This is a genomic window from Humibacillus xanthopallidus (genome assembly GCF_006717145.1).
GTDB lineage: Bacteria > Actinomycetota > Actinomycetes > Actinomycetales > Dermatophilaceae > Humibacillus > Humibacillus xanthopallidus.
Genome location: NZ_VFQF01000001.1, coordinates 1,952,667 through 2,183,352 on the forward strand (window position 1 = coordinate 1,952,667; position 230,686 = coordinate 2,183,352).

190 protein-coding genes, 3 rRNA genes, 1 other RNA gene, 1 pseudogene and 1 riboswitch (1 of these 196 running past the window's edge) are annotated in these 230,686 nt (G+C 70.6%); of the genes and pseudogenes, 83 read left to right on the forward strand and 112 right to left on the reverse strand.

Features of this window, described 5'->3' with window-relative positions; translation table 11 throughout:
* The first annotated feature begins 1,693 nt into the window (after window positions 1-1,693).
* Window positions 1,694-1,915: a hypothetical protein gene (locus FHX52_RS08615; protein ID WP_141821515.1), complete on the forward strand. Its 222-nt coding sequence runs from the start codon at window positions 1,694-1,696 to the stop codon at window positions 1,913-1,915.
* Between the two features lie 596 nt (window positions 1,916-2,511).
* On the opposite strand, the gene FHX52_RS08620 is transcribed toward FHX52_RS08615, so the two are convergent.
* Together FHX52_RS08620 and FHX52_RS08625 are read right to left on the reverse strand one after the other, a co-directional pair.
* Window positions 2,512-3,042: a hypothetical protein gene (locus FHX52_RS08620; protein ID WP_141821516.1), complete on the reverse strand. Its 531-nt coding sequence runs from the start codon at window positions 3,040-3,042 to the stop codon at window positions 2,512-2,514.
* Between the two features lie 807 nt (window positions 3,043-3,849).
* Window positions 3,850-4,305, reverse strand: a complete 456-nt coding sequence (locus FHX52_RS08625; RefSeq protein ID WP_221630526.1) for a DUF2500 domain-containing protein — start codon at window positions 4,303-4,305, stop codon at window positions 3,850-3,852.
* A gap of 587 nt (window positions 4,306-4,892) precedes the next feature.
* On the opposite strand from FHX52_RS08625, the gene FHX52_RS08630 reads away from it, so the two are divergent.
* Window positions 4,893-5,273 (forward strand): DUF4145 domain-containing protein, encoded by a 381-nt coding sequence (locus FHX52_RS08630; protein ID WP_141821517.1) that lies wholly within the window; start codon window positions 4,893-4,895, stop codon window positions 5,271-5,273.
* A 407-nt stretch (window positions 5,274-5,680) separates the two neighbouring features.
* Entirely contained in the window at window positions 5,681-8,632 is a 2,952-nt protein-coding gene (locus tag FHX52_RS08635; protein ID WP_141821518.1) for a DEAD/DEAH box helicase, read from the forward strand.
* Between the two features lie 212 nt (window positions 8,633-8,844).
* Here the strand turns inward: FHX52_RS08635 and FHX52_RS08640 are convergent, their stop codons facing one another.
* The 3 genes from FHX52_RS08640 to ssrA form a co-directional block, all read right to left on the reverse strand.
* Window positions 8,845-9,630, reverse strand: coding sequence for a DUF2971 domain-containing protein (locus FHX52_RS08640; RefSeq protein WP_185747137.1), 786 nt, complete (start codon window positions 9,628-9,630; stop codon window positions 8,845-8,847).
* Window positions 9,631-10,664: 1,034 nt separating this feature from the next.
* The gene (locus FHX52_RS08645; protein ID WP_185747138.1) at window positions 10,665-11,744 is read right to left on the reverse strand and encodes a tyrosine-type recombinase/integrase; all 1,080 of its coding nucleotides are present in this window, start codon (window positions 11,742-11,744) and stop codon (window positions 10,665-10,667) included.
* Window positions 11,745-12,080: 336 nt separating this feature from the next.
* Window positions 12,081-12,447, reverse strand: a transfer-messenger RNA (tmRNA) gene (gene ssrA / locus FHX52_RS08650).
* A gap of 251 nt (window positions 12,448-12,698) precedes the next feature.
* Here ssrA and FHX52_RS08655 point away from each other — a divergent pair.
* A complete protein-coding gene (locus tag FHX52_RS08655; protein ID WP_141822120.1) occupies window positions 12,699-16,076 on the forward strand; it encodes a pyruvate carboxylase in 3,378 nt (1,125 codons plus the stop codon).
* A gap of 191 nt (window positions 16,077-16,267) precedes the next feature.
* Here FHX52_RS08655 and FHX52_RS08660 read toward each other — a convergent pair whose 3' ends face one another.
* The 5 genes from FHX52_RS08660 to ftsE form a co-directional block, all read right to left on the reverse strand.
* Window positions 16,268-18,379, reverse strand: a complete 2,112-nt coding sequence (locus FHX52_RS08660; protein ID WP_141821521.1) for a DUF2207 domain-containing protein — start codon at window positions 18,377-18,379, stop codon at window positions 16,268-16,270.
* 107 nt (window positions 18,380-18,486) lie between these two features.
* Window positions 18,487-18,960 (reverse strand): SsrA-binding protein SmpB, encoded by a 474-nt coding sequence (gene smpB, locus FHX52_RS08665; protein WP_141821522.1) that lies wholly within the window; start codon window positions 18,958-18,960, stop codon window positions 18,487-18,489.
* Between the two features lie 212 nt (window positions 18,961-19,172).
* Complete coding sequence (locus tag FHX52_RS08670; RefSeq protein ID WP_246069688.1) at window positions 19,173-20,675, reverse strand: M23 family metallopeptidase; 1,503 nt, start codon at window positions 20,673-20,675, stop codon at window positions 19,173-19,175.
* A gap of 103 nt (window positions 20,676-20,778) precedes the next feature.
* Window positions 20,779-21,684 (reverse strand): permease-like cell division protein FtsX, encoded by a 906-nt coding sequence (ftsX, locus tag FHX52_RS08675; RefSeq protein ID WP_141821524.1) that lies wholly within the window; start codon window positions 21,682-21,684, stop codon window positions 20,779-20,781.
* A gap of 12 nt (window positions 21,685-21,696) precedes the next feature.
* Window positions 21,697-22,680, reverse strand: coding sequence for a cell division ATP-binding protein FtsE (gene ftsE, locus FHX52_RS08680; RefSeq protein ID WP_141821525.1), 984 nt, complete (start codon window positions 22,678-22,680; stop codon window positions 21,697-21,699).
* Window positions 22,681-22,978: 298 nt separating this feature from the next.
* Between ftsE and FHX52_RS08685 the strand changes: the two genes are divergently transcribed.
* Window positions 22,979-24,223 carry an alpha/beta hydrolase gene (locus tag FHX52_RS08685; RefSeq protein ID WP_141821526.1) on the forward strand — a complete coding sequence of 415 codons (1,245 nt, stop codon included), beginning with the start codon at window positions 22,979-22,981 and terminating at the stop codon, window positions 24,221-24,223.
* A 4-nt stretch (window positions 24,224-24,227) separates the two neighbouring features.
* Here the strand turns inward: FHX52_RS08685 and prfB are convergent, their stop codons facing one another.
* Window positions 24,228-25,340 (reverse strand): peptide chain release factor 2, encoded by a 1,113-nt coding sequence (gene prfB, locus FHX52_RS08690; RefSeq protein WP_141821527.1) that lies wholly within the window; start codon window positions 25,338-25,340, stop codon window positions 24,228-24,230.
* A 296-nt stretch (window positions 25,341-25,636) separates the two neighbouring features.
* Between prfB and FHX52_RS08695 the strand changes: the two genes are divergently transcribed.
* On the forward strand, window positions 25,637-25,858 hold the full coding sequence (locus tag FHX52_RS08695; protein ID WP_141821528.1) for a hypothetical protein: 222 nt from the start codon (window positions 25,637-25,639) through the stop codon (window positions 25,856-25,858).
* Window positions 25,859-25,952: 94 nt separating this feature from the next.
* Here FHX52_RS08695 and FHX52_RS08700 read toward each other — a convergent pair whose 3' ends face one another.
* Window positions 25,953-26,417, reverse strand: coding sequence for a lamin tail domain-containing protein (locus FHX52_RS08700; protein WP_246069690.1), 465 nt, complete (start codon window positions 26,415-26,417; stop codon window positions 25,953-25,955).
* A 578-nt stretch (window positions 26,418-26,995) separates the two neighbouring features.
* Here FHX52_RS08700 and FHX52_RS08705 point away from each other — a divergent pair.
* The gene (locus tag FHX52_RS08705; protein ID WP_185747139.1) at window positions 26,996-30,874 is read left to right on the forward strand and encodes an eCIS core domain-containing protein; all 3,879 of its coding nucleotides are present in this window, start codon (window positions 26,996-26,998) and stop codon (window positions 30,872-30,874) included.
* A 228-nt stretch (window positions 30,875-31,102) separates the two neighbouring features.
* Here the strand turns inward: FHX52_RS08705 and FHX52_RS08710 are convergent, their stop codons facing one another.
* A complete protein-coding gene (locus FHX52_RS08710; RefSeq protein WP_141821530.1) occupies window positions 31,103-32,053 on the reverse strand; it encodes an acyl-CoA thioesterase in 951 nt (316 codons plus the stop codon).
* A 161-nt stretch (window positions 32,054-32,214) separates the two neighbouring features.
* The gene (locus FHX52_RS08715; protein ID WP_141821531.1) at window positions 32,215-36,819 is read right to left on the reverse strand and encodes a type VII secretion EssC family protein; all 4,605 of its coding nucleotides are present in this window, start codon (window positions 36,817-36,819) and stop codon (window positions 32,215-32,217) included.
* 166 nt (window positions 36,820-36,985) lie between these two features.
* Here FHX52_RS08715 and FHX52_RS08720 point away from each other — a divergent pair, with 166 nt between their 5' ends.
* The 7 genes from FHX52_RS08720 (at window position 36,986) to FHX52_RS08750 (ending at window position 41,739) form a co-directional block, all read left to right on the forward strand.
* Window positions 36,986-38,224: a TadA family conjugal transfer-associated ATPase gene (locus tag FHX52_RS08720; protein WP_141821532.1), complete on the forward strand. Its 1,239-nt coding sequence runs from the start codon at window positions 36,986-36,988 to the stop codon at window positions 38,222-38,224.
* A complete protein-coding gene (locus FHX52_RS08725; RefSeq protein WP_141821533.1) occupies window positions 38,221-39,090 on the forward strand; it encodes a type II secretion system F family protein in 870 nt (289 codons plus the stop codon). Before FHX52_RS08720 ends, FHX52_RS08725 begins: the two co-directional genes overlap by 4 nt.
* A complete protein-coding gene (locus tag FHX52_RS08730; RefSeq protein WP_425460092.1) occupies window positions 39,087-40,064 on the forward strand; it encodes a type II secretion system F family protein in 978 nt (325 codons plus the stop codon). Before FHX52_RS08725 ends, FHX52_RS08730 begins: the two co-directional genes overlap by 4 nt.
* Window positions 40,065-40,113: 49 nt before the next feature.
* Window positions 40,114-40,329, forward strand: a complete 216-nt coding sequence (locus tag FHX52_RS08735; protein WP_141821534.1) for a hypothetical protein — start codon at window positions 40,114-40,116, stop codon at window positions 40,327-40,329.
* A 41-nt stretch (window positions 40,330-40,370) separates the two neighbouring features.
* Window positions 40,371-40,769 (forward strand): TadE/TadG family type IV pilus assembly protein, encoded by a 399-nt coding sequence (locus FHX52_RS08740; protein ID WP_141821535.1) that lies wholly within the window; start codon window positions 40,371-40,373, stop codon window positions 40,767-40,769.
* 77 nt (window positions 40,770-40,846) lie between these two features.
* Complete coding sequence (locus tag FHX52_RS08745) at window positions 40,847-41,242, forward strand: pilus assembly protein (protein WP_246069694.1); 396 nt, start codon at window positions 40,847-40,849, stop codon at window positions 41,240-41,242.
* Window positions 41,239-41,739 (forward strand): pilus assembly protein TadG-related protein, encoded by a 501-nt coding sequence (locus FHX52_RS08750; protein WP_141821536.1) that lies wholly within the window; start codon window positions 41,239-41,241, stop codon window positions 41,737-41,739. Before FHX52_RS08745 ends, FHX52_RS08750 begins: the two co-directional genes overlap by 4 nt.
* A 184-nt stretch (window positions 41,740-41,923) precedes the next feature.
* On the opposite strand, the gene FHX52_RS08755 is transcribed toward FHX52_RS08750, so the two are convergent.
* The 3 genes from FHX52_RS08755 to FHX52_RS08760 are packed head-to-tail and all read right to left on the reverse strand — an operon-like array spanning window position 41,924 to window position 45,844.
* Complete coding sequence (locus FHX52_RS08755) at window positions 41,924-43,696, reverse strand: Dyp-type peroxidase (protein WP_185747140.1); 1,773 nt, start codon at window positions 43,694-43,696, stop codon at window positions 41,924-41,926.
* Window positions 43,693-44,634 (reverse strand): hypothetical protein, encoded by a 942-nt coding sequence (locus tag FHX52_RS23805; RefSeq protein WP_185747141.1) that lies wholly within the window; start codon window positions 44,632-44,634, stop codon window positions 43,693-43,695. Before FHX52_RS23805 ends, FHX52_RS08755 begins: the two co-directional genes overlap by 4 nt.
* Before the next feature lie 10 nt (window positions 44,635-44,644).
* Window positions 44,645-45,844 carry a glycosyltransferase gene (locus tag FHX52_RS08760; RefSeq protein WP_141821538.1) on the reverse strand — a complete coding sequence of 400 codons (1,200 nt, stop codon included), beginning with the start codon at window positions 45,842-45,844 and terminating at the stop codon, window positions 44,645-44,647.
* A 254-nt stretch (window positions 45,845-46,098) separates the two neighbouring features.
* Between FHX52_RS08760 and FHX52_RS08765 the strand changes: the two genes are divergently transcribed.
* Entirely contained in the window at window positions 46,099-48,153 is a 2,055-nt protein-coding gene (locus FHX52_RS08765) for a PhoX family protein (protein ID WP_141821539.1), read from the forward strand.
* Between the two features lie 514 nt (window positions 48,154-48,667).
* On the opposite strand, the gene FHX52_RS08770 is transcribed toward FHX52_RS08765, so the two are convergent.
* Window positions 48,668-49,624 (reverse strand): DNA-3-methyladenine glycosylase family protein, encoded by a 957-nt coding sequence (locus FHX52_RS08770; RefSeq protein WP_246069696.1) that lies wholly within the window; start codon window positions 49,622-49,624, stop codon window positions 48,668-48,670.
* A gap of 169 nt (window positions 49,625-49,793) precedes the next feature.
* Here FHX52_RS08770 and FHX52_RS08775 point away from each other — a divergent pair, with 169 nt between their 5' ends.
* The gene (locus FHX52_RS08775) at window positions 49,794-50,492 is read left to right on the forward strand and encodes a DUF3105 domain-containing protein (RefSeq protein WP_246069704.1); all 699 of its coding nucleotides are present in this window, start codon (window positions 49,794-49,796) and stop codon (window positions 50,490-50,492) included.
* Between the two features lie 15 nt (window positions 50,493-50,507).
* Complete coding sequence (locus FHX52_RS08780; RefSeq protein ID WP_141821541.1) at window positions 50,508-50,942, forward strand: nitroreductase family deazaflavin-dependent oxidoreductase; 435 nt, start codon at window positions 50,508-50,510, stop codon at window positions 50,940-50,942.
* Here FHX52_RS08780 and FHX52_RS08785 read toward each other — a convergent pair.
* Together FHX52_RS08785 and FHX52_RS08790 are read right to left on the reverse strand one after the other, a co-directional pair.
* On the reverse strand, window positions 50,911-51,891 hold the full coding sequence (locus FHX52_RS08785; RefSeq protein ID WP_141821542.1) for a lysylphosphatidylglycerol synthase domain-containing protein: 981 nt from the start codon (window positions 51,889-51,891) through the stop codon (window positions 50,911-50,913). The genes FHX52_RS08780 and FHX52_RS08785 overlap by 32 nt on opposite strands.
* Window positions 51,891-54,023 carry a glycosyltransferase family 4 protein gene (locus FHX52_RS08790; RefSeq protein ID WP_141821543.1) on the reverse strand — a complete coding sequence of 711 codons (2,133 nt, stop codon included), beginning with the start codon at window positions 54,021-54,023 and terminating at the stop codon, window positions 51,891-51,893. The genes FHX52_RS08785 and FHX52_RS08790 overlap by 1 nt, the downstream gene beginning before the upstream one ends.
* Before the next feature lie 164 nt (window positions 54,024-54,187).
* Between FHX52_RS08790 and FHX52_RS08795 the strand changes: the two genes are divergently transcribed.
* The 4 genes from FHX52_RS08795 to FHX52_RS08810 are packed head-to-tail and all read left to right on the forward strand — an operon-like array spanning window position 54,188 to window position 57,243.
* Complete coding sequence (locus FHX52_RS08795) at window positions 54,188-54,874, forward strand: glycosyltransferase family 2 protein (RefSeq protein WP_141821544.1); 687 nt, start codon at window positions 54,188-54,190, stop codon at window positions 54,872-54,874.
* A complete protein-coding gene (locus FHX52_RS08800; protein ID WP_141821545.1) occupies window positions 54,871-55,359 on the forward strand; it encodes a DUF2304 domain-containing protein in 489 nt (162 codons plus the stop codon). Before FHX52_RS08795 ends, FHX52_RS08800 begins: the two co-directional genes overlap by 4 nt.
* Window positions 55,349-56,500 carry an LCP family protein gene (locus FHX52_RS08805; RefSeq protein WP_141821546.1) on the forward strand — a complete coding sequence of 384 codons (1,152 nt, stop codon included), beginning with the start codon at window positions 55,349-55,351 and terminating at the stop codon, window positions 56,498-56,500. Before FHX52_RS08800 ends, FHX52_RS08805 begins: the two co-directional genes overlap by 11 nt.
* A gap of 5 nt (window positions 56,501-56,505) precedes the next feature.
* Window positions 56,506-57,243 carry a TIGR03089 family protein gene (locus tag FHX52_RS08810; RefSeq protein WP_185747142.1) on the forward strand — a complete coding sequence of 246 codons (738 nt, stop codon included), beginning with the start codon at window positions 56,506-56,508 and terminating at the stop codon, window positions 57,241-57,243.
* Window positions 57,244-57,275: 32 nt separating this feature from the next.
* Here FHX52_RS08810 and FHX52_RS08815 read toward each other — a convergent pair whose 3' ends face one another.
* Window positions 57,276-59,171 (reverse strand): peptidoglycan-binding domain-containing protein, encoded by a 1,896-nt coding sequence (locus FHX52_RS08815; protein WP_141821547.1) that lies wholly within the window; start codon window positions 59,169-59,171, stop codon window positions 57,276-57,278.
* A 311-nt stretch (window positions 59,172-59,482) separates the two neighbouring features.
* Between FHX52_RS08815 and FHX52_RS08820 the strand changes: the two genes are divergently transcribed.
* A complete protein-coding gene (locus tag FHX52_RS08820) occupies window positions 59,483-60,274 on the forward strand; it encodes a CoA transferase subunit A (RefSeq protein WP_141821548.1) in 792 nt (263 codons plus the stop codon).
* A 1-nt stretch (window position 60,275) separates the two neighbouring features.
* Window positions 60,276-60,932 (forward strand): CoA transferase subunit B, encoded by a 657-nt coding sequence (locus FHX52_RS08825; protein ID WP_141821549.1) that lies wholly within the window; start codon window positions 60,276-60,278, stop codon window positions 60,930-60,932.
* 110 nt (window positions 60,933-61,042) lie between these two features.
* On the opposite strand, the gene FHX52_RS08830 is transcribed toward FHX52_RS08825, so the two are convergent.
* Window positions 61,043-61,618, reverse strand: coding sequence for a 1-acyl-sn-glycerol-3-phosphate acyltransferase (locus FHX52_RS08830; protein WP_185747143.1), 576 nt, complete (start codon window positions 61,616-61,618; stop codon window positions 61,043-61,045).
* Between the two features lie 266 nt (window positions 61,619-61,884).
* Here FHX52_RS08830 and FHX52_RS08835 point away from each other — a divergent pair, with 266 nt between their 5' ends.
* Window positions 61,885-63,498 (forward strand): ArnT family glycosyltransferase, encoded by a 1,614-nt coding sequence (locus tag FHX52_RS08835; protein WP_141821550.1) that lies wholly within the window; start codon window positions 61,885-61,887, stop codon window positions 63,496-63,498.
* On the opposite strand, the gene FHX52_RS08840 is transcribed toward FHX52_RS08835, so the two are convergent.
* Window positions 63,483-64,703, reverse strand: a complete 1,221-nt coding sequence (locus FHX52_RS08840) for a lipopolysaccharide biosynthesis protein (RefSeq protein ID WP_141821551.1) — start codon at window positions 64,701-64,703, stop codon at window positions 63,483-63,485. The genes FHX52_RS08835 and FHX52_RS08840 overlap by 16 nt on opposite strands.
* A 70-nt stretch (window positions 64,704-64,773) precedes the next feature.
* Entirely contained in the window at window positions 64,774-65,808 is a 1,035-nt protein-coding gene (locus FHX52_RS08845) for a glycosyltransferase (RefSeq protein WP_141821552.1), read from the reverse strand.
* Window positions 65,809-66,013: 205 nt separating this feature from the next.
* Between FHX52_RS08845 and FHX52_RS08850 the strand changes: the two genes are divergently transcribed.
* Together FHX52_RS08850 and FHX52_RS08855 are read left to right on the forward strand one after the other, a co-directional pair.
* Window positions 66,014-66,682 (forward strand): glycosyltransferase family 2 protein, encoded by a 669-nt coding sequence (locus tag FHX52_RS08850; protein ID WP_246069706.1) that lies wholly within the window; start codon window positions 66,014-66,016, stop codon window positions 66,680-66,682.
* Window positions 66,682-67,065, forward strand: a complete 384-nt coding sequence (locus FHX52_RS08855; RefSeq protein ID WP_141821554.1) for a DUF2304 domain-containing protein — start codon at window positions 66,682-66,684, stop codon at window positions 67,063-67,065. Before FHX52_RS08850 ends, FHX52_RS08855 begins: the two co-directional genes overlap by 1 nt.
* A 77-nt stretch (window positions 67,066-67,142) precedes the next feature.
* Here FHX52_RS08855 and FHX52_RS08860 read toward each other — a convergent pair whose 3' ends face one another.
* The 11 genes from FHX52_RS08860 to FHX52_RS08910 form a co-directional block, all read right to left on the reverse strand.
* Window positions 67,143-68,129 carry an NAD-dependent epimerase/dehydratase family protein gene (locus FHX52_RS08860; protein ID WP_141821555.1) on the reverse strand — a complete coding sequence of 329 codons (987 nt, stop codon included), beginning with the start codon at window positions 68,127-68,129 and terminating at the stop codon, window positions 67,143-67,145.
* Entirely contained in the window at window positions 68,126-69,154 is a 1,029-nt protein-coding gene (locus FHX52_RS08865) for a glycosyltransferase (protein WP_221630527.1), read from the reverse strand. Before FHX52_RS08865 ends, FHX52_RS08860 begins: the two co-directional genes overlap by 4 nt.
* A 42-nt stretch (window positions 69,155-69,196) precedes the next feature.
* Entirely contained in the window at window positions 69,197-70,060 is an 864-nt protein-coding gene (locus FHX52_RS08870; protein WP_141821556.1) for a glycosyltransferase family 2 protein, read from the reverse strand.
* Between the two features lie 3 nt (window positions 70,061-70,063).
* Window positions 70,064-70,639: a GtrA family protein gene (locus FHX52_RS08875; protein WP_141821557.1), complete on the reverse strand. Its 576-nt coding sequence runs from the start codon at window positions 70,637-70,639 to the stop codon at window positions 70,064-70,066.
* A gap of 70 nt (window positions 70,640-70,709) precedes the next feature.
* On the reverse strand, window positions 70,710-71,111 hold the full coding sequence (locus tag FHX52_RS08880; RefSeq protein WP_141821558.1) for an FAD synthase family protein: 402 nt from the start codon (window positions 71,109-71,111) through the stop codon (window positions 70,710-70,712).
* 113 nt (window positions 71,112-71,224) lie between these two features.
* Complete coding sequence (locus tag FHX52_RS08885; protein ID WP_141821559.1) at window positions 71,225-72,241, reverse strand: glycosyltransferase family protein; 1,017 nt, start codon at window positions 72,239-72,241, stop codon at window positions 71,225-71,227.
* Window positions 72,241-73,047 carry a CDP-alcohol phosphatidyltransferase family protein gene (locus FHX52_RS08890; RefSeq protein ID WP_141821560.1) on the reverse strand — a complete coding sequence of 269 codons (807 nt, stop codon included), beginning with the start codon at window positions 73,045-73,047 and terminating at the stop codon, window positions 72,241-72,243. Before FHX52_RS08890 ends, FHX52_RS08885 begins: the two co-directional genes overlap by 1 nt.
* Before the next feature lie 70 nt (window positions 73,048-73,117).
* Window positions 73,118-74,866, reverse strand: a complete 1,749-nt coding sequence (locus FHX52_RS08895; protein ID WP_141821561.1) for a glycosyltransferase family 39 protein — start codon at window positions 74,864-74,866, stop codon at window positions 73,118-73,120.
* A gap of 152 nt (window positions 74,867-75,018) precedes the next feature.
* Entirely contained in the window at window positions 75,019-77,046 is a 2,028-nt protein-coding gene (locus FHX52_RS08900) for a CDP-alcohol phosphatidyltransferase family protein (RefSeq protein ID WP_141821562.1), read from the reverse strand.
* Entirely contained in the window at window positions 77,043-77,789 is a 747-nt protein-coding gene (locus tag FHX52_RS08905; protein WP_141821563.1) for an ABC transporter ATP-binding protein, read from the reverse strand. The genes FHX52_RS08900 and FHX52_RS08905 overlap by 4 nt, the downstream gene beginning before the upstream one ends.
* Window positions 77,789-78,589, reverse strand: coding sequence for an ABC transporter permease (locus FHX52_RS08910; protein ID WP_141821564.1), 801 nt, complete (start codon window positions 78,587-78,589; stop codon window positions 77,789-77,791). Before FHX52_RS08910 ends, FHX52_RS08905 begins: the two co-directional genes overlap by 1 nt.
* Before the next feature lie 275 nt (window positions 78,590-78,864).
* On the opposite strand from FHX52_RS08910, the gene FHX52_RS08915 reads away from it, so the two are divergent.
* Window positions 78,865-82,533 carry a bifunctional glycosyltransferase/CDP-glycerol:glycerophosphate glycerophosphotransferase gene (locus tag FHX52_RS08915; RefSeq protein ID WP_141821565.1) on the forward strand — a complete coding sequence of 1,223 codons (3,669 nt, stop codon included), beginning with the start codon at window positions 78,865-78,867 and terminating at the stop codon, window positions 82,531-82,533.
* An 83-nt stretch (window positions 82,534-82,616) separates the two neighbouring features.
* Here the strand turns inward: FHX52_RS08915 and FHX52_RS08920 are convergent, their stop codons facing one another.
* Together FHX52_RS08920 and FHX52_RS08925 are read right to left on the reverse strand one after the other, a co-directional pair.
* On the reverse strand, window positions 82,617-85,103 hold the full coding sequence (locus FHX52_RS08920; RefSeq protein WP_141821566.1) for a glycosyltransferase: 2,487 nt from the start codon (window positions 85,101-85,103) through the stop codon (window positions 82,617-82,619).
* A 128-nt stretch (window positions 85,104-85,231) separates the two neighbouring features.
* Window positions 85,232-86,212, reverse strand: coding sequence for a glycosyltransferase family 2 protein (locus FHX52_RS08925; protein WP_281287984.1), 981 nt, complete (start codon window positions 86,210-86,212; stop codon window positions 85,232-85,234).
* 152 nt (window positions 86,213-86,364) lie between these two features.
* Between FHX52_RS08925 and FHX52_RS08930 the strand changes: the two genes are divergently transcribed.
* Window positions 86,365-88,041, forward strand: a complete 1,677-nt coding sequence (locus tag FHX52_RS08930; RefSeq protein WP_141821567.1) for a CocE/NonD family hydrolase — start codon at window positions 86,365-86,367, stop codon at window positions 88,039-88,041.
* A gap of 21 nt (window positions 88,042-88,062) precedes the next feature.
* Here FHX52_RS08930 and FHX52_RS24535 read toward each other — a convergent pair whose 3' ends face one another.
* The 5 genes and pseudogenes from FHX52_RS24535 to FHX52_RS08950 form a co-directional block, all read right to left on the reverse strand.
* Window positions 88,063-88,614, reverse strand: a complete 552-nt coding sequence (locus FHX52_RS24535) for a Dyp-type peroxidase (RefSeq protein ID WP_141821568.1) — start codon at window positions 88,612-88,614, stop codon at window positions 88,063-88,065.
* A gap of 125 nt (window positions 88,615-88,739) precedes the next feature.
* Window positions 88,740-89,441: pseudogene (locus FHX52_RS24540) on the reverse strand (Dyp-type peroxidase); the annotation flags it as partial.
* Window positions 89,441-90,130, reverse strand: a complete 690-nt coding sequence (locus tag FHX52_RS08945; protein ID WP_185747145.1) for a copper chaperone PCu(A)C — start codon at window positions 90,128-90,130, stop codon at window positions 89,441-89,443. The gene FHX52_RS08945 and the pseudogene FHX52_RS24540, both read right to left, overlap by 1 nt.
* A 103-nt stretch (window positions 90,131-90,233) precedes the next feature.
* The gene (locus tag FHX52_RS24545) at window positions 90,234-90,938 is read right to left on the reverse strand and encodes a hypothetical protein (RefSeq protein ID WP_185747146.1); all 705 of its coding nucleotides are present in this window, start codon (window positions 90,936-90,938) and stop codon (window positions 90,234-90,236) included.
* 34 nt (window positions 90,939-90,972) lie between these two features.
* Window positions 90,973-92,136, reverse strand: coding sequence for an acyl-CoA dehydrogenase family protein (locus FHX52_RS08950; protein WP_141821571.1), 1,164 nt, complete (start codon window positions 92,134-92,136; stop codon window positions 90,973-90,975).
* Between the two features lie 136 nt (window positions 92,137-92,272).
* Window positions 92,273-92,389, forward strand: a riboswitch (SAM riboswitch).
* Window positions 92,390-92,413: 24 nt separating this feature from the next.
* Here FHX52_RS08950 and FHX52_RS08955 point away from each other — a divergent pair.
* Complete coding sequence (locus FHX52_RS08955) at window positions 92,414-93,790, forward strand: bifunctional o-acetylhomoserine/o-acetylserine sulfhydrylase (protein WP_281287985.1); 1,377 nt, start codon at window positions 92,414-92,416, stop codon at window positions 93,788-93,790.
* A gap of 397 nt (window positions 93,791-94,187) precedes the next feature.
* Window positions 94,188-95,144, forward strand: coding sequence for an LD-carboxypeptidase (locus tag FHX52_RS08960; protein ID WP_246069711.1), 957 nt, complete (start codon window positions 94,188-94,190; stop codon window positions 95,142-95,144).
* A gap of 42 nt (window positions 95,145-95,186) precedes the next feature.
* Here the strand turns inward: FHX52_RS08960 and FHX52_RS08965 are convergent, their stop codons facing one another.
* The 9 genes from FHX52_RS08965 to FHX52_RS09005 form a co-directional block, all read right to left on the reverse strand.
* On the reverse strand, window positions 95,187-97,076 hold the full coding sequence (locus FHX52_RS08965; RefSeq protein WP_141821573.1) for a Na+/H+ antiporter: 1,890 nt from the start codon (window positions 97,074-97,076) through the stop codon (window positions 95,187-95,189).
* 227 nt (window positions 97,077-97,303) lie between these two features.
* Window positions 97,304-98,479, reverse strand: coding sequence for a DegT/DnrJ/EryC1/StrS family aminotransferase (locus FHX52_RS08970; protein ID WP_141821574.1), 1,176 nt, complete (start codon window positions 98,477-98,479; stop codon window positions 97,304-97,306).
* Window positions 98,476-99,513 (reverse strand): SDR family NAD(P)-dependent oxidoreductase, encoded by a 1,038-nt coding sequence (locus tag FHX52_RS08975; RefSeq protein ID WP_246069713.1) that lies wholly within the window; start codon window positions 99,511-99,513, stop codon window positions 98,476-98,478. The genes FHX52_RS08970 and FHX52_RS08975 overlap by 4 nt, the downstream gene beginning before the upstream one ends.
* Window positions 99,514-99,580: 67 nt before the next feature.
* Window positions 99,581-100,636, reverse strand: coding sequence for a nucleotidyltransferase family protein (locus FHX52_RS08980; RefSeq protein ID WP_141821576.1), 1,056 nt, complete (start codon window positions 100,634-100,636; stop codon window positions 99,581-99,583).
* Window positions 100,633-101,847: a UDP-N-acetylglucosamine 2-epimerase gene (neuC, locus tag FHX52_RS08985; RefSeq protein ID WP_141821577.1), complete on the reverse strand. Its 1,215-nt coding sequence runs from the start codon at window positions 101,845-101,847 to the stop codon at window positions 100,633-100,635. The genes FHX52_RS08980 and neuC overlap by 4 nt, the downstream gene beginning before the upstream one ends.
* A gap of 7 nt (window positions 101,848-101,854) precedes the next feature.
* Entirely contained in the window at window positions 101,855-102,982 is a 1,128-nt protein-coding gene (locus tag FHX52_RS08990; RefSeq protein WP_246069715.1) for an N-acetylneuraminate synthase family protein, read from the reverse strand.
* A complete protein-coding gene (locus FHX52_RS08995) occupies window positions 102,979-103,614 on the reverse strand; it encodes a NeuD/PglB/VioB family sugar acetyltransferase (protein WP_246069723.1) in 636 nt (211 codons plus the stop codon). Before FHX52_RS08995 ends, FHX52_RS08990 begins: the two co-directional genes overlap by 4 nt.
* A 1-nt stretch (window position 103,615) precedes the next feature.
* The gene (locus FHX52_RS09000) at window positions 103,616-105,076 is read right to left on the reverse strand and encodes a hypothetical protein (protein ID WP_246069725.1); all 1,461 of its coding nucleotides are present in this window, start codon (window positions 105,074-105,076) and stop codon (window positions 103,616-103,618) included.
* A gap of 51 nt (window positions 105,077-105,127) precedes the next feature.
* A complete protein-coding gene (locus FHX52_RS09005) occupies window positions 105,128-106,552 on the reverse strand; it encodes a lipopolysaccharide biosynthesis protein (RefSeq protein ID WP_141821578.1) in 1,425 nt (474 codons plus the stop codon).
* 657 nt (window positions 106,553-107,209) lie between these two features.
* Here FHX52_RS09005 and FHX52_RS09010 point away from each other — a divergent pair.
* The 3 genes from FHX52_RS09010 to FHX52_RS09020 are packed head-to-tail and all read left to right on the forward strand — an operon-like array spanning window position 107,210 to window position 109,796.
* Window positions 107,210-108,247 (forward strand): Gfo/Idh/MocA family protein, encoded by a 1,038-nt coding sequence (locus tag FHX52_RS09010; RefSeq protein ID WP_246069727.1) that lies wholly within the window; start codon window positions 107,210-107,212, stop codon window positions 108,245-108,247.
* The gene (locus FHX52_RS09015) at window positions 108,244-109,005 is read left to right on the forward strand and encodes an acylneuraminate cytidylyltransferase family protein (RefSeq protein ID WP_141821579.1); all 762 of its coding nucleotides are present in this window, start codon (window positions 108,244-108,246) and stop codon (window positions 109,003-109,005) included. The genes FHX52_RS09010 and FHX52_RS09015 overlap by 4 nt, the downstream gene beginning before the upstream one ends.
* Window positions 109,002-109,796: an SDR family oxidoreductase gene (locus FHX52_RS09020; RefSeq protein ID WP_141821580.1), complete on the forward strand. Its 795-nt coding sequence runs from the start codon at window positions 109,002-109,004 to the stop codon at window positions 109,794-109,796. Before FHX52_RS09015 ends, FHX52_RS09020 begins: the two co-directional genes overlap by 4 nt.
* A gap of 79 nt (window positions 109,797-109,875) precedes the next feature.
* Here the strand turns inward: FHX52_RS09020 and FHX52_RS09025 are convergent, their stop codons facing one another.
* Entirely contained in the window at window positions 109,876-110,895 is a 1,020-nt protein-coding gene (locus FHX52_RS09025; RefSeq protein WP_141821581.1) for an LLM class F420-dependent oxidoreductase, read from the reverse strand.
* A 64-nt stretch (window positions 110,896-110,959) separates the two neighbouring features.
* On the opposite strand from FHX52_RS09025, the gene FHX52_RS09030 reads away from it, so the two are divergent.
* Window positions 110,960-111,424 carry a CoA-binding protein gene (locus tag FHX52_RS09030; protein ID WP_141821582.1) on the forward strand — a complete coding sequence of 155 codons (465 nt, stop codon included), beginning with the start codon at window positions 110,960-110,962 and terminating at the stop codon, window positions 111,422-111,424.
* A 16-nt stretch (window positions 111,425-111,440) separates the two neighbouring features.
* Here the strand turns inward: FHX52_RS09030 and purE are convergent, their stop codons facing one another.
* From purE to FHX52_RS09070, 8 genes are all read right to left on the reverse strand, one after another.
* The gene (gene purE, locus FHX52_RS09035; RefSeq protein ID WP_141821583.1) at window positions 111,441-111,989 is read right to left on the reverse strand and encodes a 5-(carboxyamino)imidazole ribonucleotide mutase; all 549 of its coding nucleotides are present in this window, start codon (window positions 111,987-111,989) and stop codon (window positions 111,441-111,443) included.
* The gene (locus FHX52_RS09040; protein ID WP_185747235.1) at window positions 111,986-113,233 is read right to left on the reverse strand and encodes a 5-(carboxyamino)imidazole ribonucleotide synthase; all 1,248 of its coding nucleotides are present in this window, start codon (window positions 113,231-113,233) and stop codon (window positions 111,986-111,988) included. The genes purE and FHX52_RS09040 overlap by 4 nt, the downstream gene beginning before the upstream one ends.
* 38 nt (window positions 113,234-113,271) lie before the next feature.
* Window positions 113,272-113,922 carry a GtrA family protein gene (locus tag FHX52_RS09045; RefSeq protein ID WP_141821585.1) on the reverse strand — a complete coding sequence of 217 codons (651 nt, stop codon included), beginning with the start codon at window positions 113,920-113,922 and terminating at the stop codon, window positions 113,272-113,274.
* Between the two features lie 77 nt (window positions 113,923-113,999).
* Entirely contained in the window at window positions 114,000-115,028 is a 1,029-nt protein-coding gene (locus FHX52_RS09050; protein WP_141821586.1) for a sensor histidine kinase, read from the reverse strand.
* 2 nt (window positions 115,029-115,030) lie between these two features.
* Window positions 115,031-115,708 (reverse strand): response regulator transcription factor, encoded by a 678-nt coding sequence (locus tag FHX52_RS09055; RefSeq protein ID WP_141821587.1) that lies wholly within the window; start codon window positions 115,706-115,708, stop codon window positions 115,031-115,033.
* Window positions 115,709-115,918: 210 nt separating this feature from the next.
* A complete protein-coding gene (locus FHX52_RS09060) occupies window positions 115,919-116,722 on the reverse strand; it encodes an enoyl-CoA hydratase-related protein (RefSeq protein WP_141821588.1) in 804 nt (267 codons plus the stop codon).
* Between the two features lie 41 nt (window positions 116,723-116,763).
* Window positions 116,764-117,918: an adenylate/guanylate cyclase domain-containing protein gene (locus tag FHX52_RS09065; protein ID WP_246069729.1), complete on the reverse strand. Its 1,155-nt coding sequence runs from the start codon at window positions 117,916-117,918 to the stop codon at window positions 116,764-116,766.
* A gap of 45 nt (window positions 117,919-117,963) precedes the next feature.
* Window positions 117,964-118,872 carry a biotin--[acetyl-CoA-carboxylase] ligase gene (locus FHX52_RS09070; RefSeq protein WP_141821590.1) on the reverse strand — a complete coding sequence of 303 codons (909 nt, stop codon included), beginning with the start codon at window positions 118,870-118,872 and terminating at the stop codon, window positions 117,964-117,966.
* Window positions 118,873-118,895: 23 nt separating this feature from the next.
* Here FHX52_RS09070 and FHX52_RS09075 point away from each other — a divergent pair, with 23 nt between their 5' ends.
* The 5 genes from FHX52_RS09075 to FHX52_RS09095 all read left to right on the forward strand — a co-directional run bounded on the left by FHX52_RS09075 (window position 118,896) and on the right by FHX52_RS09095 (window position 125,165).
* A complete protein-coding gene (locus FHX52_RS09075) occupies window positions 118,896-120,527 on the forward strand; it encodes an acyl-CoA carboxylase subunit beta (RefSeq protein WP_141821591.1) in 1,632 nt (543 codons plus the stop codon).
* 50 nt (window positions 120,528-120,577) lie between these two features.
* The gene (locus FHX52_RS09080; protein ID WP_185747148.1) at window positions 120,578-120,790 is read left to right on the forward strand and encodes an acyl-CoA carboxylase subunit epsilon; all 213 of its coding nucleotides are present in this window, start codon (window positions 120,578-120,580) and stop codon (window positions 120,788-120,790) included.
* Between the two features lie 93 nt (window positions 120,791-120,883).
* Entirely contained in the window at window positions 120,884-122,641 is a 1,758-nt protein-coding gene (locus tag FHX52_RS09085; protein ID WP_185747149.1) for a protein kinase domain-containing protein, read from the forward strand.
* 52 nt (window positions 122,642-122,693) lie between these two features.
* Window positions 122,694-124,409: a DUF885 domain-containing protein gene (locus tag FHX52_RS09090; protein WP_141821594.1), complete on the forward strand. Its 1,716-nt coding sequence runs from the start codon at window positions 122,694-122,696 to the stop codon at window positions 124,407-124,409.
* Window positions 124,410-124,487: 78 nt separating this feature from the next.
* Entirely contained in the window at window positions 124,488-125,165 is a 678-nt protein-coding gene (locus tag FHX52_RS09095) for a Maf family protein (RefSeq protein ID WP_141821595.1), read from the forward strand.
* Here FHX52_RS09095 and FHX52_RS09100 read toward each other — a convergent pair.
* The 3 genes from FHX52_RS09100 to FHX52_RS09110 are packed head-to-tail and all read right to left on the reverse strand — an operon-like array spanning window position 125,156 to window position 129,232.
* Window positions 125,156-126,463 (reverse strand): hypothetical protein, encoded by a 1,308-nt coding sequence (locus FHX52_RS09100; protein WP_246069731.1) that lies wholly within the window; start codon window positions 126,461-126,463, stop codon window positions 125,156-125,158. The genes FHX52_RS09095 and FHX52_RS09100 overlap by 10 nt on opposite strands.
* A complete protein-coding gene (locus tag FHX52_RS09105) occupies window positions 126,417-128,057 on the reverse strand; it encodes an acyl-CoA carboxylase subunit beta (RefSeq protein WP_246069733.1) in 1,641 nt (546 codons plus the stop codon). The genes FHX52_RS09100 and FHX52_RS09105 overlap by 47 nt, the downstream gene beginning before the upstream one ends.
* The gene (locus FHX52_RS09110; protein WP_141821597.1) at window positions 128,054-129,232 is read right to left on the reverse strand and encodes an acyl-CoA dehydrogenase family protein; all 1,179 of its coding nucleotides are present in this window, start codon (window positions 129,230-129,232) and stop codon (window positions 128,054-128,056) included. The genes FHX52_RS09105 and FHX52_RS09110 overlap by 4 nt, the downstream gene beginning before the upstream one ends.
* A gap of 88 nt (window positions 129,233-129,320) precedes the next feature.
* Between FHX52_RS09110 and FHX52_RS09115 the strand changes: the two genes are divergently transcribed.
* Genes FHX52_RS09115 through FHX52_RS09125 form a run of 3 tightly spaced genes read left to right on the forward strand, consistent with a single transcriptional unit; the run spans window position 129,321 to window position 131,075 of the window.
* The gene (locus tag FHX52_RS09115) at window positions 129,321-129,725 is read left to right on the forward strand and encodes a MerR family transcriptional regulator (RefSeq protein ID WP_141821598.1); all 405 of its coding nucleotides are present in this window, start codon (window positions 129,321-129,323) and stop codon (window positions 129,723-129,725) included.
* A 13-nt stretch (window positions 129,726-129,738) separates the two neighbouring features.
* Window positions 129,739-130,614, forward strand: a complete 876-nt coding sequence (locus tag FHX52_RS09120) for a sulfurtransferase (RefSeq protein ID WP_141821599.1) — start codon at window positions 129,739-129,741, stop codon at window positions 130,612-130,614.
* A 5-nt stretch (window positions 130,615-130,619) separates the two neighbouring features.
* A complete protein-coding gene (locus FHX52_RS09125; RefSeq protein ID WP_141821600.1) occupies window positions 130,620-131,075 on the forward strand; it encodes a SufE family protein in 456 nt (151 codons plus the stop codon).
* Window positions 131,076-131,348: 273 nt separating this feature from the next.
* Here the strand turns inward: FHX52_RS09125 and FHX52_RS09130 are convergent, their stop codons facing one another.
* The 4 genes from FHX52_RS09130 to FHX52_RS09145 all read right to left on the reverse strand — a co-directional run bounded on the left by FHX52_RS09130 (window position 131,349) and on the right by FHX52_RS09145 (window position 135,196).
* A complete protein-coding gene (locus FHX52_RS09130; RefSeq protein ID WP_246069735.1) occupies window positions 131,349-132,794 on the reverse strand; it encodes an APC family permease in 1,446 nt (481 codons plus the stop codon).
* Between the two features lie 103 nt (window positions 132,795-132,897).
* Window positions 132,898-133,773 carry a tryptophan 2,3-dioxygenase gene (gene kynA, locus FHX52_RS09135; RefSeq protein ID WP_141821601.1) on the reverse strand — a complete coding sequence of 292 codons (876 nt, stop codon included), beginning with the start codon at window positions 133,771-133,773 and terminating at the stop codon, window positions 132,898-132,900.
* Between the two features lie 45 nt (window positions 133,774-133,818).
* A complete protein-coding gene (locus tag FHX52_RS09140) occupies window positions 133,819-134,316 on the reverse strand; it encodes a DUF3806 domain-containing protein (protein WP_141821602.1) in 498 nt (165 codons plus the stop codon).
* Window positions 134,317-134,356: 40 nt separating this feature from the next.
* Window positions 134,357-135,196, reverse strand: coding sequence for an aldo/keto reductase (locus tag FHX52_RS09145; RefSeq protein ID WP_141821603.1), 840 nt, complete (start codon window positions 135,194-135,196; stop codon window positions 134,357-134,359).
* Window positions 135,197-135,233: 37 nt separating this feature from the next.
* Here FHX52_RS09145 and FHX52_RS09150 point away from each other — a divergent pair, with 37 nt between their 5' ends.
* Window positions 135,234-137,018, forward strand: a complete 1,785-nt coding sequence (locus FHX52_RS09150) for an acetyl/propionyl/methylcrotonyl-CoA carboxylase subunit alpha (RefSeq protein WP_141821604.1) — start codon at window positions 135,234-135,236, stop codon at window positions 137,016-137,018.
* Window positions 137,019-137,117: 99 nt separating this feature from the next.
* Here FHX52_RS09150 and FHX52_RS24115 read toward each other — a convergent pair whose 3' ends face one another.
* Window positions 137,118-137,615, reverse strand: a complete 498-nt coding sequence (locus tag FHX52_RS24115; RefSeq protein ID WP_141821605.1) for an antitoxin — start codon at window positions 137,613-137,615, stop codon at window positions 137,118-137,120.
* A gap of 44 nt (window positions 137,616-137,659) precedes the next feature.
* On the opposite strand from FHX52_RS24115, the gene FHX52_RS09160 reads away from it, so the two are divergent.
* Entirely contained in the window at window positions 137,660-137,959 is a 300-nt protein-coding gene (locus FHX52_RS09160; RefSeq protein WP_141821606.1) for a hypothetical protein, read from the forward strand.
* Between the two features lie 4 nt (window positions 137,960-137,963).
* On the opposite strand, the gene FHX52_RS09165 is transcribed toward FHX52_RS09160, so the two are convergent.
* The gene (locus FHX52_RS09165) at window positions 137,964-139,367 is read right to left on the reverse strand and encodes an NAD(P)H-quinone dehydrogenase (protein ID WP_141821607.1); all 1,404 of its coding nucleotides are present in this window, start codon (window positions 139,365-139,367) and stop codon (window positions 137,964-137,966) included.
* Window positions 139,368-139,526: 159 nt separating this feature from the next.
* Here FHX52_RS09165 and FHX52_RS09170 point away from each other — a divergent pair, with 159 nt between their 5' ends.
* The 6 genes from FHX52_RS09170 (at window position 139,527) to FHX52_RS09195 (ending at window position 146,270) form a co-directional block, all read left to right on the forward strand.
* A complete protein-coding gene (locus FHX52_RS09170) occupies window positions 139,527-140,672 on the forward strand; it encodes an ABC transporter substrate-binding protein (RefSeq protein ID WP_141821608.1) in 1,146 nt (381 codons plus the stop codon).
* Window positions 140,665-141,555: an ABC transporter permease gene (locus FHX52_RS09175; protein ID WP_246069737.1), complete on the forward strand. Its 891-nt coding sequence runs from the start codon at window positions 140,665-140,667 to the stop codon at window positions 141,553-141,555. Before FHX52_RS09170 ends, FHX52_RS09175 begins: the two co-directional genes overlap by 8 nt.
* 25 nt (window positions 141,556-141,580) lie before the next feature.
* On the forward strand, window positions 141,581-142,486 hold the full coding sequence (locus FHX52_RS09180; protein ID WP_185747151.1) for an ABC transporter permease: 906 nt from the start codon (window positions 141,581-141,583) through the stop codon (window positions 142,484-142,486).
* On the forward strand, window positions 142,483-143,559 hold the full coding sequence (locus FHX52_RS09185) for an ABC transporter ATP-binding protein (protein ID WP_141821609.1): 1,077 nt from the start codon (window positions 142,483-142,485) through the stop codon (window positions 143,557-143,559). The genes FHX52_RS09180 and FHX52_RS09185 overlap by 4 nt, the downstream gene beginning before the upstream one ends.
* Window positions 143,560-143,715: 156 nt before the next feature.
* The gene (locus FHX52_RS09190) at window positions 143,716-144,549 is read left to right on the forward strand and encodes a purine-nucleoside phosphorylase (RefSeq protein ID WP_141821610.1); all 834 of its coding nucleotides are present in this window, start codon (window positions 143,716-143,718) and stop codon (window positions 144,547-144,549) included.
* The gene (locus FHX52_RS09195) at window positions 144,549-146,270 is read left to right on the forward strand and encodes a phospho-sugar mutase (protein ID WP_141821611.1); all 1,722 of its coding nucleotides are present in this window, start codon (window positions 144,549-144,551) and stop codon (window positions 146,268-146,270) included. Before FHX52_RS09190 ends, FHX52_RS09195 begins: the two co-directional genes overlap by 1 nt.
* Before the next feature lie 32 nt (window positions 146,271-146,302).
* Here the strand turns inward: FHX52_RS09195 and FHX52_RS09200 are convergent, their stop codons facing one another.
* On the reverse strand, window positions 146,303-146,932 hold the full coding sequence (locus FHX52_RS09200; protein WP_141821612.1) for a PH domain-containing protein: 630 nt from the start codon (window positions 146,930-146,932) through the stop codon (window positions 146,303-146,305).
* A gap of 220 nt (window positions 146,933-147,152) precedes the next feature.
* Between FHX52_RS09200 and deoC the strand changes: the two genes are divergently transcribed.
* From deoC to FHX52_RS09220, 4 genes are read left to right on the forward strand one after another with little or no spacing between them, the layout of a single operon-like run.
* Window positions 147,153-148,139: a deoxyribose-phosphate aldolase gene (deoC, locus tag FHX52_RS09205; RefSeq protein WP_141821613.1), complete on the forward strand. Its 987-nt coding sequence runs from the start codon at window positions 147,153-147,155 to the stop codon at window positions 148,137-148,139.
* 18 nt (window positions 148,140-148,157) lie between these two features.
* Window positions 148,158-149,627, forward strand: a complete 1,470-nt coding sequence (locus tag FHX52_RS09210) for an aldehyde dehydrogenase family protein (RefSeq protein WP_141821614.1) — start codon at window positions 148,158-148,160, stop codon at window positions 149,625-149,627.
* Entirely contained in the window at window positions 149,624-150,511 is an 888-nt protein-coding gene (locus tag FHX52_RS09215) for an aldehyde dehydrogenase family protein (RefSeq protein ID WP_141821615.1), read from the forward strand. Before FHX52_RS09210 ends, FHX52_RS09215 begins: the two co-directional genes overlap by 4 nt.
* A gap of 2 nt (window positions 150,512-150,513) precedes the next feature.
* On the forward strand, window positions 150,514-151,176 hold the full coding sequence (locus tag FHX52_RS09220) for a uridine kinase family protein (RefSeq protein WP_246069739.1): 663 nt from the start codon (window positions 150,514-150,516) through the stop codon (window positions 151,174-151,176).
* 76 nt (window positions 151,177-151,252) lie between these two features.
* On the opposite strand, the gene FHX52_RS09225 is transcribed toward FHX52_RS09220, so the two are convergent.
* From FHX52_RS09225 to FHX52_RS09280, 12 genes are all read right to left on the reverse strand, one after another.
* Window positions 151,253-152,425, reverse strand: coding sequence for an adenosine deaminase (locus tag FHX52_RS09225; RefSeq protein WP_141821616.1), 1,173 nt, complete (start codon window positions 152,423-152,425; stop codon window positions 151,253-151,255).
* Entirely contained in the window at window positions 152,422-152,793 is a 372-nt protein-coding gene (locus FHX52_RS09230; RefSeq protein WP_141821617.1) for a cupin domain-containing protein, read from the reverse strand. The genes FHX52_RS09225 and FHX52_RS09230 overlap by 4 nt, the downstream gene beginning before the upstream one ends.
* A gap of 181 nt (window positions 152,794-152,974) precedes the next feature.
* A 5S ribosomal RNA gene (gene rrf / locus FHX52_RS09235) occupies window positions 152,975-153,091 on the reverse strand.
* Window positions 153,092-153,241: 150 nt separating this feature from the next.
* A 23S ribosomal RNA gene (locus FHX52_RS09240) occupies window positions 153,242-156,372 on the reverse strand.
* A gap of 406 nt (window positions 156,373-156,778) precedes the next feature.
* Window positions 156,779-158,305 (reverse strand): 16S ribosomal RNA (locus tag FHX52_RS09245).
* The 16S, 23S and 5S rRNA genes sit together here, the layout of an rRNA operon.
* Window positions 158,306-158,901: 596 nt before the next feature.
* On the reverse strand, window positions 158,902-160,191 hold the full coding sequence (locus tag FHX52_RS09250; RefSeq protein ID WP_141821618.1) for a thymidine phosphorylase: 1,290 nt from the start codon (window positions 160,189-160,191) through the stop codon (window positions 158,902-158,904).
* A 67-nt stretch (window positions 160,192-160,258) separates the two neighbouring features.
* Window positions 160,259-160,657 (reverse strand): cytidine deaminase, encoded by a 399-nt coding sequence (locus FHX52_RS09255; RefSeq protein ID WP_281288002.1) that lies wholly within the window; start codon window positions 160,655-160,657, stop codon window positions 160,259-160,261.
* A gap of 122 nt (window positions 160,658-160,779) precedes the next feature.
* A complete protein-coding gene (locus tag FHX52_RS09260) occupies window positions 160,780-162,060 on the reverse strand; it encodes an ABC transporter permease (RefSeq protein WP_141821619.1) in 1,281 nt (426 codons plus the stop codon).
* Window positions 162,057-163,175, reverse strand: coding sequence for an ABC transporter permease (locus FHX52_RS09265; RefSeq protein ID WP_141821620.1), 1,119 nt, complete (start codon window positions 163,173-163,175; stop codon window positions 162,057-162,059). Before FHX52_RS09265 ends, FHX52_RS09260 begins: the two co-directional genes overlap by 4 nt.
* Window positions 163,172-164,773, reverse strand: a complete 1,602-nt coding sequence (locus FHX52_RS09270) for an ABC transporter ATP-binding protein (protein ID WP_425460104.1) — start codon at window positions 164,771-164,773, stop codon at window positions 163,172-163,174. The genes FHX52_RS09265 and FHX52_RS09270 overlap by 4 nt, the downstream gene beginning before the upstream one ends.
* 286 nt (window positions 164,774-165,059) lie before the next feature.
* Complete coding sequence (locus FHX52_RS09275) at window positions 165,060-166,124, reverse strand: BMP family lipoprotein (RefSeq protein WP_141821621.1); 1,065 nt, start codon at window positions 166,122-166,124, stop codon at window positions 165,060-165,062.
* A gap of 112 nt (window positions 166,125-166,236) precedes the next feature.
* Window positions 166,237-167,490, reverse strand: coding sequence for an amidohydrolase (locus FHX52_RS09280; RefSeq protein WP_425460094.1), 1,254 nt, complete (start codon window positions 167,488-167,490; stop codon window positions 166,237-166,239).
* A gap of 130 nt (window positions 167,491-167,620) precedes the next feature.
* Here FHX52_RS09280 and FHX52_RS09285 point away from each other — a divergent pair, with 130 nt between their 5' ends.
* The 4 genes from FHX52_RS09285 (at window position 167,621) to FHX52_RS09300 (ending at window position 171,339) form a co-directional block, all read left to right on the forward strand.
* A complete protein-coding gene (locus FHX52_RS09285; protein ID WP_141821623.1) occupies window positions 167,621-168,337 on the forward strand; it encodes a (2Fe-2S)-binding protein in 717 nt (238 codons plus the stop codon).
* Between the two features lie 22 nt (window positions 168,338-168,359).
* On the forward strand, window positions 168,360-169,385 hold the full coding sequence (locus FHX52_RS09290; protein WP_141821624.1) for a pseudouridine-5'-phosphate glycosidase: 1,026 nt from the start codon (window positions 168,360-168,362) through the stop codon (window positions 169,383-169,385).
* A complete protein-coding gene (locus tag FHX52_RS09295) occupies window positions 169,382-170,260 on the forward strand; it encodes a carbohydrate kinase family protein (protein WP_141821625.1) in 879 nt (292 codons plus the stop codon). The genes FHX52_RS09290 and FHX52_RS09295 overlap by 4 nt, the downstream gene beginning before the upstream one ends.
* Before the next feature lie 182 nt (window positions 170,261-170,442).
* Window positions 170,443-171,339: a DUF559 domain-containing protein gene (locus tag FHX52_RS09300; protein WP_141821626.1), complete on the forward strand. Its 897-nt coding sequence runs from the start codon at window positions 170,443-170,445 to the stop codon at window positions 171,337-171,339.
* 75 nt (window positions 171,340-171,414) lie between these two features.
* Here FHX52_RS09300 and FHX52_RS09305 read toward each other — a convergent pair whose 3' ends face one another.
* Window positions 171,415-173,007 (reverse strand): acyl-CoA mutase large subunit family protein, encoded by a 1,593-nt coding sequence (locus FHX52_RS09305; RefSeq protein ID WP_141821627.1) that lies wholly within the window; start codon window positions 173,005-173,007, stop codon window positions 171,415-171,417.
* Between the two features lie 262 nt (window positions 173,008-173,269).
* Complete coding sequence (locus tag FHX52_RS09310; protein ID WP_141821628.1) at window positions 173,270-173,767, reverse strand: GbsR/MarR family transcriptional regulator; 498 nt, start codon at window positions 173,765-173,767, stop codon at window positions 173,270-173,272.
* Window positions 173,768-173,854: 87 nt separating this feature from the next.
* Here FHX52_RS09310 and FHX52_RS09315 point away from each other — a divergent pair, with 87 nt between their 5' ends.
* The 5 genes from FHX52_RS09315 (at window position 173,855) to FHX52_RS09335 (ending at window position 180,339) form a co-directional block, all read left to right on the forward strand.
* Window positions 173,855-174,757 (forward strand): ABC transporter ATP-binding protein, encoded by a 903-nt coding sequence (locus FHX52_RS09315; protein ID WP_141821629.1) that lies wholly within the window; start codon window positions 173,855-173,857, stop codon window positions 174,755-174,757.
* Entirely contained in the window at window positions 174,754-176,412 is a 1,659-nt protein-coding gene (locus tag FHX52_RS09320) for an ABC transporter permease (protein WP_246069743.1), read from the forward strand. The genes FHX52_RS09315 and FHX52_RS09320 overlap by 4 nt, the downstream gene beginning before the upstream one ends.
* Before the next feature lie 418 nt (window positions 176,413-176,830).
* Window positions 176,831-177,919, forward strand: coding sequence for a mannose-1-phosphate guanylyltransferase (locus FHX52_RS09325; RefSeq protein WP_141821630.1), 1,089 nt, complete (start codon window positions 176,831-176,833; stop codon window positions 177,917-177,919).
* The gene (locus tag FHX52_RS09330) at window positions 177,916-179,454 is read left to right on the forward strand and encodes a glycosyltransferase family 87 protein (protein ID WP_141821631.1); all 1,539 of its coding nucleotides are present in this window, start codon (window positions 177,916-177,918) and stop codon (window positions 179,452-179,454) included. The genes FHX52_RS09325 and FHX52_RS09330 overlap by 4 nt, the downstream gene beginning before the upstream one ends.
* Window positions 179,455-179,535: 81 nt before the next feature.
* Window positions 179,536-180,339 carry a GNAT family N-acetyltransferase gene (locus tag FHX52_RS09335; protein WP_141821632.1) on the forward strand — a complete coding sequence of 268 codons (804 nt, stop codon included), beginning with the start codon at window positions 179,536-179,538 and terminating at the stop codon, window positions 180,337-180,339.
* Window positions 180,340-180,381: 42 nt separating this feature from the next.
* On the opposite strand, the gene FHX52_RS09340 is transcribed toward FHX52_RS09335, so the two are convergent.
* A complete protein-coding gene (locus tag FHX52_RS09340; RefSeq protein WP_141821633.1) occupies window positions 180,382-181,362 on the reverse strand; it encodes an SDR family NAD(P)-dependent oxidoreductase in 981 nt (326 codons plus the stop codon).
* A 238-nt stretch (window positions 181,363-181,600) separates the two neighbouring features.
* Here FHX52_RS09340 and FHX52_RS09345 point away from each other — a divergent pair, with 238 nt between their 5' ends.
* From FHX52_RS09345 to FHX52_RS09360, 3 genes are all read left to right on the forward strand, one after another.
* Window positions 181,601-182,257, forward strand: a complete 657-nt coding sequence (locus tag FHX52_RS09345; RefSeq protein WP_141822141.1) for a succinate dehydrogenase cytochrome b subunit — start codon at window positions 181,601-181,603, stop codon at window positions 182,255-182,257.
* A 5-nt stretch (window positions 182,258-182,262) separates the two neighbouring features.
* On the forward strand, window positions 182,263-184,338 hold the full coding sequence (locus tag FHX52_RS09355) for a fumarate reductase/succinate dehydrogenase flavoprotein subunit (RefSeq protein WP_246069752.1): 2,076 nt from the start codon (window positions 182,263-182,265) through the stop codon (window positions 184,336-184,338).
* A gap of 73 nt (window positions 184,339-184,411) precedes the next feature.
* Window positions 184,412-185,155 carry a succinate dehydrogenase/fumarate reductase iron-sulfur subunit gene (locus FHX52_RS09360; protein WP_141821634.1) on the forward strand — a complete coding sequence of 248 codons (744 nt, stop codon included), beginning with the start codon at window positions 184,412-184,414 and terminating at the stop codon, window positions 185,153-185,155.
* A gap of 105 nt (window positions 185,156-185,260) precedes the next feature.
* On the opposite strand, the gene FHX52_RS09365 is transcribed toward FHX52_RS09360, so the two are convergent.
* On the reverse strand, window positions 185,261-185,533 hold the full coding sequence (locus FHX52_RS09365; protein WP_141821635.1) for a hypothetical protein: 273 nt from the start codon (window positions 185,531-185,533) through the stop codon (window positions 185,261-185,263).
* Between the two features lie 16 nt (window positions 185,534-185,549).
* On the opposite strand from FHX52_RS09365, the gene FHX52_RS09370 reads away from it, so the two are divergent.
* A complete protein-coding gene (locus FHX52_RS09370) occupies window positions 185,550-186,776 on the forward strand; it encodes a D-alanyl-D-alanine carboxypeptidase family protein (RefSeq protein WP_141821636.1) in 1,227 nt (408 codons plus the stop codon).
* A complete protein-coding gene (locus FHX52_RS09375; RefSeq protein ID WP_141821637.1) occupies window positions 186,773-187,606 on the forward strand; it encodes a hypothetical protein in 834 nt (277 codons plus the stop codon). The genes FHX52_RS09370 and FHX52_RS09375 overlap by 4 nt, the downstream gene beginning before the upstream one ends.
* 26 nt (window positions 187,607-187,632) lie before the next feature.
* Here the strand turns inward: FHX52_RS09375 and FHX52_RS09380 are convergent, their stop codons facing one another.
* Together FHX52_RS09380 and FHX52_RS09385 are read right to left on the reverse strand one after the other, a co-directional pair.
* Window positions 187,633-188,787, reverse strand: a complete 1,155-nt coding sequence (locus tag FHX52_RS09380) for a YihY/virulence factor BrkB family protein (protein ID WP_141821638.1) — start codon at window positions 188,785-188,787, stop codon at window positions 187,633-187,635.
* Between the two features lie 3 nt (window positions 188,788-188,790).
* A complete protein-coding gene (locus FHX52_RS09385) occupies window positions 188,791-189,321 on the reverse strand; it encodes a 2'-5' RNA ligase family protein (protein WP_221630528.1) in 531 nt (176 codons plus the stop codon).
* Window positions 189,322-189,390: 69 nt separating this feature from the next.
* On the opposite strand from FHX52_RS09385, the gene FHX52_RS09390 reads away from it, so the two are divergent.
* The gene (locus FHX52_RS09390) at window positions 189,391-190,566 is read left to right on the forward strand and encodes a glycosyltransferase family 4 protein (protein WP_141821640.1); all 1,176 of its coding nucleotides are present in this window, start codon (window positions 189,391-189,393) and stop codon (window positions 190,564-190,566) included.
* On the opposite strand, the gene trpS is transcribed toward FHX52_RS09390, so the two are convergent.
* Complete coding sequence (trpS, locus tag FHX52_RS09395; protein WP_425460096.1) at window positions 190,540-191,577, reverse strand: tryptophan--tRNA ligase; 1,038 nt, start codon at window positions 191,575-191,577, stop codon at window positions 190,540-190,542. The genes FHX52_RS09390 and trpS overlap by 27 nt on opposite strands.
* 103 nt (window positions 191,578-191,680) lie before the next feature.
* Window positions 191,681-192,481 (reverse strand): exodeoxyribonuclease III, encoded by an 801-nt coding sequence (locus FHX52_RS09400; RefSeq protein ID WP_141821642.1) that lies wholly within the window; start codon window positions 192,479-192,481, stop codon window positions 191,681-191,683.
* A gap of 98 nt (window positions 192,482-192,579) precedes the next feature.
* On the opposite strand from FHX52_RS09400, the gene FHX52_RS09405 reads away from it, so the two are divergent.
* Window positions 192,580-193,581 carry a MauE/DoxX family redox-associated membrane protein gene (locus FHX52_RS09405; RefSeq protein ID WP_185747153.1) on the forward strand — a complete coding sequence of 334 codons (1,002 nt, stop codon included), beginning with the start codon at window positions 192,580-192,582 and terminating at the stop codon, window positions 193,579-193,581.
* Between the two features lie 194 nt (window positions 193,582-193,775).
* Here the strand turns inward: FHX52_RS09405 and FHX52_RS09410 are convergent, their stop codons facing one another.
* The 8 genes from FHX52_RS09410 to FHX52_RS09445 all read right to left on the reverse strand — a co-directional run bounded on the left by FHX52_RS09410 (window position 193,776) and on the right by FHX52_RS09445 (window position 202,331).
* Window positions 193,776-194,390: a hypothetical protein gene (locus FHX52_RS09410; RefSeq protein WP_141821644.1), complete on the reverse strand. Its 615-nt coding sequence runs from the start codon at window positions 194,388-194,390 to the stop codon at window positions 193,776-193,778.
* A gap of 131 nt (window positions 194,391-194,521) precedes the next feature.
* Window positions 194,522-194,821: a hypothetical protein gene (locus FHX52_RS09415; protein WP_141821645.1), complete on the reverse strand. Its 300-nt coding sequence runs from the start codon at window positions 194,819-194,821 to the stop codon at window positions 194,522-194,524.
* Window positions 194,818-195,600, reverse strand: a complete 783-nt coding sequence (locus FHX52_RS09420) for a hypothetical protein (RefSeq protein ID WP_141821646.1) — start codon at window positions 195,598-195,600, stop codon at window positions 194,818-194,820. The genes FHX52_RS09415 and FHX52_RS09420 overlap by 4 nt, the downstream gene beginning before the upstream one ends.
* Window positions 195,597-196,751: a glycosyltransferase gene (locus FHX52_RS09425; RefSeq protein WP_141821647.1), complete on the reverse strand. Its 1,155-nt coding sequence runs from the start codon at window positions 196,749-196,751 to the stop codon at window positions 195,597-195,599. Before FHX52_RS09425 ends, FHX52_RS09420 begins: the two co-directional genes overlap by 4 nt.
* On the reverse strand, window positions 196,752-197,771 hold the full coding sequence (locus FHX52_RS09430; RefSeq protein WP_185747154.1) for a glycosyltransferase family 4 protein: 1,020 nt from the start codon (window positions 197,769-197,771) through the stop codon (window positions 196,752-196,754).
* Window positions 197,768-198,961, reverse strand: a complete 1,194-nt coding sequence (locus tag FHX52_RS09435; RefSeq protein ID WP_141821649.1) for a glycosyltransferase family 4 protein — start codon at window positions 198,959-198,961, stop codon at window positions 197,768-197,770. Before FHX52_RS09435 ends, FHX52_RS09430 begins: the two co-directional genes overlap by 4 nt.
* A complete protein-coding gene (locus FHX52_RS09440; RefSeq protein WP_141821650.1) occupies window positions 198,958-200,325 on the reverse strand; it encodes an O-antigen ligase family protein in 1,368 nt (455 codons plus the stop codon). The genes FHX52_RS09435 and FHX52_RS09440 overlap by 4 nt, the downstream gene beginning before the upstream one ends.
* Window positions 200,322-202,331 (reverse strand): glycosyltransferase, encoded by a 2,010-nt coding sequence (locus FHX52_RS09445; RefSeq protein ID WP_246069754.1) that lies wholly within the window; start codon window positions 202,329-202,331, stop codon window positions 200,322-200,324. Before FHX52_RS09445 ends, FHX52_RS09440 begins: the two co-directional genes overlap by 4 nt.
* A gap of 111 nt (window positions 202,332-202,442) precedes the next feature.
* On the opposite strand from FHX52_RS09445, the gene FHX52_RS09450 reads away from it, so the two are divergent.
* Entirely contained in the window at window positions 202,443-203,909 is a 1,467-nt protein-coding gene (locus FHX52_RS09450; RefSeq protein ID WP_246069756.1) for a tyrosine-protein kinase domain-containing protein, read from the forward strand.
* Between the two features lie 67 nt (window positions 203,910-203,976).
* On the opposite strand, the gene FHX52_RS09455 is transcribed toward FHX52_RS09450, so the two are convergent.
* Window positions 203,977-204,264, reverse strand: a complete 288-nt coding sequence (locus tag FHX52_RS09455) for a PqqD family protein (protein ID WP_141821653.1) — start codon at window positions 204,262-204,264, stop codon at window positions 203,977-203,979.
* Window positions 204,261-205,163: a nucleotidyltransferase family protein gene (locus FHX52_RS09460; RefSeq protein ID WP_185747155.1), complete on the reverse strand. Its 903-nt coding sequence runs from the start codon at window positions 205,161-205,163 to the stop codon at window positions 204,261-204,263. The genes FHX52_RS09455 and FHX52_RS09460 overlap by 4 nt, the downstream gene beginning before the upstream one ends.
* 68 nt (window positions 205,164-205,231) lie before the next feature.
* On the opposite strand from FHX52_RS09460, the gene FHX52_RS09465 reads away from it, so the two are divergent.
* Window positions 205,232-205,858 (forward strand): phosphatase PAP2 family protein, encoded by a 627-nt coding sequence (locus tag FHX52_RS09465; protein WP_185747156.1) that lies wholly within the window; start codon window positions 205,232-205,234, stop codon window positions 205,856-205,858.
* Here the strand turns inward: FHX52_RS09465 and FHX52_RS09470 are convergent.
* Window positions 205,847-206,902 carry a glycosyltransferase family 4 protein gene (locus FHX52_RS09470; RefSeq protein WP_141821656.1) on the reverse strand — a complete coding sequence of 352 codons (1,056 nt, stop codon included), beginning with the start codon at window positions 206,900-206,902 and terminating at the stop codon, window positions 205,847-205,849. The two genes, FHX52_RS09465 and FHX52_RS09470, sit on opposite strands and share 12 nt — an antisense overlap.
* A 90-nt stretch (window positions 206,903-206,992) precedes the next feature.
* On the opposite strand from FHX52_RS09470, the gene FHX52_RS09475 reads away from it, so the two are divergent.
* Window positions 206,993-208,162, forward strand: a complete 1,170-nt coding sequence (locus tag FHX52_RS09475) for a glycosyltransferase family 4 protein (protein ID WP_185747157.1) — start codon at window positions 206,993-206,995, stop codon at window positions 208,160-208,162.
* Here the strand turns inward: FHX52_RS09475 and FHX52_RS09480 are convergent.
* From FHX52_RS09480 to FHX52_RS09490, 3 genes are all read right to left on the reverse strand, one after another.
* Window positions 208,146-209,099: a hypothetical protein gene (locus FHX52_RS09480; RefSeq protein WP_141821658.1), complete on the reverse strand. Its 954-nt coding sequence runs from the start codon at window positions 209,097-209,099 to the stop codon at window positions 208,146-208,148. The two genes, FHX52_RS09475 and FHX52_RS09480, sit on opposite strands and share 17 nt — an antisense overlap.
* A 3-nt stretch (window positions 209,100-209,102) precedes the next feature.
* On the reverse strand, window positions 209,103-210,077 hold the full coding sequence (locus tag FHX52_RS09485) for a glycosyltransferase family 2 protein (RefSeq protein ID WP_141821659.1): 975 nt from the start codon (window positions 210,075-210,077) through the stop codon (window positions 209,103-209,105).
* 81 nt (window positions 210,078-210,158) lie between these two features.
* Window positions 210,159-211,232 carry a glycosyltransferase family 4 protein gene (locus tag FHX52_RS09490; RefSeq protein ID WP_141821660.1) on the reverse strand — a complete coding sequence of 358 codons (1,074 nt, stop codon included), beginning with the start codon at window positions 211,230-211,232 and terminating at the stop codon, window positions 210,159-210,161.
* 123 nt (window positions 211,233-211,355) lie between these two features.
* Here FHX52_RS09490 and FHX52_RS09495 point away from each other — a divergent pair, with 123 nt between their 5' ends.
* From FHX52_RS09495 to FHX52_RS09505, 3 genes are all read left to right on the forward strand, one after another.
* Window positions 211,356-212,462, forward strand: coding sequence for a glycosyltransferase (locus FHX52_RS09495; protein ID WP_141821661.1), 1,107 nt, complete (start codon window positions 211,356-211,358; stop codon window positions 212,460-212,462).
* A gap of 55 nt (window positions 212,463-212,517) precedes the next feature.
* Window positions 212,518-213,678: an acyltransferase family protein gene (locus FHX52_RS09500; protein ID WP_141821662.1), complete on the forward strand. Its 1,161-nt coding sequence runs from the start codon at window positions 212,518-212,520 to the stop codon at window positions 213,676-213,678.
* Window positions 213,679-213,831: 153 nt separating this feature from the next.
* Window positions 213,832-215,655 carry an ABC transporter ATP-binding protein gene (locus FHX52_RS09505; protein ID WP_246069919.1) on the forward strand — a complete coding sequence of 608 codons (1,824 nt, stop codon included), beginning with the start codon at window positions 213,832-213,834 and terminating at the stop codon, window positions 215,653-215,655.
* Here the strand turns inward: FHX52_RS09505 and FHX52_RS09510 are convergent.
* Window positions 215,652-216,578, reverse strand: coding sequence for a rhamnan synthesis F family protein (locus FHX52_RS09510; RefSeq protein WP_185747158.1), 927 nt, complete (start codon window positions 216,576-216,578; stop codon window positions 215,652-215,654). The two genes, FHX52_RS09505 and FHX52_RS09510, sit on opposite strands and share 4 nt — an antisense overlap.
* Window positions 216,579-216,729: 151 nt before the next feature.
* Between FHX52_RS09510 and FHX52_RS09515 the strand changes: the two genes are divergently transcribed.
* Window positions 216,730-217,386, forward strand: a complete 657-nt coding sequence (locus FHX52_RS09515; RefSeq protein WP_141821665.1) for a class I SAM-dependent methyltransferase — start codon at window positions 216,730-216,732, stop codon at window positions 217,384-217,386.
* Between the two features lie 22 nt (window positions 217,387-217,408).
* On the opposite strand, the gene FHX52_RS09520 is transcribed toward FHX52_RS09515, so the two are convergent.
* Window positions 217,409-217,981, reverse strand: a complete 573-nt coding sequence (locus FHX52_RS09520) for a hypothetical protein (protein WP_141821666.1) — start codon at window positions 217,979-217,981, stop codon at window positions 217,409-217,411.
* A 518-nt stretch (window positions 217,982-218,499) separates the two neighbouring features.
* Between FHX52_RS09520 and FHX52_RS09525 the strand changes: the two genes are divergently transcribed.
* Window positions 218,500-219,303 (forward strand): glycosyltransferase family 2 protein, encoded by an 804-nt coding sequence (locus FHX52_RS09525; protein WP_185747159.1) that lies wholly within the window; start codon window positions 218,500-218,502, stop codon window positions 219,301-219,303.
* An 18-nt stretch (window positions 219,304-219,321) separates the two neighbouring features.
* On the opposite strand, the gene FHX52_RS09530 is transcribed toward FHX52_RS09525, so the two are convergent.
* Complete coding sequence (locus FHX52_RS09530) at window positions 219,322-219,906, reverse strand: hypothetical protein (RefSeq protein WP_141821668.1); 585 nt, start codon at window positions 219,904-219,906, stop codon at window positions 219,322-219,324.
* Between the two features lie 66 nt (window positions 219,907-219,972).
* Here FHX52_RS09530 and FHX52_RS09535 point away from each other — a divergent pair, with 66 nt between their 5' ends.
* Window positions 219,973-221,028, forward strand: a complete 1,056-nt coding sequence (locus FHX52_RS09535) for an LCP family protein (RefSeq protein ID WP_246069758.1) — start codon at window positions 219,973-219,975, stop codon at window positions 221,026-221,028.
* 73 nt (window positions 221,029-221,101) lie between these two features.
* Here the strand turns inward: FHX52_RS09535 and FHX52_RS09540 are convergent, their stop codons facing one another.
* The 4 genes from FHX52_RS09540 to rfbA form a co-directional block, all read right to left on the reverse strand.
* Window positions 221,102-222,073: a hypothetical protein gene (locus tag FHX52_RS09540; protein WP_185747160.1), complete on the reverse strand. Its 972-nt coding sequence runs from the start codon at window positions 222,071-222,073 to the stop codon at window positions 221,102-221,104.
* Window positions 222,074-222,148: 75 nt separating this feature from the next.
* Entirely contained in the window at window positions 222,149-222,775 is a 627-nt protein-coding gene (locus FHX52_RS09545; RefSeq protein ID WP_141821671.1) for an arsenate reductase/protein-tyrosine-phosphatase family protein, read from the reverse strand.
* A complete protein-coding gene (locus FHX52_RS09550) occupies window positions 222,772-223,407 on the reverse strand; it encodes a dTDP-4-dehydrorhamnose 3,5-epimerase family protein (protein ID WP_141821672.1) in 636 nt (211 codons plus the stop codon). The genes FHX52_RS09545 and FHX52_RS09550 overlap by 4 nt, the downstream gene beginning before the upstream one ends.
* Window positions 223,407-224,294 carry a glucose-1-phosphate thymidylyltransferase RfbA gene (gene rfbA / locus FHX52_RS09555; RefSeq protein ID WP_141821673.1) on the reverse strand — a complete coding sequence of 296 codons (888 nt, stop codon included), beginning with the start codon at window positions 224,292-224,294 and terminating at the stop codon, window positions 223,407-223,409. The genes FHX52_RS09550 and rfbA overlap by 1 nt, the downstream gene beginning before the upstream one ends.
* A gap of 122 nt (window positions 224,295-224,416) precedes the next feature.
* Here rfbA and FHX52_RS09560 point away from each other — a divergent pair, with 122 nt between their 5' ends.
* Window positions 224,417-225,901, forward strand: coding sequence for a tyrosine-protein kinase domain-containing protein (locus tag FHX52_RS09560; RefSeq protein WP_141821674.1), 1,485 nt, complete (start codon window positions 224,417-224,419; stop codon window positions 225,899-225,901).
* Window positions 225,902-226,013: 112 nt separating this feature from the next.
* Window positions 226,014-227,159: an acyltransferase family protein gene (locus tag FHX52_RS09565; RefSeq protein ID WP_185747161.1), complete on the forward strand. Its 1,146-nt coding sequence runs from the start codon at window positions 226,014-226,016 to the stop codon at window positions 227,157-227,159.
* A gap of 526 nt (window positions 227,160-227,685) precedes the next feature.
* Here the strand turns inward: FHX52_RS09565 and FHX52_RS09570 are convergent.
* The gene (locus FHX52_RS09570; protein ID WP_141822143.1) at window positions 227,686-229,023 is read right to left on the reverse strand and encodes a UDP-glucose dehydrogenase family protein; all 1,338 of its coding nucleotides are present in this window, start codon (window positions 229,021-229,023) and stop codon (window positions 227,686-227,688) included.
* A gap of 63 nt (window positions 229,024-229,086) precedes the next feature.
* On the opposite strand from FHX52_RS09570, the gene rfbB reads away from it, so the two are divergent.
* Both rfbB and rfbD read left to right on the forward strand, forming a co-directional pair.
* Entirely contained in the window at window positions 229,087-230,100 is a 1,014-nt protein-coding gene (gene rfbB, locus FHX52_RS09575; protein WP_141821676.1) for a dTDP-glucose 4,6-dehydratase, read from the forward strand.
* On the forward strand, window positions 230,097-230,686 hold the 5' portion of the coding sequence (gene rfbD, locus FHX52_RS09580; protein WP_141821677.1) for a dTDP-4-dehydrorhamnose reductase. The gene runs 319 nt beyond the window's last position; 590 of the gene's 909 nt are visible here — the first part of the coding sequence; its start codon is at window positions 230,097-230,099; its stop codon lies beyond the right edge, outside the window. The genes rfbB and rfbD overlap by 4 nt, the downstream gene beginning before the upstream one ends.

The following is a 230,686-nucleotide window of genomic DNA, read 5'->3' on the forward strand; positions in this document are numbered from 1 at the left end:
CCGCTCGGAGGACGGGACGTCCGACATTGCCGCTCGGAGGACGGGACGTCCGACATTGCCGCTCGGAGGACGGGACGTCCGACATTGCCGCTCGGAGGACGGGACGTCCGACATTGCCGCTCGGAGGACGGGACGTCCGACATTGCCGCTCGGAGGACGGGACGTCCGACATTGCCGCTCGGAGGACGGGACGTCCGACATTGCCGCTCGGAGGACGGGACGTCCGACATTGCCGCTCGGAGGACGGGACGTCCGACATTGCCGCTATCGGGTCGTTGACTCTCCCTGGCCAGCCGAGCCATCCAGCTCCAAAGCCTCCAGGTCTTTATCGCTGAGTCGCTCCCAGCCGAAATCCGCCGCCCAGTAGTACAAATCGTCTTCTTCCTCCTCCCAAGCCTCAAAGTCATCGGCCGCGTCCACAACTCCTCAGACTCCAGCGTTAGTTGACAAATGGGGCAGCGCAGGTCAATCGCCTTGTAGCCGGCAACCAGACGGACCGTTTCCTCTGGCGTTGCTTCACGCCACAGGTCCGCACGCACACGGGATACCCCCTGCGCACCGCATGCAGGGCAAACACGAGACCACTCGTTTGGTTTCGGGTTCAGTTCCCAGAAGGTCTCAGTCATCAGGCGCTCGAGACTCTCCCTCGGAACACCGTCGTACTTCGTCTCAAACCGCTGCCTTGCAGCCGATATCAGGGTTCGCGCCCTGCTTGCCACCTGGCCCCGTTGCTCATCGAGGGCCCTGCTAACTAGAAATGTGTGCGCACCCCAGAATTCTTCGTCCGACATCCTGAGTCGTGCAACCACCGAGTTGACTACCTTCGCAAACGTCACAAGGACAACGTGCATCTCCTGCGTGACGTCGGGCGCGTTCGACCCGTGTGCTGCAAGGTCACGCGCCGCTTTGAGTAGCCCGAGGTCTTCCGGCGAGACCCCTAAAGAGTCCTGACCGTATAGGAGCTGGTAACGGTCGATGGCCTTAGCCAAACCGATCGTGTACGGAGGGCGCTCGACACCGCGCCGCGGCGTGGTCCCTGACTTGCCCAGAGGCTGCAGCCCCACGCGGCGGATGAGCGCCTCATCGTTGAACTGCCGCTCCAACAGGAGAGCCGGGCTCGCGGCGCAGAGCGCAGCTTTCAGCAAGAGCTCGGTGCTTGCACCCGCGTGCAAGAAGAAGAACGGTGCATCAGTTGGCGCGTAATGAGCAGCGGCCGAACCTGCGAACCTTCGAGCGGCTTCCAACAGGGTCTGGGGCGTGTAGGGAAGCGCCAGAACCGCATCCTCACCTTGAGGTTCAGTCCCAAGCCCAACGATGTCCTCGTCTTCGCTCATGAACTGAAACTCTAGGCTCGCGGTGCCACGCCACTGGGACATCCGACCATGCCGCTCGGAGGACGGGACGTCCGACATTGCCGCTCGGAGGACGGCCCACATTGCCGCTCGTCGGACGACGTCCGACCATGCCGCGGTAAGCGCGGTCGTGCCGACGAGCGGAAGAATGAAGGGCTCCGCATTCGCCGAACCCGTACAGCAGTGCGCGACGCGGCACAATGGCGCTCATGACTCGAGCCCCGCAGCAGCGTTATCGACTCATAACTCCTGGCCGCCCGGTCATCCGAGGCCCAAAACCTGACTACGTGCTTGGTGTGATCGAGTCGCTGCCCCGGGACGGTCACGTTCTCCTCGAGAGCATGGACGTGCCCGAGCTCTACATTCAGGTCTGGCTTCGACCCGATGGGCACTACCAACTCGAGGTACGTGACGGCTCGCTGGAGACGCATGTCCAGACCCGCACGGTGTCGCGGGAAAGGACCGCAAAAGCCTTCACTGAGTGGCTATATGAGCAGAGCGGTGACGGCGACGACGGCTGGCGCAAGAACTTCCAGTGGAACAACATCAGTGACAGTCTCTGAGCAGGCGAGATACCGGGCTCTCGGCCAGGACGCGACCGTCCTCATTTGCCGCGCATGGCTCGGGTGCGCGGCACTAGCTAAGGCGGCGCGAGCGTCCTCGAGTGTCATGCTGCGTCGCTCGTACTGTGCGCGCTTCTGGAGCAGAATTGCCGCCCCGTACCTAATGTCGATTCGTGCCGGGATGCCAAGGTGCTCGAGGTAGTTCAAGAGCAGTTCGCGGTCGAAGCGGTAGCGCTTGCGCCGTGCGATGTAGCGCTCGGTGTCCTCGAACTCGAATGGCGTCCCTGACTCGTACCACTCCCATCGCCTGTCGGTGGCCGTGGCCGAGAGTGAGCGTCGGTGCATCATCGGGGGCTCATCCTCAGGGTCTAAGACCTCGAACTGGTGCCGACGTGCCGCGGATGGCACGGACCAGTGAAGGCTTCTTTTGCTCGCAAGCCATGACCTATCCGCCTTCGACGGCAACCGAAAGAAGCATCGGGTCTGTTGAATAGGTGGCGGGGGCATCAACAGCCTTGGTCTGGCGCTGCGCGCGCCCGCACAGCAGCGCGCCGGATGAAAGCACCCGCGAACTGCCGGGGCGGGTGTCGACAGGATCAACGCAGCACAAAATGCACTCTGTCCAAAGTGTGGCTCTCGACAAGTCCGGGGGGCACCTCTACAAGCAGGTCGTAATACAGAGACCGCGCTATGATGTGCTCGTCGCTCGCTTTATCGATGAGCACCAACAATGCCTCATACTCGGTGCCGGGAGCGTCGCCACCGGTGACGAGCTTCTCGCCGCTGAGCCTCCATTCGTCGTGTCCGCTAAGCCTGGCGGCCTCGAGCGGAGCATACGTATCAGTTGTGTCATCATAGATAAAGATCCACAGGACCGAATTTGGGGGCATGTTCGCGACCGTCCCGCTGAACACAGGCGCGCTCGCTGGGACCTTCGCTCCGGGCGTGGGCTGCACGATGTGTCCAGACGGCGGAGGTGTGCCCTCGGGATCGGATACGCGTAGAAACACGAGATAGCCCAGCATTAGGATTACAAGAGAGGATACCGAAACCCACAGGAAGCGTCTTTCGAGGGGACCATCTCGAAAGACCAGAGCCTGTGCGATGGCGTAGAAGAACGTCGACAAGGCGAGTGTTCCCAAGAATATCCACAGTGCCCCTACATCAAAGAGACTAAAAACGGCCCCAACGGCAGCCCCCACGATAGGCAACGCAGCGGCGCCAAAAGGGATCATCTTGCGTGGCCAACTCGCCAGAGTTGAGCGCTGAGTCCGACGCGCCGGGGTGGTTGACCCGCTTACCCCGGTGATTCCCAACTCATGCCCAGAGACCTCGTTGATTCCGTCCTTCGGCGTCGCATCTATTGAAGTAGAGGCCAGCGATTCCCCTGTGTCGCCAGGCTGACGTAGGCGAGCGCCAGATATGCTCGCGCTGACGTCTGGGCCTTCGGGGACTGCCCGTGCGGCGTCCGATCTGCGTTCGCCTGTCGCTGCCTTCGACGCCGAGGCCGTAGCCCGTTCCCCGCGGGGGTCCGCCTGCTCGCTGGGCAAGCCCGCATCATCAGCGACCATTAGCCGAGGATAGCGTCGTCCCGCTCCCGAGTATGCGGTGGCGAAGTGCAGCGAAGGAATTGATGCGACCACGCCAGTGCTTCTGGCTGACCCGGACAAGATCTCGGTGGCGGTCAATTGATCGAGCAGTCCATAGGCGCCGACCCCCTCGTCTCCCAGCTCCGACAGGTCATGGTTCGGGCGACACTTCCCAGCTGAGCAGCGGTGTTCGACGTCCGAGACGCGCTGACCTGACACAGCCAAGCCCGACCGGTGATGCCGCGGACGGGACGTCCGACATTGCCGCGCGGAGGACGGGACGTCCGACATCGCCGCGGACGGGGCCCTGTCAACCCGTCGGCCGCAAGTACAGGCCGGGCAGGGTCAGAGTGGCGGCCCGTCGGCGGCGTGCTGGCGGGTGAAGCCTTTGTAGCGGGTGCCCTGGTGGATCAGGTGCCCCCGGTCGCCCTCGGCCATCTGGCCGAACTCGGTGCCGCTCATCTGCAGTTCGCGCCGTTCGCCCGAGAGCTCCTCGAAGGTGACGAAGTAGGTGGTGCTCGAGCTCGGGCTGGTGGAACCCATGGCCATCGTGCCCGAACCGTCCGTCGGAGCGCCCACCGTGCCGGGCCGGCGGTGCACGTCGGTGCGGCGCGACACGACCATCGCGTCGACGCTGCGCAGCGGCGAGGCTTCGTTGGCGCGCCACTGCGAGAGTCCCTTGACGACGACCGTGACGAAGCCCGCGATGACGAGCGTGAAGATCAGCCCAAAGAGAAGGAGGAAGACCGTCGGGGGACCGGACATGTCCGGGGTGAGCGGGCCGAACTCATCGGTGACCATCGCAGACCTCTGTGTCTCGAGCGGGTGAGGACGGCAGTATGACTTCCCGACAGTCGGAGCGGTTGCATCGACATGCGCGCGGATCGGACGCGGGCACGGCAGAGGCCCTCTGCACGGCGCCGCGGCCGACTATGCCGGCATCCCCACATCCCGCAGTCAGGATGGTCGACAGGCGGCGATAGGGGACACTGCCGCTTCGCGGCGATAGGGCGCGCCTTCTTGGTCACCCGGGTGGCAGAGTCGGCGGCTCCTGACACGATGTGCTCATGGCATCGCAGTCTTGGAACGTGTTTGCAGGGAGCACCCGCGGTCGCACCAACCCCGATAGTTCCCCAACGGCTCACGACAACGGCGGCCCTTGCCCTTGGTGCGGTCGGGTATCGAACTTCAAGGTCGAAGACAGCGAGAAGTGGTTGCACGCAGTACCGACTCGTGCGAACGCTGGCGATGAGGCCACCTGTACGCGGTACTGCGATGCGATGGTTGCGGCAACGCGGTCCTGAGCGTCACGGACCCGGCCGGAAGGGGTGTCCACTGGTACCCCCCCGCCAGGCGCCGGAACCCTCGACAAGCAGGTCAACGAGGGCGTGGCTTCTGCGTACGACGAGGGCATGAAGTGTTTGGGCATCCAGGCCAATCGCGCCGCTGCCGTGATGTTTGGTTCGTCGCTCAGCCTGTTCGTGAAAGACAAGGGGAGCGAGAAGGCGCGAGCGGAGCGTCACCTGAAGAGCGCGCTCAAGCATATGAAGGCGGAAGGCGACCTCCATAAATCCCTGTGGGAATGGGCTGACCACCTCAACCAATTGGGTAACGAGGGTGCCCACCCCGAGGACTACGACGACGTGACCGGCGAGGAGGCACAGGGACTGGGTAAGTTCGTCCGGCACCTGATCCGGCACGAGTACGAGATGCCCGCGCAGTTGCTTCGAGATCAAGGCTTGCTCAAAGATGATGAACCCGAGGAATGAACCGACGGACCTGAACGCACACCGGTTCCTGCGGTGTCCTCATCGCATGGTGGTGCTGGATTCGCCTGCGACTTCGACCCCTGTTAGTCCCGCTGCGCCGGGCAGTGCCGACTCCCTGTCAGGTGGCATGAGGCGCCAAGGAACGGGTTAGATTTCAAGTGGTGCGCGTCCGGCCCGCTCGACGACCCGCCTATGGAGCTCGTTGCTGTGATCCTGTCCAGTCTGTCACTCGTCGTCGCCGTCGGTGGTGGCGCGCTGGCGAATAAGCAGCGCATAGACGCACGGTATAGCGATCCTGTCTTGGCCAGCAGGAGCGCTTGCAGGTGTGGGTTCTGGCGCTGCCAGCTGCCGGCACACATAATCAGCACCACTGACCGCAACCAACATCAACCCCGGGAGAGCCACCAATGACGGCGGAAACAGAGCGTCCGTTGAACGCTCTCTGGGACCACCAGCGGCGGGCACTCGCGACCCTTCGCGATTACCTAGGGACTGGAGCGGCCTCGAAGGCCTCGCTGGTCTCGATGCCAACTGGGTCGGGCAAGTCTGCAGTCATCGCTTCACTATTGGCCGAGGCGGCCATCGACAGCAATCGAGGGTCAGCCCTCGTCCTGGCCCCTTGGAGGAGCCTGGCCTCGCAACTCGCAGCAGACATCGATGGCAGAGTCTGGGCCTCCCTTGGCGTCGCTCGACCCTCGACTCTGCCGCAGGTTGTGCGCGTCCGTAGTGCCGCGGACTTTGTCGCGAAGAATCGAGTCGCGGGACGTCGTGTCTACGTGACCACGATGGCCATGGCTCTGGAGATCTATAGGAGCGTCGGTCGGGACCCTATTGAAATGGGGTCGCTCTTCGTTGACTTCGACGCTGTCATCGTCGACGAATGCCATTACGAACCTGCACCAACATGGTCCGAAGCAGTCCGAGCAACGGGATTGCCGACGTGTCTGCTGACTGCCACCCCCTTTCGGAACGATAACCGCTACTTCGACCTAGACGAGGAGGCTCAATACCGGTACAGCCACGCTCAGGCCGTCGCGGATCGAATTGTGAGGCGTCCCCAATTTGAGCAACTCGAGCGGGGCCGAACCGAACGCGAATTCGCCCTCGCGCTACTCCAACGCCTCGAGAGGTTGCGGGTGAACGAGGGGGACCGAGTCATCGTTAGGTGCGGTGACCGCGCCGCCGTAGACGCGATGACGCAAGCTCTAAGAGAGTCTGGGCAGACAGCGGTCGGTTTCCACGAGACCTTCGGGCCTGGCGATCGCGCGAGAGGATTGCTGCGGTCGGTCCCCGCGCCCGAGGACCGACCGGATGTTCGGTTCCTCGTGCATCAGCACAAGCTCACGGAGGGATTCGATGACCCGTCAGTGACGATTCTGGCTGTTTACGATGGCTTCGGCAGTGATCGCGCACGGGTGCAGCAAGTCGGCCGAGTGCTCAGAAACCCGTCTCGAGCAACGGGTGCAAAGGCGTGGGTGATTGCGACCGATGATCAGATGGCGAGGGCGTGGACTCGATACGAGCGGTTTGACGAGGGCGAAGCGCCGCGTTCCATGGCTACCGACCCGGCGGGGATCGAAGCTTTGCTCGCGGCTCAGCCAGAGACCTTTTACTGGGACCGATTGTTTCGTGAGCGATTCGACCTTCACGACCAAGACGCTTGGACTCATGTGAAGTTCAAGTTCAGCGCCTCGATACGTACGCTTCCAGAAGTACCCGACCTTGACCATTTGGCCGAAACCGTCCGAGAAGATCACCTCGACCGAGACCGTCGAGTCCTGAGTGTCGGGGCACCGAACGCCGCCAGTCGCGTCGTCTTGCACCTCAGCGTAGAAAATTCGCCAGTCCTACGCACGGGCGCCTTCGTCGAGATGACACTTGGCTACACCGTCCTCCACTGGGACGGGAAGAGACTCTTTGTAGCCGACTCGACGTCGTCAGTCCCGAAGTCATTGCGCGACATGAGCGATCCGATCGGGGCGAAGTCGCTGATCGGCCTTCTGCCAGAGGGCGCGCGGGTTTCGGACGTCTCGTTGTCGAACAACGACCTCAGTCGATGGAGTCTTCGAACTCGATCGCTCGGCGCGTTCGACTTAGCCTCTATCGCTTCCGAGATCGGCGACACGACGTTCGGATACGCAACGGCCGAGGGCCACCTCGTCGTGGGAGATGACCAAGTGACTCGGTACACAGGGGTCCGAAATGCACGGGTCACCGATCGCCGCAAGACGGAAGGCGCATTCGAAGACCTCGCTCAATGTTTTGAGGAGATCGGCTCGAATCTCGACGCGAGCCAGAAACCGGCCCGCGCGATCGACCGGTATGCCAGTCCCGTGTCACCGCCGTCAGCGCCACAGGCCGCGCACGTTCTGCTCGACATCGACCCGGATCACTTTGAGGGCCTGACCGACTCAAAGCCCATGGTCGTTGATCTGTACGGGGGCGAAGTCGATAATATGGGCAACTTCCCGATCGTGGTCAATGGCAAAGACATCAAGGTTCACATCGCGTGGAGCCGCGTCTTGAGGCGCTTCGAGTTGGCTTCGAGCGAGCCGATCCCGTTCCGCGCGCGGTCCGGCATACGCAGCGCCTTCTGGCAGGAGGTGAATCGCGAACAGACCGTCCGTGTTGCGACGCCCGACGGCCTCGTCTACACCAACGGGAACTTCTGGTCGCTCGAGCGCCGGGGAGGCGTCGCTTCGTCCGGTCTGCTGAGTGTCTTGACTGGCCACCCTGAGCTGGCCACTCTCAACGCGGAGAAAGGGCCAGTCGATGCTGATGGGAAGTGGAGCCGAGAGAGTGCCTTCGGCCTTATTGACCTCGATTACTTACCTGCGGCATTCGGCAGAGATCCAACGATTATCTGCACCGACCTTGGGACAGAGATTGCTGACTTCGTCGGGTTCACGGATGCGAAGGTGATCTTCGTTCACGCGAAGAGCAAGAGCGCGGCGAAGAAGTCTACGATCTCGGCATCGGCCCTTCACGAGGTTGTGTCCCAGGCCGTCAAGAACCTTCGGTACCTAACGATCGGAAACACTGACGAGCCACATACAGGACCGCTAGCCGGGACTTGGAGGGGCGGTGCCCACGGGAATGCTCCTCGTCTGAGAGCGGGCACTTCCGCGAGCAACGGCAGGGGCAATTGGCGCCGGATCAACGGCGTGGTGCAGTCACACAATGCCGAGCGCGAGGTCTGGCTAGTGCTGGGCGCGTCCTTGTCGAAGTCAGCGCTGGGACGGGAACTCAACAAGTCCAAGCCGAGCGCCGTCGCCGTTCAGGCGCATGCCCTCCTGAACTCGGCGTGGACTGCCACACAGCAGTGCGGTGTGAGACTGCGGATTCTCTGCTCTCCGTGAGTCCCTCGCTCAGGTTTCGCCCCCGTCGGTTTGGGAAGCGGCGTCGGGCCGACTGCGTCATTCTGGGCGGGATGGGCGCCCTTAGTGGGCGCTGTGACCCCGGAGACACGGTGGGCAACAGCGGCGGTAGGACGCGGTCTCGTTGCTTCGAGATGCAGCCGTCGGCGGCATGTAGCAACTCCGGGCACGAACGCGCCGTATTCTGTCCCGTCTCAGCCGCGGAAGGGGGCATCAGACAGAGTCACCGCCACCCCACAAGGGACGAGTCGCTGTACCGCCCTCTGGCGAAGCTCTTGATGGGGACCCGGCCCAACCTTCACTTCCACTAGCGCAGAGCCGAAATCGAACTCCACGTACGGTGTAGGCCCCAGGGGTCCGGGCCTGAAGTTCACAGGCTCCCCGTATTGATCCGTCGCGATTAACCGCCATTCCTGCTCTTCGGCGAACGCTGGGTGCTTGAACTCGGCGAGCATGGGCAAGATCTCGCCTCGCGCCAGGTGGTCGCCCATGACGTACGGATGAGCGGACGGCTGTTCGATAACCCGCGCGACTAGCGCATCCACTCGCGGTCGTAGCAAGTCATCGCCATACGAGACGCGACGTAAGCCCACAAGGCGCACGGGCAACTCCTGATGTGGCATCGGGCCTAGGACCGCGGTTTCGAGAGCATCCGTATCTAGGCCGACCGCGTAGCCTGCTCCGGCGGCGTACCCGCGCCACTGGCTCAGTAGGTCTCCGTCCTCACAGAAGCACGCAACGAAGACGTGCACCGCTGATGACGGCGCCACCTCATCGCCGCCCTCCAACGCGGTCAGAGCCGCGCTCAGGATTGCAGCGCTCGACGTATCAGGGTCTTCGGTGTGCGGCTCCTTCGCCCTGCCCGCAAGGCGTTCCGAAGCGGAACGGAACTCCTTCGCGAGATGATCCCGCGCATACCGGAGCTCCTGGCTGTCGTTGAGGTACTCGGCATCTGTAGCCCAGATGACGCGGCCTTGCACGCGCCCGACAGTACAAGCTCGAGCACGGCCTTCGTCGCTCCAAAGGGCTCGTAACTGCGGCAATCCTCGAGAAGCTCGCCAAGCGCGGCACAGCTCAAATGCCCTCACGGACAGGTCTCATCGCTGCCCGTGATCCCAAGAGAGCCACCGCTGCACGGCTCGCTGGAGGGATGCCCAACTCCCCCGCGGGGGCAGTAGCTTCGCTGACTGGTCTCCAGACGCCTCAAGCGAGTCGGCGTGTGGTCATCGTCGTCACCTGCGCGGAGTGCGGCGCGGAGTTCTGCCCGTTCCGCCTGGCGCGCCGGCGAAAGTTCTGCACACGGTCCTGCGCCAGCCGGTACAACCGCCGGCATCGGAGTGAGCTCGCACGCAGGTCAGTCACGGGAACTGACACGGTCCCTGAGTCGGCGGCCGAGTCCCCCGACGAGCTCGCCAGGGGACATGCATAGCGGCGGGACCGCCGTGCGGGTTTGCACCGACGTATGTCGAGATCGGCTTGGGAGACCCGAGCGGGAGCCCAACAGTTCCGCCCGATGTCGGGACCCGTGGTCCACGACGTCCGTGACAGGACTCGTCGAGCGAGATGCGCCGTCGGACCACGTACATCCTCAGGCTCGGGGTGGTCCACGTCTGGTCCACGCAGGGGGAATTGGAAGACCCCCAACCGGCGTTTCCGCTGTTCAGGGGCCCTATTCCGGTGGTGGGCGATATTGGGTTTGAACCTCCGACCGCCGCTGCAAGGCCGTCAGCTTCACCCTGATGAGCGCGCTCATAGGCCTCTTGGCGCACCAGGCCGTCCCCCACGCCGCGAGAGCTACTTGTCCCCTGGCCGCGGCCAGGGGACTGCGAGCGCGGGCCACCTGGCCCTAAGGTATCCGTCGGCCGGCAAGTCCACTTCCTCCGCGTGTCGATTCACGTCTTCGCATCGCACCTGCTGCATCGCACGGTGTATCGGCATCGGCTCTACCCGAAGTGCTAGCCGATCTAGGGAACCCCAACTGCCCCAATTCCTCCAACGCGTGGCACTCGGGGGGCTAGGAATCGATCTCTCTGCTCAGCAGCTCGGTCAGGGCGCGATCGCGCTGGGCGGTCGCATGCTGGTAGCGAAGCGCCACGGTGACGTCAGTGTGCCCGCCGCGATGCAGGAGTTCAGCCAGAGTCGCTCCCTGCTCCGCGTACTTGCTCAAGCCCGTGTGCCGCAGATTGTGGAAGTGGAAGCCTGGTCGGCCCGCCTGCTCCCTCGCGGCCCTCCACGCGCGATCTAGGGCACTCTGGGAGACACGCATACCGCGGCCATTGGTGAGGACCGGAGCCGTGCGCTGTGAGGGCGTGTAGATCTGGAGGTGCTGCGTCAGCCTGGGCAGGAGCGCGGCCGGCACAGCGACACTTCTGGTGCTACTCGCCTTCGGTGGTGTGAGGGCGTTCGCCTTCACGTTCCATTGTCTACGCACATGGAGCACTGCCCGCTCGGGGTCGTCTAGGTACTCCAGATCCCGTCGTTGCAAGCCCAGCAACTCCCCGATGCGGAGGGCGCACCAGGCAGCCAGCGGCACGGCGATCCGCAGGTGGGCAGGCATTGCTTCAGCGAAGGCCCTGACCTCTTCGGGCAGCGCGACGTCTCCTTGCTCATCCTCGGGCCGCACCCTGCGATGCTTCGGTGCCTTGGGAAAGTCGAACGTTTCAAGAGCGCCGGCCTTGGCCGTTACCGCCGCGTTGAGCATTGAGCGGAGCACGATCACCACGTTCGGCGCTACACCGTTAACACGAGCGTCTGGGTGCCGCGTCGAACGCTGGCGTCCCAGGGCAGCAAGATGGTCAGCTACGCGCTCGGTGGTCAGGTCGGTCAATCGGATGTCACCGAGGTCATCAAGAATGTGGTTCTTGAGTACGGAGCGGTACGACACGACGGTCGCCGGTGACCGGTCAGGGTTGGCTTCTAGGGCGAGGAGCCACTTCTCGGACCACTCCTTCAGCGTCACCGACTGGGCTTCGACACGCGCGACCTCGGCCTGGCGGGCGGACCGGCGCTCTGCTGGGGGCACGAAACGGCCGCGAGCAATCTGCCCGCGAGTGATGTCGAGCGCCGCGCGTGCATCCGTAAGAGTGTGGAACATGCCAAGGGAATGCGTATGTCCCTCGTAGTCGACCCTGACCCGGTACCGACCTCGATACCGGGTGACTCCCCTCGGCAGCTTCGCCGGTGCAGCCATGCGCCCTCCACGAGTCGTCATGTTCAGTGAGGGGTCGGGCCTGGGCTACACGAGTTCGACCACCGCCTGTGACAGCTTGTGACAGCTGTGTGACAGTTTTCCTGCCGTGCCAAGTCTAGACATGACCCCTTGTGTCCGCACCACCGACAACGGCTGATCTGCACGTTTGCGCAGGTCAGCCGTTGTTTGGAGCGCTGAACAGCGTGGAGAAGCGAACAGCGTGACGTGGCCACCATCGAGTGGTGGAGGTGGCGGGAATTGAACCCGCGTCCGATGACGAGAGACCAGAGCTTCTCCGGGTGCAGTGCGCTATGGCTTTTCTCGGCCCCAGGGCTCGCACGCACACGTCCCCTGACAGGCCCAGTCGAGTAAGAGTCCCGCGCAGCCCCTCGACATGACTGCACAGCAAGTCCCCTAGCTGACGCCAGGCACTGAGTCGGGAACTAGCTCAGGCTGACGGACTTCGAGGCTCGCTCAGGCGGCGAGGGCGAAGTCGGTGCGCTTGGAATCGGCACCTATTGTTTTGCAGGGAGCGTTAACGAGATAACCCCACATCCTCGACCCGCTTCCTCTGGTGTGTCGACCACCGTCGAAACCGATCACCCCCATGTGTGTAACCGGGGGTCCACGTCACGCTGTTCACTTGTCAACCTGCGGTCCTGCGAGACCTCAGTATGCCTTGGTAACGACGGCGCGGTCCAAGCCATTCCCGACGGCACGTCGAGGTGTGACGCGGCGTGGACGGCACCGGATGCCGCGCGAGCACCCCACTAGGCTGCGGTCGTGGTCGCCGAGGACCACAACCCGCGACGCCGCTGTCGTGGGAGCGTGCAGACCGCCCCCACCCCTGGAGGTCCGATGTTCCGCAAGGTGCTCGTCGCCAACCGAGGCGAGATCGCCGTCCGAGCCTTCCGGGCCGCGACCGAGCTGGGGGCGCGCACGGTCGCCGTCTTCCCCTACGAGGACCGCAAGAGCGAGCACCGGCTCAAGGCCGACGAGGCCTACCAGATCGGCGAGCAGGGCCACCCGGTGCGCGCCTACCTCGACCACGAGGCGATCGTCGCGCAGGCCGTCGAGGCCGGCGCCGACGCGATCTACCCGGGCTACGGCTTCCTCTCGGAGAACCCCCTCCTCGCGGAGGCCTGCGACGCCGCGGGCATCACCTTCATCGGCCCGCCAGCCTCGGTGCTGCACCTCACCGGCAACAAGGCGCGCGCCATCGCGGCTGCCCGAGCCGCGGGCCTGCCGACCCTTCGTGGCTCCGAGCCCGGCACCGACCTCGACGCCCTCGAGCGCGCTGCTGCCGAGATCGGCTTCCCCGTCTTCGTCAAGGCCGTCTCCGGCGGCGGCGGCCGCGGTATGCGTCGGGTCGAGTCCCAGCCAAGCCTGCGCGACGCGCTCGAGGCGGCCCAGCGCGAGGCCGAGTCGGCCTTCGGCGACCCGACGCTCTACCTCGAGGAGGCCGTGGTCAACCCGCGCCACATCGAGGTGCAGGTGCTCGCCGACAGCACCGGTGAGGTCGTCCACCTCTACGAGCGCGACTGCTCGCTGCAGCGGCGGCACCAGAAGGTCGTCGAGATCGCGCCCGCCCCCAACCTCGACGCCGACACCCGCACCGGCATGTGCGCCGACGCCGTCGCGTTCGCCCGCTCGATCGGCTACGTCAACGCCGGCACGGTCGAGTTCCTCCTCGGCGAGGACGGTCGCTACGTCTTCATCGAGATGAACCCACGCATCCAGGTCGAGCACACGGTCACCGAGGAGGTGACCGACATCGACCTCGTCGTCATGCAGATGCAGATCGCGTCGGGCGAGACCTTCGAGGCGATGGGCCTGCGCCAGGACGACATCGCGACCAAGGGCTTCGCGATGCAGTGCCGGATCACGACGGAGGACCCGGCCAACGGCTTCCGGCCCGACGCCGGCACGATCACCGTCTACCGCTCCGCCGGCGGCGGCGGGGTGCGGCTCGACGGCGGCACCGTCTTCGTCGGCGCCGAGGTGAGCGCCCACTTCGACTCGATGCTCGTCAAGCTGACCTGCCGCGGCCGCACCTTCCCCATCGCCGTGCGACGCGCCCGGCGGGCGTTGGCCGAGTTCCGCATCCGCGGCGTCTCGACCAACATCTCCTTCCTCGAGGCGGTGCTGGCAGACCCGGTCTTCCAGCAGGGCCTGGCGACGACCTCGTTCATCGACGAGCGGCCGCAGCTGCTCGCCTCGCGGGTGAGCGCCGACCGTGCGACCAAGCTGCTCACCTACCTCGCCGACGTCACCGTCAACCAGCCCAACGGGCCCGTGACGACGCGAATCCGCCCACGCAGCAAGCTCCCCCAGCTGCCCGACGGTCCGCCGCGACGGGGTGCTCGTGACCGGCTCATCGCAGACGGACCGGCCGCCTTCGCGCGTGCGCTGCGCGAGGCGAACGACGTCGCCGTCACCGACACGACCTTCCGCGACGCCCACCAGTCGCTCCTCGCCACCCGCATGCGCACCCGCGACCTGCTACACGTCGCCGAGCACGTCTCGCACCTGACCCCGCAGCTGCTCTCGATGGAGGCCTGGGGAGGCGCGACCTACGACGTGGCCCTGCGCTTCCTCGCCGAGGACCCGTGGGAGCGCCTCGCCGCCCTGCGCGAGGCGATGCCCAACATCCCCCTGCAGATGCTGCTGCGGGGGCGGAACACCGTCGGCTACACCCCCTACCCCACGGCCGTCACCGACGCGTTCGTGCGCGAGGCGGCCCGCACCGGCCTCGACATCTTCCGCATCTTCGACTCGCTCAACGACGTCTCGCAGATGCGTCCCGCGGTCGAGGCGGTCCTCGAGACGAACACGACGGTCGCCGAGGTCGCCCTCTGCTACACGGGCAACCTGCTCTCGCCCGGCGAGAAGCTCTACACCCTCGACTACTACCTCCGCCTCGCCGAGCAGATCGTCGACACCGGCGCCCACGTGCTCGCGATCAAGGACATGGCAGGCCTGCTCCGCGCCCCCGCAGCCGCGAAGCTCGTGCGCGCCCTCCGCGAGCGCTTCGACCTGCCGGTGCACCTGCACACCCACGACACCGCCGGCGGCCAGATAGCCACACTGCTCGCCGCCATCGACGCCGGGGTCGACGCCGTCGACGCCGCGACCGCGACGATGGCCGGCACGACGAGCCAGCCCTCCCTCTCGGCCCTCGTCGCCGCCACCGACGACACCGCCCGACCGACCGGTCTCGACATCGAGAACGTCTTCGCGCTCGAGCCCTACTGGGAGTCGGTGCGCCACGTCTACCGGCCGTTCGAGTCGGGCCTCGACTCCCCCACGGGCCGGGTCTACTTCCACGAGATCCCCGGTGGCCAGCTGAGCAACCTGCGCCAGCAGGCCATCGCGCTCGGGCTCGGCGACCGTTTCGAGGCCATCGAGGACATGTATGCCGCGGCCAACCGGATCCTCGGCAACATCGTCAAGGTGACGCCGAGCTCCAAGGTCGTCGGCGACCTCGCGCTCGCCCTCGTGGGTGCGGGCGCCGACCCGAAGGACTTCGAGGACGACCCCCAGCGCTTCGACATCCCCGACTCGGTCATCGGCTTCCTCAACGGCGAGCTCGGCGACCCGCCCGGTGGCTGGCCGGAGCCGTTCCGCACCAAGGCGCTCGCCGGACGCCAGGCCAAGCCCCGCCTCACCGAGCTCACCCCGGAGCAGGAGGAGTCGCTCGCGAGCTCACCGCGCCGGACCCTCAACCAGCTGCTCTTCCCCGGCCCGACGAAGGAGTTCGAGACCTCACGCGAGTCCTATGGCGACCTGTCGGTCCTCGGCACCGTCGAGTTCCTCCACGGGCTCGAGCCCGGCGAGGAGTACGAGGTCGAGATCGAGCAGGGCAAGCGCCTGCTCATCGGCGTCCAGTCGGTCGGTGACGCTGACCCCAAGGGCATGCGCACCGTCATGTGCACCCTCAACGGCCAGTTCCGCCCCATCCAGGTGCGCGACCGCGGCATCGTGGCCGACGTGAAGTCCGCCGAGAAGGCCGACCTCGGCGCGGCCGGTCAGGTGGCCGCTCCCTTCGCCGGCGTCGTCACGCTCAACGTGGCCGAGGGCGACACCGTCGAGGCGGGCGGCGTCGTCGCGACGATCGAGGCGATGAAGATGGAGGCCAACATCACGTCGCCGACGGGCGGCACGGTGTCGCGCGTCGCCATCGGGGCCCACCAGCAGGTGGAGGGCGGCGACCTCCTCGTCGTCATCTCCCCCTGAGCCTCCGCAGCCGCCCGCTTCCGTACGCCCGTCCGGCCCGCTCCCCCACGGTCCCTAGGGAGCCAATCGAGAGAGCAGTTCGTCGCCCCTCCACCGGGCCGCTCTGACCCGCTCGACGGCGACGAACTGCTCTTTCGATTGTGTGCTGGGGACGCTGGGGCCACGTCAGCAGCTGCTGGTTGAGCCCGGCGTCACCAGGAGCCGGACGAGGAGCCTCCGCCACCGCCGCCGCTGAAGCCGCCGCCACCCGAGAAGCCGGACGAGCCGCTCGAGCCGGGTGTCGAGGTGAACGTGCCGGTGGAGGTCGTCGAGAACGAGTCGACGCCGTTCGCGATGCTCGTGAAGTCGGGCATCGTCGAGCCGCTCCAGAGGTACCACGTCGGCATGACGAGCGGCTGCCCCGCGGCCTCGGCGGCCTGGGCGACCTTCGCGAACGTCGAGGCCCACCGGTCCGCGACACCGAAGACGACGGCATACGGCAGGTAGCGGCTGAAGACGTTGCTCGCCTCCTCGAACTCGATCTGACCGGCCTCGGCGGTGAGGAGGTACTCCTTGAAGCCGAGCGACTGGGCGAGAACCGCCGAGCCCTCTGCGGTCTTGGCGGCCATCCGGCGGCCGAGCAGCGTGACGATGCCGCCCGAGACGATGAGGCCCGCCCCGAGGGCGAACCCACCGGTGAAGCCGCTGCCGACGATCGCCGTCAGCGCGCCCTGCCCGAAGAAGAGCAGGAGGAAGCCGCCGACGACGAGGAGCACGCCCAGGCCCTGCCAGACGCCACGCTGGGCCTCGGGCGAGGTGCGGAACCAGTGCCGCCGCACGACCTCGCGATACATCTCGGCCTGGATGCCCTTGAGGGTGCTGGCGAAGGTGTTCTTCAGCTCCGAGAGGACGACGACGTCGCCGCGGCTACCGAAGACGCCGTCGAGCAGCTGCCGCTCGTAGGGCAGGAGCCGGTCGTCGCTCGGCCCGGGCTGACGGGTCAGCGTCCAGTCGGTGCGGCTGAACATCCCGCTGCCGGCGTCCTCCTCGATGGTGAGGTAGCCGCGCACGGCGAGGTCGATGATCGTCGCCGAGACGTCGATCGGGTTGGCCGTCTCGTCGATGATCGTGCCGACCATGCCGGGCTGGACCCCGGCCGGGGGCTGGAACTGCACGGCGACCGTCGTCCGGCCACCTCTCACCGTGGCAGCAGCGGTGGGGGTGCCGTCGCCACTGGCCCCGGAGCCGAAGGAGGGCGTGAGGCCCGGGGTGAGGTCGGCATACCGCTCGTCACGCCCGCGGGTCCACACGAGGGTGCCCATGACCGCGAGGGCGACGAAGGGGGCTCCGATCCCGGCGACCCAGGCGGCCGCGTTGAGGGCGGGTGCCGCAGCCGAGCCGACGGAGCTCTGGCTGTCGCCCTCGAGCACGACCGGTTGCACCGAGTCGAACGCCGCGGCCGGGTAGGAGGCGAGGATCGTCATCGCGTCGCCGCTCGCGAGGTTGGTCGCCGTGAAGGTCGAGGGCTCACCGGCCTTCGCGGTGCACGCGGTCGTCGACCCCTGCGGGCCCTGGAAGCAGGCGACCTTCGTCGACGCGTCGGGCGCCTTGACCTCGATCTGCGCGGAGTCGCGGGCGGTCGTCTCGTTGGTGCCGAAGACGTTGTAGTAGAGCTCGACGGTGCTCGCCTGGTCGCTGCTCGTCGCGGGCTTGCCGTCGGCCGTGATCGGGTTGACCACGTCGTGCAGGGTGTAGCCCACGACGTAGACCTGGGTGCCGCTGGTGTACTCGCTCGGCGAGCCGATGCGGATCTCCTGAGCCGCCCCGTTGTCGCTGACCTTGAACTGGTCCGGAGCACCCGTCGGGCTGGAGACCTCGACGTCGGTGAGGTCGAAGTAGCGGTAGCGGCCGGGCTCGTCGTTCCAGCCCATCCGCACGACGATGTTGCGGAAGATGCCGTGCCGCTCCTCCCCCGCCGGGAAGCGCCAGGTGATCGTCTCTGTGACGCGCATGCTGCCGTCGGCCTGCACGTCATAGACGGCCTTGAACGACTGCATGCCCTCGCCGGTCGCGTTCGACGCCGCGAGGGCGGTCGACGGGAGCAGCAGGAGCATGGCTGCCGCGAGCAGCAGGGCGAGAACTCCGCCGCGTCCCGACGCCCGGGTGACCCGCGTCCGGCGCGTCGACCCCGTCGAGCCCGTCGCTGCCGTCGGTGCCGTCGGTGCCGTCGGTGCCGTCGGTGCCGTCGGTGCCGTCGGTGCCGTCGGTGCCGCCAACGCGGCCGGCGCCCCGCCTCGGCGGTGGGCCACCCTCGATCCGGTCATCGCTGCCTCCACGTCGTTGGTCCCTGCATCCTGACACTCGACGGTGGCCATGACCCAGCGGTTCCGGGTATGTCGCCGGTCCCGGCCGCGACGGCCGTCGCCCACGCTCAGCGGCGGCGGTTGGCGGCGCTCATCGCGCGCTGCGCCTCGCGGTTGTCCTGCCGCTCGCGCAGGGCATGCCGCTTGTCGTACTCCTTCTTGCCGGTCGCGATCGCGATCTCGACCTTGGCGCGCCCGTCCTTGAAGTAGAGCGCGAGCGGCACGATGGTGCGACCGCTCTCACGCGTCTTGTGGGCGATCTTCTCGAGCTCGGCCCGGTGCAGGAGCAGCTTGCGCTTGCGGCGGGGGGCGTGGTTGTTCCACGTGCCGTTGAGGTACTCGGGGATGTGGACGTTCTCGAGGTAGAGCTCGTCACCGGTGAACATCGCGAAGCCGTCGATGAGCGACGCCCGACCCATCCGCAGCGCCTTGACCTCGGTGCCGGAGAGCACGATGCCTGCCTCGAAGGTGTCCTCGATGAGGTAGTCGTGACGCGCCTTGCGGTTGCTCGCGATGAGCGAGCGCCCCTTCTCCTTCGGCACCGGACCGTTCCCTCCTGCTCGTGCCACGGCTCTCGCAGCGTTCCCACGCTACCCGAGAGGGGCTGCCCTCCCCGACTCGGTTTCTCCGGTATGCCGGGGCGCGGGGTCCGCGGGCCGCGCCGGCACGTGCGGCAGCCGGGTCGCGAGCGCCGTCCGCGAGGGTCGCGGCGCCCGCCTCGGCGCCGCGGGGGTGACGGGCCTGGTCGCCGGCCTCACAGCCAGGTGCGCGGGTTGACCGGCGTGCCGTCCTCGTAGACGCCGAAGTGCAGGTGGCAGCCCGTCGAGTAGCCGGTCGTGCCGGAGTAGCCGATGAGCTGGCCGCGGTTGACGCTGCCGCTGAACTTCACGATCGAGGTGAGGTGGTTGTAGGTCGTCACGAGGTCGACGCCCCGGTGGATGCCGTGGTCGATGACGACCTGGTTGCCCCACCCGCTGGCACGCCAGCCCGCGCGAATGATGTCACCCGGCGCAGCGGCATACACCGGGGTGCCGCAGGGGATGCCCCAGTCGAGGCCGTCGTGGAGCATCCACTTGTGCAGCACGGGGTGCCACCGCATGCCGAAGCCGGAGGTCGTCGGCCCGACGGCGGGGTAGGACAGGTAGTTCGAGGGCGTGGAGTTGGTGGGCACCGTCACGGGGGGCGGGTTGCGCGGCGTGTACTTCCTGCCCGCCTTGGCCGCGGCGGCCGCCTTGGCCCGCTCGGCCCGGATCTGGGCCTGGCGCTCACGCTCGAGCTTGGCCTTGAGGGCGGCGATGCGCTTCTGCTCGGCGATGCGCGCCAGGCGGGCGCGCTCGACGAGGATCGCCTGCAGCCGCGAGGACTCGGCGCGGGCGGCGGCGAGGTCGGCGGCCTCGCTCTGCTTCTGCTGGTTGAGGTCGGCCGCGAAGGCGACCTGCTGGCCCTTGAGGGTGTCGAGCTCGCTCTTCGCGGCTGCCGCGTTGGCGGCTGCCGTGACGGCGTTGTTCTTGGCGACGACGGCCTGGTTCTTCGCCTGGGTCGCGGCGGCGGAAGCGGACTCGGCTGCCGCGAGCGCGGCCTCGGCCTGCCGCTTCAGCTCGGCGATCTCGCCGCGCACCGAGGTGAGGTAGGAGCGGGTCGAGGTGTTGTCGGCCGTCATCGCCGCGAGCTTGTCGATGGTGTCGCTCGCGACCGTGCTCGCCGTGTCGGCCATGACGAGCCGGTTGGCGAAGTCCTCGGGTGAGGTCGAGCCGAAGACGAGGCCGAGCTGCGACTCCTGACCGGCGCCCTGGAAGACCTCTGCCGCGTAGGAGTCGAGGGCGTCCTGGCTCGAGACGAGCTCGGTAGCGCTCTTGGCCAGCTGCTCCTTGGCGCGCTGCTCGTTGGCCTGGGCGACAGCGAGCTTCTGGGCGACCTGCTCGTTGTGGGCGCGGGCCCGTGCCTCGGCCGCGACCGCCGCGCGCTCGGTGGCCTCGGCCGCAGCCTGGGCCGACTCGGCCTGCTGCTGCGCGGCCTGGGCGGAGGCGACCCGCTGCTGCGCGATGGGCAGGGCGGCGTTGGTGCGCTCGAGGTTGACGTAGGCGGTGGCCAGCTTGTTGTTCGTCCCCTCGAGCTGCTGGCCGAGGGCGGCGATGCGCTGGTCGTTCTTCTTCTTCTGGTCCGAGATCGAGTCGGCACGGGCCACGAGGGCGGAGCCGAGCGAGATCGAGCACGCGACGACGAGCCCGGCAGCCGTCAGCTTGGTCGCTGCCGACACCTCTCGCCTCTGTCTCATGTGCCACATAGGCTTCATTGGTACCACAGGACCCGTCCGTTGGGGAGGGCCTGACCTCTTTCGCCCGCTTTCGGCTCGCCCTTCGTCATACCCGGAGGTAGCGCCGCAGCGTGACCCACGACGTGACGGACGACAGCACGACGACGCCGACGATGATGAACGGCGCGACGTAGAGGACGTCGGCCACCCCGATGAAGGCCGTGTCGGTGAGGGTCTCGGACAGGAAGCCGACCACGCCGTAGCGCACCGTCGCCCACAGCATCCCCATGGCGAGCGCCGCCCCGAGCACGCTCGCGATGACGGTCTCCATGACGAAGGGGAAGCGGATGGTGAAGTTGGACGCGCCGACGAGCCGCATGATGCCGGTCTCGCGTCTCCGGCTGAAGGCGGTCTGGCGGATCGTCGTCGAGATGAGCATGACGGCGGCGAGCACCATGAGCGAGGACAGCGCGATGGCGGCCCAGGAGACGGTGTTCATGAAGGTGAAGAACTTCTCGAGGAGCTTCTTCTGGTCCTGCACGTCGGCGACGCCGGGCATGCCCTTGATCGAGCTCGCGACGACGTCGAACTTGCTCGGGTCGCTGAGGTTGACCCGGTAGGAGTCGGCGAAGTACGACTCGCCCGCGCGGGCGAGCGGGGAGTTCTGGTAGGTCTGCTTGAACCGGTCGAACGCCTCGTCGCGCGACTCGTAGAAGACCTGCGAGACCGTGGGCTTGAGGGCGTCGAGCTCGGCGCGGATCGCCGTGCGCTGCGCATCGGTCGTCGGCTCGCCGGCGCAGTTGGTGAAGCGCGTCTTCTCGGCGCAGAGGAGCACAGTGACCTGGACGCGGTCGTACCAGTAGTCCTTCATCGTGTCGACCTGCCGCTGGCCCATGAGGCCGAGGCCGAGCAGGTACATCGAGATCATCGTGACGATGACGACCGAGAGGGCCATCGAGAGGTTGCGGCGCAGGCCGTTGCCGATCTCGCCGAGGAGGAACTGGATGCGCATCTCGTCTCCCGCTCAGCGTCCGCTGCCCTGGGCGGCGGCCTGACGCTCGCCGTCGTGGGTCTCGACCTCGCCGTATGCCGTCCGGTCGGCCTCGTCGGCCTCCTTCGGGTCCGCTTCGACCTCCGCAGCCGTCTCCGCCTCGGCGTGCTGTGCCGGATCTGCCTCGGCGTGCGGTGCCGGCTCGGCCTCGGCGTGCGGCGCCGGATCTGCCTCGGCGGCCGGGGGCGCACCGTCGTCGTAGCCGTCGGCGACGGCCGGCTCCGGGGCGCGGACCGGGATGTGCCGGTCGTCGAGCTCGATCCGCGGGATGCTGCCGGTCGTGTAGTCGCCGGTCTCGACGTCGCCGACGAGGATGCCGTCATCGAGCCGGATGACGCGCTTGCGCATCGCGTCGACCGTGGCGAAGTCGTGGGTCGCCATGACGACGGTCGTGCCCGTGCGGTTGATGCGGTCGAGCAGCTGGACGATCTCGAGGCTGATGCCGGGGTCGAGGTTGCCGGTGGGCTCGTCGGCGAGCAGGATCGGCGGCCGGTTGACGAAGGCGCGGGCGATCGCGACGCGCTGCTGCTCACCTCCGGAGAGCTGGTGCGGGAAGCGCTTCTCCATGCCGGCGAGCCCGACGAGGTCAAGCACCTCCGGCACGGTCGAGCGGATCCGCGAACGGGGGGCGCCGAGCACCTGCAGGGCGTAGGCGACGTTCTGGTGGACCGTCTTGTTGGGCAGGAGGCGGAAGTCCTGGAAGACGCAGCCGATCTGGCGGCGCAGCGACGGCACCTTGCGGTCGGGCAGCCGGTCGAGCTCGCGGCCGGCGACGGAGAGGCGACCACCCGTCGCGTCCTGCTCCTTCATGATGAGCTGCAGCATCGTCGACTTGCCGGAGCCGGACGTGCCGACGACGAAGACGAACTCGCCGCGCCCGATCTCGAGGGAGATCCGGTCGACGGCGGGGCGGTTGGACTTGGGGTAGGTCTTGGTGACGTTCTCGAAGCGGATCATCAGTCGGTCACTTCCACGGCCGCGCTCATGAGGGGCTCGGCCTCGCTCGGCTCGGTGTTGCGCCTACGAGGCTACGGCGACACGGGCACAAACCGGCGTTACCGAAGTGTCGGGCGTGGCGTGAGAGGTGTGCCGCCCGACCCGCGCCCCGGGCCCACAAACCGGCCCGTCAGCCGTGTGAGATCGCAGGCACTTTCGCGACGGGTCCCCCAGCCGGCGAGACGATGGGAGTGGAGCCACTGGCTCTCGGTGGCTCACGTCCGGCGGACGTCACCCATCGGCCGAGAAGGTGAGCGGCATGGCAACCGTGCCGACCCAGTCCCTGCAACCCGCTGCGCAGCCCTCGCATCCAGCGCCGGCCAAGCGCCGTCACCATGTCTGGCGGTGGGTCGCGGGAGTCCTCGTCGTGCTGCTCGCCCTCTTCGGCGGGCTCTCGTGGTACGTCTCCGGTCGCATCGGCTCGGGGGCCCTCGCCTCCAATCCGGCGACCTACCAGCCCGTCTACGACGACGTGCAGATCACCGCGGTGACGCCGACGACGGTGACGCTGGCCAAGGGGCCCGACGTCGCCGACAACTTCGAGGCCCCCGCCATCTATGGTCTGGCCTGGGCGGGCGGCAACGGCCACATCGGCCTGCCGACCGTGAACGCCGACGGCACGGTGACCCGGCCCCTCGCGATCGAGAGCGGCACCGCTCCCACCGCGGGAGCCATGGCAGCGGTGGACCGGGCGTACTGGTTCGGGATCCCGTCCACGTGGGCAGCCGATGCCACGAGCCCGACGGTGCGGACGGCATACGGTGTCGTCATCAGCGGCAACCCGGCATGGTTCTTCGCGTCGCCGACCGGGGACAACTCCACGGTCGCGATCGTCGTGCACGGGCGCAATGGCACCAGGCTCGACGGACTGCGCTTCGTCGACGTGGCCCGCAGGGCAGGCGTGGCCTCGCTGGTCATCAGCTACCGCAACGACACCGGCTCGCCCGCCGACCCGTCGGGGCGGCTGCAGTACGGGCAGACCGAGTGGCGCGACCTCGATGCGGCCGTGACGTGGGCCAAGGACAACGGGGCGACCCGGGTCGTGCTCGTCGGCCAGTCGATGGGCGGGGCGATCGTGGCCGCGTTCCTCGAGAACTCCAGCCAGAAGCAGGACGTCAAGGGGGTCGTCCTCGACGCGCCGATGCTCTCGCTCGACGACGTCGTGACCTATGGCTCGCGCGCAGCACTCCCCGGAGGCATTGCCGTGCCGATGCCGGCGCTCAAGGCCGCGGAGCAGATCGCGACGTGGCGCTACGGCATCGACTGGGCGGCGACCGACTACCTCGACGACACGTCGTGGGTGCGGGTGCCGACCCTCGTGCTGCAGGGAGCCAAGGATCCGACGGTCCCCCTGTCGGTCGCGACGGACCTCAAGAGCGCACAGCCGGATCTCGTGACACTGCAGGTGTTCCCGACGGCGATGCACGTCGAGTCGTGGAACGCCGACCGCGAGACCTACACGCAGGTCGTGCGCGGCTTCCTCGAAGGGGTGAGGTCCAGCTGAGTGCTCAGTCCGCCGCGCGGTTCTGGCCGATCTGCCAGCGGATGCCGGCCTCGATGAAGCCGTCGATGTCGCCGTCGAAGACCGCGCTCGGGTTGCCGGTCTCGTAGTCGGTGCGCAGGTCCTTGACCATCTGGTACGGGTTGAGGACGTAGGAGCGCATCTGGTCGCCCCAGCTCGCCTTGACGTCGCCGGCCATCTCCTTCTTGACGGCCGCCTCCTCCGCCTTACGCTGGATGAGCAGGCGCGACTGGAGGACGCGCAGGGCGGCGGCGCGGTTCTGGATCTGGCTCTTCTCGTTCTGCATCGACACGACGATGCCGGTCGGCAGGTGGGTCATGCGCACGGCCGAGTCGGTCGTGTTGACGCTCTGGCCGCCGGGGCCGCTCGAGCGGAAGACATCGATCTTGAGCTCGTTCTCGGGGATGTCGACCGAGTCGTCGCTCTCGATGAGCGGGATGACCTCGACGGCGGCGAAGCTCGTCTGGCGCCGGCCCTGGTTGTCGAACGGGCTGATGCGCACGAGTCGGTGGGTGCCACCCTCGACCGAGAGGTGGCCGAACGCATACGGCGCGTTGACCTCGAAGGTCGCCGACTTGAGGCCCGCCTCCTCGGCGTAGGAGGTGTCCATGACCTTCGTCGGGTACTCGTGGCGCTCGGCCCAGCGCAGGTACATGCGCATGAGCATCTCGGCGAAGTCGGCGGCGTCGACGCCGCCGGCGCCGGCGCGGATCGTGACGACGGCGGAGCGCTCGTCGTACTCCCCCGACAGCAGGGTGCGGACCTCGAGCTCGCCGACGTCCTTCTTGAGCTTCGCGAGGTCGCGCTCGGCCTCGTCGAGCGTGGCCTGGTCGGACTCCTCGGTGCCCATCTCGACGAGCGTCTCGAGGTCGTCGATGCGGGCGTCCATCGTGACGACCCGGTCGCGCTCGGAGTTTGCCCGGCTGAGGGCGCTCGTGACCTGCTGCGCCTTGTCGGGGTCGTCCCAGAGGTCAGGGGCGGAGGCCTGCTGCTCGAGGTCGTCGATCGTCCTCGCGAGCACGTCGAGGTCGGTCACCCCGCGCACGGAGTCCATCGTCGCGCGCAGTTCCTTGATCTCTTGCGTGAAGTCAACAGCCACGTTGCGACAGCCTACGGCAGCGCCGAGGTATGCCGTGTGCGCCGTGGGGCTCGCGGGTGCGGTTGCCGCGGTGGTCGAGCAGGTCTACGGCCGGGCGGCACGCCGGCGCCCGGTGCCGGGCGCGTGCGGGGAGTGGGGCGGGGCGTGGGCCGGGCGTGGGCCGGGAGTGGGCCGGGAGTGGGCCGGGAGCACGCGGGCAGTGTGCCGAAATCGTTGCGGTGCCAGCGCCGTCCGCGCCGGTGGCGGGCACTAGGTTTGCCCCGCTTTGCCCGCCTCCACCGTCTCGAAAGGACACCATGAGCGTCCGCACACGCAACCGCACACGCACGAGCACGATCGTCATCCTCATCTGGCTCCTCATCGGCATCTTCGCTGCCTTCCAGCGGGGGTACTTCGGCTCGGCCGACCCCAGCTGCAGCCGGGTCGGCAGCGCCGCGCTCACCGTCGTCGCCGGCCCGCTCAACTACATCGGGCTGAACCCGAAGGTCGGCTGCTCCACGCCGCAGCCGTCGAAGTAGCTGACGAGCAGACGACCGCGAGCGAACGACGAGGACCCGTCCGGATGGACGGGCCCTCGTCTGCGTCACGGCGAGCCGGGACGGTGCGCTGCGATCAGCAGTAGCGGTAGCCGAGACCCTTGGAGGTCCAGCCGCAGGTGTCCACGGTCGAGCCCGACGCGTTGCGCAGGTAGGCGGTGTCGCCCGTGTTGTTCCAGACGTACCACGACTTGTTGTAGTAGCGGTGGTACTGCGTCGCCGAGCCCTTGCCCGTGTGGATCGTCACCGAGGCCCCTGCCTTCAGGGTGAAGGTCGGAAACGTGTAGACGTGGTTGGCCTTGTCGCGCAGGGTCCAGCCCTTGAGCGAGCGGTTGACCTTCGTCGTGTTCTTGACGACGACGTACTCGGCATTGAGGCTCGAGTTGCTGCCCGTGTCGGAGCCGGGCGAGTCGTAGTAGACCTTCGTGATCATGATCGCCGGCAGCGCGGCCTGGGCGCTCGTGGCGCCGGCGAGCGGGAGACCGGCGACGAGGGTGATGCCGGCGGCCATGGCGAAAGCGGTCCTGCTGATGGTGCGCAACGTGGTTCTTCCTTCGATTTCTCTGGTGTCGTGTGGGATCGAGCGTCGTGGAGGAGCCGTGAGCCAACCACGGATCAGCTGGTGACGCAGAGGTTTTCGCGAGTTTCGTCGGATTCACCGTTCTCGTCACGCAATGTGCCGATGAGTGCGTGCTCCCGGACACCATGCGCCGGTTCGACGTCAAACCGCACCACCCTCACCACGCCACCCCCGTGAGCTGAGGGGGCAGCGCGACCCGGCGACACGGCATACGCCATCGGGTATGCCGTGTCGTCGGGTGAGGACACGGCCCGCGGGCTCGCGACCCCTGGAAAGGCGGCCCTCGCAGGTCAGGCACGGGTCAAGACTCGGTCTGGAAACAGCAAGTCCGGGTCGATCCGTGAGCCGGGTGCGAGACTCGTCGGAGGGGCTCCCGATCGATCGAGCGGCCCGGCCGGCGAGCCTCGTTCATCTGGCCCGGCCCGTCCGCGCGTGATCCCGACCGGCCGGTGGTTCCGCCACTCCCCGACGTCGCCGCCACGCGCCACCTATGGCAGCGTGGCGACTCGGGAGGCGAAATGCGTTCGGCAGCAGCGGTTTTGGGACATCACTCGGACTCCGGCGAAGCGCTGGACGACACCACGCTCCGGCGCCTGCACGCGGCGCTGGGCGCCGACTTCTCGGCCGTGCGCGTGCACCGTGACGCGGGAGCAGCACATCGCACCGCCGCCGCCGGCGCCGCCGCGCTGACGATCGGCTCGCACATCTACGTCGCGCCGGGCGCCTACCGGCCCGGCGAGGACTTCGCGCTGATCGCCCACGAGGCCGTGCACGTGCTGCAGCAGTGGGGGCGGCGGCGCGAGCCGGGCGCGTGCGCGGCGACGGTCTCGCGGAGACAGCAGCGCGCGTGGGAGATCGAGGCCCGGGTCGTTGCCGCTGCGGTGGGCGGGGGTGGCGTGGGCGTGGGCGTGGGCCCATCGGGCGGGCCTTCGGGAGCGGGTGTGACCGAGGTGCACCCCTTCGAGTCGCCGCTCACTCAGGCGCACGGCTCCTTCGAGCACCGTGTCCTCGGCGACGTGTCGACCGCGGACCTCGTCGCCGTCAGCACCGGAGGTGCGTCGCGGGCCACGGTGCTCCAGGGACAGCTCGCCCTGCTCGGGGCCTTCCGCTACGACCCGGACTCCGTCGACGAGGCGACGGTCGCGCACTTCTGCCCCTGGATCCGCACCGTGCGGCTGGGACCCGACAACGTGCTGGCCACCTACGGCGAGATCAACGCGCTGCCCGACTACCTCGCGAACGCCGTGGCCATCGAGTCGCTCGGCCACGACATCCTCACGCCGGTCCTGCAGGTCATCCGGCAGGAGGGCTGGAACTCCCTCACCGCACTGCTCGACGGCAGCCCTCCCCTGCCCCTCGTCGAGTTCGCCCAGGCCGCCTGCGCGCCGTGGCGCAACTCGATGGTCAACAACATCGTCGAGACGAGCGCCCTCGACGCGCTGACGACGGGGCTGGGCCGCAACGGCGCCGACCACTACCAGGGGCTCCTGTCGCGCAACGCGTGCCACTTCGCGCCCTACTCGTGGTTCCGCTGGCAGTCGTCGCACATCATCGCCCGCGACCTCGCGGCGGCGGCCTACGCGACGTCCGGTGACCAGCAGGCGCGACTGACGGCGTCTGCCTGGGCGTGGGCGGGCTACGCCGACCACTTCCTGCAGGACTCGTTCGCCGCAGGGCACCTCGTCAACAAGACGCTCGTCATGCAGTGGTTCGTCGACTGGGTGACAAACGGGTCGCTGCCCGTGTCGGACCGGTCGTGGATCGCCGGCATGACGCCGTCGCTCCAGCCGGGGCTGTCGGCGCCCGGCCTCTACGTGCCGGGCGCGGCCGGGCCGTCGAGCGACCCGCAGACGGTCGAGGAGCTCGTCACGGTCGGCGCGCGCACGGTCGGGTCGGGTGTCGTCCCGAGCGGCTCGGCGGGTGCCGCGGCGGTCTACCAGAACTACCTCGCCTTCCTCTCGAGCGCCGTCGCCCAGCTCGCCTCCGCCAACCTGCACGACCACTTCAACGACACCTCGGCGTGGGTGACCTCCGTCGCGACACCGACCCCCTACGAGGTATGGGGTGACTACACGCTGCTGTCCGGCGCCAACGGTGGCGACGGGGTCGCCGCGACGAGCAGCACGGCGCAGCTCTCGCAGCAGTCGATGACGCAGATCCTCGCCGAGGGTGGCACGTCGATCAGCCTCGACGACATCCGCAGCCACTTCCCCACCGGGGCCGGGGCGAGCTCGTCGACGGTGACCGACATCGCGACCTTCGCTGCCTCGCTGCAGCCCCAGGCGGTCAGCCAGTTCGAGAGCTTCTGGCCGACGCTCAAGACCGTGGTGCTGCGCATCGGCAGCCCCCGTCTCGGCATCTCGTCTCGCGACCAGAACCTCGGGGACCGTTGGTACGCAAACCTGCCCGACACCGGCTTCACGATGGCGGAGACGCTCATCGTCGGGCAGCGGGTGTTCGCCGGCTCCAACGGCCTCGTCGTCGAGCTGGACCCGGCGAGCGGCAAGGTGCTCCAGCACGCAACGGTCGCCCAAGCCGGCGGTGAGGTGCGGCTCGCCAGTGACGGCATACGGCTGTATGCCGGTGTGAACGGCCAGGTGACAGCCGCCCCGCTGGACACCCTGACGACGAGCTCGTGGGTGGCCGACACCGGGCAGGGCAGCCTCGCGGTCAGCGTGCTCGTGACCGGCGGCGTCATCGCCGCTGGGTGCAACGGCTACGTCTTCACCTTCGACCCGGGCTCGGGCCGTCAGTTGCAGAAGGGGCAGCTCAAGAGCTCGTGGAGCGTCGGCGGCGACTACGACACCCGTCTCGCCTCCGACGGCCGGACGCTCTATGCCGGTTCGCACGCCTACGTCTACGCGCGGTCGCTCCGCAACCTCGCCGCCGACCTCTTCACGCCGGTGGCCGTGCCGTCGAGCGCGGCCACCTACAACCCCGTCGACGTGCTGTGGGCCGGAGGGCTGTATGCCGCGTCCAACGGCTCGGTCGCCTCGATCGACGCGCAGGGGCGGTCGACGCAGTTCGCGCTGCCGGGGTCGGGCGTGCTCACCTACCCCTGCCGGCTCGCGACGGACGGGACGAACCTCTACGTCGGCACGCACGGCTACGTCTACGCGGTGGCGCTGTCGGACGTCACGCAGCTGAGGTGGACACAGGACTCGCTCGGCGGCTACACCGGCGGCGTCTTCATGGTCAACGTCGCGACGACCCACGGGCGGGTGCTCGCCGGTGCGAACGGCTTCGCCTACGACCTCGACCCGGCGACCGGCACGATCCGCTCGAGCATCCTCTGCGGGTCGGCGATCGGCGTCGGCGACTACGAGACCCGCCTCGCCACCGACGGGCGATCGGTCTATGCCGGCACGCACGGCTACGTCTATGCGCTGTCGCTCCTGGCCGCCGCTCCCCCGAACCCGCTCGGATCGGTGGCGGTCGCCGTCGACCCGGCCGGCGACCGGCACGCGACGAGCGTGGACCAGCTCGGCACGCTGTGGCACCGGATGCAGGTCGGTGGCAGCGGCGCCTTCACGGGGTGGGCGGACGTGTGCGCCTTCATCGCCGGCGAGGGCTACCCCGACATCCGGCCGGTCACGCGCAGCGCCATCGCAACGTTCGCGAGCGGAGACCTCAACTGCCTCGCAGTCGACCCCGCGGGCCGGCTGTGGCACTCGGTCCGGTATGCCGCCGGCACCGGCTCGTGGTCACCGTGGGGCGACGTGCGGGGCACGATCGCGGGCGAGGGCAACCCCGACATCGGACCTGTGTCGGCCGTGGCCTGCACGACGACCCCGACCGGTGAGGTCGTCGTGCTGCTCACCGACGCGCAGGACGCGCAGTGGCTGACCGTTCGCGACGTCGACGGCACGTGGCAGGCATGGACCAGCCTCGCGGCGGGTGTCGGCGGCGGGTCGCAGCCTGCGGTCGGGCCGGTGCTCAGTGTGTCGCTCGGGTGCGACGCCTCGGGCACGGTGCACGCGCTCGCCACCTCTGCGGGGGCCCGCCTCTTCCACGGCGTCGCGACGCTGTCGGACGGCGCCTGGACGGGGTGGACCGGCTGGGCTGACGTGCGCGACGACGTCGTCGGCGAGGGCCACCCGGACGTGGGTCCCGTTCTCACCGTGGCCGGTTCGGTCGACCACAGCACCGGGACGCTCGACGTCGTCGTCACCGGTGCGACAGACGTCGCCTGGCACGCGCTGCACACGACGGACGGGGCGTGGACGGCTTTCGGTGGCATCGACGCGGCCATCGCCGTAGAGGGCAACCCGGCGCTCGGCCCGGTGTCGCAGGTGGCGTGCGGCTCGTCGTCGGTCGGTGACCTCAGCCTCGTCGCGCTCGACGAGGGCGGCACCCCGTGGCTGACGGTGCGGTCGGCGAGCACCGGTGCCTGGCTGCCCTGGACCGTGCTCTCCTGAGCTGCTTCGGGGCCAGCCCCACCCGCGGGGGTCAGCCGCACACCTTGGGGTCGGCCGCACACCTTGGGGTCGGCTGCACATCTCAGCCCCCGCTGCCCACCCGAGCGCGAGCCGCACACCTTGGGGTCGGCTGCACACGGCATACGGTGTGCGGCTGACCCTGACGGGTGCGGCTGGATGTGGCTCGCGGCGCGTGGTCCGACGGTCGGCGACCCACCTCGGCCCCGCTCAGGGGACGTGGCGCTCCGAGTCGATCTGGTGGCGCAGGGCGACGAGCTCGAGGGCGTGGTCCCGCAGGGCGATGTCCTCGGCCGAGACGGGCTGCCACGGAGGCGCCGGCACCGCGTTGCCGTCCTCGTCGAGCGGCACGAAGACGATGAGCGAGTGGGTCGTCAGGTCGAGGTCGCCGGTCGTCGGGTCGCCGGAGCGCACGTGCACGCTGATGTGCATGCTCGAGCTGCCGGTGAGGACGAGCCTCGCCTCGACCTCGACGAGGTCACCGATGCGCAGAGGACGGTAGAAGCGCACGCCACCGGCATAGACGGCGACGTTGGCGGCACTGCCGGTCCAGCCGGTGGCCAGCACGTGCGCGGCCTCGTCGATCCACCGCATGACGATGCCGCCGTGCACCTTGCCGCCCCAGTTGACGTCGGTCGGGGCCGCGAGGAAGCGCAGCACGGTCCGTGGCGCCGTGCCGGCCTCGCTGTAGGTCTGGGCCGCCATCGCGGTCGCGATCTCCGAGCGCAGGTCGATCCGCCGCTTCGCGCTCTCCTGCCAGCGGCGGTCCTCGTCGTCCTGGGGCTCGTAGACCGGCACCGGCGTCGGGCGCCCGTCGGACCCGACCGCGACGAAGACCATGAGGCACTCGGTCGTCGGCACGAGGTCGGCGTGGCGTGGGTTGCCGGCCGACACGGTGACGAGGATGTGCATGCTCGAGGTGCCCGTGTGGATGATCCGGGCCGTCGCCTCGACGAGGTCGCCGACCTCGACGGGCCGGGTGAAGCGGACGTTGCCGACGTAGGCCGTCACGCAGTAGGTGCCGCTCCAGCCGGCGGCTGCCGCGTAGCCGGCCTTGTCGATCCACTCGAGCACCCGACCGCCGCCGACGGTTCCGGAGTAGCCGACATCGGTGGGCCCGGCGAGGAAACGGAGGGTGATCTCGCGGGCACCACGCGGCATACGGGCTCCTCGGTCGGGCGGGAAGGGTGCTGCGAGCGTGGCAGCCTACCGACGAGTCGCCAAGGCGCCACGTCGAAGTGGAGCGCAGGTCACACTCGTGCCGAGGCTCCCCCGCCGGACCGAGGTCACCCTGGCGACGCGGCTTCCCCGCCGGACCGAGGTCACCCCGGCCAAAGCGCCGCTGCCGTATGCCGTCCGCCCGAGACCCCGCCCTCAGCCACCTCCGTGGGCGCCGCGCGGGCGACCTGGATCGGCAGGCAGCGCGAGTCGAGGACGAGACTGCCCCGGCCCGGGATGCCGCGGCCCACCGGATCGGGCCGTGCCTGGAGACAGTCGCCGTCGGCGGCCGCGGTGGGGCAGAGGACGATGCCGCTGCCGTCCTGCGCGACCGCCGGGATGAGCCCACGGAAGGATGCGTTGGCCCGCGCCGTGTCAGCGCTCGCCCAGATGAGGCCGCCCGACTCCTCGGCGAGGCCGGCACACTCGACGAGCGCTCGCTCGAGGTCGCTGCTCTCGACCGACTCGGCATCGTCGACGAGGACGGCGAGGTCTGGGTGCGCCCGCCGAAGGTCGATGAAGCGGCGGTCCTCTCCGGCCGGGATCAGGTGCACACCCGGCTCAGATGCCAGCGCCTGCAGCGGCGAGCGCCGTGCTGCGACGACGGCCACCACGCGCCCCCTGGCGACAAGCTGCCGAGCAACGACCTCGAGCACGTTGGACCGGCCCGACCGCGGCGGGCCGACGACGAGCAGCCTCCGGGCCGGGCCTGCCACGTCGACCATGGTCAGGCCCGCATCGTCTCCGCCGACTCCGAGGCAGACCCACTCGTGGCCGTCCTGTGCCGGGGAGGACGAGGTGTCCACCTGTTGCGGATGTGTCCTCAGCTCGCTCCAGCAGACGAGGCGCGGCAGCGGGACGATGCGCCACGGCTCCTGCAGGACAGGCGAACCCGTCGATCGTCGCAGAGACGCTGCGAGCCGGTGCACCCCGGCGACCTGTTGTTCCGGTGAGGGGCCGGAGCCGACCGTGGCTATCTGGACCTCGGACCCGTCCGCCAGGTCAATGGCTCGACCGGGGCCGCGCAGGTGCCGAGCGGCCGACGGTTCGAGCCCGACGAGGGTGAGGTCGAGCGGGTCGGGCATCGGCAGCACCAGCCGTCGGTCGAGCAGGCTGGACAGGCGGCCGGAGCCGACGGCTCGACCACCGGTGACGATGACGCGCAGGCCGAGCGGGGCGCCGTCGCGGATGAGCCGGAGCAAGGCGTCGGCCCCGACCCCGTTCGCCGGGCTACCGAGAGCATCCTCGACCGCTTCCCACCCGTCGACGACGAGGACGAAGAGATCCGGGCGGGCGGTCGCGCTGCCGAGGAGGTCCTCACCCATTCGCTCAACGACTCGGCGCACGAGCACTGCGTCAGCGGCGCCGACGACCGACCCCACGTGCGGGAGCTCGGCCAGGCTGCCGAGTGGTCCGGGTGTGCTCTCGAGGACGTGGACATGGAGCTCGCTCACGGCGCGGCGCTGGGCGAGGGCGCTGACGAGAGTGCGCGCCACGCTCGTTCTGCCGGAACGCGATCCGCCGATGATCCCCAGATGGCCGTCCACCTCGGGATCCCAGCACGCCAGCTCCTGCTTTTGCTCGTGTGGCCGGTCGACGAGGCCGAAGGGCACGCCACCGCCCGGTGGCAGGTGGCCGGCACGGCCGGGCGTCCACGAGGCGACGTCGGCGAGGCCATCGGCGCCCAACCACTCCGGGAGGGGTGCCAGCCACGGGGACGGTCGCGGGGAGATCCCCAGGCTCTCCGCGACGTGACGCGCGGCATCGACGAAGGCAGCGAGCTCGGTCAGGCCATCGGTGACGGGTGCGGGCCCGTCCTCTGTGGTGCCCTCGGTGATGTCGCCCGTGACTCCGGCCCCAGGGTTAGCAGCGACCGGGCCGCTTTGACCCTCGGAGTGGCGCTTGCGCTCTGGCAGCCCGCCTGGCACGGCGAGCCCGAGCTGCTCGGGTGACGGTGTGCCCACGCCAGACCTGACCGGGAGGGTCACGACGGCAACCCGCCGGTCGGCGGCGGGTTCCTCGGCGGGGCCGCCCACGTGTGCGGTCTGCAGTGCGACGAGCTGGCCGTCGCCGGCGCGGAGATAGGCCCGCCCCGGGGTCAGGTCGGTCAAGGTGTAGGCGCCCGGGTCGTTGATGACGTCGTCGCTGTCGGATCGGTCGCGCACGCGCAGGCAGATGCGGAGGGCGACGTTCGAGCGCATGTCGCCGGTGATGATCCCGGCCGGTCGCTGGGTGGCGAGCACGAGGTGGACGCCGAGCGACCGTCCCTTCGCGGCGATCCGCACGAGACCGTCGACGAAGTCGGGCAGCTCGTCGGCGAGGAGCTTGAACTCGTCGACGATGATGACGAGCCGAGCCAGTCGGGCCCGCTGCACCCCTCGGAGGTCGAGGTGGCGGAAGGCCTCGAGATCCTTCGCACCAGCCTCTGCGAGAACGCGCTCGCGGCGGCGGAGCTCGGCATCGAGGGAGGCGAGCGCCCGAGCGGTCAGGTGTTCGTCGAGGTCCGTGACGAGCCCGAGGGTGTGTGGCAGCCGAGCGCACGCGCTGAAGGCGGCACCTCCCTTGTAGTCGACGAGGACGAAACCGAGGTCGTCCGGCCGGTGTGTGGCCGCAAGACCGACCACGAGCGCCTGAAGCAGCTCGGACTTGCCGGAGCCCGTCGTGCCCCCGACGAGCGTGTGCGGTCCGTCACGCACGAGGTCGATCTCGTGGGGTCCATCCGTCGTGACACCGAGCAGGGCGCGCGGTGCGCCTGCCGGACGAGACCAGGCCGCCTCGAGGTCTTGACGGTCGAGGGGGTCGAAGCCTGTGGCGCGGTGCAGCTCACGGAAGCCGATGGTCGACGGCAGGGCGGCCGCCTGACCCTCTGGCGTCGCGTCAGTGAGGGGTGCGAGCCCCCGGCCCACCCGCTCCAGCCAACCGGCGCCGGGCAGGTCGAGGGTGACATCGGTGACGACCTCGTCCGGCAGGGTCGTCGTGGCGCGCAGACCACGGCGGTCGAGCTCCACCACGGCAACGGCCTCCCCCGGCAGCGAGGCACGGTCTCCCGCGAGGCAGACGAAGGTCATCCCTGCTGCGGGGCCGAGCCGCAGCAGATCGGCCACGCCGGGCACGGCTCGCAGCTCGCGAGCCCCGTCGAGGACGACGAGCGTGTCACCCACCGCGGCCGGGGAGTGCTGGGCCGCAGAACCGCTCGCCTTCAAAGGCTGGCCCGATGTGCGCTGCACGACGATGGCCGTCAACGATGCGATGAGCGAGTTGAGGTGGCCGGGCTCGAGGACGTTTGCTTCGCAGGCGATCTCACCGTCCTGGCGTTCGAGGAGGTGGGGTAGCAGCCGTGCCCATGCCCAGTCCTCCGCCTGCACGTCGCCTCCGGTGAGCAGCACGACTCGCATTCGCCTCGGGGAGTGCCAGACCGCAGCCTGGGCCACGAGGCTCGCTCCGAGCGCGAGGCATTGCTCCCGAGGGCCTGACACTCCGACGACGGCCGTCTTGGACAGGTCGACCAGCGCCGGCACAGCCGCCACCGCGGGATGCTCACCCACTGGGGCTCCGGCGCGCACGATCCGCGACGGGCGGCGGGAGGTGCCGAGGCGCAGCACGAGCCAGTCGTCGTCGTCGGGCCGACGCTCCCACAGGCGGGTTCCCCGCGCCTCGACGAGCTCGAGGACGAGGCAGAGGTCGGGATGCTCCATCCGTCGCTGCCGCACCTCCTCTGCGAGGGCGTCACGCATCTGGCTATCAACGGCGTCGAGGCTCTCGCGATGCTGTCTGAGGAGGCGCCGGTGCGACAGGCGTCCATGGCGCCGGTCGCTCCACCACTGCCCGATGAGCAGCACCGGCGACATGAGGGCGAAGAGGAGCATCACGGATGAGCGCATCGCGAGCGCCAGGGCGCCGGACAGCACGAGTGGTGCAACGGACGCGAGCAGCGGCAGACGAGTGCCCTCCGGTCGGCGAGGCGCCTCCGGTGTGGTGATCTCGACACGTGGGGCTCGCCGCGCGAAGCGCGGGCGAGCGTGCACGAGCACCCGACCCTCCCGTATGCCGTGTGCCACCGACGGCGTCGACCGCTGCCGCAGCACCAACGTCGTTGATCCCACGCGGAGGACGGACTCGGGGCGCAAGACGGCACCCTCGACCGGCAGCGGTGCGTCGTCGAGGAGTGAGGGATTGGCCGGCTGCAGGTCGCGAACCGTGATCTCGCCGTCACCGACGGACAGGAGGCAGTGTGCGCGAGAGACCTCCACGTCATCGAGCCTCACGGAGCACGAGGTCGATCGGCCGAGGACGTGCTCCCCTCGCCCGAGCGACACGGTGCGACCCGCACCGGGACCACCCACGACCCGAAGGTCCGCGAGCCCGAGCCCGCCGGACGGCATACCGGAGCGGTGGGGCCGAGCTGCCACGATGACAGCGCCGCGCAGGAGCGGGGGCAGGCCTAGGACCGCGTCGTCGCCGAGCGTCCGATGGCCGACTTCGAACTCGACGTCACCCGCAGCACGGAGGTCCTCGCCGCCGTTCACCAGCGAGGTCAACTGCGCCCGGATCTCACCGAAGGTGGCATCGGGTGGGGCGTCGACGAGGACCTCCGTCGGTCCGGTGACCGCGTCGGTCCGGCTGTCGATGAGGCTGAGGCGCAGTCGCACGTCGTGGTCTCCTTCCTGCACCGATGACAGCAGGTGGAGCCGGAGCACGCCCTTCTTCATCCACAGGCAGCCGCTGGGATGCGGCCACCGTCACCGATCTCGGGCAGTTATCCACAGATTTTGTCCGATAGATCGGAATTAAGACTTTCTGACCTATTTTTGAACGCGCCGGATCACCGGCTCGCAGGCAAGATGACCGCACAACAGCCGACCGTCAGGGGGTCCGATGTCGACGCAAGAAGCCGTGCGCCATGTCGAGGGTGAGGTCCGCGAGCTCATCCGACGCTCCGGCATCGACCCCACGAGCAACACGCTCGAGGTGCGGCGGCTCGTGCAGGACGCCGTGCAGGACTACGACGAGCGCTCGCTGCACGGAGGCCTGCCCTCGCTCGGAGACATGCGCTCCGCGGTGCACTCGATCCTTGCCGTCGTCGCGGGCTACGGGCCGCTCCAGCAGTACTTCGACGACCCTGCGGTCGAGGAGATTTGGGTGAATGAGCCTGGGAAGATATTTGTTGCACGCGGCGGGATCGCCGAGCTCACCCCGACCATCCTCACCTCCGACGACGTGCGCGACCTCGTCGAACGCATGCTGAAGAGCAGCGGACGCCGGGTCGATCTGAGTAGCCCGTTCGTCGACGCAACCCTGCCTGACGGCTCCCGGCTGCACGTCGTGATTCCCGACATCAGCCGCACGCACTGGCAGGTCAACATCCGCAAGTTCGTCGTGAAGGCAGACCACCTCGACGACCTCGTGCGTCTCGGCACGATGACGAGGCAGGCCGCGACCTTCCTCGATGCGGCGGTGGCGAGCGGGCTCAACGTGCTGGTGGCCGGCGGAACGCAGGCAGGCAAGACAACCCTGCTCAACTGCCTCGCGGCCGCCATCCCGCCACGCGAGCGCGTCATCACCTGCGAAGAGGTCTTCGAGCTGAAGATCCCCCTGCGGGACGTCGCATCGATGCAGTGTCGGCAGCCGAGTCTCGAAGGCACCGGGGAGGTGCCTCTTCGGCGGCTCGTCAAGGAGGCACTGCGGATGAGGCCGTCGCGCATCATCGTCGGCGAGGTCCGGCAGGAAGAGAGCCTCGACCTGCTGATCGCCCTCAACAGCGGCGTCCCCGGCATGTGCACGGTCCACGCCAACAGCGCCCGCGAGGCCGTCACAAAAATGTGTACCCTTCCCCTCCTCGCCGGGGAGAACGTGTCCAGCCGCTTCGTGGTGCCGACCGTGGCGGCCGCCGTGGACCTCGTGATCCACGTCGCCCTCGAGAGAGACGGCGTGCGGCGGGTGCGCGAGATCGTGGCGGTGCCCGGTCGAGCCGAGGGCGATGTCATCGAGATCGCCGACCTCTTCGTGACGAGGCAGGGCCAGCTCCGGCGCGCCGATGGGTTCCCTCCGCAGCGCGAGGCGTTCGAGCGGGCCGGCTACGACGTCGCCGCGCTCCTGGCGCAGGAGGCTCCGTGACCTCCCCGTTGGCCATCGGCCTGGTCCTCGGCGCCGGGGTGTTCTGCATCTACTGGTCGTTCTGGCCGCAGGCGATGGGAGACAAGCCGGCGCACCGAGGGGGCTTCACCGCCGAGCTGCGAGACCACCTCAACCAGGCCGGCTACCCCTCGATCAGCCCCAGCAACGTCATCGTCGGCTCGATCGTGCTCTTCGTCGTCACCTTCCTGCTCTTCGCGGTCCTCACCAAGGTGGTGCCGATCGCCCTGTGCTTCAGCGGGATGGCGGCTGCCGCGCCGATCTCCCTGGTGCGTATGCGTGCTCGTGCCCGCCGCTCCAAGCTCCGTGACCTGTGGCCCGACGTCGTCGACAACATCACCTCCGGCGTGCGGGCAGGTCTCGCCCTGCCCGAGGCACTGTCGCAGCTCGCCGAGCGAGGCCCGGAGGAGCTGCGACCCGCGTTCGCATCCTTCGCCCAGGACTACCGGGCGACGGGACGGTTCCACGACTGTCTCGACCGGCTCAAGGATCGCCTCAGCGACCCGGTCGCGGACCGCATCGTCGAGTCGCTGCGCATCGCCAGAGAGGTGGGCGGCAGCGACCTCGGCCGGCTGCTCCGCACCCTTTCGGCGTTCCTGCGCGAGGACGCCCGCACGCGGGCCGAGCTGGAGACCCGCCAGAGCTGGACGGTCAATGCCGCCCGGCTCGCGGTCGCGGCTCCCTGGATCGTCCTCGCCATGCTTGCCCTCAAGGGCAACTCGCTGTCGGCCTACTCCGCGCCCGCAGGCTGGGTGATCCTCGCCATCGGCGCCGGGCTGTGCGTGCTCGCCTACCGCGTCATGGTGTGGATCGGTCGGCTCCCCGACGAGGAGCGAGTGCTGCGGTGAACGAGCTCGTCACGCGAGTCAGCGCACTCGTCGAGTCCGGCTGGTCCTGGCTCGGCGCCGCGCTCGGCGTCATGGTGCTCGCAGGGGCGACACTCGTGCTGGCCGGGCTGCCGATGAGCCGGGTGCCGACCCTCGACGACCGGCTCGAGCCCTACCTGCGTGACACCCCGCGACCGTCCTCGCTGCTGGCGGCGCCACCGCCGGCTCGTGGTCCCTTCGGGCTGCTCGAGCTCCTGCACCCCTACATCGCAGCGGCAGGAGGCGTGGTAGGCGGCGTCCTCGGCGGCAGTGCCTCCGTCGCACGGCGTCAACAGCGCGCCGGGTTGCCCGCCGACGTCGACCGGTTCCGCGCCGAGCAGGTGCTCTGGGGCGCCGTCGGAGGAGTCGCCGGGCTCGTCGTGACGAGCCTCATCGCCGTGGCCCAGTCGAGACTTTCCGCACCCGTGCTCGTGGGCATGGTGCTCGTCGGGGTGCTGGGCGGCGTCACCGGGCGTGACTACGCGCTGTCCCGGAACGCCGCTCGCAGGGAGGCTCGGATGCTGACTGAGTTCCCCACGGTCGCGGAGCTGCTGGCGCTCGCTGTGTCCGCGGGAGAGGGGGCGATCGGCGCGCTCGAGCGGGTGTGCCGACTGTCCCGGGGAGAGCTGTCAGACGAGCTGCGGCACTGCCTCGCCGATGCTCGTGCCGGCGCCAACCTCCCGACGGCCCTGCAGGGGCTCGCGGACCGCACCGGGCTCATCAGTCTGAGCCGCTTCGTCGACGGCATCGTCGTTGCCGTCGAACGGGGCACACCTCTCGCCGAGGTCCTCCGAGCCCAGGCACAGGACGTCCGTGAGGACAGCCGCCGCACCCTGATGGAGCAAGGAGGCAAGAAGGAGATTCTCATGATGGTGCCGGTCGTGTTCCTCATCCTTCCCGTCACCGTGCTCTTCGCCATCTATCCCGGAGTCAGCTTCCTCCGATTCCAGCTCTGACGCTCAAAAGCCAAGCACAGCACTGCAGTTCACCGACAGGGAGAGAAACATGAAGACCATCATCACTGCCCAGCGCCGTCTCGAGCGCAAGCTGCTCACGACCCTGGCGGGTCGTCTCGGCGGCCGCTCGGATCGGGGGGACGTGCCCGGCTGGGTCCTCATCACGATCATGACCGCCGGTCTGGTCACCGCACTCTGGGCCATCGCCGGGCCCCAGCTGAGCTCGCTGTTCAGCGACGCGATCTCGAGCGTCAAGGGGCCGTGACGCCCTGCGCCCGGTGGCGGCCAGGCTGGCGCACGCTCCTGGTGGCAGATCGTGAGCGAGGTTCTGCCATAGCGGAGTTCGTCATGGTGACCGCGCTGCTGCTCGTCGTCGCCCTCGCGGTCTTCCAGCTCGGGCTCGCACTCTACGTGCGCAACACCCTCATCTCGGCCGCCTCGGAGGGCGCTCGCTACGGAGCCCGCGCGGACGCCTCCCCAGGCGACGGCATCGCCCGCACGTCGGCACTCATCACTTCCTCGCTGAGCGCGTCCTTCGCCGAGGACGTCTCAGCGGCTACACGCACGACCTCGAGCGGTGTCCGGGTTGTCGAGGTGACGGTCTCGGCGCCCCTTCCCGTCATCGGACCGATCGGCCCGTCAGGCCTGCTCACCGTGAGCGGCCGGGCGTTCAGCGAGCAACAAGTGACGGGGGCCGCTCCATGACGACGCTCCTGACCCGCTGCCTCGCGTCCACCCGAGCCGCTGTGCGGGGACGACGTCGAGACGAGGGGCGTGCGATCGTGGAGTTCATCTTCCTCGGGGTGCTGCTGCTCCTGCCGCTCGTCTACCTCGTGCTCACGGTCGCGCGTCTCCAGGCGGCGTCGTTCTCCGCGTCGCTGGCGGGTCGCGAGGCCGGCCGCGCCTTCGTCACCGGCGCCTCGGACGGCGAGGCGCTGGGCCGGGCCAGCTCGGCTGCCTCGCTTGCCTTCGAGGACTTCGCCTTCACCGAGGGGGCGACCCTCGGTGTCTCCTGTGACGGTTCACCGTGCCTGCGCCCCGAGGGGGTGGTGACCTCGACGGCCACGATCGTCGTACAGCTGCCCCTGATCCCGGACTTCGTCGCCGACCACGTGCCCGCCTCGGTGACCATCAGCTCGACGCACGTCTCCTCCGTCGACCGCTTCGTGGCCCGATGAGCGCCGTCCGCCTCCGGTATGCCGTCCGGCCCGTCGCGCTCCGCAGGCTCACGAGCGCACGGGGCGAGAGCGGTCAGATCGGCATCCTCATCCTCGGCCTCTTCTGCCTCGTGCTCGTGCTCATCCTCGGGGCGGTCGACGTGACTGCCGCCCAGCTGGCCAGGATGCGCCTGCTCGATGCTGCCGACGCGGCTGCTCTCGATGCGGCCGACGCCCTCGACGAGAGGTCTGCCTACGAGTCGGGCGTGCTCGACAGCCTCGTCCTCACCGACGGTTCGGTGCGGGAGGCGGCCCAGAGCCACCTGGCCCGCGTGCCGAGGCCGCCGGGGATCACGGCCTGGTCGGTGGTGCCGCAGACGGGCACGACCGACGGTGCGACGGCAGTCGTCACGGTGCAGGGGACTGCCACCCTGCCGATGAGCGGCTGGATCCTCCAGTCGCTCGGTGGCAGCGTCACGATCACCGTCACCTCCCGGGCCCGCGCCCCGCTCAGCTGACGCCCGAGCGAGCCGGGATGGGCATGTCCCGTAGGAGCGCCACGGGCCGCGCACGTCGAAGTCAGCCGCACCTCGGAGACGGTGTGCGCGCTGCCCCAGCGTGTGTGGCTGGCAGCGGCGCGTGCCGGCGCCGGCAGGTCCACCCGCACGATCGGCATCCCGCAGCACTTCGCACTCCCCGGACCTACTCCCCCGCCAGGATGCCGTCGACGGCTGAGATCGGTGGTGCGAAGAAGTAGCCTCCACCGGTCGGGGTCACGAAGTCGCTCTCCAGACGGAGGGCCACGTCGCCCGAGGCTCCTGGCCTGACGACCTCGCGCACCCGCTGACCCGCGCGGTCGACCTGGCCGATGATCGGGTCGACGCCACCGGCGTTGGGCTGGTCGACTGAGTTCGCCCAGCGCCGCGAGACAAACTCGAACTGGTCCTCGATCGAGCTCATGCAGGCGACGAAGAGCAGGCCCCGCTCGGCCTCGACGAGCTCCGGTGAGGGGTCAGCCACCCCGACGAGCGCCGGACCGTAGGGGATGCCGCGTCGCAACATGAGCCGGGTCAGCGTGTCCGCGGGGGCCCCGAAGTCCGTCGCACTGTCGCGGGGGTTCACCTTGCGGATGTGCGCGGCGTGCGGGCAGACCCGCGCGAGCACATCGGCCGCGGCCGCCGGGTGGGTGTCACCGGCATACCCCTCGATGGGCACGAGTGACGACGGTCGGGTGTCGTCCTGGAAGAGGAAGTGGTTGCTCGCGAAGTCGTCGCCGGCGAGAGCCGGGTCGTCGTGGTGGGGCGAGCGCATGACCGGTGCTCCGCTGGGCCAGCGCCCGACGAGCGCCGACGCGAAGGCGACCGGGTCGACGCCCACCGCCTCGGCCGCCGAGCCCATCCAGTCCCAGAAGCCGACGACGTCCTGGGCGAGTCGACGCACGACGACGTAGGAGCCGAGCCGGGCCCAGTCCGGGAACGCCGCGGACGGCGCCGCCGCCACCCGCGGGTCCTGCGGGTCCTGCCGTGGCTCACCGAGGAGGAACTGGCCCGGCCACACCAGCGGCTGGCCCGGCTTGCCGAAGAGCGTCGCGTGCGCATCGTCCGCCGCCAGGTAGCGCGGAGTGATCTCGTCGCCGGGCAGCCCAGAACGACCCCCACGGATGCCCGGCTGCGAGATGCCGTCCTTGAAGCCGAAGTGCTCGTGACCTGCGAGATCACCCGGAAGGTTGTCTCCCCGCTGGCTCGACACAACCGTGAGGCCGTGCTGCTCAGCGGTCGAGACGATGGCCGCCACCGCCGTCTCGAGGTCGTCGACCGCGTCGGCCGCGACGGTGATGAGCACGTCCGCCTCGCTCTGCGGACCCCCGACGACCCAGCGATCCCGATGACCAGGATGCGCGGGGTCTGTCGGGTCGCCGAGGTAGGTCGACCGAGCGGCGAGCCCCTGCCGGAAGCTCTCGTCACCGAAGCGCGCCGCCTCAGCAGGACCAGCCAGGATCTCAATCCCCTTGTAGGAGAGTGCAAATGACGTCCACATCGAAGTCAGCTCCGGCACCCGGGCCCCATCCCCGGACAGCCCCGGATCACGCACGCCGAGCCGCAACCGTGCCGCCCGGAACGCCCGCCGGAAGTCGAGCACCTCGTTCATGGTCGCGATCCGCGGGGCCAGCCAGCGCAGCCACGCGCGGGCGCCGTCGACATCACCGATCCGCAGGAAGACCAGCCGCTGGTGGTCCTTGTTGAAGCCCGGGACGACAGCCCCCTGGATGTCGTTGCCCGCGGCGCGACCATAGACCGGCTCGCCGAGTGCGGTCGTCCGCGACGCCTCCGCCGTCCGGCCGCCACCGGAACCCAGCTCACGTTCGCCCGGTCTCGACCCGGCCCCCGCAGGAGCACCCGGCAGCTCGACCCCGCCCAGCAGCTCGGCTCCAGCAGAACCGAGCCCGGCGAGCACTGCCGCCGTCGTGCGCTTCACCGCCGGCTCCGTCCGACGAGACCGTGGGCGCTGACGGTCACGTGCTCGGCGACCTGCCCGCCGAACTCGACCGGCCGCCCTCCGATGCGGATGTCTCCCACGGCAAAGCCCTCCGACGCCGGCACCTCGTAGACGGCGCGCAGTGCAGCGCCCGGCTCCCCCCGCACCACGCGCCAGTAGTTTCCCACCGGCGTGCCGTCGGGCTTCTCCCAGCCGGTGTCGTCCCAGCCTGCGATGTAGAGCCCGGGCGTCTCGTCGGTCGACACGGCATACCCCCTGCGGCTGAGCGCCCAGATGTCGAGGTTGAGGCGGGCGTCGGCCCCAGTCCTGCGCTTGTAGGGCAGCGCGTCGTAGCCGTCGAGCGCGCGACGCGTCGGCTCGGACTCCTGCGACACCCCCAGCAGGTCGCGCATCGAGTTGATCCGCATGACGTAGTGCACGATCCCGTCGGTCGTGTTCCACCGGTTGAGGGGGTCGTATGCCGCCCCGCCCGGAAAGAGGTCGCTCTCCCTCACCTCGGGGCTGACGAGCTCGCGATAGAGCTGGAGCACCCGGCCACGGTCGGCCGCGGCGAGCGCCTTCCAGTACTCCGGCGTCTCGGTCGTGAGGGTGATGCGCGTGATCGTGTCGCCCGCCCGCTCGACGTGCCATTCGAGGTACTCGATCTGCACGTCACGGCGCTCACCCGCAACCCACGCGGCACGCCGGTCGTCGCGATGCTCGACGAGCAGCGGTCTCGGGAAGCCCGTCCACGTGTAGAGCCGGCGCCCGACGACCTCGACGTCGCGCCGGCTCGGGTCGACGTAGCGCCCGCGACCGCTGACGGCGGTGCTCGTCGCGATGAGCCGCTCGACAGTGCGGTGCCATTCGCCGTAGAAGGGCGCGCCCAGCGGCAGGTCGCGCACCCGACCCGGGGTGTCGAACGTCAACAGCGCCATGCCCGTGAGGCTAGCGCCTCCGCGCGAGTCCTTCGATGGATTCCACGATCTCCGAAACGTCTGGCAGAGAAGCGATCTCGTCGGACAATGCCTCCGCAACAGACCGCATACGGCCATCGTCGAGCACCTGCGACACGGCCTCCCCGACCTGCGCTGCAGACTCCTGACGACCACCGAGCCGTATGCCGGCCCCGACCTCTGCGATGCGCGTCGCGTTGATCTCCTGGTCGAAGGCGAAGAGCGGAACGACCACCTGCGGCACGCCGGCGGCGAGTGCCGACATCGTCGTGCCGAAGCCACCGTGACCGACCATGGCCGACGCGAGCGGCATGACGTCCTCCTGCGGCCACCACCGCTCGACGCGCGCATTGGTGGGCCACGGCCGCAACTCGTCCGGGTCACCCGCGTGACCCGTCGTCAGGAGCACGCGCACCGGACGTTCCGCGAGGGCGTCGAGGCACCGCCCGAAGACGACGCTGAGGTCCGCGAAACCACCTGTGACCGAGCCGAACGTCACGTAGACGAGCGGGTGATCACCGTCGCCCCACTCGCCTGGGAGTGAGCCGACCCTGCTCCTGCTGTCACCGTGCCGGTAGCGGACGACAGCCGACGGACCTTGCGCCGCAGTACTGCTCGGCTCATGAGCCGCCCCGCCTTCAGGCTCGAGGCCCGGCGGCACCGACGTGAGCACTGGAGCCGCCGCCATCGCCAGCGAGCACGTGCCTGGGGGCAGTCCGGCGACCTCGTCCAGCTCCTGCAGCGGATCGGTCAGCAGCTCCGAGGCCCACAGCTGCAGCCCCCGGATGCCGATCGCCACCTCGACGTTCGGGACCCCGGCGCGCTCGGCGGCCGCCAGCGACCCGAACTCGCACGGGTCACGCAGCACGACATCAGGGCGCCACCGCTCGACGACCTCGCTCACGCCCGGGAAGGCCGCCTGGGCGTCGAGCCGCCCGAAGACGGCACGCACGACGGTGTGGTTGGCGGCCTCCATCGACACCGACGACAGCCCTCCGAAGATCGGACCCATGATCTCGGGCGGCACGTCGTCGAACGGCTCGTGCGGGAGACCCGTCTGCTCCACATGGCTCGCGAACGACAGGGGCGCCGCGACCCGCACCTCGTGCCCTGCGGCGGCGCAGGCCTGCGCAACCGGCGCCATGGGGCCGAAGTGACCCGTCCCGGCGGTCGTGGCGCAGAGCACCCGCATCGACCCAGAGTCGCACCGGACGCGGCGTGGACACCACGGGTTTACGCAAGGCAGCGGCCACCGGAGCCCGGCCCGGCGGCATACGCGCGTCTGCGGGCCCTCCGACCCAGCGCTCACGCGGTGTTCACCGAGCAGACACCTCGGGCACACCCGAGGACCCGGGGCGGGCTCCTAGCGTCGCAGTCGGCGATCGCCGCGCCGACCTGGAGGAGCGCGGCCGACGCCTACCCGCTGTCTGCCGAAGGAGCACCCGCGTGACCCCCCAGCCTCTCCCCCTCATCTCGTCGCCGCGTCACGGATCCCGCAGCCTGGCGACGTGCCACTACCGCTGCAACAACGCCTGCGATGCGCCGGTGCCCAACGGAACGAACCACCCAGCCATGCGTGACCTCGTGGAGGGCGCCCTGGCCCGCCGGTCCATCCTCAAGGGCAGTGCCGTCGGCGCCGGAGCGCTCGTGCTCGCGGGCCTGGGCACCGCATCCCCCGCTGCCGCTGCGCCGAATGCGTTGTCCGCCAAGGGCGCCCGCACGACGCCGAACGTCGGTCGGGCATCCTTCACGCCCGTCGCGCCCAACCGGGCCGATGCCGTGACGAACGCACCGGAGTTCACCCACAACGTCGTCATCCGCTGGGGAGACCCTGTCGAGGCCGGCGCGCCGCGCTTCGACGTCGACGCGCAGACCCCCGAGGCGCAGGCGAAGCAGTTCGGCTACAACAACGACTACGTCGGCGTGCTGCCCCTCTCGGGCCGGCACGCGCTGCTCGTCACGAACCACGAGTACACCGACGAGAACCTCATGTTCCCGACCGGCGCCTACGACGACGCCACGACGAAGAAGATCGCGATGGCCGCGCACGGCATGGCCGTCGTCACGATCGAGCGTGGCCGCGCCACCGGGTCGTGGGTGCGGGCCGACCACCGCCGCGCCGAGCACAACCGCCGCATCACGGTCCACACCCCCTTCGCCTTCGAGGGCCCCGCCGCCGGTCACGAGCTGCTCCGCACCGCGGCCGACCCCACCGGCCGCACGGTGCTCGGCACGTTCGGCAACTGCGCCGGCGGCACGACCCCCTGGGGCACCGTGCTGTCCGGCGAGGAGAACTTCAACGGCTACTTCGACGCGAGCGGCCCCGTGGACTCGTCGAACACGACCTCGTTCAAGCGCTACGGGCTCGCGACGGGAGCCGCCACCAACCGCGGGTGGTCGAGCGTCGACGAGCGGTTCGACCTCGCGAAGCACCCCCACGAGGCCTACCGCTTCGGCTGGGTCGTCGAGGTCGACCCCTACGAACCCGAGTCGACGCCCGTCAAGCAGACGATGCTCGGGCGCTTCAAGCACGAGGGCGCCAACGTCATCATCGGCCGGAGCGGCCACGCCGTGGCCTACATGGGCGATGACGAGCGCGGCGACTACCTCTACAAGTTCGTCTCGGCCGACACGTTCCGCAAGGGCGGCTCGCGTGGCGCGCGTGCCCACAACAAGTCCCTCCTGACGCGCGGCACGCTCTACGTCGCCCGCTTCACCGGCGACGGCACCGGCGACGGTGAGTACGACGGCGCCGGCACGTGGGTCACGCTCACGTCGGACACGACGTCCTACGTGCCCGGCATGTCGGTGGCCGAGGTGCTCATCAACACGCGCCTCGCCGCAGACACCGTCAGCCCCACGAAGATGGACCGCCCCGAGGACGTCGAGCCCAACCCGGTCAACGGGCGGATCTACGCCGCACTGACCAACAACAGCAACCGCGGCACGAGCTACCCGACCGACGAGGTCAACCCGCTCGCGAGCAGCATGACGAGGCCCGCCCTCGGCGCCCCGCTGCGCACCCAGTCGGGCAACCGCAACGGCTACGTCCTCGAGCTCGAGGAGCGCCGCGGCGACCACACGAGCACCTCCTTCACGTGGGACCTCTTCCTCGTCTGTGGCGACCCCGAGGCTCCCGAGACCTACTTCGCCGGGTACGACAAGAGCCGGGTGAGCCCGATCAGCTGCCCCGACAACGTCGCCTTCGACAAGGTCGGCAACCTCTGGATCTCGACGGACGGCAACGTCCTCGGCTCCAACGACGGGCTCTTCCGCGTGCCCGTCGCCGGCCCTGAGCGCGGCCGGGTCCAGCAGTTCCTCACCGTGCCGTACGGCGCGGAGACCTGCGGCCCGCTCGTCACCGACGACCAGCTCTCGGTCTTCGTCGCCGTGCAGCACCCCGGCGAGACCGACGGCGCCACCTTCGAGGCGCCGACAAGCACCTGGCCGCACACCGATGGCTTCCCCCGCCCGAGCGTCGTCGTCTCCTACCGCAGGTGAGCCCCCGCTCCTGATCCCCGGCGGCCCGGCATCCACAGGGGGTGCCGGGCCGCCGCGCTCCCGTATGCCGTGTCGCGACCTCGCGTTTGGAGCTGACCGTCGCGCGCCCCGACGAAGTGCTCTCTCGATCGCCTGGCGGGCACCCACCCCGATCGAAAGAGCGATCTGTCGGCGCTTGGGGAAGCCGACTAAGTGCTCTCTCGATTGCCTGGTGGGCACGCATCCCGATCGAAAGAGCGATCTGTCGGCGCTCGGGGAAGCCGACGAAGTGCTCTCTCGATTGCCTGGTGGGCACGCATCCCGATCGAAAGAGCGATCCGTAGGCCCTCCGGGGTACCCGACGAAGTGCTCTCTCGATTGCTGGGTGGGCAACCACCCCGATCGAAAGAGCGATCCGTAGGCCCTCCGGGGTACCCGACGAAGTGCTCTCTCGATTGCTGGGTGGGCAACCACCCCGATCGAAAGAGCGATCCGTGGGGCCTCGGGAACCCGACGAAGTGCTCTCTCGATCGGGTCAGTGGGGGTGGGTCGGGAGGTGGGTGCGGGGTGCCATCCGTGGGCCGCGGCGGGGGCGGTGGTGGCCGGCCAGGCCGAGGAGGTGCTGCACGCGGTAGCGGTGACCGGCATACGGCTCGAGCAGCTCGGCGAGCCCCTCGTCGTCGACGGGGGTGCCGGTCAGGGCCCAGCCGATGTCCTTGGCGACGTGGTAGTCGCCGAAGGACACGGAGTCCGGGTCGCCGAGGGCACGCTGGGCCACCTCGGCCGCGGTCCACACCCCGATGCCCGGCAGTGCGCGCAGGCGACGGTGCGCCTCCGCGACCGACACCCGGGCGCCCTCCTCGAGCCGGCCGGCATACCCCGCGGCGCGGACGACCGTGCGCGAGCGCGCACCGTCGACGGACGCCTGCAGCCACGCCCACGACGGGATGGTCGCCCACCCGGCCGCGGTCGGCGGGGCCATCAGCCCGGCGAACGGGCCCGGTGCCGCGGCGCCGAAGCGGCGCACGAGCATCCGGTAGCCGGCGAACGCCTCCTGCCCCGTCACCTTCTGCTCGATCACCGCGGGCGCGAGCGCGTCGAAGACGAGACCCGACCGCGGCACCCGCCAGAAGGAGAACCTGCGCCACGCCTCGGCGACGAGGTCGTGGACGGGCTCGAAGCCGGACGGGTCGTCGTCGGCCCCGAGCAGCGCCGGCACGTGCTCGAGCAGCCAGGCCGCCCCGGGGCCCCACGCCAGCGCCTCGACCTCGGCGCCGTCGGGACGGCCGAGGAGGTGCAGCGTGCCGCTGCCCTCCGGGGTCTGGCTGGCCCGCACGACCGAACGGTCGGCGCCCCAGCGCATCGTCGGGTCGCCCGCGCCGCGGCGAAAGACTCCGAGCTGCGCCCGAAGGTGGATCTCCCGGTCGCTGCGCCAGACCCGGCGCAGCGCACTCGCGGGCACTGCCGCAGAGGTGTCAGGGAGTTCGGCCACCCCGACATCCTCGCCTAGACTCGGCACGATCGCCGAGGGCCGGTCGTTGGATGCACGACGACGCACGACGCCGCCCGCACCGGCAGTGCAGCTCACACGCCCCCTGGACGAGGAACGAGGAACGATGGCCCGCGAGACGAGCCGAGACAGACGCGAGCGAGTGGCAGCCATGCAGGCCGCCCAGAAGAAGGCCGAGCGCCGCCGGCTCCTCGTCGTGATCGGCGCCTGCGTCGCCGTCGTGGCCATCATCGGCGCGGCCGTCGCCTGGGCCGTCCTCGGCGAGCAGAACAAGAAGGACGAGGCCCTCAGCGCGATCAGCGGTGACGTGGCCGCCGCATCCTGCGACCCGATCACCAACGACCCCGCCAGCGGGTCGAGCGAGCACGTCGGGCCGGGCACGAACCAGCCCAACCTCACGACCGTGAAGTACTCGACCGTGCCTCCGTCGAGCGGTCAGCACTTCGCCGTGCCGGCCGTCGACTCGCGCCGCGTCTACACCACCGCTGACGCCCCGAAGATCGAGACGCTCGTGCACAACCTCGAGCACGGCTACACGATCCTCTGGTACGACCGCTCGGTCGAGACCGAGCAGGCCGCGGCCTTCGAGGCGCTCGCGACGAAGGTCAACGCGATGAAGGAGTCGGCCAACAAGTTCCTCATCAGCCCGTGGGACCCGGCCTACGGCGCCTTCCCGGCCGGCAAGAAGTACGCCCTGTCGCACTGGGCGGCCGACGTCGACCAGAGCACCGGCAAGGTCGGCCAGCAGATGGGCCACCGCCAGCTGTGCGGATCGCTCAACACGACCGTTGTCGAGGACTTCGTCAAGAAGTTCCCGTGGAGCTCGGCCCCCGAGCCGGGCGCGGCCTGAGGCAGGCTGGGCACCATGACGACCTCCGGCGAGTACGTCCCGAGCCCGCGCAAGGGCTCCCGTGACCAGGTCAGTGAGATCGAGCGCACCGGCACGACCGACTCGGTCGACATCATGGGGCTGCCCGTCGTCCTGCTGACGATGGTCGGGGCGAAGACGGGCGCCATCCGCAAGGTGCCGCTCATGCGGGTCGAGCACGCGGGGCTGTATGCCGCCGTGGCCAGCATGGGCGGCTCGCCCGAGCACCCGCAGTGGTACTGGAACCTGCGCCAGCACCCGGAGCTCGACCTCCAGGACGGCACCGTCGTCACGCGGCGGCGCGCCCGCGAGCTCGAAGGCGCGGAGCGCGACGCGTGGTGGGAGCGCTGCGTCGCCGCCTTCCCGCCCTACGCCGGATACCAGCGCAAGACCGAGCGGCTCATCCCTCTCTTCGTGCTCGAGCCGGTCTGACGGCCGCCTCCGCCTCGTCGCGGTGCTCCGTGACGAGGTGGTGGCTGCGCGCGTAGAGCCAGCCACCGAGCGCGGCCAGCACGTCGATGATCGTGACGATGAAGCGCGACACGATGGCGACGGCCGCGGCGGCAGGTGCGGGGATGGCGACGGACAGGATGATCGTCAGCAGGCCCTCGCGGGCGCCGAGCCCGGCCGGGAGCACGATCGTCAGCATGCCGAGCGAGACGGACAGCGCGTAGCCGCACATCGCCGCACGCGTCAGGTCGGGGTGCGGGGCGTCGCCGGCGACGGCCTGCGCGAGCAGCAGGGTGTGCACGCCGAAGGCGAGCCAGACGAGCACGAAGATGCCGACAGACGTCAGCACCGCGCGCCCTGACAGGTCGTGCTCGAGCGGCTCGCGCCGCAGGGTGCGCAGCATGAGCGTGATGATCGCGTTGAGCAGCCGCGGCCAGCAGAGCACGACGACGAGCGGGATGGCGAGCAGCACCCACCAGGAGAAGCCGTCCGAGTCGCGCCGCAGCAGGAACGACGCGGCCGGCAGACCGACGAGCAACCCTGTCAGCAAAGAGAGTCCGAGGGCGAGCAGCCCCGTCACCGCCGTGCGACGTCGAGGCACCTTGAGGTGGCTCGCGATGTCGGCCTGCACGAGGACCGACCAGAGCGAACCGGGGAGGTACTTGCCCAGCTGCCCGACGAAGTAGACGCCCGATGACGGGGCGAGGTGCAGCTCGGAGCCGAGGTCGCGCAGGATGACGCGCCACCCGAGCATCGTCAGCCACGTGCCCACGGCGGCGGCGAGCGACGACAGGGCGAAGACCGGCCACGAGATCTGCTTGAGGTGCACCGACACCTCGGTCCAGTTCTTCGCGACGGCCCACACGACGGCGGCCAGCACGGTGACCGCGATCGCCACCCGCAGGACGGTGAGCACACGCTTACGGGTCATCAGCGCCGCCTCAGGGTCAGTCGGACGAGGCCGTATGCCGCGTCGTCGGCTCGCGCCCGACCGGCGGCCTCGCGCATGCGCGCGGTGACGTCGCCGTCGAGGTCGCCCACGAGGACGAAGCCGAGGTCATGGGCCCGCGCGAGGATGCCGCGCACGTCGGCCGGGCCGACGGCGCCCTCGGCGGAAGGGGGCCCGATGGGCACGGTGACGATGAGCAGGCCACCGGAGCGCAGCGCCCACGAGGCCTGCTCGAGGACCTGGGTGATGTCACTGGCGTCGCAGCCCCGCGGGTGGATGCGCACGATGACGTCGAGCGAGCCCGTGTCGACGTCGAGGGCCGCGACACTGGGGTGGGCGCCCGTGAACTCGATCTCGACCGGCGCGAAGCCGACGGCCCTCGCCCAGCGGGACAGCAGCGAGCGCGATCCCGTCTCGTCGACGATGACGGCGCTGCGCCGGCCGTCGTCGCGAACCCGCAGGATCGCCGCCAGTGCGCCCAGCGCGGCCCACGACGAGACACTGTCGAGCGATCGCGGCAGACCGAGGATGCGAGCGAGGTGCTTCGCGTCGTCGGCCTCGGCGGGGTCACCGAGCACGTCGGTCGCGAGCACCCAGTCGGGCACGTCCTCGGGGCGCAGGTCGAGCACGTCGCGGTGCGAGGCGAGCGACCGCCTCACGCGGTGGCGGGCGGCCCCTGACACCGACGCCCATCCACGGCCGACGCCGGCGCCGAGACGCGAGGCGAGGTCTGCCGCACGGGTGCGCGCGCCGCCGATGGCACCAGCATCCGAGGAACCTTGCGCGACAAGCGAACCCGGGCTGGCGGCATACCGCTGCTCGTCGTCGTCGAGGGTGTCGACGGCGTCGTCACGTGGAGCCGGGGTGCCGTCGACGGGCTCGGCGCCGGGGCCGAGCAGGGAGTCGTCGAGCGAGAGGGCCTCGATGGTGCCGAGGTAGTGCGCCCACGGACCCGAGAGGTCAGGCGTCTGGACACCGTCGGCGAGGCGGCGGCGCAGCTCGGGGTCGCCCAGCCGGCGCAGGGCGCCAGCGAGGGCACGCTCGTCGTCGGGGGGCACGAGCAGCCCGTTGACCCCGTCGACGACCTGCTGCGAGAAGGGCACGACGTCGGAGGCGAGCACCGGCAGGCCGTGGGCGTGGCCGAGGACGACGTTCTGCGAGGCCGTCGCCGAGCGGTAGGGCAGCGCGAGGACGTCGTGGTCGGCGAGCAGCGCGGCGAGGGCGTCGGCCGGGACGTAGCCCTCGCGGATCTCGACGCGACCCGCCAGCGAGGGGTCGGCGGAGAGGGTGGCGACCACACGACGGACCGATCCGCTCATCTCACCGGCGATCGTCAGGGTCACCTCGGGCACGGTGCGCATGGCGCGGAGCAGCACGTCGATGCCCTTGTGCTCGCGCACCAGCCCGAGGGCGAGCAGACGGGTCGGGCCGGGACGCGGCCCCCTGGAGATCGGGTGGCCGCCGGGCACGTGCGGCGGCAGGTCGGCGACCGACACCCGCCGGGCGCCGAGGTCGTGGGCGAGCCGCGCTTGGTCGGCACTGTGCACGAGCACCGAGTCGACCCGCGAGAGGAGCAGGCCCATGAGACGGGCGTCGCCCGGGCGCGGCTCGAGCGGCAGGACGGTGTGGCAGACGACGATCGACTGCGGACGCGGCGTCGGGACGGCGGCGTCGCTCTGGGCGCTCTGGGTGGTCGGCAGGGCGCCCGCCGCACGGAGGAGGGCGAGGTGGGCCGGGACGGCCGGCGGGATGGCGTGCACGACGACGACCGCGTCGAGGTCGCGCAGGCGCCGGCCCACTCGCACCCACGTGTCCGGCCGAGCCCAGCTGAGCGCCCGGATGGTGCGGGGGAACGGCGGCACCTCGGGCACCTCGACTCCCCCGCGCGGCACCGTGACGTCGTCGCGGTGCAGGCGGGAGGGGTGGAGGTGTGCCCATGAGACGAGGACGACATCGTGCCCCGCGTCGTGCAGGTGGTGGGCGAGCATCGTCGTGTGTGCGGCGATCCCGCCGGTGTGCGGGTGGGTCGGGCCGACGACGGCGATGCGCAGCGCCGCTGCTCCTGCCCCGTCGGGCGCGGGCTGACCCGTGTGCTCGATCCTCGCCTCCGTCATGGTGCTCCGACTCTAGTTGGCCCGTGAGGGGGCGCGAGCCACCTGCACGCGGAGCAGGGCTGGGTGCAGCGCGCTGGTCGGGTGCGCCGGTCGGCGCGCTGGCCCGGCGCGCTGGTCGAGCGCGCTGGTCGGGTGTGACGGCGGACGGCCCTACGCTTGTCCGCATGCAGAACGACGACGTGTGGCTGGTGGTGCCGCTCTACAACGAGGCCACCGTCATCGCCGAGGTCGTCCGCGAGGCCCGCGCCACCTTCCCCAACATCGTCTGCGTCGACGACGGGTCACGCGACGGCTCGGCCGAGGCAGCCGAGCTCGCGGGCGCCGCGGTCGTGCGCCACCCCGTCAACCTCGGGCAGGGCGCCGCCCTGCAGACCGGGTTCGACTACGCCCTCAGCGACCCCGCCATGCGCTACGTCGTCACGTACGACGCTGACGGCCAGCACCAGGTGCACGACGTCGAGGTCATGGTCGATCGCATCCGGCAGGGCGACGTGCGGGTCGTCTTCGGCTCCCGCTTCCTCGACGAGCGCACCGAGGCGTCGGCCTCGAAGCGGCTCGTCCTGCGCGCCGCCGTCGCCTACACCAACCTCACGACCGGGACGCGCCTCACCGACGCCCACAACGGCCTGCGGGTGCTGCACCGCGACGTCGTCGAGCGGCTCGACATCACCCAGAACCGCATGGCCCACGCCTCCGAGATCGTCGCGCAGATCGGCGCGATGCGCTTCGACGGGGCCAAGGTCGCCTACGCGGAGGAGCCCGTGCACATCCTCTACACCGACTACTCCAAGGCCAAGGGCCAGTCGCTCTGGAACGCCGTCAACATCCTCGCGGAGCTGATCTGGCGATGAGCCGACAGAGCATCATCCAGGTCCTGCTCATCGCCGGGGTCCTCGCGGTCGCGTGGCGGCTGCTCATCGGGTCGGGCCAGCGGACCCAGGCACTGCGCCGCCTCGGCCTGCTGCTGCTGCTCGCCCTCGTCGTCTACTCGATCATCGACCCGAGCAAGACCTGGACCAACCTCGCGCGCGCACTCGGGGTCGGTCGAGGCGCCGACCTCATCCTCTACGGCCTCGTCATCGCCTTCTTCGGCTTCGTCGTGACGACCTACAAGCGCTTCCGCGCGATGGAGACGCGCTACACACGGCTCGCCCGGCGGATCGCCCTCGACGAGAGCGAGCCGGCAGAGATCCACAGGTCGAGGGCTGAGACTGGGTCCCCCGCCGCGCCGGGGGCCCGGACCGACTCGGGAAGCCACAGCGAAGCCGGAGCTCCCGGCGATGCCTGGCCCCCCAGTGCCCGACCCTTCCAGCCGGAGGCCACCGATGCCGACTGACGCCCGCCGACCCCAGGGGGCCCCCGACGACGCCTACGTCGTCGACACCCGTCGACGGCCCAAGCGCTCGTCCGGATCATCCGGATCGTCCGGCCCCTCCGCGCCCCGGTCGAACGGGCCGGGTTCGGCGCTGGCGCCTGAGCCCGCCCCCCGCCGCCGCAAGGGGCGGCTCGTGCTGCTCGTCGTCGGTATCCTCCTCGCCTCGTGGATCGCCTTCCTCATCTGGGTGCCGGTCAGCGCCTGGAACTCGGTCGCCCGCGTCGACAACATCCCTGACGGCGAGCGCCCGGTCGACACCTCGGGGCACAACTACCTGCTCGTCGGCTCCGACAGCCGCGCCGGCCTCACCAAGGAGCAGCGCAAGAAGTACGCGACCGGCAACGCCGCCGGCAACCGCACCGACACGATCATGCTCGTGCATGTCTCGGAGAGCGGCGGCAAGCCGGTCATGGTCTCGCTCCCCCGCGACTCCTACGTGCCGATCCCCGGCCACAACTCCAACAAGATCAACGCCGCCTACTCGATCGGCGGCCCCAAGCTGCTCACCGCGACGGTCGAGAACGTCACCGGCATCCACATCGACGGCTACGTCGAGATCGGCCTCGGCGGCTTCGCGTCGGTCGTCGACAGCGTCGGCGGCGTCTATCTCTGCGTGCCCCGCAACATGAAGGACCCCAAGGCCGGCATCGACCTCAAGAAGGGGTGCCAGACCCTCGGCGGAGCCGACGCGCTCGGCTACGTCCGCTCGCGCTACGAGGACCCGCTGGGCGACATCGGCCGCGCCGCCCGCCAGAGGCAGTTCCTCGGCGCCCTCATGAAGCAGGCAGCGACGCCGGCGACGGTGCTCCTCCCCTGGCGCTACAAGGCCTTCGCCGACGCCTCCGCCGCCGGCCTCGCCGTTGGCACCGAGACCGGCCTCATGGACGCCGTCCGGGTGCTCCAGGCGATGCGGGCCGTGAGCAACGACCAGGGCCTGTCGCTGTCGGTGCCGACGAGCGACCTCGCCTACCGCACGAACGCCGGGCTCGCCGTCAAGTGGGACACCGAGCGGGCCAAGGCCCTCTTCGCGGCGATCAAGAACGACGAGCCGCTCACCGAGCCACCCGCGGGCACCGTGCCGACCGAGCCGTCGGGCAGCTGACCGCCGTGGCCGACCGACCGAGCACCCAACCCCTGCCCGCCCCCCTCCTCGCGCGGCTGCTCGCCGCCGACTCCGCCCGGCCCCGGCTGACGTGGTACGACGACGAGCCCGGGCCCACCACCGGCGAGCGCATCGAGCTCTCGGGGCGCGTGCTCGCCAACTGGGTGTCCAAGGCGGCCAACCTCCTGCAGGACGACGCTGCCGCCGAGCCGGGCACCACCGTCGGCATCGACCTGCCGGCGCACTGGCGCTCGGTCTACTGGGCGCTCGCGACCTGGTCGGTCGGCGCGACCGTCGTTCTCGGCGAATCCGCTACTGGCGCAGACGTGCTCGTCACCGACTCCCCCGAGCGCGCAGCTGCTCACGGGGGTGACACGGTGCTCGTCACCCTCGCCGCCCTCGCGCGGTCCAGCCCCCGCGCCACCGAGGCCCCCGGCGCCGTCGACGAGGCCCGTGAGCTCTCGACCCACGGTGACGTCTTCTCACCGATGGCCGACCCCGAGCGTGCGGACGTCGCGCTGGCCACGGAGGCCGGCGACACGGCATACGGCAGGCTCGTCGTGCCGGTGACGGCCTGGGGCGACGCCCCGAGGGTCGTGCTGCGCGGCTCGGTGGAGAAGGTGCTGCGCGGCTGCCTGTCAGCCTGGGCAGCCGACGGTTCGGTCGTCATCACGCGCGGCGAGAGCGCCCGTGACGCCGAGCGCTTGGCCTCCGAGTCCGTGACGGTCGACGCGCGCGACTAGCCGCCGGTATGCCGTCCGGCCCGTCTCGTCGCCTACGCGGAGAGCCGGTCGAAGAGCGACCACGTGCGTGACGCGACGACGCCGGTGCTCGCGAGCCCCGCACGGGCCTGCGCCGTCTTGACGGCGTCGCGGGTCATGCGGTCGAAGACGCCGGTCACGCGGATCCCCAGGAGCCGTTGCACGGCGACGACCTGCGCCCCCGTGTCGCCCTCGCGCAGCACCGTCGAGCGGCTCGTCGCGAACGGGAAGTCCCGCGCCTCGAGGACCTCCCACACCTCCGGCGTCACGACGCCCGTCGCCGGCATGGCGACGGAGCGCTGGAGCGCGGCCACCTTGTCGCGCGTGACCGAGCCGAACACCCCGTCGACGGCGAGGCCGCCGAGGCCGCGCTGGAGCACCCGGACGGCGGCGCCTCGCGAGCCGACCCCGAGCGTGAGGTCCTTGAAGCGGGTGTAGGCCGTGTCGACCTCGACGTGGGCGACGCCGGGGCTGGAGCTGGAGGGTGCGGTCGCGAAGGTGGTCATCGCGGGCTCCTTGTCGGTCAGGACTGCGGGGGTGACGACGGCAGAGGTGACGGCCGAGGGTGTCGTGAACGAGGCGGCCGCGGCGGTGGACCAGCCGCGGGTGTAGAGCACCTGCTGCGTGCGGGAGTCGGCGACGCCGGTCTGGGGCAGGCCGGCGAACTTCTGGTAAGCCGTGACGCGCGCCTGCGTCATCGTGCCGTAGTAGCCCGTGGTCGGCAGGCTGCCGAGCTTGGTCTGGAGGGTCTTGACGGCCGCCGACGTCATGCCGAGACGCAGCGTCGGGTAGGTGGTCACGCTCGGTGCCGCCGTTCCGGTCCACCCGCGGACCCACAGGCGGGCCTGCGTCACAGGATCCGCGACACCGGTCTGCGGCAGGCCCACGAACTTCTGGTACGCCGTGACGCGGGCCTTCGTCAGGGTCCCGTAGTAGCCGGTCGTCGGGACGCTCCCGAGCTTCGTCTGGAGCACCTTGACCGCCGCGGACGTCATGCCGAGGCTGAGCGTGGGATAGGCGGCGGCGACGGTGCGCCAGCCGCGCTGAGCGAGGATCTCCTGAGTGCGGAGGTCGGCGACCCCGGTCTGAGGCAGCCCGACGAACTTCTGGTACTCGATGACCCGAGCCTTGGTGAGGCTGCCGAAGTAGCCGGTGACCGGCAGACCGCCGAGGCGGGTCTGCAGCGTCTTCACCGCAGCGCTCGTCATGCCGAAGGAGAGCACGCCCGCCGGGGTCGGCACGGGGGTCGAGGGCGTCGGCGCGGGCGGCGTCGTCGGGCTCGACGGAAGCGTCGTCCCGGCCGGCGGGAGCGTCGTGAGGACGGTCTTCTGCGCCACTCCCGTCCACCACGACGTGCGGCCGGCGGCGCCGTTGTAGTTGAAGCTGAAGTGGATGTGGTCGGTGTGGGGCGAGCTGCCGTAGTACGGAGCCCAGCCGCGCTCGGGTGCGTAGGAGCGCCACATCTTGCGGTTGTGGATGATGTACATGATCCCGAACCGGCGGGCCATCGCCCCCTGGACGCCGTTCTTGTCCGGCGCCGTCAGCCAGGCGAGGACGGACTGTGCGACCGCCTCCTGCGACGGGTTGTTGACGTTGAGCATCCAGTCCCAGGCCCGCCCGTCGTAGTGCTCGGACGGACCGCTGCCGCACGTGCGGCCGATGAGCGCGAGCGAGCCCATGGCGTAGTGGGTGGTCATGAGCGTGGCGAAGGCGACCACACCGGGGCGCGGTCGCGGGTCGCAGATCGTCTGGCCCTGGTAGGGGACGTAGACGTCGAGCGCTGCGGGAAGGCTCTTGGTCGGCGGCGCCTTGACTGCTGCGCCTGCCGGGGCGGCCGGCATGACCACGGCCGGTGCGACGAGGGCCGGGAGGGTGAGGACGAGGCCCAGCTGGCGTCGGCGGGAGGTCATGGCGGGTCTCGATTCAGCGCAGGGATGGCACAACCTGACCATTTATGCACTCCCGTCACACCCATCACAAGTGGTCACTCTGAATTACACGAGTGTTCTTTCGCCCCACCCGTCACCCGGTGGCCGCCCGTGAGCATGGGTGGCGCACACAGGGGCGCGAGGCGTCGCTCCCCGTGAGACGGGGATCACAGAGCGCGGACGAGGCCGGGGCGCATGACCTCGGGTCACGTGGGTGGGCGACATGTCCGGCGCGGCTCCTGTGGGGTCACCCCACGTCAGGCTGGACACGCGACGCGGATAGAGTCCGGAGCATGGACAAAGTCGTCTCCTCCTCCCAGGGGGCCATCGCCGGCATCACCGACGGCATGTCGCTGTCGGTCGGCGGGTTCGGCCTCTGCGGCATCCCCTCCGTGCTCATCACCGCGATCCACGACGCGGGCCTCACCGACCTCGAAGCCGTCTCGAACAACTGCGGCGTCGACGACTGGGGCCTCGGGATCCTGCTGCGTGACAAACGGATCCGCCGCATGGTCTCCTCCTACGTCGGCGAGAACAAGGAGTTCGAACGGCAGTACCTCCACGGCGAGCTCGAGGTCGAGCTCACCCCCCAGGGCACCCTCGCCGAGCGCCTGCGCGCCGGCGGCTCCGGCATCGCCGCCTTCTTCACCATGACCGGCGTCGGCACCCAGATCGCCGAGGGCGGGCTCCCTTGGCGGTATGCCGCCGACGGCACCATCGCGATCGCCTCCCCACCCAAGCAGACCCAGGACTTCGACTGGATGGGCGAGACCAGGACCTTCGTCCTCGAGCAGGCCATCACGACCGACTTCGGCCTCGTCCGTGCCGCGAAGGGCGACCGCCACGGCAACCTCGTCTTCCACGAGTCCGCCCGCAACTTCAACCCGCTCTGCGCCATGGCCGCCCGCACCACCATCGCCGAGGTCGAACAGCTCGTCGAACCCGGCGAGCTCGACCCCGACCAGATCCACCTGCCCGGCATCTTCGTCCAACGCGTCCTGCCCCTCACCGCCGAGCAGGCCGTCGAGAAGCGCATCGAACGCCGCACCGTGCGCCCACGCACGACGACCGAGCAGGAGGCCTGAGATGGCACTGACCCGCGAGCAGATGGCCGCCCGCGCCGCCGCTGAGCTCTCCGACGGCGCCTACGTCAACCTCGGCATCGGCCTGCCCACCCTCGTCCCGAACTACGTCCCGGACCACGTCGAGATCGTCCTGCAGTCCGAGAACGGCATCCTCGGCGTCGGCGCCTACCCCCTCGACGGCGACGAGGACCCCGACCTCATCAACGCCGGCAAGGAGACCGTCACCCTGCGCAAAGGCGCCTCCTTCTTCGACTCCGCCACCTCCTTCGGCATGATCCGCGGCGGCAAGGTCGACGCCGCCATCCTCGGAGCCATGCAGGTCAGCCAGGGCGGCGACATCGCCAACTGGATGATCCCCGGCAAGATGGTCAAAGGCATGGGCGGCGCCATGGACCTCGTCCACGGCGCCAAGAAGGTCATCGTCCTCATGGAACACAACGCCAAGGACGGCTCCTACAAGATCGTCAAGGAGTGCTCGCTGCCCTACACCGGTCGCGGTGTCGTCCAGCGGATCATCACCGACCTCGCCGTCCTCGACATCACCCCCACCGGCCTCGTCCTACGCGAGCTCGCCCCCGACGTCACCGAAGAAGAAGTCCGCGACCGCACCGAACCCGACCTCGTCGTCGACCTCCAGCCGGCGCCGAGGCACGGCTGACGCAGGACCACCATCCGGCGCCGTCCAACGCCGCGACCCGCACCACCCGCAGAGCCATCCGCCCGCTGCCCCACCGGACCATCCACCGCGCGGGGTGGCGGGCGGAACCGTCAGCTGCCGCCGCCGGCCGTCAGCTCCTCGCGCAGGAGCGGCTCCGTGCGCCGCTCGGGGTGGATGCCCCGCTTGTCGCGGTAGAACTCGCGGACCTTGTCCATGTCGGCGACGACGTCGGCCGTCGCCATCATCGTCGGGCCGAAGCCCGCCGTGCGGCTCGGGCCGTCGATGAAGGCCAGCACGATCGGCAGCTTGGCCGACCGGCCGATGCGCCAGAAGCCCGACTTCCAGTACTCGCCCTTCTTCCGCGTGCCCTCGGCGGCGAGGATGAGCAGGAAGGGCTCGCCGCTGCGGGCCTCGCGCATCAGCTCCCGCACGACGCTGCCGGGGTTGGCGCGGTCGACGGGGAGCCCGCCGAGCCGGGTCAGCAGCCAGCCGAGCGGACCGCGGAAGAGCTCCTTCTTGATGAGCACGCGGGGCGTCACCCCGCCTCTCCACATGATGAGCAGCATCATGACGAAGTCCCAGTTGGACGTGTGGGGGGCGCCGACGAGCACGCCGGTGCGAGGCACCTCCCCGACCGCGGTCCAGCCGCTGAGCCGAAGCACGAGCTTGGCGAGTCGACTCCTCATGACGTTCCTTCCGGGGACTGGCGCACCACGTGCGCCCCACCCCTCCAACCTAGGGGACGGCGACATTCGAGCGGGCGGGGCCGCGCTGCAGCCGGGAGGTGGCCAACCACTCATTCGTCGCTCGGTTAGAATTCGGACGTGTTGGGCACTGCCCGGTCATCGAGCGTTCCACCCTGCACCACCGACGGATCTCTTGACAGCCCGTGTCCAGCAGTCAATGACCATGCCCGGTGGATGTGTCCGCCCCAGAGCGAAATGCGTATTTGATGGCGAGCCAGACCTCGGTGACGACCTCGGACAGCCCTGACACGGTGGATCCCCCGTCGGCGACCAGGACCGACGGGCTGGCAGGGCGCCCTTGGAGTCGGAGCGACTTCGTCGTCGCCGGAGCAGTCGTCCTCGTCACGATGGTCGTTGCGACGGTGTTCCGGACCGAGATCGTGTCCAGCGACCCGTGGCACTACGGCATGGCGGCGATCGAGTTCCCCCAGGACACGTGGGTGCCGCTCGGGTACACCCGCTACGGCATGATCATTCCGCTGGGGCCCGTGGTGCTGGCGTTCGGCCATGCCGCGGTCACGTTCTATGCTCCGGCGATCCTGGCTTCTGGCGTGCTCGCCGGGAGTGTCTATCTCCTGGGCCGGAGATGGTGGGGACACATCGCCGCCATCACCGCCGTGGTCCTGCTCATCAGCAACTGGATCGTCTTCATCAACCTGTCACGGTTCTATCCGGACGTCCCGTCGATCTCCCTCGTCATGGCTGCGCTGGTGTTTGCCGTCGCTGCCCGTGGTCGCCAGCTCACCGGGGGCCGCGGGAGCGACCTTCTACCCGTGGCGGCAGGCTTCCTGCTGGGGTGGAGCTTCGAGGCCCGTGAGACGGCCCTGTTCGCGTGGCCCGCGGTCATCATCGTCCTGTGGGTTCAGGGCCGGGTGTGGCGCAACGCCGTGCTCACGGCAGTCCCCATCCTCTTCTGGGCTGCGGTCGACGTCACAGTGAGTGCCGTCGCCTACGGCGACCCGCTGCTCAAGCTCCACACGTTCACGCGGCAGGACCTCAGCACGACGACCAACCCCGGTGACCTCGCCGTGGTGGACCAGTTCGTGGGCCTGCCTCGGCTCGACTACCTGACGCTGATCCCACGGCTGACGATCGAGCGCGAAGTCCCGGGGGGCGTGTGGTTCCTCGCACTCGGAGCGCTCGCGGTCCTGGCCCTGTTCGTTCGCAACACCGCCGTGCGGCTGGCCGCAGGCAGTTTCATCGCCTCCTACGTGCTCTTCGTCGGCGTGAGCGGCTTCTTCGTCCCCAGCCACCCGGCCGGACGTCTTGATGTCCAGCGCTACTGGATCCAGTTCGTGCCCTGGATCGCCCTTGCCGTTGCCGGCGCCCTGCACGTGCTCGTCAGGGGCGCCATGAGCCACGCCCAACCTCCCCGACCCCAGCTGGTCCATGCCTTCGCGTCGGTCCTGCTCGTGGCGGCACCGCTCCTCGCCCTCGTACCAGCGGTGTCGTCGTCGTCACTCGTCGCGCCCAACGGCGGAACGCCCATGGCCGGCATCTCGGCCGAGCTGGCGAGGCGCGCGCCGTCGAAGGATGTCTCCGTCTTCACCGACTGGCAGTCCGCTCGGATCCTGCCCGTCTACCAGCGACCGGCATTCGGTGGACCCCAGCAGTGGAACGCGACCGTCAGGTCCATCACCGGACCACGACAACCCCAGCCCGGCGACTTCGCCCTGCTGGTGGCCACCGAGAACAGCCCGTGCGCCTTCTGCACCGACGCCCTCCAGCCGTGGCGGGAGCGCCACCCCACCGTTCCGGACACGTGGGAACGCGTCTATGCCTCACCCGATGACGGCTACGTCCTCTACGAGGTGCGCTGAGCGAACCGGGACGACAGGCCACGCCCGACCACCCATGCCAGCCCGGCGGACACGGTGACGCTGACCGTGGCGATGGCGATGCTCACAGCGGTCGAAGCCTGGGTCGGAAGCACCCACGCGATGGAGAAGGTCAGTGCCCCGACCACCCAGACGACGGCACTCGCCCGATGTTCGCCGAGTGCCACCGCCGAAGGTTGGAGGACCAGCGTCAGCAGGTAGCAGGCGTATGCCGCCGTCAGCAGCACCATGTCGACCCGCGGTAGGTCGTACTGCGGACCCGCGAGCAGACCCAGCAGCCACGGGCCTGCCACGGCGACCGCGATGACGCCGAGCAGGCCCAGCCCGACGGTCGGCGCCAGGACGCGAAGCACCGTCGCGCGGAAGTCAGCAGGGTCGTTGCGGACGACGGCCCGCGCGAGCCGTGGCATGAGAACCGCTTGGACGGCTGCGAAGGCAAAGATGGGGAGCCTGGCAATGAAGGCTGCAGCCAGGTAGCTGCCGTCGTGGGTGGGGTCAGGCACCTCCTGGACGTACCTGATGGCCACCGGCCCGAGGTTGACGAGCGTCAGCGAGATCAGCGAGGCGACGACCAACGGAGCCATCGACAGGGCGACGTCGCGCACCAGCGACCGTGACGTCCGGACCAGTCGCTCATCACGTCGCCACGTGACGGCGACCGCCACCGTCAACGCCACCGGGACGACAGCGGCGTACCCCCAGGGATTGACGAGCCCAATGGCGACACACAGGCCCACCAGCAGCAGCCGGACCGCTCCTTCGGCCACGAGCTGCGCGCTGTACCGACCGAACGCACTCTGGCCGGAGAGCGCGCCGCGAGAGACGTAGGCGATGCCCAGAGCCACGAAGGAGCACGTGGTCACCAGCCAGAGGACACCGGTGGCACCCCCCGAGGCATGGATCACGAACGGCAGGACAAGCACCCCGAGAACCGCGGAGAAGGCCATGGCCACGGTGGCGCCCGCAGTGAGGATCCGGCCCACTCTGCCGTCGGTGTGAACGGCGGTGGCGGTGCGGCGGCTCACCTCCTGCTCGAACGGCAGCATGGCCCCGAGCCCGATGCCGTAGGCCAGCCCCCAGAAGAGGTTGAAGTCGGCAAACCGCTCCGGCCCGAGGGCGCGCAGCACGATTGCTGTGAACACATAGGTCGACAGGCCGAAGAAGCCCAGACCCAGCGCGACCGTCACGGTCCCGCTGCGCAGAGCGTTGACGACTGCTAGGCGACGAGCCGATCCCGTGGGAGGGGGCGCGGGGACCTCACTGACCACGGGCGACCAGCGACCTCCGGGCTCGACGCCAGTAGGCGTCCAGGCCCCCGTTGACCACGCCCATACCCGGAGGAAGCGACATCATCGGTGGCTCGACACGTGACACGAGCAGTCGCGCGATATCCGCATCCGAGGCGGTCACCTGCGCCTGCACGCGTGCCCGCCGGTCGCGGAGCACTCCGGCATGCCGTGCGATCCACCACCACGAACGCAGCTTCTGCGCCGACCAGCCCTGGAGCAGGGCTTGGACCAGGAGCAGCGCCTCCATGCCCACCATCGCTGGCAGCACCACCCGCAGGAGCCGGTCCGGGTAGTCCGTGAGCACGGTGACGAGGCGGTTCCGCTCCACCAGATACATCTTGAGAGGCGAGCGTCCGAACTCGTAGTGGTGCTCCGCGACGGCGTCCGGCACATAGAGCACCCGCCAACCCCGAAGCCAGGCCCGGAGCGACAGATCCGTGTCCTCGTTGTACGCGAAGTACATCTCGTCGAACCCGCCCAAGGCGTCCCACATGTCGCGGCTCATCGCGAGAAGACCACCCGTCGCCACGGTGACGTCCTGCTCGGTCTCGTGCGCAGTCGCCACCTCTCCGCACGAGCCCGCCCACGAGATGCCGCTGAAGTGCAAGGGGTTGCCGACTGAGTTGACGAGGTCGGGCTGGTCGGCCAGCAGGAGGCGGCCGCAGGCGATCGCCACCCCCGGCTCGAGGGTGCCGCGTGTCAGGGCGTCGAGGGTGCCGCGCCGGATGACGGCGTCGGAGTTGACGAAGACGAAGACGTCCCCCTCAGCCGCCTCGGCACCCCGGTGGCAGCCACCTGCGAATCCGGTGTTCCTCCCGTCGCCGACGACGCGGACCCGCGACGGCCAGGCGTCCTGCCGAGCGCTCCGCGACTCGATGCCGTTGTCGACCAGGATGATCTCGTCGTCGTCGATGCAGTCGGCGTCGATGGCGCTCAGAACGCTCTCGAGGTGGGACTCTGCGCCGAAACCGAGGACGATGACACTACGTCTGCGCGTGTTCACGGGCTTCCATTATCGTCGGGTACAGTGATGCGTCGGAACGGCGCCAGCAGCCATCGGCCAGCCGACACAGCGCCCGCCAACGCCACAGATCTTCGGAGATCATCGTGGCAAAGCCTAGCTCTCGCTCTAGCGGGCTCGGACACCCGACGCGAAGGATCACAGCTTCATGGAGTCAGGCCCCACACGCCGCAATGACGACGTTTGGGTGATCGTACCCTGCTACAACGAGGGACCCGTCGTACGCGGGGTGCTCGAGAAGGTGCGAGAGCACTTCCCCCACGTGGTTGCCGTCGATGACGGCTCGCGCGACAACTCCGCCAGCGAGATCGTCGCCGCGGGCGCGCGGCTCGTACAGCACCCGGTCAACATGGGGGCCGGCGCGGCGTATCAGACGGGCATCGAGTTTGCCTTGCGGGATCCGGACGCCCAGATCTTCGTCACGTTCGACGCAGACGGCCAGCACCGCGTCGAGGACGTCGTGTCCATGGTGGAGCACCTGCGCAAGTCCGACGTCGACGTCTTGATCGGCTCACGGTTTCTCGGGACGGTAGACGGCATGTCGAGGTCGAGACGGGCGCTCCTCCGGGCGGCAGTCGTCTTCGAACGTCTCACGACGGGCATCTCACTGACTGACGCTCACCAGGGCCTCCGGGTCTTCCGTCGGTCTTTCGCCGGAGTCCTGGATCTCAAGTCGCATGACATGAGCTGGGCGAGCGAGTTCCTCACTCGCATGTCAGAGCACCAGACGACCTACGAGGAGTATCCCGTTCACGTGCTCTACACCGACTATTCCCGAGCCAAGGGCCAGAGGTCCATCAACTCGGTCAACATTGGCGTCGATGTGCTCATCAACAAGATGCTGCGAGGTCGCTGATGCAATACATCAAGATTCCGCTGGTCGTGGCCGCGGTCCTCATTCTCGTGATCGTCTTCCGCAACAGGCAGCGCGTAGAGCTGCGCGCGGGTTCTCGCGTCCTCGTCCTGGCGTTGGCCGCCATTGCGATCGTGTCGATCATCGACCCGGACATCCCCCAGGCCATTGCCAACCTTCTCGGAGTGACCCGAGGCACGGACCTGCTGCTCTACCTGCTGATCGTCGTCTTCGTTCTGACCACCCTCGGCCTCTACTTCCGGCTACGAGACACGGACCAGCACCTTCGTCGGCTCGTGCGCTCCCTCGCCATCGAGGACGCCATCCACAAGGACGGCCCGCCCAGACCCGAGGCGGGACAGACGCCTGGCTCACGTCAGACCTGAGCCCGCCGGATAGGCGGACCAACGGCACGGACGGCCCCCTACGACGTCACGCCAGGTCCCGGGTCAGGACGGGCGAGTCAGCCTCCCCGCTGCTGCAGATGAACCTGGAGGTCCTGGAGTGTCGCCGACACCCCAGCCGGGAAGGTGGTCAGTGTCCTTCGGTCCAGCTCTGGCCACACCCGGGAGCGCAGACTCAGATCGCGCGACTGCATCGCCGACACGGGCGACGCACCGAGGATGATCGACGGGCGGCGGCGGAAGATCCGTCGGAGCTCGGCGATGACCGCGCCGATGGTGATCGCGCGTTGGGTGGCGAGGATCTTCGTGACGACGTGGGGCGCCTCGTCGGCTGCGGCGCCGAGGACGCCAGGGGCCGCCCGCTCCGAGCGGGCGCGATCGAGGCAGTCGAGCACCATCTGCGCACAGTCGGGGGCGTAGAGGTAGTCGCGCAGCGTGTCGAGAGAGACCCAGATCGATGAGGGACGCCGCTCGAGGTGGGCCGCACAGAGCTGCGAGACGAGCCCCTGCGGCTTGTCGAGGTTCTGACCGGGTCCGTAGAGGTTGGCGATCCGACCGATCACGACGGAGGCGCCCCCCGCGGCCCAGTCGGTCACGGTCTGCTCGGCCCGCAGCTTGGCCCACCCGTAAGGAGCCAACGGCCTGACCGGGGAGAACTCGTCGTAGGGAGAGGCACCCGCGCCGGCATAGATGCCGCCCGCGGAGGACGCGAGGAAGAAGACGCCACGGGATGCCTGTTCCGCAGTCCCACGCAGCCCCTCGAGAGCGGTGACGAGGAATCGGTGCTCGGTCTCGAACGACGCGACCGACGATCCGGTGACACCTGCGCCGGCGCACCAGATGACCTGCCACGGCCCCTCGCCCGCCGCCGCCAGGAGCTGCCGCGCCGTGTCGGCAAGCACCCGGGCGGCCTGCTCCGGGTCGTCCCACGGGACGCGCGGGGCGTCGAGAACCGGAGCCCGCCCCCGAAGGGCCGCCACGACGTGCTGTCCGAGCAGACCCCCGGAACCCACCACCCAGGTGAGCGGGGGCTGCCCCACGGTCATCGAGTGGTGCTTCGGGACCCGGGACGCCGGCCGAGCGGCCCTGTGCCCGGGTCGCTGATGATGAGATACGGCGGCTTGCCCATGGCCATCCCGACGGCCACCCCGATGTACTCGGCGATGATGCCGAGCGAGAAGAGGATGGCACCGGTGCTGAGAAGCACGACGACCATGTTCGACGTCCACCCTTCGGGGGTGTGCTTGCCGAGGCTCACCGAGATGATGAGATAGACCGCGAAGAGGATGCCGGCCAGACCGAAGGCGACACCGAGGCCGCTCACGACACGCAGGCCGCGCGTGCCGCTCGAGAGGACCAGCCGCCAGAAGTGGGAGAGAAGGCGGCGCATGCTGTAGCCCGACGGACGACCACCTTCCTCACGCAGCTCGACGTCGACGTGCGAGATGCGGTCGACGACCCAGCCCAGGGCCACGTCGAGGTAGACGCCGGCACCGGCATACGCCGCGACACTGCGGCCGAGCTCTCCGAGCATGAGTCGGTAGCTCTGGAAGGTCTGCACGGCGCCGCCCGCGAGGAAGCTCGCGAAGACCCACTTCGCGCCCTTGGACGCGAGGTTGCGCAGCGCTCCGTGAGGCGGCTCGTTGGTCGGTTCGGCGTAGACGAGCTGGGCGTTCTCGGCGAGGGCGACGTCGAGGAAGCGGCCGATGTCGGCGGGGTCGTGCTGCCCGTCCTCGTCGAGGGTGACGATCCAGTCGCCGCTGCTCGAGGCCATGCCCGCGAGGGTCGCAGGGTGCTGGCCGTAGTTGCGGCTGAGCCAGATCGGACGCACGAAGTCGTGCTCCTCGGCGAGCGCTGCCATCGTGTCGGCGGAGGAGTCCGGGCCGTTGTCGTGCACGAGCAGCCACTCGGTCAGCTCCCATCGGTGCCCGTCAGGGGTGATCTGTTCGCCCCGGAGGGCGGTCATCTCCTTCGCGAGGTCCGGCAGGGTGCGCTCCCCCTTGTAGACGGGGGTCACCACGGAGATACGGTGCGTGCGTTCGGGCTGCGGGTCGGCCTGCGGGTCGGACACGCTACGAGCGTAGGGGATCACTGACGCCTCGCTCCGTCCGGCTCAGGCCGTGGTCTGCTCGAGGACGGCGTCCGGCGGCGTCATCTTGCGACCGAGCCAGATGTAGGCGAGGCGCCGGACGTAGGCCATGGCCCGCGCGAGGTTGTCGCCGCGCACGAGGTCTGCGCGCGAGAGGAGCCCGGGGTTCTCCGCAGCGAGGCGGTGGTGGAAGCGCACGACCTGGTCGGACTGCTGCCGAGCGAGGTTGACGCTCCACTGCGAGGCGCTGAGGCGGAAGCTCGCGAGCGACTGTGGCAGGGCGAAGAAGTCGCCGAGCATGAGGACGTTGCAGAAGGTCTGCTGGTCGATGACGTAGGGCTCCGAGTCGGCCCAGCCACCCGCCCGCTCGAGGGCATCGCGGCGCATGAGCACGCACGCGGGCTCGCCGAAGATGTTGGAGCCGACGATGACGGCTCGCCGGGCGGCGGTGCGCCCGGGCTGGAGCCCGGTGAGGCCCGCCAGGCCGCGAGCCTCGGTGACCGTGTTGCTGTGTGCGTCGATGAGCGTGCGTCGGCTCGAGCAGAGGACGACCTGCGGGTGCGTCGCCATCGCATCGACCTGCAGCTCAAGGCAGCGCGGGTCGATGAGGTCGTCACCGCAGACGAGCTTGAGGTAGTCGCCGGTCGCCTCGCGGGTGACGCGGGACCAGTTCGCTGGTGCGCCTCCGCCGGCGGGGGTCTGCATGAGCCGCACCCGGGAGTCGTCGGCGTAGCGCTGGATGCGCTCCCACGTGTCATCGGTGCTCGAGTGGTCGGCGACGAGCAGCTCGAAGTCCGTGAACGTCTGGGCCAGGATCGAGTCGAGGGTCGCCTCGATGAAGTCGGCGTTGTTGTAGGCAGGCACGACGACGGAAACGGTCGGGGCCACGGCTCACTTCTCCTGGGGTCGCACGGTGAGGGACTGCGCGCCCGGCGCGGCGGTTGGTGCGTCGTCCTCCACCGTGGGGCGGCGGAAGGAGTACCGGTTGTGACCGACCCAGCTGAGCACCGTCGTCACGAAGGTGATGAGGCATTGCGACAGGAACGGGTGCCAGTGGAAGACGTGGACCATCACCCAGAGCAGCACGAGGTTGATGGCGAAGGCCGAGATGTAGACGGTGCTGAAGCGCGCGAGGTCGCGCAGCACGTTGCCGTGCACCTTGAAGACGATCCTGCGGTAGAGCACGAACGCGCAGAGGATCGAGACGATGTAGGTGAGCACGAGGGCCGGGTAGTGGCCGTAGCCGTTCCACTTGGTGCCGAGCCACCAGTCGAAGAGGAGGAACCACATCGTGCCGATGGCGGTGTTGAGCCCACCGACGAAGAGGAAGGCGACTCGCCGGTCCTTGATGATGCGAAAGAGCAGACCGTCCTCACCGCTGACACCGGGCGGCAGGTTGTCGTCGTGCGGCCTCTGGCCACCCACGACGACGGGGGCGCCGCTGTCGGGGTCGGAGGTCTGAGGCACCCATCGATGGTAGTGGCAGGCGCCTCCTGGGCCCCAATCGCCGCGCGAGGCACCGGCGGGGCGGGGCTCCTCAGGACAGGCCGGCGATGTGCTCGATGAGTCCGGTCGTCGACACGGAGGGCGTGCGCGGCAGGTAGACGACGTCACAGACGTCCTTGACCCAGTCGAACTTGCCGGCCCAGTCGTCACCCATGACGAGGACGTCGGCGTGCTGCTCGACGATGTAGTCGCGCTTCTTCTCGAGCGACTCCTCGAGGAAGACGCCGTCGACGACGCGCAGGCTGCTGATGATCTCGATCCGCTCGTCCTCGTTGAAGACCGGCGACCGGCCCTTCTTGGAGAAGTTGAGGGCGTCGGACGAGACCCCTACGACGAGGCGGTCGCCGAGCTCGGCGGCACGCTGGAGCACCCGGACGTGACCGACGTGGAAGACGTCGAACGTGCCGAAGGTGATGACGGTCCTCGGGGACAACGGGCTCCTCCTTGAGAGGACGTGCTGGAGTGGTGCGCCGTGCTGAGGAGCCCGGGCGCGCGGTCGCAGCCACGCGGCGCCACCGCCTCAGAGGCTACCGTCTCGCCCCGGCATCACCGAGCGAGCAGCGTGAGGGCGCGTGATGCCGCCTGGGCGAGGGTCGTGTCGACGAGGCCTGCCCCGTCGCTGACCCGGCCGCCGTGGAGCACCGCCTCGGCGACCGCCGCAGGCTCGAGACCGGCGAGCTCGACGCCGCGGGGCCTGGGCGCGAGGTCGCTCGCGACGACCCGCGCCCCCAGCGCCAGCGCTTCGCGCACGATGACCGAGTCGCCGTCCCAGCTCGTCGGCCGCAGGAAGACGCCGGCGCCCGCCAGCACGCCACTGACCTGCTCGGGGGTGAGGTCGAAGGAGAGGTCGACCCAGTCGAGCGGGGCGACCACCGACCCCAGCGCCTCGAGCTCCGGGCCCTGGTGGCCGTAGGCGAGGAGCTTGAGACGGGCGTCGGGCCACTCGGCTCGGACGAGCCGCACGGCCTCGACTCCGGCCTGCGCGTTGTAGTGCGCCAGCCCGGCGTTGGTCGCCAGCACGAGGGCGTGCGGGTCGCGCGGGGTCGCGCCCCGGGCGGCCACTCCCCTGGCGTCGAACGGCGTGACGACGGTGGTGCGGCCGGCGAGGTCCGGTGGCAGGAGCTCACGGATGGCGGCGTTGACGACCCAGAGCTCGTCGAAGGTGCGCAGCACCCGGAGCACGGCACGCCGCCGCGAGGGCGTCATCGCCGACAGCTGTCCGGCGGTCGAGCCGGAGTGGAGCACGAGCGCCTTGACCCCGGGCAGGGTGGCGAGCAGGGGTGCGAGCTGGGCGGCACGCCAGAGCCGGGTGATGTGCAGGACGTGCAGCGCGGGTCGGCTCCACAGCGTGGGCACGGCTCGGGCGGCTCGCGAGGCGGAGCCGGTGTCGACGTAGCTGACGTCGTGCCCGGCGGCTCGGAGCACCTCGGTCATCTGCCGGTGGCTCGTCAGGACGCCGCCGACCTCGCCGTGCTCCTGCGCCCACTGGACCACCCGGCGTGGCGCGTCGGCGCCGCTCGACGTGGCCCGGGAGTCTCCGGGCAGGGGGTCGACCTGCGGCATCAGTCCAGCCTCGAGCTGGTGAGCACACCGAGGAGGTGGCCCGCCGCGGTGACGAGCGCCAGCGGAACCATGACGACGACGAGGACCTGGGTGCCGACGAGGTCGCCTCGCACCGCGTCGACCATCGCGGCCGCGAGGGCGAGCAGGCTCGCCTCGACGGCGACGAAGGCCCGGAAGAAGGGTAGGTGACCGGCTGCGCGCCGCACCGCGGCGATGCCCGAGACCTTGGACGCAGCGGTCTGGGCGACGTCGTCGAGCAGCGGCCGGCCGGTCTTGGCGCGCGCGACGATGACGAGGTCGGTGAAGGCCTTGTTGACGAGGACGATGACCGCGACGACCAGCCCGAGGACCGTGTAGGCGCCGACGTCACCCGGGTGCGCAAGCGACCAGTCGTCTGCGCGCAGGCCGATCGCGATGGGGATCGAGGCCTCCGTCAGGTAGTGGCCGATGCGGTCGAGGTAGATGCCCGCGGGCGAGAACCGCTGCCGCCACCGGGCCACCTCCCCGTCGGAGCAGTCGAGCAGGATCTGCAGCTGCATCGCGAGGACCGCCACGAGCGGCCCGACGACGCCACCGAACGGGATCGCGAAGGCCCCGAGCACCCCGACGAGGATCATCAGCCACGTGACACCGTTGGGCGTGATGTGGGTCGGCAGCAGGGCCCGCGTGGCATAGATCGACAGGTGCCGGATGTAGAGCGCTCCCGCCCAGTGCTCGGCGTTGTAGCGCGCGATGTGCTCCGGCGGCTGCGCGACGGCCTTGAGCTCCGCGATGCTCGGGCGGTCGTTCGTGGGGTCGTGCGTCACGAGCGCCCATCCTGCCCTGTATGCCGCAGTGCCGGGTCACGAGGTCGCGGCGCGGGCCGCACGTGGGGGCTCACGAGGACGGGCAGTTCCGGTCTGCGGACCGGCCGATGAGGGTGTAGCGCGGCCCGATGAGGCTGACCCTGCTCACCCTGACGACCTCACGGGCATACGGCTCGCGCTGGGTCGGGCGAGGGGCGAACTCGCCGAGGACGCAGACGCGAGCGTCGGTGAAGAGTGACGTGACGTAGCTGGGGTAGCCCGGCTCGCGGCGGTAGTCGTAGATGACGGGTCCGGGCTGGTGGAAGCCGAACCACTCGTAGCCGGCGTCGACCGTCTCGGCCGCGTAGCCGAGTCGCGTCGCCTCGGTGCCGAGGCTCCACTTCGTGCCGTCGAAGGTCGCTGACGCGTCGACCTGAGCCACGCCGATGAGGGCGAGGACGGCCACCGCGGCACTGGCGACGAGGCGGCCGAGCAGCTGTGGTGCCTTCGACCGCGATGCGTGGATGGCCGCCGCGGCGAGGAAGGGCACGGCGCCGACGACGTAGCGGTCGAAGGGGCGACCACGGGTGATGATGACGACCACGACGACGAGAGCCACGGTGACCACGCCGAAGGTCAGGGCGATGCGCGGCGAGGGGTCGATGGATCGCACGGCAGTGGCGGGAGCCTCCGCCGAGTGGGTGTCGACCTCCGTCACCTCGCGTCGCCGTCGCCGCCAGTCGAGGAGCACGCTGACCGTGCGGGCAACGGCGAACGTGATGAGCAGCGAGGTCGCGACGTTGGCCGCGGCCATGATGCTCCACCACGCCTGCCGCGAGAACACGGCCGGCGCCACCCCCGCGAGGGTGCCCGAGTAGGACCCGCCGAGCCGCACGTAGTTGCCGACGAGGAGGGGATAGCCGAGCACGTGCGAGGTGTAGGTGAACAGCGCGATGAGTGCGACGGTGAGCGGCCACCACCGCAGCAGCATGCGCCACATCCCTCCGCGCCACACGGCCAGTGCGACGGGGAACATGAGGAAGCCCGTCGTCGTCAGGATCCCGGCGAGGACGTAGTAGACCCGCTGGCCCAGCTCGATCTCCGCGGTGAGGGCCCGCGGTCCGGCCACGAGGGTGTCGCGCCAGAGGAAGAGGGCCGCTGCGAGGAGTACCCAGACGATGCCCACCCCAGCGACGACGAGCAGCAGCCTGAGACGACCCGTGGGCCGGCGCCCGTGGGTGAGGAGCGCCGCGATGAGCACTGCAGCAGCGGCCGCGAGCGAGTACTCCCGCACGCTGAAGGCGAGCAGGGCGAGGACGAGCGACAGGGCGAGCCAGCCCCAGCGCAGGCGCGGCCCGCGCAGGGCCGGCACCGCGGCGCAGAGGCACAGGACCTGAAGGGCGATGGCCGGCACGTCGGACATGAACGACACGCTGAGCCCGCCCCAGATGGGTCCAACGGCGATGAGGGCGACGCAGAAGGCCGCCCAGAAGGCGGCGAGGAAGTGCCGGAAGAAGAAGTAGGCGGCCGCGAGCGCGACGGCCGACAGGAGGGCGACGGCCACCTGCAGCGGCGCGATCTGCGCCCCGAAGACGGCGATGACGGGCTGGGCGGCGACCACCTGGCCGACGAGCAGGGTGCTCGAGTAGGGGTCGAACGAGAGGTGACCGGTGCTCGCGAGCGAGAACGCGAGGCGGTAGTAGACCCAGTCGTCGTTGCGTGCGGCGCCGAGCGCGCCGTGCGCGGCAGCATCGGCGAGGTAGAGACCCGCGACGGCGAGCGCGGCGCACCACGCGAGCACCACCTCGAGCCGTGGCAGGCGGGGGCGCGCGACGTCCATGGCACTCTCCGGCCGGGATCCATCGAGGGGCTCCTGCACGTCCGGCGCCTGAGCCGCCTGAGCCGCCTGAGCCGCTGGGGCCGCCTGAGCCGCTGGGGCCGCGCTCGCAGGGGAGTCGTTCGGGGCGGGATCGTCGACCCCTGGCGTGTCGGTCATCCTCTGCCTTCCTGTGGTCGCAGGTGGGCTCGCCACCCGACGGCGGACTCAGCGACGTACAGCGCAGCCAGCACGACCGCCCCCGCCAGCAGGGCGGGCGCGGGTTCGGCAAGCGCGCCCCCGATGAGGGCGAGCACGACGACGCGGACCTCGAGGCCGGTGCCCCGCCGCAGCCAGGTCGCCGAGCCGCGCCCGGTCTCGCGGAGGCGGTAGACGTTGTCGTAGACGTGCCAGCACACGACGGCGAGCCACGCGTAGGCAGCCGCGCGGGCCGTGAGGTCCCCGCCGGCGGCGAGCAGCAGGGCGGCGGTCTCGATCGCGAGGAGCAGCGCCGGAACCTGCCAGGCGAGCCGACCGCGGCCGGAGGGCCGCGGCACCACGGCGAGGTCGCAGAGGTCGGCCAGCTGCCGGTCGGGACGGTCGCCCAGGAACCCGTCGCGGCGGGTGACGGCCCGCAGCAGGCGCCCGGTCTGGGTCCAGCCGAAGGCGATCACCGAGGCGACGCCGAGCGCCCAGAGCACGACGGCCGGACTCATCGTGAGCAGGCCCACCGACATGATGAGGTAGCGCTCGGCGATGGGCAGGTGGAGCACCTGCTTGATGGCGCGCACCCGACGGGCACGCGCCCCGGGCGGCGCGGGAACGTCGGTCGGAGCGTCCTCGGGGCCCCCGTCACCGATCCCCGAACCGTCGCGGAGCTCGTCGCCGAGCCCGTTCCCGAGCCCGTTCCCGAGTCCGTCGCGGAGCCCGTTCCCGAGCCCGCCGACAGCCGGGTGCTCGGGCCAGCCCGGCGCGCCCAGGAGCTGGGCCCGGCGGCGCATCGCGTAGGCGTGGTCCTCGACATGGCGCGCCGCGAGGACCGCGAGCACGAGCACGGCCAGCCACCACAGGTCGCTCCCCCGGCGAGCCGCGACCCAGGCGAGGGCCGCGACCATCGTGAACTCCTTGACGCGGTCGCTGACGGCGTCGAGCCACCCGCCGAGGGGGTTGGAGCGGCGGGTGAAGCGGGCGATCTCGCCGTCGACGCAGTCCACGACGAGCGAGGCCTGGAGCAGGACGGCGCCGAGCAGCCAGGCCCACCACCACCCGGTGGCGACGGCAGCACACGCAGCCAGCCCGAGCGCCAGGCTCACCGCCGTGACGACGTTGGGTGACCAGTCGCGCCCGAGGCCGTATGCCGTGAGCCTGCGCGAGAGGGGGCGGATCGCAACCGTGGAGAAGAGTCCGTCGTTGCCTCGTGAGGCGGCGCGCAGGCGCTGCTGCCACGCTGAGCCCGCTGCTCCTGGGGCCTGCCAGTCGCCACGCCGCACGCTCTGGTGGGAGAGGGTGACGGCCCGCACGAGCACACCGGCCCGCACCGCGGCGAGCAGCGCCACGTCGAACGGCGCGGCGCCACCCCACCCGCCACGAGCGCCGGCCGCTTGGGAGGCCTGGGCGGCCTCAGCCGCTTCTGCGGCCGCTGCAGCCGCTGCGGCCGCCGAGAGGGCCGCAGCCAGCGCGGGGCGGTCGGCGGCGCGGACGCGCAGGACGCCAACGGCATACCCCGTCGGTCGGGTGACGACGTGGCCGGCGGCCGCGACGGAGACCACCTGGCGGCCCGCCTCCGACACCCGCACGGCAGCGGGAGCGCCGCGGCGGTCGGCGACGGACGCGCCGTCGAGGACGGCTGCACAGGTCACGTCGGACGCGTCGAGCACGTCGAGCAGCCCGACTGAGCTCATCTCGAGGTCTGCGGCCACGAGCACGAGCGGCGAGCCGGCGTCGGACGCGGCGATCGCTGCCGCCTGCCCGAGCAGCGCGGGGAGCTCGCCCGACACCGGACGGCGCGTGAGGTCGAAGTCGGCAGCCAGCTCGGCCGGACCGTCCACCCCGTCACCGACGTCCGTGCCGTCCCCCGAACCGGCGCGCGCCGAGCGTGGCGGAGCCTGCTCGGCGCCGAGGACGACGAGCGTGCCCCCGGAGGAGGTGCCACGGAGGGAGCGGGCGCGCGGGCTTCCGACGAGCGGAGGCCGGCTCCAGGTCACCTCGCCGCGTCCGCGTCCGCGTTGTACTGCTCGATGATCTCCTCGACCGGGCCGTCACCGACGAGCGTGCCCTGCTGGAGGTAGAGCCCGCGCTTGGCGAAGCGGCGCAGGTCGGCCTCGCTGTGCGACACCATGAAGAGCGTCTTGCCGCCGGCGAGCATGTTCTCCATGCGGAGGTAGCACTTCTCGCGGAAGGCGCGGTCGCCCACGGCGAGCACCTCGTCGACGAGCACGATCGGCTCGTCGAGGGTCGTGATGAGCGCGAAGGCGAGCCGCACCTGCATGCCCGAGGAGAAGTGCCGGTAGGCCATGTCCATGCCTGCCCGCACCTGGGGCCCCGCGAAGTCGACGATCTCGTCGTAGCGCTCGTCCATCTGCGCCTTGCTGAGCCCGTGGAGGCCGCCGGCGAGGTAGAGGTTGTCGCGGGCGGTGAGCTCGCCGAGGAAGCCGCCGGTCAGCTCGATGAGCGGGGCGACTCCCCCGCGCACCTTGACGCCACCCTCGTCGGGGATCATGACGCCGGCGATCATCTTGAGCAACGTGCTCTTGCCGCTGCCGTTGCCACCGACGAGGCCGACGGCCTCACCCTGCTCGACGGTGAACGAGATGTTGCGCAGCGCCCAGAAGGTGTCCTTGGGAGCGAGGTTCTTGCCCTTGAAGACGATCTCGCGCAGCGACATCTTGCGGCGGCGGCTGCGGTAGAACTCGATCCCGAGGTCCTTGGACTCGATGACTGGACGCATCAGATTTCCTTGAGCACGGGGGCTTCGAGCCTCTTGAACACGATGGTGCCGGCGATCAGGGTCACGAACGTGATGACGAAGGACGAGATGATCGAGGGCACGTTGAGCTCGTGCGGGAAGAACCCGGCACGGTACATCTCGAGGATCCCGGCCATGGGGTTGAGCAGCAGGATCTTCTGCAGCACCGGGGGCGCCGCGTGCACGCCGTAGATGATCGGGGTGGCGTAGAAGCCCATCCGGAGCGCGATGCGCACGATCCTCGGCATGTCGGTGAAGAGCACGGTCACCGGCGCGAGGATGAGGCCGACGCCCACGGAGAGCAGGAACTGCAGCACGATGGCGACCGGCATGAGCAGGATCCGGTAGTGGATCTTCGTCTCGCCGACAGCGATGAAGAAGATCGCGAAGCCGAACATCACCGGCAGCGAGAGCAGGAACTCGATGCCCTTCGCGACGACGATGCGCACGACCCAGAGCTCGCGAGGGAGGTTCGTCGAGCGGACGAGGCGCGACTCGGCGAGCAGGGCGCGTGACGTCTCTGTCGCGCACTGCGAGAACCACTGCCAGGCCAGCACGCCGATGACGATGAAGAGGACGTAGGGCTGGTAGCCGACCCGTCGGGCCTCGAAGATGTAGGTGAAGACGACGAAGTAGATCAGCGCCATCGCGAGCGGGTCGAGGATCGTCCACAGGTAGCCGATCGGGCTCCCGGCGTAGCGGACGTGCAGGTCGCGCCTCACCAGGGTGTCGAGGACCTGCCTCCGGGCGATGATGCCTCGCGCCTGGGGCAACAGGATCATGCGAGCGAGTCCTACCTTCTGAGGTGTGGGGTGAGAGGCTGCGGAGCGGGGTGAGCCGCCCGACCGGGCCGGCGCCGATCGGAAGTCTAGGCCCCCGACGATGTGTGGCGCCCGCGCCGTGCCTGTACGCGGCCGGGGAGAACTCTGTGGTCACCGGGTCCCACCGTTACCCTTTCCCCGACACGACAGACTCTGACGACGACGACACCTAACGGACACAAGGGGCAAATCACGTGCTGGGCCGATCTGAAGCGAAGCAACGGGCGAGTCGGGCGATGCACGCGGTGCGTCGCTCCATCCCGCACCACCGTTGGGAGGCCGTCCGCGACCGGCTTCACCCGGCCCTGCGCCAGACCCTTGCCGCCGCGCTGACCCCGTCGACCCCGAGCCTCGGCCGGGTCTCGGTCGTCGTGCCCTGCTACAACGTGGAGGAGTACCTCCCCGACTGCCTCGACAGCATCATCGGCCAGAAGTACCGCGACCTCGAGGTCATCGTCGTCATCGACGGCAGCCCCGACGCCAGCGCCGACATCGCCCGCGGCTACGCCCGCTGGGACCGCCGCGTCATGGTCATCGAGCAGCCCAACGCCGGTCTCGGCGCCGCCCGCAACACCGGGATCCGCGCCGCCCGAGGCGAGTTCATCGCCTTCGTCGACTCGGACGACACCCTGCCCCCCAAGGCGATCGCGACGATGGTCTCCTGCCTGTCGACGTCGGGCTCCGACTTCGTCGTGGGCAACCTCGAGCGCCGCAACGAGGCCCGCAGCTGGGTGCCGCTCTGGGCCCAGGAGGTGCACCGCCGCGACCGCACGGGACTGACCCTCGACGAGTTCCCCGAGGTCCTCGCCGACGTCTTCGCCTGGAACAAGCTCTTCCGTCGGCGGTTCTTCGACCGCGCGGTCGGCTCCTTCCCCGAGGGCATCCGCTACGAGGACCAGGAGCCGTCGGCCAAGGCCTACTCGAGCGCCGCCGCGTTCGACGTGCTCCACGAGGTCGTCTACTCGTGGTACGTCCGCGGCGACGGCACCTCGATCACCCAGCAGAAGTCCAACATCGTCGACCTCGCCGACCGCCTCACCGTGATGTCCAACGTCGCCGACGTGCTGCGCGAGCGGGCCAGCGCCCCGGTCCTGCGCGAGTGGCAGGCGAAGTCCGTGGGCCTCGACCTGCGCGCCTACTACAACGAGGTCCCGCGCACGGGCGAGGACTACTGGCACGCGCTCGCCTCCGGGGTGCGCGCCGTCACCAAGGACATGGACGAGCACGGATGGGGGCTCGTCAGCATCCACGACCGGCTGCTCGCCCGCATGGTCGAGCAGGGGCACCGCGACGACATCCGCATCGCCCTGCGCCGGCGCAGCGAGGTGGGCGACGCGTGGGAGACCGACCTCGACGCGCAGCCGCCCCAGGCCCGCCCGCTCTACCTCGACGACCTGCAGACCTACCGTCCGAGCGCGAGCGACCTCGCGCTCACCGACGTCGACAACCGGATGCGCATCATCGGCTTCGGCTACGAGGTCGACGGCGACGACCTCGTCGTCAGCGGCATGGCGTGGGTGCCGGGGCTCGACCTCGCGGGCAGCCCGTCGACGCTCGAGGCGCACCTCGTCGACGAGACGGTCGAGGGCCCCCACACGCCCGACTCCGACATCGTGCTGTCGGTCGAGCGCTTCGAGGACCCCACCCTCGACGAGCTTGCCGGCTGGTCCTCGCCGAGCCAGGCCGGCGCGGGCTTCCGGGTGCGCATCGACCTCGCCGACCTCGCCGCCGCCCTCGAGGCACGCCACCCGGCCGTCGACGACGTCGTCGAGTCCCACCCCGGCTGGCACCTCGAGCTCGAGCTCGCCGTCGCGCGAGCGGACGGCGGCGCCCCCCACACGTGGCGCTCGCCGCTGACGTCGTGGGACCGGCGCTGGACCGGCAACGACCTCGAGGTCTCGCCGCTGCACGACGGCAAGCGGGTCGTCGCCCTGCACTCCGCTGCCCGCGGCGTTCACTTCCACCTCTTCGCACCTCAGGTCACCGCGACGACGGCCCGCCTCGAGGGGCGCGACCTGCACCTCGTCGCCGAGGCAACCGGGTCCGACCCGATCACGGAGTTCACCATCTCGTGCGGCAAGGTCGGCCTGCGCCGCTCGTTCCCCGCCGTCGCCGTCGACGGTCGCTACGAGGCCACGCTCGCCGTGCCGCCGCTGCCCCTGGGCGCCTCCCCCGTCGTCGACCACCAGTGGGGGGTCCGCGCCGTCGTCGGCGGCGAGTCGCTGCCGATCGTCTGGGCCGGCTCGACGGGCGAGCTCTCGAGCACCTCACCGCACACCGGCGGCCTGCGGCTCGGCGTCACCGGACCGGGGCGGGTCCGCATGCTCGATCGCAAGCTGCACGCCACCGTCCACCGCGTCGACGTCGCCGACGACCTGCGCTCCTTCACCGTCACGGGGTATGCCGCCTCCGACGTCGGCGCGCAGCTGCACCTCGCGCTCGTGTCCGACCAGGGCACCGGGGTCTGGGAGCCCACGGACGTGCGCCACGACCTCGCGACCGGACGCTTCGACGCCGACTTCGCCCTGCAGACGCAGAGCTGGGGCGAGACCGTGGCGCAGACGACCGGTGCCTACTCGCTCCGACTCCTGCACGGTGACGGCGACCTCGACCGGGCCGTCTGGATCCCCGTCGCGCCGCACGCCGTCGACGACGTCAGCCCGCGCTTCCTGCACTGGCACCGGGGCAGCGACATCGCCTTCCGTTTCACCCTGACCTCGCGAGCCCGGGCGCTGTGGGTCAACACCCGGAGCGCGGTGCCCGAGGAGGACTGGACCCGCGCGGGCCAGTGGTCGGTGCGACGCGGCATACCGGCACTGCTGTCCTCGCCGATCGAGGACGGCGTGCTCTTCTCGACCTTCGGCGGGCGGTCGGCCGCCGACTCACCGCTCGCGCTGCACGACGAGCTCGTGCGGCGCGGCTACCCGCACCGGCTCGTCTGGGAGGTCGCCGACGGCACGGCCGTCGTGCCCGAGGGCGCCGAGACCGTCGTCATCGGCACCCGCGAGCACCTGCGCGCGCTGCACACCTCGCGCCACCTCGTGGCCAACAACAACTTCCCGTTCTACTACAGCAAGCACCCGGACCAGACGTATGTGCAGACCTGGCACGGCACCCCGCTGAAGAAGATCGGCCAGCACGTGCCGGCCCAGGGCCTGTCGCTGTCCTACCGCGACCTCATGAGCCGCGAGGCGAAGGCGTGGGACCTGCTGCTCGCGCAGAACGACTTCGCGACCACGACCCTCGCCGAGGCGCTCGAGTTCGAGGGCGAGGTGCTCAACGTCGGCTACCCCCGCAACGACCTGCTGAGCACGGGCGCCGACGCCGACCGCGACCGCATCCGGGCGCGCCTGGGAGTCCCGCAGGACGCCCGGCTCGTGCTCTACGCGCCGACGTGGCGCGACAACGTGCGCACGGCGACCGGCGGCTACGCGATGGTCAACCACCTCGAGCTCGATGCCGTGTCGCACGCCTTCGGGGCCGGCTCCGTGCTGCTCGTGCGTGGCCACAGCAACACGCCGGGGCTCGGCGACGCGACGGCGTCGAACGTCGTCGACGTGTCGCGCTACCCCGACATCACCGAGCTGATGCTCGTCGCCGACGTCCTCATCACCGACTACTCGTCGATCATGTTCGACTTCGCGAGCACCCGGCGCCCGATGCTCTTCCTCACGCCCGACCTCGCCGAGTACGCCGGCACGACCCGCGGCTTCTACCTCGACTTCGCCGACATCGCGCCCGGGCCGCTGCTCTCCTCGACCGACGAGGTGCTGCGCTCGCTCACGGGGCTCCCCCAGCTCGAGACGACGTATGCGGACCGCTACGACAGCTTCCGCACGACCTTCGCGCCGCGTGACGACGGGCGCGCCGCGGCCCGGGTCGTCGACGCCGTCTGGGGCCGCTGACGAGAAGCTGACCGGTTCACTGGTCGCCCCCTGGAGAGAGGGCGACCAGTGCCCACCTCCCCGATCGAAAGAGCGATTCGTCGCTACGGGGCGGCGCCGATGGCGCGCTCGAACTCCTGCACGACGGCGGCGTTGTAGCCCTCGGGGTCGAAGCCGGCGATCGGCACGCGCCCCTCGACGGCGGCGACCATGCCCTCGGCGAGGGCGTCGACCGTGCGTTCGACGACGAGGCCGTCCCCTTCGCCCAGCGCCGAGCCGACGGAGTCGAACGCCGTCGAGACGACGGGCAGCCCGACGGTGCGCGCCTCGAGGATGACCATCGGCTGGCCCTCGTAGTCGCTCGAGAGGACGAAGCACCGGGCCGAGCCCATGATCGACCACGGGTTGCGCTGCAGCCCGACGAAGAGCACGAGCCCGGTGAGCCCGAGCCGGGTGACGAGCGCCTCGAGGTCGACGCGCAGCGGGCCGTCGCCGACGACGACGAGCCGGATCTCGGGGTGCCTGCGGTGCGCGAGCTGGAAGGCCTCGACGAGCCGGGTGTGGTTCTTCTCCGGCGAGACCCGCCCCACGGTGACGAAGACGTACGGGTCGGCGCCGTCCGCGGTCGGCCGGAGCCGGTCGAGCGTGCCCTCGGGCACCGGCTCTGCCGCACCGCTCTCGACGCGCTGGACGTCGATGGTGTTGCGCGCGGCGGCGAACTTCTCCGGGGGTGCCCACTGCGACAGCGACCGGGCGTTGATGTCGCGCAACGCCTCCGACACCGAGACTACGTGGTCGAAGCGCGCATAGCTCGTGAAGACGGCCCGCAGGTTGGCCTCGTGCGGCCGCTTGCCCTTGACCTCTCGCATCTGGTCGGCGAGCAGGTCGTTGTGCTGCCACACCGAGCGGGTGCGCGCCGGCGCGTGCCCGAGCAGGAAGGTCCACGCGGGCGAGTAGCCGCTGAAGTCGACGACGTGGTCGAAGAACGCGGAACCGACGACGCGCCTCCAGTCCTGGGCGAGGGCGGCATCAAGCCTCGCGAGCGCCTCGGGCGAGACGGCGTCGATGTGGCCGCGCATCATCCGGCGCCGGTTCAGCCACTGCGCCTTGCTGATGGCCGGCGTGCCCTGGCGCACGAACAGACGCACCCGGGGGTCGATCGCCTCGGCGTTGGCCCGGCGGTCGTCGTTGTCGATCGGGCCCGTGACGACCGAGACGTCCCACCGGGCGTGGTCGATGCTGCGCAGCAGGTTGAGGGCCGAGCTCGTGATGCCGTTCGACATCATCCCGCCGAGGTAGAGCATGAGGGTGCGACGACCGTCGCGGCGGGTGCGACGCACGAGGTGGCCATCGCGGCGGTCTCGCACGACGACGTCGATGACCCGCTGGGTCGCCCCGCCGTCGTCGCGGGGAGCGAAACGGGCGCGCGCGGCGGCATACGGACGCCCGTGGGTGACGGCGGGGTCGAGGGCGGCGCCCGTGCCGACGGCGGCGATGACGTCGGCGAGCTCGCGCGCCGAACCGACCTGGGGTCCCGGCAGCTCGTCGGGGGCGAGGTAGCACCCGCGGTAGCCGTCGTACTCCTCGCGGTCGGGGGTGTGGAAGACGACCGGGCGGCCGGTGCCGAGGAAGTCGAAGAAGATGCTCGAGTAGTCGGTGACGAGCACGTCGGTGATGCCGAGGACGGCATTGGTCGGCAGGTGGTTGGGCACGAGCCGGCCCGCGAGCCGCGGCTCGGCGGAGGCGAAGCGGAAGACCTGCTGGTGCACCTTGAGCAGCACCCGGTGCCCCGCGGGCAGCAGCTGCTCGAGCTCGTCGACGAGCGCGGCGAGGTCGGCGGCGTCGTTGCGCGGGGTGTGGAACGACTCGCCCTTCCACGTCGGGGCGAGCAGGACGAGGCGCTGCCCGGCGCCGAGCACGACGCCCTCGGCGCGGAGCCGCGCCCGGGTGCCCTCGAGCTGCTCCGCGCCTGCGTACTGGAGGTCGGTGCGGGGGTAGCCCACCTCGACGAGCTCACCCGGGGCGATGTTGACGAGACGGTAGGCGTGCTCGTACATCTGCTCCGACATGAACGCGCTCGTCGAGAGCAGGTAGTCGGCCATCATGAAGTTGCGCAGCACGTTGCGGGCACCCCAGCCGCCCTGCGCCTCGTCGTAGCCCATCGCCTTGAGCGGCGTGCCGTGCCACGTGTTGAGGTAGGTCTGGCCCGGGCGCTTGCCCCACTCGGGCGGGAACGTCGCGTTGTTGACGAGCAGCCCTGCCGTGGCGAGCGCCCGGTGGTAGGCCACCGACCCGCGCCGCACGAAGCGCACCCGCGCGTCGTCCGCGAACTCCGCCACCGTCGAGGCGTATGCCGTGAGGTCGGCGAGCACCCAGACGTGACGGAGGTGCTGCTGCTCGGGGTCGGCGAGCAGCGCGCGGAAGATCGCCTCGGGGTTGCAGAGCATGCCGTTGCCGGCGAACGACTCGTAGACGACGAGGTCGGGGTCGACCGGCAGGGACCGCGCGGCCGCCTTGAGCTCGTGGGGCGCGGCCTGTCCGACCTTGCGGGCAAGGCGCTTCAGCCTGCGAACCGGACGGGGCAGCTCCATGAGGGTGGACTCCTTGGTCTCCGGGGCTCGTGGTCTCGGGGTCAGCTGTCGGCAGCGGTCTGCGGCGGGTGGTGGCGGGCGGCGGGTCGCCGGTCGGCAGGGTAGCGGGATCGGCTGGGTGGGTGCGCTCAGCGGGTGAGGCGGCGGGGGCTCGTGATGAAGCCGACCCCCCAGGCCCAGTGCATCGTCGCGAGCACGGCCGGAGTCGCGACCCGGGTGCGTGCGGACTCGCCACGCGAGATGGCCGCGCCACCCGCGACGATCCCCGCGGCATACGCGGCGGGAACGGCCCAGGCGGGCGCCCAGAAGAAGCCCGCCACGGTGGCGGCGGTCGTGACGACGACCATCGTCGGCGGCGCGAGGTAGCGCGGGTTGATCGTGCCCTCGTGGTGACGGGCGACGACGCGGCGCCAGCGCCCGTAGTGGAAGTACTGCTTGGCGAGGGCCTTGACCGAAGCCCGGGGGCGGTAGGTGACCCGCAGGTCGGGGGTGAACCACACGGTGCCGCCGGACTCGCGGATGCGGTGGTTCATCTCCCAGTCCTGGGCGCGGGCGAAGTGCGGGTCGTAGCCGCCGACGCGCTCGAGCGCCGAGCGGCGGAACACGCCGAGGTAGACGGTGTCGGCGGGGCCCGGCTCCCCGCCGGTGTGGAAGCGGGCGCTGCCGACGCCGATGGGGCTGCGCATCGCGCAGGCGACGGCGCGCTCGAAGTCGGTGCTGCCCCGGGCGTCCATGATGCCGCCGACGTTGTCGGCGTCGACCCGCTCGAGCTCTGCGACGGCGACGCGGATGTAGTCGTCGGGGATCTCGGCATGGCCGTCGACGCGCACGATGATCTCGCCGGTCGCGGCGCCGATGGCGGCGTTGAGCCCGTCAGGGGTGCGCCCGGACGGGTTGGGCACCAAACGGACCCGCGCGTCGTGCGCGGCGACGTCGGCCGCGACCTCGTCGGTGCGGTCGCGCGAGGGGCCGAGGGCGAGGACGACCTCGATCGGGCCGGGGTAGTCCTGGGCGAGGATCATGGCGACGGCGTCGCGCAGGTGCCGCTCCTCGTTGAGCAGCGGCATGATGACGCTGACCGGAGGGGTGGCCCCTGGGGTGGCGGTCACGCTGTGGTCCTTCGTCGTGGGCGGAAGTCGGCGGGGTCGAGCGCGGGCAAGCCTACTTGAGCGAGCGGACCGTCCTGCGCGGTCTGGCGTCCACGGTCGCCACCCGTGTGGCACCATCGTCGCGTCCAGCACCCAGCGACGGGACGACCTCGATGACGACACCTGCCCGGCACGGCTCCGAGACCCCGCGGCTGCCGGCCCTGCAGCGGGCCCGCCACTGGCAGCTGACCCGCGGCCTCGACTCCGGTCCGGTGAGCGAGGTCGTCGTCGAGCGGGACGTCCGCGTGCCCATGTCGGACGGCACCGTCCTGCTCACCGACCACTGGGTGCCGACGACGCCCACCCCGGGTGCGCCCGTGCTGCTGACGCGAACGCCTTACGGGCGCGACGGGTTCGGCGCCGAGGCGCTGACCTTCGCCGAGCGCGGCCACCACGTCGTCGTGCAGAGCTGCCGCGGGCACTTCGGTTCCGAGGGGACCTTCAACCCGTTCTTCGACGAGACCTCTGACGGGCTGGACTGCGTCGCGTGGATCGAGGAGCAGCCCTGGTTCACCGGGCGGATCCACACCTACGGCGGCAGCTACGTCGGCATGACGCAGTGGGCTCTGACTCCGCGCCTGCCCGACTCGGTCGAGGCCATGGTCATCGGCATCTCGGCCCGGTCGTTCCTGCGCTCGATCATCCACCACCGCGGCGGGTTCGGCCTCGAGACCGCCGTGGCCTGGCACGTCGTGCTGGGCTCGATGGAGGACTCGGCCATCAGCCAGCTCCGCACCCAGCTCGCCGCGCGGGGCGCCGTGTCGCGCGGCGGCGACGCGATCCCTCCGACGCGTGCGGTCGAGCGGGCGACGGGCACCGACACCCCCTACTTCCAGGACTGGCTGGCGCACGGCCCGGACGACCCCTGGTGGGAGCCGACCGACTTCGAGCTGTCGCCCTCGGTCGTGCCGCCGCTCGTGCTCGTCGCGGGCTTCTACGACCTCTTCGGCCACGCCCAGATCGAGGACTTCGTCGCCCTGCGTGCTGCCGGCCGGCCGGTGCGGCTCGTCGCCGGTCCGTGGACGCACGTCTCGCCCGAGATCAGCACGGTCGCGGTCGCGGAGTCGCTGCGCCAGCTCGCCGGGGTCGAGGCCTCGCACGCAGAGCGAGCCGTGCGCATACGGCCGATCGGCGGGTCCTCGTGGCTGGGCTTCGACGCGTGGCCGCCGCCCGGGCACCTCCTGACGCTGCACCCGCACGAGGACGGCAGCCTGCGGCCCGACCCGCCGACGCGCTCGGCCGAGGTGGGCTACCACTACGACCCCGCGCGGCCCACCCCGATGGGCGGCGGACGGTCGCTCAACGTCTGGACCGCCGGACGCCGTGACCAGAAGGTCCGCGAGGAGCGCGACGACGTGCTCGTGTGGACGAGCGGCCCGCTGACTCGCGACACGCTCGTCGCGGGCGAGGTCGAGGTCACCGTCGAGATGGCCTCGACCAACCCGACGGTCGACCTCTTCGTCCGCCTCTGCGAGGTCGACCGACGGGGCCGGTCGTGGAACCTCGCCGACGGCTACCTGCGCGCCGCCGACGACGGCACCGAGCGCGGGAGGCTCGTCCCGGCGCGCCGCCACGTCGTCACGCTCGGGGCGACCGCGGCGCAGGTGCGCCGGGGCCACCGCCTGCGGCTGCAGGTCTCGAGCGGCGCCCACCCCCTGCACCTGCGCAACCCCGGCACCGACGACCCCGTGCGCGATTTCAGCAAGCTCGTCGGCAGCGACCAGCGCGTGGCCCTCGGGCCCGCCGCGACACACGTCGTCATCCCGATCGCCGACGTGTCCGGCTCCTGAGGGCCGGACACGTCGGCGCCCTCACGCGAGGAGGGCGGCACCCAGGTGCTCCCCCTCCCGCGCCCCGGGCAGGACGGCATACACCCCGCTGCCGATCGGCGTCGTCCAGAGGCCCAGCAGGTCGGCCTCGTCGAGACGGCGCTGGATGGGCACGAACTGGCGCACCGGGTTGGCCTGGAACGACACGAACACGAGCCCGGTGTTCGTCCGCGTGCCCGGTGCCGGGGTGTCGTCGTATGCGTACGGCCGGCGCAGGATGCGCTCGTGCGGCTGCGCGGGCATGGCCCTGCGCATGTGCGACGCGGCATCGATGACCGGGAAGCCGAGCCTGTCCACGGCGCTCAGGTCCGGCGGGTCGCCCGCCCGAGTGCCGGTCAGCGGGGCGCCGGTGTCGAGGCGGCGGCCGACGGCGTTCTCGCGGGCCGTGCGGTCGGCCTTGTCCCACCGGTCGAGATCCATGGCGATGCGGCGGATGACGAGCGAGGTGCCGTCGCGCAGACCCTTGGGAGCGGGCGAACCGTCGGCGCCGACCCAGAGGAGCGGGTCGTCGAGGCCGTCGACCCGGGGCTGCACCGTGCCGTCGACCTGCCCGAACGGGTGCGGAAGGTCAGCTCCGGTCGCGACTGCGTGAGGGGCTCACGGAAGCCGCGCTGCACCCAGCGCTGCTCGGCAAGGGTGTCGGCCCCCACGACGAGACGCCGCTGGGCATGGGCGACGGCGACCGGCGACACGGCGCAGACCTGGAGCAGCAGGTCGGTCTGCGGCCATTCGCCGCCGAGGCGGTCGACCGAGAAGGCCGGCAGCGGCGTGAGCCAGTCGGGCCGCTCGGCCGTCAGGCCCGCCGCGTCGTAGAACCCCGGGCCCACCGCGACGGTGACGGTCAGGCCCGACGGCACCTCCGCGAGCTCCGGCTCGAGGTCGGTGAGCGGCGCCCGCGCCGACATGAGCCGCTCGATGTCGTCGGTCCACACCCTCAGGAGCCGGGCGCACGTCTCGCGGGTGGCGCCGCGCGGCAGGTCGAGGCCGACGAACGACGCGTACGGCTGCGGCGGGTCGACGACCCCGGCCTGCCGGTTGCCTCGGAACGCGACGGTGCCCGCGCCGTCCGTGCGGGCTGCGTCGTCTGTGTTGGTAGCGAGGCCCGCGGTGGCCGCCGTGCTCTCGCGGGGCGGTGACGTGGGGCTCGCGGCGGCGACCGTGGCGACGCCGAGCCCCCCGGCGGCGAGCAGGCCGTTGCGCAGCAGCGCTCGGCGACCGACCCCAGGCGGTGCTTCCGACGAGGTGCTGCGGCCGGGCTCGGGACGGCCGGGCTCGCGGCGGCCGGGCTCGGAGCGGCCGGGCTCGGAGCGGCCGGGCTCGGAGCGGCCGGGCTCGGGACGGCCGGGCTCGGAGCGGCCCATCACGGGGTGGCGCTCGTCGGCGACATGTCGTGCATCGTCGGCGTGCCGGTCGGGCTCTGGGGGCTGTAGGTCTCCTCGGCTCCCGCGAAGGAACGCACCGGCACGGTCCACTCGAACGTCTCGCCGCCGGTGGCGACCATGGAGAACGTCACGTCCTGACCGTTGTCGAGGGGCTGCGTCAGCCCCATGAGCATGAGGTGATCGCCTCCGGGGCTGAGGGTCAGGGTGCCGTGGGGCGGCACGACGAACCCGCCCTTCTTCTCCGTCATCGTCATCGAGCCGTCGGCCTGCTTCTCCATCGTGTGCAATTGGACCATCTGCGCCGTCGGCGTCGAGCCGCTGACGATGGTGACGGCGTGATCAGCAGGGTTGGTGATGGTGCCGAAGGCAGCGGTCATGCCCGAGCCGGCCTTGACCCACCCGGAGTCCAGGGTCAGTGCACGGCTGTGTTCTGGCGCGTGCTGCGCCGTGGCCGTCGCGACGGAGGTCGGCGCGCCGGCCGCGCTGGCCGCGACCCGGGTGCCAGGCGTCGCGCCTGCGGCGCAGGCGGTGAGCACGAGCGGCGCCGCGAGCAGGGCCGCCGCAGGGGCCAGGCGCTGCCTTGACGATGCGGAGGCGGGCGATGAGGGGGCGGACGGCGACGAGACGGATGGGGAGAGCGACAAGCGGTGCGTGGTCGTGCGGTTCATGGTGATTCCTTCGGGCAGGCGTGGATGTCGGTGCATGACAGCGGACGCGGGCACGGGGCACGCGTCTAGGCTCCGGGGGCCGGTGAGCCGGCGGCCGGAGGAGTCAGGCAGCGTGTGCTGGGGGTCCACGCCCCGGCACCACGAGCACGAGGTGCCGATGCGTCGCCTCGGCGCGGTGGAAGGCGCCGAGGAGCGGGGTCGGCCGCAGCCGAGGGAGCTGTGGTGTGCCGCGACGCACGACGGCATCGACGATGCGCCAGAGGAGGGACTCCCCGTGGCGCAGGAGCATGGCGAGCAGCAGGGCGGCGACGAGGTGGGTCAGCAGCATGACGAGGCCGGCCGACGGAGAACCCGTCATGCCTGGCATTCCGGTCATGCCTGGCATTCCGGGCATGCCTGTCGTGCCTGTCACTCCGGTCGTGCCGGCGAGCCCAGCGGGTCCGCCAGTGGCCAGGACCGTGGACGTCGCGGCCTGCGCCTGGAGGCAGCCCGAGGTGAGTGCGTGCACGTGGTCTGCCGCTGCGCCCGTGCACGCCAAGGTCGCGGTCGCGGCGCCCGAGAAGAAGGTGAGAATCCCATGGCCCACGAGCTGACCGATGGCAAGAGCGGGGAAGAGGTGCCGGAAGCGGCGCTCGCGGGCCGACCCGATCAGGGCGACCGGCCAGCAGAGGGCTCCGAGTGCCACGATGCCGGCCGTCGAGGCCGACCCACCGGCCCACTCGTGGCCGACGACGGTCACGAGCACGACCGTGGCAACGAAGGCGGCGGCACGGAGCAGTCGCACTCCCCCGACCCCCGCCGCCAGCATGACGACGATCCTAGCCGCGCGCTGTCAGCGGTCCTCAGCCGAGGAGCTGGCGGGCCATGACGATGCGCTGGACCTGGTTGGTGCCCTCGTAGATCTGGGTGATCTTGGCGTCGCGCATCATCCGCTCGAGCGGGAAGTCGCTCGTGTAGCCGGCCCCGCCGAGCAGCTGCACGGCGTCGGTCGTGATCTTCATCGCGACGTCAGAGGCGTAGCACTTCGCTGCGGCGCCGAAGAAGGTGAGGTCCTTGTCGCCCCGCTCGGACTTGGCTGCGGCGACGTAGACCATCTGGCGCGCGGCCTCGAGCTCCATCGCCATGTCGGCGAGCATGAACTGGATGCCCTGGAAGTCGGCGATGCGCTTGCCGAACTGCTTGCGCTCCTTGACGTAGGCGAGCGCCTGGTCGAGCGCGCCCTGCGCGATGCCGACGGCCTGGGCACCGATCGTGACGCGGGTGTGGTCGAGGGTGCGCAGCGCGAGCTTGAGCCCGCCGCCGACCTCGCCGACGACGCGGTCGGCCGGCAGCCGCACGTTGTCGAAGTGCAGCTCGCGCGTGGGGCTGCCCTTGATGCCGAGCTTGCGCTCCTTCTCACCGAAGGTGAAGCCGGCGTCGGACTTCTCGACGACGAAGGCCGTGACGTTGCCGCCGCGGGGGCCGTCGGGGTCGGTGACGGCGAGGACGGTGTAGTACTCGGAGACGCCGGCGTTGGTGATCCACGACTTCTGGCCCGAGAGCACCCACCCGTCTCCGTCCTGGCGAGCGCGGCACTTCATGGCCGCTGTGTCGGAGCCGGCCTCGCGTTCGGAGAGGCCGTAGGAGAAAGTCGTCTTCCCCTGGGCGAGCGGCGTGAGGTAGCGCGACTTGAGCTCCTCGTTGCCGGCGAGGATGAGGGGCAGCGACCCGAGCTTGTTGACCGCGGGGATGAGTGAGCTCGACGCGCAGACCCGAGCGACCTCCTCGATGACGATGCAGGTCGCGAGCGCGTCGGCGCCGACCCCGTCGTACTCCTCAGGCACGTGCGGTGCGAAGAAGTCGGAGGCCACGAGGGCGTCGTGCGCCTCCTGCGGGTAGCGGGCCTCGGCGTCGACGGCCGCGGCATACGGCGCGATCTTGTCCTCGGAGACCGCGCGGACCGCCTCGCGCAGGGCCTCGTGGTCCTCGCTCGTGCGGAACAGGTCGAAGTGGGTGTCGGTGCTCACGGTCGCGATCCTACTCACGAGTTCGGATTAGTAGGACGTCCTCGTGATCGACGCCACGCCGGCCACCGGCAGCCTGTCGTCCACGATGAGGACGGCCGTTTCCGGCGACGGAAGCGCCCCTCGTAGACTGCCTCCAGGTCATGAGCGCCAGCGACAAGCCCCGGCTCGCTGGCCGGCAACCCTCCAACCGCGGTGGGGTGCCCCGGGTGAGGACCTGGCCCGTCGCCGTCCGGCGCGCGGGCAAGCGCGGAGACTCCTCTCCCGCACCGCCTCGTCGGTGCTCGGGCCATCGCAGGCCCGGTCGTCGACACGAACGAGAAAGTCGAGCACCACGATGACCGACGGCCCCAACTGGTCCTTCGAGACCAAGCAGATCCACGCCGGGCAGAGCGCCGACAGCGCCACGGGCGCACGGGCCCTGCCGATCTACCAGACGACGAGCTACGTCTTCAACGACACCGACCACGCGGCAAACCTGTTCGGGCTCAAGGAGTTCGGCAACATCTACACCCGCATCATGAACCCGACGACCGACGTCGTCGAGCAGCGCATCACCGCGCTCGAAGGTGGCGTCGGCGCCCTCCTCGTCGCCTCCGGCCAGTCGGCCACGACGCTCGCCCTGCTCAACATCGCCGAGGCCGGCGACCACATCGTCGCCTCGCCGAGCCTCTACGGCGGCACCGTCAACCTGCTGAAGTTCACCTTCCCCAAGCTCGGGATCGAGGTGAGCTTCGTCGAGGACCCGACCTCGATCGAGTCGTGGCGCGCGGCCGTGCGGCCCAACACCAAGGCCTTCTTCGGCGAGACGATCGCCAACCCCAAGGCCGAGGTGCTCGACATCGAGGCCGTGGCCGCCCTCGCCCACGAGCACGGCGTGCCGCTCGTCGTCGACAACACCATCGCGACGCCCTACGTGATCCGCCCCATCGAGTGGGGCGCCGACGTCGTCGTGCACTCGGCGACGAAGTACCTCGGTGGCCACGGCACGTCGATCGCCGGCGTCATCGTCGACGCGGGCCGCTTCGACTACGCCGCGGACCCCGAGAAGTTCCCCAACTACAACACGCCGGAGGAGAGCTACCACGGTCTCGTCTTCGCGCGCGACCTCGGTGTCGGGAGCGCGCTCGGCGCCAACCTCGCCTACATCCTCAAGGCCCGGGTGCAGCTGCTGCGCGACCTCGGTCCGGCGGCGGCGCCCTTCAACGCCTTCCTCGTCGCGCAGGGCATCGAGACGCTCTCGCTGCGCATCGAGCGCCACCTCGACAACGCAGCCAAGGTCGCCGCCTTCCTTCAGGACCACGACCAGGTCGAGAAGGTCGTGTGGGCGTCCCTGCCCGACAGCCCCTCCTATGAGCTCGCGCAGAAGTACGCGCCGCGTGGCGCCGGCGCCGTCCTCTCCTTCGAGATCGTCGGCGGCCTCGAGGCGGGCAAGAAGTTCGTCGAGGCGCTGTCGCTGCACAGCCACGTCGCCAACATCGGTGACGTGCGCTCGCTCGTCATCCACCCGGCCTCGACGACCCACTCGCAGGGCCCCGAGGCGGACCGGCTCGCCGCCGGCGTCACCCCGGGCCTCGTGCGCCTCTCGGTCGGCATCGAGCACATCGACGACATCATCGCCGACCTCGAGCAGGGCTTCGCCGCCGCCAAGTCCTGACCCCACCCGTCGAGTGGCCACTCTTCGTCGCACCCCACCCGTCGAGTGGCCACTCTTCGTCGCACCCCACCCGTCGAGTGGCCAGCTTTCGTCGTTTCCCGCACGTCGAGTGGCCACTCTTCGTCGCCTCGTGGAGGTCGAATGGCCAACTCTTGTCGTGGCGCGGATTGGCCACTCGACAAGGGTGAAGCGACAAGGAGTGGCCACTCGACGTGGGTGAGGCGACCAGGAGTGGCCACTCGACGGGGTAAATGGGGCGGAGGTGGATCGGCAGGACTGGCACAGTGAACGTCATGCCGATCCGCTACCCCGCTCCCCTGCGCCCCGGCGACCGCATCGGGTCACCTCCCCGAGCTCCGGCGTCGCCGACGACCTCTGGCCCCGCTTCACGTATGCCGTGGACTTCCTGCAACACAAGGGTTTCGACGTCGTCGTGGGCGAGCTCAACCACACCTCGCACCACTCCCCCTCGCACGTCAGCGGGCCGCGCGAGGCGCGCGCGGCCGAGCTCATGGCGATGCTGCTCGACCCCTCGATCCGCGCAGTCGTACCGCCGTGGGGCGGTGAGACGTGCATCGACCTCATCGACCTGCTCGACGCCGACGCCGTGGCGGCCGCGGAGCCGACGTGGTGCGTTGGGTTCTCCGACACCTCGACCTGGCTGACCCCGCTGACGATCACCACAGGGATCGCGACGATCCACGGGCAGAACCTCATGGACACGCCCTACGCGCTGCCGGACGGCATACGGCACTGGGTCGACGTCGCGGCCACCCCGACCGGAGGGGAGATCGTGCAGCGCTCGCCCGGCGTCTTCCGGACGACGGGGCACGACGACTACGCGGCCGATCCGGAGGTGTCGGACTACCTCCTCGACGGGCGCGGTGGCTGGGTGCGTCTCGACCCGGGCCACGAGGGCGAGCCGGTGACCGTCTCGGGACGGCTCGTCGCGGGCTGCGTCGAGGCGGTGGGCTTCCTCGCCGGCGGGCGCTTCGCCGACCTCGGCGCGTTCGCCGAGACCCACGCGCCAGAGGGCATCGTCCACGTGCTCGACGTCGCGGAGTGGCCCTCGACCGACATCTGCCGGGCCCTGCACGCGATGCGGCTGCGCGGCTGGTTCGACCGCTCCACCGGCATCCTCGTCTCGCGCACCCGAGCGCCGGGCCTGCCGGACTTCTCGCAGCACGACGCCGTGCGCGACGCCCTCGGGATGCTCGGCGTGCCGATCCTCGCCGACGTCGAGTGCGGGCACGTGCCGCCCTTCCTCGCGCTCGTGCAGGGAGCCGAGACGACCGTCGCCTTCGAGGACGTCGACGGCCGCGGCCGGGGCACCATCACGCAGCGGCTGGCCTGAGCGTCTCCCGACGGGCCGGTATGCCGGCGCGCCCGGTCCCGCTCAGCCCGTGAGCTCGTCGACGTAGCACCAGCGCCAAGCCTCGCCCGGCTCGATCGAACGCATCACCGGGTGCCCCGTCTCGTGGAAGTGCGCCGTGGCGTGCTTCATCTCCGAGGAGTCGCAACACCCGACGTGGCCGCACGTCAGGCAGAGGCGCAGGTGCACCCACGTCGTGCCGTCGCGCAGGCACTCCTCGCAGCCGTCGGGGGTGCGGGGCTCGACGCACGAGTCGGCGACCTCGCGCAAATGGTCGCAGGCCGATTCGATGGTCTCCATGGGTAGCACCTCGCTGTCCGCCAGGCGCTCTGCCTGGTCGTCGATCCGGTCGAGCATCGTCTCCTCGAGGTCGAGCGCGCTGAGCACGACACGCAGCACCTCGTGGTCGGCGCGCCCCTCGTCGCGCAGCCGGAGCACCTCTGTGCGCTCGGCCTGCAACATGGCGAGCCGCCCGCGCCGGTAGCGGTCGCTCGGGGTCTCGTCGACGCCCGCGCCCCGGGCCCCGAGCCGCTCCCACATCGCGTTGACGCGGTCCTCCGACCGCGACGTCAGCAGGGCGCGGGTCTCCCGGTCGATGGCGGGCGTCGCGGCCAGCTCGGCGAGCCCGGCCCGGCTCGCCGAGGCGAGCACGGTGGCCGCCTGGAGGGCGTCCTCGCGGGGGTCGGGCCCGCGCACGCCGAGGCGTCGGGCGAGTCCCGGGAGAGTCGTCCCCTGGATGAGCAGGGTGCCCACGGTGACGACGACGGCGATGAGCACGAGCACGTCGCGGTACGGGGTGTTCGTCGGCAGCAGCAGGGCGGCTGCGAGCGTCACGACGCCGCGCATGCCGGCCCACGAGAGCACCGCCGAGTGTGTCCACGGCGCGGGCGCCTCGCGGTGGAGCATCCGCGTGGTGAGGAACCGGAAGGGAAACACCCAGACCGGTCGCAGGAGGAGCACGACGACGAGCGTTCCGACCGCGGCCAGTGCGATCCGTCCGGCCGTGAGCTCGGAGGCGCGCACCCGGTCGAGGACGTAGAAGACCTGTAGGCCGATGAGGAGGAAGACGGCGTTCTCGAGGAGGAACTGGATGGAGCTCCAGTTGATCCGCTCGCTGAGGCGTGAGGCGGCCGACTGCGTGCGCGGCGACTTGTGACCGAGGACGAGGCCCGCGGTCACCACGGCGATGACGCCCGAGGCGTGCAGCTCCTCGGCGGGCACGTAGGCGGCGAAGGGCACCATGAACGACAGCACCGTGTCGAAGGCCGGCTCGCCCGAGAAGTGCTTGCGAAGCACGGTGACGATGAGGGCGATGGCGAGGCCGACCCCGATGCCTCCGATGGAGGCCCAGAGGAAGTCGCCGACGACCGTGCCGACGGAGACCTCCGTGCCGAAGGCGCTCGCCGCCAGGCCGGCCGCGGCCAGGGCGGTGCGCAGGGTGACGAGGGCGGTGGCGTCGTTGACGAGCGACTCCCCCTCGAGGATCGCGACGAGCCGGCGCGGCAACCCGATCTGGCGACCGATCGAGGTCGCCGCCACGGCGTCCGGCGGGGCGACGACGGCGCCGAGGGCGAAGGCAACCCAGAAGTCGATGCCGAGGGCCCACTGGAGGAACACGGCGACACCGAGCGCGGTGAAGAGGACCAGCCCGACGGACAGGCCGAGGATGACGCCCCGGTTGTTGCGGAAGTCGACGAGCGACGTGCGGATCGCGGCGGCATACAGCAACGGGGGCAGGATGCCGAGCAGCACGATCTCCGGGCTCAGCGCAACCTCGGGCACGAAGGGCAGGTAGGACCCGACGATGCCGACGACGATGAGCACGAGCGGTGCCGACACACCCAGCCGTTCGGCCACCCACGACCCGGCGAGTACGGTGGCCGCGATGGCGAGCAGGCCGATGGCGATCTCCACCGGGCCATCCTGCCCCAGTCGGTCATCCGGTGGGCGCCCCGCCCACCCGTCGAGTGGCCGCGCAACCCCACCCTCACCCCGTCGAGTGGCCGCGCAACCCCACCAGCCACACGATACGAGTGACGACGCGGCCACTCGACGACGAGGGGTGGGGTCAGGAGTGACGACGCGGCCACTCGACGACGGGTCAGGAGTGACGATGCGGCCACTCGACGATGAGGGGTGGGTCAGGAGCGGAAGAAGGACCGCACGCCGGCGATGACGCGCTCCTGGTCGCTCTCGGTCAGCTCGGTCGCGCACGGCAGCGAGACGCCCCGTTCGAAGAGCCCGTCGGCGACCCCTCCCCCGACGACCGGCGCCGCCGCGAAGGGGGGCTGGGCGTGCAGCGGCCGCCAGAGCGCGCGTGCACCGATCCCCAGGCCACCGAGGTGGTCGAGCAGCTCGTCGCGGCCGCGGCCGTCCGCCTCCGGCACGAGCACCGAGTAGAGCCAGTAGGTCGCGTCGAGCCCGGGCACCCGGGGCGGCAGGACGACGGGCAGGTCGCCGAGCGCCTCGTCGTAGCGCGCCGCGATGCGGTGCTTGGCCGCGACGAAGTCGCCGAGCCGCTCCAGCTGGGCCAGCCCGAGACCGGCGGCGATGTTGGTGAGGCGGTAGTTGTAGCCCACCTCGTCGTGCAGGTAGCCGACGTCGGGCACCTTCGCCTGGGTCGTGAGGTGGCGCGCCCGCGCGGCCAGGTCGTCGTCGTCGGTGACGATCATGCCGCCTCCGCCGGTCGTCGCGATCTTGTTGCCGTTGAAGGAGAAGCACCCGACGGCACCGACGGTGCCCGTGTGCCGGCCGGCATACCGTCCGCTCGACCACGTGGCACCGAGCGACTCGGCGGCGTCCTCCAGCAGGGGTATGCCGTGCCGCTCGCACGCGTCGACGAGCGGCTCCATGTCGGCGGGCTGGCCGAGCACGTGCACGACCTCGACGACCTTCGGGAGGCGCTCCCCTGCCGCGGCGCGGCGGTCGAGCTCGCCCGCGAGCAGGCCGGGATCGATGTTCCACGTGCGGGTCTCGCTGTCGACGAGCACCGGCCGCGCGGCGAGGTAGGCGATCGGGTTGACGGAGCCCACGAACGTGAAGTCGGAGCAGACGACGTCGTCGCCCGCCTCGACGCCGAGCAGGATGAGGCCGATGTGGATGGCCGCCGTGCCCGTCGAGCAGGCGATGGCGTGCTTCGAGCCGACGTGGTCGGCGAAGCGGCGTTCGAACTCCGAGACGAACGGTCCGACGGACGAGACGAAGCCGGACTCGACCGCCTCGAGGACGTAGCGCCGCTCGAGCTCGCCGATGTTCGGCACGGCGAGCGGCACGGTGCCCTGAGCTCCCCGGGCTCCCGGTGCGTGTGCCTCGGTCACCGGTGGTACCGAGCTGCCGTGTCGGGGTCGACGCGGGGGCGCAGCCACTCGGCGGTGGCCGCGAGCCCCTCCTCGAGCGACACCGTGGGCGCCCAGCCGAGCACCTCGTTCGCGAGCGAGGGGTTCGAGAGGAGGATCTGCACCTCGGAGCCCTCGGGCCGGATGCGCGCCTCCTCGGTGACGATGCGGGCCTCGCTCGCCGTCACCTTGGCGCAGAGGTCGACGACGTCGCCGACCGAGACGGTGCGGCCGGTGCCGAGCTGGATCGTCGTGCCGGGCGCGACATCGGACAGCGCGGCGCGCACGAAGCCGTCGGCGGTGTCGGTGACGAAGGTGAAGTCGCGCTTGGGCGTCACGTCGCCGAGCCTGATCTCGGCCGCTCCGGTGAGCATCTGCGACAGCACCGTCGGGATCACCGCCCGCGTCGACTGGCGAGGACCGAACGTGTTGAACGGCCGCAGCGTCATGACGGGCGTCTCGAAGGAGAGCGCGTAGGACTCGCACATCTTGTCGGCCGAGATCTTCGTCGCCGAGTAGGGCGACTGCCCGCGCAGCGGGTGCGCCTCGGTGATCGGGACCGACTCCGGGGTGCCGTAGACCTCGGAGGTCGACGTGTTGACCATCCGCGGCGTGCCGTGCCGGCGCACCGCCTCGAGGACGTTGAGCGTGCCGATGACGTTGGTCTCGACGTAGGACCGGGGAGCCACGTAGGAGAAGGGGATCGCGATGAGTGCCGCGAGGTGGAGCACGACGTCGACGCCCTCGGTCGTCGCCATGACGTGCTCCGGGTCGCGGATGTCGCCGAGCACGACCTCCGCCTGCCCGTCGCGCACGGCCGCCCGGAAGGCGTCCGACTCGTCGAGCCAGCCGGTCGACCCGTTGGAGTTGTAGAGGCAGAAGGCCCGCACGTGCGCCCCGTCGGCGAGCAGTCGCTCGACGACGTGGGAGCCGATGAAGCCGTCGGAGCCCGTGACGAGCACCGTCGTGCCCGCCACCGAGCCGTCGATGGGCCGGGCCGTCAGTTCGTCTGTCACAGCTGCCTTTTCGTCGATCATGAGTGATTCCGTATGCCGTCCGGCGCGGCGCGCGAGCCAGGTGGGCTCATGTGTGGCCCTTGGCCCGCGCGAGGTCCGTGGGGGTGCCGACGTCGATCCACTCGGCCGTGATCGGCCAGGCGGTGACCACCTCGTCGCGCTCGAGGCAGGTCTCGACGAGCTCGGGCATCGTGCTCGCCCGACCGGAAGGGAGCCAGGCGAGCGCACGCGGCTCGACGGCATACACGGCGGCGTTGATGTCGAAGCTCAGCGTGGGCTTCTCCGAGACGTCGGTGACGCGGCCCCCCGTGCTCTCGACGACGCCGAAGGGCACCTCGTGCTGGTAGGTGCGCGTCGCCATCGTCACCGTCGCGCGGGTGCGGCGGTGGGCGTCGAGCAGGTCGTTCGCGTCGAACTCGACCATGAGGTCGCCGTTCATGACGAGCACCGGGTGCTCGAGGTCGGGCCGCTCGGCGCGCAGCAGGGTGAGCGAGCCCGCGGTGCCGAGCGGCACGTCGGGGTCCTCGCGGAGGTAACGCACCGTGCAGCCCAGTCGCGACCCGTCGCCGAGGTGCTCCTCGATCTGGTCGGCGAGGTAGTTGACGCTCACCCAGATCTCGCGCACGCCGTCGCCGACGAGCCCGAGGACGATCCACTCGATGATGGTGCGGCCGGCCACGGTCATGAGCGGCTTCGGGGTGTGCTTGGTCAGCTCGCCGAGGCGGGTGCCGCGGCCCCCGGCCATGATGACCGCGACGTTGGGCAGCGGCGCGGAGCCGACGACGTCGGACAGGGTGTGCAGGCCGACGAGGGTGCGCTCGTCGTCGAGCTCGGGCACGACCGAGATGCGCAGGGCCTGCATGAGGTCGAGCACGAGCGCACGGGGCGAGCCGGCCGCGACGAAGTGCGGCGACCTCGTCGCGTGGTCGATGGCGGCGTCGTCGAGCGAGCTGCCCTTGAGGAAGGCGCGGCGCAGGTCGCCGTCGGTGAGCAGCCCGGCGAGGTGGCCGGCGTCGTCGACGAGGAGACAGACGGCCGTCGCGCTGCGGTCGACGACCTCGAGGGCGTCGCGGATCGACGCGGTCGTCGGTGCGCACGCTGCGCGCAGGTCGCGCTCGGTCACGGCTCCTCCTCCCGGTCTCGCTCGCCGCCGCCACGCCCGGAGTCGCGCGGCAGGTCGACGAAGTGCTTGGCCCGGGTGCCACCGGACGCTGCCCGAACGATATCGAGGATGCGCTGGCTCGCCCCACCCGTGCCGTACGGGTTGCTCGCCGCCGCCGTCCGGTCGCGCCAGCCCGCCGACAGGGCCGTGCGCAGCGCCGCCTCCACCGCCGGGCGCCCCTCGTCGGCGTGCACGACGTTGTCGCCGCGGAGCCGTCCGCGCTGGCGCTCGCCGACGTCGACCGCGGGCACGTGCACGGTGGCGGCCTCGATGACGCCCGAGCTCGAGTTGCCGACGACGACGTCGGCCGCCGCGAGGACCGCGGGGTAGTCGCGTCCGAGGGCGGGGACGAGGTGCAGTCGCGGCTCAGTGGCCGCGAGGCTCGTGAGGGCGGCGAGCACCTCGTCGCGCCCCTCGTCCATGCCGGGATGGGTCGCGAGCACCGTGCCGCACACGGCGAGCGCCGCCTCGGCCGCCTCGCGCGCCCACTGGCCGACGGGGGCACCCTGCTGGGCCGTCGGCGGGTGGTAGGTGAAGAGGGCGAGCGGCCGCCGGACCGATGCCACCTGGAGGAGGCGGGCCAGCGCCTCGTCGTCGGCCGGAGCGGCCGCGGCCAGTCGGTCGAGCCCCGGGGCACCGGTCACGTGGATGCGCTCGGGTGCCTCCCCGAGCTGTCGCAGCCGGGCGGCGGCGTCCTCCGAGGCGACGCAGTGCTGGTCGGCGAGCTTGGTGACGGCGTGCCGCACGCGCTCGTCGAGCGCGCCCTCCGTCACCTCCCCGCCGTGCAGGTGCACGATCGGCACGCCGAGCAGCACGGCGGGGGGCACGACGTAGAGCAGCTCCCACCGGTCGCCGAGCACGACGAGCACGTCGACGGACTCGTCGCGAAGGGCTCGCCCCGCGCCTCGGGCGATGACGGCGCCCTGTTCGAGCTGGGCACCGACGGTGACCTCGGTCATCGGGTCGGCGAGCGCCACGATGCGCTCGTGCCACGACGGCACCGACCCGCTCGGGGGCAGGGCCTGCGCGAGGTCGTCGGCGGCATACATGACGCCCGTGAGGATGCGCAGCCTCACGTCGGCGTCCCCGGCCAGCGCCTCGATGACGGGCAGCAGCGGCCCGAGGTCGGCGCGCGTGCCGACGAAGACGGCGACGGTGAGCGGGGTGGTCACACGCGCCTCAGCGGGCCAGGTCGTCGTCGGTGAGCGGCGCGCCTGCGGACACGTCACGGGCGAGCACCCGGCCGCGGATGTCGACCGCCGGGCTGATGCCGCCCTCCGGACGCAGCAGCTGGAGGTCGGCGCCGGTCAGCGCGGCCCCGGCTGCGAGGTCGTGCGCGGCGTGCCACGAGCGGCGCACGAGGACGGCGTTCTCCTCCTCCGAGGGCATCCGCACCTTGACCCCGTCGCCGAGCGCGGCCGCGAGCAGCTTCGTCTGCGTGACGTAGTCGGCGAGCGCCTCCGGCTCGAGGCTGGCGAGGTGGTCAGGCCCCGGCAGGGTGCGGTCGCTCGTGAAGTGCTTCTCGAGGACCGGCGCGCCGAGGGCCACCGCACCGAGCGCGGTCGTCAGCCCGGGCGTGTGGTCCGACCACCCCACCGGTATGCCGTGCCGCTCGGTCAGGCGCGGGATGACCCGTAGGTTGCACTCCTCCACGGGCGCCGGGTAGGCCGAGACGCAGTGGAAGAGCACGAGCCCGGGGGCACCGTCGCAGGCCTCGACCGCCGCGGCCACCTCGTCCTCGGTGCCCATGCCGGTGGACACGAGCAGCGTCACTCCGAGCCGGGCGAGCTCGCGCAGGTAGGGCAGGTTGGTCAGCTCGCCGGAGCTGACCTTGAGCGCCGGCAGCCCGAGCCCGACGAGCATCTCGGCACTGTCGAGGTCGAACGGAGTCGACAGGAACGTCGAGCCCGCCTCGGTGGCGTGGTCGCGCAGCTCGGCCCAGGCCTCGGCCGGCAGGGTGAGGGCCTCGAGGAGGCTGCGCTGGTCTGCCGAGCCGCCCCGGTCGCGCTGGTAGGGCGTCGTCGCCGCGGCGGACGAGACGAGCTTGTCGGGCGAGAAGGTCTGGAACTTCACGGCGTCGGCGCCGGCTGCGGCCGCGATGTCGACGAGGCGGTGGGCGAGGTCGAGGTCGCCGTTGTGGTTCACGCCGGCCTCGGCGATGACGTAGACGTCACCGGGGGTCGGGACCATCCGGCCGGCGATCTCGACAGGGGTCACGTGGGTCGAGTCCGTCGCGGCGTGGCCGCGCTCAGCGGTGACGGCGGGCTCGGGGTTCACGGCGGGCTCGGGGCTCGCTGGGGTCGTCATGAGGATCCTCCACGTCTGGTCGCCGGGACGCCGACGACCGTCTGTCCGTCGCCCACCGGGGTGGTGACGACGGCTCCCGAGCCGATGGTCACGCGGGCGCCGACCGTGACGCCGGGCAGGACGCGCGCCCCGCTGCCGACGAGGGTGGCGTCACCGACCGAGGCCGCCCCGAGGAGCACGGCACCGGGCGCGACGTGCACCCCGACGCCGACGACACAGTCGTGCTCGACGACCGCTGCGGTGTTGACGATGACGGCGTCACCGAGGTCGGCGGACGGGCCGACGTGCGCGTGCTCGAGCACGACGGTGCCCGCGCCGAGTCGGCTGCGCGGAGACACGGTGGCGGTGCTCGCGACGACCGGCGGCGAGCTGAGCCCACGGGCCAGCAGGTCGGCCACGAGACGAGCCCTGGCAGCGTTGGCGCCCACGGCCACGGTCAGGTGCAGCCCTTCGCGCTCCGCGAGTGCAAGAGCCTCGGTGTCGTCAGCGAGAACGTCGACGTGCCAAGGCTGCCCGCCGGTCTGGCCCGCGACGGCGACGACGCTGTGACCGGCCCGCTCGAGCACGTCGACGACCGAGCGGGCGTGACCACCGGCTCCGAGCACCACCCAGCCGCGGCTGGTGGCTGCCACGTCAGGCCGTCCCTGCGGGGCCGGCGTGGCCGGCGTGGCCGGCGTGATTGCCGGCGTGGTGGCCGAGGGAGGCGGCCGCCTCGCCGAGGGCCACGCCCACCTTGCGGATGTTGTCGGGCGCCAGGACCGCGGCCACGCGCGGTGGGTCCAGCACGAGGCCCTCCCACGAGTTGCGCACGTAGTCGTGCACGAACCACTCGTCGATGCTCGCGCGGTCGGCGTGCAGCGACTCCCAGCCGCGCTGCGCCACGAACGCCGTGAGGTCGTCGGGCGCGCCGAGCGTCAGGACGTTGGCGAGGCCGCTCCACGGCATGTCCGCACCCGTGACGACGGGCAGACCAAGCAGGCCGGCCTCGAGGCCGACAGTGCCGGTCGCCGTGACGGTGAAGACGGCGTCGCGCATCAGCTCGCGCGAGTCGGCGAAGGGGTCGATCGTCGCGATGTTGGGGTGGGCGTCGAACTGCGGCCAGTAGTCGGGGTCGCGCCGCCACATGAAGTGAGCGTGCTCCTTGACCGCGACGCCGATGTCGAGCGGCGCCAGGGCGTCAGCGAGGACCCTTGCGGTGTAGGCCTGGTCGCGCCACTCCTGGCCCATGACATCGACGCTCGACTCGGGCTGCACCTGCAGCGGCAGGAAGACGAAGCGCTCGGGCAGGGGGTCCCACCGGCGGCTCTGGTACTCCCGGAGGTTGAGCCGGGCCTTGACCGGGTTGAGCCACGGCAGGCGCGCGTAGTCAGAGGGCCTTGGCAGCTGGAGGTTGGCGCCGCGGTCGACGGCGAACTCCTTGACGCGGTCGGTGGCGAGGCGCCAGACCTCCTGCCCGGTCTCGACCTGGAGGTTGCGGGCGAAGCCCATCGGCCGGCCCTGCTCGGCCCGCCACGAGCAGATGAACTCCTCGCCCGCCGCGAGCGCCGACGCGTCCTCGACCTGCCGCTGCCACAGGGTGATGCCCTTGGGCGCGCCGATGAGGCCGAAGCGGTCGGAGGGCAGCCGGATGCCGCGCGGCCACGTGGCGAGGCCGCCGTGGTGGGTGACCAGACCCGCGGTGAGCAGCTCGGAGGTGACGGTGAACTCCGTGAGGGCGAGCACCGGGCCACGCCCGGCGATGACCGACTCGAGCTCCTCCGCGGCGAGGTTGAGGAAGTTCATCGCCGTGTCCACCCGGTTGCGGCGCAGGGCCCGCTCCGACACGAGCAGGTCGAGCACGTCGAGACCGACCCCGGCGCACGCGCGCTTGAGAGCGGCGTGGGGCGCGAGGCCACTGACGACGTTGGCCCTGCGCGCTGCGGCATACGGCAGCCGGACGGTGGTGGCCCGCGGGGCGTGCTGGCGCACCCAAGCGAGGTTGGCGTCGGTCCGCGCGACGAGGATGAGGTCCTTCGTCTCGAAGCCTGCGTGCACGAGTGCCGGCACGAGCAGGTCGTCGTAGCCCAACCCCATGTGGACCAGTGGTGTCACCACGAAAGCGTCTCTCCTGCGGATCGGTCGGTGCTGGTGGGCGAGCGCCTCATCCTAGCCGCGCAGCGTGCGCAGGATCCGTGGCGCGAGCAGCAGCGCCACCACGGCGACGACCGCAGCCGCGACGAGCCGCAGCCAGAGCGCGCCACCGGCCGACGGAGCCGCTGCACCGGCGAGGGCCACGAGCACGGCTCCGGCGGCGATGACCCACAGCCGCGGTGGCCACCGCAGCGGGCTGTGGGCGCGGGCGAACCACGTCGTGAGCGCCATGAGCACGGCATACCCGACGGCCTTGGCGACCGCGACGCCGACAATGCCGTGGGCGGGAGCGAGCCACAGGGCGAACCCGACGAGGACGGCGAGCGCGGCCCCCGCGGCCCACGCGAGCCGGCCGGTGCGCTCGGCGTCGAGCACTGCGAGCGACGAGCCCTGGTAGACCATGTAGGAGACCGACACCGTGCAGATGACCCCGAGCGCCGCGACCATCGCGACGCGGTCGAAGCCGGGGCCCGCCATGAGCGTGACGAGCCACGGGCCGAGCAGCGAGACCCCCGCGGCCCCGAGGCCGACGACGGCGGTCAGCGCGGTGCCGGTGCGGGCGGTCCAGCGCCACCGGCGGTCGAGCGGGTGCGACAGGACGAGCGGGCCCCAGGCGTTGAAGAGGGCGACGGCGAGGACGAACGGCATGTTCCCGAGCTGGAGCGCCACCTGGTAGGCACCGGTCGCCGCGTCCCCGACGAGCCACCGGGTCAGCAGCACGTCACCGGACAGCAGGCCCAGCATCGCCGCGGCCTGCGGCAGGAGCGGCGCCGCGAGACGCACCCCCGCGCGCACCCGCTCGCGCTCCGCGGTCGGCCACAGCGGGCGGCCGAGGAGCACCGCGACGGCCGCCGCCACGACGACCACGCCGGCGTATGCCGTGAGGTACGTCCCAGCCGTCGGCTCGGCCCGCGCGGCCAGCAGTCCCGCGAACTGCGCGGCAACCGTCGAGAGGACGGCGAGCGCGAGGAATCCCCACGGCTGCAGGCGAGCCCGCATCAGTGACTGCCCCGATACGACCGTCGTCAGACCGGCGCTCGCGAGGACGAGAGGCACCCACTGCGAGAGGTCGGCGTGGCCCGCCGCCGACAGGACGAGTGCCAGGGCGATGCCGAGCGCACCGAGGGCGAGGGCCACCAGGATCATCGTGCCGGCGAGGGCGCGGGCGGCGCGTGGGCCCTCGGTGCCGCGGTGGTGCTCGCGCAGGATCACCTGGGGCAGGCCGGCGGCGGCGAGGGTGCCGACCATCTGAACGACGACGAGGCCGGTGGCGACGCGGCCGAACTCGGCCGGCCCGAGGGCTCGCGTCGCGAAAGGCAGCACGAGCAGCACGCCGAGACCCTGCAGGGCCGTGCCGACGAGATAGACGACCGAGTGCGCGCCGAGCGAGGCGCCGGCTCGGTCGGCGGGGGGCGCGGTGCCTTCGGGCGGGCTCGTCACAGACCCGAAGGTACCGGTGGCGGCGGCGCGACCCGTCCAGCCGCACACCGCGAGGACCGCGGCACACCTCCGGGACCGCGGCACACGGCACACGTGTGCGGCTGACCTCGACATGGACCGCTGGCCACGCCCACACTCCCCGGCGAGCCGCACACCCCAGCGCGCGCCGCACGCTCCGCGGGCCGCGGCACACCTCGGGCACCGGGGCACACGGCACACGGTGTGCGGCTGACCTCGACATGGACCGCTCGCCGCGCCCACACTCCCCGGCGAGCCGCATACCCCAGCGCGGGTCGCACACCTCGGGGGCCGCGGCACACCTCGGGGACCGGGGCACACGGCATACGGTGTGCGCCTGACCTCGACATGGACCGCTGGCCACGCCCACACTCCCCGGCGAGCCGCACACCCCAGCGCGGGTCGCACACCCCGCGGGTAGCGGCACACGGCATACGGTGTGCGGCTGACCTCGACATGGACCGCTGGCCACGCCCACACTTCCCGGCGAGCCGCACACCCCAGCGCGGGTCGCACGCTCCGCGGGCAGCGGCACACCTCGGGGACCGGGGCACACGGCATACGGTGTGCGGCTGACCGCGAGGTGTGCGAAGCGCGCCGACGTGCGCGGCCAGCTGGTGCGTCCTCTAGCCTGCAGGTGTGCCCAGCCCGTCCGCCCCGACGCTGCGCGTGGTCGTGCGCGGCTCCGGATCGATCGGGCAGCGCCACGCCCGGGTCTTCCGCCAGGTCGGCGCCGACGTCTCGCTCTGGCCCGTCCGCGACCGAGGGCTCAATGCCGATGCCACGGACGACGCGACGGGCGCGCGTCTGCTCGACAACACGACGGGCCCGGCCGCCCTGCGCGACGCGTTCGTCGTCGTCGCCACCGACACCTCGCGCCACGTGGCCGACGCCCTCGAGGCTCTCGACGCCGGGGCCGAGATGGTGCTCGTCGAGAAGCCGGTGGCCCCGACGGCAGCGGCCGCCCGCGACCTCGAGACGCATCCGCGCCGGTCGGCCGTGTGGGTCGCGGCACCGCTGCGCGCCCATGAGGGGTTCCGCCACCTGCGCCGACTCGTCGGTCGCCTCGACCGCGGCGGCGCGGCCCACGTCTGGTCACAGTCGTGGCTCCCCGACTGGCGACCCGACCGTGACTACCGCGAGTCCTACTCCGCGCGCGCCGACGAGGGCGGGGTGCTTCGCGACCTCGTCCACGAGATCGACTACGCGACAGTGCTTTTCGGCTCACCTGCCCTGCTCGGGGCGAGCCTGGCCACAGGCGGCCCACTCGAGATCGAGTCCGAGCAGGCGGCCACCCTCCTGTGGGCCGGCGGGCTCTTCGACGTCACTGCTCGGCTGGACTACACCACCCGCCCGACCACGCGCGGCGTCGTCATCACGTCGCCCGACGGCACCCTCGAGTGGGACGTCGCGCGTGCCACGGTGCGCCACACCACCGCCGCCGGCGACATCACCGAGCAGGTCTTCGAGCACGACCTCGACCGCGACATCGTCATGGGCACCCAGGCCCGGGCCGCGCTCGAGCTGCGACCGACGTCCCCGCTCGACGAGCGGGTCGCCCGAGGGGCCCCGGCCACGCTCTCCGACGGCATCGATGCCGTGCGCCTCTGCGACGAGGCCCGGGGCGTCGGCACGCGCGACACTGCCACCATCTCGACCCCGGAGGACGCACCGTGACCACCACAGAGCAGCCCCGCGTCCTGGCCGTCATCCCCGCGCGCGGCGGCTCGAAAGGCCTCCCGGGCAAGAACACCCGCCGGCTCTTCGGGCTGCCCCTCATCGTCCACAGCATCCGTGCGGCGGAGCTCACGCCCTCGATCACCCGCTGTGTCGTCTCGACCGACTCCGACGAGATAGCAGCCGTAGCAAGGGCTTTCGGCGGCGAGGCCCCCTTCCTGCGCCCTGCCGAGCTCGCCGGCGACGACGCGCCGATGGCCCCGGTCGTGCGGCACGCCCTCGAGTGGTGCGAGGCCGACGAGGGCGAGCGCTACGACGCGGTGCTGCTGCTCGACCCGACGAGCCCCGCGCGTGTGCCCGAGCAGCTCGCCGACGCCGCCCGCCGCCTCGCTGCCCACCCCGAGCTCGACGGCGTCATCAGCGTGTCCGAGCCCACCTTCAACCCGGTGTGGGTGGGCGTGCGCCCCGCCGGCTCACCCGACGGCGCGCTCGAGCGGTTTTTCGACTCCGGAGCCGGGGTCACCCGACGTCAGGATGCCGACCGCTTCCTGCGCATCAACGGCAACTTCTACCTCTGGCGCGCCGACTTCGTGCGCCGCCTCGAGACGTCGTGGTTCGACGAAGGCCGACACGCCGGGGCCGAGATTCCTGAGTCGCAGGCCTTCTCGATCGACGACGAGTACGAGTTCCGCCTCATCGAGGCGCTCATCGTCGCCGGGATCATCCGGCTGCCGTGGATCGAGAGGGAGACCCAGTGACGACCGACCTGACCGACCTGACCGACCTCGGCGGCCGGACAGCCGTCGTCACCGGCGGTGCCGGACCACTGGGAGCCGTGCTCGCCGATGCGCTCGCCTCGGCGGGTGCCCGGGTCGTCGTCGTCGACCTCCACCCCGACTCGTGCGCCGCGACGGCGAACGGGCTGCCGGGCGAGGGACACGTCGCCGTCACGGCCGATCTGCTTGACCCACAAGGTCTTTCGGCGGTCGTCGATGCGGTCGGACGGTTGGACGCGTGCGACATCCTCGTCAACAACGCCGCCTTCACCGGCACCTCCGGTGTGCCGGGGTATGCCGTCCCCTTCGAGGAGCAGACCGACGAGTCCTTCGCGATGGCGCTGGCTCTCAACCTCACCGCGCCCTTCTCGTTGACGCGCCGGCTCGCGCCCCTGCTGCGCGCGGGCGGGCACGGCAGCGTGGTGAACGTCTCGAGCATCTACGGTCTCGTCGGGCCCAACATGGGGCTCTACGAGGGGACGCGCATGGGCAACCCTGCGGCATACGCGGCGAGCAAGGGTGGGCTCGCCCAGCTGACGCGCTACCTCTCGACCGTGCTGGCGCCCGAGGTGCGGGTCAACGCCTTCGCCCCCGGCGGCATCGCCCGCGGTCAGGACGACGCCTTCGTCGAGCGCTACGAGCGGCTCACCCCGCTGGGCCGGATGGGCACGGAGGACGACTTCCGCGGCGTCGTCACGTGGCTCGCGTCGGATGCCTCGGCCTACGTCACCGGCCAGGTCGTCGCCGTCGACGGCGGCTGGACCGCCTGGTAGCCCGTCCCCACCAATCGAAAGAGCAGTTCGTCGGGAGGTCGCCCAGCGACCGGGCCGACGAACTGCTCTTTCGATTGGGTCAGGCCTTGAGCTCGGGGGCGACCGTCTGCTCGAAGAGCTCGATGCCCGAGCGGTCGTATGCCGCCTCCGCGAAGTAGGTGATCGCGTACGTCATGCCACGCGCCTCCATGTCCTTCAGCGTCGAGACGATCTTGTCGGTCGTGCCGACGGCGGGCTGCTTGCGCAGGTCCTCGACGGCGGCGGCGGCCTTCTCGTCGGCGACGCCGCCCTTGCGCAGCAGCTCGCCGTAGAACTGGAGGCGGTCCTCGACGTCGGCGTCGGTCTCGCCGATGACGACGTTGTAGTTGGCCGAGCGCACGATCTCGCCGAAGTCGCGGCCGAGGTCGACGCAGTGGCCCTTGAGGATCTCGCTCTTGTGGTCGAAGCCCTCGGCGCTGCCGTCGAAGTTCGTGTAGTCGGCGTACTGCGCCGCGATCTTAAGCGTCACCTTCTCGCCGCCACCGGCGATCCACATCGGGATGCCGTTGAGGGCGCTGCCCGGGTGGCTCGTGCCCTGCAGCGGGCGGGGCGCGCAGATGGCGCCGTCGACCTGGTAGTACGTCCCGTCGAGCGTCGCCGAGCCCGACATCCACATGTCGCGGAAGATCTGGACGCCCTCGCGCAGCGCGCCGAGGCGGTCACCGGCCTTGGGGAAGCCGTAGCCGTAGGCGCGCCACTCGTGCTCGTACCAGCCGGCGCCGATGCCCATCTCGGTGCGGCCGCCCGAGATGACGTCCACGGTCGCGGCGACCTTCGCGAGGTAGGCGGGGTTGCGGTAGGCCATGCAGGTGCACATCTGGCCGAGACGCACCCGGCTCGTAACGGCGCCGAAGCCGGCCATGAGCGACCACGCCTCGTGCGTTGCCTCGCCGGACGGCTGGGGCACGGTGTGGAAGTGGTCGTAGACCCAGATCGACTCGAAGGTGTCGCCGTCGTCGGCATGTCGGGCGAGACCGGCCATCACCTCCCACTGCCGAGCCGGCTCGATGCCGACGAGATCCATGCGCCAACCCTGGGGAACGAACAGTCCGAATCGCATCCCCCCATCCTGTCACTCCCCTCCGCTGCTCGCCCGGGTGCCCGGTCGTGCCACGATGAGCGACATGAGCTCCCACTACAACGCGCCCGAGGTGGTCCGCGACCTGCTCCACACCCCCGCGACCTGGGCGGTCGTTGGCCTCGGAGACAACCCGGACCGGACGGCATACCACGTGTCGCTCTGGCTGCAGCGCGAGCTCGGCATGCACCTCGTGCCCGTGCACCCGAGCGCCGCGACGGTGCACGGCGCCACGGGCTACGCCACGCTCGCCGACATCCCTGACCACACGGTCGTCAAGGTCGTCGACTGCTTCGTCAACAGCGCCCACGTCGGCGCCGTCGTCGACGAGGCGATCGCCGAGCGCGAGCGGCTCGGCATCGAGGCGCTCTGGCTCCAGCTCGGCGTCGTCGACGAGGACGCCGCGCGCCGGGCCGAGGCGGCGGGCCTCGCCGTCGTCATGGACACGTGCCCCAAGATCGAGTGGCCCCGCATCCAGCCGGGCGACGGGGCCGACGCCGTCACCGGCTGACCAGTCGCGCGGGGGCTCAGTCCTGCAGGCCTCGCGCCACCTGCTCGCGCAGCGCGGCGCCCTTGGCGTGCGCCTGGTCGCGCAGGTCGGACTGGAAGGTGAACATCTGTTCGCGCACGTCGGCGGCGAGGTCGTCGCTGCCGGAGCCGATGATGCGGGCGGCAAGCAGTCCGGCGTTGCGCGCCCCACCGATCGAGACCGTGGCCACCGGCACGCCCGCGGGCATCTGGACGATCGAGAGCAGCGAGTCCATGCCGTCGAGGTAGCGCAGCGGCACCGGCACCCCGATGACCGGAAGCGGCGTCACGGAGGCGAGCATGCCCGGCAGGTGCGCGGCTCCCCCGGCCCCGGCGATGACGACGCGCAGGCCGCGGCCGGCGGCGCCCTGGCCGTAGGCGATCATCTCGTCGGGCATGCGGTGGGCCGAGACGACGTCTGCCTCGTAGGCGATGCCGAACTCCTGCAGGGCCGCCGCCGCCTCGCGCATGACGGGCCAGTCGCTGTCGCTGCCCATGACGATGCCGACGACAGGGCTGCCGGCCGGGGTGAGGTCGCTCGCGCTCATTCGGTGATCACTCCTCGGAGGTAGTCGGCGGCGTGCCCGGCGCGCTCGCGGGCGTCGGCGAGGTCGGGTCCGCTGACGTTGACGTGGCCGATCTTGCGGCCGGGGCGCACCCCCTTGCCGTAGACGTGCACCTTGGCGCCGGGGTCGCGAGCCATGATGTGCCGGTATGCCGGGTAGAGGTGCTCGTAGTCGCCGCCGAGCACGTTTGCCATGACGGTCCACGGCGCGGTCGGGCGGGGGTCGCCGAGCGGGAGGTCGAGCACGGCGCGCAGGTGCTGCTCGAACTGCCCCGTGACGGCCCCGTCCATCGACCAGTGACCGCTGTTGTGCGGGCGCATCGCGAGCTCGTTGACGACGTATGCCGCCCTGCCGTCCCCACCGGCCCGCACCTCGAACATCTCGACGGCGAGGACTCCGGTGACGCCGAGCTCGCCCGCGATGCGCAGTGCGGCTTCGGTGACGACCGACGCGAGGTCCGGGTCGAGACCCGGTGCCGGTGCGAGCACCTCGGTGCAGATGCCGTCGGTCTGCACCGTCTCGACGACGGGCCAGGCCGCGGCCTGGCCCGAGGGGCTGCGGGCGATGAGCACGGCGAGCTCGCGCACGAAGTCGACCTTCTCCTCGAGGAGCAGGCCCCCCTCGACCGGCCCTGGCTCGCCCACGCGGCCCAGCCAGTCGGCGAGCTCGTCGGCGGACGAGACGACGCTCACGCCCTTGCCGTCGTAGCCGCCCCGGGGGGTCTTGGCGACGATCGGCCAGCCGACGTCGTCACCGAAGGCGGTCACCTCGTCGGCGGTCGTCGCCCGGGTCCAGCGCGGGCAGGCGATGCCGAGACCGTCGAGGCGCTCGCGCATGGCGAGCTTGTCCTGCGCGAACTGCAGCGCGGCGCGCGTGGGGTGGACGGCGACGCCGTCCTCCTCGAGGGCCTGGAGGATGTCCTGCGGCACGTGCTCGTGGTCGAAGGTGACGACGTCGCACGACGCGGCGAAGGCGCGTACCGCCTCGAGGTCGGTGTGGTGGCCGACGGGAGCGCTCGGCACGACGAGTGCCGCCGCGGCGGTCTCGCTCTCGGCGAGGATGGACAGCTGGATGCCGAGCTCGACGGCCGGGCCCTGCATCATCCGGGCGAGCTGCCCGCCCCCGACCACTCCGACGACGGGGAAGCCGCCCGGGGCTCGCTGGGGCCGGCTCGCTTGGCTCCGTGGGCTCGGCTGGCCCGGTTGGCTCGGTTCGCTCGTCGGCACGCTCACGACGCCCCAGCCTAGTCGCCGCTGGGCGGCGGTCAGCCCGCCGGGTCGCTGCGGCCCGCGCCCGTCGCGGCGGAGGCCCGGAGCTGGGCGGTCGCCCGCTCGTCGGACGGCTCGCCGAGCGCCTCCTCGAGGTGGCTCGGGTCGGCGAGGTCGGGGTGGTGGGTGCGCACGGCGGTGAAGGTCCACAGCTTGTTGAGCACGAACGACACGGGCGTGACGACCGCGATGACGATGAGCTGCGCCCAGTAGAGGCGGGTCCGCAGGCCGGTCGAGTTGTCGAAGATCGCCTCGGGCAGGTGCAGCGGCGACCCCTCGTGCATGAGCAGGGTGAGCAGCACGAGCCCGACGAGCTGGCCGAGCAGCCCGACGGTGAAGAACGGGAGGTACTCGCGCCACCACGCCGCCCGGTGGTTCGAGCGGAAGGTCCACGACCGGTTGAGCTGGAAGTTCCAGAGGTTGGCCACGAGGAAGGCGATCGTCGAGTAGACGTGGTACCACCGCACGTTGAAGTCGGTGAACGGGATGCCGACGATCGCCTCGCGGGCGTCCGGGCCGAGCTTCTTGACGACGATGAGCGTCAGCATGTTGACGAGCACGCCGGAGGCGCCCACCAGCGCGAACCGGCCCAGCAGGACCCAGTTGTGGCGGTGGCGCACGAAAAGGAAGTGGTGCAGGCGCCTCACGCGGGCACCCTACCCCGCGCGCCTTGGAGTCCGTCCCAGATCGCGGGGAAGCGGGCTCGCAGCGACCTCGGGGCGGGTCAGTCCGTCTCGGCCTCGGAGAGGAAGAGCGCGAACCTGGCCGGCTGGGCCTGCACGAGGTCGAGGCGGCCCCCGTTGGACTCGGCGAGGTCGCGGGCGAGGGCGAGGCCGAGGCCGGTACTGCCGCCCGCGCCACTGCTCACCGACCGCTCGAAGATGTGCGGGGCCATGGCCGAGGGCACGCCGTCTCCCTGGTCGCTCACCTCGACGATGACGGAGGGTCCCGAGCGGCGCGCGTGGACGTCGACGGTGCCCCGACCGTGCACGAGGGAGTTCTCGAGCAGGGTCGAGAGCACCTGCGAGAGCGCGACCGGTGTGGAGCGCACGAAGAGGCCCCGCTCGCCCCTGACCCGCACCGACCGGCGGGCCTGCTCGAAGGCCGGCTGCCACTCGCGCTGGAGGGCCGCGATGACGGAGTCGAGCGACACGGCCGGGGCCGGCCCACCGGACCCACGCGTGCGTCCGAGGAGGTCGTCGACGACGCGGGTGAGGCGCTCGACCTGGGCGATCGCGATGTTCGCCTCCTCCTTGACGACGTCGGCGTCGTCGGTGACCGAGATCTCCTCGAGGCGCATGAGCAGGGCGGTGAGCGGGGTGCGCAGCTGGTGTGAGGCGTCCGAGGCGAAGTCGCGCTCGGCCGCGAGCGACTTCGTCATGTCGTGGGCGCGGCGGGTCATGACCTCCGAGACCGTGTCGATCTCGGCGATGTCCGATCGCACGGGGGCGAGGCGCGCCTCCCCTGCCGAGAGGCGCTTGGCGACGGCGACGAGGTCCTGCGACGCCCGCTCGACGTGCGAGCGCGTGCCCGTCGTCGCGAGGTGGCCGGCGAGCACGCCGAGGGCCCCGACCCCCATCATGACGGCCGCGAAGCGGGCCACGCCCGTCGTCGGGTCGGCCGTCAGCCAGGTCGCGACGACGGCGGCACGAGTCGTGACGACCCACCACACGACCCCCGTCGCGAGCACCGCCGCGACGACCGCGCAGACGAGCGCACTCGTGAGCGAGGTGCGCGCGAGCTGCCGGCGCACGGTCAGTCTGCCTGCGGCCGCTCGAAGCGGAAGCCGACGCCACGGACGGTGGCGATGTACTGCGGCGACGTCGCATCGTCACCGAGCTTCCGGCGCAGCACCGAGATGTGCATGTCGAGCGTCTTCGTCGAGCCGAACCAGGCGGTGTCCCAGATCTCGCGCATGAGCTGCTCCCGCGAGACGACCTTGCCCTGCTCACGCACGAGCACGCGCAGCAGGTCGAACTCCTTGGCCGTCAGCTGCAGCTCGAGCCCCTTGAACCAGGCCCGGCGGCCGTCGGAGTCGATGCGCACGAGCTCACCGGCCACCGGGGCGTCGGACGGGGTGCGGCGCAGCAGGGCCCGCACCCGGGCGAGCAGCTCGGCGAGGCGGAAGGGCTTGGTGACGTAGTCGTCGGCGCCCGCGTCGAGCCCGACCACGGTGTCGACCTCGTCGGCGCGTGCCGTGAGGATGAGCACGGGGATCGTGCGGCCTTCGGCCCGGATGCGCCGGCACACCTCGAGCCCGTCGATCTTCGGCAGGCCGAGGTCGAGCAGGACGAGGTCGGGGTTCTCCTTCGCGCCGTCGAGGGCTGCCGCCCCGTCCTCGCGCACGTCGACCTCGTAGCCCTCACGCCGCAGGGCCCGGGCCAGTGGCTCCGAGATGGCGGGGTCGTCCTCCGCCAGGAGCACTCGAGTCATGTCACCGTCCTCAGTCCTTCGCACCATCCGTCGCCCCGACGCGTCGAAGCCTATCCACAAGGCCGGGGCGCGCACGTCGCGGCCGACACCGTCTCAGCGGGTCGGTCGGCCTGCCCGACAGCCGCGGGCAGCCGCCAGGCAGCGGCCAAGCAGCGACCGGGCAGCCGCGTGCAGCCGCCGGGCACCCCCCGAGCAGCCTCCGACCAGCGCTCAGCGTCCGGGCCACACCGGCTTGCGCTTCTCGGCGAAGGCCGCGACGCCCTCGCGACGGTCGCCAGAGAAGGCCGTCGCCCGCCAGCACGCGTCCTCGACCTCCAGCCCGGTCGCGAGGTCGACGTCGGCCCCGAGGCGCATGGCCCGCTTGGCGTTGCGCAGCCCGACGGGCGAGTTCGCCGCGATCGTCGCAGCGAGCTCGAGCGCCCGGGCTCGCGCCGTGCCCGCCGGCACGACCTCGTCGACGGCGCCGAGCTCGAGCGCTGCTGCCGCTCCGAGCCGCTCGGCCGTGAAGATCGCGCGCGCGGCGCGCGACCACCCGACCCGGCGGACGAGCAGCTGCGTGCCGCCGCCGCCGGGGATGACCCCGACGCCCACCTCCGGCAGCCCGACGAGGGCGTCCTGCCCGGCGATGACGAGGTCGCACGACAGCGCGAGCTCGAAGCCCCCGCCGAGCGCGAAGCCGTCGACGGCCGCGATCGCCGGCACCGGCAGCGCCAGCACCCCGCCGTATGCCGCCCGGGCCAGCGGGCGCTGCTCCATGAGGTCCGCGTCGGTGAAGGAGCTGCGCTCCTTGAGGTCGGCCCCGACGCAGAACGCGCGGTCGTGGCTCGACGTCAGCACGACGCAGCGCACCGACTCGTCGGCGGCGACCTGGGTGGTGGCAGCGGCGATGGCCTGAGCCATCGAAGTGGAGACGGCGTTCATCGCCTCGGGTCGGTCGAGCACGATCTCGGCCACGTGCTCGAGACCGGGCAGCTCGAATCGGTCGACACGCACGAGCGCGGGACGGGACGGCATACGGGCTCCTTGGTCTGCGCCGGTGACGGCGGGTGGGGGGATCAGGTGGTGCCGCGGCCGGCGCTCGAGGCGCGCCGCAGCACCGAGGGGGTGACGGCGCCGACGCCGCGCAGCACCCGGCGGCGCTGCCCGGTGAGGGCGAAGCCCGACATGCTCGCGAGCTCACGGGCCATGGGCGCGTCGACGAGCACGGAGCCCGCACCGGCGACGGCGGTGAGGCGCGACGCCCGGTTGACGGTGGTTCCGAAGACGTCGCCGAGGCGCGAGATGATCGGCCCGCGGGCCATGCCGCACCGCACGTCGGGTAGCACGTCGTCCTCGGTCATCGTGTCGACGAGGTCGAGCGCGATGGCGGCGGCCGGCGCCGCGCCGACGGTCGTGAAGAGCACCTCGTCGCCCACCGTCTTGATGAGGCGCCCGCCGTGGGCGGTGATGACGTCGGCCGACAGGGCCTCGAAGCGCGAGACGAGTCGGGCGAGGTCGCGCTCCGACAGGCGGCGCACGAGCGCCGTGAAGTTGACGAGGTCGGCGAAGCCGACGGAGCGCATCTTCGTCAGGCCGAAGGACTCCGGGTCGGCATCGGCCATCATGCGCGAGACCGTCGCCGACAGGTGCCGCCTCCACGCGTAGACGAGCAGCGGCTCGAGGCGGTCGGTCAGCTCGGCGAGGCGGCGCGCCGTCTCGGCCGCCGTCTCGACGCCTGGCACCGACCGTGACTCCGGCGACTCCGTCGACTCCGGCGACTCGGACGGCTCCTGACCCGCGGTGCCCCCGGGGCCCGTCGCACCGTCCGCCGCGCCGCCCAGTTCGGCCGGCGCGCCGTGCTCGGCCTCGATGCGCAGGGTCGCCTCCGCCTCGACCGCCTCGGCGATGAGCTGCGACTGCCACCCGGCGAGACGGTCGGCCGACCGCGCGAAGGCGCGGGTCATCGCGAGCGCCGTGGGCTCGTCGAGCAGCCCTTCGCGCACGATGCCGGCGACCGTCGCGAGCGCCTGCTGGTCAGCCTCGGTGAAGAGCTCGTCGTCGGTGTCGACGACGGGGAAGCCGAGGGCGTGCCAGAACTTGCGCGCCGACAGGAGCGACACCTCGGCGCCGCGGCTCACGTCACGCCGCCGGAGCACGCGGGGCTGGCCGAGCAGCTGCTCGGTGAAGTCCTGCCCAGCCCGGTCGGCTGGATCGGAGCCCGGCGCGGTCATGGCATCGATCATGCCAGCCGCCCCGCCGTGCGCATCACGGGAACGTCAGGGCCGGCGCACGTGCACGACGTCGCCCGCGGCGAAGGTCCGCCGCCCGCCCGCCGTGACGACGACGAGGCCCCCGTCGCGGTCGATGTCGACGGCGTCGCCGACGGCCTCCTGACCGCCCGGCAGGTGCACCCGCACCCGCGCCCCCACCGTGGAGCAGGCGGCCACGTAGGCCGCACGGGTCGGCTCGTCGACGGCCCCGACGACGGGTGACGCCGGGGACGCCGTCTCGTCGAGGCCGCGCAACAGGGCGGCGAGCTCGCGCAGGTAGGCGACGACGACGTCCTCCCGGCGCACCACCGCGCCGGCGAGGGCGAGCGAGGTGGCCGTGTCGACGGGCAGCTCGTCGCGCGCCTGGTCGACGTTGACCCCGGTGCCCACGACGACGACGTATGCCGTCTCGCGGGCTCCCCCTGCCCGCGCCGGGATCGCGACGAGCTCGCAGAGGATGCCGCTCACCTTGCGGTCGTCGTCATCACCGAGGAGGACGTCGTTGGGCCACTTGAGGCGCGGGTCGAGCTCGTGTCCCGCCGCGCGGCTGACCACCCGCAGTGCCCGTGACAGCGCGAGACCCGCGAGCAGCGGCAACCATCCCGCCACGGCGGGGTCCGTGACCGGCACGGCGCACGACACGGCGACGGAGGCCCGGTCCGGCACCTCCCACACCCGTCCGAGACGCCCGCGCCCGCCGGTCTGGTGGTCGGTCAGCACCACCCACCAGAGGCCACCATCGCGCGCGGCGGGCGAGACGGCATACGGCCCGGTGGGGGTGGCGACACCCGTGACGAGCTCGCGCAGCCGGGTGTTGGTCGAGGCCAGCGCAGCATGGAACTCGACGCCGCGCCACGGCTGCCCCGACGTGACCAACCCCGCACCGACGATCTCCGCGTCAAGCGAATCGCGCACGCCGCCAAGACTAGAGTGCGGCCATGGCACCCGATCAGGCACTCGCAGCCGCCCAGACGGCCGATCGCACCGACCTCGACCTGACGACCACCGCGGGCAAGCTCGCCGACCTCAAGCGGCGCGTGGCCGAGGTGGCCAACGCCGGCTCTGAGCGGGCCGTCGAGAAGCAGCACGCGCGCGGCAAGAAGACGGCGCGCGAGCGCATCGAGATGCTGCTCGACGAGGGCAGCTTCATCGAGATGGACAAGTACGCCCGGCACCGCAGCAACCAGTTCGGCCAGGAGGCCAAGCGGCCCTACGGCGACGGCGTCGTCACCGGCTACGGCACGGTCGACGGGCGACAGGTCGCGATCTTCGCGCAGGACTTCACCGTCTTCGGCGGCTCCCTCGGCGAGGTCTTCGGAGAGAAGATCGTCAAGGTCATGGACTTCGCGATGAAGATCGGCTGCCCCGTGATCGGGCTCAACGACTCGGGCGGGGCCCGCATCCAGGAGGGCGTCGTCTCGCTCGGCCTCTACGGCGAGATCTTCCGGCGCAACGTGCACGCCTCGGGTGTCATCCCGCAGATCTCGCTCATCATGGGCCCGTGTGCCGGGGGTGCCGTCTACTCGCCCGCCATCACCGACTTCACCGTCATGGTCGACCAGACCTCGCACATGTTCATCACCGGACCCGACGTCATCAAGACGGTCACGGGCGAGGACGTCGGCTTCGAGGAGCTCGGCGGCGCGCAGGCGCACAACACCCGTTCGGGCGTCGCGCACTACATGGGCAGCGACGAGCAGGACGCCGTCGACTACGTCAAGGCGCTGCTGTCCTACCTGCCGAGCAACAACCTCGAGACGCCGCCCGCCTACGGCGAGGGCGAGGCCGACCTGTCGGTCACCGACGACGACCTCTGGCTCGACACGTCGATCCCCGACTCGCCCAACGTGCCCTACGACATGAAGCACATCATCGAGCACGTCGTCGACGACGGCGAGTTCCTCGAGGTGCAGCCGCTCTTCGCGCCCAACATCATCACCGGCTTCGCCCGTGTCGACGGCATGTCGGTCGGGGTCGTCGCCAACCAGCCCATGCAGTTCGCCGGGTGCCTCGACATCGACGCCTCCGAGAAGGCTGCCCGCTTCGTGCGCACGTGCGACTGCTTCAACGTGCCGGTCCTCACCTTCGTCGACGTGCCGGGCTTCCTCCCCGGCACCTCGCAGGAGTGGGACGGCATCATCCGTCGCGGCGCCAAGCTCATCTACGCGTATGCCGAGGCGACCGTCCCCAAGATCACCGTCATCACGCGCAAGGCCTACGGCGGCGCCTACGACGTCATGGGCTCCAAGCACCTCGGCGCCGACATCAACCTCGCGTGGCCGACCGGCCAGATCGCCGTCATGGGCGCGCAGGGTGCCGTCAACATCCTCTTCCGCAAGGAGCTCGCCGCGACGGCTGCCGAGGGCGGCGACGTCGAGGCCCACCGCAGCCAGCTCATCCACCACTACGAGGAGACGCTGGCCAACCCCTACATCGCGGCCGAGCGGGGCTACATCGACACCGTCATCTCGCCGTCCAACACGCGGATGAACGTCACGCGGGCCCTGCGGGCGCTGCGCAACAAGCGCGAGTCGCTGCCGCCCAAGAAGCACGGGAACATCCCGCTGTGACGCGGCGATCCGCGACGAAGGAGCCTGGATCGGCCGGAACGGAGGATCCGGTGAGCGAAGCGAACTCCGCGCGGTCAGTGTGGGTGTCGGGCAACCCGAGCGCCGAGGAGCTGGCGGCGCTCGTCGTCGTGCTCTCGGCCCTCGGCGGGGGCGAGGAGTCCGGTGCAGGCAAGGGCCGGTCCGCCTGGGCCGACCCGGCCTGGCACCTCGTCGGCCCCTCGACGCGGATCGGCGGGTGGCGCGCGAGCGCCCTGCCCCGCTGACGCCGAAACGGGCGTATGCCGCCCTCCCCCACCCATGCGCAGCGGGGTCTCCGTTTGACGCCCGCCCCGACGGGGGGCCTAGGGTTGTCCCTCATGTCCGCCGACCCCTCCACGCCGGTGCGGCTCTCCGGGCGCTACGTGCTCGGCGAGCCGCTCGCTGTCGGCGGCATGGGCGAGGTCCACGTCGCCACCGACGAGCGCCTCGCGCGCAAGGTCGCCGTCAAGCTGCTCCACCGCGCGCACGGCTCCTCCGCGGAGGCTGTCGAGCGCTTCCGCCGTGAGGCCGTCGTCGTGGCCGGCCTGCTGCACCCCTCGATCGCCCAGGTCTACGACTACGGCGTGCAGGACGACGGCCTCGACGAGCCGGCGCACTTCATCGTCATGGAGCTCGCCCCTGGCACCGACCTCGCCGACCTGCTGAGACGCCGTGGGCGCCTCGAGCCCGACGAGGCGGTCACCATCGCCACGCAGGTGTGCGCCGCACTCACCGAGGCGCACCGGGCGGGCGTCGTGCACCGCGACATCAAGCCCGGCAACGTCATCGTCTCGCCCGACCTGCACGTCAAGGTCACCGACTTCGGCATCGCGCGCAGCCTCGGACACAGTGCCCTCACCGACGTCGGCACGATCCTCGGCACCGCCGCCTACCTCCCGCCGGAGCAGGCCCGCGGCGAGGCCGCGACGCCGGCGTCCGACCTCTACTCGCTGGGCATCCTGCTCTACCAGATGCTGACCGGGCGGCCTCCCTTCGAGGGAGACACCCCCGTCGCCGTCGCCCTGCGCCACCTCGACGAGCCGGTCCCCGCGCCGAGCGCCTCCACCCCCGGGGTCCCGGCCGGCCTCGACCGCGTCGTCGAGGTCGCGACGGCCAAGGACCCCGCCAACCGCTACGCGGATGCCGCAGCGATGGCCGCAGCACTCCGGCGGGCCCTCTCCGACGACCCGGCCCCGACGGCGCGAGCGCTGACCCTCCCCGCGCCCCTCCCCGCGGCAGACGCCGACGCGACGGCGCGCGTGGCCGCGGCGCTCCAGGCGACCCGCGCCATGCCTGCCCTGCCACCCGCGGAAGCTGCAGCTCCCCCGCCGGCGCGGCCGGTTCGGCCGGTTCGGCCGGTTCGGCCGGTTCGGTCGGCTCGGCCGCAGCCGTCGGCTCGGCCCAGAACATCCTCGGCACCCGGCAGAGTCCCACCTGCAGGGTGGGTCGCCGCGGCTGTCGCAACCCTCGTCCTCGTCGTCGGTGGCGGCATGCTCCTGGCCGATCGCCCCGAGGCACCTCGCGTCGCGTCCGGGCCCTCCATCGCGCCCGGGCCCGCGGCGACGACGACCGGCTCGCCCACCCCGACCCGCGTGCCCACGTCCAAGGCTGCCGCCCCGACACCCGAGCAGCCCACGTCGACCCAGCCCGCCGGCGAGGTGCGCCTCCCCGACGGGCTCGTCGGTTCCCGGGCCGCCGACGCGAGGCAGACCCTAGAGGTGATGGGCCTTCGCGTCGAGACCGTGCAGGTGCGCTCGCGCGCCGACCGTGGCCAGGTGCTCGCCACCGTGCCAGGCGCAGGAGCCAGCGTGCCCGCCGGGCAGACCGTCGTCCTCGTCGTCAGCCGCGGTGGCGGCAAGTCCGACACCACGCCGGGGAGCAGGTCCGGCGGCGACGCCCTCACCGTGCCCGGGTGGGTCGTCGGGTCGCCGGTAGCGGACGTGCGCGACAACCTCCCCGACAACCTGCGCGTCACGACAGTCGCGATGCCGTCGTCCCAGCCGAAGGGGACCGTCGTCGCGACGTGGCCCGGGGTGGGCGAGCCGCTGGCCGACGGTCAGCTCGTCCTGCTCGTCGCCGGCGGCCGGGGCGACTGAACGGCCCGAATTCTGTGGCCACACAGGCGGGGTCGTGCAGTACGTTCGGCGGGTGACCGACACCCCTGACACCCAGACCGCTCCGTCGCAGGCCACCCGCCCGCAGACCGACGTCGACCGCATCGCTGAGCGCTACTTCGACGCCGCAGTCGCGCTCAGCCCCATCAACGCGACCTTCCTCGGCGTGCCCGGTGGCGAGGAGGACCTCGACGACCTCTCCCCCGCCGGCAACGCCGCCGCGTCGCAGGTGCGCCGCACCGCCCTCGCCGAGCTCGCCGGCGCCTCCCCCGCCGACGACGTCGACCGGGTCACCGTCGCCGCGATGACCGAGCGGCTCCAGCTCGCCGAGGACCGGTATGCCGCGGGCCTCGACGAGATGTCGCTCAACGTCCTCGCCTCCCCGCTCCAGAGCGTCCGCGACGTCTTCGACCTCATGCCGCAGGACACCGAGGGCGACTGGCGCGTCTTCGCCACCCGCATGGGCAAGATCCCGGCCGCGCTCGAGGGCTACCAGGAGGCGCTTCTCGTCGCCCGCGACCGCGGACAGGTCTCGCCGCGCCGGCAGGTGCAGGCCTGCGCCGAGCAGTCGCGCGACCTCACGACCGACGACGGCTACTTCGCCAAGGTCGTCGCCGACGCGACGGTCGGCGACGAGCCGCTCGCGGGTGAGGTGAGGGAGGCGCTCACCGCGTCCGCGGCAGCCGCCGCCGCCGCATACGGCTCGATGGCTGACTGGCTCGAGCGCGAGCTGCTCCCCCACGCTCCCGAGGACGACGCGTGCGGGCGCGAGCGCTACGCCCTCGAGTCGCGCTACTTCCTCGGCGCGGCCGTCGACCTCGAGGAGACCTACCGCTGGGGCCAGCAGGAGGTCGCGAGCCTCCACGCCCAGATGAGCGAGATCGCCGATGGCCTCGAGCCCGGCGCCTCCGTCGAGCGGGGCGTCGAGATCCTCGACGCCGACGAGAAGTACCAGCTGCATGGGACCGACGCGCTCAAGGCCTGGATGCAGGAGCGCGCCGACGAGGTCATCGCCGACCTCAAGGACGTCCACTTCGACATCCCCGGCCCGGTCCAGTGCATCGAGTGCATGATCGCCCCGACGCAGACGGGCGGCATCTACTACACCGGGCCGTCCGACGACTTCAGCCGCCCGGGACGCATGTGGTGGTCGGTGCCCAAGGGCAACACCGAGTTCCGCACGTGGAACGAGCTGACGACCGTCTACCACGAGGGCGTCCCCGGCCATCACCTCCAGGTCGCGCAGACCGTCTACCGCTCCGAGCTGCTCAACAAGTGGCGGCGCCTCGAGGCCTGGACGTCGGGCCACGGTGAGGGGTGGGCACTCTACGCGGAGCGCCTCATGGCCGAGCTCGGCTACATGGACGACCCCGGCAATCGGATGGGTTGGCTTGCGGGACAGTCCCTTCGGGCCGCACGTGTCGTCATCGACATCGGCGTGCACTGCGGCTTCGACGCACCCGACGAGGTCGGCGGTGGCGCGTGGGACTACGACAAGGCGTGGACCTACCTGACCCGCTACGGCTTCATGGACGAGAAGGTCCTGCGCTTCGAGCTCAACCGCTACCTCGGCTGGCCGGGGCAGGCGCCGAGCTACAAGATCGGCGAGCGGCTCTGGCTCCAGCTCCGCGACGAGGTCAAGGAGCGCCAGGGCGACGCCTTCGACCTCAAGGCCTTCCACCGCCGCGCCCTCGACATCGGTGGGGTCGGCCTCGACACCCTTCGGGCCGCGGTGCTCGACGAGATCTGACGTCAGCCTCGCCCGGCCACGCCGCCACGCCGTCCCGACCGCTACGGTCGGGGCGGCGCGGCCGTCCTATGCTGCGGTATGCCGCGTAGCCCCCTCACCTCGCAGCCCGCCGTCCGTCTCGTGCTGGCCTCCGCGTCGCCGGCCCGGCTCACGACGCTGCGGGCGGCCGGGGTGTGGCCCTCGGTCGTCGTCAGCACCGTCGACGAGGACCTCGTCGTCGCCGAGGCGCTCGAGCGCTACGGCCCGCTGGAGGCCGCCGACATCGCCCTGCTCCTCGCGCGCGCGAAGGCCGAGGACGTCGCGTCGGCCGGTGACCTGGGCGCGGTCGTCCTCGGGTGCGACTCGGTCCTCGAGCTCGAGGGCCAGGTCCACGGCAAGCCCGCCGACGCCGCCGAGGCGAGGGCGCGCTGGCGCCGGATGCGCGGACGGTCAGGGGTGCTGCACACCGGCCACTGGATCGTCGACGACCGCGACGACCACGGCGGGGCGACGCTCGGGGCGACCGCCTCGACGACGGTCCACTTCGCCAAGCTCTCCGACGACGAGATCGACGCCTACGTCGCGACGGGCGAGCCGCTCCTCGTCGCCGGCGCCTTCACGATCGACGGCCTCGGCGGCCCGTTCGTCACGGCGATCGAGGGTGACCACCACAACGTCGTCGGCCTCTCGCTCCCCCTGCTGCGCGACCTGCTCGCCGATGCCGGCATCGAGTGGTTCGACGTCGTCGGCGCAGCGCCCGGCGACGATCAGGGGTAGAGGTCGTCGGTGAGGTTCTCGATCACGAGGTAGTGCTGCAGCCAGTACCACATCTGCGCCGCGCCGAGCAGGACGATGCCGAGCAGCAGCCAGTAGCGGTAGCGCCGCCACCACGGCAGCTTGAGGAACCACGCGATGACGAGCGTGAACGGGAACGCGAGCATCGCATAGCGCACCCGGCTCGGCGTCGTGCTCGTGACGAGCAGCAGGTAGGCGGGGTAGGCGCCGGCCCATCCCCAGATCTCCGGCCCCCAGCGCCACGAGTTCTTCGACAGCATGAACCACGTGAAGCCGGCGACCCCCAGCACTCCGAGCACCTGGCCCGCGATGCCCCAGTAGTCGTAGAGCAGACCCCACCAGAGGTAGAGCTTGAGCTTCGTCTCGATGTTCCAGGCGAGCATCGTCTGGTTGTAGGCGTCGGGGGTGTCGGTGCCGATCGAGACGATCGTCGGCCACAGGAAGGTCAGCGCGGCGGCATACGCGGCGAGCGCAGCCATCCCCCACCGGAAGCGCACCGGGTGCTCGCCCTCGTCGTGCTGGCGCCAGCGGACGACGGCGTGCGCGATGATCACGGGCACCATGGCGACGACGACGTTGCGGGTCAGGGAGAGGGCGAGCAGCGCGACGACGACCCACGCATACCGCCTCGCCCGCAGGAGCAGCATGACGGTGACGACGAGCAGCAGCGCGGCGGACTCCGTGTAGGACGCCGAGAAGGCGGCCGAGGCGATGTAGAAGCTCGTCGCCGTCACGGCGACGATGGCCTCCCAGCGCCCGACCGCCTGGTCGACGAGCTTGAAGAGCAGGTGCATCGCGACGAAGCCGAGCAGCGTCGAGAGCAGCGGGCCGACGATCTCGAAGGGCAGCCCGGTCACCTTCATGATGGCGCCGACCGTCATCGGGAAGACGGGGAAGAACGCCCAGGGGTTCATGTCGATGCCGCCCCACCCGGCGCGCGGCAGCACGGCCGGGTAGCCGTGCTCGGCGATGACGCGGTACCACTGGCCGTCCCAGCCGCTCATCACCGTCCAGTAGCCGGGGCTCTCGGGCGAGGGGTAGAAGATGCGGATGTTGGCCGTGCCGATGGGCAGCGGGATCTGGCTGCGGGCCAGCAGGATGCCCGCGATGAGCACCCAGATGCGCGAGAGCCCGTAGACGGCGAACGGGAACCAGACCGGGAAGCGCCGGTAGAACGGCTGGCGGGCCTCGGCCTCGCGGTCGGGGTGCTCGAGGCGGTGACCGAGGCGCGGCTCAGACCGGCGGGACGGAGCGTCGGCGCTCGCTGAAGTGACGGTCACGCCGGGAAGCATAAGCCAGTCGTCGGCTCACCTCCGAGCGAAGCTCATCGGCCTCGACCACCGCGTCGAGCACGAGGTCGGCCGCGAGACGCTCGATGTCGACGTCCTGCTCGTACTCCCGGCGGCGCTCTGCGACGAACGCGTCGCGGGCCTCGGGGCCCTGCTCGGCGCCGATCTCGGCGATCTTGTTGGCGTAGACGGCGTTGACCGCGGCCTCCGGACCCATGACGGCGATGCGGGCCGTCGGCAGCGCGATCGTCGCGTCGGGGCCGAAGCCGGGGCCGCCCATCGCGTAGAGCCCGGCGCCGTAGGCCTTGCGCACGACGACGCACAGCTGCGGCACCGTGGCGGACGCCACCGCGCTGACCATCTTGGCCCCGTGCCGGATGATGCCACCGCGCTCGACCTCCGAGCCGATCATGAAGCCCGGCACGTCGGCGAGGTAGACCAGCGGGATGCCGAAGGCGTCGCAGAGCCAGATGAAGCGGGCGGCCTTGTCGGCGCTGTCGGTGAAGAGCACGCCGCCCTTGACCGCCGAGTTGTTGGCGACGATGCCGACGCTCTCGCCGTGGATGCGGCCGAAGCCGATGACGAGCTCGCCCGCCCAGAGCGGCTTGAGCTCGAAGAAGGAGTCCTCGTCGACGAGACCGTCGATGACCTCGTGGATGTCGAACGGCACCGACTCCCGCTCGGGCACGGTGTGGGCCGTGAGGGGCTCGGAGGGCTCCTCCACGGCATACGTCGGCGGGTGGTCGCGCCACGTGCCGGGCACGTAGGAGAAGTAGAGCTTGGCGAGCTCGATGGCCTCGGCGTCGTCGTGGGCGAGCAGGTCGCCGACCCCCGAGACGGTGCAGTGCATCCGCGCGCCGCCCATCTCCTCGAGCGTCACCTTCTCGCCGACGACCATCTCGGCCATGCGCGGGCTGCCGAGATACATCGAGGCGTTGCCCTCGACCATGATGATGAGGTCGCAGAAGCTCGGGATGTAGGCGCCGCCGGCGGCGCTCGGGCCGAAGAGGCAGCAGATCTGCGGCACCCGGCCCGAGAGGGCGACCTGGTTGTGGAAGATGCGCCCCGCGCCGCGGCGGCCGGGGAACATCTCGACCTGGTCGGTGATGCGCGCGCCCGCCGAGTCGACGAACCAGAAGACCGGCAGCTCCTCGCGCAACGCCATCTCCGTGGCGCGCACGATCTTCTCGACCGTGCGCGCTCCCCACGACCCGGCCTTGACGGTCGGGTCGTTGGCGATGACGATCGCGGGTCGACCGTCGACCGTGCCGCGACCGGTGACGACGCCGTCGGCGGGCAGCCCGGGCTGCAGCGCGTTGGCGTAGCGCCCGTCCTCGACGAAGGAGCCCTCGTCGAAGAGCAGGGCGATGCGGTCGCGGACGTAGATCTTGCCCTGGGCGTCGAGCTTGGCCTGCGCCTTGTCGGGGGCGCTCGCCGAGGCGAGGTATGCCGCGTGGAGGCGGGCCCGCACGTCGGCGACCCGCGGGTCGGCGTGGGGGTTGGTGCCGGAGTTGGTGCCGCGGTCGGTTCCCGAGCTGGCGCCGAGGCTTGCCCCCGCGGCAGCGCCCGTGTCGAGCTCGGTCATGCCGGAAGGCCTAGTCCGCGGGCGATGAGCATCCGCTGCACCTCGGAGGTGCCCTCGCCGATCTCGAGGATCTTGGCGTCGCGGTAGAAGCGGGCCACGGGGTACTCCTCCATGAAGCCGTTGCCCCCGAAGACCTGCGTCGCGATGCGGGTGGCCGACACCGCGGCCTCCGTCGAGTAGAGCTTGGCGATGGACGCCGCGTGCTTGACCTCGGCGACGGAGCGCCGGCCCGCGTGCAGCTCGTCCTTGAGCCAGGCCGCCTTGTAGGTCAGCAGCCGGGCGCCCTCGACCATGACGGCGAGGTCGGCGAGCTGGAAGGACACGCCCTGGTTGACGCCGATCGGACGGCCGAAGGCGATGCGGGTCTTCGCGTAGTCGGTGGCGAGCTCGAGGCAGGCCTGCGCGCACCCGACGGCGAGCGCCGAGATCGCGATGCGGCCGTCGTCGAGGGTCTTGAGGAACTGCTTGAAGCCCTGCCCCGGCTCGCCGAGCATGTTGTCGATCGGCACCCGGCAGGCCTCGAAGGTGAGGCCGTGGGTGTCGGAGACGTGCCAGCCGAGCTTGTGGTAGGCGGGTTCGACGATGAAGCCGGGCGTGCCGGCCGGCACCATGATGGCCGAGATCTCGGGCGCACCGGCGGCTGTGGTGCCGGTGCGGGCGGTCACGGTGACGACCGACGTGATCTCGGTGCCGGAGTTGGTGATGAAGGCCTTGGCGCCGTCGATGACCCACTCGTCGCCGTCGCGCACGGCGCGGGTGCGGCTCGCGGCGGCGTCGGAGCCCGCCTCGGGCTCGGTGAGGCCGAAGCCGGCGAGCGTGCGCCCGGCGACGAGGTCGGGCAGGAAGCGCTGCTTCTGCTCCTCGGTGCCGTAGGTGAGGATCGGGTTGATGCCGAGCCCCACACCGGCCGACAGGGTGATGCCGATGGACTGGTCGACCCGGCCGAGCTCCTCGATCGCGACGCAGAGGCTCGTGAAGTCGCCGCTCTCGCCGGCGCCGCCGTACTCCTCCGGCACGACGAGGCCGAAGAGCCCGAGCTCGCCCATCTTCGGCACGAGGTCGGTCGGGAAGTAGGAGGCGGCGTCCCACTTGGCGATGTTGGGCGCGACCTCGTTCTCGGCGAAGTCGCGGACGACCGCGCGGAAGTCCTCGTGGTCCTGGCTGAGCTCGAACATCGCTGTTCTCCTGAAGGCTGGTGGGTCGCCGTCACGCGCTCGTGGCCCGTGCTTGACGTTGACGTAAACGTAAAGCATGATCGGGCCCATGACAAGTGGCGCAGCGACCCGCACGTCCGAGGCCACCTGGACCATCGCGCAGGTGGCCGAGGATTTCGGGGTCACGCACCGCACCGTGCGCCACTACGAGGACCTCGGCCTCATCTCCCCCGAGCGTCGCGGCACGCAACGGGTCTACCGCCGCCGCGACCGCACGCGCCTCGGGCTCATCCTGCGCGGCAAGCGCCTCGGCTTCCCGCTCGAGGAGATCCGCACGATCATCGACCTGTTCGACGCCCCCCGCGGCCGCCGTACGCAGCTCGAGTACGTCCTCGGCCAGATCGACGAGCGCCGCGCCGACCTCGACCAGCGGCTCAAGGACGTCCAGGACGCCATCGCCGAGCTCGGGGAGTTCGAGCGACGCTGCCGCGAGGACCTCGACAAGCTCGCGTGACACGATGGGTCGCATGACCGCTGACCCGAAGATCTCCGAATACGCGCACCCCGAACGGCTCGTGACCACCGAGTGGCTCGCCGAGCAGATCGAGGCCGGACGGCTCGGTGGGCCCGACGGCATCGCCCTGCTCGAGTCCGACGAGGACGTGCTCCTCTACGCGACCGGCCACATCCCCGGCGCGGTGAAGATCGACTGGCACGTCGACCTCAACGACCCCGTGGCGCGCGACTACGTCGACGGCGTCGGCTTCGCGAAGGTCATGGGTGAGCGCGGCATCCGGCGTGACACGACGGTCGTCCTCTACGGCGACAAGAGCAACTGGTGGGCGGCCTACGCGCTGTGGGTCTTCAGCCTCTTCGGCCACGACGACGTGCGCCTGCTCGACGGTGGCCGGGCGAAGTGGATCGCCGAGGGCCGCGAGCTGACCCGGGACGTGCCGACCCCGACCCCGGTCGACTACCCCGTCGCCGAGCGCGACGACGCCCCGATCCGCGCCTTCAAGGACGACGTGCTCGCCCACCTCGGCAAGCCGCTCGTCGACGTCCGCTCCCCCGGCGAGTACTCCGGCGAGCTGCTCCACATGCCCGATTACCCCCAGGAGGGGGCGATGCGCGGTGGCCACATCCCCGGCGCGAAGTCCGTGCCGTGGGCGCGGGCGGCGAACGAGGACGGCTCGTTCAAGTCGCGCGCCGAGCTCGAGGCGATCTACCTCACCGAGCAGGGTCTCGCGCCGACCGACGACGTCGTCGCCTACTGCCGCATCGGCGAGCGCTCGTCGCACACGTGGTTCGTGCTGACGCACCTGCTCGGCTTCCCGTCGGTGCGCAACTACGACGGCTCGTGGACCGAGTGGGGCAACGCCGTCCGCGTCCCGATCGAGAAGTGAGCGCGGTGAGCGACACCCCGCTCCCGGCCTCCCTCGCCGAGATCGCCGACGACTTCCGCTCCGCGAGCAACGACCTCAAGCTCCAGCTCCTGCTGGAGTTCAGTGACGAGCTCCCGGCGCTGCCGGAGCGGTATGCCGGCCGGCTCGATCAGCTCGAACGTGTCGACGAGTGCCAGTCGCCGCTCTTCCTCACCGTCGAGGTCGACGACGGTGACTCGCCCGAGCAGCGCGAGGTCCACCTCTTCTTCGACGCACCGGCCGAGGCCCCGACGACGCGGGGCTTCGCCGGGATCCTCCACGAGGGGCTCGACGGGCTTTCGGCCGCCGAGGTGCTCGCCGTGCCCGACGACGCCCCGATGCGCTTCGGTCTCGCCGAGGCCGTCTCGCCGCTGCGCCTGCGCGGCATGGTCGCGATGCTCGGACGGATCAAGCGCCAGGTCAGAGCCAAGACCGCCACCTGACGACGCGCACCCCCGCCCACCCCCGCAACACCCCCCGAATCGAGGTGATCCCGGGCCCCACGCGGGTGCCACCATCACCTCGAATCGCAGGGCACACTCCCCGAATCGAGGTGATCCCGGGCCCCACGTAGGTGCCGCCATCACCTCGAATCGCATGGCACACTCCCCCGAATCGAGGTGATCCCGGGCCCCACGCGGGTGCCAGCATCACCTCGACCCGGGGTGGGGGCTCCCCGAATCGAGGTGATCCCGGGCCGCACGTGGGTGCCACCATCACCTCGAATCGGGGGGTGGAGGGGCTGAGGTGAGGTCCTCGGGGTCTCGGAAGTAGGTCTTCTTGGCCCGCAGCCCGCGGTTCGCCAGCCAGGTGAGCACCCAGAGCAGGACGCCGAGGACGAGCAGCCCGCCACCGATCCGGTAGTGCTCGGCGGGCCGGCCCGAGAGCGGCAGCACGAGGAAGAAGCAGGCGAGCGCTCCGATGACCGGCAGGGCCGACGGGGTGACGAAGTGCTTGCCGGGCAACGGGTCTCGCCGCAGCACGAGGACGACGATGTTGACGATCGTGAAGACGCCGAGGAGCAGCAGCGACGTCGTGCCGCCGAGCGCCGCGATCGCATCGGTGCTCGCGAAGGAGACGTAGCCGATCAGGCCGAAGGCGATGAGCGTCGTGAAGATGATCGCGGCATACGGCGTGCGGCGTGTCGGGTGCACCTTGCCGAGGAAGTGCGGCAGGACGTCCTGGCGGCTCATCCCGTAGAGCAGGCGCGAGGCCATCAGCATGTTGATGAGCGCCGAGTTGGCGACGGCGAACATCGAGATGAACGGCAGCAGGTCCTTGATCGGCACGCCGGGGGCTGCGGTCTCGACGACCGTCACGAGCGGAGTGTCGCTGTCGGCGAGCACCCCCACGGGCACGAGGGCCACCGAGCACAGCGAGATGAGGACGTAGATGACGCCGGTGATGCCAAGGCCGGTGAGCATCATCTTCGGGAAGATCCGCACCGGGTCCTTGGTCTCCTCGGCCATGTTGACCGAGTCCTCGAAGCCGACCATCGCGAAGAAGGCGAGCGAGGTCGCCGCCGTCACGGCGAAGAAGGACGACTTGTCGCCGGGCGAGTCGAAGATGAGGGTGCGCGACCAGTCGCCCTTGCCGCCGAAGAGGGCGAAGAAGCCGACGAAGATGACGAGCAGCAGGCCCGACAGCTCGACGAGGGTGAGCACGATGTTGGCCTTGACGCTCTCGCCGACGCCGCGGAAGTTGATAGCCCCCACGAGGGTCATGAAGCCGAGCGCGACGAGCAGGATGAGCCCGCTGTTCTTGTCGTCGAGGCCGAAGCCCTTGGCGAGGTTCGAGGCGAACGCCCGCGATGCCGTGGAGGCCGAGGTGATGCCGGAGCACATCACGGTGAAGCAGACGATGAAGGTGAGAAAGTGGATGCCGAACGCCTTGTGCGTGTAGAGCGCCGCCCCAGCCGCCTGGGGGTACTTCGTCACCAGCTCGAGGTAGGAGAACGCCGTCAGGATGGCGATCGCGAAGGCGACGAGGAACGGCGCCCAGGCGGCGCCCCCGACCTCCGCCGCGACGTCGCCGGTCAGGGCGTAGACGCCGGTGCCGAGGATGTCTCCGACGATGAAGAGCAGGAGCAGCCCCGGCCCCATGACCCGTTTGAGCTCGCCGCTCTCCTCGACCTCGCGATCCCTCTCTGCAACGTGAGCCATGTCGCCTCCCTGCGTCTGATGGCCGTTGCGACCGGCGTCGCTCCCTCCACCTTGGCCGAGCCGACAGGGGTCGGCAACGCGAGAGTGCCCCGGCAGCGCGACGTCAGCCGCCGACGCGGGTGCGCACCTCGTAGAGCTCGGGGAAGAAGGTGAGGTCGAGGGCCCGCCGCAGGAAGTCGACGCCGCTCGACCCGCCGGTGCCGGTCTTCTGCCCGATCGTGCGCTGCACGACCTGCAGGTGGCGGAAGCGCCACTGCTGGAAGTTGTCCTCGAGGTCGACGAGCTCCTCGCACGTCTCGTAGACGCCCCAGTGCTCGCTCGGCCGGGCGTAGACGTCGGCGAACACGTCGACGAGGTCCTCGCTCAGGCGGTAGGGCTGCGACCAGTCACGGTCGAGCACCTCGGCGGGGACGGCATACCCCCGCCGGGCGAGGTAGGCGAGGAACTCGTCGTAGAGGCTCGGCTCGCGCAGCAGCGCGTCGAGCGCGGTGCGGGCGCCCTCGTCGTGCGAGAAGACCGCGACCATGTCGGCGTTCTTGTTGCCGAGCAGGAACTCCACCTCGCGGTACTGCGCCGACTGGAAGCCCGAGCTCGCGGCGAGGAAGGGCCGGATCTCGGCGTACTCGCTCGGGGTGAGCGTCGCGAGCACCGACCACTGGTCGGTGAGGGTGTGCTGGATGTGCTTGACCCGGGCCAGCCGCTTGAGCGCCGGGCCGAGGTCGTCGCTCATGAGCAGCGTTCTGGCAGAACGCAGCTCATGGATCAGCAGTTTCAGCCAGAGCTCGGACGTCTGGTGCTGGATGATGAAGAGCAGCTCGTCGTGCTGGGGTGGGTCGCTGAGCGGCTGCTGGGCGCTGAGCAGCGTGTCGAGGCGCAGGTAGTCGCCGTAGGACATCTTGCGCGTGAAGTCGCGCTGGATGCCCTGCTCGAGATCGCGCTTGCTGCGGGGGTCGGTCGCTCCGTCGACGGCACTGTCCATGCGGCCGATCCTAGGGGCCCCCGGATGGCCCCGAGGCCCGACCGATCAGGACGGCCGAGGGCGGATGCGCACGAGGTGCGACACGACGCCGGGGATCCATCCGGTCTCGCGGCGCATCCACCGGGCGCCGACGAGGTTGTGCGGCACGATGACGGTGTCGGCGCGCGCCGCGACGAGGCCGAGGTCGGTGCCGAAGACATCGGTGACGACCGCCCACTCGCGGGCGCTGTGCCGCGCGAGGTGCTCGCCGATGGCGATGGCATACGCCTCGACGACGGCGTCAGGACTGACCGCACCGGGGTCCTCGGACGCACGGTGGAACGCCTCGTCGTAGTGCGAGCCGATCGACTCGAGGTCGTCGACGTCGACCCCCTCGGCGCTCGCCGCCTCGAGGGCGGCCGCGATGCGGGCCCGCTCCGCGTCGTCCAGCGAGCGTGCGACCGGCCGGTCGGGCAGATCGGTGACGAGGTCGTCGTCCTCGGCCGGGTCCGGCGCGACGTCGACGGCAGCTGCGTCCTTGTCCTTGCGGGAGAACAGTCCCATGACGCCAACCTAGTACGGGCGGGCCCGCCGCGCTCCGGCGTCAGCCGAAGGTGTCGGGGTCGGGGCCCGTACGCGTGCCACGGTCCAGCGCCGCGAGCGCCTCGAGGGCGCCGTCGCCGAGCGTGAAGCCGCCGATGCCGAAGTTCTCCTCGATGCGGGCCGGGGTCACCGAGCGGGTCAGCACGACGTTGCCGAGCTCGATGTGCCACCGCAGGACGACCTGGGCGGGCGTGACGCCGTGGGCGGCGGCGAGGTCGAGCACGACCTCGTCCCCGAGCAGGCCCGCGCGCACGGCGAGCGGGCTCCAGGCCTCGGTGACGATGCCGTGCTCGGCGTGGAAGGCCCGCAGCTCGCGCTGCTGGAGGTAGGGGCTCAGCTCGATCTGGTTGACCGACGGCAGCACCCCCGTCTCGTCGAGCAGTCTCTGCAGGTGCGGCACCTGGAAGTTGCAGACGCCGACCGAGCGCACCCGGCCCTCGCGCTGCAGGTCGAGCATGGACTTCCACGCGTCGACGTAGGCGTCCTGCTTCGGCGCCGGCCAGTGGATGAGGTAGAGGTCGAGGGTCTCGATGCCGAGCCGTGCCATCGAGGCGTTGAAGGCCGCCGGCACGTCGCGGTGGTCGTCGTTCCACACCTTCGTCGTCACGAAGATGTCGTCGCGCGGCACGTCGGTCGCCGCGAGCACGCGGCCGACCCCCGCCTCGTTGCCGTAGAGCCGCGCCGTGTCGATGTGGCGGTAGCCGATCTCGAGCGCCCGGCCGAAGGACGCGTCGACGTCGCCGTCGGGGACCTCCCAGACCCCGAAGCCCAGCTGGGGGATCGCGAGACCCGGAGTCGAGGCGTGGCCCAGCGGCAGGGAGGCAAAGGTGTCCGACGTCATGATTTCACCGTACCCACGTCCCGCTAGGCTCCGATCCATGGCATCCATCAGCAAGGTTCTCATCGCCAACCGTGGGGAGATCGCGGTCCGCATCGCGCGGGCGTGCACCGACAGCGCGATCGCCTCGGTCGCCGTCTATGCCGACCCGGACCGTGATGCCCTGCACGTCAAGGTCGCCGACGAGGCCTATGCCCTCGGCGGCTCCACGCCAGGAGACAGCTACCTCGACCAGGCGAAGCTTCTCGACGTCGCCCGCCGCGCCGGCGCCGACGCGGTGCACCCGGGCTACGGCTTCCTCGCCGAGAACGCCTCCTTCGCCCAGGCGGTCATCGACGCCGGGCTCATCTGGATCGGCCCCGGTCCCGAGGCGATCGACTCCCTCGGCGACAAGGTCAAGGCGCGCCACATCGCGACCCGGGCCGGCGCCCCGCTCGTTCCCGGCACCAAGGACCCCGTCTCGGGCGCCGACGAGGTCGTCGAGTTCGCCAAGGAGCACGGCCTGCCCGTCGCCATCAAGGCGGCATACGGCGGCGGCGGCCGCGGCCTCAAGGTCGCGCGCGAGATCGACGAGATCCCGCACCTCTACGACTCCGCCGTGCGCGAGGCGGTCACCGCCTTCGGCCGCGGCGAGTGCTTCGTCGAGCGCTTCCTCGACCACCCCCGCCACGTCGAGACCCAGTGCCTGGCCGACCAGCACGGCAACGTCGTCGTCGTCTCGACCCGCGACTGCTCGCTCCAGCGCCGCAACCAGAAGCTCGTCGAGGAGGCCCCCGCGCCGTTCCTCACCGAGGCGCAGCACACCGAGATCCTCCGCGCGAGCAAGGCGATCCTCAAGGAGGCCGGCTACGTCGGCGCCGGCACGTGCGAGTTCCTCGTCGGCCCGGCCGGCGACATCAGCTTCCTCGAGGTCAACACCCGCCTCCAGGTCGAGCACCCGGTCACCGAGGAGGTTACCGGCATCGACCTCGTGCGCGAGCAGTTCCGCATCGCGAACGGCGAGAGCCTCGACTACCCCGACCCCGAGCCGCACGCCCACTCGATCGAGTTCCGCATCAACGGCGAGGACGCCGGCCGCGGCTTCCTGCCCGCCCCCGGCACCGTGACCCGCTACCGGTTGCCCACCGGCCCCGGCGTGCGCGTCGACTCCGGCGTCGTCGAGGGCGACACGATCGGCGGCGCCTTCGACTCGATGCTCGCCAAGCTCATCGTCACCGGTCGCACCCGCCAGCAGGCGATCGAGCGCTCGCGCCGGGCCCTCGCGGAGTTCGAGGTCGACGGCATGCCGACGGTCATCCCGTTCCACCGCGCCGTCGTGTCCGACCCGGCCTTCGCGCCCGAGGACGGCTCCCCCTTCACGATCCACACCCGCTGGATCGAGACGGAGTTCGACAACACCATCGCCCCGTATGCCGGTGGGTCGGCTGACGCTGCCGAGCTCGAGCCGCGCCAGACCGTCGTCGTCGAGGTCGGGGGCAAGCGCCTCGAGGTCTCGCTGCCCGGCGACCTCTCGCTCGGTGGTGGCGGTGGTGGCGGCGCGGCCGCCCGCAAGAAGGCTCCCAAGCGCTCCGGCGCCGGCAAGTCCGGTGCGGCCGCCTCGGGCGACTCCCTGACGGCTCCGATGCAGGGCACGATCGTCAAGATCGCGGTCGAGGAGGGCGCCACGGTGGCCTCCGGCGACCTCGTCATCGTCCTCGAGGCGATGAAGATGGAGCAGCCGATCACCGCGCACCGCGACGGTGTCGTCACCGGCCTCACCGCCAAGGTCGGCGAGACCGTCTCGTCCGGAGCCGTGCTCGCCGAGATCAAGGACGCCGAAGCCTGACCGAGCGTACGCCGCGGGCCTGGCCACGCGGCATACGCCGGCGGAGACGGCCAGTGGCCACGACCTGACGGTCGTGGCCACTCGTGCGTCTGCGGTCGGTCAGGGGCGCTGGGGCGGGTCGCCGAGCGTGATGTCGCCCTGGCCACCGCCGGGAAGGTTGGGGTTCGGCACTCCTGGGAGGTCCTGCTCCCCCGCGGGCTCACCGGCCGGCGGGATCTCCGACGGGCCCGGGTCGCCCGGAAGGTTCGGGTCGACCGGCGCCGGGTCGACGGGGTCGACCGGCGGAGGCGTCGGAGCGGGCTCCGGCGACGGTGCCGGCTCGGGCATGGGCGCTGGCTCCGGCGACGGTGCCGGCTCCGGGGTGGGGGCCGGGGTAGGCGACGGTGCCGGCTCGGCCGTCGGGACGGTCTCGGCGTCGGCAGCCTCGGGCGGCAGTCCGAGCCCCTCGCGGACCTTGTCGGTGCCCTGGTCGAGCTGGTCGGCGTACTTCCCGCCGGTGCGCTCGTTGATGATCTCCTCGGCCTTGTCGATGCCCTGCCCTGCCTGGTCGGGGTGGCCCTTGATGAAGTCCTTCGCCTTCTCGATCCAGTCGCTCATGCGTGTCCTCGTGGTTGGGTCTGGCGCAGCCGAGGGCCGCTCCCATGGCCGACCCCGACGCGGCGGCGGGCGCCGCCACAGTCGGGAGGCTACGCCTCTGGCACACTGCTGGGGTGCTTGCGACCCTGCCCGTTGCCGCCTCGTCCCAGCCGGGGTTCTCCTTCGCCAACCTGCTCATCCTCGCGGTGGCCGTGGCGGTGCTCTATCCCGTGCAGAAGAAGATCCGCGAGGTCGCGTCGCGACGCCGGCGCGAGCGCTGGGCGCGCGAGGACCGTGAGGCGGAGGAGGCGCTGCGGCGCCGCGACGGCAACGGCACGGCCGGCCCGGGGCCTGACGCCTTCTGAGCCGTCAGTCCGACTGGTGCAGCTGGCGGGCCGCCTCCGCGATCGAGCCCGAGAGCGACGGGTAGACGGTGATCGTGCTCGCCACCTGGTCGACCGAGAGCCGGTTCTGCACGGCGAGCGCCACGGGGTGGATGAGCTCTGACGCCTTGGGCGCGACGACGACGCCGCCGAGCACCGTGCCGTAGCCCTTGCGGCAGAAGAGCTTGACGAAGCCGTCGGTGATGCCCTGCATCTTGGCGCGCGGGTTGCGGGCGAGCGGCAGCATGACCGACTCGACATCGGCCGACTCGTCGGCCGCGGCCTGCCCGATGCCGACCGTCGCGATCTCGGGCTCGGTGAAGATGTTGGCGGCGACGCCGGTGACGTTGAGCGGCGACACGGCGTCGCCGAGCGCGTGCCACATCGCGATGCGTCCCTGCATGGCGGCCACCGAGGCGAGCGGCAGCACTCCGGTGCAGTCGCCGGCCGCATAGATGCCGGGGATGTTGGTGCGCGAGACCCGGTCGACCTGGAGGTGGCCCTGGGGGCCGAGCTCGACGCCGATCTCCTCGAGGCCGAGGCCGGTCGTGTTGGGCACGGAGCCCACGGCGAGCAGGGCGTGCGACCCCTCGACGGTGCGGCCGTCGACGAGCGTAACGACGACCCCGTCGGCCGTGCGCTCGACGGCGGCTGCACGTGACCTGCCGAGCACCTCCATCCCCCGCTTGCGGAAGACGTCCTCGATGACGGTGGCGGCATCGGCGTCCTCGCCCGGAAGCACCCGATCGCGGGAGGAGACGAGCACGACCTGCGAGCCGAGCCCGAGGTAGGCCTGGGCGAGCTCGGCACCCGTGACGCCGGAGCCGATGACGATGACCCGCTCGGGCAGCTCGGGCAGGGCGTAGATCTGCTGCCACGTGAGGATGCGCTCGCCGTCGGGCCGCATCGTGTCCATGACACGGGGCGAGGCACCGGTCGCGACGAGGATGACCTCGGCGGCCAGCTCCTGCGTCGTGCCGTCGGCGAGCTCGGCGACGACGAGGCCCCGCTCCGCGACGCGGGCCGTCCCGCGCAGCACGGTGACGCCAACCTGCTCGAGGCTGCGCTGGATGTCGGTGCTCTGCGCGGCTGCGAGGTCGAGGATGCGGTCGTTGACGGTGTGCGCGAGCGCCACGGCGTCGGTGACCTCGTCGCCGTCCGCGTCCTGCAGGCGCACCCCGAGCCTCGCCGCGACCTCGAAGTCGGACATGTAGTCGGCGGTGGCGATGAGCGCCTTGCTCGGCACGCAGTCGGTGAGCACCGCGGCGCCGCCCACGCCGTCGCGCTCGACGACGGTGACCGTGGCCCCGAGCTGGGCGGCTACGAGTGCGGCCTCGTAGCCACCGGGGCCACCGCCGATGACGACGACGGACGTGTCTCGCGTGATCACGCGTCCATCCAACCATCCCGCCCCGCGGCCGCCGCACGACGCCGGAAGTTCGACGACTGCTCGGAAATTCTTCACCGGACATCCGTCTCGACGCAGCCAGCGGGCCTAGATTGCGGGAGGTGGCACGGCGCCACCCTTGGACGTCACCCGGAGGTTCCCTTGAGCCGCACCCTCACCCGCGCCGGCACCGTCGCCGCGGTCGGCCTCACCGCCATCGCGCTCGCTGCTTGCTCGGCCCCGAAGAACGACAGCTCCGGCGGATCGGCCGGAGCGAGCGGCGGGTCCTCGGCCAGCGCCGCCACCGCGACCTCGGCCGCCGACCTCGGCGGCATGGCCGCCCTCGAGGCGGCCGCGAAGAAGGAGGGCGCGCTCAACGTCATCGCGCTGCCCCCGGACTGGGCCAACTACGGCCAGATCCTCAAGGACTTCGCCGCGAAGTACCCCGAGATCAAGATCACGAGCTCGCAGCCCGACGCCGGCAGCGCCGACGAGATCGCTGCCGCCCAGCGGCTCAAGGGCCAGTCCGGGGCTCCCGACGTCTTCGACCTCGGCCCGGCTGTCGCCCTCGCCAACACGAGCATGTTCGCGCCCTACAAGGTCGCCGACTTCGACAAGATCCCGAGCGACTTCAAGGAGCCGTCGGGCCAGTGGGTCAACGACTACGGCGGCCTCATGACGGTCGGCTACGACTCGGCCAAGGTCCCCGCGCCGACCTCGCTCGCCGACCTCATGAAGCCGGAGTACAAGGGCAAGGTGGCGCTCAACGGCGACCCGATCAAGGCCGGCGCGGCCTTTGCGGGTGTGCAGATGGTCTCGATCGCCGAGGGCGGCAGCCCCGAGGACCCCACCAAGGGCATCGAGTGGTTCGCCAAGCTCAAGGCGGCCGGCAACTTCCTCCCGGTCGACCCCACGCCGGCCACGATCCAGTCGGGGCAGACGCCCGTCGTCTTCGACTGGTCCTACAACCAGGTCGGCGTGACCCCGAAGCTGTCGACCTGGAAGATGTGGACCCCGCCGAACGCCAACCTCATGACGTACTACGTCCAGGCGATCAACAAGGACGCGCCGCACCCGGCCGCCGCCCGCCTGTGGGAGGAGTACCTCTACTCCGCCGGCGGCCAGAACGCCTGGCTCAAGGGCGGGGCCAAGCCGGTCCTCTTCGACGAGATGGACAAGGCCGGCACGCTCGACAAGACGGCTGCGTCGGCGCTGCCGCCGGTGACGACCCCGGTCATCCCGACGTCCGACCAGACCGACAAGGCCAAGGCGATCCTCGCCAAGGAGTGGGCGAACGCCATTGGCTGACGACGTGGCCCCGGCCCGGGGGCGCCGACGGTTCCGGCCGTCGGGCGCCCTCGCCGGGGTCGTCCCGTTCTTCGCCTACACGACCGTCTTCCTGCTCGTACCGACCCTCGTCGTCGTGGTCGGCGCGTTCCTCGGTCCCGAGGGCGGTTTCACGACGGCCAACCTCGAGGCGCTCACCGAGCCTGGCTTCCTGACGGCCCTGCGGCAGTCGCTGGTGCTCTCGGCCGTGACCGCCGTGCTCGGCGCCGTCATCGGCGGCGTGCTCGCGTATGCCGTCTCGACCAGTCCTATCGACGGTGTCCTCCGGCGCTTCCTCACGTCGCTGTGCGGAGTCCTCGCCCAGTTCGGCGGCGTCGCCCTCGCCTTCGCGTTCATGGCGACCTTCGTCGGCTCCACCTCCATCCTCGGTGACCTGCTCACCTCGTCGGGAATCGACTCCACGGCGGGAGCCTGGCTATACACGTGGGACAAGGGCCTGATGCTCGTCTACCTCTACTTCCAGATCCCGTTGATGCTCATCGTCTTCCTCCCGGCGGTGGAGGGACTGCGCCCGCAGTGGCGAGAGGCGACGGAGACCCTGGGCGGGACGACGTGGACGTACTGGCGCCGCGTCGCGCTCCCCATCCTGTGGCCCTCGTTCGTCGGGGCCACCCTGCTGCTGTTCACCAACGGCTTCAGCGCCTACGCCACCGCTCGGGCCCTCGTGTCGCAGGGCTCGCCCCTCGTCACGCTGAAGATCGACGACGCGCTGAGCTCGGAGGTCGTGCTCGGCCAGCAGGGCGTCGCCAAGGCCATGGCTCTCGCCATGGTCGTGGTCGTCGCCGTCGTCATGGTCGTCTACGGCGTCGTCGACCGGCGCGCCTCACGATGGCTGCAACGATGAGGGGCCGGCAATGACAGGGTCGCCGATGACAGGGTTGCCGCTGAACGGCGCACCGGTGAAGGGGCAGCGAGCCGTCCGGCTGCGCAGGCAGACCTGGTTCCGACGCGTCGTCGTCACGGTCGTCGTCATCGCCTTCCTCATCCCCCTCTACGGGATGCTCAACTTCACGACGCACGACCCGAGCGGGCAGGTCGACCTGACGACGTGGCGCACCCTCGTCGATGTCAACAAGATCTCGACCGACTACCCCGATCTCGCGACCGGCTTCGTCGCGTCGGTCGGGCTCGCCATCGTCACCGTCAGCGTCATGCTCGTGCTGCTCGTGCCGACGATGACGTGGGTCCGCCTGCGCCTGCCCTCGATGTCGCGGCCCGTCGAGTTCATCTGCCTGCTCCCCCTGACCGTCCCCGCGATCGTCCTCGTCGTCGGCCTGAGCCCCGTCTACTCGTGGCTGACCGACTGGCTCGTCTACTTCTTCGGCGAGTCGGTGGGTGAGTCGACGATCTGGCTGGGCCTCGCCTACGTCATCCTCGTGCTGCCCTACTCGTACCGCTCGATCGACGCGGGCCTGCGGGCCATCGACGTGCGCACCCTCTCGGAGGCGGCGAGGTCGCTCGGGGCCGGGTGGCCGACGGTCATGTGGCGCGTGGTCCTGCCGAACCTGCGCACGGCCGTGCTGTCGGCCTCGTTCCTGTCGGTGGCCCTCGTCCTCGGCGAGTTCACCATCGCGAACCTCTTCAGCCGCACGAACCTCCAGGTGGCGATGTACCTCCTGGGCAAGTCCGACGCCCAGATCTCGATCGCCGTCGGGCTCGTCTCCCTCGTCTTCGCCTTCCTCGTCCTGTTCGCCATGTCGTTCGTCGGCACGACGCGAGGACGCACCACCCGCAGCCCGTTCCGGCTGCGCCGTAACCGCCAGGAGAGCACATGAGCGCCCCCACCGAGACGGCCCGCGGCGTGACCGTCGAGCTGACCGACCTGCGTCGCAGCTACGGCGGGATCCCGGCCCTCGACGGCCTCACCCTGCACCTGGCGCCGGGCGAGCTCGTCGCGCTGCTCGGGCCCTCCGGCTGCGGCAAGACGACCGCCCTGCGGTGCCTCGCCGGACTCGAGGACCCCGACAGCGGCACCGTCTCGGTCGGCGGTCGTGATGTCACCGGCGTGCCGACCAACAAGCGCGACATGGGGATGGTCTTCCAGGCGTACTCCCTCTTCCCGCACCTGACGGCACGCGAGAACGTCGAGTTCGGGCTGCTGCTGCGCAAGCGCGCCGCCTCCGAGCGCCGCAGCCGCGCTGCCGAGATGCTCGACCTCGTGGGCCTCTCGAGCCAGATGGACAAGTACGCGCACCAGATGTCGGGAGGCCAGCAGCAGCGCGTGGCGCTCGCCCGGGCCCTCGCGATCGAGCCGACCGTGCTCCTGCTCGACGAGCCGCTCTCGGCGCTCGACGCCAAGGTCCGCGTGCAGCTGCGCGACGAGATCCGCCGCATCCAGACCGAGGTGGGCACGACGACGCTCTTCGTCACCCACGACCAGGAGGAGGCCCTCGCGGTCGCCGACCGGGTCGGCGTCATGCGCAGCGGCGTCCTGCAGCAGATCGCGGCACCGGAGGAGCTCTACTCCCGTCCGGTCAACGACTTCGTGGCCGACTTCGTCGGCGTGACGAACCGCGTGCCCGGTCACGTCTCGGGCGGCTCGGCCTCGGTGTTGGGGGGTCGGGTCGAGCTCCTGCCCGGCTCTGCCGGCGACGGGACGGCGACGGTGCTCGTGCGCCCCGAGCACCTCACCCTCGACCGCACGGCCGCGAACGCCACGGTGGTCTCGGCGAGCTTCCTCGGCTCGCACGCGAAGGTCGTCGTGACGCCCGACGCCGGTGCGGAGGGCACGGCCGCGGCGCCCCTCGTCGTCCAGGTGCGCAGCGCCGACGTCGGCTCGTTCTCGCCCGGTGACCGGGTGTGCGTCCGCCCGACCGGGGCCGCGGCCCTCGCCGTGGCGGCCGGCTGACCCAGCCCTCCCCCGACGGGACGGGTGACGGATCGTCGTCCCATCGACCTGCACGGGGCCCCGGCCGTATGCCGTGAAGCCAGGTCATCCGTCCCCGCCTCGGCTCTGCGGGCCATCGGGGTCCGCCGCTCGCCGGGCGTCGCTAGAGTCCTCAACGTGACGACGACACCTGACCTCCTGTCCGACCCGGCCACCGACCCCTTCGCCGTCGCGGAGCGGGCGGCCGCCGTCATCGCCGAGCGCACTGGAGCCGCACGGCACGACGTCGCTCTCGTGCTCGGCTCGGGCTGGGGCCAGACCGCCGACCTCGTCGGCGAGACCCTCGCCACCGTCGACCAGGCGGAGGTGCCGGGCTTCCACGGTGCCGCCGTCGCCGGGCACTCGAGCAGCATCCGCTCCGTCGCGATCAGCGACACCGGTCGCCGGGCGCTCGTCTTCGGCACCCGCACCCACTTCTACGAGGGCCGCGGCGTGCGGGCCGTCGTCCACGGCGTACGCACCGCCAAGGCCGCCGGCTGCACCACCATCGTGCTGACCAACGGTTGCGGCGGGCTCAACCCGGCGTGGCGCCCCGGCACCCCGGTGCTCATCCGCGACCACATCAACCTGACGGCGCACTCCCCCATCGAGGGCGCGAACTTCGTCGACCTCACCGACGTATACACCCCGCGCCTGCGCGCCATCGCCCGTGCCGTCGACCCCGACCTCGACGAGGGCGTCTACGTCCAGTTCCGCGGGCCGCACTACGAGACGCCTGCCGAGGTGCAGATGGCCAAGGTCATCGGCGGCGACCTCGTCGGCATGTCGACCTCGCTCGAGGCGATCGCCGCCCGTCAGGCCGGCCTCGACGTGCTCGGCATCTCGCTCGTGACCAACCTCGCCGCCGGCATCTCGGACACCCCGCTGTCGCACGCGGAGGTCCTCGAGGCCGGCCAGGCGGCGGCTGCCCGCTGCGGCCGCCTCCTCGCCGAGGTCGTCGGGAGGATCTGATGGCCGAGGTCCCCGCCACCGAGTCCGCGCCCTCCGCCGAGTCCGCCTCGACCACGCAGACGCTGTATGCCGCCGCGCGGGCCTGGCGCGACGACGACCCCGACCCGACGACGCGCTCCGAGCTCGAGTCCCTCCTCACCGCGGCCGAGTCCGGTGACGAGGCTGCGCAGGCCGACCTCGCCGACCGCTTCGTCGGCATGCTCGAGTTCGGCACGGCCGGCCTGCGCGGCGCCCTGGGTGCAGGCCCCAACCGGATGAACCGCAGCGTGGTCATCCGTGCGGCAGCCGGCCTCACGGCATACCTCAAGCAGGAAGGCGGTGCGGGTGAGCGGCCCTGTGTCGTCATCGGATTCGATGCGCGCTACAACTCCGACGTCTTCGCCCGTGACACGGCGGGTGTCGTCGTCGCCGCCGGTGGCCGGGCGCTGCTCCTCCCCCAGCCGCTGCCGACGCCGGTGCTCGCGTTCGCCATCCGCCACCTCGGGGCCGACGCCGGGGTGATGGTGACGGCGAGCCACAACCCGCCGCAGGACAACGGCTACAAGGTCTACCTCGGCGACGGCAGCCAGATCGTGCCGCCGGCCGACGCCGACATCGCCCGCCACATCGCCGCCGTCGAGCGCGTCGCCGACGTCCCGCGGGCGCACGAGGGTTGGGAGACCCTCGGCGAGCGGCTACTGTCCGACTACCTCGACGCCGTCGTCACGGTCGTCGACCCGAGCTCCCCGCGTGACCTCTCGATCGTGCACACGAGCCTGCACGGCGTCGGGCACGGCACGGTGCACGAGGCCTTCCTGCGGGCCGGCTTCGCGGCCCCCCTCGCGGTCGACGAGCAGGCCGTGCCCGACCCCGACTTCCCGACCGTCGCCTTCCCCAACCCGGAGGAGAAGGGCGCGATCGACCTCGCCCTCGCCCGGGCGCGCGAGGTGCGCTGCGACCTCGTCATCGCCAACGACCCCGACGCCGACCGGTGCGCCGCCGCGATCCTCGACCCGGCCACCGGCGACTGGCGGATGCTGCGCGGCGACGAGGTCGGCGCCCTGCTCGGTGCGCACCTCGTGGCGCGGGGCGTCGAGCGGCGTGACGTCTTCGCCAACTCGATCGTCTCCTCGCGCCTCCTCGCCGCCATCGCGCGTGCCGCCGGCATCCGGCACGAGGAGACGCTGACCGGCTTCAAGTGGATCTCGCGGGTCGAGGGGCTGCGCTACGGCTACGAGGAGGCGCTCGGTTACTGCGTCGCACCCGACCTCGTGCGCGACAAGGACGGCGTCAGCGCCGCACTGCTCCTCGCCGAGCTCGCGGCCGGGCTCAAGGCGCAGGGTCACACGCTGTCGGACCTGCTCGACGACCTCGCGGCCGAGCACGGTGTGCACGCCACCGACTCCTTCGCGGTGCGGGTCGAGGACCTCGGCCAGATCGACGTCCTCATGGGGCGACTGCGTGCCGAGCCCCCGAGCTCCGTGGCCGGCATCGACGTCGCGCGGCTCGACGACCTGAGCCGCGGCGACGGAGGACTGCCGCCCACCGACGGGCTGCGCTTCCTGCTGTCCGACGACTCGCGGGTCATCGTCCGGCCCAGCGGCACCGAGCCCAAGGTCAAGGTCTACCTCGAGGTCATCGAGCCCGTGCCCACCCGCGACGACCTCAGCCGGTCGCGCGCGATGGCGGAGACCCGGCTCGCCGCGGTGCGGGCCGACCTCGAGCGCCTCACCGCCCTCTGAGCGTCTGAGCGTCTGATCGGCAGGCGGGTGCCCTAGAGGACGACGACGCCGAGGACGAAGAAGGCGAGTGCCGCCACGAGCAGGCCCACCGACACGGGGTCCCAGGTCTGGTGGGCGATGCGTGGCGTCGGGTCGCCCTTGCGCCGTCGGTCGGCCTCGATGCGCGCCTCGACCTCAGCCGCGATCGACTGGGCCTCGACCTTGGCCCGCTTGACCGGCTCCTCGGCCGGTCGGGTGCCCGACGCACTGACGCTGCCGGCCTTGGCCATCCGGTTGGCGGGCACGGTGAGCAGCGACCGGCCGTACTTCGGGCGGCCGGGGTCGGCGGGCACGCCCCACGCGGTGTACTTCTTCCCCTCGGCGACGAGCTCGAGGGCCCACTTGGAGCGCACCTCGGTGATCGTCGGCCACGTGAGGTCGACGACGCGCATCGGGTTGACGAGCCGGATGCCCTCGTCGTGGATGACGGCGGCCGGCCGCACGACGAAGAGCCACAGCAGCACGAGCGCGAGCGTCACCGATGAGACGAGCGCCCAGCTGACGGGCTCGGTGAGCAGCGCCGGCACGAGCAGGGCGAGCCCGGCCACGCCGGCGACCGCACCGACGGCGATGCTGGATCCGGGTCGCAGCGCTCGGCCCCTCGGCCGGCTCGTGTCGCCCATCGTCACTGCTCCTCGCCTCCACGCTCGTCCAACCTGGGGTTCCGCCGGGGTTCGTCCGGGGTTCGTGGGCCACTTCGACCGTCTTCGTCCGGATCTGCACGTCGGTCGGCCCCGTTCTGGCAGAGACTGTCTCACGCCCGGCTGTCAGAACCGTGCCGTCGGGCTCCCGGCGACCCTTCGGGCGGACGTGGCCGTCTCGAATCGTGGATAGACTCCCGGAGTGACTGTAAGCACCACCACCCGCTCGGCTGCGGAGCTGACGGCCCAGGCGCGCGACGTCCTCGGCGTGTCACGCCTGACGAACCGTGCCCTCACGTCCTGGCTCCACGGCCTGCCCGGCGTCGACCAGGTCGGCTGCGAGGGCCGCGTCGCCGGTCTCGGCACCCGGTCGATCAAGACGACGAGCAAGGCCTGGGCGATCGACACCGCGATCAGCATGATCGACCTGACGACGCTCGAGGGCTCCGACACCCCCGGCAAGGTCCGCTCGCTGTGCGCCAAGGCGCTCGTGCCGGACCCCCTCGACCCGACGACCCCGCGCCCCGCGGCCATCTGCGTCTACGGCGACATGGTGGCGACGGCGAAGACGGCGCTCGGCGACAGCGGCATCCACGTGGCCGCCGTCGCGACGGCGTTCCCGTCGGGCCGGGCGAGCATGGCGGTCAAGCTCGCCGACACCCGCGACGCCGTCAAGGCCGGGGCCGACGAGATCGACATGGTCATCGACCGCGGCGCGTTCCTCTCCGGCGACTACCTCACGGTCTTCAACCAGATCACCGAGGTGAAGCAGGCCTGCGGCGACGCGCACCTCAAGGTGATCATGGAGACCGGCGAGCTCGTCACCTACGACAACGTGCGCCGCGCCTCCTACCTCTCGATGCTCGCTGGCGGTGACTTCATCAAGACCTCCACCGGCAAGATCCAGCCGGCGGCGACCCTGCCCGTCACCCTCGTCATGCTCGAGGCCGTGCGCGACTGGCGTGACCTCACCGGCGTCCAGGTCGGCGTCAAGCCCGCCGGCGGCATCCGCACGACGAAGGACGCGATCAAGTACCTCGTCATGGTCAGCGAGATCGCCGGGGAGGACTGGCTCACGCCCGAGTGGTTCCGCTTCGGCGCCTCGGGCCTGCTCAACGACCTTCTCCTGCAACGGCAGAAGCTCGCGACAGGCGCCTACTCCGGCGCCGACTACGTGACGATCGACTGACCGACGAAGGATCTGCGCATGCCCACGTTCGACTACGCCCCCGCGCCCGAGTCGCGATCGGTCGTCACGATCGCTCCGACCTACGGCTTCTTCATCGACGGCGCCTTCACGCGCCCCAAGGCGACCTTCGCCACCCTCAACCCCGCTGACGAGTCGGTGCTCGCCGAGGTCAGCCAGGCCGGCCCCAGAGACGTCGACAAGGCCGTCGCCGCCGCCCGTCGCGCGTTCGAGGGAGAGTGGGGGCGCCTCAGCGGCGCCGAGCGCGGCAAGTACCTCTTCCGCATCGCGCGCATCCTCCAGGAGCGCGCCCGCGAGTTCGCGGTGCTCGAGACGCTCGACAACGGCAAGCCGATCAAGGAGACCCGCGACTTCGACGTGCCCACAGCCGCGGCGCACTTCTTCTACCACGCAGGCTGGGCCGACAAGCTGGAGTATGCCGGCCTGTCGGCTCCCGGCACTACAGCACGTCCGCACGGCGTCGTCGCGCAGGTCATCCCGTGGAACTTCCCGCTGCTCATGCTCGCGTGGAAGATCGCCCCGGCGCTCGCGACCGGCAACACCGTCGTGTTGAAGCCGGCCGAGAGCACGCCCCTCTCGGCGCTGCTCTTCGCCGAGGTGTGCCAGCAGGCCGACCTGCCGCCCGGCGTCGTCAACATCATCACGGGTGACGGCCGCACCGGCCAGGCGCTCGTCGAGCACCCCGACGTCGACAAGATCGCCTTCACCGGCTCGACCGAGGTGGGCAAGACCATCGCCCGCGCGATCGCCGGCACGGCGAAGAAGGCGACCCTCGAGCTGGGCGGCAAGGCGGCCAACGTCGTCTTCGACGACGCCCCGATCGACCAGGCCGTCGAGGGCATCGTCGGCGGCATCTTCTTCAACCAGGGCCAGGTCTGCTGCGCCGGGTCGCGGCTGCTCGTGCAGGAGAACGTCCACGACGAGGTCGTGGCCAAGCTGAAGCGCCGGCTGCAGACCCTGCGCGTCGGAGACCCGATGGACAAGAACAGCGACCTCGGCGCGATCAACTCCCGCGAGCAGCTCGACCGCATCACGACCCTCGTCGACGCGGGTGTCGCCGAGGGCGCCGAGCGCTGGAGCCCGGAGTGCACCCTGCCGACCAAGGGCTATTGGTACCCGCCCACCCTGCTCACCGGTGTCGCGCAGACCCACCGGGTCGCGACGGAGGAGATCTTCGGGCCGGTCCTGTCGGTCCTCACCTTCCGCACGCCGCAGGAGGCGGTCGCCAAGGCCAACAACACGGCATACGGCCTCTCGGCGGGTGTCTGGACCGAGAAGGGCTCGCGCATCCTCTGGATGGCCGACCAGCTGCGGGCCGGCGTCGTGTGGGCCAACACCTTCAACCGCTTCGACCCGACGTCGCCCTTCGGTGGCTACAAGGAGTCGGGCTACGGCCGCGAGGGCGGACGCCACGGCCTCGAGGCCTACGTCACGACCACCCCTGCGACCCCGACGGGAGCCACCCGATGAGCCGCCTCGACGTGCGCAAGACCTACAAGCTCTACATCGGCGGGAAGTTCCCCCGCAGCGAGTCCGGGCGGTCGTATGCCGTCCAGTCGGCCTCCGGGGAGTTCCTCGCCAACGCGTCGATGGGCTCGCGCAAGGACGTGCGCGACGCCGTCGTCGCGGCCCGAGCGGCCTTCGGCGGCTGGGCCGCCGCGACGCCCTACAACCGCGGGCAGGTGCTCTACCGCGTCGCCGAGGTCCTCGAGGGCAGGCGGGCGCAGTTCGTCGACGAGGTGGCCGCCGGTGAGGGCCTGACAGCCCGTGCCGCCGCGGGCGTCGTCGACGCGGCGGTCGACCGCGTCGTCTGGTACGCCGGGTGGACCGACAAGATCGCCCAGGTCCTGGGCAACCTCAACCCCGTCGCCGGGCCCTACTTCAACGTGTCGGCTCCGGAGCCGACCGGGGTCGTGGGCGTCCTTGCGCCGCAAGCCTCCTCGCTGCTCGGACTCGTCTCTGTCGTTGCGCCGGTCATCGCGTCGGGCAACACGGTCGTCGTCGTCTCGTCCGCCGCGCGGCCGCTGCCGGCGGTCACGCTCGGCGAGGTGCTCGCGACCTCCGACGTGCCCGGCGGCGTCGTCAACATCGTCACGGCGCAGACCGCCGAGGTCGCGACGTGGCTTGCCGCGCACCGCGACGTCAACGCCATCGACCTCACTGGAGTCGCCGGCGCCGAAGGCGTCGACTGGGCCGGTCTCGAGGCCGAGGCCGCCGGCAACCTCAAGCGCGTGCTGCGCCCCCAGGTGGCGAACGGCGAGCCCGTGGAGCCCGACTGGACCGCCGCACCGGGCCTCGAGCGCATCCGTGCCTTCGTCGAGACCAAGACGGTCTGGCACCCCAAGGGCCTCTGAGCTTGGCCCCGGCACCCGGCCCGGCGGGCTCCGAGTCTGCGGCCCCGGGCCGTCGGCGCGTCATCCTCCTGACGGGTCCGAGCGGCGCCGGCAAGAGCCGCCTGGCCGAACGGCTGAGTGCTGCCCACGGGTGGCCGGTCGTCCGGCTCGACGACTTCTACCGCGAGGACCACGACCCGCACCTGCCGCGCTCGCCGCTCGGCATCCCCGACTGGGACCACGTCGACTCGTGGCACGCCGACGCCGCGGTCGACGCGCTGCGCCGGCTCGTCGACGAGGGTCGGGTCGAGGTCCCCGTCTACGACATCGGCACGTCGGCCGTCACGGGCCGCCACGTCCTCACCGCCGGGCCCCACGACTATGTCCTTGCCGAGGGGCTCTTCGCCGGTCGCCTCATCGACCAGCTTCGAGACCAGGGGCTGCTCGCCGACGCCCTCTGCGTGCGCCAGAACCGCTACCTCACGGCGCTACGACGCTTCGCCCGTGACCTGTCGGAGCGACGCAAGCCGCCCCACATCCTCGTGCGGCGGGGCATGGCACTGCTGCGAGACGAGCCGCGGGTCATCGCCGAGGCGCAGGCTCACGGCGCGCGCTGCATCCACCCCAGGCAGGCCGAGAGCGAGCTCTCCGGCCTGCCCGCGACGTCTCTGGCGACCGGCGCCTGACCCGGAGCGTCCCGTCGGCTCCTGACGGCAGGCTGCCCACCGCCACGGGGTGGCGGTCCTCCATCTCGGGAGCGCGTCAGTGGGCGGCGGCCTCGTCGTGGCCCAGGGCGGCATACCCCGGCTTGATGACGTCGTTGATGAGCGCGAGCCGCTCGTCGAACGGGATGAAGGCGGACTTCATGGCATTGATCGTCACCCAGCGGAGGTCGGCAAGGTCCCAGCCCGCAGCCTCCGCGAGCAGGGCGGCCTCGCGGCTCATCGACGTGCCGCTCATGAGGCGGTTGTCGGTGTTGAGCGTGACGCGGAAGCGGAGCCGCTTGAGCAGGGTGATGGGGTGCAGCGAGATCGAGAGAGCAGCCGACGTCTGCAGGTTGCTGCTCGGGCACATCTCCAGCGGGATGCGGGTGTCGCGCACGTAAGCAGCCAACCGCCCGAGGCGCACGCGATCGAGCTCGACCTCGACGAGGGCTGCCGGGTTGCTCTTCGCGCCCTCGAGCCAGTCGGCGAAGGGGGCCCCGTCGATGGTGATGTCGTCGACGATCCGCACGCCGTGGCCGAGCCGGTCGGCGCCGCACCACTGGATGGCCTCCCAGATGGAGGGCAGGCCGAACGCCTCCCCCGCGTGGATCGTGAAGTGGGCGTTCTCGCGCCGGAGGTACTCGAAGGCGTCGAGGTGACGCGTCGGTGGGTGCCCCGCCTCGGCGCCGGCGATGTCGAAGCCGGACACGCCCTCGTCGCGGTAGCGCACGGCCAGCTGCGCGATCTCCGTCGACTTCGCGGCGTGACGCATGGCAGTGAGCAGCGCGGTGACGCGGATCGGGTGGCCCGCCTCCGCGGCCCTGGCCTCGCCGTCACGGAAGCCGGCGTTGACCGCCTCGACGACCCCCTCGAGCGTGAGGCCGGCACGCAGGTGCTGCTCGGGGGCGTAGCGGCTCTCGGCATAGACGACGCCGTCAGCAGCGAGGTCCTGCGCGCACTCGCTCGCGACGCGGAAGAGCTCGTCACGGGTCTGCATGACGGCCAGGGTGTGGTCGAACGTCTCGAGGTAGCGCGGCAGGGAGCCGGAGTCGGCACTGTCGCGGAACCACTGGCCGAGGGTCTCGGCATCTCCTGCCGGGAGCGAGTCGTAGCCGTTCGCGGCCGCCAGCTCGATGATCGTCGCGGGCCGCAGACCGCCGTCGAGGTGGTCGTGCAGCAGTGCCTTGGGAGCCCGGCGCGCCACCTCGCCGGTGAGACCGACGCCGGTCACGCCTCGTCCTCGCGGTGGACCGAGTCGGGAGAGAAGGCGGGCAGGCACACGGCGACGTACTCTGCGCCGTCGGGCCCGCAGGAGTAGCGGATGCGCTCCCCGCCGCGAGTGATGACGGACTGGCCGGCCGGGACCTCGAGGGTCCCGCCGTCATGGTCGACGAGCACGGTGCCGGCGAGCACGAGCGTGATCTCGTCGAACTCAGGCGTCTGGAAGGGCTCCGACCAACCCCCCGGGGCCTTCATGTGGGCAACGGAGACGGAGGCCTGAAGGCCGGCATCGGGCGTCGTCACGCCGCCGACGTGCTCCTCGATGACCTTGCCGCCGGGAACGGGGATACGCGTGGGTGAGGGAATCAGCTCTGGCACGCACCAACCCTACGCCCAGGACGTGCGGGCCCTACCTACTGCGGGGACCCGCTCCCGGCACGATCCGGGCGCGCGCCGGAATGGAACCTTCCGGCGGCCGCGAAACGAACGTCGCCCACTGGAAAAGGGCATGGAAATGCGACAACCCCGCCGGGAGACCCGGCGGGGTTGTCTAAAGTATGTCCGGCTGCGTCCTACTCTCCCACACCGTCACCAGTGCAGTACCATCGGCGCTGAAGGGCTTAGCTTCCGGGTTCGGAATGGAGCCGGGCGTTTCCCCTTCGCTATGGCAGCCGTAACTCTATGGAGATATCAAGGTCGGTGGTTGTTCTGCACCACCCCGCCTCATCCGCCGGCGACCTTGGGGTTGCTGGGGGTGTTGGGGGTGGTTTGTTTGCAGGACCCGTTTGTATCTCGGGAACTGCACAGTGGACGCGTAGCATCTTTGTAAGTCAAGTCATCGGCTTATTAGTACCGGTCAGCTCCACACATTACTGTGCTTCCACGTCCGGCCTATCAACCCAGTAGTCTAGCTGGGAGCCTCTCGCCCTCGCGGGCCTGGAAACCTCATCTTGAAACGTGCTTCCCGCTTAGATGCTTTCAGCGGTTATCACTTCCGAACGTAGCTAATCAGCGGTGCCCTTGGCAGGACAACTGACACACCAGTGGTTCGTCCATCCCGGTCCTCTCGTACTAGGGACAGCCTTCCTCAAGTTTCCTACGCGCACAGCGGATAGGGACCGAACTGTCTCACGACGTTCTAAACCCAGCTCGCGTACCGCTTTAATGGGCGAACAGCCCAACCCTTGGGACCTACTCCAGCCCCAGGATGCGACGAGCCGACATCGAGGTGCCAAACCATGCCGTCGATATGGACTCTTGGGCAAGATCAGCCTGTTATCCCCGGGGTACCTTTTATCCGTTGAGCGACGGCGCTTCCACAAGCCACCGCCGGATCACTAGTCCCGACTTTCGTCCCTGCTCGACATGTCTGTCTCACAGTCAAGCTCCCTTGTGCACTTACACTCGAAACCTGATTACCAACCAGGCTGAGGGAACCTTTGGGCGCCTCCGTTACCTTTTAGGAGGCAACCGCCCCAGTTAAACTACCCACCAGGCACTGTCCCTGATCCGGATCACGGACCGAGGTTAGATATCCAGAACGACCAGAGTGGTATTTCAACGTTGACTCCACCATCACTGACGTGACGGCTTCACAGTCTCCCACCTATCCTACACAAGCCGTACCGAACACCAATACCAAGCTGTAGTAAAGGTCCCGGGGTCTTTCCGTCCTGCTGCGCGTAACGAGCATCTTTACTCGTAGTGCAATTTCGCCGAGTTCGTGGTTGAGACAGTGGAGAAGTCGTTACGCCATTCGTGCAGGTCGGAACTTACCCGACAAGGAATTTCGCTACCTTAGGATGGTTATAGTTACCACCGCCGTTTACTGGCGCTTAAGTTCTCAGCTTCGCCGTGAGGCTAACCGGTCCCCTTAACGTTCCAGCACCGGGCAGGCGTCAGTCCGTATACATCGTCTTGCGACTTGGCACGGACCTGTGTTTTTAGTAAACAGTCGCTTCTCCCTGGTCTCTGCGGCCGATCACGCTCGGACAGCAAGTGTCGTCACGATCAGGGCCCCCCTTCTCCCGAAGTTACGGGGGTATTTTGCCGAATTCCTTAACCACGATTCACTCGATCGCCTTGGTATTCTCTACCTAACCACCTGAGTCGGTTTGGGGTACGGGCGGCTCGAACCTCGCTAGAAGTTTTTCTCGGCAGCATAGGATCACCCTCTTCCCGCATTCGCGGTCACTATCAGGTCTCAGGCTTCATGCGGTCCGGATTTGCCTGGACCGCGCCCTACACCCTTGGACGTGGACTACCATCGCCACGCGGAGGCTACCTTCCTGCGTCACTCCATCGCTTGACTACTACAAGGTCGGGTCGTGCGCTCCACACACCCGGTGACCCCGAAGGGTCGATGGGCGTGCTTCAGGCACTTAGCATCACTCGGTTCATCAGGGGCGGTTCTTCGCCGGTTCCGGAATATCAACCGGATGTCCATCGACTACGCCTGTCGGCCTCGCCTTAGGTCCCGACTTACCCAGGGCAGATTAGCTTGACCCTGGAACCCTTGGTTATTCGGCGGACGGGTTTCTCGCCCGTCATTCGCTACTCATGCCTGCATTCTCACTCGTGTGGCCTCCACGGCTGGTTCACACCGCCGCTTCCCTGGCCACACGACGCTCCCCTACCCATCAACACGCCTGGACACCGAACCCGCAGGTGTCGGTGCCGAGCAAATATGTCAATGCCACAGCTTCGGTGGTGTGCTTGAGCCCCGCTACATTGTCGGCGCGGAATCACTTGACCAGTGAGCTATTACGCACTCTTTCAAGGGTGGCTGCTTCTAAGCCAACCTCCTGGTTGTCACAGCAACTCCACATCCTTTCCCACTTAGCACACGCTTAGGGACCTTAGCTGGTGATCTGGGCTGTTTCCCTCTCGACTACGGAGCTTATCCCCCGCAGTCTCACTGCCACGCTCTCACTTACCGGCATTCGGAGTTTGGCTAACGTCAGTAACCTGGTGAGGCCCATCAGCTATCCAGTAGCTCTACCTCCGGCAAGAAACACGTGACGCTGCACCTAAATGCATTTCGGGGAGAACCAGCTATCACGGAGTTTGATTGGCCTTTCACCCCTACCCACAGCTCATCCCCTCAGTTTTCAACCTAAGTGGGTTCGGTCCTCCACGCAGTCTTACCTGCGCTTCAACCTGGCCATGGGTAGATCACTCCGCTTCGGGTCTAGACCCAGCGACTATGGGCGCCCTATTCGGACTCGCTTTCGCTACGGCTTCCCCACACGGGTTAACCTCGCCACTGAGCACTAACTCGCAGGCTCATTCTTCAAAAGGCACGCTGTCACCCCACACGCCCAACGGCGGGAGGCTCCAACGGATTGTAGGCACACGGTTTCAGGATCTATTTCACTCCCCTCCCGGGGTACTTTTCACCTTTCCCTCACGGTACTTGTCCGCTATCGGTCACCAGGGAATATTTAGGCTTAGCAGGTGGTCCTGCCAGATTCACACGGGATTTCTCGGGCCCCGTGCTACTTGGGATACCCACCGGGAGTCCACACCATTTCGTCTACGGGGGTCGCACCCTCTGTGCCGAGCCATTCAATGCTCTTCGACTATGACGCAGATTTCTCACTCCCTGCCGGCCTGTCAGAGCCAGCTGGCGGGTCCCACGACCCCGGACGTGCAACGCCTGACAGCTATCACACACGCCCGGTTTAGCCTCATCCGCTTTCGCTCGCCACTACTCACGGAATCACTGTTGTTTTCTCTTCCTGTGGGTACTGAGATGTTTCACTTCCCCACGTTCCCTCCACACACCCTATATATTCAGGTGCGGGTGACTGGACTTGCCTCCAGCCGGGTTTCCCCATTCGGAAATCCTCGGATCACAGTCTGGTTATCGACTACCCGAGGCTTATCGCAGATTCCTACGTCCTTCTTCGGTTCCTGGTGCCAAGGCATCCACCGTGTGCCCTTAAAAACTTGAACACTACAAAGATGCTCGCGTCCACTGTGAAGTTCTCAACATACAACCGGCACCCCACACCCGAAGCAGCCAACGCCACTCCATCGATGAGGCCCACGACCAGAAGAAACCAGCCGGCACACACCACCACCACCACAACACCCCCGTAAGGGGGATCGCGGTGGACAGCCAGTGCGCGTCGCCCGATCCTTCAGGACCCAACAACGTGTCACGGACACCACCCCCACCCGCCACCACGTTCCACTGCCCAGCCGAAGCTGTGACTTGTACTTGTGACGGCGACCAGCGCCGGTGTCCAATAATCGATGTTCCACCCTTGAGCACCCGCTGTCCCACACTCGGGGACAGACCGGGCTCTGGACCACAACCAGGACCACGAAGGACCGGCTGCGGGCAGAAGCTCCTTAGAAAGGAGGTGATCCAGCCGCACCTTCCGGTACGGCTACCTTGTTACGACTTAGTCCCAATCGCCAGTCCCACCTTCGACGGCTCCCCCCACAAGGGTTGGGCCACCGGCTTCGGGTGTTACCGACTTTCGTGACTTGACGGGCGGTGTGTACAAGGCCCGGGAACGTATTCACCGCAGCGTTGCTGATCTGCGATTACTAGCGACTCCGACTTCATGGGGTCGAGTTGCAGACCCCAATCCGAACTGAGACCGGTTTTTTGGGATTCGCTCCACCTTGCGGTATCGCAGCCCTTTGTACCGGCCATTGTAGCATGCGTGAAGCCCAAGACATAAGGGGCATGATGATTTGACGTCATCCCCACCTTCCTCCGAGTTGACCCCGGCAGTCTCCCATGAGTCCCCAACCACCGAAGTGTTGCTGGCAACATGGAACGAGGGTTGCGCTCGTTGCGGGACTTAACCCAACATCTCACGACACGAGCTGACGACAACCATGCACCACCTGTACACCAGTCCGAAGACGCACCCATCTCTGAGTGATTCCGGTGTATGTCAAGCCTTGGTAAGGTTCTTCGCGTTGCATCGAATTAATCCGCATGCTCCGCCGCTTGTGCGGGCCCCCGTCAATTCCTTTGAGTTTTAGCCTTGCGGCCGTACTCCCCAGGCGGGGAACTTAATGCGTTAGCTGCGGCACGGATCTCGTGGAATGAGACCCACACCTAGTTCCCAACGTTTACGGCATGGACTACCAGGGTATCTAATCCTGTTCGCTCCCCATGCTTTCGCTTCTCAGCGTCAGTAGTGGCCCAGAGACCTGCCTTCGCCATCGGTGTTCCTCCTGATATCTGCGCATTCCACCGCTACACCAGGAATTCCAGTCTCCCCTACCACACTCTAGTCTGCCCGTACCCACTGCAAGTCCGGGGTTGAGCCCCGGATTTTCACAGCAGACGCGACAAACCGCCTACAAGCTCTTTACGCCCAATAATTCCGGACAACGCTCGCACCCTACGTATTACCGCGGCTGCTGGCACGTAGTTAGCCGGTGCTTCTTCTGCAGGTACCGTCACTTTCGCTTCTTCCCTGCTGAAAGAGGTTTACAACCCGAAGGCCGTCATCCCTCACGCGGCGTCGCTGCATCAGGCTTCCGCCCATTGTGCAATATTCCCCACTGCTGCCTCCCGTAGGAGTCTGGGCCGTGTCTCAGTCCCAGTGTGGCCGGTCGCCCTCTCAGGCCGGCTACCCGTCGTCGCCTTGGTGAGCCACTACCTCACCAACAAGCTGATAGGCCGCGAGCCCATCCCAGACCGAAAAACTTTCCACCCCCTGCACATGCGTACGAGGGTCATATCCGGTATTAGCTCCGGTTTCCCGGGGTTATCCCAGAGTCTGGGGCAGGTTACTCACGTGTTACTCACCCGTTCGCCACTGATCAGACCAAGCAAGCTTGATCGTCACCGTTCGACTTGCATGTGTTAAGCACGCCGCCAGCGTTCGTCCTGAGCCAGGATCAAACTCTCCGTTGATGTTCAAACACCCACCACCCCGAAACGAGGCGACAGGCAAAAACATTTGAACCCATGAAGGGCCCGAAACCCAGCTGAAGTCGAACAACCAGCTCAAAAAGAACTAGGTCATTCAGTTACAACCAAAGGATAATTCGCCCAGAACACCACACAACCACCCAAACGAGTGACCATGCCGCGCCCCAGAACGAGGTAATTGGCATCGATTATCTGACACGCTGTTGAGTTCTCAAGAATCGGACACACACCGTCGCACCGCTCCGTGAGCGATGATCAGGGGCAAGACCATCTAAGTTACCCGCCAGTCCTGAGGGAGTCAAACTCGCTCCGGCTCCAAGAGCCGCACCGCGTTCAACCCGCCAGAGGCGAGCCCCCGCCACCAGACGACCGGGCAAACCGACCGTCCATCTGTCTTGGGGATCAGCCCCGGGACCGGCCAACTTCGCTCGGTGATCTCTCACCGCCGCGGTGGCGTCCGTTCCTCCCTGTCGGGCTGACGAAGAGAACATTACACGGGGCCTGCGGCAAACGCCTAATCGGCCCCCCGGCCCTCCTCGCGGCGCCCCCGGACAGGCCGCTGACCTGCGTGAACGCCCTCAGGAGACGCGTTCGATGACGATCGGCGGAAGATCGGGCCTCGACCCCTCCGGGGCGATGAGGAAGCCTCCCTCGAGCGACTCCAGCGCGCGGTCGAAGCGCTCCGGCTCGTCGGTGTGCAGCGTGAGGAGCGGCTCGCCCCCGCGCACGACCGCTCCGGGCTTGGCGTGGATCTCGACCCCGGCGCCTGCCTGCACGGGATCCTCCTTGCGCGCCCGGCCGGCGCCGAGCCGCCAGGCGGCGACGCCGACGGCCAGCGCGTCGAGCTGCACGAGCACCCCGTCGGCCGGGGCGAGCACCAAGTGCGTCTCGCGGGCGGTCGGCAGCGGCGCATCGGGGTCGCCCCCCTGCGCGCGGATCATCCGGCGCCACACGTCCATCGCGCGCCCGTCGGCGAGCACGTCGGCCGGGTCGACGTCGTCGCGCCCCGCACCGGCGACCATCTCGCGGGCGAGGGCGAGCGTCAGTTCGACGACGTCGGGCGGCCCCCCGCCCTCGAGCACCTCGACCGACTCGCGCACCTCGAGGGCGTTGCCGGCCGTCAGCCCGAGCGGTGTCTCCATGTTCGTCAGCAGCGCGACGGTCTTGACCCCCGCGTCGGTGCCGAGCCGCACCATCGTCTCGGCGAGCTCGCGCGCCTGGCCGAGCTCCTTCATGAACGCACCGGAGCCCACCTTGACGTCGAGCACGAGCGAGCCGGTGCCCTCCGCGATCTTCTTGCTCATGATCGACGTGGCGATGAGGGGCACGCAGGAGACCGTCCCCGTCACGTCGCGCAACGCATACAGCTTCTTGTCGGCGGGGGCGAGCCCGGTGCCCGCGGCGCAGATGACGGCTCCGACGTCCTCGAGCTGGGCGAGCATCTCCTCGTTGCTCAGCGAGGCCCGCCATCCCGGGATCGACTCGAGCTTGTCGAGCGTGCCCCCGGTGTGGCCGAGCCCGCGCCCCGAGAGCTGCGGCACCGCCACGCCGCACGCGGCGACGATCGGCGCGAGGGGCAGGGTGATCTTGTCGCCGACTCCCCCGGTCGAGTGCTTGTCGCTCGTCGGGCGCGACAGCCCGGAGAAGTCGAGCCGCTCGCCGGAGCGGATCATCGCGTCGGCCCAGCGCGCGATCTCGCGCGGGCCCATGCCGTTGAGGTAGATCGCCATCGCGAGGGCCGACATCTGCTCCTCGGCGACGACCCCCCGGGTGTAGGCGTCGATCACCCAGTCGATCTGGGCGTCGGACAGCTCCTCCCGGTCGCGCTTGGCAGAGATGACGTCGACGGCATCGAAGGCTTCGCTCACGTGCCCATCCTCACCCATCGGCGCCTCTCGACGCAGGTTGTCAGGGCGGGCGCGTGGCGGACGCCGTTCACGGCAGCGCGCCCCCGACCTCCAGGTTGGCCGGCCCGAAGGCCTGCGGCAGGACTTCGGACATCGGCAGCACACCCTCGGGAGTCATCACGAGGCAGCTGGGGCCGCCGTTCTCCCAGAGCAGCTGGCGGCAGCGCCCGCAGGCCATGAGGGGCCGGCCGTCTCGACCCACGCAGTAGACCGCCGTCAGGCGCCCACCGCCGGTCGCGTGCAGCTCCGACACCATGCCGCACTCCGCGCACAGCGCGACACCGTAGGCGGCGTTCTCGACGTTGCACCCGGCGACGACGCGGCCGTCGTCGACGAGCCCGGCAACCCCCACAGGGAAGTGCGAGTAGGGCGCATACGCCCGCTCCATCATCTCGACCGCGCGGAGACGCAGGGCCTCCCAGTCCACCTGGGCAGCCTCCGCGCCCCCGCTGGGGTCGGTGCCACCCGACGGAGCCGACGTATGCAGTGGGGCCGCCCCCGCGGCATACGTGGGCTCTTCGGTTGGCTCGCCGGTGGGCGACGACACGGCTAGTGGCCCTCACCCTTGCGGTAGACCTGCCCGTCGGCTGCCGGCATGCGCAGGCGCTGGGAGGCGAAGGCGAGCACGAGCAGCGTCGTGACGTAGGGCGTCGTGCCCGACAGCTCGGGCGGCACGATGTCGGTCAGGGCGTACCAGGTGCCGACGAGCGCGCCGACGACGATGGCGAGGATGCCCTGGACCTTGCGGCCCTTGCGGACGATCTGCCAGACGCCGATCGCGATGAGGAGCACCGCGAGCAGCAGGAGGAACGCGTGCACCGTCGTGCCACCACCGCGCAGCTGAGCTGCGTCGGTGTAGCCGAAGAGCGCCGACCCGGCGAGCAGACCGCCGGGGCGCCAGTTGCCGAAGATCATGGCCGCGAGGCCGATGTAGCCTCGGCCGCCGGTCTGGCCGTCACGGAAGACGTTGGCCGCGACGAGCGCGAGGAAGCCACCGCCGAGACCGGCGAGACCGCCCGAGATGAGCACGGCGACGAACTTGTAGCGCAGCACGTTGACACCGAGCGACTCCGCCGCGACCGGGGACTCACCCACCGACCGCAGCCGCAGCCCGAACGCGGTGCGCCACAGCAGCCACCACGTGAGGACGAAGAGCAGCACGGCGAGGATCGTCACGACCGAGACGTTGGTGCAGAACGCGCGCAGGACGCCCGCGAGGTCCGAGACGAAGAAGATGTGCTTCTGCTCGAGCGTTCCGAGCGCATCCGAGAGACCGGGGATGGTCACCGTCGGCAGCTCAGGAAGCGGCGGCGACTGAGTCGGACCGCCGCCCGGCAGCGGGCTGAAGAAGCGCACCGAGAGGTACTTCGCGAAGCCGAGGGCGACGATGTTGAGCGCGACACCGGAGACGATGTGGTCGACGCCGAAGGTCACGGTGGCCACGGCGTGGACGAAGCCGCCGACGACACCGCCGACGACGGCGCCGACGAGGCCCCACCACGGCCCCATGTGGTAGCCGAGGAAGCCGGCTCCCCACGTGCCGAGGATCATCATGCCCTCGAGGCCGATGTTGACGACACCCGCCCGCTCCGACCACAGGCCGCCGAGGCCGGCGAGGGCGATCGGGACAGCGAGACCGAAGGCTGCGATGAGCAGGCCGGAGGAGTCGATGTCGTTGGCGCCGGTGACGACGCGCAGCACCGACACGACGAAGATGCCCGCGAGCAGGACGTAGACCCACTGGAGGCGTGTCAGCCCCAGCCCCCGCTTGCGCATCGGGGTGTTCTCGGGCACGACCTCGGTGCCCACGGTGAGGCCGGAGGCGCTCATGCGGACGCTCCTTCCACGCTCGGGGCATCGGATCTCGTGCCGGCCAGCTCCCTCGCGACGCGCTGTTGCTCGAGCCGCACGTCGGCCCGCCGGATCAGCTCGTAGGCGATGACGACGGCGAAGAGGATGACGCCCTGGATGATGAAGACGACCTCGGAGGCCACGCCTGCGCGGATCTGGAGGGCGTTGGACTGCACGTCGAGGAACGACCACAGCAGCGCCGCGACCGCGATGCCGAGCGGGTGGTTGCGCCCGAGGAGCGCGATGCCGATGCCGGCGAAGCCGAGCCCGGCCTGGAAGGTCGTGCCGTAGCTGTGGTCCTGCCCGAAGAGCAGGGGCATGCCGATGAGGCCGGCGAGGGCGCCCGAGATGACCAGGGTCGAGACGACCATGCGCGGCACCTTGACGCCGCTCGCGACGGCAGCCGTCTCGGACTGACCGGTCGCGCGGAGGTCGAAGCCGAAGCGGGTCTTGCCGATGAAGAACCAGTAGGCCACGCCGACGACGACGGCGAGGATGATGAGCGTGTAGACCTTGTTGCTCGCGCCCGGGATGAGGGCGAGGCCGTCCAGCTGCGACGACTCGGGGATCGGCGGCGTCGAGATCGTGTTGCTGCCCGGTTGCTTTACGGCCACCTTGAGCAGCAGCCACTGCACGACGCCCGTGGCGATCGCGTTGAGCATGATCGTGCTGATGACCTCGGAGATGCCGCGCTTGACCTTGAGGTAGGCCGCGATGCCGGCCCAGATGCCACCGGCGACCATCGCGACGACGAGGGTCAGCAGCACGTTGAGCGGTCCGGGGAACCAGGCCTGGCCGGCGAAGAGTGCTCCGGCGAAGGCAGCGACGCGGTACTGCCCGTCGACACCGATGTTGAAGAGGTTCATCCGGAAGCCGACGGCGACCGCGACGGCCGAGAGGTAGTAGACGGTGGCTCCGTTGACGATCTGGACGAGCTGGCGTGGCCGCGGCCACGACAGGATCGTCTGCCAGACCTCGACGACCGGGTCACCGAGGGCGAGCAGGATCGCCGACGTGACGAGGAAGGCGACGAGCAGCGCCAGCAGCGGTGCCGCGAGGCCGAGGAGGGCCTTGCGCGGGTTGAAGGTGCTCATCGGCTCTCCTCGACATCGCCCGTGTGGTCGGTCGGCGGGTCACCGGCGGGAGGGGCCGCGTCAGGAGCGGCCGCAGGGGCCGCGTCCGGAGCCGTGTCAGGAGCGGCGGCAGGGGCCGCGTCAGGAGCCGCGTCGGGAGCGGCGGCCGGAGCCGCGGCGCCGGTCATGGCAGCGCCGAGGTCCTCGGCGGTCACCGTGTCGGGGTCGAACGTGCCCGTGAGCCGCCCGCGGAGGATGACCTCGATGGTGTCGGACAGGCCGATCAGCTCCTCGAGGTCGGCCGAGATGAGCAGGACGGCGAGGCCGTCGCGGCGGGCCTTGCGGATGATGTCCCAGATGCTCGCCTGGGCGCCGACGTCGACGCCGCGGGTCGGGTGCGAGGCGACGAGCACCTTGGGCTCGTGGCTCATCTCGCGGCCGACGATGAGCTTCTGCTGGTTGCCACCGGAGAGCGAGCCCGCCTTGACGAAGATGGACGGCGTGCGGACGTCGTACTCCTTGACGATGCGCTCCGTGTCGGCCTTGGCGCCGGCGGCGTTGATGATGAAGCCCTTGGCGTTGGGCTCCTCGGTCTGGTGACCGAGGATGCGGTTCTCCCAGAGGGGCGCCTCGAGCAGGAGGCCGTGGCGGTGCCGGTCCTCGGGGATGTAGGCGACGCCGGCCTCGCGGATCTCGCGCGTGCGCCAGTCGGAGATGTCGGTGTCACCGAGGAAGACGAGGCCGGAGGTCGGCTCGCGCATGCCCATGATGACCTCGACGAGCTCGGCCTGGCCGTTGCCCTCGACGCCGGCGATGCCGAGCACCTCTCCGGCGTGGATCGTCAGGGTGATGCCGTCGAGCACGTTGCGGCTGTCGCCGAGACCGGCGAGGACGAGGTCCTCGGTGCGCAGCACGACCCGGTCGGTGACCGTCGACTCCTCCGTCTGGGGAGTCGGCAGCTCGGCCCCGACCATGAGCTCGGCGAGCTGGCGGGCGTTGACCGAGGCCGGGTCGACCGTGTCGACGGTCGTGCCCCGGCGGATGACGGTGATGGTGTCGGCGACCGACAGCACCTCGTCGAGCTTGTGCGAGATGAACAGGACGGTGAGGCCCTCGGACTTCAGCTCGCGGAGGTTGTCGAAGAGCTCCTCGACCTCCTGCGGCACGAGCACGGCCGTGGGCTCGTCGAGGATGATCACCTTGGCGCCCCGGTAGAGCACCTTGAGGATCTCGATGCGCTGGCGGGCGCCGACGCCGAGGTCCTCGACGAGGGCGTCCGGGTCGACGTCGAGGCCGTAGGCGTCGGAGATGCGCCGGATCTCGCGCCGCGCACCGTCGCCGATGCCGTGCAGCTTCTCGGCACCGAGGACGACGTTCTCGAGGACGGTGAAGTTGTCGGCGAGCTGGAAGTGCTGGAACACCATGCCGATGCCGGCATCGATGGCGTCGGACGGCGAGGCGAGGTGGACCTCGCGGCCGTCGACCCGGATCGTGCCCTCGTCGGGGCGCTGGACGCCGTAGAGGATCTTCATCAGCGTCGACTTGCCGGCACCGTTCTCCCCGACGAGGGCGTGCACGGTGCCGCGGCGTGCCGCGAAGCTGATGTCCTTGTTGGCCACGACGCCGGGGAAGCGTTTGGTGATCCCCTCGAGCTCTACGGCGTTCTCGCTCGCAGCCGGATCGGCGGCTCGCTCGGGTGCTGCAGCAGTGATGGCGACAACTCCTCGTCCGGGCCCGGGCGCGGGGTCCGGGCGGAGGTGGCGGCTCCCTGAGCCGGGGACGGACACGGCCCGCGATGACGCTACCGCGCCTCGCGGGCCGTGTCGCCCTTCTCAGGAATCTGACTGGTGAGCCTCTGTGCTCGGCCGGTCAGCCGTACGGGGTCAGACTCTGATCAGCAGGTGATCAGGGGGCCGTCGGGACGGTGATCTCGCCCGAGATGATCTTGGCCTTGTAGTCGTCGAGCTTGGTCTTGATGTCGTCGACCTTGCCACCGGTGGTCGCGTAGTCGACACCCCCGGCCTTGAGGTCGTAGACCTTGTTGCCCGTGATGTCCTTGCCCTCGGAGCCCGACTTCAGGAAGTCGTAGACCGCGACGTCGACCTTCTTGATCATCGACGTGAGGATGACGTCACGCACGTCGGGCGTGGCCGTCAGGGCCTGGTCGGAGTCGACACCGATCGCGAGCGCGCCCGCGGCCTTGGCGGCGGTGAAGACACCGGAGCCCGAGCCACCTGCGGCGTGGTAGACGACGTCAGCGCCGCCCTGGTAGAGACCCTCGGCGGCCGTCTTGCCCTTGGCCGGGTCGTTGAAGCCCGAGAAGTCCGGTGGCTGCGAGAGGTACTGGCTCTTGACCGTGACGGACGGGTTGGCGGCCTTGGCGCCGGCGATGTAGCCCGCCTCGAACTTCTTGATGAGGTCGGTGGCGACGCCACCGACGAAGCCGACCTGGTTGGTCTTGGACTTCAGGGCCGCCGCGGCGCCCACGAGGAAGGAGCCCTGCTCCTCGGCGAAGGTCAGCTGCGCGACGTTAGGCCCGGCGGAGTCGGCCGACGCGTCGTCGATGATGGCGAACTTGACGTCGGGGTTGGCCTTGGCGACCGCACCGATGGCCTTGGCGTAGGCGAAGCCGACACCGATGACGTGGGTCGCGCCCGCGTCGACGAACTGCTGGAGACGCTCCTCGGTCGCGGCCTCGCTCTCGCCGTTGACCTGCGTGGCCTCCTTGTACTCGATGCCGAGGTCGGCCTTGGCCTTGTCGAGACCGGCTGCCGCCGAGGCGTTGAACGACTGGTCACCACGACCACCGACGCCGTAGGCGACGCCGACGACGATCTTCTTGCCCGTCGCTGCGCTGGTGCCGCCGGCGGCCGACGAGGCCGCGGGGGTCTCCGGGGTGCTGCTTCCGCAGGCCGCGAGGCCGAGCGCGGCGGCGGCGACAACGGCCGCGACCTTGGTTGCGTGACGCAAGGGGTGCTCCTTAAATTCCGCGGGGCCAACGACGACATCGGCCCACATAGCACGGAACCATAGACCCGCAACCGACAGGATCTGCGCCGTCTCGGGGATCTACCGGGAAGTGTTATCGATCCGCGACCGCAGACAGGGCAGCAACCCCGCCGAGCCCCGGTGCGCCGGCCGCGGAGGCCGCCGCCGTGAAGGCGGCCCCGGCCAGGGTGCGGGCACCGATGCCGATGGCCGCCTCGTCGACGACGAGGTCGCCGCGGTGCAGGTCGTAGGTCGGGCCGCCCGGCGTGCGGGTGCCGAGCCGCGCCATGGCGCCCACGACGTGGGTGAGGTACCACGCGAAGTCCTCACCGCCGAGCGACTGGGGCGTCGGCGCGACGTGGGCGCCCGCACCGGTGACGGCCGCGGTGAGCGCGTCGATGCACGCGGCGTCGTTGACGACGGGGGGCACCCCCTTGGTGATGACGACCTCGGCCTGGACGGCATACGGCGCCACGACGGCGTGGACGACCTCCTCGAGCAGGCGCTCGACGCCCTCCCACACGCTCGCGTCGAGCATGCGGAGCGTGCCGCCCACCTTGCCGATGCTGGGGATGACGTTGTGGGCGCCGCCGGAGTGCACCGAGCCCCAGACGAGCGCGGCGCCCGCTCGCGGGTCGAGCCGGCGCGAGAGCACACCGGGGACGTCGGTGACGACCTTGGCGAGCGCATACGTGAGGTCCTGCGTCAGGTGCGGCCGCGACGTGTGGCCGCCGCGACCCGAGAGGGTCACCTCCACCTGGTCGGCAGCGGCGGTGATCGCGCCGACCCGCAGGCCCACCTGGCCCGCGTCGAGCGACGGGTCGCAGTGGAGCGCGAAGATGCGGTCGACGCCCACGAGGCCGTCCTGCGCGACGACGTCCTCGGCGCCGCCGGGCATGACCTCCTCGGCGGGCTGGAAGATGAGGCGCACGCCGATCCCCGCGGCGACGAGGCGGTCCTCCACGGAGCGCAGCGCCAGCGCCGCGCCGATCAGCGCAGTGGTGTGCACGTCGTGTCCGCACGCGTGGCTGACGCCGTCGGTGACCGAGGCGAAGTCGAGGCCGGTCTGCTCGCGGATCGGCAGCGCGTCGATATCGGCGCGCAGCGCGATGCGCCGGTTCGGCCGGGTCGCGCCGAGGTCGGCCACGAGGCCCGTGCCCCGCAGGTGGCGCACCCCGATGCCGGCGCGCTCGAGCCGCTCGGAGACGACCGAGGTCGTGCGCACCTCGCCGCGGGCGAGCTCGGGGTGGGTGTGCAGGTCGCGCCGGATCGCGACGAGCTCGGCGGCGTGCTCGGAGACGGCACGGGCGATGGGCTCGAACGGGATCGCGAGAGCGGACTGGGTCACGAGCACCGGAGTCTAGCGAGAGGATGGCGCTGCCACCGACGGTCGGCCCCGCGGCAGACACCGAGGCCGGGTCCGACGCGACCCGCGTGGCCGACGACGCCCGACCCCCACAGAGAGCAGGACGCAGACCGTGAGCGAGCCCGTGCCGCACGCCGCGGCCCTCGCGCTGCTCGCGCGGATCGACCGCGCCCTGCCCTTCACCAGCGTCGGCACGACGGGCTCGGCCGCGACGGTGTGGTGCGCCGACGTGGCCCATCGCGCGCGTGCCGGAGGGGACCCGCTGAGACCGTGGCGCGACGCCCTCCAGGCGCAGCAGGAGCGGATGCACGGGGTCGCCGTGCCGCCGCACGTGCCCGCCGCCTTCGTGCTGCAGTGGTGGTGCGAGGTCGTCGCCACCCCGCTGGCGTATGCCGTCCGCCTCGGTGAGGGGGTCGTCGTGCCCGACCCGGGTGGGCTCGGTTTCGAGCTCGCGCCGGGCCTGCACCCGCACCGGATCGTCGTCGACCCGGACCGGCTGACGCGCCTGTCGCCACCGGCGGTGGAGGGTGACGCGACGGTCAGCGATGCGGCAACCGGAGCGGGTGCCGAGGTGGCGCTGGAACTGGCCCGGACGGCATACCTCGGGCTCGTGGAGGACGTCGTGCGCTGCTTCGCGCCGGACGTCGTCATGGGCTCGCGGCAACGGTGGGGCGTCGTCGAGGACGTGTGGTTGACGGCGGTGCGGCTGGCCGACGGCGCGGCCGGGGTGGCTGTCGGTCCGGCGCCACGGCGGGTGTCGTGCTGCTTCATCTACGTGCTGCCGGGGATGCGCGAGTGCGCGTCGTGCCCGCGTGGAGGCCGTGGTTGAGGCCGGAACTAGGGTGGCTCCCATGTCGAGCGTGACCCTGCCCGTGTCGTCCCCGTCGACCGCCGTCGTCGTGCAGGAGGAGGTGCGGGCGGCGCTCGCCGAGGGCCGCGGCGTCGTCGCCCTCGAGAGCACGATCCTCGCCCACGGGCTGCCGCACCCCGACAACATCGCGATCGCCGCGCAGATCGAGGACGCCGTCCGCGCCGGGGGCGCTGTGCCCGCGACGATCGCCGTGCTGGGCGGTGTCGTGCACGTGGGCCTCGGGCCTGCGGAGCTGGAGCGCATCTGCACGGCCCCCGACGTCGCCAAGCTGTCGATGCGCGACCTCGGCGTGGCCGTCGCCCTTGGGCTCGACGGCGCGACGACCGTCGCATCGACCTCGGCCGTGGCCCACCTCGCCGGCATCCGCGTCTTCGCCACCGGCGGCCTCGGCGGCGTGCACCGCGGCGCGTCGGCGACCTTCGACGTGTCGGCCGACCTCGGGGTGATCGCCTCGACGCCGGTGCTCGTCGTGTGCGCGGGCGTCAAGTCGATCCTCGACGTGCCGGGCACGCTCGAGACCCTCGAGACCCTCTCGGTGCCGGTGCTCGGCTACCGCACAAAGGCGTTCCCCGGCTTCTACCTGTCGGACTCCGGCCACGAGGTGCCATGGCGGGTCGAGTCGGCGGCCGAGGCGGCTGCAGTCGTCGTCGCCCGGGACCGGCTGGGCACCGACGCCGCGGGTGTCGTGCTCGCCAACCCGCTGCCCGAGGACCGGCAGGTCGAGCGCGGCCTGCACGACCGGCTCGTCGCCGAGGGCCTCGCCGTGCTCGAGCGCGAGGGCGTGCACGGCAAGGACGTGACGCCGCGGCTGCTCGAGTACTTCCACGACAACTCCGGGGGCGAGTCGCTCCGGGCCAACGTCGAGCTCGTGCTGTCGAACGCGCGCCTCGCGGGTGAGGTCGCCGCGCACATCGTCGCGCAGTCGGCGGGGGCGGGCGCTGCTCCGGCTGGCGCTGCCCCGGCTGGCGGTGCGGAGCCTGCCGGCGCGGCCGGACTCGGCTCGTGACCGGTCGCCCGGTCGTCGTCGTCGGTGACGTCGGGCTCGACGTCATCACCCGGCCGCAGGGCGAGATCCACTGGCACTCCGACACCCCGTCGGCGGTCGCGCTCGTGGCCGGTGGCGCCGGGGGCAACTCGGCGTCCTGGCTCGCCGCGGCCGGCGCCGACGTCACCCTGCTCGCCCGCATCGGTCACGACGCAGCCGGGATGACCTGCCGCAGCGAGCTCGAGGCCGAGGGGGTGCACTGCGCCTTCGGCGTCGACGAGACCCTGCCGACGTGCATGGTCGTCATCCTGCTCGACGCGCACGGCGACCGGACGATGTTCCCCGACCGCGGCGCCAACAAGGCCTTCTCGGTGGCCGACGTCGACCTCGCGTCGCTCGGACTGCCCGACGACCCGCTCCCCCACCTGCACCTGTCGGGCTACGTCCTCTTCGACGCCGGGTCGCGCGCCGCGGGCCTCGAGGCGCTGCGCCAGGCCCGGGCGCTCGGCTGGACGACGTCGGTCGACCCCCAGTCGCCTGCCCTCATCGCGCGCGAGGGCGTCGACACCTTCCTGTCCTGGGTCGACGGTGTCGACCTGCTGCTGCCCAACGAGAACGAGGTCGCGACGCTCGGCGGTCTCGACGCGATCCTGCGCCACACCCGACAGGTCGTCGCGACCTTCGGAGCCGCCGGAGCCCGTTGGGTCGCCGACGGGCTCGACGTATCGGCCGAGGCGCCGCACGTCGCCAACGTCGACGCCACCGGGTGCGGCGACGCCTTCAACGCCGGCCTGCTCGCCGCCTGGCTCGCGGGTGAGGCACCGGCCGACGCCCTCGCCGCCGGGGTCGCGGCCGGCAGCGCAGCGGCAGCCCGCGTGGGCGCCCGACCCCGCTGAGCGGCATACCCCCTCGGCCCACCCGGCACACAGGCTGGGCGCGCATCGGCACACGGACCGCCACGACATGAGCGGCGGCGTCGCCGCAGGCGTGCGAACGCTCGGCCACCAGCGTTCGTGGCGGTCCGTGTGCCTGTGGAGAGTGACGGCGTCGATGATGCCGTCACGGGCAGGCTTGCTCCATGGACGTCTCCACGCTGCTCGCCCAGCGGGGAGGCATGTGCACGTGGCGCGACCTGAGACGGTCCGTGCCGCGACACCGCATCGGGCTTGCCCTCGCATCGGGGGCGATCGTGCGGGTGGCGAGGGGCCGGTATGCCCTGCCCAGCCTGACCTCCGCCCGCTCCCTCGTCATGGGGGCCAGCGCAACGGCGTCGCACACGACCGCAGCGCTGCACTGGGGGTGGCAGGTCAAGCACGAGCCGGACCTGCCGCACATCACACTGCCGCGGGGTCGCAAGCTGCGCGCCGCCGCCCGCACCGGGGTGCAGCGTCACTGGCGCGACCTCGAACCCGCCGAGGTGTGCGACGGGTGGGTGACGAGTCGCGAGCGCACGGTCATCGACTGCTGTCTCGACCTGCCCTTCGACGAGGCTCTCGCCGTTGCCGACTCCGCCTGGCGCGACGGCCTGTCACCCATCACCGTCATGACGGCTGCCGCTCGCCTGCCCCGACGGCTGCGTCTGCGGGTCGCGAGGGTCCTCGAGCGTGCCGATCGAAAGGCGGCCAACCCGTTCGAGTCGGTGCTGCGCGCACTGTGCCTCCAGGTCGAGGGACTGGGCGTCGTGACGCAGCACGTCATCGCGGATCGGACGTTCTACGCGAAGGTCGATCTCGCGGACGTGGGCCTCCGCATCGTCATCGAGGCAGAGGGTTTCGAGAACCACGGCACGCGAATGGCGCTCAAGCGCGACTGCCGCCGCTACACCGGTCTCGGGGCGCGCGGGTGGGTCGTCATCCGGTTCACGTGGGACGAGGTGATGTTCGAGCCGGACTACATCGTCACGGCCCTGCGCCAGGTCGTTGCCGTGCGCACACGGACCTCCACGAACGCTCCGCCGACAGGGCACCCCGCCTGAGACCCGACGTGCCCTCCACTCGTGGCGGTCCGTCGTGCCGGCCGGACGGCATACCGCGGCGGTATGCCGCGTGGCTCAGAAGGTCTCGCGCGGCTGGTAGACGCCCCACACCTCGCGCAACGCGTGCGCGACCTCGCCGCCGGTGGCGCGCGCGGCGAGCGCCTCCTTCATCGGGTAGAGGAGGTTGTCGGTGCCGCGGGCGGCGTCCTTGAGCCGGCCGAGCGCGGCGTCGACGGCGGCCTGGTCGCGGTCGGAACGGAGGGCCTCGAGCCGGGCGCGCTGGTCGGCCTCGATCGTCGGGTCGACGCGCAGCGGGTCGTAGCGCTCCTCCTGGTCGAGGGTGAAACGGTTGACGCCGACGACGGTGCGCTCGGCCGAGTCGATCTCGAGCTGCACGCGGTAGGCGGAGCGCTCGATCTCGGACTTCTGGAAGCCCTGCTCGATCGCCGCGACGGCGCCGCCGAGGTCCTCGACGCGCTGGATCAGGGCGAGCGCGGCCTCCTCGATGTCGTCGGTCATCGACTCGACGACATACGAACCGGCAAACGGGTCAACGGTTTTCGTCACGTCGGTCTCGTAGGCGATGACCTGCTGCGTGCGGAGCGCGAGCCGCGCGGCCTTCTCTGTCGGCAACGCGATGGCCTCGTCGAAGGAGTTGGTGTGCAGCGACTGCGTGCCGCCGAGCACCGCGCCGAGACCCTGGAGCGCGACGCGCACGAGGTTGACCTCGGGCTGCTGGGCGGTGAGCTGCACGCCGGCGGTCTGGGTGTGGAAGCGCAGCATCATCGACTTGGGGTTCTGCGCGCCGAACTGCTCCTTCATGATCTTGGCCCAGATGCGCCGGGCGGCACGGAACTTCGCCACCTCCTCGAGCAGCGTCGTGCGGGCGACGAAGAAGAAGGACAGGCGCGGCGCGAAGTCATCGACGTGCAGGCCCGCGGCCTCGGCCGCACGGACGTACTCGATGGCGTTGGCGATGGTGAAGGCGATCTCCTGCACGGGCGTCGCGCCCGCCTCTGCCATGTGGTAGCCGGAGATGGAGATCGTGTTCCAGCGCGGCATCTCCTTGTGGCAGTAGGCGAAGATGTCGGAGATGAGGCGCAGCGACTCGCGCGGCGGGTAGATGTAGGTGCCGCGGGCGATGTACTCCTTGAGCACGTCGTTCTGGATGGTGCCCGTGAGCTTGTCGCCCGGCACGCCCTGCTCCTCGGCGACGAGCTGGTAGAGCAGCAGCAGGGTCGAGCCGGGCGCGTTGATCGTCATCGACGTCGAGATCGTGTCGAGCGGCAGGCCGTCGAAGAGGGTCCGCATGTCATCGAGGCTGTCGATGGCAACGCCGACCTTGCCGACCTCACCGTGCGCGATGGGCTCGTCGGAGTCGTAGCCCATCTGCGTCGGCAGGTCGAAGGCGACGGACAGGCCTCCGGTGCCGGCCTTGACGAGCTGGTGGTAGCGCTCGTTGCTCTCCTTGGCGGTGCCGAAGCCGGCATACTGCCGCATCGTCCAAGGACGCCCGGTGTACATCGAGGGGTAGACGCCCCGGGTGAAGGGGTAGCGACCGGGCGCGCCGAGCTTGCTGTCCGGGTCGAAGCCGTCCAGTGCCGACGCGTCGTAGACGGGCTCGATGGGCAGGTCGGACTCGGAGCGCGCGCCAGTGCTGTCAGCCATGGTGCCGAGCGTAACGGCGGGGTGCTCGCCCGCACCCCGAGCACGGCGGATCGTTGCCGATGTCACGTTGCCGCCGCGGTATGCCGTCCGGCCCGTCCCGACGAAACGTGGCCTCTCGACGGGGCGAGGCGACCAAGAGTGGCCTCTCGACGGTGGAGAGGCGACCAGGAGTGGCCTCTCGACGGTGGGGGGCGGCCACTTTTGGCCACTCGACGGTGGAGGGGCGGCCAGTTGTGGCCACTCGACGGTGGGGAGCGGCGGGTCAGGCGTCGGTGGGCCAGTCGGCGGCGATCTGCGCGCGCCTGCGCTCCCAGCTCGCGTGCATGCCCGCCATCTCCGTCGCCACGTGGTCGAGGAACTCGACCGACATGGCGAGCCGGCGGCCGGCGGCGCTGCCGACTCCGCCGACGGCCTCGAGTCCCGACCTCACCGAGGACTCCATCTGGCCGAGGAGGCGGTCGCGGCTCAGCATGGCCTCGTGCCAGGCGTCGAGGTGGACGATGTAGACGTCGCGACGCGAGCCCCGCTCGCGCTCCTTGCCGATGAGGTGGGTCTGTGTGAGGTACTGGACCGCGCCGGACACGGCTGCAGGGCTGACGTCGAGGGCCTCCGTCAGCTCGAGCGCGGTCATCCGACCGTCGGGGTCGGCGAGGAGCTGGGCGAAGACGCGGGAGGCGAGCCGCGGCATACCGGCTTCGGTGAGGACGTTGCCGAAGCGCTCGACGTAGGCGGCGACGGCTCGCTCGTCGCGCTCGGTCATCCGGCGGCTCCTTCGGTGTCGTGGGCTGTCACCCTCCCATGAGTCATATCATTCAGTAAACAGTGAATGTTGTGTATCGTCGAATGCATGACCTCAGCCATCCAGGTGCAAGGGCTGCGCAAGACCTTCGGGCGCACCGTCGCCCTCGACGGGCTCGACCTCGACGTGCAGACCGGCGAGATCCACGGCTTCCTCGGCCCCAACGGTGCCGGCAAGTCGACGACGCTGCGCATCCTGCTCGGGCTGATGCGCGCCGACGGCGGCAGCGCCACCCTGCTCGGCGGCGACCCGTGGCAGCAGGTCGAGTCGCTGCACCGGCGCCTCGCCTACGTGCCCGGAGACGTGGCGCTGTGGCCCAACCTCACCGGCGGCGAGGTCATCGACCTGCTCGGCAACCTCCGTGGCGGGCTGCACGAGCAGCGCCGCGCCGACATGATCGAGCGCTTCGCCCTCGACCCGACGAAGAAGGGCCGCTCCTACTCCAAGGGCAACCGGCAGAAGGTGGCGCTGGTCGCCGCCCTCGCCGCCGACGTCGAGCTGCTCCTGCTCGACGAGCCGACCTCGGGGCTCGACCCGCTCATGGAGGCCGTCTTCAAGGACGCCGTGCGCGAGTTCCGGGCCGCGGGCGGCACCGTGCTGCTCTCGAGCCACATCCTCAGCGAGGTCGAGTCGGTCTGCGACCGCGTCAGCATCATCCGCGACGGCCGCAACGTCGAGTCGGGCACGCTGACCCAGCTGCGTCACCTGTCGCACACGACGCTCGAGGCGACGCTGGACCGCGCCCCCGACGAGGCCGACATCGCAGCGCTCCCGGGCGTCAGCGGCGTCGTCGTGTCCGGCACGCACGTCACGTGCGCGGTCGAGAGCGGCTACCTCGGTGCCGTGCTCCAGCACCTCGGGACGTTCGGCATCCACAGCCTCACGAGCGCGCCGCCGACGCTCGAGGAGCTCTTCATGGAGCAGTACCGCGTGCCCGCGGCGACGCCATGACCGCGACCAGCGCACCGACCGCCCCGAGCAGCCGCCCGGGCCGAGCCGGCCCGCCCCGGAGCAGCGGTCTGACGGGAACGACCCGGCTGCTGCGCCTCGCAGCGCGACGCGACCGGGTCCTCATCCCCGCGAGCGCCCTGACGCTCATGGCCGTCGTGGCGGGCTCCGCGAAGGCGACCTTCGACCTCTATCCCGACCCGTCGCTCGCCTCCCCCGCCCTGCGCGAGACGCTCGACAACCCGGCTCTCGTCGCGATCTACGGGCCGGTCGCAAGCATGAGCATCGATGCCCTGGCCACCTTCAAGACGGTGCTCCTCGGCGGCGTCTTCCTCTGCCTGCTCGCCTATGTCGTCGTGCGCAGGCACACCCGCACCGAGGAGGAGGAGGGCCGCCTCGAGCTGCTCGGCAGTGGCGTGGTCGGCCGGCGCGCACCCCTCGCGGCGGCAGTGCTGCTCGCCACCGCTGCGGTGCTCGGCACGTCGGTGCTGACGGTTGTCGGCGCCGTCGCCGTCGGGCTCGGCACGTCAGGCTCCATCGCGCTCGGCGTGTCCTGGGCCGTCATGGGGCTGACATGGGTCGGGGTCACCGCCGTCGCCGCTCAGCTCACCGAAACCGCCCGCGGCACAGCGGGTTTCGCACTGGGTGCGCTCGCGGCGGCATACCTCCTGCGGGCCCTTGGGGACGCGTCCGGGAGCGACAGCCCGGGACGCGTCCTGACGTGGCTCTCACCGCTCGGGTGGGCCGAGAAGGTCGAGCCGTACGGCGCCAACCGCGTGTGGGTGCTCGTCGTCGGCGTCATCGCGTATGCCGTCCTCGTCCTTGTCGCCTTCGCTCTCCTCGAGCGCCGCGACCTCGGTGCCGGCGTCCTGCCGAGCCGCCCCGGCCCCGATCGCGGCTCGCTCCGCACCGTCGGCGGGCTCACCCGGCGCCTCGCGCGCGGCACGCTCATCGGCTGGACCATCGGCTACGTCGTGCTCGGGGCGGTCGTCGGGTCGCTCGGAGGCAGCGTGCAGTCCTTCGTCGACTCGCCGGAGATCGCAGACATGCTCAGGAAGCTCGGCGGCGGGGCGGGCACGATCATCGACACCTTCTTCGCGACCGAGCTGCGCTTCGCCGCCATCGGTGCCGCGGCCCTCGGTATCGCCCTGACGACGCGGATGCGGACGGAGGAGACGTCGGGCCGGGTCGAGGCCGTGCTCGCGACCTCTGCGACCCGACTGCGCTGGGCCGCAGCCCACATCGTCGTCGCCCTCGCCGCGACGGCCCTCGTGCTCGCCGTGGTTGGAACCGTCGCCGGGCTCGTCGACGGCGGCCGCACGGGTGACGTCGGTGGCTCCGTCGGCCGGCTGGTCGGCGCGTCCCTGGCGGCGCTGCCCGCGGTCTGGGTCTGCATCGCGGTGGCGGTCCTGCTCGTCGGACTCGTGCCGCGCCTCACGGGGCTGGTGTGGGCCGTCCTCATCGGCTTCCTCGTGCTCGGCGAGTTCGGTCCGATCATGAACCTGCCGTCGTGGGTCACCGCCGTCTCCCCGTTCGACCACCTGTCGCACCTGCCCGGGGGCAGCCTCGACACTGCGGACCTGCTGGGTCTCGTCGTCGTCGCGGCCGCGCTCACGGCCGCCGGTCTCGCCGGCCTGCGCCGCCGCGACATCGCCTGACCTGCCGCCACTCCCCCATCGCACCCCGAGTCGAGGTGATCGCGGCACCCACGTGGGGGCCAGCATCACCTCCAACCGGGCCACACGGCATACCGAATCGAGGTGATCGCGACACCCACGTCAGGCCCAGCATCACCTCCAACCGGGCCACGCGGCATACCGAATCGAGGTGATCGCGGCACCCGCGTGGGGGCCAGCATCACCTCCAACCGGGGGACATGGCATACCGAGTCGAGGTGATCGCGGCACCCACGTCAGGCCCAGCATCACCTCCAACCGGGCCACACGGCATACCGAATCGAGGTGATCGCGACACCCACGTGGGGCCCGGCATCACCTCCAACCGGGGAGCCCGTATGCCGTCCGCGCACCTGGGCGCCCGCGCGGCGACGAGCGCCGTTGTCGCTACCCTCTGCCCATGACGGGCATCGATGGGTTCTGGGCGGTCATCCCGGCCGGCGGGTCGGGCACGCGCCTGTGGCCGCTGTCGCGCAGGGACTACCCGAAGTTCCTCCACGACCTCACGGGGTCGGGCCAGACGCTGCTGCGCGCGACCTACGACCGGCTCGAGCCCCTCGCCGGCGACCGCATCCTCGTCGTCACCGGCGCCGCCCACCTCGACGCGGTGCGCGGCCAGCTGCCGATGCTCGCGCGCGATGCCGTCGTGGCCGAGCCCACTCCGCGCGACTCGATGCCTGCGATCGGCCTGGCCGCCGCGATCCTCGAGCGGCGCGACCCCGAGGCGGTGCTCGGCTCGTTCGCCGCCGACCACGTCGTGACCGACGTCGAGGCCTTCGACCGCGCCATCGAGGAGGCCGTCGTGCTGGCCCGCGGCGGTGATCTCGTGACGATCGGCATCGAGCCGACCCGTCCGGCGACGGGCTTCGGCTACATCCGCCTCGGCGAGGCGCTCTCGGTCGAGGGAGCACCGTCTGCCCGGCGCGTCGCCGACTTCGTCGAGAAGCCCGACGCGGAGACGGCGAAGGGCTACGTCGCCAGTGGCGAATACCGTTGGAACGCAGGGATGTTCGTCGTCGGCGCCACCACCCTGCTCGAGATGCTCGCCGAGGAGCACCCCGAGATGACGAGCCACCTGCGCACGATCGCCGGTGACGAGTCCCGCATGCGCGACCTGTGGCCAGCGCTGCGCAAGATCGCCATCGACCACGCCGTCGCCGAGCCCGCCGCCCGGGCCGGGCGCGTCTCCGTCGTGCCGGCAGCGATGGGGTGGGACGACATCGGCGACTTCACCTCGCTCTCCGACCTCATCGAGGTCTCGGAGACCGTGCCCGGCGTCAAGGTCATCGGCCCGGCCGACGACGTCATCAGCATCGACTCCACCGCCACGGTCGCGACGGGCGGCCGGCTCATCGCGCTCATCGGGGTCGACGACCTCGTAGTCGTCGACACCCAGGACGCACTGCTCATCACGCGCCCGGAGCGGGCGCAGGAGGTCAAGCAGATCGTCGAGGCGCTGACGGCCCAAGGCCGTCTCGACCTCACATGACGACGTCTGGGTCGATCACGAGCAGGACGAGCCCGGCGACGCACGCCGGCGTGATCGCGGCCAGCATCGCCGTGTGCGTGGCGTGGGTCGTGACCCTCCCCCGGCTGGTGCCGGGCACCTTCGGAGACCATGGAACCTTCATCTCCGTCGCGGAGCGCATGCTCGCCGGCGACCGCCTCTACGTCGACGTCTGGGACAACAAGGACCCGCTTTTCTACTACGCCCTCGCGCTCGGACGACTCGCATCCCCACTGGCTGACGTCCTTCTCGAGATCCTGTGGGTCCTGGGTGCGGCCATCTCGGTCCTCGTCCTCGCACGCGCTGCCGGAGCAAGACCCGGCCTCGCCATGGTTGCCGGTCTCGGAGCCACGCCGTTGCTGCTCACCGGGCCTGCCTACGAAGCGGGAATGACGCATCTCCCGGGACTCGCGGTGCTGCTCGGCGCGGTGGCGTGCGCCGTGCGCTCCCGGTGGGTCGTCGCAGGCGTGCTCGTGGGCCTGCTCATGCTGACAAAGCTGATCCTCGCTCCGGTCGTCGCGGGTGCCCTGCTCGTGGTCGCCCTCCACCGTCGCGAGACGGGCGGGCTCGGAGGTCTCCTCCGGGCTGCGCTCAGTGCCGTGGTCCTTCTCGCCGCTGGGATTGCAGTGATGTGGCTGCGGGGAGAGCTGCCTGGATGGGTCGACAACTTCCGTCTCAACGCCGACTACGCGCAGGGCGATCTCGCGGCGTCGCAGTACGGCTCGCTCATCGGCCATCTCCTCCGCGCCTTCCCGGAGGACGGCCGTGGGGCCGGCTCCGTCACCATCGCCGCCCTGGTGATCGTCCTGCTCGCCGTGCAACGGTCGACGACGCGTGCTGTTCCTGTCGAGCGCTCGGCGACCGATGGGGGCGATGAGGACGCCGCCATCCAGCGCACCATCTCCCCCGCCGTGCTCTGGGACCTCACGCTCGTCTCACTCGTCCTGGCGCTCGTCGTCATCGCGGCGACGGCAACCTGGCCGCACCACGCCCAGTCGCTCTCGGCGCCGGGCGCGTTCGCCCTAGCCCTCCTGGCCACGCGTCTCGGTGGTGTCATCGCGGGAGGGCGCGCCGCGGCTCTGCTGCTCGTCGCGGGCTACGCCATGGCGGGCGCGCTGCACCCCTACTTCTACCTGACGGCCGCGCGCGGCGTTCCGACAAGCCTCCAGCTGCAGCGACAGTCGCCGGAGAGCGTCGTGATGGCCTCGCTCCCGCAGGTGCACACCTACGCGCGGGCTGGCACCAACGACGTCAGCGCCCATGCCGTCGGCCTCAGGGGCCTCACGCTCAGCTGCGCCCGCTTCCACCAGTACTCCCTCGACTCCGCTGAGATCCTCCAGTCGACCGCGGACTGCCTGCCGCGCGCCGACGCACTCATCGTCGACGACTCCCTGCGGCCGGAGGTGGGCCAACCGGCATGGAATGCCTACGTCGCCAAGGTTCGAGAGCTGGTAGCCAACCGCTACGACTGCGTGCGCGCCGGAGCCGCAGACATCTGCATGCGCCGCACCACGTGAGCTCCCCCACCCGAGGGTGGGCGATCGGTGAGTTGAGGTGATCAAGGGACACATCCGCTCGGCACGCGCGACAGTGGTGGCATGAGCTCGATGCTGCCCGAGGAGGGCGAGTACCTCACGACCGGCTGGGAGGACGACCTCGACCCCGGCGACTCGGTGGAGCGCCAGGCTGTCCTGGCGCACGTCTCGTGGGCCCGTGCCCTGACGAGTGCCGCGCGCGGCGACTTCACCGAAGGACCGCACTGGTGCGCCGGCAGCGGAGGTGGGGTCTCGGCGCTGCTCAACTGGGCGATCGTCACCAGCCCACCACACGACTGGGCGACGACCGTGGAAGGACTGTCGGCGGCATACCCCAGCGGGGTGTCGGCCATCGTCATCAGCCCCTTCCCGACGCCTGACCTCTCGGCCCACGGGCTCGCGCTCGTGGGGCACCCGCCGCTGATGTTCCGGCCCACCTCGACCGTGACGGCGACGCCGACCACACCCCTCGAGGTGCGCGAGGCGACGACGGTGCAGCAGCTGCGTGACGCGGAGCGGGTGCTCGTCGAGGGCTACCCGATGCCCGACATGGCGGACCTGCCGCCCGGTGACTTCTACCGCCCCGACGTCGTCGTCGGCCCGACGCGGGTCTTCGTCGGCTACGACGACGGCGTGCCCGTTGCGACCGCTGCCGCCCACTCCGCTGCGGGTGTCACCGTGGTCGAGAACGTCGCGGTCCTCGCCACCGCCCGCGGCAAGGGCGCGGGCGCGGCACTGACGTGGGCGGCGACGACCGCGTGGCCGGAGCAGGCTGCCGTGCTCATCGCGAGCGACGACGGCCAGCCCGTCTACGAGCGGCTCGGCTACCTGCGCATCGTCCGCTGGACCTGCTGGCTGCGGCCCTGAGCCGCCATCGACCACACCGCCGGCGTATGCCGTCCGCTCGGCTCAGCGCACCGGCGCGGGCACTCCCGTGGTCTCGCACACGAACGCCCAGAACCGCTCGACCTCACCCGGCGTCTCGACCCGCACCGGCGCGTAGTGCGTGGCGCGCTGCCGGCGGTCATGCCAGAACCGGCCCGAGTCGATCGGGTCGCCGGTCGCGGCCAGCCACACGGCAGTGTCGGCGCCCTGCTCGGCGTCGCGCAGCAGCGGCCCGGTGACCTTCGCGAATCCCGGCAGCGACTCGGTCACCCCCGGCGTGTCGGCCCAGCCCGGGTGCATCGATGCGACCGTGACGGCATCGCCGCCGAGCTCGCGCGCCCACAGCGGGGCGAGCACGAGCTGCATCCGCTTCGTGCGGGCGTATGCCGCCGTGCCCGAGTAGGTGCCCTGCGTGAACTCGGGGTCGTCGACGTCGAGGCGCTGCGCGTAGGCACCACCCGAGGTCACGAGGACGACGCGCCCACCCGCGAGGGACTCGCGCAGGCCGAACGTCAGCACGTGCGGGCCGAGGACGTGCGTCGCGAGGGCGAGCTCGTGACCCTCGTCGGTCGTCGTGCGCTTCGGCGGCATCACCCCTGCGTTGTGCACGAGGGCGTGGAGTCGGGGCACGCGGGAGGCGAGGTCGCGGGCGAACTCGGCCGTGCCCGCGAGATCGCTCACGTCAGAGACGTGGGTCTCGACAGAGGCGTCGGGCTGGTCTGAGAGCAGGGTCGCCCGGGCCCGCTCGAGCCGACCCGCGTCTCGGCCGGTCACGTGGACGACCGCGCCGAGCCGCGCGAGGCCGGCTGCGGTGGCCAGACCGAGGCCGCCCGTCGCGCCGGTGACGAGCACGTGCCGACCGGCCAGAGCGCCAGGCGCGGGGTCAGCGGGCCACCACCGGCGACGCAGCGCCGGGCCGACCTTGGTGTAGCCGAGGACGAGGGACTTGTCCATGACCCAGTCGAGTGCAGCAGTGACGCCGGAGCCCGGCTGGGAGGTGACCATGCGCCCACCCTACGTACCGGGCGGTGGTCCACCGCGAAGGCCACCGGACGGCATACCTGCTCGGCAACGCACCCCGCTGGAGGTTGTCGAGGGTTCTTGTTGAGATTGTCACAGTGCGGGTGCTACCCGGGGGTACGAGATGGGGCTCGCGCAAACGCGGCGATAGGGTGCGCCTGTGGCCACCAACACCCTCCCAGTGACGGGAAAACCCCGACCCGCGTCGGCGCGTCGCACCACCGTGTTCATGAAGCTGCTCATGGCACTGTCGGGCGCGCTCTTCGTCTTCTACGTGCTCATGCACATGTACGGCAACCTCAAGATCTTCGGGGGCGTCGAGGCCTTCGACGAGTACGCCCTGCACCTGCGCACGATCCTCATGCCGATCCTGCCCTTCGGCGGGTTCCTCTGGCTCTTCCGCGCGCTGCTCGTCGTCGCGCTCGTCGCGCACGCCTGGTCGGCGTTCTACCTGTGGAGCCGGGCGCGCGGTGCGCGCACGACGCGCTACGTCGCCAAGGAAGCGGCCAAGGCGACGGTGAAGTCGCGGATGATGCGCTGGGGCGGCGTGGCGCTGCTGCTCTTCCTCGTGTGGCACCTGCTGCAGTTCACGATCCTCAAGTTCAACGTCGGCACCGAGGCCGCCGGTGACAGCGCGGGCAAGCTCGTCATCTCGAGCTTCCAGGTGTGGTGGGTCGTGCTCATCTACCTCCTCGCGCTCGCGGCGCTCGGCATGCACCTGTGGCACGGCGTGTGGAGCGCCTCGCAGACCCTCGGCTGGACCTCGTCCGCACGCTCGCGCCGCACGGCCAAGTCGGTGGCCACCGTCATCGCGCTCGTCACTGCCGTCGGCTTCGCGCTGCCGCCGCTCGCCATCCTCTTCGGAATCGTGAAGGGCTGAACCGCATGACCGACCTGCACACCGACCCCGTCGCCACCGCCGCCCCCGAGGCCACCATCGCCCCTGAGGCTCCCGAGGCTCCTGAGGCCCCCGCCACGGACGCCCCGGGCGCACCCGACACCCTCGTCCACGGCCTCTACCGCGAGGGCGAGCCGATCGTCGACACGAAGGCTCCCCGCGGCCCGATCGCCGAGCGCTGGAACACCCGCAAGTTCGAGGCGTCCCTCGTCAACCCGGCCAACCGCCGCAAGCTGACCGTCATCATCGTCGGCACCGGCCTCGCCGGTGGCGCGGCGGCGGCGACGCTCGGCGAGGCCGGCTACAACGTGAAGTCCTTCTGCTACCAGGACTCCCCGCGCCGCGCCCACTCGATCGCCGCGCAGGGTGGCATCAACGCCGCCAAGAACTACAAGGAGGACGGCGACTCGACGTTCCGTCTCTTCTACGACACCGTCAAGGGCGGCGACTACCGCTCACGCGAGTCGAACGTCTACCGCCTCGCCGAGGTCAGCGCCAACATCATCGACCAGTGCGTCGCCCAGGGCGTCCCGTTCGCGCGTGAGTACGGCGGCCTGCTCGACAACCGCTCCTTCGGTGGCGTCCAGGTCTCCCGCACGTTCTACGCGCGCGGCCAGACGGGCCAGCAGCTGCTCATCGGCGCCTACCAGGCCCTCGAGCGGCAGGTGGCCGCCGGCACGGTCGAGATGTTCACCCGCCACGAGATGCTCGAGGTCGTCATCGTCGACGGCAAGGCCCGCGGCATCATCGCCCGAGACCTCGTCACGGGCGAGATCGAGACGCACCTCGCCGACGCCGTCGTGCTCGCGAGCGGCGGCTACGGCAACGTCTTCTTCCTCTCGACGAACGCCATGGGCAGCAACGTCACGGCGACGTGGCGGGCGCACCGCAAGGGCGCGCACTTCGCGAACCCCTGCTACACGCAGATCCACCCGACCTGCATCCCCGTCGCCGGCGAGCACCAGAGCAAGCTGACGCTGATGTCGGAGTCGCTGCGCAACGACGGCCGCATCTGGGTGCCGAAGAACGCCGCCGACTGCGAGAAGGACCCCCGCGAGATCCCCGAGGAGGACCGCGACTACTACCTGGAGCGGATCTACCCCTCCTTCGGCAACCTCGTGCCCCGCGACATCGCCTCCCGCCAGGCCAAGAACGTCTGCGACGAGGGTCGCGGCGTCGGGCCCAAGGTCGGCGACTTCCGCCGCGGCGTCTACCTCGACTTCACGGACGCCCTGAAGCGCATGAGCGCCGAGGCCGTCGCGGAGAAGTACGGCAACCTGCTCGACATGTACCAGCGGATCACGGGTGAGAACCCCTACGAGGTGCCGATGCGCATCTACCCCGCGGTGCACTACACGATGGGCGGCCTGTGGGTCGACTATGACCTGCAGTCGAGCATCCCCGGCCTCTTCGTCACAGGTGAGGCGAACTTCTCCGACCACGGCGCGAACCGTCTCGGCGCGAGCGCCCTCATGCAGGGCCTCGCCGACGGCTACTTCGTCCTGCCGAACACCATCCGCGACTACCTCGCCAAGGGCCCGTTCCCCAAGCTCGAGGAGTCGAACGAGGCCGTCGTCGAGGCGCGTGCCTCGGTGGACGCCCGCGTGCAGAAGCTGCTCTCGATCAACGGCGACCGCTCTGTCGACTCCTTCCACAAGGAGCTCGGCAACATCATGTGGGAGTACTGCGGCATGGAGCGCTCGGAGGAGGGCCTGCTCAAGGCCATCGACCTCATCCGGGGCCTGCGTGACGAGTTCTGGCGCAACGTCAAGGTGCTCGGCGCGGCCGACACGCTCAACCAGAGCCTCGAGAAGGCCGGCCGCGTCGCCGACTTCCTCGAGCTCGGCGAGCTGATGTGCATCGACGCGCTGCACCGCCGCGAGTCCTGCGGTGGGCACTTCCGCGCGGAGAGCCAGACCGAGGACGGCGAGGCGCTGCGCCACGACGACGAGTACGCCTACGTCGCGGCCTGGGAGTGGGGCGGCCAGGACGGCGCACCCACCCTGCACAAGGAAGACCTGGTCTACGAATTCGTCGAGATGAAGCAGCGGAGCTACAAGTGAGTGGGACCGGAATGAAGACCACCCCACAGAGTTCTACGTTCGTACCTCACTCCGATACTTTGCGAGGACCCCGATGAACCTGACCCTCAAGATCTGGCGCCAGGCCGGCCCGAAGTCCAAGGGCGAGATGGTGACCTACCCGGTGTCCGGCATCTCGGAGGACATGTCCTTCCTCGAGATGCTCGACGTGCTCAACGAGCAGCTCAACGCCCGCGGCGAGGAGCCGATCGCCTTCGACTCCGACTGCCGTGAGGGCATCTGCGGCATGTGTGGCCTCATGATCTCGGGCAAGGCCCACGGCCCCGAGGTCACGACGACCTGCCAGCTGCACATGCGCAGCTTCTCCGACGGTGACGAGATCACGATCGAGCCGTGGCGGGCCGATGCCTTCCCGGTCATCAAGGACCTCGTCGTCGACCGCAGCTCCTTCGACCGCATCATCCAGGCCGGCGGCTTCATCAGCGCGAACACGGGTGCCGCTCCGGAGGCGCACTCGGTGCCGGTGCCCAAGCCCAAGGCCGACCGCTCCTTCATGGCGGCCGCCTGCATCGGCTGCGGCGCGTGCGTGGCGGCCTGCCCCAACGCCTCCGGCATGCTCTTCCTCGGCGCGAAGATCACCCACCTCGGTGAGCTGCCGCAGGGCCAGCCGGAGCGCGACGCCCGGGTCGTCAACATGCTGACGCAGCACGACGACGAGGGCTTCGGCGGCTGCACGAACATCGGCGAGTGCTCCTCGGCCTGCCCCAAGGAGATCCCGCTCGACGTCATCAACCAGCTCAACAAGGACCTGCGCCACGCCTTGGCGCACGGCGAGTGACGCTCACCTGAGCGACGGCGCCCATGCGGCACCGGTCCTGCTGACAACCCGCCCCGGCATCGCCGGGGCGGGTTAGTCTTTGCGCGCAATGACGCCCGTTCCCCCTCACCGTCGCCGCAGCCTGCCCGTGCACGCCGCGGGGGTCGCGCTTGCACTCTTGCCGCTCGTCGCCGGCATCACGACGGCGTATGCCGCCTCGTCCGCGCCCGCAGCGGCGCTCGGCGCCGCGGGGGTCGGGAACGCGCCCGCTGCGGCGCCGTCGTGTCGCCCGTGGCAGACAGCGACGACGGTGCCGCCGGGGGTGACCCTGACGCCTCGGGTCTTTCCTCCCCCGTCGCCACCGGCGCCGGCCTCGGCGAGTACCACGGCGACCTCCACGACGACGCCTCCGCGCGTGTCCCCGACAGGGTCTCCTGGGGCGAAGGCGGCCAAGCCGACGAAGCCGGCCCAGCCATGGGTCGTGTGCCGCAACGCCCCGCCGACGCCCTTCGAGCACCCGCAATGGGTGCCCGACTCCGTCGTCGGAGGTGCGAAGCTGGGCGTCAGCGGAGTCATCGCCGACGTCGGCCCGGGGGTGGCCCCTCCCCCAGAGGTCTACGACGTCTCCTACGTGATCGCCGACCTCGACTCCGGCGAGATCCTCGCGGCCAAGTCGCCCCACGCGTGGCTCCGGCCCGCGAGCACCCTCAAGACGCTCACGGCCCTGACCCTCATGCCCCGACTCGACCCGCGCACCGTCGTGGTGGCCAGCGACGACGCGCAACAGGCTGCCGGGTCACGGGTGGGCATCCTCGCCGGCAACCGTTACACAGTCGGCAACCTCGTCGACGCGATGCTGATGTTCTCGGCCAACGACGCCGTCTACGCCCTCGCCGATGCAGCGGGCGGCTACGACAAGACCGTGGCGCTGATGAACGACACCGCCCGCGATATCGGCGCCCACGACACGGTCGTTGTCGACCCGAGCGGCCTCGACGAGGGCAACCAGCGCTCGAGTGCCTACGACCTCGCCCTCATCGCCCGCGACGCGATGCGCCTGCCCGCCTTCCGCGCCGCGGTCGTCAAGCGCGACGCCGTCTTCCCGGGCGGCAAGGACAAGCAGGGCAAGGAGTGGAAAGCCTTCCACGTCTACAACATCAACGAGCTGCTGCGCCACTACCCCGGAGCCATCGGCATCAAGCCGGGCCGCACCGACCGGGCCCAGCACACCTTCATCGGCGCCGCCACGCGAGGCGGCCGCACCCTCGTCGTCGCGCAGATGGGCAGCGTCACGGGCTCGTGGAGGCCCACGGCGGCACTGCTCGACTGGGGCTTCGCCAACGCCGACAAGGTGACTCCGGTAGGCATGCTCGTCGCTCCTGGGGAGGCCGGGCCTGCGACGCCCCAACCGTCGCTCACGAGCCTGACCGACGGATCGGCCGACACTCCGTCGGAACCCGCCACCGCGACCGGCACGCCGGCACCAGCTCCACTGACCGCGAGCGGCTCGGCACCGGCAGGAGCCGACCGCACCTCGCTCGTCGCCGTGAGCGGCGCGGGGGCCCTGTTGACGGCGGCGGCCGCCGGCTTGGTGATCCGCCACCGCAGGCGACGACGTCAGACAAGTGAAGGACCTTCATGACATCGGTGGGAGTTGTCGTCAACTGCTACGAGAGGACCTACCGGGGGGTTCTCGTACCGGGCTTCTTCCGCCAAGTCGTCGCGCAGAATAGGTTTCCGTTCGACGAGGTCGTGGCCTTGATCAACAACGTCGACGACCGGGCGGAGGCAACTGAGCGCGCGGTTGCACTCGTCAACGCGGGAGAGATCAGCTCCTTCGCCTTCGTCGCCGACCACCTCGACCAGGCACTTCGATCGGCAGGACTCTCACCTCGTGCCTTGCGACGTCGGCCGTACCTGCTCGACTACGGCATTGCCATGCCGCACGCGGTGTCAACTGACTGGCTGCTGGGCTGGGATGCCGAGACACAGCTCCTGACGCCCACAGACTGGGTCACTCCGTCGATCGACCTCATGCTGGACGATCCGAGGATCTTCCACGCCTCGCTATCATGGCCGGCGCGACCCGAGGAGCCTGGCGCTCTCGGCGAGGCGGTTGAGGTGCAAGGCCAGTTCGCGCTCAACTACGGCTTCAGTGACCAGCTCTTCCTGCTCCGACGCCGCGAGCTGATGGCGCCGATCTACAGGTCCTTCGCGCCCGCAGCACTCACGCGGCATGCCCCGCACCCGTACACCTTCGAGTATCGGGTCGAAGCCCATCAGCGCGCCGTCCGTCGTATGCGTGCATCGCTCATCTCCGTCGAGTACGCGATGGAAGACTACGGAACCGGTGTCGTGGACCGCACCGGGCGCACCCGGCGCGACGCAGTCGAGTACAAAGCCCTGAGCCTGCTCGACCACTACGTCGTAAGGCACCTACCCCGGAGCATGGGTCCCCGCTTCTCCAAGTGAGCTGCCGTCGAGACTGGTGGCAACGATCAGCGGCGTCGACGGAGCAGGGCCGAGACGGCCCCGGCTCCTGCAGCTCCGACGACGGCGCCCGCCGCGACACTGACCCGGTCGACCGCCCGCGACGACCGGACCCCTCCGGCCGCGTCCGGCGAGGCGTGGCCCGCACCGCCTCGCGAGGAGGCGTGCGACCCCGCGATCCCACCAGCGACAGGAGGCGAGCCGGCATACGGCAGCAGGGTGGTGTCGGCGGTGGCCGGCAGCGGTGCGAGGAAGCGCGGGCGGGGGGCGGTGGCCAGGGCGTTGCGGCGGGCCTCGTCGGACAGGGTCGCGAGGTCGACGTCGCCTGCGGCCCACGAGCTCGCGAGCAGCACCACACGCGAGAGGAGGTTGGCCCAGAACAGCAGGCCGACCGGGATGGCGACGGCGCTCAGCAGCGGGTTCGCGGTCGCGTGGCTGATGAGGAAGCCGCCGAAGAGCTTCAGGACCGTGATGACCGTGCCGCCGAGGAGGGCGCCCCGGCGGACGTTGCGCCAGGGCAGCGGCGCGCTCGTCAGCAGACGGAGCAGGACGACCATGATGGCGGTGTCGAAGACGATGCCGGCGAGCAGGCCGGCCAGGCCGACGACCACGGCTCCGCCGGGCAGCCCGACCCAGTCGGCGATGGTGCCGGCGAGTCCCCCGATGGCGCTCGAGAGGATCGCCGAGACCGCGATGAGCACCCCGAGGACGGTGAGCACACCGAGGTCGCGCAGCTTCGTCGTCACGGCGTTGCCGGTCGAGGCCTTGAGCCCGAAGACCGTGCGGATGCCGGTGCGCAGGGCGCCGACCCAGCCGAGGCCTGCGAGCAGCAGGGTGACGAAGGCGACGATGCCGGTGATCGTCAGGGTGAGGCTCGCCGGCGCGGTGAGGCTGATGATGCCGTCGGGGTTCTCGGCCGTCTTCACCATGCCGGGCAGGGCCTGGTCGAGCGAGTCGGCGATCGTGGCGAGCAGCTCGGGGTGGCCCTGGAGCACGAAGCCGAAGATAGCGAAGGCGAGAGCCAGCGCAGGGAAGATGGAGAAGAACGCGAAGTACGCCACTCCCGCGGCCAGCAGGTCTCCGTTGGCGGTCCCGTAGCGCTGCCACGCCGACCACGCGCGTGTGGTCTTCAGCCGGTCAAACGCCCGCTGGAACACCCCCACGCATCAACCCCCCGACAGCTCGAACTCGTGGACCGGACGCCACACCCCATCCGTACCCAGTTCGTAGAGGTGGAAGGCGGGCACCCGGAAGGTCACCGAGTAGTCGGCCAGCTCCGAGAAGGCACGGTCGAGGGCGACCTCGCCCACGTTGTGCGCCACGGTGACGTGGGGGTGGTAGTAGAAGTCGAGCTTCCGAAGCACCGGCCCGGCCCGCAGCTCGACCTCGAGCGCCTCGCAGACCGAGACGCCCTGGGCGACCTGGATGAAGACGACGTCGGAGAGCGGACGGAAGGTCCCGGTCCCCCGGAGCACGACGTCGAAGGGGGCGTGCGCGGACGCCACGGTTCGGCAGTGACCGAGGAAGGCGGCATACGTCTCCTCGTCGACCAGGGTCGGCGGGAGCAGCGTGATGTGGGCCGGGATGTCCCACGCCGACGGGTCGCCGAAGTCGGCCCGACGGGCCTGCAGGTACTCGCCGTGTGGCTCCGGAACGGGGATGGACACGCCGATGGTCGTGGAGGGCGCTGACGTCACGGAGCCGACGGTATCGAACCTTGCCGGGCCAGGCCGAGCCGAGGCCACCGAGCACTACGCTGGCGGGCGATGAGCGCGCTCCCGCACCTGGCCCACGTCCCCATGCCGCTCGCTGGTGACGGCAGCTCGGTGGCCCACGTCGTGCGGGCCCTGACGCACGAGCACGCGCGGGCCGGCGGGCGGTCGACGGTCGTCACGTCGCACAACCGCGAGGCGACCTACCCCGACGCGACGATGCTCCCGGTGGACTACACCGAGAACTGCCCGAAGACGCATTTCACGACTGCGGAGTACCGCGAGGACTGGGCGCTGGGGGCCCTGCTGGTCGAGCGTCCGCACGCAGCGCGCCTCTTCGAGCCGGCGGCACGAGCCCTCTCGGAAGCCGCGCCCGACTGGGTCATCGTGCACGAAGGCCACTACGCCGTGACCTCGCTGCCGCTCTTCCGCAGGATGCTTCCGCAGCGCACCCGCATCGCCCTGCACCTGCACAACGCCATCTCGGGCTCGGTCCTGCGTCCAGAGCTCACGCACCTGCTCCGCGCTGCGGACGCCATCGTGTCGGTGAGCGCCTTCATGGCCGACGGGGTGCGGCGCCGGGCGTGGTTCGACGAGGCCAAGATCGTCACCGTGCCCAACGGCGTCGACCTCGAGCGCTTCCCCGAGGCCGTGCGAGAGCCACGAGCCGACGGTGCGCCGCTGCGGCTGCTCTTCGTCGGCCAGGTGGCGCCGCACAAGGGTGTGCACCTGCTGCTCGGCGCCCTCGCTGCGATGGGCCGGCACGCCGAGCGCTTCGAGACCAGGGTCGTCGGCAGCTCGGAGCTGCGTGAGTCCGAGGGGCTCAGCGACTACGAGCGCGAGTTGCGCGCGCTCGCGGCCTCCGTGCGAGGGTCGGTCACCTTCGAGCCCTACCGGTCGCAGGAGGGGGTGTCAGAGCTCTACCGCTGGGCCGACGTCGTCGCCGTGCCCTCGCAGGCCGAGCCCTTCGGGATGGTGCCGCTCGAGGCGATGGCGTCAGGCGCCCTCGTGCTCGGCAACCGCTCCGGCGCACTGCCGGAGGTGCTCGGCCCCGCCGGGCGGCTCGTCGAGCCGACGCTCGCGGGCTGGGTGCACGCACTGACGACGCTCAGCCGGGCGCAGGTCGAGGCCGCGCGCAGCACGGCGACCACGCACGGACGCTCCTTCACGTGGGAGCGCAGCCACACGGCCCTGCTGGAGGGCCTACAACGCTTGGGCGCGGCCGGCTGAGGGCAGCAGGCCCACGCGGTCGTAGACGCGCCGCACCGTGGCCTCGGCAACGGTGCGGGCGCGCTCGGCACCGTCGGCGAGGATGCGGTCGAGCTCGGCCGGGTCGGCCATGAGCTCGAGCGTCCGCTCGCGGAACGGCGTCACGGCTTCGACGACGACCTCGGCGACGTCCTTCTTGAGGTCGCCGTAGCCCCTGCCCTCGTAGGCAGCCTCGAGCTCGACCATCGGCGTGCCGGTCAGCGCCGCGTGGATCGACAGGAGGTTGGAGACGCCCGGCTTCGCGTCCACGTCGTAGCGGATCTCACGCTCGGTGTCGGTGACCGCCGACTTGATCTTCTTCACCGTGCGGGCCGGGTCGTCGAGCAGGCTGATGAGGCCGGTGTCGGTCGCGGCTGACTTGCTCATCTTCGCCGTCGGGTCCTGGAGGTCCTGGATCTTCGCGGTCGCCTTCATGATGTGCGGCTCGGGCACGACGAGCGTGTCGCCGAAGCGGGCGTTGAAGCGGCCAGCGAGGTCGCGCGACAGCTCGAGGTGCTGGCGCTGGTCCTCCCCCACCGGAACGACGTTGGCGTCGTAGATGAGGATGTCGGCAGCCTGCAGCACGGGGTAGGTGAAGAGCCCGACGTTGGGGCCCGCGCCCTTGGCCGACTTGTCCTTGAACTGCGTCATGCGCCCCGCCTCGCCGAAACCGGTGAGGCACGACAGGACCCACGACAGCTCGGTGTGCTGCGCGATGTGGCTCTGCACGAAGAGGACCGACCGCGCGGGGTCGACGCCGCCGGCGATGAACTGCGCCGCCGTCAGCCGGGTGCGCTCGCGCAGGACGGTCGGGTCGGGCGAGACCGTCAGGGCGTGCAGGTCGGCGACGAAGTAGAACGCGTCGTGCGTCTCCTGCAGCTTGACCCACTCGACCAGGGCGCCGATGTAGTTGCCGAGGTGCAGCGAGTCGCTCGTCGGCTGCATGCCGGAGAGGCTGCGCGGCTGGTGGGTCGGCGTTGCGGTCGAAGACATGGCTGCATTCTGGCGCATCGCGCGCTGCCGCCCGCCACCGCGTCCGCGCACTTCCGGTGTCGACTCCCCGGCGCCGACCGCGGGCGTATGCCGTCCGGCCGGCTCAGACGTCGTAGTCGACGACCACGGGGGCGTGGTCGCTCCACCGGGCGGCGTACGTCGGGGCACGTCCCACCCACGCGTCGGTCACCGTGGCGGCGACCGGGGCGGTCGCGAGCTGGTAGTCGATGCGCCAGCCGGAGTCGTTGTCGAACGCCTTGCCGCGCCAGGACCACCACGTGTAGGGCCCGGGTCCGTCGCCCGCTGCCCTGCGCACGACGTCGACCCAGCCGCCCTCGCCGAGCCAGGCATCGAGGTAGGCCCGCTCCCCCTCGAGGAAGCCGGCCTTGCGCAGGTTGCCCTTCCAGTTCTTGAGGTCGGCCTCGCGGTGCGCGACGTTGAGGTCGCCGGTGACGACCATGCGCTCGCCCGTCCGCGACGCCCGGGCCATCCGCTGGGTCATGGCGTCGAGGAAGGCGTACTTCTCCTCCTGGCGCAGGGTTCCGGCCTCGCCGGTGTGCACGTAGGTCGAGGCGACCGTCAGCGGGCCCGAGGGGGTGTCGAGCTCGACCTCGACCCAGCGCCCCGAGTCGGCGAAGGCACCGCCGGCGAGCCCGACGGCCTGCGCACGGTGGGGTTCGCGGCTGACGACGGCCACGCCCGCTCGGCCCTTGGCGTCGCCCTCGGTGTGCGCGACCGACCAGTGCGCCCAGCCCGCCTCGGCGAGCACCTTGCCGAGGTCGACATCGCCGGCGCGCACCTCCTGCAGGCAGAGCACGTCGGGCTCGGCGGCCTGGAGCCACGGCACGGCTCCGCGACGGGCCGCGGCCCGCACCCCGTTGACGTTGGCCGAGATGATGCGCATGCCGCAGATTGTGTCCGACCGAGCCTGCAATGACGCCGGTGGGGTCCAAACACGCGCGACTCCACCTGCGCCCGGCGAACGGCTGCCTAGAATGCGCTGTGCCCACAGATGCCCTCGTCATCGCTTCTGCGATCCTCGCCGTCGTGCTCGTCGTCAGCGCGGTCGGCAAGCTCCGGTCGCCTGCGGCGTCCGCCCAGGCCTTCACGGCCCTGAAGGTGCCGAGGCGCCTCCGCTCACCGCTCGTCGTCAAGTCGCTGCCCTGGGTCGAGATCGTGCTGGGGCTGGCCCTCGTCGTCGTGGGCGGCTGGCTCGGGGTCGTCGCCTCGCTCGCCGTGCTGGCGCTCTTCAGCGCCTACCTCGCGCTCGTCGTGCGCGCCCGGGGCTTCGAGACCGACGTCGACTGCGCCTGCTTCGGGAGCGTGGGGCCCGGCAAGATCACTCGCCTCACCGTGTGGCGCAACACGTGGCTGCTCGCGCTGGCGGTCGTCTCCCTCGTCGTGGCGACGACGGGCGATGCACTGCTGGCCCGGCTCGTCGACGGCACGGCGCCTTGGGAGTGGCTGCTCGCCGCAGCAGCGGCGGCCCTGACCGTGCTGCTCGTTCTGGGGACCGAGTCCGCGCCCGCGGATGTGCACGCGGCAGACGCACCCACGGTCACCGTGGGCGACGTCGCCGTCGAGGAAGGCGACTACATCCGCATGCGGACGCCGGCCGTGCCGATCCTGCTCGGCGACGGGTCGAGCACTACGCTGCGCAGGCTCAGCGCAGAGCGGCCTCAGCTGCTGCTCTACGTCTCCGAGTCCTGTGGCAGCTGCGAGCCGGTCATCGAGGCCGTGCCGACCTGGCGACAGCAGCTGCCACAGCTCGACGTGCGCCTCGTGCTGCGCTTCGGCCCGGAGTCGAGCTCCCTCTCGTCCACGGCGGAGCCCCTGAGCGTGCACGACACCGAGGGCCTGCTCTTCGAGACGTTCGACCTCCGCACGCCCTCGGCCGTCCTGCTCGGCGCAGACGGACTCCTCGCCGGCGGCCCCATCATCGGCAACGTCGCCGTCCCAGAGTTCGTCGACGACATCGCGGCCGAGCTCCGCGCCAACACCTGATCGGGTCCGCTGCAACCGCGACGGCCCGGCGCGGGACATGACCGTGGCGTGCGGCCCCGGAGGGGGCCGCACGCCACGGTGCGGTGCTCAGCAGTCCCCGGTGCAGCCCGGCGGGATCGGGCGCGGCGTGATCGAGCACGAACGCGGGCCCTTACCCGGCAGCGAGCCGCCGGAGAAGCTCTTGGACTCCGGGATCAGCTGCCCGGCGGGATCGGGCGGGGCATGATCGTGCACGAGCCCTGGCCGTTGCCCGGCAGCGAGCCGCCGGAGAAGCTCTTGGACTCCGTGATCAGATCCCCGGCCGCACCACAGTTAGCCGTGTTGTTGCAGTCGTACACCCGGTACGTGATGGTGACAGTGCCGGATGCACTGTTCCCGGTCAGCCCCGCCTCCGTGTAGATCAGGATCTGCTGGTCGAGCGACCCATCCGTGATACAGACTGTGTGGTTCGGGTCCGACCCACCACAGGTCGGCCCGCACGAGCAGACGCCCTGCGTCGGCGCCTGGACGATGAACTGCCCCGCGGACGCGAGACCCGACACCGCGATGCTCTCGACGACGACGACCGCGTCGCGCGGTTGCGGCCCGAGAACGTTGTTGCCCTTGAGCTCGAACACGTAGCCCTTATAGACCGAGTTGGAGCTACCCGGCAGCTTGCAGGCGTTCCCTGTCAGGGACAGCAAACCCACCGAGGCCGCGACCGTCGGGGCGGCGGCGGCCACAGCAACGGCCGGCACGGCCCAAGCAGCGCCCTTCACGACCGAGCGACGGCTCGGAGACGTCGAGGTGACGTCGTGGTTGTGCGACATGGATGAATCCCCCACTCGAAGACTGAACCCCCAAGAACGGAGACAACATACCGCACGCACGAGGGGGGCCGGGACCCGAATCCACCCCTCGATCGCGCCCGGGAATGTCACGATTGCGTCACATCATGGGCTCAGGTGACGCACAGGAGGCCCGCCTCGACCAGCCCTCGCACCGCCTCGCGGACTGCCCGCGACAGGTCACCGTCGGGAGGCGGGCCGAGGCGTTCGAGCATCGCGACCTCGAGCGCGTCGAACGTCGTGCCCTCGCCGACCGCCGCGAGCACCTCGACCCCGAGGTGCGAGAGTCGCACGACCCGGTGGGCCGCACCCGACGCGACCAGGACGACGGTCCCGTCCTGCGTGTCGAGCCGGTCAACGACAGGCCGGAGGGAGAGGGCGCTGGCGGGCCCCCATTCGACGTCGTCGCTCATCGGACCGCCGCCAGCACGTCGCTCACGAGCGGGTCGAGATCGGCGGCGTCGTGGTAGCGGACGACCCGCAGACCGCCGATCGTGTGCAGCAGGTCGGAGAGCGCGTGGAGCGGCCGGTCGATCCGGGCCAACGACGACGTCTCCGGCCCGAGCATGACGAGAGCGTCCAGCGGATCGACTACCTCGAGCTCGATGGGGAGGCCGGGGTCGAGGTCACGCCGCAGCACGACCATGCCCGCGAGCCATGGCGTGGCCCGTGGCACCTCGAGCCCGACGGAGAGCGGAGACGTCTCGTCCTTGGGACCTCCGGTCGGCCGCCGCACCGAGAGCGGCTTGCTGTAGGTCTCGATGACGAGGTCGCCCCGCACCCCCACCGTCTCGTCGGTGACGTAGCCACGACCGGGGCCGAGGGTCCGCACGAGCGTCGTCTTGCCGGTGCCCCCGGGGGCGACGAACGCGAGCGTCGCGCCGGAGCGCTGGTTGCTCAGGGCTCCTGCGTGGAACATGAACAGCTGCCCCGCCCGTGCCTCGATCGCGGCACGCGTCACCTCCTGCGTGATGTGGCTGAGGGTCGAGGCGAGCCCGTCGGGCGTCCGGTCGCCCCCCTCCGGCAGGGGCCCGGGAGTGACGACCCGCGGCCCTCCCGCGGCGGGCTCGCACAGCACCGCCTCCCAAGCCCGCTCGAGCGGCCCGAGGAGGAGGTCGTCGGGCACGTCGATGGCCACCGTGACGCCGAGCGCCCTCACGTGCAGGACCGACACCGCCCTCTCGACGCTCATGCCGAGCCCCTTGCGTTCAGCCTCGCGAGCACCGTCGCCATCTGGTCGACACGTCGCGACCAGTCGATGGACGCCAGTCGCCCGGCGGCGACCAGCGCCGAGGCCCCCACACCCGGCGCCCCCACCGCGTCGAGGGTGCCCAGGGTCGCTGCGACGAAGTCGCCGGAGTCGGCGACTGTCACAAGGTCGTCATCGGAGTCGCGAAAGCCGGCCACCGGTGTGGAGACGACCGGCCGCCCCGCAGCCTGGTACTCGTAGAGCTTGATCGGGTCGAGGCTGTCGGTGAAGGGCGTGACGGCGTGAGGCACGACGAGGACGTCGGCGTGCTGGAGATGGGCCGGAACCTCGCCGCTCGGTCGCGCCCCGAGGAGCACGACTCCTGCCTCCTCGAGCACCGACCTCTGAGCGGCCTCGAGGGCATCGGGCCCGAGCAGCACGAGGTGCCCACGGCCCTCCAGCGCGTGAGCGAGCCGGGCGCACAGCGCGACGTCGAGGCGGTCACCGTGAAGCGTGCCGGCATACAGGACGACGGGACCGTCGGGCAGGCCGGCTGGACGCTCGTGCGCCACCGCGTAGGCCGCCGCGTCGACGCCGTTCGGGATGAGGGTGACGTCGCGGCCCTCGCCCTTGCTCGCGGCGAGCGCAGGCGAGCAGACGACGACCTCGTCGCACCGCGACAGCAGCACGGACTCCTGCGCCTGGATGCGGGCGGTCTCGGCAGGCGGCCGGTCGGCCAGGGTCCAGTCGTCGGTGACGTCGTAGAGCGATCGCCACGTCGTCGCGCCCACGAGCATCGCCCCACGGGGATCGTTGACCCAGAGCACGGGGTCGCCCATGCCGAGTCCTCGGGCAGAACGGACGACCTGCCGCGCCCACCGCTCGTCGACAGACCTGTCGACCCGGCGCGGCAGCCACTTGGTCGGCTCGAGCAGCCACAAGGACCCCGCAGGTATGCCGTCCCCCTCGTGGGCGCGCAGCCCTCGGCCGCGTCGTGGTCGACCCCCACCCAGACCGGCGTGCAGCGGGTCGGTGGCCGGCTCGACGAAGAGCACCCGCGGACCGGGGTCGCGTCGGAGCAGGCCCGCGACTAGGTGCTGGTTGCGCCGCCAGACGGTGTCCCAGGCCTCGAGCGAGGTCACGACGAGATCCACTCAGATCACCTCGCGATAGACGGCAGCGGTCTGGAGCGCCTGGTGCTCGGGGGTGAAGCGCTCGCGCTGGGCTCGCTGGAGCACGGCGCCGTAGGCGTCCCGCGCAGCCGGGTCGAGCGCCAGCCCGCGGAGAAGGGAGCCAGCAGCGTCGGCGTCGCCGGGGGCATGGAGGGCGGCGCCCCGCACGCTGCCGACGGTCTCGAGATGGCCCCCCGCACCCACGGCGACGACGGGCAGCGCCTCGGCCATCGCCTCGAGCACCGTGAGGCCGAGCCCCTCGACCCGGCACGGAGCCAGCAGGACCGACGCGTGTCGCATCAGCTGCGTCACGTCACCGCGGTGCCCGAGGAAGTCGGTGGACGGCGCGATGCCGAGCCGGGTGGCCAGGGCCTCGAGGCGCTGCCGCTCGGCTCCGCCACCCGCCAGCTCGAGGCGCCAACCCTGCCCGGCGAGGCCGGACCGGGCGAAGGCCGTCATCGCGACCTCCGTCTCCTTCTCCGCCTCGAGACGCTGGGCCACGAGGACGGTCGGTCGCCGCTGCGAGGCCGGGACCGTCGAGCCGGCCGACAGGACACCGGGGTGGATGACCGTGCTCGTGCCTCCGATGCTCCGCGCGACGTAGTCACTGATCGCGATCTGGGCAGAGACCCGCGCGGCGGCTGCTGCAGCGGCCAGGCTGGACGCCGGGTTGCTGCCGCGCACGCGGGCGAAGTGCCTCGTGACGACGAGCGGTGTCGACGAGCCGAGCAGCGCTGTGGCACAAGCGATCTCGGCGGCAGTCATGTGCGCGTGGACGATGTCGGCCCCGCGCTGCCAGTGGCGCACGGCTCTCACCACATCGGCGACGGTTCGCGCCGGCACGAGCCGGGCAGCGCCCTCGACGGCGCCAGCCATGCGGTCGGGGTCACCGCCGATGACGACGACCTCGTCACCGGCCGCCACCTGCGCGCACGCGAGCCGTGCCACGTGGCTCTCGACCCCGGCGAAGGCGTCCGAGCGCACCGCGTGCAGGACCCTCACTGACGGCTCCCGTTCGACACCGGACGGGTCGCTGCCAGAGGGTCCACCGCACGCATCTCTCCCAGCGGGTCCACCCCGCGCACCTCGCCGAGCAGATCGAGGTAGCGCCGCGCCACCCTCGACCACGAGTGCTCCTCTGCGGTGGCCCGCGCGTGGCGCGCCAGCTCTGCGGCATCTGCGTCGAGCACCGCCACGAGGCCTCGCACGACGGCGGCCGGAGTCGCCTCGACGACGGCGCCGTTGACCCCGTCGGCCACGAGGTCAGGCACGCAGCCCGTCGGGGTCGCGACCACGGGGACGCCCGAGGCCAACGCCTCGAGGACGACGAGGCCGAAGGACTCGTAGGCGCTCGGCATCACGAGGACGTCTGCGGCGTGGAGCCACGGCCTCGGGTCGGCATGCGGACCGTCGAAGTGCACCCGGTCCGCGAGCCCGGCCGCGGCGGCCGATGACGAGGCCTGGGCGACGAGGTCGGGGGTGCCGCCGACGACGTGGAGGTGGGTGCGGTCATCGAGTCCGGCCATGGCCTCGACGAGCACCGGCAGACCCTTGCGACCGAACTCGTTGCCGATGAAGAGCACGACACGCTCGTCCGAGGAACGCCCCAGGGAGGCGCGCGCCTCGCTGCGCTCCTCCGGGGTGGGCGGACGGAATCGTTCGATGTCGACGCCGTTGCCGATGACGACCGTCGGGATCGCGAGCCTCGGGTAGCTCTGGCGCAGCAACGCCTCCTCGGCGCTGACGAGGTTGACGACCACCCGGTGCGACCCGCGCCGGGAGTAGCGCAGCCGGTCGCGAGTGGTGGTGAAGAGGTGGAGGGGGTTGCGCAGCATCCGCAGCCGGTAGTGCCCCCGGGCCTTCATGGCGGCCTGGACGATGCCGTGGTTGACGTAGACGTCGCCGGCGACCACGTCGTTGTGGCAGACCGACAGCTGCTCCGGGTGCGCGCGGAGGTAGGCCCTGGCCCGACGCGTACCGACGGTCGAGAACCACACGACACGAGCGATGAGCGCCAGCCGGCCGCGCACGCCGCCACCCGGCCGGGGCAGCCACTCACCGCCCGCCTCGCTCAGGGAGAAGTGCCGGACGTCGAGCCCGAGACGGGTCCACTCCTGCTCGAGGTGGTGGGCCACCGCACCGACCCCGGTGCCGGGGCCGATCTCAGGGGTGATCTGCACGATCACGGTCATCGGGAGACCACCGGGTTCACGGGCCCCGTCGACGCTGAGGCCGACGCGGGCCCGAGGGCTGGCTCAGTGTCTGCGCTCTGCTCGGCATGTCGCTGCGCGCCCAGGCACAGGCCGAGCACGACGAAGGGCAGCGAGGACTGCACTGCCGCCCAGTAGAGGTCGAACTGCCCCTGGACGAGGCGCGAGACGAGCACGGCCACCGCCAGGGAGCCGTAGACGGGGTCCAGCCTCCACGAGACCCGCAGGGCGACGACCATGAGGACGACGAAGCCCACCAGGCCGAGCACCCCGGCCGACGTCAGCACCTCGATCTCCGCGTTGGGAGGCTGGAACTGGAAGGGGAAGCGGTCGGTGTACCACCAGCGCAAACCCACCCCGAACCACGGGTCGGTGCTCCACACCGTGAGCGAGTCCTGGAACCACGAGAGCCGCTGCAGGGCGGAGTTGAACTGGTTGTCGGACTTGAGCTGGTCCTGGACGAGGTTGGTGATCCCCACGAGGATCGGCGCGAGGAGCAGCAGCAGCAGCTTGGAGCGCTTGCGGTCCGTGTTGGAGCGCAGCACGAGCACGAAGATCGCGCCCACGAGACCGACGACCGCCTGCCGCGACTGGGTGAAGAGCACTGCCGTCATCATGAGCGTCATCAAGACCACCGAGACGGGCTTCGACAGGCCCGCCCACCGCGGGCGGGCATAGACCATCGCGGCGCCCAGGCCGCAGAGGGTGCCCGCGAAGTTCTTGTGCATGGGGAAGGGAATACTGGGATAGACGGGTGAGAAGTCGCCCTTGGCGACCTGCATCAGTCCCTCGAAGACGGTGATGGCGGCCAAGGCGCCGATCGTGAAGATGAGCAGTCGCACCCCCAGACGTCCGTAGCCGTTGGCGCCGACCGCCCACCCGACGAGCAGTCCCCCGGCCACCATCATCCAGGCATGCGCCCACTCGACGGCGTTGGCGGCATACGGGTTGTTGACGACGGCCATGAGGGTCGTGAACTGGTAGAAGGCCGAGGCCCAGAGGACCGCGCGCAGGCCGGGGGCGAAGGGGCGCCGGGCCATGAAGAGCGCCGGAATCGTCGCGGCGGCGAGCACGAAGTCCGAGAGGGACAGGTCGACCCCGCCGCCGCCGACGCGGAGCACGACGAGCAGGAGGGGCAGACAGATCAGAGGGATCAATCCCGGCTGCAGCGCCGTGACGCCCATGGCCAGCACGGCCGCTGAGATCACGACCGCTGCCTCTGGCGTCGTCACGGACAGCCGGGCGACAACGAGCGCGAGCACCACGCCGCCCGCGACCAAGGCGGCCTGCAGGGCGCGATCCCGGGTCAGGGCTCCCTGGAGTCGCTCGAGCACCGGCGAACTCATGACGCCCCCGCCGAGGCCGGGATGGCTCGGGCGTCGGCCGGCCTGCTCTCGTGCCGTGCCGGGCCCCGGAGGTAGAGCAGGGCGCGCTCGCGCGCGGCCCGCCGGCCGTCGCCGCGCAGCAGGGCCGCGCGAACCACCGAGCCGGCGACGTTGCCCGCGCGGCTCACCTGCCACCCGAGTGCGCCGAAGTGCTTGCGGAGGTAGATCTCGTGGGCCGCGAGGAAGTGGCCCTCGCGGCGGGCGTCGTCGGTGCTCGTCGCGGCGCCCTCGTGCTCGACGTGGACGTCGTCGACGACGCGGTGCCGCCACCCGAGACGGGTCGCCCGGTAGGCCCAGTCCGTCTCCTCCGAGTAGAGGAAGAAGCGCTCGTCGTCGAAGGGCCCGACCTGCTCGAGCGCCTCCTGCCGGAGCAGCAGCACCGAGCCGATGACGTAGGAGCTGTGACGCAGCCTGCCGAGGCCGGCGGCGTCGACCCAGGTGCCCAACGGCGTGGGGAAGGGCCAGGTGACCCGGGACGGCCGTCCGGCAGCGTCGAACTGTGCTGGACCCACACTGGCCAGCCTGCCGTCGGCGGCGAGCGCCGTGCGCAACGTCTCGATGGCTGACCGGTCGATGACCGCGTCGGGGTTGACGAGCAGCACGTCGGCGCGTGGGTCGGCGCGGCGCAGCCCCTCGTTGACACCGGCGGCGAACCCGCCGTTGCGCCCCGGGTCGACATAGCGGGCCGTCGTCTGCTCGACAACAGCTCGCACGTCGGGCGAGGAGGAGTTGTCGACGACCGTGACGGAGAGCCCGTCGAGCGGGGCGAGGGCGCGCGCGAGGAGGGCCGGCTGGCCGTAGGCGACGACGACCACCTCGAGAGGACGCTCGGTGCGAGGCACATCGCCGGCGACCGGGCGGCCGTGGGCGGCCAAGCGATAGAGCCGTTCGTATGCCGTCGCGACCTGCTCCCACGAGCTCGCCTGCGCTCGGCGCTGCCCCTCCGCTATCAGCCGCGATCGAACGACCGCATCACCCGTGGCCTGCTGCAACGCCTTGGCCAGGGCCGCCGGGTCACCCTCCGGCACGACGAGGGCGGCACCGTCGACCGCCCCGGGGAGCGCACCGCTGTCGCTGACGACGACCGGGGTGCCGCAGGCCATCGCCTCGAGGGCCACCCGGCCGAACTGCTCGACCCAGCTCTGCGTCGTCAGCGACGGCACGACAAGGACATCGAGGGCCCGGTAGAAGTCGGGGAGTGCCTCGGGCGCCAAGGGACCCACGAACTCGACGCGGTCGGCGATCCCCAGCCGGTCGGCGAGCGCAGCGAGCGCCGCCCGCTCCGGACCGTCACCGGCAATGCGGACGCGGACGGTCGCCTCGAGGGCCGCAGCCCGCAACAGGACGTCCACGCCCTTCGCGGGGTCGAGCCGGCCGGCATACCCCACGACGGGTCCACCGACCTGGCCTAGGCGGTCGCCCGCGTCACCGTCACGCCGCTCGGCCGCATCGGCGGTGGTGAAGACGGACAGGTCGGTGCCGAGGTCGATCGTGCGGGCCCGGCCCGCGAAGCCCTTGCGCTCGGCGATGCGCGCCGCCGCGGCGTTGCAGGCGCTGATGCCGCGTGCCCCCCGCAGCGCGGCCCGCTCGACCCAGCGGAAGGGAACGGGGTAGCGCTTGTCGAGGTTCTGCGCCGTGTAGAGCACGTACGGGGCCCGCTGTCGACGCAGCCACCGCAGCAGGAGGATCTCGGCCGTCGCGAGGGCGAAGGGCTCCTCGTGGATGTCGATGACGTCGAGGGGCTCACCCAGCTCGGCCCACAGCGGCCTCGGGTCGTAGACGAACAGCGCGGGGTGGTGACCGAGGGTCGAGGCGCCGACGACGGCCTCTCCGGGTCGCGCTACGAGGGGCACCTCGCGGCCGCCCTCCTGCCACCGGGCTGCGGAGACGACGGTGACGTCGTGGCCGCGGCGGCGCAGCGCGCGCTCCCGCTCGCGCCACGAGTCGACGACGGCGCTGTGGGACACGCGAAGAACCCGCATGCGCCACCCACCCCGCTCTCGCTCTGTCCCGGCCCGGTCTGTCGTGTGACCCCGCTGCCCACGATGTCTCGGACCCGGCACAACCCCCTCGATCCTATGGGAGGATGCTCGCACGTACTGTCGAGTTGGGCCGGGGGCAAGGTGACGTTCCGGGAGTTCCTCAACGTTCTGGTGGCACGTTGGCGGATCATCGCACTGACACTCCTCACGGTGATCGCGGCAACGGCTGTCCAGACGATGCTGACCCCTGCCGTCTACACGGCAAGCGCGAAGATCTACCTCTCGGCCACTCAGCCCGCCAACGCGAACGGGCAGAGGGCCGGGCTCTACGCCATCGGCGCCAACGACCTGGCGACCTACGTCGAGGTCCTCTCGGCCCCGGCTGTGCAGGAGCCGCTGCGCCAAACCCTGGGGCTGCCCCCGGGCGCACCCCTCAACGTCTCGGCGGACGTCTCCCAGACCTCCAACATGATGACGATCACCGCGACCGACGGGGACCCGGCCACCGCCGCGGCCATCGCCAACGCCGCCGGCCCGATCCTCGCCGACGTGGCGACGAAGAAGTTCGCGCCCCTCCTGGCTGCGAACGGCCAGGCCGTTCAGTCCCAGGTCATCGCCGCTGCCGGTGTGCCCGGAGCGCCGACGTCGCCCAACGCCAAGCGCAACCTCATGCTCGGTGGCCTCCTCGGCCTCGCGCTCGGGATAGGCCTCGCCCTGCTCGTGCACTCGCTCGACACGAAGGTGCGCAGCGAGGACGACATCAAGGCCCTGTCGAAGCGGCCACTCCTCGGCGACATCCCCATCGTGAAGAACCCCCGCGACGGCCTGCTCACCATCGAGAGCGACCCGCACGGTCGACATGCGGAGTCCATCCGGCGCCTGCGCACCAACATGCTCTTCGTCGACGTCACGACGGGAGCGCACTCCTTCGTCGTCACCTCGTCGGTGCCGGGTGAGGGCAAGACGACGACGACGATCAACCTCGCGATGGCGATGGCCGACGCCGGCTCCAAGGTGCTGCTCATCGACGGCGACCTGCGCAACCCGTCCGTCGCCTCGACGATGGGCCTCGACGGCTCCTTCGGCCTGACGACCCTGCTCCTCGGGCAGGCCGACCCTGCCGACGTCATCCAGCGCTGGCGCGAGAGCACCCTGCACGTGCTCCCGGCCGGGCCGGTGCCGCCGAACCCCTCAGAGCTGCTCGGGTCCGAGCCCATGGAGACGCTCTTCGGCAAGCTCTCGCACGACTTCGACTTCATTCTCGTCGACAGCCCCCCGGTGGTCCCGGTCATCGATGCGGTGCTCATCAACAAGCTGACGCACGGCCTCATCATGGTCGTCGCCGCCGACCGCACCCGCAAGCGTGACCTGGCGAGCGCCGTCCACTCGCTCGAGACGGTCGATGCGCCCGTCGCCGGCTTCGCGCTCAACATGGCGCCCGCGACCTCGACCGCCCACCGCTACGGCTACTACGGCCAGAACCGCGCGGTGGGCACGAAGCTCTCGCGCAGCGAGCGCAGGGCACGCGACGCGCGCGGGCGAAGGGCAGAGGGCCGAGCCTGACCGGCGCCGCCGCGCCGCCTCCGGGCGCGGCCCTGCCCCATGTGACCTCGGGCTCCTCAGGCCGCCCTCAGGTGGCTCGGGGCGCGTCGGCCTCGTCGAGCAGCCCATCGCCGCAGAGCGCGTGCACGAAGGCGAGGGCGTCGGCGGCGATGCCCGACGCGGGCACGTCGAAGGCATCGGCCACCCGGTCGATCCACCCGTCTCCGGGGCCCTCGGTCGCCTCGGCCCAGATGATGGCTCCCGCCCCGTCGAGCACGAGGATCGGCCCGGCCGGCAGTCTCGCGACGAAGACGGTCGCACCGTCGCGGCTCACCGTCACCCCGACGTCCGCCGCGGGGCGGAAGGCCGGCGTCACCGGGTCCTCCCCTGCCGCGGCGCGCGCCTCCGTGAGATCTGCTCGCGCGCACCGCGCAGCGGGCGGTCGAAGAACTCGACGACCACCTCACGCCGCGAGACGGGCCGGCCGCGCACGATGGTGAGGTGCTCGACGTTGACGAGCACAGAGCGCCCGGCGACGAGGGCCTTGGCGCGCAGTCCCCGCGCGGCGCGCAGCCGAGCGCGCCACTCCTCCATCCGCGTGCCCCCGCGGGCCGCCACGCGCCAGAGGTCGTATGCCGGGTCGTCGCGATGGTCGTCGAGCTCGCCGAGGATGACGGAGAAGCCCAAGCGGGCATCGAGCCGGTCGACCCAGTGCAGGACCTGACGACGCTCGTCGTCGGTGGCCCGAGTCCACAGGAAGTCAACGTCTCGGGCCGCCTTGGGGTCCGCGCCGCCGCGCGCCGCGTGGAGCAGCAGCAGGGCCGCCTGGGCACCGCGCGCCGGCACGGCACAGGCGAGCCCCCCGAGCGTCGTCGTGCGCCGCTCGGACCAGAGCGTCGTGAAGGCCGCCTCCGGGGTCGGGCCGGCACCGGGATAGAGGCGGTGCAGGTCGAGCAGGCCGAAGTCGTGGTGCCGCAGCGTGGCCGAGTGCTCGAAGGAGGAGCCGTAGGCGAAGGAGTTGATGAGCTCCCACCCGTGCTGCCGCAGCTCGGTCAGGACCCGGCTGACGTGCGCCGGTCGCACGAGCACGTCGGCGTCGGAGAAGCCCCGGTCCGGCACGAGCGTGGGGTCGAGGGCGGCGCCCTTGACGTGCAGGAGGTCGGCGCCGCACCGGTCGGCGATCCACTGCACGGAGGCATGGGCGAAGCCGATCCGCACCTCCAGAGGCACCGTCGCCCCCGCCGCGGGGACCTCGGCGACCTCACGGGCTGCCATCGAGCGAACCCCCATAGACTGCAAACGGACTGGTTGACCGCACCTTAACAGCACCTCGGGAGGCGCACGTGTCGCTGCGCACTCGCCTGCAGTGGGCCCTCGCGGGGGTGGTGCTCGCCCTGCTCTTCCTCGCCACCGCGTGGCTGACCCTGCGCACCGGCACCGGAGCGCGCCTCGACGCCGACGTGCGTGACACGGTGCTCAACTCCATCGACGAACGCATCCGCCAGGACCTCTCCACCCTCGCGCGGCCGCTCGTCATCGTCGTGCTCGGACCGCTCGTGGCGGTGCTCGTGCTCCTCGCGCTCGTGCGGGGGGCGTGGCGCAGGGCGATAGCCGGCGTCCTCGTGCCGACCGTCTCGACCGCGCTGGCGCTGTGGCTGCGCCAGGCAGACCCGTTCCACACCGGGCAGACGGCCTTCCCGTCCAACCACGCGGCGGCCGGCCTCAGCCTCGTCGTCGCGGTCATGATCGTCTGGCCGACCCGCGTCAACCGCTGGGGGGTCTTCGCGGGTGCGGTCGCGGCCCTTGCGGTCGGCCTGGGCAACGTGTCCTGGTATGCGCACCAGCCGCGCGACGTCGTGGGCAGCGCCCTGCTGGTCGGGTGCGTGACCGCCTTCGTCGTGGCGCTCCTCGGGGGCGACACCCCCAACCTCACCGACGACGTCGGGCGGCGACGGCCCTCAGACGACTGAGCGCCACACCCTGGCGTGCCCCTCCGCGCTCGCCTCCCACGTGAACCGCCGCGAGCGCTGCCGCCCGCGCGCCACCATGGCCTCGACGTCGCTCCCTCCCGCGAGCACGTCGAGAATCCCCTCGGCGAGGGCGGCTCCGCAGGGCTCGACGAGCAGGCCGCCGTCGCCGACGACCTCCGGCAGCGACGACCGGTTCGCCGCGACGACCGGCACTCCTGCGGCCATGCCCTCGAGGGCCGGCAGACCGAACCCCTCGACGAGCGAGGGCACGACGACGACGGCGGCGGCGGCGTACAGCCCGGGCAGCACGGCGTCGGGCAGCCGGCCGACGAGCCGCACCCCGGGCAGTGACGCGAAGAGCGCGGTGCGCCGCGGGTGCGGCGGACCGGCGAGCACCAGAGTCGTGTCGGGCCGTGCGGCGTGCACTCGTGGCCACGCGTCCGCGAGCGCCGCGAGATTCTTGCGCTCCGAGGCGCCGCCGGCGGCGAGCACGAAGGGGGTCGGCACGCCGAGGTCCTCGAGCACGTCAGCTCCGAGGGGGGCTGCGTCGAAGAAGCGCTGCTCGACGCCGTTGGGCACGACGACAGGCGTGTCGAGGCCGAGCAGGTCGACGGCCTCCGACGCGGTGAACTCGGAGACGCAAATGACCGCGGCCGCCCGCCTCAGCTCGGCTGCGGCCGCCGCCACGGGCGGGGACTCATCGGGGTAGCGCCAGGCGACGACGTCGTGGAGGGTGACGACCTCGTGCGGCGAGGGTGGCAGCTCGAGCGACATCCGGTGCACGAGGTCGGCGCGGCCGTAGGCCACGCGTCCGGCAGCGGCACGCACGCGCTCGGAGGCGGCCGACAGCGGACCCATCGGCATCCGACGGGTTCCGGACAGACTCGAGCGCAACGATCGGACGACCACTCGCCGCAGTCTCCAGGCCTCGCCCGGCGCGATGGTCTGCAGCGCAGCCGGGGCGCGTTCGATGACGTGCCGCTCGTAGGCCTGCGCTCCCATCGGCACGGCCGTGGCGATGGAGGCGATGCTGAGCCGGGGCAAGCGAGCTCCTGAAGTCGGGGAGGTGTCCCACGCATCGTAGGGTGAGACGGCACCGCGCCCGGTCGCGTGTCGGTGCGGAAGGATCTCCTCGTGCCCGCACGCGTCGCTCTCGTCGCCTCGTCCTACCATCCCTACCTCGGTGGGGTGGAGTCGCACGTGCGTCACGTCGCGAACGAACTGCGGGCGGGCGGCACCGAGGTCGAGGTGTGGACCGTCGACCGCGGCGAGCACCTGGGCACGACGGAGCTCGACGGTGTCCGCGTGCGCCACTTGCCGACCCCCATGCCCGCCCGTAGCGTCGGCGCGCTGGCCCGCTTCGCGGTGGCCGCGCCCGGCGCCTGGCGCGCGTGGCGGCGGGCCTACCGCTCGTTACGTCCTGAGGTGCTGCACGTGCAGTGCTTCGGCCCCAACGGCGTGTATGCCGCCGCGCTGAGCCGGCGCACCCGGACTCCTCTCGTGCTGTCCTCCCACGGCGAGACTTTGGCCGATGACCACGACGCCTTCGGCACCTCGGCGCTGCTTCGGCGGGGCCTGCGCGAGGCAGTGTCGGCCGCGAGGGTGACCACCGCGTGCTCGACCTGGGTTCTCGACGACCTGCGCGACCGATTCGGTCTCGTCGACGGTGTCGTCGTGCCCAACGGAGTGGGGCCGGCGCCCGCCGACCCTCCCTCGTCGCCCCGCGACGCCCTCGGGCTCGCCGCAGACGCACAGGTCGTCTTCGCGGTCGGTCGGCTCGAGCGGATGAAGGGCTTCGACCTGCTCGTCGACGCCGTGGCGGCGATGGCGGACCCCGATGTGACCCTCGTCCTGGGCGGCTCCGGCTCGCAGAGAGATGCATTGGAGGCACAGGCCCGCCACCTCGGACTGGGCAGCCGGGTCCGTCTCGTCGGGCCGCTCGACGAGGCCGGCGTCGACGCGTGGATGCGCGCCGCACAGGTGGTGGCGGTGCCGAGCCGCCGCGAGGCGTTCGGCATCGTGGCACTCGAGGCATGGCGTGCGGGCACCCCTCTCGTGGCGACGAGCCTGGGTGGTCCGTCCGGCTTCGTGGAGTCCGGCGTCGACGGCCTACTCGTCGACCCGCGTGACACGGAGGCGCTCACGGTCGCGCTGCGCACCGTCCTCGACGACCCCGCACTGGCGGGCTCGCTCGGAGCGGCCGGTCGGCGCGCCGTCGGGGCTTATACCTGGACCCGCGTCGCCGAGGACTACGGCTCCATCTATGCCCGAGTGACAGAGCCGCGCCCTACGCCACCCCGGTAGACCGGTCCAGGGCGTCCAGAAGCTCTGCACTGCGGTCGGGATCCACCTTGCGGCAGAAGGGAGAGGTCGATGCGCGGATGTCAGCGAGGTCGTCCACGGTCATGGTGCGAGTCTCGTCCTTGTCCGGCTCCCAGACGCAGTAGGACGTTGGCACCGACACCGTCGGAGGCTGAACTCGCGCGAGAACGGTCTGGATCGCGGACTCGTCCGGGATGATCGAGTGCTCGTACCTGCGACGGAGCTCGCTGCCCTCGGTCAGCTCCTCGAGCACGGTCGCGAGCAGGCGCCGGTCCATGGCGAGCCACTGTGAGCCCATGTAGACGGCACCCCGGTCGCGGCGTCGGCGGGGACTCTCGAGGCGTCGCAGCCCGACGTAGGCGCCACGGCCCCGCGACACGTTGCGCAGCGAGAGCACAGGCTCGGTCCGGTGCGCCACCGCCCACATCACCTTCGCCGAGCGGTCCTCGGCGCGCAGCGCACCGTCGATGGGCCTGGCCCGGAACCAGCGGTATGCGTAGCGGGTGAGGTTGTCGTCTCCGCTGCCCTGCCGGCGACCCCACGCGGGCGTGTAGACCAGCGGCGTCGCGGTGCCCTGCCAGCCCCCGCCCGCCGCACGCAGCTCCGACTCCCATTCCAGAAGGGGCCGCGCCGGGTAGCACTGGCCGGACAGCACCACCACCAGGTCAGGATCGACGGTGTCCCGCGCCCACTGCATCGCCTCGAGCGTCACCGCCACGAGGTCCCAGGACCCCCAGTCCGAACGCCGCCCGTGGGCTCGAGAGTGCACGCGCTCGACCTCCAGCGACGGAAGGGCGCCACGGCGCGCGTCGTGGGTGACGAAGACCGTCGCGTCCGGACTCGACGACAGGATCGCCCGCGCGAGTCGTGGGATCTGTCCGCCCTCCCCATGGCTGAGGATGACGTAGGCAGCCGGCATGGGTCAGTTCTCTCCCCGACGACGGAGCGGCACGAAGGTGCGAACCGACACGGTCGTTCCGGCTGCGAGGCCGCCAAGTGCAGCGGACACGTGCAGCGCCTTCGCGCTCACGGCCCGCGCCTTCTGCTTCGGGCTGCGCTCACCGTCGACCAGCACCTTGGCCGCCTCGGCGACGTTGCCGCCCATTCCACGAACCGCCGTGCCGACGTAGCGCCGCAGGATGGCGTCACGCATGCCGAAGGTGTGCGAGAGCAGGACGATGTGGTTGCGGTGGCCGTAGTAGGTGTAGCGCACGTCGAAGCGGCGGCCCCGCGTGTAGGGCGCGGCGACGTGCTCGACGAGGGCCGACGGCGTGTAGACGATGCGCCAGCCGGCCCGGCCGATGCGCAGCATGATGTCGCTCTCCTCGCGCAGGCAGGTGCCCGGGAAGAGGTCGACGATGCCGCCGATGCCGTCGAGCGCCGTGCGGCGCACCGACATGTTGGCGCCGAGCACGTGGTCGACCTCGATGTCGTGGCCGGTGTCGGCGGCGAAGTTGCCGGTCAGGGTGCCGTCGGGCAGGAGCCGGCCCACCTCGTCGAGGCCCTCGAGCTCCTCACCGGGTCGCCCGTTGCTCGCGCGCCCGCCCACGGCGCCGACCGCCGGGTCGGCGTAGCGGGCCACGATGTTCTCGAGCCAGTCGGGCTCCGCGTAGGCGTCGTCGTCGATGAAGGCGACGATGTCCGAGCGCGTCTCGGCGACGCCGATCGCGCGCGAGGTGGCGAGGGTGCCCGGCCCGGCGTCGTTGCGGATGTAGCGCACCCCCGGGAAGTCGGCGACGACGTCGGCCGTCAGCCGGTGCGGCGAGGAGTCGACGACGACGATCTCGTCGGGGGTGAGGGTCTGCTTCTCGAGGTGCTCGAGGCAGATCCGCACGTTGTCGGGACGGTTGAACGTCGCGACGACGACGTCGACCGACAGAGACGGGGCGTCAGACATGGCAGGAGTATCGCACTGGCCACGGGCCCCGGTGACGCCCGCGGTTGCCCCGTGGGCACCCGCTCGCTCGCGCACGGAGTGTCACCATGACCATCCGGCCCGGGTGAGCGCATCCTCGAGCCGGTCGGCCGAGGCGTCCCACCGGAAGCCCTCGGCGTTGCGGCGCCCCGCCTCGACCGTCGCCTCGCGAAGGCCGGGCTCCTCGACGAGCCGGCGCACGGCCTCGACGACCCTCTCCGGGTGGCCGGCGTCGCAGAGCAGCACGGCGTCACCGCCCACCTCACGCATCGGGCCGGTGTCGAGCGCGACGACGGGGCAGCCGAGCCGCTGCGCCTCGACGACGGGGATGCCGAACCCCTCGTAGAGAGAAGGGAACACGAGCGCCGTCGCGTGGCCGTAGAGCCAGGCGAGCTCCTCGTCCGAGAGGCGCCCCGCGAAGTGGGCGCGGGTCCAGCGCTGCGCGCCGGCCTCGGCGAAGACCGCCGCACTGCCGCGGGCGCCCACGACGACCGAGGAGATGCCCGCAGCCTCGAGGGCGTCGAGGGCGGGCCCGAGGTTCTTGTGGCGGGCGAAGGTGCCGACGCACAGCACCCACGGCTCCCCCAGGGCCAGGCCGGGGTATGCCGTGAGGTCGGGTTGCGTCGCCGCCACCCTGTCGACGTGGTCGGCGCCGTTCGGCACGACGCTGACCCGCGAGGGCGGCACGTGCAGCACCCGCCCCAGCTCGTCGGCGCTGAACTGCGAGACGGTGAGGACCCGCACGGCCCGGCGCGACAGCACGCGGTACATCGCGCGATACCAGGTGCGGAAGGCCCGGCTGTAGGTCTGCGGGTGGCGGAAGACGGAGACGTCGTGGATCGTCGCGACCTGGCGGCGGGCTGCGACCGGCGCCGGCCCACCGGGGCTGAGCAGCAGGTCGCGACGTGTCGCCCACGGGAGGGCGACCTGCTCGAAGACCTGGCCGCGGGCGCGTGACTCCCGCACCTGCGCCGCGCCCGCGATCGCGGCCGGCACCTCAGTGCCCAGGGGCACGTGGAGCACGACCCGGCCGGGGTGCCGCTCGACGAGCCGGGTCACGAGCTCGAGGGCATAGCGCTGCGTGCCCGTTGTGGCCTGCGAGAGGAACCTGCCGTTGACGGCCAACTGCTTCGTCACGCGCTCTCCCCCGGCCCCAGACGGCGTCGAAGGACGCTTCCGCCGGGGTTGACGGGCGACAAGCCGACACGGACTCTGGGCACCTGCCGAAATCTAGCGCCACCCGTGATCTGATCGGACACCATGACGGAACGACCGCGCGTCGCGATCGCGCACGACTACCTGACGCAGCGTGGGGGCGCCGAGCGGGTTGTGCTCGCGCTCCACCGCGCCTTCCCCGACGCGACGATCCACACGACGCTCTACGACCCCGACGGCACCTACCCGGAGTTCCGCGACGCCCGCATCGTCACCTCGCCGATCAACCGCATCGGCCTCCTGCGCCGTGAGCACCGCGCCGCGCTCCCCCTGCTGCCGTATGCCGTCTCGCGCCTTCGCGTCGACGCCGACGTCGTCGTGGCGTCGAGCTCCGGGTGGGCGCACGGCGTGCCGACGACCGGTCGCAAGATCGTCTACTGCCACGCCCCGGCGCGGTGGCTCTACCAGGCGGACGCCTACCTCGGCGACGAGGCCGGTCGCTCGACGAAGGCCCGGGCCCTCGATGCGATGAGCGGCTGGCTGAGGCGCTGGGACCGCCGGGCCGCGGCGTCGGCGGACGTCTACCTCGCGAACTCCACGGTGGTCCGCGAACGCATCGAGGCGGCATACGGCATCGACGCTGCGGTCGTGCCCCCGCCCTACGGGGTGGACGCCGCCGGCGAGCTGAGCCCGGTCGCGGCACTGGCCGACTGGGCCGATGGCTACCTCCTCGTCGTCTCGCGCCTGCTTCCCTACAAGAACGTCGACGTCGCGATCGACGCGGTGCGGGGCCTGCCCGAGCGCCTCGTCGTCGTCGGTCACGGCCCCGAGGCCGAGCAGCTGCGTGCTGCGGCACCGGAGAACGTCCGCCTCGTCAGCGGACTCACCGACGCCGAGCTGCGGTGGACCTACGCCCATGCACGAGCCCTCCTCGGGCCGAGCCTCGAGGACTTCGGCCTGACGCCGCTCGAGGCAGCGACCTTCGGCGTCCCGACACTGGCCCTGCACGCCGGCGGCTACCTCGACACGATCGACGAGCAGGTCAACGGCCTCTTCTTCGAGGAGCCGACCGTCGGGGCCGTCCGCGAGGCCATCACGACGACCCGCGACCGCGCCTGGTCCCATGAGGCCATCCGCGCCCACGCCGAGGCGTTCTCCGAGGAGCGATTCCACGAACGCATCCGCGCCGAGGTCTCCCGCTTCCTAGACTGACCCCCTGTGCACGCCGCGGAGAGGCGGAACCGACGACGCTGACTGAGGAGGTGCGATGACTGCGAGCAGTGACCCGCAGGTGCGCTCCACCGCGACCCGGCGCCTCGCCTACGTCGACACCCTGCGCGGCTTCGCCGCCCTCTGGGTCTTCCTCCTGCACATCCACGGCTACTGGCTCGACAACGTGCGTCCTCCGACCCTCACCGTCGACGGACTCCTCGTGCGGGTCATGGGCTTCGGCGGGGCCGGCGTCGACATCTTCATCGTGCTGTCGGGCTTCTGCCTCACCCTGCCCCTGACGCGCGGCGGGACGATGCGCTCGCTCGACCCGCGACGCTTCTTCCGCCGGCGCGCCTACCGACTCCTGCCGGCCTACTACGCCGCGGTGATCCTCGTCATGGCGCTGGAACTGGTCCCGGCGCTGCAAGAGCGCCTCGTGGCGGAACCGCTCACGGGCTTCGACGTCATCACGCACCTGACCCTGACCTTCCCGCTCTTCGGCGAGACGCTCGGGTCCGTCAACGGCTCGCTCTGGTCGATCTCGCTCGAGGCGACGCTCTACCTGGGTTTCCCCCTCCTCCTGCTCATCCACCGCAGGTGGGGCATGCGCGGGGCGTTGCTGACGACCTTCGCCGTCGCCCTTATCTGGGCAGCCTTCACCCTCTGGTGGGTGGCCCAGCCACACCCCCTGGGCTTCCTGCCCGACCCCGGCAAGCTCTTCCCCGCGCGGTGGTTTCAGTTCGCCCTCGGCATGTGGGCCGCGACTCTCGTCACCTCGCCGTCGCGAGCTCGGGCCACCAAGGCCTGGATCGCACTCCCTGTGGCCGTGGCGGTCGGCGCCACGGGGTATGCCGCGGGCTGGGGAGTGGTCAGCGCGCTCGGCTTCGGCGTCGTCGCCGTCTGCCTCCTGGTTGCCCTCGCGCAGGTGCGCAGCGCGGTCTTCGAGACGGGCCCGCTGCGCTGGTTGACCGCCCTCGGGGTGATCTCCTACAGCTTCTACCTCCTGGACCAACCGGTGCTGCTGCTCACCTCGGGCCTCGCCGACCCTGCTCAGTGGGGCATCGTCGGCACGGCGGCCATCGCCCTGGCTGTCGCCGGCACTGCCACGGTGCTGCTCGCGGCGGTCTTCTACCACTTCATCGAGAAGCCGTTCCTCGTGCGCGGCAGCATGCGCAGCGTCGTGCGAGAGGATGCGCCACGGCCGGTGCGCAGGTGAAACATTCCCGGTCGCCTACAGTTGACCTCTGCCACGCTCGACGAACGGAGAACACCGGTGCCGCACCACCTCGGGGCCCGCGGTGTACTCCCTCCTGCTCGCACCGCGCTCAGGCGCGGGCGGTCGAAGTGAGGGGTCTGCGCCGTGCGTGAGATGTTCCAGCAGCTGAACGACATCTTCGAAAGGCGGACCAAGCAGAAGCTCGCGGCCGCCTCGCTGGGTCAGGTCGTCGTGGCGATGCTCGACACCCTCGCCGTCGCGCTCGTCCTGCCCCTGGTCGACCTGGCGACTGGCGCCTCCATGACGTCCGGAGCGGTAGGCGTCGTGTCCAACCTGTTCGGCAACCCGGATCGCGCGACCCTCACCCTGATCCTCACAGGGGCGGTGGTGGCCCTCTTCGTCCTCAAGGACCTCGGCTCCCTCGCCTTCGCGTGGTGGATGACCGGGTTCAACTTCCGCGAAAGGGTCAAGGTCTCCTCGCGGCTTCTCGAGCACTTCCTCGTGTCGCCGTTCACCACGATGTCGCGACGCAGCACGGCAGAGCTCGTGCGGACGATGAACGACTCGGTGAGCCAGGTCTTCAACTTCACGGTGGGAGGCCTCATGAGCCTCCTGTCGAGCACCATCGCCATCCTGGCGATCGTCGTGGCGCTGCTCGTGGTCGCGCCCGTACCGACCCTGGTGGTCGTCGCCTACTTCGGCACTGCCGCTCTGATCTACAACAAGGTGGTCAAGCCCCGGGCCGCTCGTGCGGGCGAGGCCATGAACGAGGCGACGGTCGGAGCGTGGCGCACTGCCTTCGCCGCTCTGGGCGGCATCAAGGAGCTGCACATCCGGGGCACGCAGGAGCACTTCGTGCGCAACTACCGTGACATGTCCTTCAAGGCCTCCGACGCCGGTAGGGTCGCGAGCTTCCTGGGTGCCCTGCCGAAGTACATCCTCGAGATCCTGTTCATCCTGGCGGTCGGACTCATCATGGTGCTGGCCGGGGCCGCGTCTGCGGGCGACGCCGGGAGTGTGGTCGGACTGCTGGCCCTCTTCGTGGCAGCCGGTTTCCGTGTCCTTCCGTCGGTGACCGGCCTCCTCTCGAGCATCACCTCGATTCGGGTCGGTGCCGCTGCGCTCGGCCTCGTGCACACCGAGGTGCTCGAGGCGAAGGCGTTCCAGCTCACCCCGGAGCGCGACGGTCCGGCACTGCCTTTCACAGACCGGTTGGTGTTGGAGCAGGTGTCCTTCCGCTACCCCGACAGCGACGTCGACGTGCTGAAGTCGGTCGACCTCGAGGTGCCGAGAGGGAGTTCAATCGCCGTCGTGGGCGGGAGCGGAGCCGGCAAGACCACGCTGGTCGACGTCATTCTCGCCCTGCACGACCCGACCTCCGGGACCGTCTCGGTCGACGGCACCGACATCTCGCAGTCAAAGCGGCGCTGGCAGCACAACATCGGTTACGTCCCGCAGGACGTCTACATGCTCGAGGGGACGCTGGCCGAGAACATCGCCTTCGACAAGGACCGCGCCGACATCGACGAGACCCAGCTGTGGGGAGCGATCCAGCAAGCCCAGCTCGAGTCCCTCGTGGGTGAGCTCGCGAACGGCGTCGACACGCCGCTCGGCGAGCGAGGCACCCGCCTGTCAGGTGGGCAACGGCAGCGCGTGGGCATCGCGCGTGCCCTCTATCGTGACCCCGCCCTGCTCGTCCTCGACGAGGCGACGTCAGCGTTGGACAACGAGACGGAGCACCGGATCAGCGAGACGATCAAGGGGCTTCACGGCGACATCACGGTCATCATCGTCGCTCACCGTCTGTCGACCGTCCGCGACGCAGACCAGATCGTCTTCCTCAAGGATGGCCGGGTCGAGACCACCGGCACCTTCGGCGAGGTGCGAGACGCGAATGCGGAGTTCGCGCGCCTGGTGGAGCTGGGGTCGCTCGAGCCGCTCGAGCGGGCTCACACCGAGGCGACGGCCACGGCCTAGCCATCAGTGCTCCGGGCGAGCGGTCCGGTCCTGCCCGCATGGGGTGGGCCCGGCACCATGACCCGCCTCAGGCCGCGCTGGCCCATCGTGTACACGCTGCGACCCTCGATCTGCGGGACGAAGGTGAACAGTCGCTCGAGCGCGTGCGCCATGGTCGCGTCCACTTGGCCCCCTTCGCCCACGAACCTCTGCGGAGCAACGCTGAGCACGGAAGAGATCGCATCCAGGCGAGCCCAGAACATGGTTCCTGCGAAGTAGCCGAGGCTCGGTAGGCGCACATCCATGATGGATGTCCCTCGTGACGGGCCGTAGAGTTCCCCGACCAGCTCAGCGATCAGATCGCGGTTGCGCGACAGGTAGTGGCGGGACGGGTAATACGAGTCTTGGGGGCCGATGACCCCCGTCCCCTTCACGGCCAGGGTTTTGAGAACCTCCTCCGTCAGGGCTTCGTCAGCGGGCAGCAACTGGTCGAGCAGGCGCCCGAACCACCCTGCCGCGTCCGGGTGGTGCACTGACTCCTTGGAATGCAGCTTCAGAACTGCGGAATACCCCGCCATCTCAAGAATCCGAGCGGTCTTGATGAAGGGCAGCACGTCTCGTCCACGGTTGGGGACTGAGATCAGCCGAGCACGGAAGTCGGCTCCGACCGCCGCCCTTGCCGCGGCAAGGTGCTCAGGCGGCGTTGTGATGAAGACGTCAAGCGCGGAATCCGGCAGTCGACGGATGTGGCTCGAGATCTCCGGCCAGAGATGCACGTGGTAGAGATGCACCACGACGCAGTTGTCCGACTCACGTCGCTGGTCGATATCGCGCGCGAGACTCTGGGTGAAGGTGCGTCGATAGGCCCACCAGTCCCGCTGATCCCTCAGCCGGGTCCGCAGGCGCACAGATCTGCGCACCCTGCCCGCGACACCGTTCCTCATGATCCGCAGGCTAACAAGGAGATGGTTGGTGGCCACTGGCGCCGTTCGCGGCATTTAGTGTCGAGGCCAACGCCATCCCCGACGAGGTGGGTCGCGCTGGATCGCTGTTGTCACCCCTGCTCCTCCTTGGGGCGAATGGAAGGACCGTGGCATGGACACACCCCCGCAACAGGACGTCTACGAGGATTCCGGGCGCGACGACGTCGCACCGTTCATTCCTGCTGGCGCAAGGTCAGTTCTGGAAGTCGGCTGTGGTCGAGGCGGGTTCGGTCGAACGCTACGTGCCCGGCTCGGCCCTCACGCTCGGCTGGTGGCAATCGAAGCTGTGGCCGCTCAAGCGGCCGTCGCTCGGCATGACCATGGCTTCGATGAGGTGATCGACGGCTACTACCCCGAGGCCCTTGCATCGGGATCCGAGAGGTTCGACGCGATCTTCTTCATCGACGTGCTCGAGCACGTGTTGGACCCCTGGTCGTTGCTGAGGCATGCCAAGGGCGATCTGGCTCCCGGAGGGAGAGTGGTTGCCGCGATCCCCAGCATTCAGTACGCACCCGTGGTGCGTCAGCTGCTGCGTGGCCGTTGGGACTACGCAGACACCGGAACGCTGGACCGCACGCACCTGCGGTTCTTCACGCGGGACACCATGATTGAGATGTTCATGGGTGCGGGCTATGTCGTCGAGCGATGCGAGGGAGTCAACTCGGTCTGGGACGGTGAGTGGCCCCAGCGCTCCCTGCGGCGTCGCCTCTTCCTTCGGTTCATGCCTCAAGGTGAGTGGCTGCACTTCGTGGTTGTCGCCCACGTCTGATCGCATGACACGGGGCGATCCATCAGCCGCTCATGGCGTCGCCGGCGTCGACAATCCAAGGGGCGCGGCGCTGCCACGGACGCCACCTCGGCGGGAGGGTCACCGAAAGCTCGTGGGGAGATGCAACCTGTAGCTCGGCAAGGTTCTGGTCGAGCAGCCGGCGCTCCACCTCCGAGTCGTAGGCAGCCCCCACCTTCCCGTGATGCACCATGGGCGTGGCATCGACCACCCCGAGACGAAGGCCCTGGGTTCTCGCGAGGCCGGACCAAACAACGTCGAGGCCCCACCCCATCTGAGCTTCGGCGGGGAAGGGCAGCACCAGGCGCTGTGCTCGGGGAGACACTGCGACGAGCGGGCCGACCTCGACATATCCGACCTGACGGGCGGTCGTCGCCGCTCGGACCTCGAGATTCTCGTAGGTGCCATGGCTTCCGAGCACATGAGCAGGCTGGGCAATGTCGAGTCCCGCAGCAGCCACAAACCGTAAGAAGGCGCTGGGTCCCTGCCGGGCGAACGTCAGATCATCGTCTGCCAGGAGGACGTACTCATCAGGTTCTGGAGGAGCGGCATCAGCGAGTGACTGGAGCAACGGCATCCTCGCGCCGGCTCCGACAGACGCCGTCCATCGGGCGAGTTCCCGATGTTCAGCGTCGAGGGCGTGCAGGCTCGGTCTGACCCCTGGGCCGAGAGCCGCAAGGAGGTGGAGCAGTCGGGGAGCATTCGCGGCGCGATAGACCCCGTAGAGCCGCGCTGGAGGCGCTGCCGGCAGCATCGCTCTCGTCGGCATGTGGGCGTTCAGCCGTTGCAGTACTGGCCTCACTACTCTCGTGGCACGGGTGCGCGGGGAGAGGACCTGCATACGGGCAAACTACCTCGTGAGACGTGAGCCGCTTCCCTATCGTCTGGCGGGCGAGCAGTAGCTTGCGAAAAGGAGGTGTCATGGGTGTGAGGCAACAGCTTGGGACCGCGCGGCGACGGTTGACCGAGCTCAGCGACCCTGAGGACCGTGCGGCGCGGGCCCGCGTGCGGCGAGGACTGGATCTACCACCCCTGCCCAGCTCACCTGGCTCTCGGAGGTCGAGCAAACGTGGCCAGTCAGTCTGGGCGGTCACGATGGTGAAAGACGAAGCGGACATCATCGGAACGACACTCCTCCATCTGCTCGACCAGGATGTTGACGGAATCCTCGTCGCCGACAACGGTTCGACCGACGACACCCGTGCCGTGATCGAGCAGATCGCCTCGACGGCGCCGGTGTATCTGGCTGACGACAGGGAGCCGGCCTACTTCCAGTGGCACAAGATGACACGGTTGGCTCACTGGGCACGACGCGCGGGTGCGAAGTGGGTGATCCCCTTTGATGCTGACGAGCTGTGGTTCGCCGAGGGAGACACCGTGGCGGGCCACCTCCGGGGCAGCCAGGCCATGGCGGTGCGCGCCGCTGTCTTCAATGTTGCGCCGAGCGGAGGCGAGACGGGGATCGGGGACGCCGTGGGCTGGGTCATGGGTCGCCAGCCTGCCGAGATGTCCAAGGTTGCCTTTCGCCCTCACCCCCTCATGGCGCTGTCCATGGGCAACCACGAGATAGACCGGCCTGGAGTGGAGACCTCGGGACTTGGAATCGCGCACCTGCCCTACCGCAGCCCTGCGCAGTTCGCCCGCAAGGTCCGCACCGGTGCGGCAGCTTTGGAGGAGGTGCCAGGCGCCTCCGGGTTCCACTGGCGCGATCTCGGATCCCTGCCGAACGAGGACCTTGACCGCGTGTGGTCAGACCTGCTGGCTGGTCGGGCGGGGCAGCGTGTGATGTGGCTGCCTGAGGGACAGCTCGAGCCAGTCGATGTCTTTCACTGGCACACGTGGGGGTCGGATGTCTCCCTTGTCGATCCGCCTGCGCTTTCCCAACCCAGCGCGCTGTAGGCGGCCTCGCCGGGGCCGTCAGAGGGTGCGCATCACGAGGAACCACGCGACGACCGGGGCGCCGATGGCAAGGATGATGCCGATCACGCGGTAGGCCGCGGCGTGGCCGTAGACCTTGACGATGACGGCCGCGCCGACGCCGACGGCGAAGACCCAGAGCGAGTAGGTGGCGAACTGCGCGCTCAGCTCGACGATCTCCGGTGACTTCGTGATGTTCGCGATGGTCGCGGCCTTGCCGGCCGGGCCCCAGGGCGCCGGGAGAGGCGCCTGGGCGAGCAGCAGGAACGCCAGCCCGAGCACGTCCGTGCGCAGGAATGACCGGTTGCGCTCGCTCAGCTGCCGGCGGCTCTGCACCGACGGCACGACGGCGGGAGGCGGCGCGCGGAACGCCCTGGGGAGGGTCCACAGCAGCCCGGGGAGGCCGACGAGCACGGCGAGGAAGGCGGCATACAGCTCCGGCTTGTTCTCGGAGGCGAACGAGAAGGCCGTGACGATCACCGGGGTGGCCTTGGTGAGCACCCAGACGTAGGCGACGAAGGCGACGAGGGCGCCGATCGCCACGAGGACGTCGGCGCTGCGCGATCGCCGGGGTCCGCTGGGCATGGCGGACAGTGTAGGCAGACGTGGAACGCCGCCATGAACGGGCGGCTCGGCACTTACACTGACCGCGTGGAAGACACAAGGGCGGCCCTGCTCGGCGATTCGGACGCAGACGCGGAAGAGCGCCCCACGCTCGACGTGGGGACGGACGACGACGACCCCATCGAGCGGTCGCGGCGCAAGCGACGCAACCGCAAGGTCCTCATCGTCACGCTCGTCCTGCTCCTCGTCCCCATGCTCGCGGTCGGGGGCTACCTCGTCTGGCTCAACCAGATCGTCAGCAACAACGTCAAGCAGTCCGAGCTGCTGCCCAACGGCGGCCCTCTCGACGCGAACGGCAACGTCGTCCCACAGGTGATCGGCACCGGCACGAACTACCTCATCATCGGCAACGACGCAGGGCCGGACCGCCAGGGCGCCCGCTCCGACGTCATGGTCCTCGTCCACGTCCCGGCCGACCACCGCGACGTCACGATGATCCACTTCCCCCGTGACCTGTGGGTGCCGATCCCCGGCAAGGGCGAGGCCAAGCTCAACGCGTCGTATGCGTGGGGCGGGGCGCCGCTGCTCGTCAAGACGATGCAGAACATGCTCGGCGTCAAGATCGACCACGTCGCGATGCTCGGCTTCGAGGGCTTCAAGAACATGACCGACGCCGTCGGTGGCGTCGACGTCAACGTCGAGGAGGCCTCGAAGGGCGACGGCAAGGTCTTCAAGCAGGGCATCCAGCACATGGACGGCGAGACGGCCCTCGTCTTCGTCCGCCAGCGCTACATGCTGAGCGAGGGCGACATCAGCCGTGGCAAGCGCCAGCTCGCCTTCGTCAAGGCACTCATGCTCAAGACGCTGAGCAAGGACGTGCTGACCAACCCGATCAAACTCAAGGACTTCACCGAGGCCGCCACGAGCAACCTCACCGTCGACCAGAACCTCGACGTCGCCGACATGCGCGCCGAGGCCTTCGCGATGCGCAACCTCCGCGGCGGCGACGTCCGCTTCATCACGGCGCCCTTCAGCGGCTTCGGCACGAGCAAGGACGGCCAGTCGATCGACATCGTCGACAAGGGCCGCATGAGCGACCTCGGCAAGGCGATCCGCGAGGACACCCTCGAGTCCTACCAGTGACGCGGCCGCCCGGCCGGGTCTCTCGCACCGCACGGCTCTCCCGGGTCACCCGAGTGACGCGGGACGGCGACCGCTAGCGCTGCTTCCACTTCGTGAGGTCGGCGTTGCCGCTGTAGACGGCGTCACCGGCGACGATCCAGCCTGCCGCGTTGACGATCGACACCCCGACCTGGCCTGCGCCTGACGGCACCTTCGTGCCGACGCAGGCGACGCTCTCGAGGCTCTTGCCCTTGACGACCCGCACGAGGTCGATGCCGGGGCAGTCGCCGCCGACGCGCGCGACGTAGGTCGTGAGGCGGTTCGACTCGATGCGGTTGCCCAGCGCGAGCCCGCCCTTGACGGAGCCGTCGTCGGCCCAGCTCTGGCCGCCGTCCTCGGTCACCATGACGCTGCCGTCGGCGCAGAGCGCCTGCGCCTCGTCGGCCGAGGTGCGCGAGAGGTCGATGACGTCGGTCGAGGCGCCGCACGGCTGGGCACGGGTGTCCTGCGGGGTCAGCACGTCGGTCGCCTTGTCGAGCTGGCGGGCCCACCCGCCCGAGACCGACGTGCCCGCCTGCCAGGTGGCACCGAGGTCGTTGCTGGCGTACTGCTTGAGGTCACAGCTGGAGCCGGCTCCGATCGCGAAGACGCGGTCGGCGGCGAGCGGCTGCACCCGGCTGACCGAGCGCGCCGGCGCCTTGACCTTGTCCCACGTCTTGCCGCCGTCGCTGGTCACGAGCAGGGTTGAGCCGCCCTTGTCGCACGAGCCCGTCGTCGCCCGCCACGCGGTCGTCGCGTCGAGCGCGCCGACGATCTCGGTCACGGGGGCCGGCTTCGGGCCGGTGGGTGCGTCGGAGGTGGCCGTCGTGCCGCTCGAGGGGGTCGCGGCGGGCGTCTTCGTCGACCCGGTCGCGCCGCTCGCGCCGGGGGTCGTGAAGGAGGCGACCGGCGTGGCGGCTGGGGCACCGGCGCCGTCCGGGTGGCTCGGGCGCAGCGCGAGCGCCACGAGGGCGACGTCGACCGCGAGGAAGCCCACCAGACCGATCGTGGCCACCTTTTTCTGCATGCCTGTCCCCCACTCCTCACCCGAGCTCTGCCGGGTCACATCGTACGAGTCCCCCGGAGCCGGACCGAACCCTGTCTAGAGGATGGGTGGTCGCAGCGCCGGACCGACGACGAGCAGGGCCTTCTCGATCTCGCTCGCCATGATGGCGTATGCGTCGCGCCCTCGCTGGTAGGGGTCCGGGATGTCCGACTCCTCCGGAGGTCGGGCGCGGAAGAGCCCGCGGCGGTGGAGCGCGATCTCCCCGAGGCGCCTCGCCCACGGCAGCTCGGAATCGGTCTGCGCGGCCTCCGTCACGAGGTCGGCGTCACGCAGCAGGTCGGCGAGCTCACCCAGGGTGAAGGTCCGTCGCAGCACGCGCGGGTTGACCCGCACGGACTCGGCCCGGTGCATCTGGGTGGCCGCGATGACGAGGTCAGACTCGGCGAGCAGGGCCGGCGTGATCTGCCGTGAGGCGAAGCCGTCGGTGCTGCCGCCGGCCGCCACCAGCAGCTCGGCCGAGCCGGGCTCGATCGGCGCGCCGACCAGCGCCCGTGTGCCTGAGCTCGACACGACGGCGTCGGTGTCGGCGAGGAGCCCAGCCAGCCGCCGCTCGATGTAGGGCGACCGGCAGATGTTGCCGGTGCACACGACCATGATGTGGCCCACCGCCGGCCGGCGGCCGGCGTCATTCCCCTCCGCTCCCCCGAGCGATGCCTCGCTCATGCCGCTCCCGAGCCTCCCGACAGGGGGGCGCGCGCGGCTGCGAGCGTCTCGGCGTAGGCGGTGCACACCTCGAAGCTGGGAAGGAGCCCATCCTCCAGCGCGGCCCGCAGGGTCGGCGCGGCCGAGTCCTTGGGCGACAGCAGCGGCTCGATGCCGTCCGGCAGGGTCAGCCCCACCTCCGGGTCGAGCGGGTTGATGCCGCGCTCCGCTGTCGGGTTGTAGGCCGACGAGCAGAGGTAGTGCGCCGTCGTGCCGTCCTCCAGCGCGCAGAAGGCGTGACCGAGGCCCTCGGACAGGTAGACGGCCCGCCGGCCGCCCGTGTCGAGCAGGACCGAGTCCCACTGGCCGAAGGTCGGCGACCCGACGCGAAGGTCGACGACGTAGTCGATGAGCGCCCCGGCGACGACAGTGACGTACTTCGCCTGCCCCACGGGCACATCAGCGAAGTGGATGCCGCGCACGGTGCCGCGCGACGAGACCGAGACGTTGCTCTGCACGACGTCGAGGCGGTGGCCGATGACGTCGGCGAGCTTGTCGCCGCGGAAGGACTCGAGGAAGACGCCCCGGTCGTCCGGGAAGACGCGCGGGGTCACCTCCCAGGCGCCGGCGATCGACAGCGGTCGGATCTCCATCAGCTCTCCTCCAGCGCGTCGTGGGCGTCGGCCAGCAGGGCGTGCAGGTAGAGGCCGTAGCCGCTCTTGGCCTGCGCGTCGGCGTGCACGCGAAGGCCCTCGTCGTCGAGCCAGCCGTTGCGCCAGGCGATCTCCTCGACGCAGCCGATCTTCTGGCCCTGCCGAGCCTCGACGACGTGGACGTACTGGCTGGCCTCCATGAGGCCGGTGAACGTGCCGGTGTCGAACCACGCCGTGCCCCGGGGCAGCGGCGTCACCGTCAGGGTGCCGCGCCGGAGGTACTCGTCGTTGACGGCCGTGATCTCGAGCTCGCCGCGCGCGCTCGGGGTGAGGTTGCGCGCGATCTCGACGACGTCGTTGTCGTAGAAGTAGAGGCCGGGCACGGCGTAGTTGGACTTCGGGTGGGCGGGCTTCTCCTCGATGGAGAGCACCGTGCCGTCCTCGTCGAACTCCACGACGCCGTATGCCGTCGGGTCGGCCACGCGGTAGGCGAAGACGTGCCCGCCGTGGACGTTCGTGTTGTCGCGCAGGCGCGAGCCGAGGCCCGGGCCGAAGAAGATGTTGTCGCCGAGCACGAGAGCGACCTGGTCGTCGCCGATGAAGTCGGCGCCGAGGATGAAGGCCTGGGCGAGCCCGTCGGGGCTGGCCTGCACGGCATACGTGATCGACATGCCCCACTGCGAGCCGTCACCGAGCAGCCGCTCGAACTGCGGGCCGTCCTGCGGCGTCGTGATGACGAGCACCTCGCGGATGCCCGCCATCATCAGGGTCGACAACGGGTAGTAGACCATCGGCTTGTCATAGACGGGCATCAGCTGCTTGCTGATGCCACGCGTGATGGGGTGCAGTCGTGTGCCCGATCCCCCGGCCAGGATGATGCCCTTCATGCGCGCCAGCCTAGAGGTCTCCGCAGCGTGCTCGCGTCTCGACCCGTAGGCCGAACGGGCGGTTAGTCCGAGTTTCGGTATCGTTGGCGCGACCAACCGGGGGTCCGACGAAAGGTGCACGCGTGGAGCTCCGCGACTATCTCGAGGTTGCCCGCAAACGCTGGCGCCTGATCGCAGCAGTGACGCTGGCCGTCCTCGCCGCCGCAGCCGTGTGGACCATTCTCACGCCCAAGACGTATGCCGCGACGACCCAGTTCTTCGTGTCGACCACCACGTCTGGCGACTCCAATGCGGCTTCGCTGCAACAGGGCAACACCTTCACGCAGGCCCGCGTGAAGTCCTACACCCAACTGCTCGAGTCGCCCAAGGTGCTCGACCCCGTGATCGCGGCAACTGGCCTTGACGTAACGTCTGTAGAGCTCGCGAAGCAAATCACGTCGACCGTGCCGCTGGACACTGTCGTCATCGAGGTCACGGTAAGCGACGCAAGCGCCGAACGCGCCACGAAGATCGCAGGCGAGCTCGGTGAGGTATTCCCGCGCACCATCGCTGATCTCGAGAAGGTTCAAGACAACCAGCCCAGTCCCGTGAAGGTCACGGTCGTCAAGGACGCCACGGCGGAAGCGGCGCCGGTCAGCCCGCGACCGGCACGCAACCTGCTTCTTGGCGGTGTCATCGGTTTGCTGCTCGGACTCGGAATCGCTTTGCTCCGGGAGACGCTTGACCAACGCGTCAAATCTGAGCGTGAAGTGGCGTCCGTTACGGACGCGACGGTCATCGGAGGGATTGCTTTCGACGCCGACGCTCCCGACCATCCACTCATCGTTCAAGTTGACCCTCGCTCGGCTCGAGCCGAAGCATTCCGATCACTGCGCACGAACCTTCAGTTCGTCAACGTAGCCAATCCGCCCAAGAGCATCGTGGTCACCTCGTCGGTACCGGGTGAAGGCAAGTCGACCACAGCAGCCAACCTCGCCATCAGTTTGGCCGACGCAGGCCAGAGCGTCGTCATCATCGAAGGGGACCTTCGTAGGCCACGCCTGTTGGAGTACATGGGCTTCGAGGGAGCGGTCGGCCTCACCGATGTGCTCATCGGTCGCGTGGATGTCAAGGATGCGCTTCAGCAGTTCGGACGGTCACAGCTGTGGCTTCTGGGTTCTGGGCCCATCCCCCCCAACCCCAGTGAGTTGCTGGGATCAAGCCGCATGGGCGCTCTGATCGACGAACTAGTGGAGAGCTACGACTTCGTCATCGTGGATGCGCCCCCGCTGCTCCCTGTGACGGACGCAGCTGTGGTCTCCACCTTGGTGGACGGCGCGGTGGTCGTCGTCGGAGCAGAAATCGTCACGCGTGACCAGCTACGGCATGCGCTGGACTCCCTTGTAGCCGTCAAGGGCAACATCCTCGGGCTCATCCTCAACCGGGTCTTGGCCAAGCCGGGCAGCACCTACAGCACCTACGGCTATCGCTACGAGCAGGACACTGAACGGGGTCGAGCGAAAAGTCGCCAAGAGCCCGCAACACGGCGGGACGCCGCGGCCACTTCTGCTCCCGGGGCCGACAGCTCCAGGCGCTCGGAGACCCCGGAGGCCTCCGCTCTCTCCTGACCCTGGCCTCGCCAGGCTGCAAGTGTCGCAACGGAGCGACGACGTCCTATGAATGCCTAATAGGCAGCATTTAACGTCTCGTTCCGCTCATTACGCGAACGTAGGAGCACCCATGCCGTCAGCTGGTTCAGTCGCGCCACTAAAGTCCCGCCACATCCCCTCACTGGACGGGCTGCGCACCGTCTCGATCGTCATCGTCTTCATCGGGCATGCAGGGCTGCCGCAGGTGCTGCGTGACCAGACCGGTGTCACCATCTTCTTCTTTCTCAGTGGTTACCTGATCACGACCCTGCTGATGCGTGAGCAGGACAAGACGGGCAAGATCAGCCTGACAGGTTTCTACCTGAGGCGGGTCTTCCGCATCCTGCCAGCGATGTACACCGTGCTGGCTGTCGCGATCGCCATCAGTGCTTTCCAGATCCTCGAGTCCACGATGACCCCTCTCGGCGCGATCGCGTCGATGTTCCAGCTCACCAACTACTGGATCATCATTGACGGGCGTGGGCAGCTGCCCACTGGGATGAATGCGTTGTGGTCGCTCAACGTCGAGGAGCACTACTACCTTCTCTTCCCGGTTCTCTTGATCGCCATCAGTGCACTGCTGAAGTCGCGTCGGCGCCAGGCTCTCGTTCTTGCCGCACTCTGCGGGCTGTTTCTTGTCTGGCGAATCGTTCTCGTCTATGGACTACACGCCCCCATCGACCGCATCTACCTCGCGACGGACACCCGCGGCGACTCGATTCTGTGGGGTGCAGTGTTCGCGCTGGCCTGGAATCCGGTGAGGGGACGGGCAATAGCCGGTGGGCGTTGGCCATGGGCACAGTTCATCCTCGGAGTGGCCCTGCTCGGCGTTGCGCGCATCTTGCCGAGCAACCTCTCCATGACGTTCGGCTACACCATCGAAGCGATGGCGCTCGTGTTCATCTTCACCGCCGTGATCAGCGGGCCGGATACGCTCATGGGTCGCGTGCTCAACTGGAAGCCGATCGCCTTCCTGGGCGTCCTGTCCTACTCGATGTACCTCTGCCATCGCCTCATTCTCATGCTCGTGGCGAAGTACCTCACCCTCGGGATCTGGGGGACGGCCGCGGTGTCACTCGTGCTCACGATCGGCGTGAGCTACCTGATCTACCGCCTCGTGGAGCAACCGATGCTGCGGCTCGGGCGCAGATATCAGCCCCACCTGGACGATCGGACGATCTCGCTCGTGGGCGACCCAGTGGGTCAGAGTCAGCGGCCTCCCGCGACTACCAGCTAGAGGCGGTTCTGCCCTGACTCGTGCCACCTGACCGGGATTCTGAGGCTCGGCCGACGTTTGTGCTGGTCACGGACGTGGGCAGATCCTGATTGACACACCCCGCCACCCTGAACTGGGCGTCCTGGGCGGTGTCGGTTAAGACGGCTCGGGTCGACCGGGCCGCGCGAAGAGCCGGGTTGCCGCACGGGGGTGCCGACTTCAACGCCGTTGCTGACCACGTCCGCAGGGCGCTGTCGGACCTAGCTCGCGGTGCCCGGCGGCCGACGCATGCCTCCCAAGCCCGGTGGGCGACTTCTGGTCCCCCGAGATCGTCGACACGTCACAGGATCTCGGCTCGAACGGGGGTCACCGGCACGCAAAGGGTGGTGGCACCTTCGCTCTTTGTGCCGGGATTGCGCTCCAGCACCGTTCCGGCCGCCTCTCTCCAGCGGTCAGTGACACACCCCGGTGGCACGAGTCGGGCTGGACGATCGGACGATCTCGCTCGTGGGCGACCCAGTGGGTCAGAGTCAGCGGCCTCCCGCGACTACCAGCTAGAGGCGGTTCTGCCCATCCCCCGGTAGTCCCAGCCAGCCTGTGACCAGGCCTTGGGGTCGAGGGCGTTGCGGCCGTCGAGGATGCGCGGCACCGCCACGAGTGACTTGGCGTGGGAGGGGTCGATCGCGACGTAGTCGCGCCAGGCCGTGAGGAGCATGACGAGGTCGGCTCCCTCCAGGGCCTCGTCAGCCGTGTCGACGATCTGCAGGTCGGGGCGCACCCGCCGCACGGCGTCGGCACCGGCCGGGTCGGTCGCGACGACGTTGGCGCCGCGGCCCCAGAGCCGGCCGGCGATGTCGAGCGCCGGGGAGTCGCGCACGTCGTCGCTGTCGGGCTTGAAGGTGAGGCCGAGCACGGCCACCTTGAGGCCGACGAGGCGTCCGCCGCACATCTGGGCCGCGAGCTCGACGGCGTGGTCACGTCGGCGCATGTTGATCGAGTCGACCTCACGCAGGAAGGTCAGCGACTGGTCGACGCCGAGCTCGCCGGCGCGCGCCATGAAGGCGCGGATGTCCTTGGGCAGGCAGCCGCCGCCGAAGCCGATGCCGGCCTGGAGGAACTTCGGCCCGATGCGGTCGTCGTGGCCGATCGCCTCGGCGAGACGGGTGACATCGGCCCCCGTGGCGTCGCAGAGTTCGGCCATCGAGTTGATGAACGAGATCTTCGTCGCGAGGAAGCTGTTGGCAGCGACCTTGACGAGCTCGGCCGTCGGGTAGTTGACGAGCAGGCGGGGGGTCCCCGCGTCGATGATCGGCCGGTAGACCTCGTCGAGGGCCGCGCGACCGATCTCACCGCGCTCTTCGTCCTCCGGGAGGCCATAGACGACACGGTCGGGCCGCGTCGTGTCCGCGACGGCATACCCCTCGCGGAGGAACTCCGGGTTCCAGACCACGACGGCGTCAAGCCCGCCCTCGGTGAGCCGGTCGGCGATCGACTGGGCGGTGCCGACAGGCACCGTGGACTTGCCGACGACGACGACCGGGCCGCCGTCAGAGCGAGCGTGGTCGAGCAGGAACGCCACGGTAGTGTCGACCTGGCTGAGGTCGGCGGCGTAGCTGCCGCCGCGCTGCGGCGTGCCGACCGCGATGAAGTGCAGGGCCGCCTCGCCGATGGCCGAGGGGTCGGTCGTGAAGCGCAACCTCCCCGAAGCGAGCGCTCGCTTGAGGACGTCCTCGAAGCCGGGCTCGTGGAAGGGCGGGATGCCCCGACCGAGGCGCTCGACCTTGACCGCGTCGATGTCGAGGGCGATCACCTCGTGGCCGAAGTCGGCCATGCAGGCAGCGTGCACGGCTCCGAGGTAGCCACAACCGATGACCGAGATCTTCACGTTGGGCAGCATAACGATGGTCACGGCAGGAGCCACCGACACAGGCTCGGTAGGGTGTGGGCCATGCGTCTGCTCGTCACCGGCGGTGCCGGTTTCATCGGCTCGAACTTCGTCCTGCGCGCTCGCGAGACGCGCCCCGACTGGTCGCTCACCGTCATCGACTCGATGACGTATGCCGCCAACCGGGCCTCCCTCGCCCCCGTGCTCTCGGACCTCGGGGGTGACGGCTCGGTCGAGCTCGTCGAGGGGTCTGTGGCCGATGCGGCCCTCGTCGACCGGCTCGTCGCCGACCACGACGTCGTCGTGCACTTCGCGGCCGAGTCGCACAACGACAACAGCCTCGACAGCCCGTGGCCGTTCGTCGAGAGCAACGTCATCGGCACCTTCACGATCCTCGAAGCCGTGCGCCGGCACGGCAAGCGCCTGCACCACATCTCGACCGACGAGGTCTACGGAGACCTCGAGCTCGACGACCCGGAGCGCTTCTCGGAGTCGACGCCGGTCAACCCGTCGAGCCCCTACTCCGCGACGAAGGCCGGGGCCGACCTGCTCGTCCGCGCGTGGATCCGCTCGTTCGGCATCCAGGCGACGGTGTCGAACTGCTCCAACAACTACGGCCCGCGCCAGCACGTCGAGAAGTTCATCCCGCGCCAGATCACGAACATCCTCGAGGGCACCAAGCCCAAGCTCTACGGCTCGGGGCTCAACGTGCGCGACTGGATCCACGTCGACGACCACAACGACGCCGTCATCGCGATCCTCGAGCAGGGCCGCCTCGGTGAGACCTACCTCATCGGCGCCGACGGCGAGAAGAACAACCTCGAGATCGTCACGCTCCTCCTCGAGATCATGGGCAAGCCCGGCGACTGGTTCGACCACGTCAACGACCGCCCCGGCCACGACCTGCGCTACGCGATCAACTCGAGCAAGCTGCGAACAGAGACGAACTGGCGACCGCGCTACTCCGACATCCGCTCGGGCCTCCAGGCCACGGTCGAGTGGTACCAGGCGAACGAGGACTGGTGGCGCCAGTCCAAGGTCGACGCCGAGCGCGTCTATGCCCGGCTCGGTCGATGACGTCAGCAGCGAGCGACAGCGCGAGGGGAGCGGCTGCTGAGCCTCTGCGCGTCCTGGTGACGGGTGCGGGCGGCATGCTCGCCCACGACCTCGTGCCGCGGCTGCGTGCGGCCGGCCATCAGGTCACGGCCTTCAGCCGGGCGGACCTCGACGTGACGGACCCTGCGGAGTGCATTGCCGGCGTCGCAGGCCACGACCTCGTCATCAACGCAGCCGCCCACACCGCCGTCGATGCTGCCGAGACGGAGGAGGGAGTCGCCTTCAGCGTCAACGCTGTCGGCGCCGCCAACCTCGCGCGTGCGTGCACCCACGCCGGTGCACGGATGGTCCAGATCTCGACGGACTACGTCTTCGACGGCATGGCCACCGAGCCGTATGCCGTGGACCACCCCATCGCACCGCACTCGGCCTACGGCCGGACCAAGGCTGCCGGCGAGTGGGCCGTGCAGGCGCTCTGCGCCGACCACTGGATCGTGCGCACCGCCTGGCTCTACGGCCACGGCGGCCCGAACTTCGTCTCGACGATGCTCCGGCTCGCCGGTGAGCGTGAGACCCTCAGCGTCGTCGACGACCAGCGCGGACAGCC

Coding starts and splice junctions, on each gene's coding strand:
- FHX52_RS08615 (WP_141821515.1), top strand. CDS start 1,694: ATGGACGTGCCCGAGCTCTACATTCAGGTCTGGCTTCGACCCGATGGG.
- FHX52_RS08625 (WP_221630526.1), bottom strand. CDS start 4,305: ATGGTCACCGATGAGTTCGGCCCGCTCACCCCGGACATGTCCGGTCCC.
- FHX52_RS08635 (WP_141821518.1), top strand. CDS start 5,681: ATGACGGCGGAAACAGAGCGTCCGTTGAACGCTCTCTGGGACCACCAG.
- FHX52_RS08645 (WP_185747138.1), bottom strand. CDS start 11,744: ATGTTCCACACTCTTACGGATGCACGCGCGGCGCTCGACATCACTCGC.
- FHX52_RS08655 (WP_141822120.1), top strand. CDS start 12,699: ATGTTCCGCAAGGTGCTCGTCGCCAACCGAGGCGAGATCGCCGTCCGA.
- FHX52_RS08660 (WP_141821521.1), bottom strand. CDS start 18,379: ATGACCGGATCGAGGGTGGCCCACCGCCGAGGCGGGGCGCCGGCCGCG.
- ftsX (WP_141821524.1), bottom strand. CDS start 21,684: ATGCGCATCCAGTTCCTCCTCGGCGAGATCGGCAACGGCCTGCGCCGC.
- ftsE (WP_141821525.1), bottom strand. CDS start 22,680: ATGATCCGCTTCGAGAACGTCACCAAGACCTACCCCAAGTCCAACCGC.
- FHX52_RS08685 (WP_141821526.1), top strand. CDS start 22,979: ATGGCAACCGTGCCGACCCAGTCCCTGCAACCCGCTGCGCAGCCCTCG.
- FHX52_RS08695 (WP_141821528.1), top strand. CDS start 25,637: ATGAGCGTCCGCACACGCAACCGCACACGCACGAGCACGATCGTCATC.
- FHX52_RS08710 (WP_141821530.1), bottom strand. CDS start 32,053: ATGCCGCGTGGTGCCCGCGAGATCACCCTCCGTTTCCTCGCCGGGCCC.
- FHX52_RS08715 (WP_141821531.1), bottom strand. CDS start 36,819: ATGAAGAAGGGCGTGCTCCGGCTCCACCTGCTGTCATCGGTGCAGGAA.
- FHX52_RS08720 (WP_141821532.1), top strand. CDS start 36,986: ATGTCGACGCAAGAAGCCGTGCGCCATGTCGAGGGTGAGGTCCGCGAG.
- FHX52_RS08735 (WP_141821534.1), top strand. CDS start 40,114: ATGAAGACCATCATCACTGCCCAGCGCCGTCTCGAGCGCAAGCTGCTC.
- FHX52_RS08750 (WP_141821536.1), top strand. CDS start 41,239: ATGAGCGCCGTCCGCCTCCGGTATGCCGTCCGGCCCGTCGCGCTCCGC.
- FHX52_RS23805 (WP_185747141.1), bottom strand. CDS start 44,634: ATGGCGCTGTTGACGTTCGACACCCCGGGTCGGGTGCGCGACCTGCCG.
- FHX52_RS08760 (WP_141821538.1), bottom strand. CDS start 45,844: ATGCGGGTGCTCTGCGCCACGACCGCCGGGACGGGTCACTTCGGCCCC.
- FHX52_RS08775 (WP_246069704.1), top strand. CDS start 49,794: ATGCAGGCCGCCCAGAAGAAGGCCGAGCGCCGCCGGCTCCTCGTCGTG.
- FHX52_RS08780 (WP_141821541.1), top strand. CDS start 50,508: ATGACGACCTCCGGCGAGTACGTCCCGAGCCCGCGCAAGGGCTCCCGT.
- FHX52_RS08785 (WP_141821542.1), bottom strand. CDS start 51,891: ATGACCCGTAAGCGTGTGCTCACCGTCCTGCGGGTGGCGATCGCGGTC.
- FHX52_RS08790 (WP_141821543.1), bottom strand. CDS start 54,023: ATGACGGAGGCGAGGATCGAGCACACGGGTCAGCCCGCGCCCGACGGG.
- FHX52_RS08795 (WP_141821544.1), top strand. CDS start 54,188: ATGCAGAACGACGACGTGTGGCTGGTGGTGCCGCTCTACAACGAGGCC.
- FHX52_RS08800 (WP_141821545.1), top strand. CDS start 54,871: ATGAGCCGACAGAGCATCATCCAGGTCCTGCTCATCGCCGGGGTCCTC.
- FHX52_RS08805 (WP_141821546.1), top strand. CDS start 55,349: ATGCCGACTGACGCCCGCCGACCCCAGGGGGCCCCCGACGACGCCTAC.
- FHX52_RS08815 (WP_141821547.1), bottom strand. CDS start 59,171: ATGACCTCCCGCCGACGCCAGCTGGGCCTCGTCCTCACCCTCCCGGCC.
- FHX52_RS08820 (WP_141821548.1), top strand. CDS start 59,483: ATGGACAAAGTCGTCTCCTCCTCCCAGGGGGCCATCGCCGGCATCACC.
- FHX52_RS08825 (WP_141821549.1), top strand. CDS start 60,276: ATGGCACTGACCCGCGAGCAGATGGCCGCCCGCGCCGCCGCTGAGCTC.
- FHX52_RS08830 (WP_185747143.1), bottom strand. CDS start 61,618: ATGAGGAGTCGACTCGCCAAGCTCGTGCTTCGGCTCAGCGGCTGGACC.
- FHX52_RS08835 (WP_141821550.1), top strand. CDS start 61,885: ATGGCGAGCCAGACCTCGGTGACGACCTCGGACAGCCCTGACACGGTG.
- FHX52_RS08855 (WP_141821554.1), top strand. CDS start 66,682: ATGCAATACATCAAGATTCCGCTGGTCGTGGCCGCGGTCCTCATTCTC.
- FHX52_RS08860 (WP_141821555.1), bottom strand. CDS start 68,129: ATGACCGTGGGGCAGCCCCCGCTCACCTGGGTGGTGGGTTCCGGGGGT.
- FHX52_RS08885 (WP_141821559.1), bottom strand. CDS start 72,241: ATGCCGCAGGTCGACCCCCTGCCCGGAGACTCCCGGGCCACGTCGAGC.
- FHX52_RS08895 (WP_141821561.1), bottom strand. CDS start 74,866: ATGGACGTCGCGCGCCCCCGCCTGCCACGGCTCGAGGTGGTGCTCGCG.
- FHX52_RS08905 (WP_141821563.1), bottom strand. CDS start 77,789: ATGCGTCCAGTCATCGAGTCCAAGGACCTCGGGATCGAGTTCTACCGC.
- FHX52_RS08910 (WP_141821564.1), bottom strand. CDS start 78,589: ATGATCCTGTTGCCCCAGGCGCGAGGCATCATCGCCCGGAGGCAGGTC.
- FHX52_RS08915 (WP_141821565.1), top strand. CDS start 78,865: ATGCACGCGGTGCGTCGCTCCATCCCGCACCACCGTTGGGAGGCCGTC.
- FHX52_RS08920 (WP_141821566.1), bottom strand. CDS start 85,103: ATGGAGCTGCCCCGTCCGGTTCGCAGGCTGAAGCGCCTTGCCCGCAAG.
- FHX52_RS08930 (WP_141821567.1), top strand. CDS start 86,365: ATGACGACACCTGCCCGGCACGGCTCCGAGACCCCGCGGCTGCCGGCC.
- FHX52_RS08945 (WP_185747145.1), bottom strand. CDS start 90,130: ATGAACCGCACGACCACGCACCGCTTGTCGCTCTCCCCATCCGTCTCG.
- FHX52_RS24545 (WP_185747146.1), bottom strand. CDS start 90,938: ATGCTGGCGGCGGGGGTCGGGGGAGTGCGACTGCTCCGTGCCGCCGCC.
- FHX52_RS08990 (WP_246069715.1), bottom strand. CDS start 102,982: ATGACGACCCCAGCGAGCCCCGAGCCCGCCGTGAACCCCGAGCCCGCC.
- FHX52_RS09025 (WP_141821581.1), bottom strand. CDS start 110,895: ATGCGATTCGGACTGTTCGTTCCCCAGGGTTGGCGCATGGATCTCGTC.
- FHX52_RS09030 (WP_141821582.1), top strand. CDS start 110,960: ATGAGCTCCCACTACAACGCGCCCGAGGTGGTCCGCGACCTGCTCCAC.
- purE (WP_141821583.1), bottom strand. CDS start 111,989: ATGAGCGCGAGCGACCTCACCCCGGCCGGCAGCCCTGTCGTCGGCATC.
- FHX52_RS09055 (WP_141821587.1), bottom strand. CDS start 115,708: ATGACTCGAGTGCTCCTGGCGGAGGACGACCCCGCCATCTCGGAGCCA.
- FHX52_RS09060 (WP_141821588.1), bottom strand. CDS start 116,722: ATGCCGTCCCGTCCCGCGCTCGTGCGTGTCGACCGATTCGAGCTGCCC.
- FHX52_RS09065 (WP_246069729.1), bottom strand. CDS start 117,918: ATGACCGCGCCGGGCTCCGATCCAGCCGACCGGGCTGGGCAGGACTTC.
- FHX52_RS09075 (WP_141821591.1), top strand. CDS start 118,896: ATGGCACCCGATCAGGCACTCGCAGCCGCCCAGACGGCCGATCGCACC.
- FHX52_RS09085 (WP_185747149.1), top strand. CDS start 120,884: ATGTCCGCCGACCCCTCCACGCCGGTGCGGCTCTCCGGGCGCTACGTG.
- FHX52_RS09095 (WP_141821595.1), top strand. CDS start 124,488: ATGCCGCGTAGCCCCCTCACCTCGCAGCCCGCCGTCCGTCTCGTGCTG.
- FHX52_RS09105 (WP_246069733.1), bottom strand. CDS start 128,057: ATGACCGAGCTCGACACGGGCGCTGCCGCGGGGGCAAGCCTCGGCGCC.
- FHX52_RS09110 (WP_141821597.1), bottom strand. CDS start 129,232: ATGTTCGAGCTCAGCCAGGACCACGAGGACTTCCGCGCGGTCGTCCGC.
- FHX52_RS09115 (WP_141821598.1), top strand. CDS start 129,321: ATGACAAGTGGCGCAGCGACCCGCACGTCCGAGGCCACCTGGACCATC.
- FHX52_RS09120 (WP_141821599.1), top strand. CDS start 129,739: ATGACCGCTGACCCGAAGATCTCCGAATACGCGCACCCCGAACGGCTC.
- FHX52_RS09130 (WP_246069735.1), bottom strand. CDS start 132,794: ATGGCTCACGTTGCAGAGAGGGATCGCGAGGTCGAGGAGAGCGGCGAG.
- kynA (WP_141821601.1), bottom strand. CDS start 133,773: ATGGACAGTGCCGTCGACGGAGCGACCGACCCCCGCAGCAAGCGCGAT.
- FHX52_RS09140 (WP_141821602.1), bottom strand. CDS start 134,316: ATGGGACTGTTCTCCCGCAAGGACAAGGACGCAGCTGCCGTCGACGTC.
- FHX52_RS09145 (WP_141821603.1), bottom strand. CDS start 135,196: ATGACGTCGGACACCTTTGCCTCCCTGCCGCTGGGCCACGCCTCGACT.
- FHX52_RS09150 (WP_141821604.1), top strand. CDS start 135,234: ATGGCATCCATCAGCAAGGTTCTCATCGCCAACCGTGGGGAGATCGCG.
- FHX52_RS24115 (WP_141821605.1), bottom strand. CDS start 137,615: ATGAGCGACTGGATCGAGAAGGCGAAGGACTTCATCAAGGGCCACCCC.
- FHX52_RS09160 (WP_141821606.1), top strand. CDS start 137,660: ATGGCCGACCCCGACGCGGCGGCGGGCGCCGCCACAGTCGGGAGGCTA.
- FHX52_RS09180 (WP_185747151.1), top strand. CDS start 141,581: ATGACAGGGTTGCCGCTGAACGGCGCACCGGTGAAGGGGCAGCGAGCC.
- FHX52_RS09185 (WP_141821609.1), top strand. CDS start 142,483: ATGAGCGCCCCCACCGAGACGGCCCGCGGCGTGACCGTCGAGCTGACC.
- FHX52_RS09195 (WP_141821611.1), top strand. CDS start 144,549: ATGGCCGAGGTCCCCGCCACCGAGTCCGCGCCCTCCGCCGAGTCCGCC.
- FHX52_RS09200 (WP_141821612.1), bottom strand. CDS start 146,932: ATGGGCGACACGAGCCGGCCGAGGGGCCGAGCGCTGCGACCCGGATCC.
- FHX52_RS09210 (WP_141821614.1), top strand. CDS start 148,158: ATGCCCACGTTCGACTACGCCCCCGCGCCCGAGTCGCGATCGGTCGTC.
- FHX52_RS09215 (WP_141821615.1), top strand. CDS start 149,624: ATGAGCCGCCTCGACGTGCGCAAGACCTACAAGCTCTACATCGGCGGG.
- FHX52_RS09260 (WP_141821619.1), bottom strand. CDS start 162,060: ATGAGCGCCTCCGGCCTCACCGTGGGCACCGAGGTCGTGCCCGAGAAC.
- FHX52_RS09265 (WP_141821620.1), bottom strand. CDS start 163,175: ATGAGCACCTTCAACCCGCGCAAGGCCCTCCTCGGCCTCGCGGCACCG.
- FHX52_RS09290 (WP_141821624.1), top strand. CDS start 168,360: ATGTCGAGCGTGACCCTGCCCGTGTCGTCCCCGTCGACCGCCGTCGTC.
- FHX52_RS09300 (WP_141821626.1), top strand. CDS start 170,443: ATGGACGTCTCCACGCTGCTCGCCCAGCGGGGAGGCATGTGCACGTGG.
- FHX52_RS09305 (WP_141821627.1), bottom strand. CDS start 173,007: ATGGCTGACAGCACTGGCGCGCGCTCCGAGTCCGACCTGCCCATCGAG.
- FHX52_RS09310 (WP_141821628.1), bottom strand. CDS start 173,767: ATGACCGAGCGCGACGAGCGAGCCGTCGCCGCCTACGTCGAGCGCTTC.
- FHX52_RS09315 (WP_141821629.1), top strand. CDS start 173,855: ATGACCTCAGCCATCCAGGTGCAAGGGCTGCGCAAGACCTTCGGGCGC.
- FHX52_RS09320 (WP_246069743.1), top strand. CDS start 174,754: ATGACCGCGACCAGCGCACCGACCGCCCCGAGCAGCCGCCCGGGCCGA.
- FHX52_RS09325 (WP_141821630.1), top strand. CDS start 176,831: ATGACGGGCATCGATGGGTTCTGGGCGGTCATCCCGGCCGGCGGGTCG.
- FHX52_RS09330 (WP_141821631.1), top strand. CDS start 177,916: ATGACGACGTCTGGGTCGATCACGAGCAGGACGAGCCCGGCGACGCAC.
- FHX52_RS09335 (WP_141821632.1), top strand. CDS start 179,536: ATGAGCTCGATGCTGCCCGAGGAGGGCGAGTACCTCACGACCGGCTGG.
- FHX52_RS09340 (WP_141821633.1), bottom strand. CDS start 181,362: ATGGTCACCTCCCAGCCGGGCTCCGGCGTCACTGCTGCACTCGACTGG.
- FHX52_RS09355 (WP_246069752.1), top strand. CDS start 182,263: ATGACCGACCTGCACACCGACCCCGTCGCCACCGCCGCCCCCGAGGCC.
- FHX52_RS09360 (WP_141821634.1), top strand. CDS start 184,412: ATGAACCTGACCCTCAAGATCTGGCGCCAGGCCGGCCCGAAGTCCAAG.
- FHX52_RS09375 (WP_141821637.1), top strand. CDS start 186,773: ATGACATCGGTGGGAGTTGTCGTCAACTGCTACGAGAGGACCTACCGG.
- FHX52_RS09390 (WP_141821640.1), top strand. CDS start 189,391: ATGAGCGCGCTCCCGCACCTGGCCCACGTCCCCATGCCGCTCGCTGGT.
- trpS (WP_425460096.1), bottom strand. CDS start 191,577: ATGTCTTCGACCGCAACGCCGACCCACCAGCCGCGCAGCCTCTCCGGC.
- FHX52_RS09400 (WP_141821642.1), bottom strand. CDS start 192,481: ATGCGCATCATCTCGGCCAACGTCAACGGGGTGCGGGCCGCGGCCCGT.
- FHX52_RS09410 (WP_141821644.1), bottom strand. CDS start 194,390: ATGTCGCACAACCACGACGTCACCTCGACGTCTCCGAGCCGTCGCTCG.
- FHX52_RS09415 (WP_141821645.1), bottom strand. CDS start 194,821: ATGAGCGACGACGTCGAATGGGGGCCCGCCAGCGCCCTCTCCCTCCGG.
- FHX52_RS09420 (WP_141821646.1), bottom strand. CDS start 195,600: ATGAGCGTCGAGAGGGCGGTGTCGGTCCTGCACGTGAGGGCGCTCGGC.
- FHX52_RS09435 (WP_141821649.1), bottom strand. CDS start 198,961: ATGACCGTGATCGTGCAGATCACCCCTGAGATCGGCCCCGGCACCGGG.
- FHX52_RS09440 (WP_141821650.1), bottom strand. CDS start 200,325: ATGAGTTCGCCGGTGCTCGAGCGACTCCAGGGAGCCCTGACCCGGGAT.
- FHX52_RS09450 (WP_246069756.1), top strand. CDS start 202,443: ATGGGAGGATGCTCGCACGTACTGTCGAGTTGGGCCGGGGGCAAGGTG.
- FHX52_RS09460 (WP_185747155.1), bottom strand. CDS start 205,163: ATGGCAGCCCGTGAGGTCGCCGAGGTCCCCGCGGCGGGGGCGACGGTG.
- FHX52_RS09480 (WP_141821658.1), bottom strand. CDS start 209,099: ATGCCGGCTGCCTACGTCATCCTCAGCCATGGGGAGGGCGGACAGATC.
- FHX52_RS09485 (WP_141821659.1), bottom strand. CDS start 210,077: ATGTCTGACGCCCCGTCTCTGTCGGTCGACGTCGTCGTCGCGACGTTC.
- FHX52_RS09495 (WP_141821661.1), top strand. CDS start 211,356: ATGACGGAACGACCGCGCGTCGCGATCGCGCACGACTACCTGACGCAG.
- FHX52_RS09500 (WP_141821662.1), top strand. CDS start 212,518: ATGACTGCGAGCAGTGACCCGCAGGTGCGCTCCACCGCGACCCGGCGC.
- FHX52_RS09505 (WP_246069919.1), top strand. CDS start 213,832: ATGTTCCAGCAGCTGAACGACATCTTCGAAAGGCGGACCAAGCAGAAG.
- FHX52_RS09510 (WP_185747158.1), bottom strand. CDS start 216,578: ATGAGGAACGGTGTCGCGGGCAGGGTGCGCAGATCTGTGCGCCTGCGG.
- FHX52_RS09515 (WP_141821665.1), top strand. CDS start 216,730: ATGGACACACCCCCGCAACAGGACGTCTACGAGGATTCCGGGCGCGAC.
- FHX52_RS09520 (WP_141821666.1), bottom strand. CDS start 217,981: ATGCCGTTGCTCCAGTCACTCGCTGATGCCGCTCCTCCAGAACCTGAT.
- FHX52_RS09525 (WP_185747159.1), top strand. CDS start 218,500: ATGGTGAAAGACGAAGCGGACATCATCGGAACGACACTCCTCCATCTG.
- FHX52_RS09530 (WP_141821668.1), bottom strand. CDS start 219,906: ATGCCCAGCGGACCCCGGCGATCGCGCAGCGCCGACGTCCTCGTGGCG.
- FHX52_RS09540 (WP_185747160.1), bottom strand. CDS start 222,073: ATGCAGAAAAAGGTGGCCACGATCGGTCTGGTGGGCTTCCTCGCGGTC.
- FHX52_RS09545 (WP_141821671.1), bottom strand. CDS start 222,775: ATGAGCGAGGCATCGCTCGGGGGAGCGGAGGGGAATGACGCCGGCCGC.
- FHX52_RS09550 (WP_141821672.1), bottom strand. CDS start 223,407: ATGGAGATCCGACCGCTGTCGATCGCCGGCGCCTGGGAGGTGACCCCG.
- rfbA (WP_141821673.1), bottom strand. CDS start 224,294: ATGAAGGGCATCATCCTGGCCGGGGGATCGGGCACACGACTGCACCCC.
- FHX52_RS09565 (WP_185747161.1), top strand. CDS start 226,014: ATGCCGTCAGCTGGTTCAGTCGCGCCACTAAAGTCCCGCCACATCCCC.
- rfbB (WP_141821676.1), top strand. CDS start 229,087: ATGCGTCTGCTCGTCACCGGCGGTGCCGGTTTCATCGGCTCGAACTTC.